The organism is Selenomonadales bacterium 4137-cl (genome assembly GCA_032334055.1).
GTDB lineage: Bacteria > Bacillota > Negativicutes > Sporomusales > UBA7701 > Anaeroselena > Anaeroselena agilis.
In genome coordinates, this window is the sequence record JAUOZS010000001.1 from 3,057,501 (window position 1) to 3,285,858 (window position 228,358).

At 62.3% G+C, this 228,358-nt stretch carries 227 protein-coding genes, 1 riboswitch and 1 other annotated feature (2 of these 229 only partly in view); of the genes, 44 read left to right on the forward strand and 183 right to left on the reverse strand.

Annotated features, from left to right (window positions below; genetic code table 11):
• From lysS to panC, 12 genes are all read right to left on the reverse strand, one after another.
• Positions 1–1,378, reverse strand: the 5' portion of a protein-coding gene (lysS, locus tag Q4T40_16055; protein ID MDT8902754.1) for a lysine--tRNA ligase. The gene continues 119 nt to the left of window position 1, outside the view; the window shows 1,378 of its 1,497 coding nt (coding positions 1–1,378); it begins with the start codon at positions 1,376–1,378; its stop codon lies off the left edge, out of view.
• Between the two features lie 26 nt (positions 1,379–1,404).
• Positions 1,405–1,884 (reverse strand): transcription elongation factor GreA, encoded by a 480-nt coding sequence (gene greA, locus Q4T40_16060; GenBank protein MDT8902755.1) that lies wholly within the window; start codon positions 1,882–1,884, stop codon positions 1,405–1,407.
• A gap of 196 nt (positions 1,885–2,080) precedes the next feature.
• Entirely contained in the window at positions 2,081–3,175 is a 1,095-nt protein-coding gene (locus Q4T40_16065; GenBank protein ID MDT8902756.1) for a shikimate dehydrogenase, read from the reverse strand.
• A 13-nt stretch (positions 3,176–3,188) separates the two neighbouring features.
• Positions 3,189–4,094, reverse strand: coding sequence for a quinate 5-dehydrogenase (locus Q4T40_16070; protein MDT8902757.1), 906 nt, complete (start codon positions 4,092–4,094; stop codon positions 3,189–3,191).
• A 14-nt stretch (positions 4,095–4,108) separates the two neighbouring features.
• Entirely contained in the window at positions 4,109–4,630 is a 522-nt protein-coding gene (locus Q4T40_16075; GenBank protein ID MDT8902758.1) for a transcriptional regulator, read from the reverse strand.
• Between the two features lie 101 nt (positions 4,631–4,731).
• Positions 4,732–5,691 carry a hypothetical protein gene (locus Q4T40_16080; protein ID MDT8902759.1) on the reverse strand — a complete coding sequence of 320 codons (960 nt, stop codon included), beginning with the start codon at positions 5,689–5,691 and terminating at the stop codon, positions 4,732–4,734.
• Positions 5,688–6,671 carry a tRNA dihydrouridine synthase DusB gene (gene dusB / locus Q4T40_16085; protein ID MDT8902760.1) on the reverse strand — a complete coding sequence of 328 codons (984 nt, stop codon included), beginning with the start codon at positions 6,669–6,671 and terminating at the stop codon, positions 5,688–5,690. The genes Q4T40_16080 and dusB overlap by 4 nt, the downstream gene beginning before the upstream one ends.
• Before the next feature lie 180 nt (positions 6,672–6,851).
• Entirely contained in the window at positions 6,852–7,628 is a 777-nt protein-coding gene (locus tag Q4T40_16090; GenBank protein ID MDT8902761.1) for a type III pantothenate kinase, read from the reverse strand.
• A 101-nt stretch (positions 7,629–7,729) separates the two neighbouring features.
• The gene (locus Q4T40_16095; protein ID MDT8902762.1) at positions 7,730–8,287 is read right to left on the reverse strand and encodes a biotin transporter BioY; all 558 of its coding nucleotides are present in this window, start codon (positions 8,285–8,287) and stop codon (positions 7,730–7,732) included.
• A gap of 1 nt (position 8,288) precedes the next feature.
• On the reverse strand, positions 8,289–9,278 hold the full coding sequence (locus Q4T40_16100) for a biotin--[acetyl-CoA-carboxylase] ligase (GenBank protein ID MDT8902763.1): 990 nt from the start codon (positions 9,276–9,278) through the stop codon (positions 8,289–8,291).
• Between the two features lie 140 nt (positions 9,279–9,418).
• On the reverse strand, positions 9,419–9,802 hold the full coding sequence (locus Q4T40_16105; protein MDT8902764.1) for an aspartate 1-decarboxylase: 384 nt from the start codon (positions 9,800–9,802) through the stop codon (positions 9,419–9,421).
• A gap of 2 nt (positions 9,803–9,804) precedes the next feature.
• Positions 9,805–10,659: a pantoate--beta-alanine ligase gene (panC, locus tag Q4T40_16110; GenBank protein MDT8902765.1), complete on the reverse strand. Its 855-nt coding sequence runs from the start codon at positions 10,657–10,659 to the stop codon at positions 9,805–9,807.
• Between the two features lie 260 nt (positions 10,660–10,919).
• On the opposite strand from panC, the gene Q4T40_16115 reads away from it, so the two are divergent.
• On the forward strand, positions 10,920–11,597 hold the full coding sequence (locus Q4T40_16115; protein ID MDT8902766.1) for a response regulator transcription factor: 678 nt from the start codon (positions 10,920–10,922) through the stop codon (positions 11,595–11,597).
• Entirely contained in the window at positions 11,594–12,988 is a 1,395-nt protein-coding gene (locus Q4T40_16120) for a HAMP domain-containing sensor histidine kinase (protein MDT8902767.1), read from the forward strand. The genes Q4T40_16115 and Q4T40_16120 overlap by 4 nt, the downstream gene beginning before the upstream one ends.
• An 88-nt stretch (positions 12,989–13,076) precedes the next feature.
• Here Q4T40_16120 and Q4T40_16125 read toward each other — a convergent pair whose 3' ends face one another.
• The 3 genes from Q4T40_16125 to Q4T40_16135 form a co-directional block, all read right to left on the reverse strand.
• Positions 13,077–13,481: a hypothetical protein gene (locus tag Q4T40_16125; protein MDT8902768.1), complete on the reverse strand. Its 405-nt coding sequence runs from the start codon at positions 13,479–13,481 to the stop codon at positions 13,077–13,079.
• Between the two features lie 54 nt (positions 13,482–13,535).
• Positions 13,536–13,958, reverse strand: a complete 423-nt coding sequence (locus tag Q4T40_16130) for a hypothetical protein (GenBank protein MDT8902769.1) — start codon at positions 13,956–13,958, stop codon at positions 13,536–13,538.
• A gap of 176 nt (positions 13,959–14,134) precedes the next feature.
• Positions 14,135–15,562, reverse strand: coding sequence for a helix-turn-helix transcriptional regulator (locus Q4T40_16135; GenBank protein MDT8902770.1), 1,428 nt, complete (start codon positions 15,560–15,562; stop codon positions 14,135–14,137).
• A gap of 191 nt (positions 15,563–15,753) precedes the next feature.
• On the opposite strand from Q4T40_16135, the gene Q4T40_16140 reads away from it, so the two are divergent.
• On the forward strand, positions 15,754–16,422 hold the full coding sequence (locus Q4T40_16140; GenBank protein MDT8902771.1) for a hypothetical protein: 669 nt from the start codon (positions 15,754–15,756) through the stop codon (positions 16,420–16,422).
• A 65-nt stretch (positions 16,423–16,487) separates the two neighbouring features.
• Here the strand turns inward: Q4T40_16140 and Q4T40_16145 are convergent, their stop codons facing one another.
• From Q4T40_16145 to yabP, 18 genes are all read right to left on the reverse strand, one after another.
• The gene (locus Q4T40_16145; GenBank protein MDT8902772.1) at positions 16,488–16,733 is read right to left on the reverse strand and encodes an acyl carrier protein; all 246 of its coding nucleotides are present in this window, start codon (positions 16,731–16,733) and stop codon (positions 16,488–16,490) included.
• Positions 16,734–16,757: 24 nt separating this feature from the next.
• Positions 16,758–18,389 (reverse strand): AMP-binding protein, encoded by a 1,632-nt coding sequence (locus tag Q4T40_16150; GenBank protein MDT8902773.1) that lies wholly within the window; start codon positions 18,387–18,389, stop codon positions 16,758–16,760.
• 48 nt (positions 18,390–18,437) lie between these two features.
• Positions 18,438–19,475 carry a hypothetical protein gene (locus tag Q4T40_16155; protein MDT8902774.1) on the reverse strand — a complete coding sequence of 346 codons (1,038 nt, stop codon included), beginning with the start codon at positions 19,473–19,475 and terminating at the stop codon, positions 18,438–18,440.
• A gap of 29 nt (positions 19,476–19,504) precedes the next feature.
• A complete protein-coding gene (locus Q4T40_16160) occupies positions 19,505–20,935 on the reverse strand; it encodes an SLC13 family permease (protein ID MDT8902775.1) in 1,431 nt (476 codons plus the stop codon).
• Positions 20,936–21,204: 269 nt separating this feature from the next.
• Positions 21,205–21,708, reverse strand: coding sequence for a CDP-diacylglycerol--serine O-phosphatidyltransferase (gene pssA, locus Q4T40_16165; GenBank protein ID MDT8902776.1), 504 nt, complete (start codon positions 21,706–21,708; stop codon positions 21,205–21,207).
• 64 nt (positions 21,709–21,772) lie between these two features.
• Positions 21,773–22,165: a thioesterase family protein gene (locus Q4T40_16170; GenBank protein ID MDT8902777.1), complete on the reverse strand. Its 393-nt coding sequence runs from the start codon at positions 22,163–22,165 to the stop codon at positions 21,773–21,775.
• Positions 22,150–24,081, reverse strand: coding sequence for an ATP-dependent zinc metalloprotease FtsH (gene ftsH / locus Q4T40_16175; GenBank protein ID MDT8902778.1), 1,932 nt, complete (start codon positions 24,079–24,081; stop codon positions 22,150–22,152). The genes Q4T40_16170 and ftsH overlap by 16 nt, the downstream gene beginning before the upstream one ends.
• A 139-nt stretch (positions 24,082–24,220) precedes the next feature.
• The gene (gene hpt, locus Q4T40_16180; GenBank protein ID MDT8902779.1) at positions 24,221–24,760 is read right to left on the reverse strand and encodes a hypoxanthine phosphoribosyltransferase; all 540 of its coding nucleotides are present in this window, start codon (positions 24,758–24,760) and stop codon (positions 24,221–24,223) included.
• Positions 24,761–24,762: 2 nt separating this feature from the next.
• Entirely contained in the window at positions 24,763–26,145 is a 1,383-nt protein-coding gene (tilS, locus tag Q4T40_16185; GenBank protein ID MDT8902780.1) for a tRNA lysidine(34) synthetase TilS, read from the reverse strand.
• Positions 26,139–26,588 carry a threonine/serine exporter family protein gene (locus Q4T40_16190; protein MDT8902781.1) on the reverse strand — a complete coding sequence of 150 codons (450 nt, stop codon included), beginning with the start codon at positions 26,586–26,588 and terminating at the stop codon, positions 26,139–26,141. Before Q4T40_16190 ends, tilS begins: the two co-directional genes overlap by 7 nt.
• A gap of 10 nt (positions 26,589–26,598) precedes the next feature.
• Complete coding sequence (locus Q4T40_16195) at positions 26,599–27,357, reverse strand: threonine/serine exporter family protein (GenBank protein MDT8902782.1); 759 nt, start codon at positions 27,355–27,357, stop codon at positions 26,599–26,601.
• 208 nt (positions 27,358–27,565) lie between these two features.
• Positions 27,566–29,788 carry a SpoIIE family protein phosphatase gene (locus Q4T40_16200; GenBank protein ID MDT8902783.1) on the reverse strand — a complete coding sequence of 741 codons (2,223 nt, stop codon included), beginning with the start codon at positions 29,786–29,788 and terminating at the stop codon, positions 27,566–27,568.
• A gap of 166 nt (positions 29,789–29,954) precedes the next feature.
• Positions 29,955–31,037 (reverse strand): aromatic acid exporter family protein, encoded by a 1,083-nt coding sequence (locus Q4T40_16205; GenBank protein ID MDT8902784.1) that lies wholly within the window; start codon positions 31,035–31,037, stop codon positions 29,955–29,957.
• A gap of 202 nt (positions 31,038–31,239) precedes the next feature.
• Entirely contained in the window at positions 31,240–31,650 is a 411-nt protein-coding gene (locus Q4T40_16210) for a S1 domain-containing RNA-binding protein (protein MDT8902785.1), read from the reverse strand.
• A gap of 96 nt (positions 31,651–31,746) precedes the next feature.
• Positions 31,747–32,043, reverse strand: a complete 297-nt coding sequence (locus Q4T40_16215) for a septum formation initiator family protein (GenBank protein MDT8902786.1) — start codon at positions 32,041–32,043, stop codon at positions 31,747–31,749.
• A gap of 92 nt (positions 32,044–32,135) precedes the next feature.
• On the reverse strand, positions 32,136–32,633 hold the full coding sequence (gene yabQ / locus Q4T40_16220) for a spore cortex biosynthesis protein YabQ (GenBank protein MDT8902787.1): 498 nt from the start codon (positions 32,631–32,633) through the stop codon (positions 32,136–32,138).
• A complete protein-coding gene (locus tag Q4T40_16225; GenBank protein MDT8902788.1) occupies positions 32,618–33,331 on the reverse strand; it encodes a lytic transglycosylase domain-containing protein in 714 nt (237 codons plus the stop codon). Before Q4T40_16225 ends, yabQ begins: the two co-directional genes overlap by 16 nt.
• 37 nt (positions 33,332–33,368) lie before the next feature.
• Positions 33,369–33,650, reverse strand: coding sequence for a sporulation protein YabP (gene yabP / locus Q4T40_16230; GenBank protein MDT8902789.1), 282 nt, complete (start codon positions 33,648–33,650; stop codon positions 33,369–33,371).
• A 128-nt stretch (positions 33,651–33,778) separates the two neighbouring features.
• Here yabP and Q4T40_16235 point away from each other — a divergent pair, with 128 nt between their 5' ends.
• On the forward strand, positions 33,779–34,006 hold the full coding sequence (locus tag Q4T40_16235; protein ID MDT8902790.1) for a hypothetical protein: 228 nt from the start codon (positions 33,779–33,781) through the stop codon (positions 34,004–34,006).
• 30 nt (positions 34,007–34,036) lie between these two features.
• Here Q4T40_16235 and Q4T40_16240 read toward each other — a convergent pair whose 3' ends face one another.
• From Q4T40_16240 to Q4T40_16255, 4 genes are all read right to left on the reverse strand, one after another.
• A complete protein-coding gene (locus Q4T40_16240) occupies positions 34,037–35,260 on the reverse strand; it encodes a Ger(x)C family spore germination protein (GenBank protein MDT8902791.1) in 1,224 nt (407 codons plus the stop codon).
• On the reverse strand, positions 35,235–36,353 hold the full coding sequence (locus Q4T40_16245) for an endospore germination permease (protein ID MDT8902792.1): 1,119 nt from the start codon (positions 36,351–36,353) through the stop codon (positions 35,235–35,237). Before Q4T40_16245 ends, Q4T40_16240 begins: the two co-directional genes overlap by 26 nt.
• Before the next feature lies 1 nt (position 36,354).
• Positions 36,355–38,001 carry a spore germination protein gene (locus tag Q4T40_16250; GenBank protein MDT8902793.1) on the reverse strand — a complete coding sequence of 549 codons (1,647 nt, stop codon included), beginning with the start codon at positions 37,999–38,001 and terminating at the stop codon, positions 36,355–36,357.
• Between the two features lie 113 nt (positions 38,002–38,114).
• Positions 38,115–39,068, reverse strand: a complete 954-nt coding sequence (locus Q4T40_16255) for a SpoIID/LytB domain-containing protein (GenBank protein ID MDT8902794.1) — start codon at positions 39,066–39,068, stop codon at positions 38,115–38,117.
• 186 nt (positions 39,069–39,254) lie between these two features.
• Here Q4T40_16255 and Q4T40_16260 point away from each other — a divergent pair, with 186 nt between their 5' ends.
• Complete coding sequence (locus tag Q4T40_16260) at positions 39,255–39,710, forward strand: universal stress protein (GenBank protein ID MDT8902795.1); 456 nt, start codon at positions 39,255–39,257, stop codon at positions 39,708–39,710.
• A 63-nt stretch (positions 39,711–39,773) separates the two neighbouring features.
• Here Q4T40_16260 and Q4T40_16265 read toward each other — a convergent pair whose 3' ends face one another.
• From Q4T40_16265 to mfd, 6 genes are all read right to left on the reverse strand, one after another.
• Entirely contained in the window at positions 39,774–40,934 is a 1,161-nt protein-coding gene (locus Q4T40_16265) for a glycosyltransferase (GenBank protein ID MDT8902796.1), read from the reverse strand.
• A gap of 227 nt (positions 40,935–41,161) precedes the next feature.
• Positions 41,162–41,440, reverse strand: a complete 279-nt coding sequence (locus Q4T40_16270; GenBank protein MDT8902797.1) for an HU family DNA-binding protein — start codon at positions 41,438–41,440, stop codon at positions 41,162–41,164.
• A gap of 96 nt (positions 41,441–41,536) precedes the next feature.
• Positions 41,537–43,003, reverse strand: a complete 1,467-nt coding sequence (mazG, locus tag Q4T40_16275) for a nucleoside triphosphate pyrophosphohydrolase (protein ID MDT8902798.1) — start codon at positions 43,001–43,003, stop codon at positions 41,537–41,539.
• 1 nt (position 43,004) lies between these two features.
• The gene (locus Q4T40_16280) at positions 43,005–44,606 is read right to left on the reverse strand and encodes a polysaccharide biosynthesis protein (GenBank protein ID MDT8902799.1); all 1,602 of its coding nucleotides are present in this window, start codon (positions 44,604–44,606) and stop codon (positions 43,005–43,007) included.
• Between the two features lie 171 nt (positions 44,607–44,777).
• A complete protein-coding gene (spoVT, locus tag Q4T40_16285) occupies positions 44,778–45,347 on the reverse strand; it encodes a stage V sporulation protein T (GenBank protein MDT8902800.1) in 570 nt (189 codons plus the stop codon).
• Positions 45,348–45,444: 97 nt separating this feature from the next.
• A complete protein-coding gene (mfd, locus tag Q4T40_16290) occupies positions 45,445–48,732 on the reverse strand; it encodes a transcription-repair coupling factor (GenBank protein MDT8902801.1) in 3,288 nt (1,095 codons plus the stop codon).
• A 155-nt stretch (positions 48,733–48,887) separates the two neighbouring features.
• Between mfd and Q4T40_16295 the strand changes: the two genes are divergently transcribed.
• Complete coding sequence (locus Q4T40_16295) at positions 48,888–49,064, forward strand: hypothetical protein (protein ID MDT8902802.1); 177 nt, start codon at positions 48,888–48,890, stop codon at positions 49,062–49,064.
• Positions 49,065–49,100: 36 nt separating this feature from the next.
• Here Q4T40_16295 and Q4T40_16300 read toward each other — a convergent pair whose 3' ends face one another.
• The 15 genes from Q4T40_16300 to Q4T40_16370 all read right to left on the reverse strand — a co-directional run bounded on the left by Q4T40_16300 (position 49,101) and on the right by Q4T40_16370 (position 63,571).
• Complete coding sequence (locus Q4T40_16300) at positions 49,101–49,343, reverse strand: DUF2757 family protein (protein ID MDT8902803.1); 243 nt, start codon at positions 49,341–49,343, stop codon at positions 49,101–49,103.
• 20 nt (positions 49,344–49,363) lie between these two features.
• A complete protein-coding gene (locus Q4T40_16305) occupies positions 49,364–49,744 on the reverse strand; it encodes a hypothetical protein (GenBank protein MDT8902804.1) in 381 nt (126 codons plus the stop codon).
• 263 nt (positions 49,745–50,007) lie between these two features.
• A complete protein-coding gene (locus tag Q4T40_16310; GenBank protein MDT8902805.1) occupies positions 50,008–50,880 on the reverse strand; it encodes a peptidoglycan DD-metalloendopeptidase family protein in 873 nt (290 codons plus the stop codon).
• A gap of 283 nt (positions 50,881–51,163) precedes the next feature.
• A complete protein-coding gene (locus Q4T40_16315; GenBank protein ID MDT8902806.1) occupies positions 51,164–51,793 on the reverse strand; it encodes a hypothetical protein in 630 nt (209 codons plus the stop codon).
• Between the two features lie 189 nt (positions 51,794–51,982).
• Positions 51,983–52,387, reverse strand: a complete 405-nt coding sequence (locus Q4T40_16320) for a response regulator (protein ID MDT8902807.1) — start codon at positions 52,385–52,387, stop codon at positions 51,983–51,985.
• Between the two features lie 111 nt (positions 52,388–52,498).
• Positions 52,499–54,835: a hypothetical protein gene (locus tag Q4T40_16325; protein ID MDT8902808.1), complete on the reverse strand. Its 2,337-nt coding sequence runs from the start codon at positions 54,833–54,835 to the stop codon at positions 52,499–52,501.
• Between the two features lie 5 nt (positions 54,836–54,840).
• Complete coding sequence (locus Q4T40_16330; protein ID MDT8902809.1) at positions 54,841–55,416, reverse strand: Yip1 family protein; 576 nt, start codon at positions 55,414–55,416, stop codon at positions 54,841–54,843.
• Between the two features lie 9 nt (positions 55,417–55,425).
• A complete protein-coding gene (sppA, locus tag Q4T40_16335) occupies positions 55,426–56,358 on the reverse strand; it encodes a signal peptide peptidase SppA (GenBank protein ID MDT8902810.1) in 933 nt (310 codons plus the stop codon).
• A gap of 254 nt (positions 56,359–56,612) precedes the next feature.
• The gene (locus Q4T40_16340) at positions 56,613–58,229 is read right to left on the reverse strand and encodes a CTP synthase (protein MDT8902811.1); all 1,617 of its coding nucleotides are present in this window, start codon (positions 58,227–58,229) and stop codon (positions 56,613–56,615) included.
• A gap of 64 nt (positions 58,230–58,293) precedes the next feature.
• On the reverse strand, positions 58,294–58,659 hold the full coding sequence (gene rpoE, locus Q4T40_16345; protein ID MDT8902812.1) for a DNA-directed RNA polymerase subunit delta: 366 nt from the start codon (positions 58,657–58,659) through the stop codon (positions 58,294–58,296).
• Positions 58,660–58,879: 220 nt separating this feature from the next.
• Entirely contained in the window at positions 58,880–60,571 is a 1,692-nt protein-coding gene (argS, locus tag Q4T40_16350) for an arginine--tRNA ligase (GenBank protein ID MDT8902813.1), read from the reverse strand.
• Between the two features lies 1 nt (position 60,572).
• The gene (locus Q4T40_16355) at positions 60,573–60,995 is read right to left on the reverse strand and encodes a DUF1934 domain-containing protein (GenBank protein ID MDT8902814.1); all 423 of its coding nucleotides are present in this window, start codon (positions 60,993–60,995) and stop codon (positions 60,573–60,575) included.
• Between the two features lie 194 nt (positions 60,996–61,189).
• The gene (locus Q4T40_16360) at positions 61,190–61,699 is read right to left on the reverse strand and encodes a hypothetical protein (GenBank protein ID MDT8902815.1); all 510 of its coding nucleotides are present in this window, start codon (positions 61,697–61,699) and stop codon (positions 61,190–61,192) included.
• Positions 61,690–62,709: a SpoIID/LytB domain-containing protein gene (locus tag Q4T40_16365; protein ID MDT8902816.1), complete on the reverse strand. Its 1,020-nt coding sequence runs from the start codon at positions 62,707–62,709 to the stop codon at positions 61,690–61,692. The genes Q4T40_16360 and Q4T40_16365 overlap by 10 nt, the downstream gene beginning before the upstream one ends.
• A gap of 40 nt (positions 62,710–62,749) precedes the next feature.
• The gene (locus Q4T40_16370; protein MDT8902817.1) at positions 62,750–63,571 is read right to left on the reverse strand and encodes a VanW family protein; all 822 of its coding nucleotides are present in this window, start codon (positions 63,569–63,571) and stop codon (positions 62,750–62,752) included.
• Between the two features lie 120 nt (positions 63,572–63,691).
• On the opposite strand from Q4T40_16370, the gene Q4T40_16375 reads away from it, so the two are divergent.
• Positions 63,692–65,167 (forward strand): Mur ligase family protein, encoded by a 1,476-nt coding sequence (locus Q4T40_16375; protein MDT8902818.1) that lies wholly within the window; start codon positions 63,692–63,694, stop codon positions 65,165–65,167.
• 21 nt (positions 65,168–65,188) lie between these two features.
• Here the strand turns inward: Q4T40_16375 and Q4T40_16380 are convergent, their stop codons facing one another.
• The 7 genes from Q4T40_16380 to Q4T40_16410 all read right to left on the reverse strand — a co-directional run bounded on the left by Q4T40_16380 (position 65,189) and on the right by Q4T40_16410 (position 75,240).
• Positions 65,189–65,791: a cytochrome b/b6 domain-containing protein gene (locus Q4T40_16380; protein ID MDT8902819.1), complete on the reverse strand. Its 603-nt coding sequence runs from the start codon at positions 65,789–65,791 to the stop codon at positions 65,189–65,191.
• Positions 65,788–66,192 carry a hypothetical protein gene (locus Q4T40_16385; GenBank protein ID MDT8902820.1) on the reverse strand — a complete coding sequence of 135 codons (405 nt, stop codon included), beginning with the start codon at positions 66,190–66,192 and terminating at the stop codon, positions 65,788–65,790. Before Q4T40_16385 ends, Q4T40_16380 begins: the two co-directional genes overlap by 4 nt.
• Positions 66,193–66,303: 111 nt before the next feature.
• Positions 66,304–67,779: an amidase family protein gene (locus Q4T40_16390; GenBank protein MDT8902821.1), complete on the reverse strand. Its 1,476-nt coding sequence runs from the start codon at positions 67,777–67,779 to the stop codon at positions 66,304–66,306.
• 246 nt (positions 67,780–68,025) lie between these two features.
• Positions 68,026–71,805, reverse strand: coding sequence for a phosphoribosylformylglycinamidine synthase (locus Q4T40_16395; protein MDT8902822.1), 3,780 nt, complete (start codon positions 71,803–71,805; stop codon positions 68,026–68,028).
• Between the two features lie 98 nt (positions 71,806–71,903).
• The gene (locus Q4T40_16400) at positions 71,904–72,533 is read right to left on the reverse strand and encodes a hypothetical protein (GenBank protein ID MDT8902823.1); all 630 of its coding nucleotides are present in this window, start codon (positions 72,531–72,533) and stop codon (positions 71,904–71,906) included.
• Between the two features lie 224 nt (positions 72,534–72,757).
• Complete coding sequence (locus Q4T40_16405) at positions 72,758–74,173, reverse strand: FAD-binding oxidoreductase (GenBank protein ID MDT8902824.1); 1,416 nt, start codon at positions 74,171–74,173, stop codon at positions 72,758–72,760.
• Positions 74,174–74,409: 236 nt separating this feature from the next.
• Complete coding sequence (locus Q4T40_16410; protein ID MDT8902825.1) at positions 74,410–75,240, reverse strand: ThiF family adenylyltransferase; 831 nt, start codon at positions 75,238–75,240, stop codon at positions 74,410–74,412.
• Between the two features lie 200 nt (positions 75,241–75,440).
• Here Q4T40_16410 and Q4T40_16415 point away from each other — a divergent pair, with 200 nt between their 5' ends.
• Both Q4T40_16415 and Q4T40_16420 read left to right on the forward strand, forming a co-directional pair.
• A complete protein-coding gene (locus Q4T40_16415; GenBank protein ID MDT8902826.1) occupies positions 75,441–77,093 on the forward strand; it encodes a PAS domain S-box protein in 1,653 nt (550 codons plus the stop codon).
• 209 nt (positions 77,094–77,302) lie between these two features.
• Positions 77,303–78,484, forward strand: coding sequence for a cyclic nucleotide-binding domain-containing protein (locus tag Q4T40_16420; protein MDT8902827.1), 1,182 nt, complete (start codon positions 77,303–77,305; stop codon positions 78,482–78,484).
• 135 nt (positions 78,485–78,619) lie between these two features.
• Here Q4T40_16420 and tnpA read toward each other — a convergent pair whose 3' ends face one another.
• Positions 78,620–79,087, reverse strand: a complete 468-nt coding sequence (gene tnpA, locus Q4T40_16425) for an IS200/IS605 family transposase (GenBank protein MDT8902828.1) — start codon at positions 79,085–79,087, stop codon at positions 78,620–78,622.
• 175 nt (positions 79,088–79,262) lie between these two features.
• Positions 79,263–79,832 (reverse strand): nitroreductase family protein, encoded by a 570-nt coding sequence (locus Q4T40_16430; GenBank protein MDT8902829.1) that lies wholly within the window; start codon positions 79,830–79,832, stop codon positions 79,263–79,265.
• Between the two features lie 200 nt (positions 79,833–80,032).
• Between Q4T40_16430 and Q4T40_16435 the strand changes: the two genes are divergently transcribed.
• Positions 80,033–80,386: a DUF4870 domain-containing protein gene (locus tag Q4T40_16435; protein MDT8902830.1), complete on the forward strand. Its 354-nt coding sequence runs from the start codon at positions 80,033–80,035 to the stop codon at positions 80,384–80,386.
• Positions 80,387–80,582: 196 nt separating this feature from the next.
• Here Q4T40_16435 and Q4T40_16440 read toward each other — a convergent pair whose 3' ends face one another.
• Positions 80,583–81,356: a histidinol phosphate phosphatase gene (locus Q4T40_16440; protein MDT8902831.1), complete on the reverse strand. Its 774-nt coding sequence runs from the start codon at positions 81,354–81,356 to the stop codon at positions 80,583–80,585.
• An 18-nt stretch (positions 81,357–81,374) separates the two neighbouring features.
• A complete protein-coding gene (locus Q4T40_16445; GenBank protein MDT8902832.1) occupies positions 81,375–82,277 on the reverse strand; it encodes a DMT family transporter in 903 nt (300 codons plus the stop codon).
• Positions 82,278–82,521: 244 nt separating this feature from the next.
• Here Q4T40_16445 and Q4T40_16450 point away from each other — a divergent pair, with 244 nt between their 5' ends.
• The 3 genes from Q4T40_16450 to Q4T40_16460 are packed head-to-tail and all read left to right on the forward strand — an operon-like array spanning position 82,522 to position 85,149.
• Entirely contained in the window at positions 82,522–82,761 is a 240-nt protein-coding gene (locus tag Q4T40_16450; protein ID MDT8902833.1) for a FeoA family protein, read from the forward strand.
• A gap of 1 nt (position 82,762) precedes the next feature.
• Positions 82,763–84,661 carry a ferrous iron transport protein B gene (gene feoB / locus Q4T40_16455; GenBank protein MDT8902834.1) on the forward strand — a complete coding sequence of 633 codons (1,899 nt, stop codon included), beginning with the start codon at positions 82,763–82,765 and terminating at the stop codon, positions 84,659–84,661.
• A gap of 14 nt (positions 84,662–84,675) precedes the next feature.
• Positions 84,676–85,149, forward strand: coding sequence for a hypothetical protein (locus Q4T40_16460; protein ID MDT8902835.1), 474 nt, complete (start codon positions 84,676–84,678; stop codon positions 85,147–85,149).
• An 84-nt stretch (positions 85,150–85,233) separates the two neighbouring features.
• On the opposite strand, the gene Q4T40_16465 is transcribed toward Q4T40_16460, so the two are convergent.
• The 8 genes from Q4T40_16465 to Q4T40_16500 all read right to left on the reverse strand — a co-directional run bounded on the left by Q4T40_16465 (position 85,234) and on the right by Q4T40_16500 (position 94,222).
• Positions 85,234–85,782 carry a DUF6144 family protein gene (locus Q4T40_16465; GenBank protein ID MDT8902836.1) on the reverse strand — a complete coding sequence of 183 codons (549 nt, stop codon included), beginning with the start codon at positions 85,780–85,782 and terminating at the stop codon, positions 85,234–85,236.
• Positions 85,783–86,043: 261 nt separating this feature from the next.
• Positions 86,044–89,271 (reverse strand): S8 family serine peptidase, encoded by a 3,228-nt coding sequence (locus Q4T40_16470; protein ID MDT8902837.1) that lies wholly within the window; start codon positions 89,269–89,271, stop codon positions 86,044–86,046.
• 189 nt (positions 89,272–89,460) lie between these two features.
• A complete protein-coding gene (locus tag Q4T40_16475; protein MDT8902838.1) occupies positions 89,461–89,703 on the reverse strand; it encodes a Nif11-like leader peptide family natural product precursor in 243 nt (80 codons plus the stop codon).
• Positions 89,704–89,828: 125 nt separating this feature from the next.
• Positions 89,829–90,374: a 4Fe-4S double cluster binding domain-containing protein gene (locus tag Q4T40_16480; GenBank protein ID MDT8902839.1), complete on the reverse strand. Its 546-nt coding sequence runs from the start codon at positions 90,372–90,374 to the stop codon at positions 89,829–89,831.
• Positions 90,375–90,468: 94 nt separating this feature from the next.
• Positions 90,469–91,665, reverse strand: a complete 1,197-nt coding sequence (locus tag Q4T40_16485) for an IS256 family transposase (GenBank protein ID MDT8902840.1) — start codon at positions 91,663–91,665, stop codon at positions 90,469–90,471.
• Between the two features lie 737 nt (positions 91,666–92,402).
• Positions 92,403–92,645 carry a Nif11-like leader peptide family natural product precursor gene (locus tag Q4T40_16490; protein ID MDT8902841.1) on the reverse strand — a complete coding sequence of 81 codons (243 nt, stop codon included), beginning with the start codon at positions 92,643–92,645 and terminating at the stop codon, positions 92,403–92,405.
• 124 nt (positions 92,646–92,769) lie between these two features.
• Positions 92,770–93,804 carry a 4Fe-4S double cluster binding domain-containing protein gene (locus Q4T40_16495; GenBank protein ID MDT8902842.1) on the reverse strand — a complete coding sequence of 345 codons (1,035 nt, stop codon included), beginning with the start codon at positions 93,802–93,804 and terminating at the stop codon, positions 92,770–92,772.
• Positions 93,805–94,057: 253 nt separating this feature from the next.
• Positions 94,058–94,222, reverse strand: coding sequence for a hypothetical protein (locus Q4T40_16500; GenBank protein MDT8902843.1), 165 nt, complete (start codon positions 94,220–94,222; stop codon positions 94,058–94,060).
• A gap of 162 nt (positions 94,223–94,384) precedes the next feature.
• On the opposite strand from Q4T40_16500, the gene Q4T40_16505 reads away from it, so the two are divergent.
• Positions 94,385–94,603 (forward strand): hypothetical protein, encoded by a 219-nt coding sequence (locus Q4T40_16505; GenBank protein ID MDT8902844.1) that lies wholly within the window; start codon positions 94,385–94,387, stop codon positions 94,601–94,603.
• A 130-nt stretch (positions 94,604–94,733) separates the two neighbouring features.
• Here the strand turns inward: Q4T40_16505 and Q4T40_16510 are convergent, their stop codons facing one another.
• Complete coding sequence (locus Q4T40_16510; GenBank protein ID MDT8902845.1) at positions 94,734–95,369, reverse strand: hypothetical protein; 636 nt, start codon at positions 95,367–95,369, stop codon at positions 94,734–94,736.
• Positions 95,370–95,648: 279 nt separating this feature from the next.
• Between Q4T40_16510 and Q4T40_16515 the strand changes: the two genes are divergently transcribed.
• Positions 95,649–95,873: a hypothetical protein gene (locus tag Q4T40_16515; GenBank protein MDT8902846.1), complete on the forward strand. Its 225-nt coding sequence runs from the start codon at positions 95,649–95,651 to the stop codon at positions 95,871–95,873.
• A gap of 100 nt (positions 95,874–95,973) precedes the next feature.
• Here Q4T40_16515 and Q4T40_16520 read toward each other — a convergent pair whose 3' ends face one another.
• The 11 genes from Q4T40_16520 to Q4T40_16570 all read right to left on the reverse strand — a co-directional run bounded on the left by Q4T40_16520 (position 95,974) and on the right by Q4T40_16570 (position 103,861).
• Positions 95,974–96,300: a hypothetical protein gene (locus Q4T40_16520; protein MDT8902847.1), complete on the reverse strand. Its 327-nt coding sequence runs from the start codon at positions 96,298–96,300 to the stop codon at positions 95,974–95,976.
• Positions 96,301–96,337: 37 nt separating this feature from the next.
• Positions 96,338–96,685, reverse strand: coding sequence for a Smr/MutS family protein (locus Q4T40_16525; GenBank protein MDT8902848.1), 348 nt, complete (start codon positions 96,683–96,685; stop codon positions 96,338–96,340).
• A 49-nt stretch (positions 96,686–96,734) separates the two neighbouring features.
• A complete protein-coding gene (locus Q4T40_16530) occupies positions 96,735–97,151 on the reverse strand; it encodes a hypothetical protein (protein ID MDT8902849.1) in 417 nt (138 codons plus the stop codon).
• 11 nt (positions 97,152–97,162) lie between these two features.
• The gene (locus tag Q4T40_16535; protein ID MDT8902850.1) at positions 97,163–97,921 is read right to left on the reverse strand and encodes an SDR family oxidoreductase; all 759 of its coding nucleotides are present in this window, start codon (positions 97,919–97,921) and stop codon (positions 97,163–97,165) included.
• A gap of 38 nt (positions 97,922–97,959) precedes the next feature.
• Entirely contained in the window at positions 97,960–99,231 is a 1,272-nt protein-coding gene (locus Q4T40_16540) for a four-carbon acid sugar kinase family protein (GenBank protein ID MDT8902851.1), read from the reverse strand.
• Positions 99,232–99,396: 165 nt separating this feature from the next.
• Entirely contained in the window at positions 99,397–99,678 is a 282-nt protein-coding gene (locus Q4T40_16545) for a UxaA family hydrolase (GenBank protein ID MDT8902852.1), read from the reverse strand.
• 16 nt (positions 99,679–99,694) lie between these two features.
• Positions 99,695–100,858: a UxaA family hydrolase gene (locus Q4T40_16550; GenBank protein ID MDT8902853.1), complete on the reverse strand. Its 1,164-nt coding sequence runs from the start codon at positions 100,856–100,858 to the stop codon at positions 99,695–99,697.
• Positions 100,859–100,910: 52 nt separating this feature from the next.
• Positions 100,911–101,315 carry a VOC family protein gene (locus Q4T40_16555; protein MDT8902854.1) on the reverse strand — a complete coding sequence of 135 codons (405 nt, stop codon included), beginning with the start codon at positions 101,313–101,315 and terminating at the stop codon, positions 100,911–100,913.
• A gap of 24 nt (positions 101,316–101,339) precedes the next feature.
• Positions 101,340–101,891, reverse strand: a complete 552-nt coding sequence (locus Q4T40_16560) for an O-acetyl-ADP-ribose deacetylase (GenBank protein ID MDT8902855.1) — start codon at positions 101,889–101,891, stop codon at positions 101,340–101,342.
• A complete protein-coding gene (locus Q4T40_16565) occupies positions 101,888–102,934 on the reverse strand; it encodes an AbrB family transcriptional regulator (protein MDT8902856.1) in 1,047 nt (348 codons plus the stop codon). Before Q4T40_16565 ends, Q4T40_16560 begins: the two co-directional genes overlap by 4 nt.
• Before the next feature lie 303 nt (positions 102,935–103,237).
• Positions 103,238–103,861, reverse strand: a complete 624-nt coding sequence (locus Q4T40_16570; protein ID MDT8902857.1) for an HD-GYP domain-containing protein — start codon at positions 103,859–103,861, stop codon at positions 103,238–103,240.
• A gap of 175 nt (positions 103,862–104,036) precedes the next feature.
• On the opposite strand from Q4T40_16570, the gene Q4T40_16575 reads away from it, so the two are divergent.
• Complete coding sequence (locus tag Q4T40_16575) at positions 104,037–104,309, forward strand: hypothetical protein (GenBank protein MDT8902858.1); 273 nt, start codon at positions 104,037–104,039, stop codon at positions 104,307–104,309.
• 34 nt (positions 104,310–104,343) lie between these two features.
• Here Q4T40_16575 and Q4T40_16580 read toward each other — a convergent pair whose 3' ends face one another.
• The 7 genes from Q4T40_16580 to Q4T40_16610 all read right to left on the reverse strand — a co-directional run bounded on the left by Q4T40_16580 (position 104,344) and on the right by Q4T40_16610 (position 110,063).
• Positions 104,344–105,105, reverse strand: a complete 762-nt coding sequence (locus Q4T40_16580) for a metal-dependent hydrolase (protein MDT8902859.1) — start codon at positions 105,103–105,105, stop codon at positions 104,344–104,346.
• Positions 105,106–105,518: 413 nt separating this feature from the next.
• Entirely contained in the window at positions 105,519–106,094 is a 576-nt protein-coding gene (locus Q4T40_16585) for a flavodoxin family protein (GenBank protein ID MDT8902860.1), read from the reverse strand.
• 35 nt (positions 106,095–106,129) lie between these two features.
• The gene (locus Q4T40_16590; GenBank protein MDT8902861.1) at positions 106,130–107,260 is read right to left on the reverse strand and encodes a VIT1/CCC1 transporter family protein; all 1,131 of its coding nucleotides are present in this window, start codon (positions 107,258–107,260) and stop codon (positions 106,130–106,132) included.
• Between the two features lie 46 nt (positions 107,261–107,306).
• Positions 107,307–107,798: a DUF523 domain-containing protein gene (locus Q4T40_16595; protein MDT8902862.1), complete on the reverse strand. Its 492-nt coding sequence runs from the start codon at positions 107,796–107,798 to the stop codon at positions 107,307–107,309.
• Positions 107,795–108,922 (reverse strand): iron-containing alcohol dehydrogenase, encoded by a 1,128-nt coding sequence (locus Q4T40_16600; GenBank protein ID MDT8902863.1) that lies wholly within the window; start codon positions 108,920–108,922, stop codon positions 107,795–107,797. The genes Q4T40_16595 and Q4T40_16600 overlap by 4 nt, the downstream gene beginning before the upstream one ends.
• A 104-nt stretch (positions 108,923–109,026) precedes the next feature.
• Positions 109,027–109,500 (reverse strand): methylated-DNA--[protein]-cysteine S-methyltransferase, encoded by a 474-nt coding sequence (locus tag Q4T40_16605; protein MDT8902864.1) that lies wholly within the window; start codon positions 109,498–109,500, stop codon positions 109,027–109,029.
• On the reverse strand, positions 109,488–110,063 hold the full coding sequence (locus Q4T40_16610; protein MDT8902865.1) for an Ada metal-binding domain-containing protein: 576 nt from the start codon (positions 110,061–110,063) through the stop codon (positions 109,488–109,490). Before Q4T40_16610 ends, Q4T40_16605 begins: the two co-directional genes overlap by 13 nt.
• Positions 110,064–110,231: 168 nt before the next feature.
• Between Q4T40_16610 and Q4T40_16615 the strand changes: the two genes are divergently transcribed.
• Positions 110,232–111,779 (forward strand): DUF4127 family protein, encoded by a 1,548-nt coding sequence (locus Q4T40_16615; protein MDT8902866.1) that lies wholly within the window; start codon positions 110,232–110,234, stop codon positions 111,777–111,779.
• Between the two features lie 53 nt (positions 111,780–111,832).
• On the opposite strand, the gene Q4T40_16620 is transcribed toward Q4T40_16615, so the two are convergent.
• The 17 genes from Q4T40_16620 to trpD form a co-directional block, all read right to left on the reverse strand.
• Positions 111,833–112,267 carry a DUF350 domain-containing protein gene (locus Q4T40_16620; protein MDT8902867.1) on the reverse strand — a complete coding sequence of 145 codons (435 nt, stop codon included), beginning with the start codon at positions 112,265–112,267 and terminating at the stop codon, positions 111,833–111,835.
• Between the two features lie 28 nt (positions 112,268–112,295).
• Positions 112,296–113,531 carry a glutathionylspermidine synthase family protein gene (locus tag Q4T40_16625; GenBank protein MDT8902868.1) on the reverse strand — a complete coding sequence of 412 codons (1,236 nt, stop codon included), beginning with the start codon at positions 113,529–113,531 and terminating at the stop codon, positions 112,296–112,298.
• Positions 113,531–113,863, reverse strand: a complete 333-nt coding sequence (locus tag Q4T40_16630; GenBank protein ID MDT8902869.1) for a hypothetical protein — start codon at positions 113,861–113,863, stop codon at positions 113,531–113,533. Before Q4T40_16630 ends, Q4T40_16625 begins: the two co-directional genes overlap by 1 nt.
• 13 nt (positions 113,864–113,876) lie before the next feature.
• Positions 113,877–114,314, reverse strand: a complete 438-nt coding sequence (locus tag Q4T40_16635) for a hypothetical protein (GenBank protein MDT8902870.1) — start codon at positions 114,312–114,314, stop codon at positions 113,877–113,879.
• Between the two features lie 82 nt (positions 114,315–114,396).
• The gene (locus tag Q4T40_16640) at positions 114,397–115,512 is read right to left on the reverse strand and encodes an alanine racemase (GenBank protein ID MDT8902871.1); all 1,116 of its coding nucleotides are present in this window, start codon (positions 115,510–115,512) and stop codon (positions 114,397–114,399) included.
• A gap of 261 nt (positions 115,513–115,773) precedes the next feature.
• Positions 115,774–116,247 (reverse strand): hypothetical protein, encoded by a 474-nt coding sequence (locus Q4T40_16645; protein ID MDT8902872.1) that lies wholly within the window; start codon positions 116,245–116,247, stop codon positions 115,774–115,776.
• 339 nt (positions 116,248–116,586) lie between these two features.
• Entirely contained in the window at positions 116,587–117,531 is a 945-nt protein-coding gene (locus Q4T40_16650) for an alcohol dehydrogenase catalytic domain-containing protein (GenBank protein MDT8902873.1), read from the reverse strand.
• Between the two features lie 290 nt (positions 117,532–117,821).
• Positions 117,822–119,294, reverse strand: a complete 1,473-nt coding sequence (locus tag Q4T40_16655; GenBank protein MDT8902874.1) for a rhomboid family intramembrane serine protease — start codon at positions 119,292–119,294, stop codon at positions 117,822–117,824.
• Positions 119,294–120,124: a hypothetical protein gene (locus Q4T40_16660; GenBank protein ID MDT8902875.1), complete on the reverse strand. Its 831-nt coding sequence runs from the start codon at positions 120,122–120,124 to the stop codon at positions 119,294–119,296. The genes Q4T40_16655 and Q4T40_16660 overlap by 1 nt, the downstream gene beginning before the upstream one ends.
• A 275-nt stretch (positions 120,125–120,399) precedes the next feature.
• A complete protein-coding gene (locus tag Q4T40_16665; GenBank protein ID MDT8902876.1) occupies positions 120,400–121,335 on the reverse strand; it encodes a diguanylate cyclase in 936 nt (311 codons plus the stop codon).
• 80 nt (positions 121,336–121,415) lie between these two features.
• A complete protein-coding gene (locus tag Q4T40_16670) occupies positions 121,416–121,988 on the reverse strand; it encodes an aminodeoxychorismate/anthranilate synthase component II (protein ID MDT8902877.1) in 573 nt (190 codons plus the stop codon).
• On the reverse strand, positions 121,985–123,445 hold the full coding sequence (locus Q4T40_16675; protein MDT8902878.1) for an anthranilate synthase component I family protein: 1,461 nt from the start codon (positions 123,443–123,445) through the stop codon (positions 121,985–121,987). Before Q4T40_16675 ends, Q4T40_16670 begins: the two co-directional genes overlap by 4 nt.
• Entirely contained in the window at positions 123,442–124,239 is a 798-nt protein-coding gene (gene trpA / locus Q4T40_16680) for a tryptophan synthase subunit alpha (GenBank protein ID MDT8902879.1), read from the reverse strand. The genes Q4T40_16675 and trpA overlap by 4 nt, the downstream gene beginning before the upstream one ends.
• Before the next feature lie 2 nt (positions 124,240–124,241).
• Entirely contained in the window at positions 124,242–125,420 is a 1,179-nt protein-coding gene (gene trpB / locus Q4T40_16685; protein MDT8902880.1) for a tryptophan synthase subunit beta, read from the reverse strand.
• The gene (gene trpC / locus Q4T40_16690; GenBank protein MDT8902881.1) at positions 125,413–126,231 is read right to left on the reverse strand and encodes an indole-3-glycerol phosphate synthase TrpC; all 819 of its coding nucleotides are present in this window, start codon (positions 126,229–126,231) and stop codon (positions 125,413–125,415) included. Before trpC ends, trpB begins: the two co-directional genes overlap by 8 nt.
• Entirely contained in the window at positions 126,216–126,854 is a 639-nt protein-coding gene (locus Q4T40_16695) for a phosphoribosylanthranilate isomerase (GenBank protein MDT8902882.1), read from the reverse strand. The genes trpC and Q4T40_16695 overlap by 16 nt, the downstream gene beginning before the upstream one ends.
• A complete protein-coding gene (trpD, locus tag Q4T40_16700) occupies positions 126,845–127,876 on the reverse strand; it encodes an anthranilate phosphoribosyltransferase (GenBank protein ID MDT8902883.1) in 1,032 nt (343 codons plus the stop codon). Before trpD ends, Q4T40_16695 begins: the two co-directional genes overlap by 10 nt.
• Before the next feature lie 357 nt (positions 127,877–128,233).
• Positions 128,234–128,491, reverse strand: a binding site (T-box leader).
• A gap of 136 nt (positions 128,492–128,627) precedes the next feature.
• Positions 128,628–128,746: riboswitch (SAM riboswitch) on the forward strand.
• Positions 128,747–128,806: 60 nt separating this feature from the next.
• On the opposite strand from trpD, the gene Q4T40_16705 reads away from it, so the two are divergent.
• Genes Q4T40_16705 through Q4T40_16715 form a run of 3 tightly spaced genes read left to right on the forward strand, consistent with a single transcriptional unit; the run spans position 128,807 to position 131,164 of the window.
• Positions 128,807–129,967 carry a homocysteine biosynthesis protein gene (locus Q4T40_16705; GenBank protein MDT8902884.1) on the forward strand — a complete coding sequence of 387 codons (1,161 nt, stop codon included), beginning with the start codon at positions 128,807–128,809 and terminating at the stop codon, positions 129,965–129,967.
• Position 129,968: 1 nt separating this feature from the next.
• Entirely contained in the window at positions 129,969–130,400 is a 432-nt protein-coding gene (locus Q4T40_16710) for a 4Fe-4S binding protein (protein ID MDT8902885.1), read from the forward strand.
• A gap of 2 nt (positions 130,401–130,402) precedes the next feature.
• Positions 130,403–131,164: a UPF0280 family protein gene (locus tag Q4T40_16715; GenBank protein MDT8902886.1), complete on the forward strand. Its 762-nt coding sequence runs from the start codon at positions 130,403–130,405 to the stop codon at positions 131,162–131,164.
• 99 nt (positions 131,165–131,263) lie between these two features.
• On the opposite strand, the gene Q4T40_16720 is transcribed toward Q4T40_16715, so the two are convergent.
• The 3 genes from Q4T40_16720 to Q4T40_16730 form a co-directional block, all read right to left on the reverse strand.
• Positions 131,264–131,857 carry a hypothetical protein gene (locus tag Q4T40_16720; protein ID MDT8902887.1) on the reverse strand — a complete coding sequence of 198 codons (594 nt, stop codon included), beginning with the start codon at positions 131,855–131,857 and terminating at the stop codon, positions 131,264–131,266.
• Positions 131,858–132,331: 474 nt separating this feature from the next.
• The gene (locus tag Q4T40_16725) at positions 132,332–133,123 is read right to left on the reverse strand and encodes a DUF4163 domain-containing protein (GenBank protein ID MDT8902888.1); all 792 of its coding nucleotides are present in this window, start codon (positions 133,121–133,123) and stop codon (positions 132,332–132,334) included.
• Between the two features lie 441 nt (positions 133,124–133,564).
• Positions 133,565–134,041: a lysozyme inhibitor LprI family protein gene (locus Q4T40_16730; GenBank protein MDT8902889.1), complete on the reverse strand. Its 477-nt coding sequence runs from the start codon at positions 134,039–134,041 to the stop codon at positions 133,565–133,567.
• 258 nt (positions 134,042–134,299) lie between these two features.
• Here Q4T40_16730 and Q4T40_16735 point away from each other — a divergent pair, with 258 nt between their 5' ends.
• Positions 134,300–134,767: a hypothetical protein gene (locus Q4T40_16735; GenBank protein MDT8902890.1), complete on the forward strand. Its 468-nt coding sequence runs from the start codon at positions 134,300–134,302 to the stop codon at positions 134,765–134,767.
• A 1-nt stretch (position 134,768) separates the two neighbouring features.
• On the opposite strand, the gene Q4T40_16740 is transcribed toward Q4T40_16735, so the two are convergent.
• Entirely contained in the window at positions 134,769–136,124 is a 1,356-nt protein-coding gene (locus tag Q4T40_16740) for a TrpB-like pyridoxal phosphate-dependent enzyme (protein ID MDT8902891.1), read from the reverse strand.
• A 381-nt stretch (positions 136,125–136,505) separates the two neighbouring features.
• Positions 136,506–137,534 carry an aldo/keto reductase gene (locus Q4T40_16745; GenBank protein MDT8902892.1) on the reverse strand — a complete coding sequence of 343 codons (1,029 nt, stop codon included), beginning with the start codon at positions 137,532–137,534 and terminating at the stop codon, positions 136,506–136,508.
• A gap of 182 nt (positions 137,535–137,716) precedes the next feature.
• On the opposite strand from Q4T40_16745, the gene Q4T40_16750 reads away from it, so the two are divergent.
• The gene (locus Q4T40_16750) at positions 137,717–138,475 is read left to right on the forward strand and encodes a hypothetical protein (protein MDT8902893.1); all 759 of its coding nucleotides are present in this window, start codon (positions 137,717–137,719) and stop codon (positions 138,473–138,475) included.
• A gap of 115 nt (positions 138,476–138,590) precedes the next feature.
• Here the strand turns inward: Q4T40_16750 and Q4T40_16755 are convergent, their stop codons facing one another.
• Entirely contained in the window at positions 138,591–139,670 is a 1,080-nt protein-coding gene (locus tag Q4T40_16755) for an HD-GYP domain-containing protein (protein MDT8902894.1), read from the reverse strand.
• A 420-nt stretch (positions 139,671–140,090) separates the two neighbouring features.
• On the opposite strand from Q4T40_16755, the gene gap reads away from it, so the two are divergent.
• The gene (gene gap, locus Q4T40_16760; GenBank protein ID MDT8902895.1) at positions 140,091–141,134 is read left to right on the forward strand and encodes a type I glyceraldehyde-3-phosphate dehydrogenase; all 1,044 of its coding nucleotides are present in this window, start codon (positions 140,091–140,093) and stop codon (positions 141,132–141,134) included.
• 282 nt (positions 141,135–141,416) lie between these two features.
• Here gap and Q4T40_16765 read toward each other — a convergent pair whose 3' ends face one another.
• A complete protein-coding gene (locus tag Q4T40_16765) occupies positions 141,417–142,043 on the reverse strand; it encodes a hypothetical protein (protein MDT8902896.1) in 627 nt (208 codons plus the stop codon).
• Positions 142,044–142,084: 41 nt separating this feature from the next.
• Positions 142,085–142,822 carry an SDR family oxidoreductase gene (locus Q4T40_16770; GenBank protein MDT8902897.1) on the reverse strand — a complete coding sequence of 246 codons (738 nt, stop codon included), beginning with the start codon at positions 142,820–142,822 and terminating at the stop codon, positions 142,085–142,087.
• Positions 142,823–143,217: 395 nt separating this feature from the next.
• Here Q4T40_16770 and Q4T40_16775 point away from each other — a divergent pair, with 395 nt between their 5' ends.
• Positions 143,218–143,703 carry a hypothetical protein gene (locus tag Q4T40_16775; protein MDT8902898.1) on the forward strand — a complete coding sequence of 162 codons (486 nt, stop codon included), beginning with the start codon at positions 143,218–143,220 and terminating at the stop codon, positions 143,701–143,703.
• Positions 143,704–143,773: 70 nt separating this feature from the next.
• On the opposite strand, the gene Q4T40_16780 is transcribed toward Q4T40_16775, so the two are convergent.
• Positions 143,774–145,885, reverse strand: coding sequence for an EAL domain-containing protein (locus tag Q4T40_16780; protein ID MDT8902899.1), 2,112 nt, complete (start codon positions 145,883–145,885; stop codon positions 143,774–143,776).
• Between the two features lie 190 nt (positions 145,886–146,075).
• Between Q4T40_16780 and Q4T40_16785 the strand changes: the two genes are divergently transcribed.
• Positions 146,076–147,290 carry a DUF401 family protein gene (locus tag Q4T40_16785; protein MDT8902900.1) on the forward strand — a complete coding sequence of 405 codons (1,215 nt, stop codon included), beginning with the start codon at positions 146,076–146,078 and terminating at the stop codon, positions 147,288–147,290.
• A 48-nt stretch (positions 147,291–147,338) separates the two neighbouring features.
• On the opposite strand, the gene Q4T40_16790 is transcribed toward Q4T40_16785, so the two are convergent.
• The 8 genes from Q4T40_16790 to Q4T40_16825 form a co-directional block, all read right to left on the reverse strand.
• A complete protein-coding gene (locus Q4T40_16790) occupies positions 147,339–148,397 on the reverse strand; it encodes an HD-GYP domain-containing protein (GenBank protein ID MDT8902901.1) in 1,059 nt (352 codons plus the stop codon).
• Between the two features lie 502 nt (positions 148,398–148,899).
• On the reverse strand, positions 148,900–150,180 hold the full coding sequence (locus Q4T40_16795) for a TRAP transporter large permease (GenBank protein MDT8902902.1): 1,281 nt from the start codon (positions 150,178–150,180) through the stop codon (positions 148,900–148,902).
• Positions 150,180–150,677 carry a TRAP transporter small permease gene (locus Q4T40_16800; protein MDT8902903.1) on the reverse strand — a complete coding sequence of 166 codons (498 nt, stop codon included), beginning with the start codon at positions 150,675–150,677 and terminating at the stop codon, positions 150,180–150,182. Before Q4T40_16800 ends, Q4T40_16795 begins: the two co-directional genes overlap by 1 nt.
• Before the next feature lie 75 nt (positions 150,678–150,752).
• A complete protein-coding gene (locus tag Q4T40_16805) occupies positions 150,753–151,754 on the reverse strand; it encodes a C4-dicarboxylate TRAP transporter substrate-binding protein (GenBank protein ID MDT8902904.1) in 1,002 nt (333 codons plus the stop codon).
• Positions 151,755–151,919: 165 nt separating this feature from the next.
• On the reverse strand, positions 151,920–152,765 hold the full coding sequence (locus tag Q4T40_16810; protein ID MDT8902905.1) for an SDR family oxidoreductase: 846 nt from the start codon (positions 152,763–152,765) through the stop codon (positions 151,920–151,922).
• Entirely contained in the window at positions 152,762–153,847 is a 1,086-nt protein-coding gene (gene uxuA / locus Q4T40_16815) for a mannonate dehydratase (GenBank protein MDT8902906.1), read from the reverse strand. The genes Q4T40_16810 and uxuA overlap by 4 nt, the downstream gene beginning before the upstream one ends.
• 24 nt (positions 153,848–153,871) lie before the next feature.
• Complete coding sequence (locus Q4T40_16820) at positions 153,872–154,588, reverse strand: GntR family transcriptional regulator (GenBank protein MDT8902907.1); 717 nt, start codon at positions 154,586–154,588, stop codon at positions 153,872–153,874.
• Between the two features lie 158 nt (positions 154,589–154,746).
• Entirely contained in the window at positions 154,747–155,766 is a 1,020-nt protein-coding gene (locus Q4T40_16825) for a zinc-binding alcohol dehydrogenase family protein (GenBank protein ID MDT8902908.1), read from the reverse strand.
• Between the two features lie 191 nt (positions 155,767–155,957).
• On the opposite strand from Q4T40_16825, the gene Q4T40_16830 reads away from it, so the two are divergent.
• The 3 genes from Q4T40_16830 to Q4T40_16840 all read left to right on the forward strand — a co-directional run bounded on the left by Q4T40_16830 (position 155,958) and on the right by Q4T40_16840 (position 158,817).
• Positions 155,958–156,962 carry a TRAP transporter substrate-binding protein gene (locus Q4T40_16830; protein MDT8902909.1) on the forward strand — a complete coding sequence of 335 codons (1,005 nt, stop codon included), beginning with the start codon at positions 155,958–155,960 and terminating at the stop codon, positions 156,960–156,962.
• Between the two features lie 92 nt (positions 156,963–157,054).
• Positions 157,055–157,546: a TRAP transporter small permease subunit gene (locus Q4T40_16835; protein MDT8902910.1), complete on the forward strand. Its 492-nt coding sequence runs from the start codon at positions 157,055–157,057 to the stop codon at positions 157,544–157,546.
• Positions 157,543–158,817, forward strand: a complete 1,275-nt coding sequence (locus Q4T40_16840) for a TRAP transporter large permease (protein MDT8902911.1) — start codon at positions 157,543–157,545, stop codon at positions 158,815–158,817. Before Q4T40_16835 ends, Q4T40_16840 begins: the two co-directional genes overlap by 4 nt.
• Positions 158,818–158,870: 53 nt before the next feature.
• Here Q4T40_16840 and Q4T40_16845 read toward each other — a convergent pair whose 3' ends face one another.
• The 9 genes from Q4T40_16845 to Q4T40_16885 form a co-directional block, all read right to left on the reverse strand.
• A complete protein-coding gene (locus Q4T40_16845; protein MDT8902912.1) occupies positions 158,871–159,908 on the reverse strand; it encodes a TRAP transporter substrate-binding protein in 1,038 nt (345 codons plus the stop codon).
• Positions 159,909–159,968: 60 nt separating this feature from the next.
• Complete coding sequence (locus Q4T40_16850; GenBank protein ID MDT8902913.1) at positions 159,969–161,246, reverse strand: TRAP transporter large permease; 1,278 nt, start codon at positions 161,244–161,246, stop codon at positions 159,969–159,971.
• An 11-nt stretch (positions 161,247–161,257) separates the two neighbouring features.
• On the reverse strand, positions 161,258–161,752 hold the full coding sequence (locus Q4T40_16855; protein ID MDT8902914.1) for a TRAP transporter small permease: 495 nt from the start codon (positions 161,750–161,752) through the stop codon (positions 161,258–161,260).
• A 120-nt stretch (positions 161,753–161,872) separates the two neighbouring features.
• Positions 161,873–163,168, reverse strand: coding sequence for a nickel-dependent lactate racemase (larA, locus tag Q4T40_16860; protein MDT8902915.1), 1,296 nt, complete (start codon positions 163,166–163,168; stop codon positions 161,873–161,875).
• A 238-nt stretch (positions 163,169–163,406) separates the two neighbouring features.
• Positions 163,407–164,294 (reverse strand): 2-hydroxy-3-oxopropionate reductase, encoded by an 888-nt coding sequence (gene garR, locus Q4T40_16865; protein ID MDT8902916.1) that lies wholly within the window; start codon positions 164,292–164,294, stop codon positions 163,407–163,409.
• A gap of 8 nt (positions 164,295–164,302) precedes the next feature.
• Complete coding sequence (locus Q4T40_16870; GenBank protein ID MDT8902917.1) at positions 164,303–165,241, reverse strand: transketolase C-terminal domain-containing protein; 939 nt, start codon at positions 165,239–165,241, stop codon at positions 164,303–164,305.
• Between the two features lie 5 nt (positions 165,242–165,246).
• Positions 165,247–166,083: a transketolase gene (locus Q4T40_16875; protein ID MDT8902918.1), complete on the reverse strand. Its 837-nt coding sequence runs from the start codon at positions 166,081–166,083 to the stop codon at positions 165,247–165,249.
• A gap of 24 nt (positions 166,084–166,107) precedes the next feature.
• A complete protein-coding gene (locus Q4T40_16880) occupies positions 166,108–167,148 on the reverse strand; it encodes a zinc-binding dehydrogenase (GenBank protein MDT8902919.1) in 1,041 nt (346 codons plus the stop codon).
• Positions 167,149–167,220: 72 nt separating this feature from the next.
• The gene (locus Q4T40_16885; protein MDT8902920.1) at positions 167,221–167,850 is read right to left on the reverse strand and encodes a GntR family transcriptional regulator; all 630 of its coding nucleotides are present in this window, start codon (positions 167,848–167,850) and stop codon (positions 167,221–167,223) included.
• Positions 167,851–168,288: 438 nt separating this feature from the next.
• Here Q4T40_16885 and Q4T40_16890 point away from each other — a divergent pair, with 438 nt between their 5' ends.
• The 5 genes from Q4T40_16890 (at position 168,289) to Q4T40_16910 (ending at position 172,472) form a co-directional block, all read left to right on the forward strand.
• Positions 168,289–168,756, forward strand: a complete 468-nt coding sequence (locus Q4T40_16890) for a TRAP transporter small permease (GenBank protein MDT8902921.1) — start codon at positions 168,289–168,291, stop codon at positions 168,754–168,756.
• A gap of 1 nt (position 168,757) precedes the next feature.
• A complete protein-coding gene (locus tag Q4T40_16895; GenBank protein MDT8902922.1) occupies positions 168,758–170,044 on the forward strand; it encodes a TRAP transporter large permease in 1,287 nt (428 codons plus the stop codon).
• A gap of 91 nt (positions 170,045–170,135) precedes the next feature.
• On the forward strand, positions 170,136–171,149 hold the full coding sequence (locus Q4T40_16900; protein MDT8902923.1) for a TRAP transporter substrate-binding protein: 1,014 nt from the start codon (positions 170,136–170,138) through the stop codon (positions 171,147–171,149).
• Between the two features lie 169 nt (positions 171,150–171,318).
• Positions 171,319–172,083, forward strand: coding sequence for a DUF2087 domain-containing protein (locus Q4T40_16905; GenBank protein MDT8902924.1), 765 nt, complete (start codon positions 171,319–171,321; stop codon positions 172,081–172,083).
• Between the two features lie 17 nt (positions 172,084–172,100).
• Positions 172,101–172,472, forward strand: a complete 372-nt coding sequence (locus tag Q4T40_16910) for a GIY-YIG nuclease family protein (protein ID MDT8902925.1) — start codon at positions 172,101–172,103, stop codon at positions 172,470–172,472.
• Between the two features lie 220 nt (positions 172,473–172,692).
• Here the strand turns inward: Q4T40_16910 and Q4T40_16915 are convergent, their stop codons facing one another.
• From Q4T40_16915 to Q4T40_16930, 4 genes are all read right to left on the reverse strand, one after another.
• Positions 172,693–173,034, reverse strand: coding sequence for a hypothetical protein (locus Q4T40_16915; protein ID MDT8902926.1), 342 nt, complete (start codon positions 173,032–173,034; stop codon positions 172,693–172,695).
• Positions 173,034–175,475 (reverse strand): molybdopterin-dependent oxidoreductase, encoded by a 2,442-nt coding sequence (locus Q4T40_16920; GenBank protein ID MDT8902927.1) that lies wholly within the window; start codon positions 175,473–175,475, stop codon positions 173,034–173,036. The genes Q4T40_16915 and Q4T40_16920 overlap by 1 nt, the downstream gene beginning before the upstream one ends.
• A 204-nt stretch (positions 175,476–175,679) precedes the next feature.
• A complete protein-coding gene (locus Q4T40_16925; protein ID MDT8902928.1) occupies positions 175,680–175,982 on the reverse strand; it encodes an AzlD domain-containing protein in 303 nt (100 codons plus the stop codon).
• Positions 175,979–176,683 (reverse strand): AzlC family ABC transporter permease, encoded by a 705-nt coding sequence (locus Q4T40_16930; GenBank protein MDT8902929.1) that lies wholly within the window; start codon positions 176,681–176,683, stop codon positions 175,979–175,981. The genes Q4T40_16925 and Q4T40_16930 overlap by 4 nt, the downstream gene beginning before the upstream one ends.
• A gap of 159 nt (positions 176,684–176,842) precedes the next feature.
• On the opposite strand from Q4T40_16930, the gene Q4T40_16935 reads away from it, so the two are divergent.
• A complete protein-coding gene (locus Q4T40_16935; protein ID MDT8902930.1) occupies positions 176,843–177,397 on the forward strand; it encodes an XRE family transcriptional regulator in 555 nt (184 codons plus the stop codon).
• A gap of 54 nt (positions 177,398–177,451) precedes the next feature.
• On the opposite strand, the gene Q4T40_16940 is transcribed toward Q4T40_16935, so the two are convergent.
• Positions 177,452–178,399, reverse strand: a complete 948-nt coding sequence (locus Q4T40_16940) for a protein tyrosine phosphatase (GenBank protein ID MDT8902931.1) — start codon at positions 178,397–178,399, stop codon at positions 177,452–177,454.
• 217 nt (positions 178,400–178,616) lie between these two features.
• On the opposite strand from Q4T40_16940, the gene Q4T40_16945 reads away from it, so the two are divergent.
• The 5 genes from Q4T40_16945 to Q4T40_16965 all read left to right on the forward strand — a co-directional run bounded on the left by Q4T40_16945 (position 178,617) and on the right by Q4T40_16965 (position 184,204).
• Positions 178,617–180,224, forward strand: coding sequence for an ATP-binding cassette domain-containing protein (locus Q4T40_16945; GenBank protein ID MDT8902932.1), 1,608 nt, complete (start codon positions 178,617–178,619; stop codon positions 180,222–180,224).
• Between the two features lie 121 nt (positions 180,225–180,345).
• Positions 180,346–181,341, forward strand: coding sequence for a beta-ketoacyl-ACP synthase III (locus tag Q4T40_16950; GenBank protein MDT8902933.1), 996 nt, complete (start codon positions 180,346–180,348; stop codon positions 181,339–181,341).
• A gap of 120 nt (positions 181,342–181,461) precedes the next feature.
• A complete protein-coding gene (locus Q4T40_16955) occupies positions 181,462–183,072 on the forward strand; it encodes a peptide chain release factor 3 (protein MDT8902934.1) in 1,611 nt (536 codons plus the stop codon).
• A gap of 59 nt (positions 183,073–183,131) precedes the next feature.
• On the forward strand, positions 183,132–183,446 hold the full coding sequence (locus Q4T40_16960) for a hypothetical protein (protein MDT8902935.1): 315 nt from the start codon (positions 183,132–183,134) through the stop codon (positions 183,444–183,446).
• A gap of 119 nt (positions 183,447–183,565) precedes the next feature.
• On the forward strand, positions 183,566–184,204 hold the full coding sequence (locus tag Q4T40_16965) for a 4Fe-4S binding protein (protein MDT8902936.1): 639 nt from the start codon (positions 183,566–183,568) through the stop codon (positions 184,202–184,204).
• Positions 184,205–184,306: 102 nt separating this feature from the next.
• Here the strand turns inward: Q4T40_16965 and Q4T40_16970 are convergent, their stop codons facing one another.
• The 13 genes from Q4T40_16970 to Q4T40_17030 all read right to left on the reverse strand — a co-directional run bounded on the left by Q4T40_16970 (position 184,307) and on the right by Q4T40_17030 (position 198,027).
• On the reverse strand, positions 184,307–185,101 hold the full coding sequence (locus Q4T40_16970) for an FMN-dependent NADH-azoreductase (protein ID MDT8902937.1): 795 nt from the start codon (positions 185,099–185,101) through the stop codon (positions 184,307–184,309).
• 83 nt (positions 185,102–185,184) lie between these two features.
• Complete coding sequence (locus Q4T40_16975; GenBank protein ID MDT8902938.1) at positions 185,185–186,039, reverse strand: IS3 family transposase; 855 nt, start codon at positions 186,037–186,039, stop codon at positions 185,185–185,187.
• 400 nt (positions 186,040–186,439) lie between these two features.
• Positions 186,440–186,982, reverse strand: a complete 543-nt coding sequence (locus Q4T40_16980; GenBank protein MDT8902939.1) for a YeeE/YedE thiosulfate transporter family protein — start codon at positions 186,980–186,982, stop codon at positions 186,440–186,442.
• On the reverse strand, positions 186,979–187,497 hold the full coding sequence (locus tag Q4T40_16985; protein ID MDT8902940.1) for a YeeE/YedE thiosulfate transporter family protein: 519 nt from the start codon (positions 187,495–187,497) through the stop codon (positions 186,979–186,981). The genes Q4T40_16980 and Q4T40_16985 overlap by 4 nt, the downstream gene beginning before the upstream one ends.
• 262 nt (positions 187,498–187,759) lie before the next feature.
• Complete coding sequence (locus tag Q4T40_16990; GenBank protein ID MDT8902941.1) at positions 187,760–188,305, reverse strand: DUF3795 domain-containing protein; 546 nt, start codon at positions 188,303–188,305, stop codon at positions 187,760–187,762.
• Between the two features lie 224 nt (positions 188,306–188,529).
• The gene (gene argC, locus Q4T40_16995; GenBank protein MDT8902942.1) at positions 188,530–189,477 is read right to left on the reverse strand and encodes an N-acetyl-gamma-glutamyl-phosphate reductase; all 948 of its coding nucleotides are present in this window, start codon (positions 189,475–189,477) and stop codon (positions 188,530–188,532) included.
• A gap of 341 nt (positions 189,478–189,818) precedes the next feature.
• Positions 189,819–190,943, reverse strand: a complete 1,125-nt coding sequence (locus tag Q4T40_17000) for a radical SAM protein (GenBank protein MDT8902943.1) — start codon at positions 190,941–190,943, stop codon at positions 189,819–189,821.
• 255 nt (positions 190,944–191,198) lie between these two features.
• Positions 191,199–192,338 carry an HD domain-containing protein gene (locus tag Q4T40_17005; protein ID MDT8902944.1) on the reverse strand — a complete coding sequence of 380 codons (1,140 nt, stop codon included), beginning with the start codon at positions 192,336–192,338 and terminating at the stop codon, positions 191,199–191,201.
• A gap of 263 nt (positions 192,339–192,601) precedes the next feature.
• Entirely contained in the window at positions 192,602–193,081 is a 480-nt protein-coding gene (gene rlmH, locus Q4T40_17010; GenBank protein MDT8902945.1) for a 23S rRNA (pseudouridine(1915)-N(3))-methyltransferase RlmH, read from the reverse strand.
• Between the two features lie 4 nt (positions 193,082–193,085).
• The gene (locus tag Q4T40_17015; protein MDT8902946.1) at positions 193,086–194,201 is read right to left on the reverse strand and encodes a trypsin-like peptidase domain-containing protein; all 1,116 of its coding nucleotides are present in this window, start codon (positions 194,199–194,201) and stop codon (positions 193,086–193,088) included.
• 19 nt (positions 194,202–194,220) lie between these two features.
• Positions 194,221–195,003, reverse strand: a complete 783-nt coding sequence (locus Q4T40_17020) for an MBL fold metallo-hydrolase (protein ID MDT8902947.1) — start codon at positions 195,001–195,003, stop codon at positions 194,221–194,223.
• Between the two features lie 89 nt (positions 195,004–195,092).
• A complete protein-coding gene (locus Q4T40_17025) occupies positions 195,093–196,436 on the reverse strand; it encodes a phosphomannomutase/phosphoglucomutase (GenBank protein MDT8902948.1) in 1,344 nt (447 codons plus the stop codon).
• 169 nt (positions 196,437–196,605) lie between these two features.
• Positions 196,606–198,027: an MFS transporter gene (locus Q4T40_17030; protein ID MDT8902949.1), complete on the reverse strand. Its 1,422-nt coding sequence runs from the start codon at positions 198,025–198,027 to the stop codon at positions 196,606–196,608.
• A 239-nt stretch (positions 198,028–198,266) separates the two neighbouring features.
• On the opposite strand from Q4T40_17030, the gene Q4T40_17035 reads away from it, so the two are divergent.
• On the forward strand, positions 198,267–198,863 hold the full coding sequence (locus tag Q4T40_17035; GenBank protein MDT8902950.1) for a peroxiredoxin: 597 nt from the start codon (positions 198,267–198,269) through the stop codon (positions 198,861–198,863).
• 239 nt (positions 198,864–199,102) lie between these two features.
• Here the strand turns inward: Q4T40_17035 and Q4T40_17040 are convergent, their stop codons facing one another.
• From Q4T40_17040 to Q4T40_17050, 3 genes are read right to left on the reverse strand one after another with little or no spacing between them, the layout of a single operon-like run.
• Complete coding sequence (locus Q4T40_17040) at positions 199,103–200,506, reverse strand: nickel-dependent hydrogenase large subunit (protein ID MDT8902951.1); 1,404 nt, start codon at positions 200,504–200,506, stop codon at positions 199,103–199,105.
• Entirely contained in the window at positions 200,506–201,750 is a 1,245-nt protein-coding gene (locus Q4T40_17045; protein MDT8902952.1) for a hydrogenase small subunit, read from the reverse strand. The genes Q4T40_17040 and Q4T40_17045 overlap by 1 nt, the downstream gene beginning before the upstream one ends.
• Before the next feature lie 3 nt (positions 201,751–201,753).
• Entirely contained in the window at positions 201,754–202,269 is a 516-nt protein-coding gene (locus tag Q4T40_17050) for a hypothetical protein (GenBank protein ID MDT8902953.1), read from the reverse strand.
• A 133-nt stretch (positions 202,270–202,402) separates the two neighbouring features.
• Between Q4T40_17050 and Q4T40_17055 the strand changes: the two genes are divergently transcribed.
• Positions 202,403–202,603: a hypothetical protein gene (locus Q4T40_17055; GenBank protein MDT8902954.1), complete on the forward strand. Its 201-nt coding sequence runs from the start codon at positions 202,403–202,405 to the stop codon at positions 202,601–202,603.
• A 43-nt stretch (positions 202,604–202,646) separates the two neighbouring features.
• Here Q4T40_17055 and Q4T40_17060 read toward each other — a convergent pair whose 3' ends face one another.
• From Q4T40_17060 to Q4T40_17080, 5 genes are all read right to left on the reverse strand, one after another.
• Positions 202,647–203,486, reverse strand: coding sequence for a hypothetical protein (locus Q4T40_17060; protein ID MDT8902955.1), 840 nt, complete (start codon positions 203,484–203,486; stop codon positions 202,647–202,649).
• 87 nt (positions 203,487–203,573) lie between these two features.
• Positions 203,574–204,218, reverse strand: a complete 645-nt coding sequence (gene deoC / locus Q4T40_17065; GenBank protein ID MDT8902956.1) for a deoxyribose-phosphate aldolase — start codon at positions 204,216–204,218, stop codon at positions 203,574–203,576.
• 300 nt (positions 204,219–204,518) lie between these two features.
• Entirely contained in the window at positions 204,519–204,944 is a 426-nt protein-coding gene (locus Q4T40_17070; protein MDT8902957.1) for a Fur family transcriptional regulator, read from the reverse strand.
• A 145-nt stretch (positions 204,945–205,089) separates the two neighbouring features.
• Positions 205,090–205,422, reverse strand: coding sequence for a spore coat protein (locus tag Q4T40_17075; GenBank protein MDT8902958.1), 333 nt, complete (start codon positions 205,420–205,422; stop codon positions 205,090–205,092).
• A 13-nt stretch (positions 205,423–205,435) separates the two neighbouring features.
• Positions 205,436–205,633 carry a ferritin-like domain-containing protein gene (locus tag Q4T40_17080; protein MDT8902959.1) on the reverse strand — a complete coding sequence of 66 codons (198 nt, stop codon included), beginning with the start codon at positions 205,631–205,633 and terminating at the stop codon, positions 205,436–205,438.
• A gap of 281 nt (positions 205,634–205,914) precedes the next feature.
• On the opposite strand from Q4T40_17080, the gene Q4T40_17085 reads away from it, so the two are divergent.
• A complete protein-coding gene (locus tag Q4T40_17085; protein ID MDT8902960.1) occupies positions 205,915–206,934 on the forward strand; it encodes an HD domain-containing phosphohydrolase in 1,020 nt (339 codons plus the stop codon).
• An 84-nt stretch (positions 206,935–207,018) separates the two neighbouring features.
• Here the strand turns inward: Q4T40_17085 and Q4T40_17090 are convergent, their stop codons facing one another.
• Complete coding sequence (locus tag Q4T40_17090; GenBank protein MDT8902961.1) at positions 207,019–207,372, reverse strand: hypothetical protein; 354 nt, start codon at positions 207,370–207,372, stop codon at positions 207,019–207,021.
• A gap of 270 nt (positions 207,373–207,642) precedes the next feature.
• Between Q4T40_17090 and Q4T40_17095 the strand changes: the two genes are divergently transcribed.
• The gene (locus Q4T40_17095; protein MDT8902962.1) at positions 207,643–209,817 is read left to right on the forward strand and encodes a Tex family protein; all 2,175 of its coding nucleotides are present in this window, start codon (positions 207,643–207,645) and stop codon (positions 209,815–209,817) included.
• Between the two features lie 163 nt (positions 209,818–209,980).
• On the opposite strand, the gene Q4T40_17100 is transcribed toward Q4T40_17095, so the two are convergent.
• The 4 genes from Q4T40_17100 to Q4T40_17115 all read right to left on the reverse strand — a co-directional run bounded on the left by Q4T40_17100 (position 209,981) and on the right by Q4T40_17115 (position 211,832).
• Positions 209,981–210,577 (reverse strand): lysine exporter LysO family protein, encoded by a 597-nt coding sequence (locus tag Q4T40_17100; protein MDT8902963.1) that lies wholly within the window; start codon positions 210,575–210,577, stop codon positions 209,981–209,983.
• Entirely contained in the window at positions 210,577–210,873 is a 297-nt protein-coding gene (locus Q4T40_17105; protein ID MDT8902964.1) for a LysO family transporter, read from the reverse strand. The genes Q4T40_17100 and Q4T40_17105 overlap by 1 nt, the downstream gene beginning before the upstream one ends.
• Positions 210,874–210,877: 4 nt before the next feature.
• A complete protein-coding gene (locus tag Q4T40_17110) occupies positions 210,878–211,522 on the reverse strand; it encodes a cyclodeaminase/cyclohydrolase family protein (GenBank protein ID MDT8902965.1) in 645 nt (214 codons plus the stop codon).
• A gap of 124 nt (positions 211,523–211,646) precedes the next feature.
• Positions 211,647–211,832 (reverse strand): hypothetical protein, encoded by a 186-nt coding sequence (locus Q4T40_17115; GenBank protein MDT8902966.1) that lies wholly within the window; start codon positions 211,830–211,832, stop codon positions 211,647–211,649.
• 204 nt (positions 211,833–212,036) lie between these two features.
• Between Q4T40_17115 and Q4T40_17120 the strand changes: the two genes are divergently transcribed.
• On the forward strand, positions 212,037–214,172 hold the full coding sequence (locus Q4T40_17120; GenBank protein MDT8902967.1) for a cell division FtsA domain-containing protein: 2,136 nt from the start codon (positions 212,037–212,039) through the stop codon (positions 214,170–214,172).
• A 29-nt stretch (positions 214,173–214,201) separates the two neighbouring features.
• Here the strand turns inward: Q4T40_17120 and Q4T40_17125 are convergent, their stop codons facing one another.
• The 13 genes from Q4T40_17125 to hemC all read right to left on the reverse strand — a co-directional run.
• Positions 214,202–214,885, reverse strand: a complete 684-nt coding sequence (locus Q4T40_17125; GenBank protein ID MDT8902968.1) for a Crp/Fnr family transcriptional regulator — start codon at positions 214,883–214,885, stop codon at positions 214,202–214,204.
• A gap of 15 nt (positions 214,886–214,900) precedes the next feature.
• Positions 214,901–215,947 carry a GGDEF domain-containing protein gene (locus Q4T40_17130; protein MDT8902969.1) on the reverse strand — a complete coding sequence of 349 codons (1,047 nt, stop codon included), beginning with the start codon at positions 215,945–215,947 and terminating at the stop codon, positions 214,901–214,903.
• Positions 215,948–216,172: 225 nt separating this feature from the next.
• Positions 216,173–217,912: an NADH-dependent [FeFe] hydrogenase, group A6 gene (locus Q4T40_17135; protein MDT8902970.1), complete on the reverse strand. Its 1,740-nt coding sequence runs from the start codon at positions 217,910–217,912 to the stop codon at positions 216,173–216,175.
• Positions 217,909–219,198, reverse strand: coding sequence for an NADH-ubiquinone oxidoreductase-F iron-sulfur binding region domain-containing protein (locus Q4T40_17140; protein ID MDT8902971.1), 1,290 nt, complete (start codon positions 219,196–219,198; stop codon positions 217,909–217,911). The genes Q4T40_17135 and Q4T40_17140 overlap by 4 nt, the downstream gene beginning before the upstream one ends.
• Positions 219,182–219,673, reverse strand: a complete 492-nt coding sequence (locus Q4T40_17145) for an NAD(P)H-dependent oxidoreductase subunit E (protein MDT8902972.1) — start codon at positions 219,671–219,673, stop codon at positions 219,182–219,184. The genes Q4T40_17140 and Q4T40_17145 overlap by 17 nt, the downstream gene beginning before the upstream one ends.
• Positions 219,674–220,082: 409 nt before the next feature.
• Positions 220,083–220,967, reverse strand: a complete 885-nt coding sequence (locus Q4T40_17150; GenBank protein ID MDT8902973.1) for a hypothetical protein — start codon at positions 220,965–220,967, stop codon at positions 220,083–220,085.
• A gap of 167 nt (positions 220,968–221,134) precedes the next feature.
• Positions 221,135–222,604 (reverse strand): sodium:solute symporter family protein, encoded by a 1,470-nt coding sequence (locus tag Q4T40_17155; GenBank protein MDT8902974.1) that lies wholly within the window; start codon positions 222,602–222,604, stop codon positions 221,135–221,137.
• Between the two features lie 23 nt (positions 222,605–222,627).
• Positions 222,628–222,825, reverse strand: coding sequence for a DUF3311 domain-containing protein (locus Q4T40_17160; protein MDT8902975.1), 198 nt, complete (start codon positions 222,823–222,825; stop codon positions 222,628–222,630).
• Between the two features lie 84 nt (positions 222,826–222,909).
• Positions 222,910–224,025: an amidohydrolase gene (locus Q4T40_17165; GenBank protein ID MDT8902976.1), complete on the reverse strand. Its 1,116-nt coding sequence runs from the start codon at positions 224,023–224,025 to the stop codon at positions 222,910–222,912.
• A gap of 228 nt (positions 224,026–224,253) precedes the next feature.
• The gene (gene hemL, locus Q4T40_17170; GenBank protein MDT8902977.1) at positions 224,254–225,564 is read right to left on the reverse strand and encodes a glutamate-1-semialdehyde 2,1-aminomutase; all 1,311 of its coding nucleotides are present in this window, start codon (positions 225,562–225,564) and stop codon (positions 224,254–224,256) included.
• A gap of 16 nt (positions 225,565–225,580) precedes the next feature.
• Positions 225,581–226,555, reverse strand: coding sequence for a porphobilinogen synthase (gene hemB / locus Q4T40_17175; GenBank protein ID MDT8902978.1), 975 nt, complete (start codon positions 226,553–226,555; stop codon positions 225,581–225,583).
• Positions 226,556–226,557: 2 nt separating this feature from the next.
• Complete coding sequence (gene cobA / locus Q4T40_17180) at positions 226,558–228,078, reverse strand: uroporphyrinogen-III C-methyltransferase (protein MDT8902979.1); 1,521 nt, start codon at positions 228,076–228,078, stop codon at positions 226,558–226,560.
• A protein-coding gene (hemC, locus tag Q4T40_17185) for a hydroxymethylbilane synthase (protein ID MDT8902980.1) crosses the window boundary here: on the reverse strand, positions 228,071–228,358 show its final stretch. Its footprint extends 660 nt past the window's final position; 288 of the gene's 948 nt are visible here — the last part of the coding sequence; its start codon lies off the right edge, out of view; the stop codon is at positions 228,071–228,073. The genes cobA and hemC overlap by 8 nt, the downstream gene beginning before the upstream one ends.

The window sequence follows — 228,358 nt, forward strand, 5'->3', positions numbered from 1 at the left end:
CGAACTCGAGCGCGGTGACATAGTCCTCGTCCATCATATGGGCCTCGTCGTCGCCCGAGTCGCGCTGGGCCACCTGGCCGACAAAGCGTTCCTTCTGATCGATGGGATCGTTCAGCTCGGAGAAGCCGTTGGCGATCTCGCGGGCAAAAATGAACGCCTCGAAACGGTCGGTGATATCGGGGTTGTCCTTGTTGCGCTTGGCGAGCGGCGAAATCTCGGTGGGATGGCCGGTGATGAAGGTCGGTTGGACCAGATGCTTTTCGGCCACTTCCTCGAACACATTGTTCAAAATGCCGCCGATGCCCTGCTTGGCTTCGTACTTGACCCCCAATTTATCCGCGATCGCCCGCGCCTCGGGCACCGTCTTGACGGCGGCGAAATCGACGCCGGCGTATTTCTTGATCGCCTCGGTCATGCTGACCCGCGGCCACGGCGGGGTAAGATCGATCTCCTGGCCCTGGTATGTAATCTTTGTCGTGCCCAGCACCTCGAGGGCGACATGGGCGATGACCTGCTCGGTGAGCGCCATGATATCGTTATAGTCGGCAAAGGCCTGATAAGACTCGAGCAGGGTGAACTCGGGATTGTGCTTGATGGAAATGCCCTCGTTGCGGAAGACGCGGTTGATCTCGTAGACCTTCTCGAAGCCGCCGACAATCAGCCGCTTGAGATAGAGCTCGGGCGCGATGCGCATGTAGAGGCGCATGTCGAGTGCGTTGTGGTGAGTGATGAACGGGCGCGCCGCCGCGCCGCCGGCGATGGGATGCATCATCGGGGTCTCGACTTCAAGGTACCCCTGGGCGTCGAAATAGTGCCGCAGCGCCTGGATGACCCTGCTACGGGCTACGAAAGTGTCGCGAACCTCGGGGTTGACGATCAGGTCGAGGTACCGCTGGCGGTACCTGGTCTCGACGTCCTTGAGGCCGTGCCACTTCTCCGGCAGCGGCCGGAGCGACTTGGCAAGGATTTCGAAGCTGGTCACCTTGACGCTGATCTCGCCCTTCTGAGTACGGAAGACCTCACCCTCGACGCCGATAATATCGCCGATATCGAGAAGGCCGAAGTTCTCATACGCGGCTTCGCCGATCGTATCCTGGCGGAAATAGAGCTGGATGCGGCCGGACATGTCCATCAAATGGGCGAAACTCGCCTTGCCGTGGCCGCGAATGGCCACAACCCTCCCGGCCAGGCGGGCCGTCTGCCCCTCAAGCTTGTCAAAGTCGGCGATGATCTCGCGGGCATGGTGGCTAAAATTATATTTGCGGCCAAACGGCTCGATACCCCGAGCCGCGATGGCCGCCAATTTTTCGCGCCGTACGCGCAACAGTTCATTCAGTTCTTCGCCGGTCATAGCGACCTGCTCATGGTTGTCTGTCATTACAAGCATCCCTTCAGGCAGGAACCCTAAGCCCCTTTGATGTCGACAATCTCGTACTTCAGCGACCCCGCCGGCACGTTCACCTCAACGATGCTGCCGACCTTGCGGCCAAGGATGGCCTCGCCCACGGGCGATTCGTTGGAAATCCTGCTTTCCGTCGGGTCGGCCTCGGCCGAACCGACGATGGTATATTCCAGCTCGTCGCCAAACTCAAGATCCTTGAGCACGACCGTGGAACCAATCGTGACGACATCGGCGCTGATTTCGTCTTCGTCAATAAGCTTGGCGTTGCGAAGCATTTTCTCTAGGGTAATGATCTCGCCTTCGATGAAGGCCTGCTCGTTTTTGGCGTCCTCATACTCGGAGTTCTCGCTGATGTCGCCGAACTCGATCGCCTGCTTGATCCTTTCGGCGACATCGCGACGGCGCACCGACTTAAGGTGATCCAGCTTCTGCTCTATCTTTTTCAGCCCTTCAGCGGTGAGGATAATCTGCTTTTCCGGCATTCTTTTGCTCCCCTTCTTATCCGTGGATTGCTTCCCAACCTGTTATTATACTATTCGTCTGACCGGAATGATGCCTCCCGATCGAGCCGGGCAATATAAATAGTGTCAAGCAACGACTTGACACTTGTTTCTATAAGGATGTTACCCCCTCATTGGCATTTATTATAGGCGTAAAACCACCATTTGTCAACGCTTTCTAACAGATTCCCTCCTTCAACAGGGCAGCCCTTGCCCTGATCTTTTCCTTGACGCCTTCAATCTCTTGGGAAGTCACGGCCCGCTCAAAGCTTCGAAACCCGGCCAACCTAAAGCCGTGCTTGGTTGCCAGCTGTTCGATGGTCTCGATCTGCTTCACCGTCAGGTCGCGCCCAAGGCTAAAGTTTTCGTAGCGTTTCTCCAGAGCCAGAATCATCGTCTCAGCCATACATGCATATGCCGTCCGGGGCGGGAAACCGAAATTCAGGCCGAAATCCACCTCGCCGGGAACCTCGACCACGCCGCCCTCGATCACCAACACGTCGTCACGCGCTTCGACGACGCGGCGGGACACGTTGCGGGGCCGGGCAACGTCACAGACGATCGCCCCCGTTTTAAGATCTTCCGGCTCAATGAGAGTATCCACGGCGCTCGTGACAGCGATGACAATATCGGCTGTCTTAAGCGCCCCCTTAGTATTCGCCGTTACCTTTGCAGCTAATCCTGTCGCGCGGAAAATTTGCCCGGCAATTTTCTCCAACTTGGCCTCGTTGCGGGCAACCAGCGTAAGATAACGGACCTCCCGCGCCAGTATCTGCGCGCACGCCGCGCCGATCGACCCGGTCGCTCCCAACACGACGACATTGGCCCGCTCCATGTTGATGCCCAGTGTTTTGGCCGCCTGGCGGGTCCCCTCCAGGGCTGTCGCCACCGTGTAGCTGTTGCCGGTAGTGACGGCGATATTCAGGTTCTGGGCGATGGTGATGCCGGCGTCGCCGACCACCGACGTGAACGCCCCCAGGCCGATGATTTTCGCGCCCAGCTTCTCCGCGATCTTCCCGGCCTTGATTATCTTCTTTATCACATACCCCTCAGGCATCTCAACCATCTGCCGCGATGTTAACGGACAGCCTACAAACCAGCCCTCGGTCTGGTTATGGGGCGAAACCACGCCATCGATATGGGATACCTTGAAAGGAGGGATAAACCTCATAACCCCTTCGATAAAACCGTCAGACCAATTCTTGGCGAAAGGGAATTTGCGGCAGAAATCGCGGGCGGTGATGGGATGGACGACAAAAGCGAATTTTTCCATTGCTTAGTACCCCCTACTCATTCAACGCTTTAATCCGCGGCTCGATATTCATTTCCTCAAGCAGCAGGCCGTAATGCTCGGCGGTCATATCCTCCGGGCGCTTGCCGGCGATGGTGATCAGCACCGCCTCAAGCACGTTGGTGCCGAACGAACGGCCGCCCATCTCCGGAGTCGTGGTCACCAAGGTAGCGATCCCGCTCCTCCGCAGCAGTTCCTCGTCAGCCTGAGTTACCGTATTGGTGATGATCGTCTTGGCGGCCAGATCGGGCGGCATATAGCGCCGGATGAAGTGAAAATCGCCGGCCACGACATCGGCTTCCCGGAAGTAACTGCCGTAACGGGGGCGGGACTCGTTCTGCCGTTCGCCGGTGGGGTAGAACGCGCTCGTCGGCAGGAGGGTTATGAGCGGAGCGACAAACCGCGCCAGCCGTTCGAGAGCCGCGAGCGAGTGCAGAGGAAACGGCAATCCCAGCCCGTACATCAGATCGCCGAACACCGTCTGCGCTCCCGCCGCCGCCAGCGCCTCGGCCAGCCCGAAACGGTCGACGGCGCACACCACCAGCGCCTTCTTGCCGGCGAAACGCATCGCGTGCTTTTGCTCCAGGAAGCGGATTACACGCCGCTCCAGGGTGTTTTTGATGCCGCTGCCGTCGACCACGGGGGTAAAGCGGGCGGCGGCCGCGATGCGGGCCGTATCCCGGAAAGTATAACGCCGCGAGCCGGCATAAATATACAGATCGGTCCCGCCAAGGCCAAAGGCGTCGACCTTGCCGTCCAGAGCGCGGATAAGGGCGATGGCCTTATCTTTATCTCCATCGGTACCGATGCGTTCAATCAGAAAATTTTCGCCGCCAAACTCCCTCACCACCTGATGGTCGCGCTTGGCGGAACCCAGGCTGATGCTGACGATTCTCTTCATGGCGGGCCTCCCGGCTAAAAGTGCAGTTGGCGAATGATAGAGCGTATCGATTCGGGTTTCACGTACTTGTCCTCGTTAATGGGCGATTCGCCGAGCTGAATGCCGATAACATCCTTGTCGAGCAGCGCCTCGATAAGCTTGATACGCATGTTTGAACAGATGATAATGACGACATCGTACGAACGAAGGGTACTGATGATCTCCATAATCGTGTTGAAAAGCTGGACGCCGCTTTTGCTCTCGACGAAATCCCAGCGCTCCTTCTCGGATAGCAGCAGGCAGTAGTCCACTCCTTCCTGCCTTGCCAGCGCCGCCAATTCCTCGCAGTTTTTGATCGGAAAGCCGATGAGCGCAATCCGTCCGCCCTTGCGGACTTCCCCCAGTGTCTCCAGGCGGGAGATCACCGTGCGGTCTAGGCCCACCCTGTTGGCGATTTCCTGCTGCGAAAGACCGCGGCCGCGCATTTCGAGCACTTCGTCAATCACCTTGTGGATTTTCTGCGGGTTTATTATCTTGTCGCCGATGCGCCGGAGCATATCATTCGCTCCCCCATATTATATGTGCACAACCTTGTGTACATACTTATTTTAACATTTTATTTTGCCTGCGACAAGCATTTTTTACCAATTGTTCCCAATCAACCCCAGGGGTCGGCGGCAAACCTGCCGATCACCCGTTTGCCAGTTTCGACCCGCAGTCGGGTGTCGTCGTGGCTCATACCTTTCTTGAGACCCTGAAGCACCCGCAGATCGCGCTCCATCGTAATCCCCAGCTCGCCGGTCAGCTGCGACATCGTTCGCCGCCGGGCGTCGAAGAGCGACCTCCCGAAAGACTTGCCGGCGGCGACGTTGTCGATGAACTCCCGCGCCAGGTAAAACTGGGCGAGGTTGGTCATCTGGTTGCCGCAGGCGCCCGCCCCTGTGCGGCCGAGTATTTCCGGCAACGCGAAGCGCAGGCCAAGCTCGACCGACTGCTTGAGTTCGGCCGTCTCCCTGGCAAGCGAATCGAGCAGCGTGCGGGGCGTGCACAGTCCATAGGTGCGCAGAGCCCGGATAATGCCGTGTTCGATCGTATGCGCCTGTTCCTGGCTTACGAGGCCGCCGAGATTGGCGGAAATATTGACCGCCTTCCCTGTCTCTATGTCGGCGCCGTATATCGTCACCGGTATATCGGTCGGATCGCGAAACTCGGTAAAACCGCCGGCCGGCAGCCAGCCAGCGCCAGAAATGGCCGGATATTCCCGGCGCATCGACCTCAGGTTTAGCGCCTCCACATCCGGCGAAGCGACAAAGCCGCCGGCCGCTTTGAGAGTATGCCAGCGCGCATGGCCCTGCCCTTCCAGCGTCACCGTCGTAACAGGCAGTTCCCGGCCGGCCCCGTCCACGGCCGTGTGGGCGCCGATATGCAAAATCCGGGCCGCTACTCCCACCGGGTATAGCCCCCCGTCCTCGGCCACCCAGGGACAGACCAGCACGTCCCGCCCCGGGCCGGCTCCAGCCAGCGGCTCGTCGCCCTTTTCGACGACAAACACGCCGGTAATCCGCCCGCCGCCCGGCCGCGGTAAAATCCCGTTCGCTACAGGCAAAATCGGCGTCACTCGTCATCCCTCCCTTCCCTACGGTCGCGCAGCGCCGCCAGTATAAGCGCAAAATCCTCGCGGCTTTCCGCCTGGTTCAGCCGCAGGCGGATCTCCGCCGCCCGCGGCAGCCCCTTGGTATACCAGGCGGCGTGACGACGCATCTCCCGGATGGCGATATGCTCTCCCTTATGCCCGATCAGCATTTCCAGGTGGCGGGCAAGCACCGCCAAGCGCTCCTCCAGCGACGGTGGCGGCAGCATCCCGCCGTCCCTGAGATAATGGCCGATCTGGCGGAAAATCCATGGGTTGCCCTGGGAGGCCCGTCCCACCATTACGGCGTCGCACCCGGTCAGGGCCAGAAGCCGCTCCGCGTCCCGGGGCGTGCGGACGTCGCCGTTGCCGATCACCGGGACTTTCACCCGCTCCTTGACGCGGCGGATAATATCCCAGTCGGCCGTCCCGGAGTAGAACTGCTCGCGGGTCCGCCCGTGAACGGCGATCGCCGCCACCCCGGCCTGTTCGGCAAGCGCGGCGATCTCCACCGCGTTGACCGATTCCTCGTCCCACCCCTTGCGGATCTTCACCGTCACCGGCACCTGTACCGCGTCCACCACGGCGGCCAGGATATCCCTGGCCAGCTCCGGTCGGCGCATAAGGGCCGACCCCTCGCCGTTCTTGACGATCTTCGGCGTCGGGCAACCCATGTTGACATCGATGATATCGGCGCCGGCGCGAGCGACGATACGGGCCGCGGCGGCCATCGAAGCAGGTTCCGAGCCGAAGATCTGCACCGCCACCGGCCGTTCCCGGTCGTCGATCCGCAGCATGTCGAGCGTGTGACAGTTATTATGCAGCAAGCCCTTGTCGCTCACCATCTCCGAATACAACAGGCTGCAGCCCATCTCTTTCGCCAGCAGCCTGAAAGGCAGGTCGGTTACGCCGGCCATGGGAGCCAGCACCACCGCCGGTTCGGCGACGGCAACCGCGCCGATCAGCATGTAATCACTCCTGTTCTCGTTTCGGGGGACTCCCGGTATTATTGACACAATTCGCAGCAACCAAACCTAATTCCTCCGGCGGACATGAAAAGCCCCCGCCCGGGCGGACGGGGGGACAGGAAATAGTTAAAGCTCCGGGGCGCGCTTGCTGCTTGCGGGCACGCAATAGAGGGGCGCTTATCAACGGTTGGCGGCCGAATTGCGGCTGAAAATAATCCGCAGACCTTCCAGCGTCAGGAAATGATCGACATGCTTAATCTTCGCCGATTCCTGACCGATCAGATTGGCCAGCCCGCCGGTGGCGACAACCTCCACCGGCTCGCCCATCTCGACCTCCATGCGGCGAACGATCTCGTCCACCTGGCCGACGAAGCCGAAAATGATCCCCGACTGCATGCTGGCGACCGTGTTGCGGCAAATGACCGTCCGCGGTTTGGCCAGCTCGATCCGCGGCAGCTTGGCGGCCCGCTGGAAAAGCGCCTCGGTGGAAATGCCGATGCCGGGGGCGATGGCGCCGCCCAGATAGTCGCCTCCCCTGTCCACGGCGCAGAAAGTCGTCGCTGTGCCGAAATCGACGATAATGACCGGCCCGCCATACTTCTCGTACGCGGCGATGGCGTTCACGATGCGGTCCGCGCCAACCTCCCGCGGGTTCTCATACTTGATGACCATACCAGTCTTGATGCCGGGGCCGACCACCAGCGGGTCGACGCCGAAGTAGCGCTGCGTCATGCGCGTAAGCGGCGCCATCAGCGGCGGCACGACCGACGAGATTATCGCCGCGTCGATGGTGGACAGGCTGATGCCGCGATGGTCGAAAAGATTCTTCACCAGCACGCCGTACTCGTCAGCCGTCTTCAGGCGGTCGGTCGAAATACGCCAGTGATAAAGCAGCTCGTCGCCGTCATAGACTCCGAGGACGATATTCGTATTTCCTACGTCGAAAACCAGCAGCATTTTAATCTCCCCTTGCTCTCTATCTAGGCCGCTGAATCCCGGTTGCGGCGCGTTTGCCTCCGGCGCTTTCCGAACGGCCTATATGCGGATTGTCTTCCGGATTATCGTTCCTGTATATATCCGGCCATCATCAGGGACCGGCGCACCTTAACGCCGACATAAGCGGCCAACGCCGCCTTGACGGCGTCGAACGGCAAAAAGGGCAGCACGGCCAGCGACAGCGCCTTATCCAGCCCCATCGGCTTTTTGAGGAAAAAAGCGAAAGAGGCCATAAACCCGGTGAGGCCGACGGCGTAAATCACCGCCAGGCCGAGGAGCAAAATCAGAAACGTTTTGCCGAAGCCGAGGCGAGCCCGCCCGGTCAGCCAGCCTACCAGCAGGGCACAGAGCGCGAAGCCGAACATAAACCCGCCGGTAGGACCCAGAATATGCATCAACCCGGCTTTGCCCTGATAAAAGACCGGCAGCCCGAAGGCGCCGAGGGCGATCCACACCAGCACGCTTACGAAACCCCAGCGACCGCCGAGGATGATCCCGGCAAGCATCACGAAAAACACTTGCAGCGTATGGGGCACCGGCCCGATGGGAACGCTGATCTGCGAACTTATCGCGATGAGGGCGGCGAACAATCCGGCAAGCGTCATATTGCGAATAGGCATCTTAATAACTTGCTCCTCCCTCTGCGGGCCTAATTGATACATCGCCAGCCAGCACCCTTTCCGTCCCGGTGTCCGTCCGGACCAGGAGCGCCCCGTCGGCGTCGATGTCGACCGCCACCCCGGAGAACCGGCGGCCGGAACCGATCACATCCACCGCCCGGCCAAGCGTCAGCGACCCGCGGCGCCACTCATCGAGGACGGGGGCGAAGCCCTGGTCGAGCGTCTGCCCGTACACCTGTTCCAATTCCTCAAGAGCGGCCAGCAGGATATCCAGGCGCGACAGGGGCCGCCCGGCGGCGATGGATAGCGACGTGGCGAGACTGCGAAGCTCCGGGGGAAAATCGTCGGCGCCGATATTGACGTTGATGCCGATGCCGATGACGATATGGTTGATGGCATCCATCTCGGCCGACATCTCGGTGAGAATGCCCACCAGCTTTTTGCCGTCAAAAAGAATGTCGTTCGGCCACTTAATGCCGCAGTCCACGCCCGCCGCCCGGCGGATGGCGCGACAAACCGCCACTGCGGCCAGCAGCGTGCATTTGGGGGCGTCCTGGGGATTGAACGGCGGCCTGAGCACGATCGAAAACCACACGCCCCTGGCGAACGGCGAAAACCAGCCGCGCGCCAGCCTTCCCCGCCCCACCGACTGCTCCTCCGCCACGACGATCTGCCCCTCGGGGCAGCCGGCGGCAGCCAGCGCCTTGGCCTCGTTATTGGTCGACTCGAGCCGCCGGAAATAAGCGACCGCCCTCCCCAGCCGGCGGGTGGTCAGCCGGGCCTCGATCTCGGCCGGCAGCAGCAGGTCGGGGGCCCGGCACAGACGGTACCCCAGGCGCGGGTGAGCCTCGATGTCATAGCCGTCCTGCTTGAGCGCCCTGATATGCTTCCAGATCGCCGTCCGCGACACGGCCAGCCGGCGGGATACTTCCTCGCCCGACACATAGCTGCCCGGCTCCTCGCGCAGCATCTGCAATATTTCGCCACGCACCACACACACCTCCCCGGGGATTGTTATCTCTATGATAAGAAACAGTTAACAAATTGTCAACTAGACCGTTGATAAAGCCCCGTCGAGCGCTTGCACCTGGGTTTTCCGAACAGTCCAGTCAGGAAAAACATGTCATAGCCTCAGCGGATCTCGCCGTGCTTCTCGGCGTCCTTGACCTCGGCGATACGGTTGCCCTCTTCGAGGAACACCACCGTCGGCTTGAGGGCTCTCGCCTCCTTGTCATCGATAACCGCGTAGGTGATTATAATAACCTTGTCCCCCGGCTGGACCAGCCTGGCGGCGGCGCCGTTCAGGCACACGACCCCCGAGCCGCGCGGCCCCGGGATGGCGTACGTCTCCAGCCGCGCGCCGTTGTTGTTGTTCACCACCTGGACCTTCTCGTTTACGCAGATATCGGCCGCATCCAGCAGATCCTCGTCGATCGTGATGCTGCCCACATAGTTGAGATTTGCTTCAGTTACGGTTGCCCGGTGCAGCTTTGATTTGAACACGGTGCGAAACATGATTATCCCTCCCACTGCAGATTATCGATAAGCCGCGTTTTGCCGATCCGTACGGCCAGCGCCACCAGCGCCGGTCCGGCGACCGTATCCAGCTCCCGTAGAGTGGCCGGATCGCACACGGAAATATAATCACAGGCGGCCAGCGGTTCGCCGCCGATCAGCTCGCCCATTTCCCGGCGGATGGCCGCCGCGTCGCGCTGCCCCGCCTTAAGCCGCTCCTCCGCCAGCCGGAGGGCCCGGCTGAGGACGGTAGCCGCCTGCCGTTCGGCAGGATTTAGATACACATTGCGCGAAGAAAGTGCCAGACCGTCCTTCTCCCTTACTATCGGCACGGTCGCGATCCGCACGTCCATGCTCAGGTCGGCCGCCATCCGCCTGACGACAACCACCTGCTGGGCGTCCTTCTGGCCGAAATAAGCCACATCGGGCCGGACGATATTGAACAACTTGGCGACCACGGTCGCCACGCCGCGGAAATGCCCCGGCCGCCGCGCCCCGCAAAGGCGCTCGGTAATATCCTTCACCTCGACAAAGGTCAGCATGTCGGCCGGCCCCTGCGGATACAGCTCCTCGACCGGCGGCGCGAAAACCGCGTCCACGCCGGCGGAGGCCGCGAGGCGCGCGTCCCGCTCCAGGTCGCGCGGATAGGCGGCGTAATCCTCGTTGGGACCGAACTGCAGCGGATTGACGAAAATGCTGGCGATCACCAGCCCGTGCTCGGCCCGCGCCGTCCGCATCAGCGTCAGATGCCCCTCATGCAGAAACCCCATCGTCGGCACCAGCCCGACGGTCTTGCCCGCCGCCCTTGCCTGCCGGACCAGCGCCCTGACGTCGGCCACCCTGGTGACAATCTCCATTCATAACCCTCCCATCGGAAAATAAAAAAGCTTCCCGGCAAAAGACAGGAAGGCTCGAACAACCTCGCTCCGGTCCTCGCCGTCTCAGTCCCTGCGGATCCAAGCGGTCTAAACCCAAGATATGTATTCGGTTGTCAGGCTGCCTCGGAGGTACGGCTCCCGCTGGGATGCCGCCCGTTATCCGGCAAGTTCCAAGGATAACTTAACCACGACTATAATAGCATCTTTTCGCTACATATACAAGCACGGAGGAAAGAAAAATGACCGTAAAAATACTGGTGGCCGACGACGAAGCCAGCATCCGCGAAGTCGTCCAGCTATACCTCGAACGCGAAGGCTTCACCGTCCACGTCGCCGCCGACGGCGACGCCGCCCTCGAACTCGAAGCCGAAACCCGGCCCGACCTCCTGATCCTCGACATCATGCTGCCGCGCCGCACCGGCTGGGAAATATGCCGCGCACTGCCCCGCCGCGTACCCGTCATCTTCCTCACCGCCAAAAGCACCGAAGCCGACAAAATCACCGGCTTCTCCCTCGGCGCCGACGACTACATAACCAAGCCCTTCAGCCCCCGTGAGCTGGTGGCCAGGGTCAAAGCGGTCCTCCGGCGCAGCGGCCTCATCTTCGCCGACGGCGACGAGCTCGGCTTCCCCGGCCTCGCCATCCGCCCCGCCACCCAGGCGGTCGAAAAGGGCGGCCGGTCGATCAGCCTGTCCCCCAAGGAATTCGACCTCCTTCTCTTTCTCGCGCGCCACCCGCGCATCGTCTTCACCCGCGAACAGCTCCTCACCAACGTGTGGGGCTACGGCTTCGAAGGCGACGACCGCACCGTCGACGCCACCGTCAAAAGACTGCGCCAGAAAATCGCCGACCCGGACAACTCCTTCATCCACACCGTCTGGGGCACCGGCTACAAATTCGAGGTGACCGGCAAATGACCCGGTCGATCTTCAGCCGCCTCTTCCTTTCCTATATCGTCGTCATCCTCCTCGTCACCGTCACCCTCGGCGCCCTGATGGCCTACCTCGTCCGCGGCCAGGTAGTGGAAAACAAGCGTCTCGAAATGATGAAACTCGGCCATTCGGCCGCCGCCGCGCTGGCGCCGGTGCTCGACAACAGCCGCCTGCATACCAGGCTGGAGGTAATAAGCAAACTACTCGGCACCAGAACCTGGGTCGTCGACAAGCAAGGCACGCTGCTCGCCGGCAACCCGCCGGCCCGCTGGCTCAGGAACTACCCCGAAGACTCGCAGCAGATCGAAGCCCTCTTCGCCGGCGCCCCCCAATCCTGGGTACGCAGCGGCCGCCGCCAGGCCGACCCCTCGATCATCGTCGGCGTACCCCTGCCCGGCGCCGCCGCGACGCCCGCCGCCGTCTTCCTCTACACCCCCATCGCCGGCGTCAACCAGACCGTCCAGGCCCTCGACCGCCTGCTGCTCCTCTCGCTCATTCTCGGCACGCTGGTCGCCGCCCTGCTGGGCTTCTTCATATCCCGCGGCCTGACCCGGCCCCTCGCCGACATCAGCCACGCCGCCGCCCGCTTCGCCGCCGGCGACTACGCCAGCCGCACCGCCGCCACCGGCGGCGACGAGATCGGCGGCCTCGGCCGGACCTTCAACACCATGGCCGAATCGTTGGCCAAAACCGAATACAACCGGCGCGAATTCCTCGCCAACGTCTCCCACGAACTCAAAACGCCGGTCGCCTCTATCCAGGCCCTCGCCGAAGCCCTCGCAGACGGCGTGGCGTCAACGCCCGAACATCAGCAGCGCTACCTTGCCACCATCGTCGGCGAAAGCCAGCGCATCGACCGTCTCATCCGCGACCTCCTCGACCTGTCGCAGCTCGAAGCGGGCGAACTGTCGATCGTGCCCGAAAAGACCGACCTCGTCGCCTTCCTTAGCCGCGAAGCCGCCAACTACGGCCACCTGCTCGCCGAAAAAAACCTCACCCTCCGCGTCGACGCCCCCGCCGCTGTCCCGCCCGTGCTCGCCGACACCGGCCGCCTCGCCCAGATCGTCGCCAACCTCGTATCGAACGCCGTCCGCCACTCGCCTGCCGGAGAAACCATCGTGATAACCGTTCAGCCCGCGGCCGGCAAAGTCGCCGTTGCCGTCGGCGACCGCGGCCCCGGCATCCCGCCCGAAGATCAGCCCTATATCTGGGACCGTTTCTACCGGGTCGACAAGTCGCGGGCCCGCAGCGGCGGCGGCACCGGCCTCGGTCTGGCGATAACCAAGCGCCTCGTCCAGGCCATGGACGGCGAAATAACCGTCGAAAGCACACCCGGCCAAGGCGCGAAGTTCACCTTCACCCTCCCCGTCGCCTGAGGGCAAGCATGGCAAAGGACCCGGATGAACTCCGGGTCCTTTTATCTCTCCGCGTCCCCGGCCCCCGCCGGGTCATTCGGTGCTGTCGCTACCGGAAGCCCGCCTTCTTTTGCGCGAACGTCGTGAAATACATCACGCCGGCGGTACTGTGGTTCCCCTGCCGGTCGATCGCCTGGATGCCCCAGAAATAATTCTGGTTCGGGGCCAGCACATTGGCCGGGATCGCAACCGCAGTCTTATCGTATACGTTAACACCCCAGATATACATCTTCTTCCCCACCGGGCGAACGGTCACCCAGTAGCGGGATATGCCGGGAACGGCCTCCCACGTGAGAGTCGGCGTCAGCGTCCCGATGACCGGAGCGGCATACTTGTTGTGGGAACCGGGCGAAAGCATCGCCGGCGTAGCCGGTTTCGCCTGCACGGTCGCTGCGCCCGCCAGCACAACGAAGACGACGAGCAGAATCACAACACCCCATTTTCTCGCAACCATAAACAAAGATCGCTCCTTTTCCCGTCACGCTGGTTTATCCCCGCCGGGGCGGCTCTACCGCCCGGCCGTGGAGAAAAACAGGCTCCGGCTCCGTTTGACGGCTTCGCTGCGGGTACCGGGACTGTAGACCGACTCCACGTTCCAGGAGTACCGGTGCCCCGCCTGCAGTACACCCGCCGGCACAACCAGCGATCCCTCCCTGACCATTGCCGTCAGGACGGGCTTGCGGCTGCCGGACGCTTGTTCCGCCAAAGTCATCGGCTTGTCCGCGTCAAAAATGCTGACATAGGTCACCTGGCCGACCCCCTTGAAGGTCAGCTCGGGAGTAAGCTCCGGCAAAACGGGGCCGGGAGCTTCCGCTGTCCCGGGGCCGATGGCGGACGGCGCCGCCAGGTGCTCGCCCCAGGCGCCCGCGGTCGGCGCCGAGACCCCGGCCGTCATCGCCGCCACCAGCAAAAAAACCATAAAGAACCGCACTCTTTTTTCCCTCCTTTCCCTGCTGTCCCTACTCGCGGATTAAATCATCCGCCGGTGGAACGGCGGTCGTCCCGGGCTCTATTTTACCAAATCGGGACAAAAGGCAAATCACCCCTCAGGGGTGATTTGCCTTTTATCGTAACGATAAAGCCCGTTTTTTCGACAACGCCGCCCTGTCACCCGCCGCCGGAAATAGCGTCGATCCTGTCCAACAGTTCCTGGCGGTTGGCAACGTCGAGTTTCCGGTAGATACTTCGCAGATGCGTTTTCAAGGTGTTGTCGGAAATGTTGAGTTCCTTGCGAATATACGGATTGTTCCGGCCCCTGAGAAGCTGCTCGAAAACGTCGTTTTCCCGCGGCGTAAGCTGAGCCTCCTTAAGCAACAGGGCGACCTTTTCCCCGGTGTCGGCGGCCACGGCGAGAAACGGCGGCGGCGGCACGGGGGACAACGCGTCGGCCGGCCCGGCCGGCGAGACGTCGCCGCCGTCGTAACTCCAGCCGGCGAAAGTCTCGGGCTCGTCCTGGAGAATAAACGACGCAGCCAGAATAACCCCGGCGGCGGCAAAGGAAGTCACCGTCACTTTATGCGCGGACAACGCAAGCAGCGGCAGAATGGCAGTCAGGGCCAAATCGCCGGCCGTCAGCGCCAGCGTAAGGAAAAACATTCCCCAGCCGATAGCGTGCAGCGGGGACCGGGAACGTGACCCGAAGTAGACGAACAGGACCCAGGTATAAAGATCCAGCAGCGCGAAGCCGGCCTGCAGCAAAACGAATGGCAGGCTCGAGCCCGGCTTCAGGAAAGGGAAGAGGAGAAAACCGGCAAACACGAGCGGCACGACGGGACGATACAACAGGCGCAGGTCGGCATCGGGAAAAAAGCGGATATACGCTCCGGCGACAAGGGCCACGCCGCAATACACCGCATTTGTCACCCAGAACACTTCCTGGCCGGTCGGCGCGCGCAGATTGACCATCTTATGCATAAAGCCGCCCACTGTATAAAAAAGGCCCAGTAGCAAAACAAGCTTCAGCGGTATCGGGCTGCGGAACTCCTGCTCCCGGGCCGGCGGGCCGCCGACCCCGCCCGGCCGGACGGCGAGCAGCGCAACGGACAACAAAGGGCACGCCGCCGCCAGGATACCCGCCAGCGCGGGCGGCACGGCGCTGCCGACAAGCAGCACGGCCGTGCTGATGACGATAGCCAGCCCAAACGCCGGCGCCGTTTTATCCGGGGTCGAACCGCTGTACACCGTTCCCCAGGCCGCGATCAACAGCGCCGCCGCCGGCGCCGTAAGCAGCGCCGCCAGCGTCAGCCAGCACGCCGCCGCCAGCGGGTGAGGCGGTGGAAAAAGCAGGGCGAACGGCGCGGCCGCCATAAGCGCGGCGCCTGCCAGGCACCAGGATAAGATTCGGCGCGGGGCGATACCGCTCGCCCCCACCCTCGCCACACCAAGGTAAGCCAGCGAATGCGCCAGCAAAAACGCCAGCATCAACTGCTGCGGCCTCGGCGCCTCGGCAGCGAGCCCGTGAACCAGCGGCCCATTCAGGAATGTCAGCCATAGCCAGCCGATCGCCAGCCCTAAGCCTGTTGCAAGAAAAGTCATTGTTCCTGCTCCTTGTTAACCGACGGTAAAACAATTATACCAGGGGAAAGTCCGCACGCACAAGAAAAGCCCCTGGCCGCCGCGCCAACCGCCCGGCTCCTGTCATAAAAATGTCATACCTGTGGCCTATACTTTACCTCAAGCAGCCGGGATCGGCTGATAAGATAAAGATACATGCGGAGGTATGACAAATGAGACTAGTCAGCAAAAAGACCGTAGCCATCTTCGTCCTCGGGGCGTTCGTCCTTGCCGGCGCTGCCCTCTCCCCCCTCGCCCAGGCCGCCGGGCCCGAAAAAACCCGGCCGGCGATCGAAAAACGTCAGTTCGACCCCGATAAAGCCGCCCAGCGCCTGTCCGAAACGTACGGCATCGCCAAGGACACCGTTCTCGCCCGCCTGAACAACGGCGCCAACATCAGGGACGTCAACCGGGCCGCCTTCCTGGCCAAGGCCAGCGGCAAAACCCTCGACGAGGTACTCGACCTCAAGACCGGCGACAACAACTGGAAAGACGTCGCCAAAACCCTGGGCGTGACCAGAGAGCAAGCCAAAGCCACCTTCCGGGGGCTGTCGGCCGATAAGCTCAACGCCAAGCTGGGCTTTGACCGGGCCACCGTCCTCGGCCTCCTCGAACAGGGCTACAAAAGCCGCGACATAGCCGTTGCCGGCCTGCTCGCCGAAAACGCCGACAAGACCCCGGCCAGCGTCCTGGAAATGAAGAAGATCAACAACACCTGGCGGGATGTCGCCCAATCCCTAGGCGTCAGCGACGAAACCTTCAAGCAGGATATGCTCAAGCTCAGACAGGCCTTCGGCCACGGCGGCCACCACCGTTTCGGCCACAAAAGAGCCGCCCAATAACGAAACAAAACAAAGAGAAAGCCGTCGTTCCGTGTACGACGGCTTTCTCTTTTGCATGCACCGCTTCAACGAGGCAAATTTTTGTCCACATAATCGACGGCATTTGCCACCGTTTTGAGAATGCAGTTTTCCGGGCCCGGCATGTTAAACCCGAAAGCCTCTTCCATATCCGCCAGTATCCAACTGGCCGCCAAAGAATCCATCCCAAGCTTATCCAGTTCGGCATCCCCCTGGATGGCAGCGGGGTTAGTTTTCGGCAGGCGTTTTACAATGATTTCCTTCACCGTTTTTTCGATTTGCGTCGTGTCCATTTTATTTCCCTCCTAATTTTTTGTCTATATTTTACGGCTTTCGCATTCTAGCAGCTGAGCCGCCGTTTCCCGCAGTTTGCTCTTTTGTACCTTGCCGCTTGCCGTTTCGGGGTATTTATCGATGAAAAAGACGCGTTTAGGCACCTTGTTGATCGATATCAACCGTCGGCAGAACCGCTTAAGCTCCAAGGCCGAAGCCTTCTGACCCGGCTTTAATCGCACGAAAGCCACTATCTCCTCGCCGTAGAAAGCCGAAGGTACGCCGACGACCTTCGCATCCAGCACCTGGGGAAGCGTAGCGAGAAACTCCTCAATTTCCGCGGGATATATGTTTTCGCCGCCCCGAATTATCACGTCCTTGATCCTGCCGGTAATCCGGCAAAAGCCCTCGGAGTCGATCCACGCCAGATCGCCGCTGCGCAGCCAACCGTCCGCGCCGATGATCTCGGCGGTGAGTTCGGGCGCCTTGTAGTATCCCAGCATCGAAGAGGCGCCCTTTGTGCAAAGCTCGCCATGCTCGCCCGGCCGCGCTCCACGTCCGGTCCGCAAGTCGACGATCTTGACCATGGTGTCCGGCAGCGCCTGGCCGACGGTGGCGGTCCGTTTTCCCAAAGGATCGCCGGGACGGGGCATGATCGTTATCAACGTTTCCGTGGACCCGTAGTGTATGCCCGCCTCTGCCAGCCCCAGCCTCATGATTACGGCCTCGGCCAGTTCTGGCGAGCAGTAATCGCCGGAAATCCCTCCGGCTCGCAAAGACGACAGATCATAGCTCCGAAGGTCGGCTAGTTCGAGCGCCGCCAAAAACATGGTGGGCGTGCCGTAAATAGCCGTCGCCCGCCAGCGCTCCACCGCCGCGATCATCTCTCTGGCCAGGAAGCGTTCCATGACCAGCGTAGCCGCGCCCGCGGCAATGGCGACCAGCACCGCCAGGAATCCGAAACTGCTGAAAAACGGCACCGGCACGCAAATGACATCATTTGCCGTGTGACCCTTCCGGTCGGCAACCACGGCAGCCTTCGCAACATAAGCGGCATGGGTGAGCATAGCGCCCTTGGGAAACCCGGTTGTGCCTGACGAATACTGAATCAGGAAAACATCGTCAGGGCGCACCTTTTTTTCACAGTATGCCAACGCCGCGTCGTCAACCACCGCGGCCCCGGCCAGAAACTCCTTCCATCCCAGCATACCGGGGCAGAGCGGTTCGCCTACCGCCACCACCCGGCATAACTCCGGAAAACGCCGGGCGTCGTCCGCGGCGACCGGGTCGCCGGAACAAATACCGCGCAAGGCCGCCAGGCACTCCTCCGTCCGGCCACCTGCCCAGAAAAGCGCCTTCGCATCTGATTGCCGAAGAATATATTCTAACTCGTACACGCCGCAGTTGGCGTTGAGCGGCACCGCCACCGCCCCGATTTTGGCGCAGCCGAACAAAATGAACAGCCATTCGGGGATATTGGCAGCCCAGACAGCGACATGATCTCCCCGCGAAACGCCGCTTGCCAGCAAACCCTTTGCCACTTCCCGCGACAACGCGTCAAACTCCCGGAAACTCAGCTCCGTGTCCGTCGCGGCGAAGATCAGCGCCCGTCTTTCACCCAACCGGGCGGCCTGGGCGGCCAACAACCGGCCGACAGTCCCGGCGCTTTTGTTCATAGAGCCTCTCCCCACACCAAAAAAATTCCGCCGGGCTCGTTGTCCGCATCACCCAGACCGGGTCACCGCTTGCCAGTCCTTGTACACGACGTCGAGAATACCCTTGGCCTGTTTCGTGTACAAATTGATACCGGCAAAGTTGGGCTCAGCCAAGACTCTCTGCATAAGCAGACCGTCGCCGTCAAACCAGCGCGGCAAAAAACCGCCCAGAAAGCACCCGCAGCCGCGCAGGGCAGCGACCGCGGCGCCCACGTGCGGCCAGGACAACGGCAGGAAGAACTGGATAACGGCTGCGCCCTCCGCTACCACCTGCTGCTGCACCTTTTCGATATAAGCGGCAAAATCCTGCCCGGCGGTCAACAAAGTCACCCGGGCCACGCCGGCGCCGGCGAAGACATCGACCTTGGCGCGCGTCGCGACCCCTTCCGGCAGATCCTGGCGCGACCTTACGAAGTTATGCCCGAAGGGATAAGCCGAATATAATATGCGAAGCGTTTCTTCGTACACTTCAGGCAGAAATATCGTTTGCGGCTTGGCCTTGTATGTGTGGAAAACGGCCAGAATGGCAACCCGGCCAGCGTCTTCCGACGGCCGGGAAAATGCCTTGGCATAAGACTCGCCAGGCATTAAGGCTACCTCGACCGCGGTCGCGTAAAAGCCTCTTTTAGCTGTCATCTGCTGGGTAACCAAGTGATTACACACCGCTTCGCCCCAGATTTGTTCCATGCCGTAGCGCTCCGGAACGTCAACGGTGGCGGAAACGAATAGTTTGGCGGCGATATCGGTTGCCCGATAATCCTGCCTGACCATAAGCTGACCTTGCTCGTACAAGTCACGGTTCGGCGGCGTCGAGCGGTATAGGGCAATATGCCCCACGATTTCGCCGGCCGCTGTCCGTGCCACAACGCGGTAGGCGTCGCCATCGCCGTTCTGGCGTATTAACTCTGCGGGATCGTAAACCGCTTTCACCGGGTACTGGTCGCCGTAAATGCTGTAATATAACTTCACGACTCCTTCGGCATCCGCGGGCCGAAAGGCGTCAATACTCCAGGCCGCCGGTTCTCCGGGAGAATTGTCTCTCATCACGCGTCTCACTCCTTCCCGATACCTTTTCCTTACCGCGCGAACAGGCCAATCAGTCGCCAGTAGGGGATAGTGACTGCGATCATAAATGCGAACGCGACAGCCGTCCTTATAGCCATCTGACCGATAAGATGGCTCATCCTCAGGTATCCGAAACCATAGATCAGAATAAGAGGCGCGCATTGATAGGGAAAAAACAGCTGGTTGAAGCCCCAAATCAGCGAATAAGCGCCCAAATACGGATCAAAGCCCAGGGCGCCAAAAACGTCGGCGATCGGGCCGGCAAAAGCGGCGGAAAGGCCGAACTGATTCAACGCGAAACAACCGAGAAAGCCCAGCGCCCAGATTGCCATCGACAAAGCCGTATCGCCCATGCCTTGCAACAGCGGCACAACCGACGCGGTCAGCATTTTGACGAAACCGACGCCGGCCGCGACATTGCCGATCGCCATCGACCCCGCCAGGAAAAATACGATGTTAAAAGGAACGAGACGCTTCAGTTCCTCGCCAGTCAGCAAGTTTACGCCGGGGATGAAGCACAGCCCCGCCATGACCATCAGCGTCCAGCCGGGATCGATCTTGTGCCAGGCATCGGTGACAAGAGCGACGGCCAGCGCGGCGAGCATTGCTGCGGCTCTGATTTCCTTGGCGGTCATCGGTCCCAAAGCCCGATACCGTTCTTTTAACGTCTGCTTGGGAATGTGGATATTCTTGGGGCGAAGCGTGAACACGAGCGCGGTTGACACGAGCGTCCACAGAAACGACGGCAACGCCATCTGGTAGAACCACTGGAGCCAACTGACAGATTGCTTGGTGTATTGGGTTACAAGCGCAGCCAGCAGCACACTGTCGGCGGAAGCGGTAAGATACGCCATTTTGGCCGACCACAGGGCTGAGAATAACGCCAGCATCATCGCTGACGCCTCCCTGGTCCCGGGCTGGATGCCCATCACCTGGCAAACGCCTATTATCAGCGGCAGAAGCAGCGCCGTCTTCCCGGTAACCGACGGCATGAACGGACTGATTATCGTTGTCACGATAACGATGCCTACTACGACCCCGGCGAAGGATGTGCCGGTGTGCGACAATATTTTGTAAGTAAGGCGTTTCGCCAGCCCGGTGGCGACAATCACCGCACCGAATATCAGTCCGCCCAGAGTCACCCAGGGCACGGGCGACGACCAGCCCCTAAAAGCGTCAGACGGCGAACCGACACCGCCGAGAACAAAAAATATCGGCAGCAGTGTCCCGCTTATCGCCGGATCGACCAGTTCGAATGTCCACATAATCACCGCCCACAACGATAAAGCCAGGTAAAGCTTCATCCGGGGAGTAATTCCGCAGTACTGCGTCAGCGGCAGCAACCACAGCGCAACCGGAAAACCGACAGCCACGCCCCATTTAAGCAGCAAGCCGGGTGGTGCTTTCGAGTCGTTCCCGTCGATAACGTCAGGCTCCGCCATCTATGATTTCCTCCACGCCCCCGTCACTCCGCAACAACCGGTGAAATCGGACATAAAACAACAATCATTTCTATATTTCGCTAATACTACGTAATATTGGAATTTCCTGCACCATCCTTGTCATGTTCCATAAACTAGTTCACATACACTGGCACAATCCCGGCCCCCCGGTAATCCGGAAGCATAAAACGGCCAAAACAAACCAAGGCTCGGGCAAAGTGCCCGAGCCTTCAATTTCGTCTTATCAACATCCGCCGTTGAAAGCGCGTCTACAATTTCGGCACTTTCACCGTCGACACCATCAACCCCGACAATATCAGCAGCACGAACGCCTGCCCCGTCACCGGCAGCACCGGCACGAAATACGCGCACGCTGCGAGGACGGGTCCGGCCGCCGTTATCGGCAAACCGACGAAATGGCCCCGCGTCCCGGAAACATTGAAGCGGGCCAGGCGCAGCGCCCCGCATATCGGGAAAACGGTCGCCAGCGCGTAGCCGCCCCAGCCGCTGTCGGCGAAGACAAGCTGATAGGCGAGCAGCGCCGGCGCCACACCGAACGAGACCAGATCGGCGAGCGAATCGAGCTGCTTGCCGAATTCGCTGGCGACATTCAGCCGTCTCGCCACCCGCCCGTCGAGGCTGTCGAACATCGCCGCGCCGAATACCAGCGCGACGGCGAGCGCCCATTGTTCCGCGATGGTCAGCAAAATGGCCGTCAATCCGGCGGCGAGGTTCGCCACCGTCAGCGCGTTGGGAACCCAAAGACGCGGCATGAAAACCCCTCCAAGTTGCGGAAAGCTCGGCACCGCCCCCGCGGTTCCGAGCTTTCCCGAAAATTCATTTCTTGGCGGCCACCCTGGCCATAAACTTGGCGTTATCGATTATATACCGCTCATGGCGGCCTTCACCGACCTTTTCCCGGTCGTCGTAGGCCTCCACGGCAAAGGTCAGTTTCTTGCCGGCGATCTCCGTCAGTTCGGCCCTCGCCCGGACGGTCATTCCCACCGGCGTCGCCGCCAGATGGGAGACCTCCACCCGTGTGCCGACCGAACCCTGGCCGGCATCGAGATAAGGCCCGATCGCCGCGATCGCGGCCTGCTCCATGAGCGCCACCAGCAACGGAGTGGCGAACACGGCCGCCCCTTTGTTGCCGAAGCGCTCGGCGGTATTGTCGGCCGCCACTGCCACCGACGCTTCACCCACCGCGCCTACAGTCAGCACCGTTCCCACAGCCCGTCGTCCTCCCGGCGGAAAGTATAAACAACCTTAGGTCCCGGCTCGTCGGCGGGCGTCGGAATGGCGCTCGTGGGCGCCGCCGGCGGCGGCTCGTCGGACGGTTTCTCCTTATCCTCGATCCTGCCGTTGTCCAGCAACTGCTGTAGCTCTTCGCCCTCCAGCGTCTCGCGCTCGATCAGCGCATCGGCGACAAGATGGAGCTTATCCATATTGCTTTTCAGCATATCTTCCGTCTTGGCGTAGGCATCCTCGATCAGGCGGCGGACCTCCTTGTCGATGGAGTAAGCCACCTCTTCGCTGTAGTTGCGGTCGCGGGCGATATCGCGACCGAGAAAAACCTGCTGGTCCTGGCGCCGGCCGAAAGTGATCGGTCCCAGCACCTCGCTCATGCCGTACTCGGTTATCATCTTGCGGACAAGCTCGGTAGCCCGCTCCAGGTCGTTCTGGGCCCCGGTGCTGATCTCGTTGAGCACCAGCGCCTCGGCCACCCGGCCGCCCAGCAGCGTCTTGAGCTGGTCGAGCAGTTCGGACCGCGTAGCGTAGTAGCGGTCCTCCTTGGGCAGCATCAGCGTGTAACCGCCCGCCCGCCCGCGGGGGATTATCGACACCTTGTGCACAGGGTCGGTATGGGTCAGCATCATGCCGACCAGGGCGTGCCCGGCCTCATGATACGCGGTCAGTTTCTTCTCCTTGTCGCTGATGACCTTGCTCTTGCGCTCCGGCCCTGCGACCACGCGCTCAACCGACTCCTCCAGCTCGGGCATGTCGATGCGCTTCTTGTTGCGGCGGGCGGCGAGCAGGGCGGCTTCGTTGACCAGATTGCTCAGATCGGCGCCGGTGAAGCCCGGCGTCCGGCGGGCTAGCACTTCCAGGCTGACGTCCTTGGCCAGCGGCTTGCCCTTGGTATGGACCTTGAGGATCTCCTGGCGGCCCCTAACGTCCGGACGGTCGACCACCACCTGGCGGTCGAAACGTCCCGGCCTCAGCAGGGCGGGATCGAGAATATCCGGTCGGTTGGTGGCGGCGATGATGATGATCCCCTCGTTGACGCCGAAGCCGTCCATCTCCACCAGCAACTGGTTAAGCGTCTGTTCGCGCTCGTCGTGGCCGCCCCCGAGGCCAGCGCCCCGCTGCCGGCCGACGGCGTCGATCTCGTCGATGAAAACAATGCACGGCGCGTTCTTCTTCGCCTGCTCGAACAGGTCGCGCACCCTCGATGCGCCGACGCCGACGAACATCTCGACAAAGTCCGAACCGCTAATGCTGAAGAAAGGCACCCCGGCCTCTCCGGCCACCGCACGGGCGAGCAGCGTCTTGCCCGTTCCCGGCGGCCCGACCAGCAGCACCCCTTTGGGGATGCGCGCGCCCAGGTCGTTGAATTTCTTCGGATGCTTCAGGAACTCGACCACTTCCTCGAGCTCCTGCTTGGCCTCGTCGGCGCCGGCGACATCCACGAAGGTAACCTTCACCTTATCCTCGCCGTGCAGCTTAGCGCGGCTCTTGCCGAACGACATCACCCGGTTGCCGCCGCCCTGAGTCTGCTGCATGATGAAGAACCACACCCCGATCAGCAGCAGCATCGGCAGCACGGACGAGAAAATGGTCGTCCACCACGGCGGTTGCGGCGGCTGTTCGGCCTTGATATCGACGTTCTTCTCCCTGAGGGCGCCGATCAGCGTCGGATCGTTGGGAGTGACCGTGGTAAACTCCGTACCGTCTTTGAGTTTGCCGCGAATGGTATTATCCACTATCGTCACGCGCTCCACCTTTTGTTCTTCGACGCTACGCAAGAACTGGGTGTAGCTGATCTCGGTCTTGGTGGTGGTGCGTGAGGAATAATAGTCGATTATCGAAATAGCGATAATGATAATAAGCAGATAGAAGCTGACATTGCGGAAAAACTTGTTCAACAACTTAACCCCCTTTCACTGGAGCTGAAACCAAAAACGCTATTGTATCCATAGGAGCTAATTATATCACAATTATACTCCAGTGACAATCCGACATCCGTGCGGTGCCGCTGGCCGCCAGTAATATCCTATGCGCCGCCTAGCTGCTATACGCCTCCGGCTTTAGCACACCCACAAACGGCAGATTGCGGTATTTTTCCGCGTAATCCAGACCGTAGCCGACCACGAAGTCGTCGGGGATGGTGAAGCCGTTGTAATCCACCGGCACGTCGACCTTGCGCCGGGAAGGCTTGTTCAACAGGGTGCAGATCCTCACGCTCGCCGGCTTGCGCGACTGCAGATTATCGTACAGGTACTTGAGGGTCAGGCCGGAATCGATGATATCCTCGACAATCAGCAGATGCCGGCCGGCCACATCCTCGTCCAGATCCTTGACAATCCTCACGACCCCGCTGGAACTGGTCGAAGCCCCGTAGCTCGACACAGCCATAAAATCGATAGTCACAGGCCGGCTGATCGCCCTGGCCAGATCGGCCATGAAAATGACGGCGCCCCTGAGCACGCCGACCATCAGAATATCCTTGTCCGCATAATCGGCGCTGATCGCCGCGCCCATTTCCCTGGTCCTGGCCGCCAGAGCCTCGGCGCTCACAAGCACCTCTTTGATGTCCTTATCCAGATTCACGTCAGCCCTCCTGTTTTTTCGATGATAAGCTCCAGATAAAACCCCGTCGGATTCCCCGGCCGGCAGCGCTTCGCCTGCCGCACCCCGCCCAGCCAGATTACCCCCCGGCCGTCGGTGAACACCGGGATGGTGTCGCGCAGCTGCCGCGGCACCTTGGCGTCGATAAGATACTCCTTCACCTTCTTGCCGCCCGGACGGAAGCGGTCCCCCGCCTGGCGGCTGCGGACGCGGATCGGTGGCGCCAGCTCCTCCCAGGCGAACACCGCCCTGTCCGGCCCGCCGCCTGCCGGCCGTTCCGCCGACAGCCTGGCCGTCACCGTCACGCCCAGCGCAGGCACAGGCGTCGTGCCCGGCACCGCGACAACTAGCCCCGGCGGGCCGATCACCGTTGCCGGCGGCGGAGACGCGGCCGCAAAAATTAGCCGGCCGTATACCCGGCGCGCGGTAACGCCGCCCGGCAGCTCGACCGCGTTGCCGGTGACTCCCGACGATGCTAATTCTAATAATTTTTCCACATGAAAAAAGCTTATTCCTTTTAAATCGCCGCGTTTTTTTACCACCGCCAGACGGAGAAGCTCACGGCGCACGGCCACGTGCAAAGCGCCCAGCGCCCGGCAGTCGACCGCCGGATCGTCACCCCCGTCGTCCACCACCTCCGGCCACGCCGCCACAGCTGCCGCCACGACGTAATCGTGCTCGTCGCCGACCAATTCGGCCGTACGGCACAGCGTCGCCGCGATATTGGCGTTGAACGCTGCCGCCAGCCGGGGCATAAGCTCCAGACGGAGAAAATTGCGCAAATACTCGGTCGAAAAATTCGAACTGTCCGTCCGCGGCGTCAGCCCGCATTCGCGGCAATACGCCCCGATCTCCTCCCGCGCCACCGCCAGCAGCGGCCTGATCACGCCGCCGGCCACCGGCTTCATACCGCCCAGCCCCGCGCCGCCCGCGCCGCGGAAAAGATTCAGCAGCACCGTCTCGGCCTGATCGTCGCGGTGATGCCCGGTCGCGATCAGCGCCCCGCCCAGCTCCGCCGCCGTCGCCCGCAAAAACCGGTAGCGCACCTCGCGGGCCGCATCCTCAAGCGAACGCCCCTCGGCGGCCGCCAGACCGGCGGCGTCCGCCTCGGTCACATAAAAAGGCAGCCCCAGCTTAGCCGCGAACTCGCGCACGAAAACGGCGTCCGCATCCGACTCCTCCCCCCGCAGCAAATGGTTCACATGTGCCACCGCCAGGGAAAAACCGTACTCCTCCTTAAGCTCATTCAAAACATGGACAAGCGCCAGCGAATCCGCCCCGCCCGAACAGGCGGCCAGCACCCTGTCGCCCGCCGCCGGCAGCCGGTGACGGGCGATCCACTCCCTCACCGCCGTCAGCATTGGTCCGTCCCTTTCCTGACAACATTGTTAAGCGCCAGCCGGTACAAAGTAACGCTCACAAATATCCCGAACGCGATCGCCCCGGCGGTCAGCAGCGTCAGCGTGGCCATCTCCACCGCCGGCCCGTAGCGGCCCTCCACCAGATAACGCATCGTCGTATACGCCTCCCGCCCGGGCACGAGCGGTATAAACCCCGGGATAATGAAAATAGTAGCCGGCTTGCGCAGCCGCCTTGCCAACGCCTCGGCCGCCGCCCCCAGGGCGACGCTGCCGAAGAAAACCGCCGCCACCGCGTTCGTGCCCGCGGCCGTTAGCAGCCCGGCCACCAGCCACCCGAGCGTCGCGTTAAAAGCCCCGTAAACCAGCAGGCTGCGCGGGATGCGATACATAACGCCCACCGCCGCCCCCATCGCAAACACCGCCACGATCTTCATCATCATCATCGCCGCCACCTCACAACACCGCCAGCACGATAACCACGCCCATCGCCACCGCCACCGACGTCAGCGCCGCCTCAAGCCCGCGCGACAGGCCGCTCAGAAGGTCGCCGGCGATTACGTCGCGGATGGCGTTGGTGATCGCCACCCCCGGCACCAGCGGCATAATGCCGCCCACCACGATCACATCGCGGCTCAGCCCCGGCCAGAAATAATGCGTCAGGCTGCCAAGCGCCGCCGCCGCCAGCGCCCCGAGAAACTCGAACGTGAACTGCACCCCGTGCAGACGCGAAACCGCGTGAGCGATATACCGCACCGCCATCGCCGTCGCAAAAGCGGCCGCCGTCTCGCCCGCGCCGCCGTCCTGCAGCACGGCGAAACAGCCGCCCACAGTGCCCGAAGCCAGCATCGACGGCAGGAGGGAAAAACCCGTGCGCTCCCCGGCAGTGCGGTTCAACAGCGCCAGCGCCTCCGCACGGTCGATCCGTCTTTCGGCCAGACCGCGCGACAACTCGTTCACCTTCGCGATGCGGTCGAGATTTATCGTCCGATCCCTGATCCGACGCATCGTCGTCAGCGACCGTCCGGAAGAATCGCTTACCGTCAGAAAAACCCCTGTCGGAATAACGAAGCACTCCGCCTTATCGGCGCCGCAGGCGCGGGCGATATGATACATCGTCTCCTCCACCCGCGAAGTCTCTGCGCCGTTGCGCAGCATCACCTCGCCGGCCAGCACGGCAAGCCCGACAATCTCCTCGATCGGCACGTCCTTCACAGGTTCACGCCCTTCCGATTCCTTGCCTTGGCTACATTCTCCCGCCGCCCGCCGTTTTCCTGCAATTTTCCGCCCTCGGCCGCATCGCCGCCTCTCCCTTAGTATCGGCCGCGCAAAAACCCCCTATGCGCGGTCGAAAAACCGCGCACAGAGGGTCGTTATCATGCATCCCGCCCAGCCGGCCCCGCCGACGCTACAGGTACGCTCCCTAAGCCTTGCTCCCCAGGCCGGGATCGCCCGTCACCCGCGCCACCAGCACCGTCATATCGTCCCGCCGGCACGGCCCCGCAAGCGCCTCGGCCTCGTGCAGAATGCGCTCCGCCATCTCCTGCGGGTCACAGTCGGGCAGACGCCGCAGAAAATTAACCACCCACGCCTCCTTGCCCGCGCCGCGGTTGGGCGCCTCCACCACCCCGTCGCTCACCATCACGATCACGTCCCCCGGGGCCAGCAGCCACCTGACCGGCTCAATCTCCACCTGCTGCATTATCCCCACCGGCAGCGACGACGACTTCACCGTCGCCACCTCCCGCACCCTCTTGACAAAACTGGGCGCCGCCCCCACCTTGAGGAACTCCGCCTCGCCCGCGGCCGTGTCGATCACCGCCATATCCACCGTCGTAAAACTCTCCTCCGGCAGCTTCAAAAGCAACAGCGAATTTACCGTCCTCACCGCCACATCCACCGCGAACCCGGCGGTCAGCAGCCGTTCGAGAAACCTCACCGTCGCCGCGCTGTCCCCGGCCGCCCGGCTGCCCGTGCCCATCCCGTCGCTCAGCACCAGCGCCGCCTTTCCGTCCGGCAGAGGCAATACGGCGGCGGTATCGCCCGAAACCTTCTCCTTGGCGGCAAAGGCCAACCCGGTCGTCACCCGGCAGCGCCCCGTCTCCCGCCGTCCCTCGTCTCCGTCCCCTGCGCGGGCCGGCAGCGTCGCCGCGGTAGCCCCGGCTGCCCCGCCACCGTTCACCTCCCCCGCGAGATCGCGGACGATAGCGCCCACCGCCCGCAGCTGCTCGGCCGTCAGCAGCCGCGCCTCGGCCGCCTTCTTATCCCAGAAGCACAACGCCCGGTTCCGTTCGGCGGCGTAATTGACCGCCTCCGCCAGCTCCCGACCGTGCTCGCACCTCTCCTTTAGCGGCGCCGGCAAATCCGCGCTCGTCAGGCGGGCCTTATCCGCGCCCGCCAGCGCGGCCTCCAACGCCTCGACGGTGCGCTGACGGTCATACTCCCAGCAGGCCGCGCGCCGCCGACAGGGACCGCACACCTTATCCCCCGCCGCCGCCAGCAGCCTGTTCAGCTCCTCCTCCCGGACCATCGCCCCGTTCTGAGCCGCGCGCCGGCCCAACACCCCCGCCAGACCGGTGAAAATATCCGCCACCCTCGCCAGCTTCGCTCCAGCCTCGCGCACCGGCGGCTCGGACCGATCCTCGGCCGCCTTCTCCTTCAGGCCGCGGCGCCATATCCGCAGCCACTCCACCGGCACGGCCGCGAACGCCGCCGCCGCCACCGCCCCCTCGGCCAAAACCTTCGCAATATCCGCCGTCTGGGCAAACTCCAGCACCGCGATCATCCCGCCGAGCAGAAACCCGGCGATCACCGCCAGCTTGCCCAGAGAGCGGAAAGCGGCTGCCAGCAGGCCCGCAACGCCGTACAGGCCGACCATCGCCACCGCCCCCCCGTCGGCCAGCCCGGCCACCAGCCCCACCGCCACACCGGCAGCCGCCCCCAGACCCGCGCCGCCCGCGAACGCCAGCAGCATAATCACCAGACTGCTCGCCATATTGCGGATACTGAACCCCGCCACCGTCGCATCGCCCACGCCGGCGGCAGCCGCCGCCAGCATCACCACCAGGCACATCACCGCCTCGCTCCCCGCCGCCCGGCCGGAGCGTCCGTCCACCAGCGGCATAGCCGCCGCGAAAATATACGTCAGCACCACGCACAGCGCCGCGTCGAACACCACCAGCAGCAGACTGTACAGCGGCGCCTGATGCCATAACACGACCAACCCGCCGCCGAACACAACCGCCGCGAAAACGTAGAGCGGCGCCGCCTGCAGCTTTCGCTCCTGCCTTGAAAGCCTGTCCGCCAGCTTGCCGTACGCCAGCATGACGAACAGATACAGCCCCGCCTCCAAAAAACGCCCCACCGACAGCATCCCCATCAGCGCGGCCACCGCCGCCGCCGGGGCCCTCCCCCTCGCCGTCAGGACCGTTGCCGCGCAGAACGCCAGACCGAAAGGCGCCAATTCACCGACAATCGACACCCTGCCCAGCAAAAAAGCAAGAATATTGAACGGCAGAACGGTCGGCCGGACCAGCGACGCCAGAACCCAGGCAACAAGGCCTGTCCAGCGCGTCCCGCCCGCCCGGCCGACCGGTTCGGCCGCGGCCGTCCCGCCTGATATCGTAACAACCGTTCCCTTAGGCATCACAACACTCTCCCGCCAGTGCGTCATGCTACTATTTTACATAATTTACCACCAGGCCGTTTGTCTAACCGCGTCGCTGCCGCGAAAAAAAATCCGACAATAACCGCGAACAAAAGCGTGCCTCCGCTCCCTTCCGGGAGCGGAGGCACGCTCAGCGCGGCGCCCCTTATTCCTTCCTCGCCTCCAGGCTCTCCGCCAGCAGTAGTTTGGCCTGCCGCGCCGCCCACTTGATCTCGTTCGCGGTCACCGCCACCTCGAGCAGCGCGTGCAGGTAGTAACTGCCCGCAAGCCTCGGCTGCCAGTGCTCGATCGCCCTGGTAAGACTCTCCCAATAATCCTCGCTGATCTCCTCCGGGGCCGCCGCGCCGCCGTCGGCGATCACCGCCCTCAGCTTCCCGTTCAGCCTGACCACCGTCATGCAGCCGCTCGCCAGCAGCTCCAGAATAGCCCTGAACTCCTCGCTGACCGGCGGATCGCCGGAATTTACCCGCCGTTCCAGCCTCCCCGGCAAAAGATCGAGAATCCGGTTGGCCTTGTGAGTGATCGACTCGTTATAAGCGATCAGCTTCTCCGCCAGGAAAAGCCACCCGGTCGGCCCGGCCGCCTCCGCGACCACCTTCCCCTCCCTGCTCAGCAGCTCAAGCAGCCTGCGCGCCTCACCGTTGAGCTTATCGACCCGTTCGCCCTGCGCCGGGTCGGCGTGATACTCTTGGCCGTCCAGGCCGACATACTCCTGCACGGCATGGCAGAAATACAGCACCGCCGCCTCGTTGCTCTGCCGCAGCCTCTCCTTGAGCTGTTCGGTATACCGCGGCGGCCACAAAAACACATTAACCAGCATCGCCGACCCGAGGCCCACGAAAATGACCCCCGTCCTCGCGAAAGCATGCGCCAGAAACTCGTCGGTATGCGAACTCAGCACGAACAGCGCCGCCACAATCCCCATCGTAATCCCGTTTTTGAGGCCCAGCCTGCCGAACAGCGGTATCAGCAGGATAACGATCAGGCCCGCCGACAGCGGACTCACGCCGATAAATAACCCGACAAAAAACCCGGCCGAAACGCCCAGCACGTGGACCAGGATCTGATTCCGCGCCTCCCTCAGCGTCAGGAAAATCGACGGCTGAATATTAATCACCGCGGAAACCGCCCCGAAGAAAGCCGGCTCCAGCTTCAGAAGCCCGCATAAAAACATCGTTATCGCGACGGCTATCCCCGTCTTTATCACCCGCGCCCCTATTCTCACCATATCCCCCCTCGGCCAAAACACCGGGCGACCGGGCATATTATGCCCACATCGCCTGCAGGCGGCTCACGGTATGCCGCAACCGCAGTCTCCGTCAAGACTATCGGTATTCTCGGCGCCTCTTTCATATTCCTGCCATCCCGGCGGGCTCGCGCCCCGACAAAAAAGAGCATCCCTGTCGGGGATGCTCCCTGTTGGCTTGTGGCTACTCCGCCCGGCGGGCGCCGCGGCCGCCGCGCTTCGACTCCGTGTTGCGCTTGAGGTCGGTCAGTCGCTCGTCGCTATCCTTGAGGAACTTGCTGAGCTTGTCTTCGAACGACGCCGGCGGCATGAAACGGCCCGGGCGTCGGCCCTCGTTGGCAGGAGGTCTTCTGGTGCTGGGTTCCTGGAGCTGCTTGATCGATAGGCCGATCTTGCCGCGTTCGTCCACCGACAGGACTTTCACCTTGACCTTGTCTTTTTCCTTGAGAAAATCCTTAACATCGCGGACATAAACGTCGGCGACCTCGGAAATGTGGATGAGGCCTACCTTTCCTCCCGGCAGCTCGACAAAGGCGCCGAAGTTGGTTATCCCGGTCACGACTCCTTCAACCACACTGCCAACCTGAATGGACATGCTGCTCAAAGTTCCTCCTTAAATACTATAAATACTATGTTTTGCAAACATATTATACTCTTGGGGCAGAAATGGTGTCAAGGAAAGTGCCGGTTATTAATTTTTTTCCGCCGGAACATAAGGAACCTCACCCGGCTTCACCAACCCCAACTCCTCGCGGGCCAGCTTCTCTACATAGGCTGGCGTCGTCAGCTTCTTCTTCTCGTCGGCGAGCGTCTCGTTGGCCTGGCGAAGCTGCTCCATCCGGATGCGGGTCGCCTCGGTCTCGCGGTTCAGGGCGTTCATCTCCATCTGCTGCCCGGCCAGCACGTACAGGCAATAGCCGACCACCGCCAGCACCGTCACGCGGAACCAGCGGATGCGATATTTCACGGTGCGTTTTTGTTCCGCCATACCGCCACCACCTGTAATCTGTCCTACCTTACTTTACATCCTGAATATATTCGCCTCACTATGTAAACATTCCTCCATTATGGCAAATTTTCTCACCGCGGCGGCGCGGAATCGTCCGGCGGCGGGCGGCGGGCCGCAAACTTCCTCCTCGCGTAGCGGGCCGGCCGCGCCGCCAGATTGGCCATATAAGCCGCCGGCTTGACGAGCGTATACACGATCACCGTCCTCGCCGCCCGCGCCACGCCGACCGCCAGCCGCAGCAGCACGATGATCAGGCGGACCGCCTGGCGGCTGAGCAGGCGGTAATAGCCGAACGCGCCGAGCGCCAGGCCGATGAACGTATAAAGCCTTAGCTCGCCCCAGTTTCCGAGCAGCAGCGCCAGGAAGACAAGCCCCGTCGCCAGCAGCCAGTAAGCGAGATCGGCGAAGGAGGTAAACAGCCAGCGCGGCCGGAAAAAAGCCCGCAGCACGCGATAAAAATCGAAAGCCACCCCCAGCAGCAGCCCGGTCGCGACCGTAATCACAAACGTATTTATCTGTCCCTCGGCGCTCATCGTCTCCCCCCCTCCGTCGCCTAGCGCCACCGCCACGAGCGGTGCCGCCTCAGCAGCCTCAGCGCCGTCCACACCGCCAGCGCCGCCGTCGCCGCCGCCCCCCAGGCCGCCGCCCGGCGCGCCGCCTCCCAATTTTCCGCCGCCCCGCCGCCGGCGGGAACCTGCAGGCCGGCGAACTCATGCCAGTAGGCCATCACCCGCGCCACATACTCCTGCGTCTCCGGGTATGGCGGCACACCTCCACAGCGGTCCACCGCCCCCGGCCCCGCGTTGTAGGCCGCCAGCGCCAGTACCAGATCGCCGCGGTACTGGCGGACGAGAGCGGCGAAATACGCCGTGCCGATACGGATATTTAGCTCGGGATCGAAATAGCAGCCCGGCCCGCATTCCCCCTCGTGCCGCCCGCTGCAGGCCCTGATGCGGCCGTTGACCTCCCGCCACGTGCCGGGGATGATCTGCATCAGGCCCGCCGCCCCCGCGCGGGACACCGCCCGCGGCTGAAAGGAACTCTCCGCCCGGATGATCGCGGCCACCATCGCCGCGCTCACCCCCTCCTCGCGGGCGTACAAATTAATGAGTCCCGCGAAGGGAACCTTGTCTACCTCGCGCCAGCGGCCGGCCGCGGCGTTGAAATCCCGCCTCGCCGCCTGCCGGCAAACCCCGGCCGCCCAGCCGGCGGCGAAATACAGCGCCGTCTCCGCCGCCAGCAGCGCCAGCAGCAAATACCACACCATCACCCAGTCAGCCCGCAGCTTCAGCCCGCACCCCGCCCTATTTCAGCAGCCTCTCCAGAAGGCCTTTTTTCTGCCGCACCTCGTCCGCATAAGTCAGCGACCCGACCATGCCCTCGACAATGATGCTGCCCTTCTCAAGATTGAGCTGCTTGATATTCAGCCCTTCCCCCCTGACGGTCAGCATACCCTGCTCGGTCTCCAGGACGACCTCCTTCTCGTCGAAACTGCCCAGGCTGACCACGCCCTCCACCGTCAGGTCCTCCCGGTCGGTAAGCGTGAACTGGTGACGCCACCGCGGCGTTTTGTCCTCCAGCGGCATGCCGCTCCCTCCCCGCTTATGAATTCGTTTATGTATATGTCGGAAACGGGGCTGGTAGTACAACGGACGGGCCGTTAAAAAGCCCGTCCGCGGCAATACTATACGAAAAACCGCAAGGAGGTCCGGCCGTGGACTTAGCCGCCGCCTGGGATAAAATCGTCTTTCTCCTTACCCACGTCACCGTCTTCGAGCTGCCGTTCGTCTTCCTCGGCACGTCCGCCGCCGCCTGGTTTCTCGCCCGCGTCCTCGACCGGCACAACGCCAGGGCGCGCGAAGCCAGGGCGTCCCGCCGCGTCGCCGCCGCCTACGCCGGCCTGCTGGCCGCCGCCTTCGCCGCCCGCTTCCTGCTCATGTAATAAAGCCTAAAGGCCGTTCAGAAGCCGACTTCACTTATGCTCGCCGACATTGATGATCGACACCCTCACCTTCACCTCCAGCGGCACCGTCGGGTAGATCTCGTCCCAACGGTCCTTCAGCCGCTTCCAGTCGTGCGGCTTGTAGGCCTTCAGACTGCTCTTGAAATAGAACATCTCCCACCCCAGCCGCTGGGACACCGCCAGCGTGTGCCTGATATTGCGCTCCACCTCTTCCGCCACCAGCCTCTGCGCCTTGTCGAGGTATTCCGGGTCCAGGGTGTCGTGCTTGTGGCCGCACTGCACCTCGTCCAGGTTGCCGCGCATCGCGATGTCGAGCGAAAACCACACCCTGTCCCCCTCCACGTGCGGCTTCAGCACGGTCTGGTGGCGGAAAAGCTCGAAGGTCACCGTGCTTCCGGGATGGGCCGGACACTCGAACGAGATGGCGGTCGATTTCTCCGTCGCCCGGATCATCCTCAGACCGCTGATGAAATACTCGTCCTGGTAGCCCAGGAACTTGCCCCCCTTGAAAAGCGCCCCCCCTTTGGCCTTCATCGACTTGCCCGCCGGCTCCACCACCGGGAAGATCATGTCCCCCCTGTTGTCCAGGGCCTGGGAGGCGAAGCTGATGTCGGTGCGGGCCGTCGGCAGGTGGATATCCTTCGTATGTCTCCTGGCTATGTTGGCCAGGAAAACCCCTCCCGGCTCGCCGGTCGGCGGCGCGATCGCCAGCAGCTTGCCGGCCTCGCCGGGGGTGATGTAGATCTGCGCCCGCCCGCGCATCTCGGCGTCGCGGCGGAAGAAGTCCAGCACCGGCGCCAGGCCGTAGCGTTCGACCGCTTTCTGGCTGATAAGGAGCACCTGCATGTTCTCGAACCACAGCCCCTTGCTGCTTTCGCCCAGCGCGTCGCGCACCGCGTCCAGCATCCCCGGCCCCCGGCCCGTCACCAGGAAAGTTTTGCTCTCGCCGCCCGGCTTCTCCTGCCCCCCCTTCACCTCGCCGAACCTCAGCACCTGGAAGGTCGCCCGGAAACGGTCGGCCGGGGCGGGGTGGGCGTAGCTCTCCTCCTTGGCCTTGCCGGGCTCCTTGTCCGTCCCTTCCTCCGCCACATCCACCGCCACCGCCAGCACGAACGCCCTATCCTGGATCTCCACCCGGTCCCAGCAGCCGGCCGTCAGCAGGCAGACGGCCAGCAGGCAGGCCGCCAGCGCCGCCCGCCGCGCCGGGCTACAGCCCCTTGCCCCGTCCCGCATCGCGGCTCCGCCCCCTCCACCAGACTAGCGCGAACACCAGCGGCACCACGCCGAGCGAAAACGCCGGCCCCGCCCACATCAACGCCGTCCTTAGCCCCTCGAACACCCTGATGTGGTGGGTGGCGTCGCCGAGCAGGAACAGCGGCGGCACCAAGGCCAGCACGAAAGGCCGGTGGTCGGCCAGGCGGTACAGCCGGGTCAGGCTCTGGGCCATGAAATACATCGCCAGCGTCACGCTCGCGAAGATCCCCTGTATCCAGAACACCAGGAAGTAAGTGTCCAGCCGCTCCAGGAAGGTGCCCGGAATCTCCACCGTCCGCACGATCGTCAACATCGGGTAGGGGGCGTTCTCGGCCCCCTCCAGCGTCAGCACGCCGATATCGAGCACGATCCTCAGCAGAAACAGGCCCGTGGCCAGGGCGAAGGCCCCCGCCACCGCCCGCGTCGGCTTGAAGTTGCCCTTGTATACCAACGGCAGCAGCAGCAGCACGCATTCGTACCCCTGGAAAATCGTCCACGAGCGCAGCGCCCCCGCCGCTACGTCGACCGCGCCCTCCGGCCACAACGGCAGGAAATTTATTACCCTGAACCTCAACAGGCTCAAAAATAACAGAAACAGCCACGGCGGCAAGGCGGTGAAAAACAAGAGCTGCACCACCCGCAGGATCGTCCCCCAGTCCTGCAGGCAGCAGTACGCGCACACCAGCAGCAGCCCCGCCTCCACCACCTCGAACGGCGTCCGGTCGAACATGAAAAAGGTGACCTCCCGGCTCACCCCCTGCAGCGCCAGGCCTGTCCACATAAACAGAACAATCACGAACAGCCACACCACCGCCCCGCCCGGCCACCGTCCCAGCAGGCGCGGCAGATACTCGGCAAAGCTTTCGCCCGGAAACCTCTCCCCCAGCTTTATCATCAGCCAGGCCGCGCCATAATAGAGCGCCGCCCCGGCCAGCACCGCCAGCCAGGCCCCGTGGCCGCTCGCCTGCAGGATGGGCTGCATCACCCGGCCGGAAATGCCCATCATCGACGTCGCGATTATGATCGCCAGCTGCAGCGGCGACATCCTCGTCTTGACCTCAAGATCGGCCATGTCAGTCCCCCACCCGCGAGCGGTCCTGCGCCCCGTAAACTTTAGGCCGCGACCCCATCAACGGCATCGGCACGCGCACCAGCTTGTCCTGCATATCCTCCGCCAGCGTCACGTCGAACAGCCCGCCCAGGAAAGACTCGCCGAAGCTGCGCAGACTGCACATATGAATGATGATCGCCAGATAAGCCAGCACCAGCCCGTAAAAGCCCAGCACCGCCGCGGCGACGACCGTCGGGATCCGCAGCCAGCGCAGCGCCAGTCCCAGGTTGTAAGACGGCATGGTATATGACGCGATCGCCGTGCCGGCCGTGGCGACGACCAGCAGCGCGTTCACGATGCCCGCCTGCACGATCGTCGTACCGATGACGAAGCCGCCGACGATGCTCGCCGCCGGCGAGATCTTCTGCGGCAGGCGCAGCACCGCCTCCTGGAAAAGCTCCAGGATGATCTCCATGATAACGACCTCCATGAACGCCGGATAAGGCGTCCGCGCCCTCAGCTCCGCTACGCTGATCGCCAGCGTCGTCGGCAGCATCCCCGGGTTGTACGACACGATCGCCACATACAGCGCCGGCAGAAAGGTGCCCAGCGCCGCCGCGGCGTAGCGGGACACCCTGATCAGGCTGGCGACCGCCGGCTGGACGGTGAAATCCTCGACGCTCTGCAGCAGCGACGGCAGCGTGCAGGGCACGATGATCGCGTGGGGCGTGTTGTCCACGATCAGCCCCACCCGCCCCTCGTAGATCGAGATCAAAAAAGTGTCCGGGCGCTCGGTCACATGCGTCTGCGGGAAAGGCGACCAGGGATGGTCGATGATGAACTCCTCCACCTGGGCGGACAGCATTATCTCGTCGATCCTTATATTGCCTATCCGGCGCTCGACCTCGGCCACCAGCCCCGGCTTGACGATATCGGCGGCGTACACCAGCGCCAAAGCCGTCTGCGTGCGCGCCCCGATCTGCAGGATCCGCACCTTGATGTTGGCGTCCCGCGCCCGCCGCCGGAGGAGGGCGACATTGTCTTTGAGCGTCTCCGTGAACGCGTCGTGCGGGCCGCGGGCCACCGACTCCGCCTTCGGTTCCTCGACGCCGCGCTTGACATGCTCGACCGCCCCGACCACGAGCCCCTCGGCGCTACCGTCCGCCAGCAGCAGCCCGTTGCCGGTCAGCACCTCCTCCACCGCGGCGCCGGCGCCGCCGGCGACACTGACCGCCGCGGCGGTCAGCACCCGGCCGGCCACCGCGCGCGCGTCGCCTAGCCGTCCCGGCCCGTCCGCCGCCAGCAACGGCCCGATCACCTGCTCTTCCAGCCGCTCGGTGTCGGTCATCCCCTCCAGATAGACAAGCAGCCAGCCCTTGCCGCCCGCCGTGAAATTTCTGAACTTCACATCGTCGCAATCCTGGAACGCCTGCCGCAGCAAGCGCTCGTTCTCCGCCAGCTTCGTCGTGAAAATGAACGGCTCGCCCGGCGGCGCAGCCACCTTCCTCAGCCGGTCGGCGACCAGCGCCATGCGGTCGACGACCTCCCGGCTGTCCGCCAGCAGCCTCTTCAACTCCCGCAGCCGCCCGGCCGCCGCAGCCAGCGACGCCGGTGCGAAGCTCGCCGACAGCCGGAGGATGTCGCCGCCCCGCCTTCTTACTCTACCCATCGTCCGACCTCACCGTCCCCGCCCCCTCATACACGTCTTAGTCTCCCAAACCCCCTCCCCCGGTATACGGCCTCCCGCCAAAAGGGCGGCCGGATCGCTCCGGCCGCCCTTCATCACTGCCACCTCTTCTCCACCGTGATCCCCTTGAAATAATGGCTCACGATATCCTCGGGTTTCTTGCCCTCCTTGGCCATCTTATTGGCGCCCCACTGCGACATGCCCACCCCGTGGCCGTAACCCTTGCCGCTGAACGCCACCTTGTCGCCCTCGACACTCACCTTATCGAGCAGCATCGACTTCAGCTCGGTGCTGCCGATCTGCACCCGGAAATCGGGGGCCGAAACCTTGACATTCTTATTGAACACCAGCTCCGTCGCCCGGCCCGACGGCCCCTTCTGACCGATCTCCACGCTGTCGACCGACGACACCTTCTGGCCCATCTTGCTCAGCGCGGCCATGACCTCCTGCTTGCTGAAAGACGCCGTCCAGTTCTTCACATCCGCCGGCGCCAGGTCGTCGGGCGACTGCACCGACTGGATGTAAGGCGGCTCCGCCTCGCGGAAATTCAGCCCCTCCTTGGCGGTCGCGGTGATGCCGCCGGCCGAGGCGTGGAACCAGGTGCGGATCGGCTTGCCCTGGTAAACCGCCACCATCCCCCGCGTCATCTCCACCGCCTTCTTCACATTATCGTTCACATCCTTGGCGTTATAAGCCTGAAACTCCTTGATATCCGTCGACGCCTGAGTGCCGCGGGCCGGCACGCCCCCCTTGCTCTCCATCTCCTCCAGCGTGAACGTCCGGGCCACGATCGCCTGAGCGGCCAACGCCTCCACCGGCCAATCCGACTTCATCTCCCCGGCGACCACCCCGGCGATATAATCCTCCATCTTCATTGTCTTCTTCTCGCCCGTCTCATGCATATACACCGAGATCTGCGGCTCGGCCCCCTGCGCGGCCTGCTGCTGCCCGCCGGGCTTCTTCTGCGGCGCCTTGAACATCGAACAGCCGGCGGCCACCAAAGCTGCCGCAAGCACCATGGTGAGAATGACGAACCATCGTTTACCCATCGCTGTGCCTCCTTCCGTTTCCCTTAGTATTACAGCGCCGGGTGGCATACTATACAGCAGGATATCCCCATAGCCGCCCCGAATACTTACCCAAAGCCCCGGTTACAAATAACAGGCAGACCGCTCGCAAAGCCCTTCGTTTCACCGACGGCGCTTGACCAACGGCTGCTACAAGGAGGCAAAGACATGTTCACCAAAATCCTCGTTCCCACCGACGGATCGGACATGGCCCTGCACGCCGCCAAAGTGGCGCGGGCGGTGGCGGAAAAATTCGGCGGCGACGTCACCATCGTCCATATCGTTCAGAACTACTATGCCCTCCCCGCCTTCAGCATGCCCGACACGGTCGCCATCCCCCTGTCCGTGATGCAGGACCTCGAAACCACCGGCAAATCCATCCTCGCCAAAACCGAGCAAATCTTCGCCGGCTTCGAGGGCAAAGTAACCTCCAGGCTGGAATACGGCCCTCCCGGAAAACAGCTCGTCGACATGGTCGTGGACGAAGGTTACTCGCTCGTCGTCATGGGCCGCCGCGGCCTCAGCGGCGTCACCGGCCTCCTCCTCGGCAGCGTCAGCAACCACCTTGTCCACTACGCCCCCTGTCCCGTCCTGATCATCAAAGGCACCGAACCTGTCGACTAACCGGAGTTAACACCCCTTCCGCACAACGACAAAAGGCTTCGCGTGTAAACGCGAAGCCTTTTTCTATACCCTTCGCACCCCCGCCGCGGCGCCCCGGCGGGCCGCCAGGCGGCTGCCGATGATGCCCGCCGCGACGCTGGCCGCCCATGGATGCCCCAGGCCGCGGGCCCGCCCGCGCATCTCCTCCAGCTCCTGCGGCCTTGCCAGCAGCCCGGCCACCATCGCGCCCGCGTCCCTGGCGTCGGCCAGCAGCACCGCCGCCCCCCTATCCACCAGATAAGCGGCGTTATCCTCCTCCTGGCCGGGCAGCGGGCTGATCAGCACCATCGGCAGCCCCGCCGACAGCCCCTCGCTGACCGTCAAAGCCCCCGGCTTGGTTATCAGCAGATCGGCGGCCGCCATCAGCTCCCTCACCCTGCGGGTATACCCCAGGGCGACGATATAATGGCGGGAAGCTGCGGCGATGGCCCGCAACTCCCGCCGCAGCTCGGCGTTGCGGCCGGCGACGACCACAATCTGCAGCCCCCCGCCGACACCGTCCAGGCTGCGCACCGCGTCGGCCACCGGCCCGATCCCCAGGCCGCCCCCCATTATCAGCACCGTAGGCTGCAGGGCGGCAAGCCCCAGTTCGCGCATTGCCGCAGAGCGGTCCGGCTGCCGGCCGAAGCTTACGTCGATGGGAATTCCCGTCGGGCAGATCCGCTCCGCCGGCACCCCCTGTCGCACCAGCTCGTTTCTCGTCTCGCCGGCCGCCACGAAATACAGGTCCACCTCATCGTACACCCATAGCGGGTGGGCGCTGAAATCGGTGACCACCCCCACCAGCGGCGCGTCGAGCAGCCCCTTGCGGCGGAGATACGCGGCCGCCCCGCAAGGGAAAGGGTGGGTGAAAATAATCAGATCCGGTCGGTACCGGAAATAAAGCCGCCGCATACTGCGCTTCATCGCCTTCGCCAGCAGGGTCTGAACCACCGGCAGCTGATGCGTCTGCGACCAGCGGTACAACAGGTCGTACACCTGCGGCGACACGCTTATCATCTTAAGGTACGTCTCCTTAAGCAGCGCATTCAGGTAGGAATTCTCCTCCCCCATGAAATCGGCGATCGTGACGCGCACACCGGGATATCGCTCCCCGATCTCCGCGCCGACCGCCCTGGCCGCCTGGTCATGCCCGGCGCCCACGGAAGCGGTCACGATCAGAACATTTTCGAACGGCAGCGCCATTTTCGCATCACCTCGGCAGCAAATCGTCAACAACTATATTACCACACCGCCAGCGGCCTTTTGAAGACCTGACGGCCATGTCGCGCTATATCCTATAATATAAACCGCCGGTCCGTTTTTATCATCCGCCGGCAACCAAAAAGCCGCCCTGGCGAGGCGGCCATTATTTTTTGGCGGGCGACGAAAAAACCGGGGTATTACCCCGGTTTTGCTCTATATATTGCTGTTTACTTCTTGTTTACGCTGTCTTTGAGGCCTTTGCCAGCTTTGAAGACCGGAGTTGCGGAAGCAGGAATGGTGATTTCCTTGCCGGTCTGCGGGTTACGGCCCTTCCTAGCGCCACGAGCCTTCACTTCGAAAGTACCAAAACCGATGACCTGAACCTTGTCCTTTTTCGCGAGAGCTTCTTCGACACTGGCGAACAGAGCGTTGATAGCTTTCTCGGCGTCCTTCTTGGTCATCGCGGCCTTTTCGGCGACGCTAGCAACCAATTCAGTTTTATTCACAATCTCTTCCTCCTTGTCAATATTGGTTACTTTTAGCATTATTCGCTACAGGTCTATTTATTCCTCCTCTCACCAAAAATATTTGTCAAAAATTCCTTATTTTTCTGCGTTTTTCGGCCTTTTTGCCTCGTTCCAAAGGTCATCGAGCTGTTCTATTGTCATTTCTTTCCATTTAAGGCCCCGTTCCTTCACATAAGCCTCTATGTAAGCGAACCGGCGAACGAACTTATTGTTGGTCGCGTTAAGGGCCGTTTCCGGGTCGATATCCAAAAACCTGGCCAGATTGACCACGCTGAACAGCACATCGCCCAGTTCCCCCTCCGTCATCGCTTTGTCCCCGGCGGCGACGGCCTCCCTCAGCTCTGCCAGCTCTTCAGATATCTTGTCCCACACCGGGGCGGCGCTATTCCAGTCGAAGCCCACTTTCGCCGCCTTCGCCTGCAGCTTGAACGCCTTCAGCAGGCTGGGCAGCCCGCCCGGCACCCCGTCAAGCGCGCCCGGGCGTTCCCCGGGATGCTCGCGCCGCTTGATCTGCTCCCAGTTGACAATAACCTCGGCGGCGTCGCGCACCGTAATATCGCCGAACACATGGGGGTGGCGGCGAACCATCTTCTCCGTCACTGTATCGACCACATCCTGCATCGAAAACTCGCCGCATTCCTCGGCGATGCGGGCGTGGAAAACGATCTGCAGCAGCAGGTCGCCCAACTCCTCGCACAGCTTGTCCGCGTCGGCGAGCTCGATAGCCTCCAGCACCTCGTAAACCTCTTCAACGATATAACGCCGCAGCGACGGATGGCTCTGCTCCAGATCCCACACACAGCCGCCGGGAGAGCGCAGCCTGGCCATCACATCGACTAGCGGGTCGAGGCTGAACGCCGCGGCCCGCCGCGGCGGCGCCGGCACGTACACGCTCGTCAGGTGGTCGATCGCCGGCAGGCGGTCAAGCTCGTACAGAGGCAGCGTCCTTATCTCCTCATCGGCCAGACCGAGATTGCGGACCACCGTCACCGCAAAATCGTCCGGATATATATCCATCAGGCTCAGCTTGGCCTCCGAAGCCACGCGGCCGTTATACACCTGGGTCACGACCAGCGCCGTACCAAGGTCGGGCGGCAACTTCGCGATATCGGCGGCGTCCGTCACCGTCAGCCCCGTCACCGGATCGAGCCCCAGGCGCGCGTAAAGCAGGTCGAGAAAACTCATCGCCGGCAGCACCGTAACGCCTATCCCCGCAGCCGCCGCGGTCTCGCGGATCAGGACCACCGTCCTCTCCGCCACCGCCGGGCTGCCCGGCACGGCGTACACCACCCGGCCCGCCTCCCGGGCCCTGGCGACCACCTCAGCGGTTATCGCCGCGTACACGGCGTCGAAAGTCGCGTGCCGCTCATACAAACTGTCGAAACTCGTAAAAGCAATGCCCCGTTCTTCAAGGCCGGCGACCGCCGGATGACGGGCGGTGCGCAGACAGAGCGGCGGCCGCGACTCCAGCAGCGCCAGCGTCTGGGCCGTTATCAGGCCGAAGTCCCCCGGTCCGAGACCGATGATGACGATTTCTCCCATATCAGCTCCTCAGCAATCTGAGCGCCCTCAGGATAGCCGCAAGCTGCGCGCCGACCCTCGGCACCCTTTCTATATCCCGCTGGGTAACGCCGCCGGTCACGAGCTGCACCAGGCCGTAAACCGTACCGCCGATCACCACGGCCGCCAGCGTGGCGAGCGTATTGTGCGTCAGCAGGGCCATCACCTCGTGGTAAGTCAGCAGCACCGCGCCGCCCATCACGGCGGCGGCGAACGAAGTACGCAGCGTATCCTTTACATCGATGGCGAACCCGACATAGCGGTAAACGAAATACATATTGAGCAGCGCCGCCACGCCGAAATCGGCGTTCGTCGCCCACGCCGCGCCCTTGATGCCTAAAGCCGGCATCGCGGTCAGCGTCCAGCCCAGCACCACCTTGAACCCGGCCGACACCAACATATTGATAACCGGCACCGCCGTGCGGCCGAGCCCCTGCAGCACCCCCGTAGTCACCTGGTGGATGCCGAGGAGAAAAATCCCCAAAGCGAGGATAGCGATCGACGAATCGGCGTTGGGCGTACCGAACAGCATCAGCGAAATCGGCCTCGCCAGCAGCCACATGCCCACAAAACTGGGAATGGTAATGAGATTGGCGATCCGCATCGCCGTAGCCGTCCGCTGGTAAACGTGATGGAGATTGCGCAGCGCGAACGCCTCCGACACCGCCGGCACCAGGCTGGCCGCCAGCGAAGCCGTCAGAATTGTGGCCATGTTCACCAGCGGCACCGCCATCCCCGTCAGGTAGCCGAACAGCTCGGTCGACTGCTCGACGGTGTAGCCGGCCACCTCCAGTCGGGCCGGAACGATAAGCAGGTCAATATTGGACACCAGCGGCAGCATGATATTGGCCAACGACACCGGCAGAGCCAGGCGGGCGATGCGGCCGATGATGCTCAGGCCCGACTCAGGCCTCGACGGCGGCTGGCCGTCCATCCGCGCCTGGAATTCCGGCCGTTTGCGCCAGAAAAAATAAACCAGAATCAGCAACCCGGCCGCCGCGCCGGGAGCCGCTCCGAAGCTGGCGCCGGCAGCGGCGAATTCGAGGCCGCTCGGCAGCAGCAGATATGCCAGCAGGATCATCGTCACCACACGGAAAAGCTGCTCCACGATCTGCGAAATCGCCGTCGGCGTCATCATCTGCAAGCCCTGGAAATAGCCGCGGTAGCTCGACAGCACCGTCACGAAGAAAATGGCCGGCGCGAGAGCGGCGATAGCATAATAAGCCCGCGCGTCGCGGACAAACTGGTGCTCGATCAACCACCCGGCCCCGAACCACAACAACAGGGTGAAAACCACCCCGGTAGCGGCCAGCACGACCAGCGAAATGCGGAAAACGCGGTTGGCGCCCCGCCAGTCGCCGAGGGCGACCTTCTCGGCGACGATGATCGAAATCGCCACCGGGATGCCGGCCGAGGAAATACTCAGCGCCAGCAGATATATCGGGTAGGCCATCTGATAAAGACCGATGCCTTCGCCGCCCAGAAGGCGCGACAAAAGAATCCGGTTCACCGACCCGATCAGTTTGACCACGATACCGGCCACGGTCAATATAAGTGCGCCCCTCAGGAAGGTATCCTTGCTCAATGGCTTCATTCCTCTCGGATGCAGCCGCCCTTCGCAGACGAAGCGCGGCAAGTGCACATTATATTATAACAAAATATACTAGGACTTAAAACACTTTCCAGCAAGATTGGCGCTGCCGCCCCAAATAGAAAAGTAGCGAACTAGGTCCGCTACTTTAATCGCTTTTTCGATTCATTGCGACATCTGTTTGGCCAGAAAGCCGGCTGCAGTCTCGGCGAGCTTGACCTCCATATCGCCCATCTGCACGCCCTGTTCCTTGGAACAGATAATCACCGCCCCAATCGCGTCACCTTCCACGATAATCGGCGAAATCACCTCGGCGGTGAACTTGCACACCTCATCCTCGTCGCAGTCGGTCACACAGCCCTTGCAATGCTTGTATTCCCCGGGATTGTTTATCAGGGCCGTTTTCCGCTCCTCCATCACCTTCTCCACCGCAGGCCCCAGTGGTTTGCTGAGAAACTCCTTCTTCGACGCCCCAGCGACTGCAACGACATTGTCCCGGTCAGCGATCAAAATTATATGTCCAATAGCGTCAAACAGCGAATCAGCATACTCCTTGGCGAAATCTCCCAGCTCACCGACCGGGGAATACTTCTTGAGAATCACTTCCCCTTCGCGGTCGACATATATTTCGAGCGGGTCGCCTTCGCGAATGCGCAAGGTACGCCGAATCTCCTTCGGAATCACTACTCTGCCCAGATCATCAATCCTTCTGACTATCCCAGTCGCCTTCACCATTATCCCCCCTTTTCTACAGTATTTTACATTTCGTTCAGTGATAGTATATATCCGCCTCACGGCTTTTATTCATTACTCGCCGGGCAGAAAAAGAAAACTAATCCCCGCCCTCGCCGGCCAGCCCCGCGACCACCCCGGTCAGCCAATCCAGCAGCGGCGCGGCCAATCTGCCCGTCCGCAGGCGGATGATTTCCGGCGGCCCGGGCAGGATCTGCAGGCGGGTGGGGAACTTTTCCTTGACTGCGAGAATATTCTCCACCGCCACCTGAGGCTGATCGCCGAAAGCGATCTCCACCCGGTCGGCGTGCTCCACCACCGACCGTGCGCCGATCCGGCGAGCCAGGTTCTTAAGCCGGGCCACCGCCAGCAGATTCATCACCGGCCCGGTAGGTTCGCCGAAGCGATCGACCAGCTCGTCGACGATCTCGCTGATATGGGCCTCGCTCCTGATCGCCGCGATCCGCTGATACACTTCAATCTTATGCATCGCGTCGCTGATATAGTCGCCGTCCAGATAAGCATCGACATTTAATTCCAGCACCGGCTCCGGCGCCGGCTCCGGCGGCCGCCCGCCCTTGAGCTCCGCCACCGCCTCGTCCAGCAGCCGGCAATACATCTCAAAACCGACGCTCACGATATGGCCGTGCTGCTGAGAACCCAGCAAATTGCCCGCCCCACGGATCTCCAGGTCGCGCATCGCGATCTTGAAGCCCGCCCCCAGCTCGGCGAACTCCTTGATCGCCTGCAGGCGTTTTTCCGCCACCTCGGTCAGCACCTTATCCCGCCGGTAAGTGAAATACGCATATGCCATCCGCGGCGAACGGCCGACCCGGCCGCGCATCTGGTAAAGCTGCGACAGCCCGAAGCGGTCGCCGTCGTAAACAATGATCGTGTTGGCGTTCGGCACATCGAGACCGTTCTCGATAATGCTCGTACACACCAGCACATCGTAGCGCCCCTCGTAAAAATCCAGCATCACCTGCTCCAGCATCTCCTCGGCCATCTGGCCGTGGGCCACCTTCACCCGGGCGTCCGGCATCATCTCACTCAGCCGCTGGGCGGCGCGGTCGATCGTCTGCACCCGGTTATAGACGAAATACACCTGCCCGCCGCGCTTCAGCTCGCGCCTGATCGCGTCGCGGACAATCTCCTCGTCGTACTCCACCACATACGTCTGCACCGGCAGCCGGTCCTCGGGAGGCGTCTCGATCACGCTCATATCCCGCACCCCCACCAGCGACATATGAAGCGTACGGGGGATGGGAGTCGCGGTCAGGGTCAACACATCAACATTAGTCCGCCACTTCTTCAGCCGCTCCTTCTGGGCAACGCCAAAGCGCTGCTCCTCGTCGACGATCAGCAGCCCCAGATCCTTGAACGCCACGTCGCCCTGCAGAATGCGGTGGGTGCCGATCAACACGTCCACCCGCCCCTCGGCCGTGCGGGCCGCCACCTCGCGCTGCTCCCGCGCGCTGCGAAAGCGGCTGATCACCTCCACCACCGGCCCGAAGCCGGCTAAGCGGGCGCTGAAAGTCTGGTAATGCTGCTGGGCAAGCACCGTCGTCGGCACCAGCACCGCCACCTGCTTTCCGCTCATCACCGCCTTGAACGCCGCCCGGAGAGCCACCTCCGTCTTGCCGAACCCCACATCGCCGCACAGCAGCCGGTCCATGGGGGTGTCGCCCTCCATATCCTTCTTGATCTCGGCCAGCGCGCCGAGCTGATCGGGAGTCTCCTCGAAAGGGAAAGACTCCTCGAACTCGGCCTGCCAGGGCGTGTCGGCCCCAAAAGCGAACCCCTTGCTAACCTGGCGCTCGGCGTACAAGGCCAGCAGCTCCTTGGCGAGATCGGTCGCGGCCGCCTTGGCTTTCGCCTTCGCCTTGAGCCAGTCGCTGCCGCCCATGCGGTTGAGGCGCGGGGCCTCGCCCTCGGAACCGATATATTTCTGCAGCAGGTGGACCTGATCGGTCGGCACGAACAGCTTATCCTCGCCGGCATAACGCACGAGGAAATAATCCTTGTGCACCCCCGCGACCTCCAGCGTCTCCACCCCTACGTACTTACCGATACCATGGTTGACGTGCACCACATAATCGCCCACGTTGATATCGCGGAAATAAGCGATCTGCTTGTCCTTCGCCACCCTCGGCAAGCGGCGCTTCTTCTGCCGCCCGAAGATATCCATCTCGGTCACGGCCACCAGGCCGGCGTGGGGCAACTCGAACCCCCCGGCCAGCGTTCCCGCCGTCACCGTCACCGTGCCGCCCACCAGCGCCTCGGGGCTGGCCGCGAAAATAGCCCGCACCCCTTCGCCCGCCAGGCTCTTCTGCAAAGCCGCCGCCTTGTCGGCGGACGCCATGAAAACCACCGTCGCGCGCTCGCGGGCCTGCCAGCCCTTCAGCTCATCCACCAGAATATCCGTCTGACGGTGGAACGGCGGCACCCCCTTGGCGGTGATGCTGACAATCTCCGCCGGTTCGGTATGCGGCACCCGCTGCAGCATCAGCGAAAAATACAGGACATTATGCGCCTTGGCGGCCGCCGTCAGGTCAGCCCAGGAAAAAACCTGGCGCCGGATATCCGGATTCTCCCGCGTCAGCTTGCCCATCTGCTCCCTGATCCGCGTCGGTTCGTCGAAAACGACGCTCGTCCCGGCGGACAGATACGACAGAAACGCCGCCGACCTGCTCGCATGCTCAGGTTCGGCCACCGGCAACACATCAGCCATCGGCAGATTGGCAAGCGACCGCTGGGTAGCCGGCTCGAACTCCCGCAGCGCATCGATCTCGTCGCCCCACAGCTCCAATCTGAGCGGCAGTTCGCGATTGACCGGAAACACATCGACGACGCCGCCCCGCACGCTGAACTGGCCGCGGCTGTCGACCTGATCGGTCCGCTCATAGCCGAACCGCACCAGCTTCGCCAGCAGCTCATCGCGCCCCAGCGTCTCGCCCACCGCCAGCGCAAGCCGCCCGGCGATAAAATCCTCCTTCGGCAGCACCTTTTGCATCGCCGCCTCCGCGCCGGCCAGCACGATCACCCGCTCGCCGCGGACCAGGCGGCCGAGCACGTCCATGCGGACGGCCGCCAGCTCGATACTGCGGGCGGCGGCGGTAAAAGTCACGATATCGATCGGCGGCAGCTCCAGCACCGTAGTCCCCGGCAACAGCGCTCCGAGATCGGCCGCCAGCTCGCCCACCGCGTCGCGGCCCGAAGTCACGACCACCGTCGGCCGGGGGTGAGCATGGAAACAAGCGGCGATAACCGCCGCCTTGTGCGTCCCCGTCACCCCGTAAACCAGGCTCTGGCGGACGGAGGCGGCGAAAGCGGCCACCGCCCTTTCCACCATCTGATCCCTGCGCATTGCTTTCAACAAAAACTCCATCAAGCACCTCGCATGCCGAAAAGAGGCTTTGCCGACCGCAAAGCCCCGTTACTACCCATTCTAACACAAAAGTATTAGCCGGGGAAACCAAATATTACATCAGATTGCGCGGACAAACCGCGGGCAAACTAACGCAAAGTCAGGAGGTGAAGCCTATGGACTCAAAAACCCCCACCTATAAATTCTGGAACGGGAAAAACCTCGAAGGCAGCTCCGTCGTCGGCGACCCGAACCTCATCGCCGAAGGACCGCGCACCGGCAAAACCGCCGCCAAATACGAAGTCGCCAACGAAACCGTCTCCGCCGACAACCTGCAGAAAGATGCTAAGTAGCGCCGAAGCCCCCGGGCCCCGAAGCCCGGGGGCTGTTCAATGCAGAGGGAACTTCGCCGCGGCCGCCGACATATCGACTACCGGCAGACCCATCGCCTCGATGCAGGCGTCGCACAGCGACTGCACATAAAGAACGCCGCTAACCTCGTCGTACCTGATGATCTCCTGCCGCTCCTCAGCGGTCAGGCAGTCGAAGCCGAACCGTTCCTCGTCGACCGCCGTCACCTCGATCGTATCGATCGGCTCGCCGCAGTTATCGCAACTGTAATGAATTCTCATCTTGTCCCTCTTTCCCGGTCCTATGCTTTAAGCCGGACCAAAGCGACATTCCAGGCCACATGGGCCACCACTGCGAGCGCAAGAGCCGCCGCCAGGCTGCCTGTCAGGTAGATCACGCCGACCGTCAGAGCGCCGAACAGACTGTGCCCCGCCACGCTCAACAGCGCTGCCGCCGGGCCGTCACCTCCGCCCGACCGCCAATCGTAGCCCGCCTCGATCACCCCGAACAGCACGTGGGTCAACAGCACGTCCGCCCCCAGGTAAAAAGCCGGCGCCGTCTTCGCCGCCTCCTCGATAACCGGTCCCCAGCTTATCACCGCCTGCAAGCCGGCGATCCTCAGCGCCGCGCGGTTGAGCAGGAAACTCAGCGCCGCCATCAAAACGGCGAGAACATAGGCCAAACCTTGTCCCTCCGGCGGAAAAATCTGCTAACCCTAGTATTGCCGCCGCCTCCAAGCCATATACAAACAAAACCGGCGGGAACATTTTCCCGCCGCCCGTAATCGCCTATATAATTTTCCACGGCCATTCCCCGGCACTCGGCATCGCCCCCCGCTGCGACGGCGGTCTTACGTAGACTCGTCGCCGACGCCTGTCCGTACGCCGCTAACTGTCTCCTGACAGATAGCGCTGTTAGACAGATGGGCACTTATCAATGGCCGTGTTAAGGCAAGAACTGCAGCGGATTCACCGCCTGCCCGTCCTGTCTCACCTCAAAATGCAAATGCGGCCCGAACGAATATCCCGTATCGCCCACATGACCGATCCGCTGACCGGTTGCCACATACTCGCCCCGCTCCACCGCATAATCGTCGAGATGCGCGTACAGCGTCGCATACCCCTGCCCGTGCTCGAGCAACACCATATACCCGTACCCGCCGTACCAGCCCGCGAACGCCACCCGTCCGGCCCTCGCCGCCCGCACCGGCGCGCCCGCCTCGGCAGCGATATCGACCCCGTCGTGGTGGCGGCCCCACCGGTACCCGAACGGCGAAGAAATCCCCCCCGCCGCCGGCCAGACGAACTGTCGGCCGTAGGCACGCGACACCGTCCGGCCGCGCGGCCGCCCGCCGGGGATGAACAGCTTCTCGCCTACCGCCAGCGCGTCGCCCTCCCGGCCGTTAGCCTCCCTGACAGCCGCCACGTCTACGCCGTAAGCCTGGGCAATCGCCCATAGGGTATCGCCGGCGGCGACCTCGTGCAGCACCCCTTTCTGAGGCAGCACGACAAGCTCGTCCCCCGGATGGATGAGCTCCTCCGCATCCGGATTAGCGCCCAGCAAAGTATCGACATCGATGGAATACCGGGCGGCGATGACGCTCAGACTTTCCCCGGCGGCCACCGTGTGCACCCTTGCCGCCGGCCTGGCTGCCGGCGCCGGCGCGGCCGCCGGAACGGAGGGCGGAGCGACAGCCGGCGCAGGCGCCGCTACGACCGCAGCCTCGCGGTGCGGCGCGGCGGCTCTGCCCGCCGGCAAAGCCAACTGGCCGAACAGCAGCACCGCCGCCGCCAGCACAAACGCAATAAACACCTGCATCCGCATCACCTCGCATATGGACTACCCATACTATCATAAGCGCGAGGTTGCTGATTTATGCATCTTATGGATTCCCTTCCCTCTTCTGGCAGACGCGTCCTAAAGCACGCAAGCCTAAGCGCAGCGCTTTTTCGACCAGGTCGCGAAATAAAAAAGCCGCCGGGCACATCCGTGCAGGCAGCCTGTTTTCCCTGTTCAACTATTGGCCTCGTCGCCACGGCGGCGACTACCCCCGCCACGTTGCGTTGTCGAGAGAAACTTCACCACACCGTCATCCGGCACGCTAGCGGCGATGGGAGCGGCGTCCGGGGCCGATCTCGATGGTCACGATGCCCTGCACCGCCAGAGCGTCCTCTTCCGTCTTGGCGGCGATGACCCGCCGGCCGTTGCAGTGAACGCACACCAACTCGATGGCGTCGGGCTGCACATCGGCCTCGATGATATTCCCGCCGCACCGGCAGTATACCCCGCCGCGCTCGGCAATATCGTGAACCTTGTTCAGCACCTCGAACATCACCTGCGGATTATCGACATAATCCTCGCTCGTCATATCGCGGACCATGCTGTCGAACTCCTGCTGCTGGGCGGTGATGGCCTGTTCGATGGCCCGCCGCCCGCCGCTGAAACCTAGCTCAAGGTTGGCGGCGGCGCAATAAATCTTGTTCACCCGGCCCTGCCAAAAATCCTTCATATCCACGCACACGATATGGCTCGTCTCGCAAACGACGCACGGTATATCGAGAAGGTACTGGTCGTGGCCCACCCCCGACACGGTCGCCAGCCGCTGGCCGCATCCGCACGTGAGCTCGCGCCCCACCGAGCCCTTCAAAGTAAAGCGGGATAAGTCATGCATCTCGATCTTGCCGCAGCGCGAACAGTACAGCGCCAGCGTGGAAACTGTGTTGATAAGCATATTGATCCCCCTTCCCCTAGGTACTTCGCCGGTGAGGAAAAATATCCTGCCGACGGCGGAGAAATGGCCGCCGAAACACTCCCTCCGGGACCCATTCCTCGCCAAACAAAACCCGGGGCCGTGCAAACCCCGGATTCCGGCCGGATTGCGGCTTGGAGAAGCGGGCCGCAATCGTCCATCACAACTTCCTTAACCGATGGCCATCTGGCCTGACGCAAGCTCATCGCCCGCAAGGTTCCTGCCGATCATCTCGCACAGCGCCAGAATATCGAACGGCTTGGTGATGTAATCGGTCGCGCCGATCGCTTTGGCCTCGGTGACGAGATCCAGCTCGCCGTACGCGGTCATCATGATAACCCGCACATCAATGCCGAGCCGCCTAAGCTCGCGCAGCGTCTCGATGCCGTCCATGCCAGGCATCTTCATATCCATGAGAATCAACGCCGGCCGGCCGTCGCGGGCCTTCTGCAGACCGTCGTAGCCGTTGGACGCTTCCAAAACGGTATAGCCCTCCTCCTGCAGCACCTCCAGCAGCAGCCGCCGGATACCGGGCTGATCATCAATAACAAGCACTACGGGTCGTTTTGCCACCATAAGAGAAACCTCCCGCCGACTGAGTACTACCTTCCCTATTCCCCATCGCCCGACAATTATCCTCCTAGAAACTGGAAAAAATTTAACTTTTCGTAAATTTTTTGCGCACCGTCAGCCGCGCGCCAGGCGCGACCAGGCCAACCGCAGGAACGACAGCAGCCTTCCGGCCGTATCGTTGTGGTAAATCTCCAGAGAATAATGGGCGTTCCTGTCGTCAACGGTAAAAACAATGTCGTTCTCCGGCGTCGGCAGCCCCCATGCCGCATACACCGGCCGGCCGTCCTTCAGCACACTGACCCTCAGCGCCGCCTCGCCCAGGTAGAGCGGGCACTTGACCCTCACCGTATGGGGATGGGCGGCGTCAATCGGGATATCCCGGCCCAAAATCACCAGCGGGAACTCGCTCTTCAGCCAGCCGGCCTTGCTGCGCGGCCCGTACAAGACCACCGGCGCCGGCGCGTAGTAATCGAGATAGGCCCTCACCAGCTCGCCGGCGGTCGCGAACGCCAGCAGCCCCTTGTCGGCGTAGCGCTCCTTCAGATAAGCCAGATGCCCCTCAAGAGCGGCGAACTGGCCCCCGGTCGTGCTCCGCCAGTCGCCCTCGCCCATGACAAACATAACATGAGTGAAGCCTACGATCGCATGCACCCCCGGCTTTATCCCGCCCCCAGCGGCGTAAACTGCCATCCCCGCGTCGGCCTTGGCGTTCATCGCCGCCGCGCTCTGGCTGTCGTACTGGATGAACTCCCGCGGCGTCGGCCGAAACTCGACCAGCCCGGTATTCTTAAGCTCGCTCGCCGGGGCGTTGATATCGTCCGGCTTGGCCAGATAAATCGCCTGCCCCCAGTCGCCGGCCGTCACGCCGCCGCGGTTGCCGTCCGCGTCGCTCCCAGCCAGCAGGCCGACCCGGCGGTACACCCGCGTACTCATCGCCTCGTTCGCCTCGCCGTCGCCGAAATCGAACGACCCGACCCGCGCGGTTATCAACTGGCCGAGCGGCGATCCGGCCTCAAGCTCGTCCAACCGGCGCTGATAGGCGTACAGGAAGCCCGTCCGGCTGGAACGGTCGCGGTAGCCGCCCTCGCTGCCCAGCGAATGGGCCCAGCCGTGGCGCAGATGATTGGCCCACAGCCCGTCCACCGCCGGATTGTACGAAAGCACGTTCCCCGGCAGATAAGGGTCGTAATCGGAATGAAGATGGATTGCATACTCGTGACCCCGGGCCGACTCGCTCCTCACCGACTGCGCAATCGCCGCCGCCGCCCGCCGCCACTCGCCCGCCGCCGACTGGCCGGCCGCCCACTCCGCGGCGTTCACCAGCGGCCAGGCGATATAATGCGTCCAGCGGGCGCCGTACTTCTCGGCGATCGCGTTCACCCGCTCCGCCTTCGTCACCATCTGCACCGTCAGTTCCTCCGGCTGCAGCCAGCCGTCGGCGTTGCCCCACGCCGCCGCGTACCCGGCGCTGTCGATCGCCTCCAGATCCTCGGTCATCACATAGAAAACCCTGCCCGGTCGCGGGTCGGCCACCGCCACCAGCGCCTTCGCGGGCACCGCCGCCCCGTTCACCGTGAACGTCACCGGCCACGGCCGGCCGAAATTCACCGCATCCGGGCGCCGGGCCCTCACCTGCCAGGTAAGACGCCGCTTCTCACCCGGCGCCAGACTGGCCACGACCTGCCGCTTGTCCGCCGCCGTCAGGCCGTAGCCGAACGGCTCCACCAGCGCCACCGCCACATCGGCGAGCGGCCGGGGGGAAACATTCTCCACATCGACGGCCACCGTCACCGCCTGTCCCAGCACCGCAGACAGGGAACCCGCCGCCGGCGTCACGCGCACCGCCCGGGCGGGCGCACTCTCCAGCCCCAGCGCCGTCACCAGCGCATGCTGACCCTGGCCCACCACCACACTCAGACGGTACTTCGCCGCCCGCCTTGCCGCCTCCGGCCGGTGGGCGGCGAACAGCGCCGCCACATCATGGTCGAAAGCCAGCCAGTCGCCGACATAATTGGCGGTATACCGCCCGTTCACCCACGTCGTCGTCCCGTCGGCGGGCGGCGGCGGACCGGTGAAAACCCAGCCCACCGCTCCCAGCTCCCGGCCGTTGTCATCCAGAGCGGTCAACTTCACCCTTCCCGTCCCCTGGGTCGACAAAAACTGCAGCCGGCCCCGGCCGGCAAGCCCGCCGGCCGGCGCCTCCCGGAAATACTCCAGCTCGCCCCGGCCCCCGGCAGCCAGCTCCAGCGCAGCCTCCGCGGACAAATAAGCCCCCTTCACCACCCGGCAGCTGTTGCCGGCGCCCTGCTCCACCAGATTAGCCGGCACCTCCCAGGCCGACAACGCCTCCTTAGGCTGAGGCGTCAGCCCGGCCGACGGCGCGGGAGCGCCCGGAGCGCAGCCAGTCAACAGCAGCGCCGCCAGCGCCGCCAAGCAAAACCACCTGCCCATACCCGTCACCCCGCCAGCGGCCACAACGCCGCGCCGACAAACACCACCGCCGCCAGCGCCGCAGCGCCGGCCGCCAGCAGCGGCGTCAGCAGCACCAGCACCGCCTTGGCGGCGCTCAGGCCGTGAACCCCCTGAATGGCCACCACCGTCAGCCCCAGCACCCAGAAAATCAGCACCAGCACGCCGACGGCGAACACCGTCGCCGCCGCCCCCTGCGGCAGCAGCAGCCCCGCCACCGCCAACGGCACGGCGAAAATGAACGGCAAATGCGCGAAACCGATCGCCGCGAACAGGCCGACCGCCGTGCCCCGGCCGCCGAAAAACTCGGCGATCAGCTGCAGCACCGCCGAACCCACGAACCACATCACCAGCCGCACACAAACAGCCCCGGCGAAAAACGCCCCGGCGAACTTCCCTGCGGCCGTCGCCTGCAACGCGAAATAAATCGCCCCCGCCGGAATGATTATGCTCAGCAGAAAGGCCACGAACGCCTGCCCCACCGGCCGGCGGGCCGCGATCTGCCGCATCGCCGCGGCGGGACTGAAAATAACGTCATACAGCAGCTCAAGAAACGGTCCCATGCGCCTCACCTACCACTTTTCCGGCATCGCCAACGGTGCGGTCAACGGAACTTCCTGCCTGAACCGGCGGAAAAACAGCCGCTCAAGGCTCGCCTCGTCGTGAGCGCCGAACAACAGCGACCACGGGCTCACCTTGCCGTACTCCTTCAGCACCGGCTTGCCCTTGATGCCCGCCATCGCCGCCGCCCCGTCGATCGCGTCGTACATCGTCCCCAGCTCATCCACCAGACCGAGCTCCTTCGCCTGGCTGCCGGTATAAATCCGCCCGTCGGCCAGCTGCCGCACCCGGGCCGGATCCATCTTCCGTCCTTCGGCCACCACCGCCACGAACTGCCCGTACAGATCATCCACCATCACCTGGATGATAGCCCGCTCCTCGGCCGTCATCGGCCGTTCGGGGGACAGGATATCCTTATGCGGACCGCTCTTGATCTTCTCCGACCGGATGCCGATCTTATTATACAGCTCCTGCCAATTGGCGTAAGGAATATATACGCCGATGCTGCCCGTGAGCGTCGCCGGATTGGCGTAAATCCGGTCGGTCACCGCCGCCAGCCAGTAGCCGCCCGACGCGGCCATATCGCCCATCGACGCCACCACCGGCTTGCCGGTGGCGCGGAGCTTCTTGAGCTCCGTTCCTACCTCCTGGGAAGCCGGCGCGCTGCCGCCGGGGCTGTTGATCCTCAGCACCACCGCCTTGACCGCCGCGTCGTCGCGCGCCTGGTGAATCTGCTTGATAATCGCGTCCGTGCCGCCCGTCTCGCCCAGCAGACCCGCCTGGCCGCGGCCGCCCACGATCACCCCGTCCACGTAAATAATCGCCACCGTGTTTTTCTCGCCGCCCGAGCGCTTGCTCTTCAGCCCCGGGACCAGGAAAGCCGCCGCCACCAGCGACACGACGACCACGCCCGCGATCAAAAGCACCACAGACCGTTTGAACACCGACAACCACTACCCTTCGCAAGAATCTCCGGTAAAAAAACTTTAAAGCAAGCCCGACAGCGAGTAATAACCCCGGTTGCACGTCCTGATTGCGAAAAAATGCGCCCCTCCAAGCGCTTCAGCGGTCAGAGGGGCGGCCTCCCCCTTGCGGGGACGCCGCAGATGGGGCTTTATCGACAATCTGAATATTGAGCAAAACCGTCAGTCTCGATGATACTAAGTATATGTTCCGGCCGGGCCGGTCATGTATAACGTCAGCGTGCCCCCGCACGCTCCGTCAGCGCCGCCCGCACGAAATCGCGGAACAGCGGGTGGGGCCTCGTCGGGCGGGACCTGAACTCGGGATGGAACTGGGTACCCACGAACCAGGGATGATCGGCAAGCTCCACGATCTCCACCAGCCGGCCGTTCGGCAGCATACCGGCGATGACCATCCCCGCAGCGGCGAACTGCTGCCGGTAAGCATTGTTGAACTCGAAGCGGTGGCGGTGGCGCTCGTAGATAAGCTCGTCCTGATAAGCGGCGGACGTATGCGTCCCCTCGGTCACCTTGCAGGGATAGACGCCCAGTCGCATCGTGCCGCCCTTCTCCTCCACATCCACCTGCTCGGGCATCAGATCGATCACCGGGTAAAGCGTCTCCGGATTAAACTCCGAGCTGTTGGCGCCCTTCAGATGGCACACATTGCGGGCGAACTCGATCACCGCGCACTGCATGCCCAGACACAGGCCGAAGAACGGGATCCTGTTCTCGCGGGCGTAACGGATCGCCTTGATCTTGCCCTCGATGCCGCGGTCGCCGAAGCCTCCGGGTACCAGGATGCCGTCCACCCCGGCGAAAACGGCGTCCATATCCACCTTGGCCGGCTCGATCTCCTCGGCGTTCACCCACTTGATATTGATGGCGGTATCGTTGGCGATGCCGCCGTGGCGCAACGCCTCGGACACGCTCATATAAGCGTCCTGCAGGGCGACATACTTGCCGACGATCGCGATGCACACACTGCTAGTCGGGCGGAGGATCCTCCCCACCATCGCCGTCCACTCGCTCATATCCGGCCGGCCGTTTTTCAGGCCCAGCTTCTCGAGAACGATCTTATCCAGGCCCTCCTCCTCCAGCATCAGCGGCACCTGGTAAATCGACGAAACGTTCTTGTTCTGGATCACCGCGTTCAGATCGATATCGCAGAACAGCGCCAGCTTCTCGCGCATATCGCTCGAAATCTCGTGCTCCGTCCGGCACACGATGACATCCGGATGGATGCCGATACTCCTGAGCTCCTTCACACTATGCTGGGTAGGCTTGGTCTTCAGCTCGCCGGCCGCCGAAATATAAGGCACCAGCGTAACATGGATGTACGCCACATCGTCGCGGCCCACTTCCTTGCGCACCTGGCGGATAGCCTCCAGAAAAGGCAGACTCTCGATATCGCCCACCGTGCCGCCGATCTCGGCGATGACGATGTCGGCGTTGTCCTCCTTGGCGATCCGGTACAAGCGCTCCTTGATCTCGTTCGTGATATGGGGAATTACCTGGACGGTGCTGCCCAGATAATCGCCCTTGCGCTCCTTGGTGATAACCGACCAGTATATTTTGCCGGTGGTCACGTTCGAGCTCTTGGAAAGATTGATATCGACAAACCGCTCATAGTGGCCGAGATCGAGGTCGGTCTCGCCGCCGTCCTCAGTCACGAAAACCTCGCCATGCTGATACGGGCTCATGGTGCCGGGATCGACGTTGATGTAGGGATCGAACTTCTGAATGGTTACCTTGTAGCCGCGGCTTTTGAGGAGACGCCCCAGCGACGCCGCTGTGATGCCCTTCCCGAGCGACGAAACGACACCCCCGGTTACGAAAATAAACTTAGCCATAAGAACTTCCTCCTGCAAACGGCCTCACGCTGTATTATCCCAAGCATGGCCGTAATCGTATACGTTATTCGCTCTCCTCGGCCTCCTGTCCGGCGGCGGGGAAATCCTGCTGAATCTCCGCCAGCAGCTTTTCCCGGCGCATGTTGACGTCCGGCAAAACAGTGGCCGCCGTCTCCTCCAGGGCACGGCCGCCGCGCTGAGGCATCCACTCGGACAGCCCCCACGTCCCCTTGCCGACATGGACGAAACGGCTATCCATATTGATCTGGGTATGTACCTCGGCCATGGCGTGCGCGACCGAAGCAACCGGTCTTCCCTTGCCTTCCAGAACCTTGCCGATAAGATCACGGAAATACATCGGCGAGCCTTTTTCTGCCAAAATCTGATAAGCTACATCAACATCTGACAACTGTTTCACCATTTCGCCCATGAATTCGGCCCCCTCCGCTGCGTCGTTCAAAATTACTTGGTAATATTCACCGCAGGTGAATAAAATCCTCCTTTTGACGACAAGCGTGAAAGCCTTGTTCCGCCTGGGCCTGCGCCGTTATCACGCAAAAAAAGCTGACAAATTCAGCAAATTTATCCGCTTTTTCGCACAAGCTTCCGCCGCCGTCGGCCAAGACGGGGCGGAAGTCCGGTAATACTTGTCACATTTTGTCGGGAGCGGCGACGCCGAGGATGGCGAGCGCCGACCGGAGCGTGTCCCGCACCGCCGCCGCCAGCGTCAGCCGGGCGGCCTGAGTATCAGGCGGAGCGCCGATCACGCGGCATTGGTTGTAGAAAGAATGAAACAGCGCGGCGACCTCGTGGGCATAGCGGGCGATATGGTGCGGCGCCCGTTCGCGGGCGGCGGTCGCCACCTCGTCGGGGTACTCGCCCAGCTTCCTGATCAGGTCGCACTCCCACTCGCTCGTCAGCGCCGTCAGCGGCGCCTCGCCGGGCGCGGGCACGGCCAGCCCTGCCTCCTCGGCCTGGCGGAAAATGCTGGCGATGCGGGCATGGGCGTACTGGATGTAAAATACGGGGTTCTCATTGGTGCGCGACTTCGCCAGATCGAGATCGAAATCGAGCTGGCTGTCGGTCGAGCGCATGATGAAGAAGAAACGGGCGGCGTCCCGGCCGACCTCCTCGATCAACTCGGACAGAGTCACCCCCTGGCCGGTCCGTTTCGACATCTTGACAAGCTCGCCGTGCTGGAAAAGGTTGACCATCTGGAGGACAAGCACCTCAAGGCGCTCCGGGTCGTACCCCAGCGCCGCCACCGCCGCCTTGACCCGGCTGATATAGCCGTGGTGGTCGGCGCCCCAGATATTGATCACCCGGTCGAAGCCGCGCACGAACTTGTCGCGATGATAGGCGATATCGGCGGCCAGATACGTGGGCACGCCGTTGTCGCGGATGACCACCCTGTCCTTGTCGTCGCCGTAAGCGGTCGACTTCAGCCACAGCGCCCCGTCCCGCTCGTACATATCGCCGCTTTCCTTAAGCTGGTTGCAGGTTTCCTCGATCGCTCCGGCCGCGTGCAGCGTCCGTTCGCTGAACCACACGTCGAAAGTGACGCCGAACGCCTCCAGATCCTCGCGCAGCAGCGCCAGCTTCTCCTCGCGGGCCAGCTCCTTGAACACCGCCAGCCGTTCGGCGGGGTCCATCAGCAGGTAACGCGCCCCGGCCTGGTCGGCGATCCGCCGGGCGGTATCGACGATATCGCGGCCGCGGTAACCGTCCTCCGGGAACTCCACCTGCTGGCCCAGCAGCTCGCGGTAACGGGCGTCCACCGACGCCGCCAGGCAGTCGATCTGATTGCCCGCGTCGTTGATGTAAAACTCGGTCGTCACCTCGTAGCCGGCGATCCGCAGCAGATTGGCGAGCGCGCTGCCCACCGCCGCCCCGCGGCCGTGGCCGACATGCAGCGGCCCCGTGGGATTGGCGCTGACGAACTCCACCTGGACCTTCTCGCCCCGGCCGCTGTCCGAGCGGCCCCAGGCCTCGCCCGCCGCCGCGATGTCGGCCAGCACGGCGTACAGCCAGTCCGGCTTGAGATAAAAATTAATGAACCCGGGCCCGGCCACCTTGGCCTCCTTCAGCCAGGAAAGCGCCGCCGGCTCGTGCTTGCCCAGCGCGGCCCGCGCGTTCAGCCGCCCGGCGATCGCCTCGGCCAACGCCCGCGGATTCTGGCGGGCCGGCCGGGCGAGCTGCATAGCGATATTGGTGGCGAAATCGCCGAACTCCTTCTGCGGCGGCACCTCCAGCATCACCGCCGGCAACTGGGCGCCGGCCAGAGCCTCGAGCCCGGCCGCCTCCTCATGGATAGCCCTGGCGAGCAGCTCTTTTACATTCATACTATACTTCCTCCCGAATCTCAACCACTAAAGTATTATAACTCTGCCACCGGCCGTCTACCTCCAGGTCGTAGCCGACCGTCACCGTATCCCTGTCCCCGGCGGACTCAATATCCAGGCGCCGGGTCGACACCGCGATCTGCATGCTGCCGAAGGGGGTTTTATACGTTCCGTGGCTCTTCAGCCCGGGGAAAAACTCCTGCTTGAGATCCACCGCGCCCACGCGGACAATAATCAGCCGGTCGGGGTACAGCTTGAGAAGGGTTGTCGTGCCCTCCATGCCCGTGATCGCGCTCTCGCGGTATGTAATATAGCTCGTCCCGTCCCTGTCCCGACGGGAACCTTCAGTCATGAACTCGATGCGGTTCTCCTCGCCGCCCGCGTCGGTCTGGGTGCCGACGACCGTCACAAAAACCTTACGCATATATTCTCTCCTAACCACATTCATATATTATAACTCATAACGGCGAAGCTTGCCAAGATAAAACACTCGCCCGGCGAAAAACCGTAGCGCCGTCCCCGGTTTCCCGGGAACGGCGCCTGTCATGGGGAGGCTGTGGCGCATGCCGGCCTCTCCGCTATTAATCTATGCCCGCGGCAGTCAAAACTTGCCGCCGGTCAATACCCTATTATCAGCAAACTGTCGACGAACGCGAAGATACGTTCCATCCTCTCCAGCCGCTTCAAAGTGTTCTGGTAAAACTCCGTGCTGGCCGTCTGGCCCTGGCGAATGACCGGCACCATAATAACCCCGTGGCGGATGACCGGCGACTCGGCGAACTTGCAGATATTCTTCCAGATATTGCTGACCTCGCCCTTCTCCACCTCGACCGCCACCTGGAAATCGGGGTGGTAGAAATCCACCTCGAAATTAAGCCCCTTCCTGAACAGCGGCCCGTACTTGCGGTTGGTCACCGAATGCCAGAAACCCAGCTCCGCCATATCGGCCAGCAGCACCCGCTCCGCCTCCACGCTCTTGCGGAACGGGGTGGCAGCGATATCCGCCAGCTCGCCCCGGCGGGCCGTGACCACCTCGCAGATGCTTCCCAGGTAAATGTTCGCCCGGCGGCGGCAAAGATAACGCCAGGGCGGGTACCCGGGCGAAAAAAGCTCAGCCTCTATTCCCAAATCTTTTTGACCTCGGCCCCCACGTAGTAATGCCGCACAATATCCTCGGCTTTCAGGCCGTCCATCGCATAGGTATAAGCGCCCCACTGGCACAAGCCCACCCCGTTGCCCCAGCCGCGGCCCTTGAAGGCAAAAGAGCCGTTGGCGTAGCTCATCTCGTCCACCAGCGTCGACTTCAGCCGGTCGAAACCCACCGCCTTGCGGAACTCGGCCCCGTAAACCTTCCTGTCGCCGGCGCCGATAAACAGAATGCGACCCGACGGCCCCTTTTCAAGAATTTTGATATCACCGGGATTGCCTTGGTAACCAACTGCCTTCGCCACCTCGGCGCCGGGTATGGACACCGTCCAGTACTGGAGATCGGGCGGCGTGTATTTGTAACTATTATCCGTCACCGGCTGAAAGTACGGCGTTGGGTGGGGAATCTCCTTCGGGAAACTCTCATCGCGGGTGGCGGAGATCTGGCCGTTGCTAGAACTGTAGATGGCGTTCACCAAGCTGCCGGCATACAGCAGCAATTCGCCCCGGGTCGAGCGCACCGCCTCGCGGATGCGGTCGTTCACCCGCTCGGGAGCGTAAGCCTGCAGCTCCTCCTTGGACGTACTCACGTCGGCGTCATGCAATCGCCGGATAGTACCGGCTTCGATGGCGTTCACCGTAAGCGTCCGGGACACGATCGCCTGGGCCCTCAAAGCCTCCTGCGGCCAGTCGGGCTCCATCTCGCGGGCGATCACCCCTTCGAGATATTTCTCCAGCGGCATCCTTTCCCGGGTGCCGCGATCGTCCCGCCAGACGGTTATCTCCGGCTCGGTCTTATACTTGGCCGCATCGAACTGCGGCACGCCTGGGATTGGCTCGGGCGCCGGGTTGAGCGGGGCCGGGGCTGGCGCCGGCGGCGGCTCGCCCGGCTGCTTGGCGGCGGGAGGGCGTAAAAGCGTGTAAGCTCCCGCGATTACTGCTATGGCGACGACTGCGACAAGGGCGATATTGAAGTACGGTAATTTACGCATCCTCCCACCTCGCGGATAGTATGGGCCGAAGCCGCCGCTCCTATGCGTCGCCGGGGAGGGCGAAAATATCGACCGCAAGTTTTTTTTCGGCCACATAACAGCGCAGCACGAGGGTGCGGCGGCTCGTATTCACGAAGCGCAGATCCTTATCGGTATAGGTCGTCGCATCCCGGCCCGGCGGCACGTAACTCACCGGCCGCGAATGCGGATGCCGCTCCGTCACCCTCAGCCCGGCCGCCAGCACGGCGTTGTACAACGTGCTCGACACCTGACACATCCCGCCCCCGACCTCCTCCCCGTGCCCACCATCCACGAAAATTACCGCCGGCCGGAAGCCCCGCTCGCGCGTCGGTTCGCCGGTGCGGCTGTTGAACGAAAACTCCTCCCCGGCGGCGATCGCCGCGTTATTGAGCAACGCGGCCGTCAACCGGATATTCTCCATCCGTCCCGGGCTGGCGTCGAGAATGGTCGTCGCATACGAGCCGGCCGGCCGCGCGGCGGCGAGATCGGCGGCGGTCACGGCCGCCTCGAGCTCGCTGTACGCGGCCGGCAAGGCGCTGCCGGCGGGCGCGGCCAGCGCCGCCTCCGTAGTAGCGGTCACATCCAGCAGCCGGCCCGCCTTGTCGGGCATTACCGTTCCGTCCCCGTCGGCGAAACGGGCATTGACCGGCGGCTGATACCGCGCCGCCGCCAGGCCCTGCAGGGCCGCCGCCACACCGTCCCGCGCCAGGCCGCCGACGTCCACCCCCTCGACGGTAACCGCCGCCGCCACGCGGGGCCCGGGCTTCGGGGCCGGCTGCAAACCGCAGGCGACCGTCAGAAAAGCGCCGAGAATACCCGCAAATACCAGTGCCTTCCTCACCGTATCTCCTCCCGCAAGCGAACTGACTTTAGTATCGGCCGCAGAAAAGCTTTTACTCACCTATCGCCGGCGAGCCCCATAAAATATAGCGCTGATTACGACTGCTGGGGAGGATAAAAAGTGGAACTCTTCGACCGGATACTCGCGTCCGCGGCCGGCATAACCTGCGACTCCCGCCAGGTTGCGCCCGGCTTCATCTTCGTCGCCGTCCGCGGCTCCAGCCGCGACGGCAATACATACGCGGCCGACGCCGCCGCCCGCGGCGCCGTCGCCATAGTCAGCGACCGCCCCGCCAGCCTGCCCGCCCTCGCCGCGCCGGTCGTCGCCGTGCCCGACGCCCGCCGCGCCCTCGGCGAGCTCGCCGCCCGCTTCCACCGCCACCCCTCCCGGTCGCTCTCCCTCATCGGCGTCACCGGCACCAACGGCAAAACGACCGTCACCTTCATGCTTGACCACATCTTCCGCCACGCCGGCCTGCGCTCCGGCCTCATCGGCACCGTCTGCGTCCGGGCGGGCGACCGCGTCCACCCCAGCGCCCTCACCACCCCTGACGCCGCCAGCCTCCAGACCTACCTCGCGGCCATGCGCGACACCGGCGTCAGCCACGCCGCCATGGAAGTCTCCGCCCAGGGCATCGACCAGGGCCGGGTGGACGACGTAACCTTCGCCTGCGGCGTCATCACCAACATCAGCCCCGACCACCTCGACTTCCCCGGCGGCTTCGACGCCTATTGCGCCGCCAAACAGGGCTTTCCCGGCCTCCTCGGCCCGGCGGCCCCGCTCGTCGTCAACGCCGCCGACCCGCTCTGCCGGGTCCTGGCCGCCGCCCACGACCCGGTCGTCGCCTGCGCCGTGGACGCGCCGGCCGACGTCGCCGCCCGCGTCACCGGCCTCGCCGGCGGCGGCAGCCGCTTCGTCCTCGCCTTCACCCGCCCCCTTCCCGGCTGCGGCCCTGCGCCCGGCGAGCTCGCCGTCACCCTGCCGCTCCCCGGCCGGCACAACATCGAAAACGCCCTAATGGCGGCGACCGCCGCCGCCCTGTGCGGCATAGCCCCCGCAACGGCCGCCGCCGCGCTCGCCTCCTTCCGGGGCGTCCCGCGCCGGTTCGCCGTCTCGCGCCTCGCCGGCCTCACCGTCGTCGACGACACCGCCCTCAACCCGGCCAGCATCGACGCCGTCTTCCACACCCTGGCCGCCTTTAGCCGCCGCCGCCTGGTGGTCGCCTTCGCCATCCGCGGCCGCCGCGGCCCGGCCATCAACACCGCCTGCGCCGACGCCCTCGCCCGCTGGTGGCGCGCGGCGCCCTTCACCCTCATCGTCACCGCCGCCGCCGGCAGCGTAAGCGCCGCCGACACCGTCGCCGGCGACGAAAAGAGCGCCTTCTGCGAGGCGCTCGGTAAAGCCAAAGTGGGCTATATTTTCCGCGAAACACTGGCCGCCGCCATGGAAGCCGCCGCCGATGCCGCCGGCCCCGGCGACCTTGTCACCCTGCTCGGCGCCCAAGGCATGGACGACGGCTACCGCCTGCTGCGCCGCCTGCTCACCGGCACGACGACCGCCCAGCCCGGCACGGCGGCCGCCGGCTGCCCGGCGTAGCCGGCCGCGCACCGCCGGCCGTCAGGGCGCTTTGGGCGGCGGCGGTTTGGGCTCCTTCCGGACATAGCCGGTGAAAATCGACTGCAGCTTGGCCGGCGACTCGGTGAAAACAAGGTACAGATGGAAAGGCACGGAGGCGGCAAAAAAGGCGGCCACGAAAAAGTGGGCGCTGCGGATGGCGTTCAGCCCGCCCAGCAGGCGCTGCAGGCGGGTACTATCATCCGGGAACAACAGGGCCGCGCCGGTGACCGCGGCCACGATCACCACCAGCCCCCAGGCGGTGAACAGCGCCTTCTGGCCGGGGTTGTAACGGCCGAAATTGGGATGGTTGGCGGTCACGAACAGGTAATAGCGCAGGAAACTGCGGACATTCGCCCAATCCCCCGGCAGCAGCAGAACCTCGGTGTACTTGCCGGTGCGGACGTAGTAATAAATATGCAAAATCAGATTGACGACAAGGGCGGCCGCGGCCACGCCGTGGAACTCGCGCATCATACTCATCGGCAGGCGCAGCCACGCCGGCGGCTCGTGCATGTACAGGCCGGTCGCCAGCAGCGTCATCACCGCCGCGAACATCACCCAGTGGAAAATCCGTACCGGCAGGGGATGGAGCAGCAGCTTCACCGCAAAAACTTCACCGTCATATCCGGCAGATGCTTCAGCATCGCGGGGAACGGATCGGCCATGATCGCGGCCTCGTCGCCGATGATCCTCTCCAGGCTGGACCGCTCGATGACCATGTACGGCTTGATCGTGCCCACATAGGGCAACTGCACGCCTGATTCCAGCCTACCCGGCTCGGCATGGGTGATCTCCACGCCGCTGACATGCAGGGTATACTCGCCGGCCACCCGCCCGCCCTCGGTCACCTGAACGCCGAACTTGCTCTCCTTGCCGGCCATCGCGGCGCTCGCCATGCCGAAGAGATACGGATGCTTGTCGCGAAACGTCGCGGTCAGCCTGTTGCGGAACGGCACCAGTCCCTCGATCACCAGCCTGTCAATCTCGCTCATCGTCGCCTGCATATAAAAACCCCCTTATTATGCTTTCCCCTCCAGTATCCCTTCCCTCCCGCCGCATTATTCCCCTCAAAGCGCAAAACCCCCTCGCCCTTTCCGGGCAAGGGGGTTTGTCGTTCACGACAACAGCGGTGTGCTAAGCGGCAGCCGCCGCACAGTCTCCATCTGTTCGAAAGCGTGGGCCAGCCTTACCAGCAGCCGCTCGCTCCACGGCCGCCCGAGCAGCTCCACGCCCACCGGCACGCCCAGCGGCGCCGTAGCCGTCGGCCGCGAAAATCCTCCCGGCACGACCACAGCCGGGAAGCCAGTCACCGCCCCCACCACGCCGTTGCGGTCCGCCTGCGGCTCGCCCACCGGCACCACCAGGCGTTTCTGGTGGGGATACACCAGCGCGTCCAGCCGGTGGCGGGCCAACAGCTCCATCACCGTCTGCCGCAGGGCGTCCCGCGCCACAAGCCGGCGGCGGTACTCGTCCACATCGCCGGCCACGGCCAGCGCCTGCCTGATATTATCCGCGATACCCGGATGGAACCTGCCGCCGGCGGCCACCTCGGCCAATGACTTCACCGGCAGCGCCGCGGCCGGATCGGCCAGATAGGCGCTCAGGTCGCGGGCGAACTCGTGGACATGCACGCTCGTCTCGGCGATCAGCCGCGCCGCGTCGAGCGCTGGGTGACTCACCGTCACCAGCGTCGCGCCGCCTTCCCGCAGCCTGGCGAGGGCGGCGTCCATCACCGCGTTCACCTCGCGGTGGGCCTCGTCGCCGCCGAACAGCGTCTCCACCACCCCCAGCCGCGCCCCCCGCAGGCCGTCCCCGGCGGGCTGCCAACCGTCGACCGCTTCCTGGCCGACGCTCCACGCGGTCACGGGGTCCGCTTCGTCATAGCCGGCAATCACGCCCAGCACCCTCGCCGCGTCGGCCACCGTATACGCCAGCGGGCCGGCGGTATCCTGGGTGAGCGCGTACGGCACTATCCCCGTGCGACTGACCATCCCGAGGGTCGGCTTGATGCCGGCCAGCCCGTTCGCCGAAGCCGGCGAACGCACCGAATTGACGGTATCCGTCCCCAGGCCGGCGAGCCCGAATGCCGCCGCCAGGCCGGCGCCCGTGCCGCCGCTCGAACCTCCGGGCGTGCGGGTGAGATCGTACGGATTGAGCGTCTGCCCGCCGAGCGAACTGACCGTCTCCCCCCAGACCGCGAACTCGTGCAGATTCACCTTGGCAAGGATTATCGCCCCCGCCGCCCGCAGCCGGGCAACCACAAAGGCGTCGGCGCGCGGCCGGTAGCCTTCCAGGCTGAGCGACCCGGCCGTCGTCGGCATATCATAAGTGCTGATATTGTCCTTGAGCAGCACCGGCACCCCATGAAGCGGTCCGGTCAGGCCCCGCCGCCGCAGCCTGGCGTCCAGCTCGTCGGCGGCCTCCGGCGCCCGCGGGTTGACTGCGATCACCGCGTTCACCGCCGGCCCCCGCTTGTCGTAGGCCGCTATCCGCGCCAGATACGCCTGCACCAGCTCGCGGGCCGTAATCTCCCCGGCCAGCAGCGCGGCATGATAAGACTCGATCGTCGCGGTCTCGATGGAGAAAGCCATATCCGTCCCTCCTCCGCCTGGCCGCGGAAATGTCAATCGCAAGCTAGCATGGCGGAGGATGTTACGCGCTGTTGACGCAGCTTGCCGTACGAGACCGTACGCCCGGCCAGGGACGGCCGGGCGAGGCGACAACGGGCATGGACGCCCGTTTGGCGCCGGTACGGCTTGAGTCGGCGCAAATCATACAGCGCGTTCATCCGTAGACGCGTATGCGGCGATTGACATTTCCGCCCCGAGCTACTTACTTCACCTAAAATACTTCACGCCCGACGCGAATATCCCCTGCTCCTTCGCGCCCGGCACATTAACCGCCACATACGGCCCCGTCCGCTCCGAATGGGCCATCTTGCCGAAAATGCGGCCGTCGGGGCTGGTAATGCCCTCCACCGCGGCGATCGAGCCGTTGGGGTTGAAGCGGATATCGTTCGACGGCTTGCCATCCAAATCGACGTACTGAGTGGCGATCTGGCCGCCGGCGATCAACTGGTCCACCACAGCCGGCGGGGCGATGAACCGCCCTTCCCCGTGCGACACCGCGATCGTATGAATATCGCCCACCGCCGCGTCCGCCAGCCACGGCGAAAGGACGGATGCCACCCGCGTCCTCACCAGGCAGGCCACATGGCGGCCGATCTGGTTGAAAGTCAGCGTCGGGTCGGCCTCGCCCAGCTCGTCCACGATCCGGCCGTAAGGCAGCAGCCCCAGCTTGATGAGCGCCTGGAAACCGTTGCACACCCCCAGCATCAGCCCGTCACGCCGTTCGAGGAAGGCGGTCGTCGCCTCCCGCACCCGCGGGTTGCGGAACACGGTCGCGATGAACTTCGCCGACCCGTCCGGCTCGTCGCCGGCGCTGAAGCCGCCCGGCAGCATGACGATCTGGCTGCGGCCGATCCCGTCCACCAGCGCGGCCACCGACTCCTCGACATCGGACGCCGTCAGGTTGCGGAACACCAGCGTCTCCGCCAGCGCCCCCGCCTTGACGAACACCCGCGCGCTGTCGTACTCGCAGTTGGTGCCCGGGAAAACGGGTATAAACACCCGCGGCTTGGCCACGCTCACCGCCGGCCTGACTCCGCTGCGCTTCGTATGGCTGCCCGCCGGCGGCGGCGGGGCGCCGCACTCCTGGGCGCGGGTCGGGAAAATGCTCTCCAGCGGCCTCTCCCACGCGGCAAAAGCCTCGTCGAGCGTGATCTCCGCCCCGCTGACGCATATCACCGGCCGCTCCTGGGTCCGCCCCAGCTCGCGCCAGCTCACGCCCGCCAAAGCGCCCGCCAGGTCGGTATCGCCCGGAAGCTCGAGGATCACCGCGCCGTAATCGGCCGCGAAAAGCTCGTCCGCCTTCACATCGGCGGCGAACGCAAACCCGATGTGGTTGCCGAACGCCATCTTGCTCACCGCCGCGGCCACCCCGCCCGCCTTCACCGTATGCGATGCCAGCACCCGACCGGCCGTTATCAGCTCGTGGATCTTCGCGAAATTGGCCTTCAGGGCCGCGAAATCGGGCAGCTCATCCCCGTCCCGCGGCGCGGCGATCAGCACCACGGCGCTGCCGGCCCGCTTGAACTCCTGGGAAACCGCCCGCCTGACGTCCACCGGGCAGAGCGCGAACGCCACCAGCGTCGGCGGCACATTCAAATCCATAAAGGTCCCCGACATGCTGTCCTTGCCGCCGATCGCCGGCACGCCCAGCTCCTTCTGGGCGCGATACGCCCCCAGCAGCGCGCTGAACGGCTTGCCCCAGCGAACGGGGTCCCTGCCGAGCTTCTCGAAATACTCCTGCAGCGTCAGCCTGGCCGTCCGCCAGTCGCCGCCGAGGGCGACCAGCTTGGTCACCGCCTCCACCACCGCATACAGCGCGCCGTGGAACGGGCTCCACTTGCCGATCAGCGGATTATAGCCGTAGGTCATGATCGTGCCCGTCGTCGTCTCGCCCTCCAGCACCGGCAGCTTGGCCACCGCGCCCTCCGCCGGGGTCGACTGGCGCACGCCCCCGTACGGCATCACCACCGTCGCCGCGCCGATGCTGCTGTCGAACCGTTCCACCAGCCCCTTCTGGCTGGCAACGTTGAGATCGGCCAGATTAGCCAGCCACGCCGCCTTGAGATCGGCCTTATCTAGCACCGCCGGCGTCGCGGCGAAAAAATCATCCTCCGGCGAAGGCGCCGCCACCGCCACCCGCGTCGTCTGGCGCACACCGCACGTATCGAGGAAATCGCGGCTGATATCGACGATCGCCTGGCCGCGCCAGCGCATCACCAGCCGCCGGTCGTCGGTCACCGTCGCCACCTGCGTCACCTCGAGATTCTCGGCGCGGGCGTACGCCGCGAATGCCGCGACGTCGGCCGCCGCCACCACCGCCGCCATCCGCTCCTGCGATTCGGAAATGGCCAGCTCGGTGCCGTCCAGACCCTCGTACTTCTTGGGCACGGCGTCGAGATTGATCGTCAGGCCGTCGGTCAGCTCGCCGATGGCCACCGACACCCCGCCGGCCCCGAAATCGTTGCACCGCTTTATCATCCGGCTGACCGCCGGGTGGCGGAACAGCCGCTGGATCTTGCGCTCGGTCGGCGGGTTGCCCTTCTGCACCTCCGCCCCGCAGCTCGCGAGCGACTCCTCGGTATGCTCCTTCGACGAACCGGTCGCACCGCCGCAGCCGTCGCGGCCGGTGCGCCCGCCCACCAACAGCACCGCGTCGCCGGGGACCGGCTCCTGCCGGACCACGTTCGCGCGCGGCGCCGCCCCGATAACCGCGCCAATCTCCATCCGCTTGGCCACGAAACCCTCGTCGTACACCTCGGCCACCTGGCCGGTGGCGAGGCCGATCTGGTTGCCGTACGAGCTATAGCCCGTCGCGGCGGCGATGGTGATCTTGCGCTGAGGCAGCTTGCCGGGAAGGGTATCGGCGACCGGCGTGCGGGGGTCGCCGCTGCCCGTCACCCTAAGGGCCAGGTAAACGTACGACCGGCCAGAAAGCGGATCGCGGATGGCGCCGCCCAGGCAGGTGGCCGCCCCGCCGAACGGCTCGATCTCGGTCGGGTGGTTATGGGTCTCGTTCTTGAACATCACCAGCCACTCTTCCGTGCGGCCGTCGATCTCCACCGGCACGACAATGCTGGCGGCGTTGATCTCCGCCGACTCCTCCAGGTCGTCCAGCAGCCCCTGCCGTTTGGCCTCCTTCATGGCGATCGTGGCGATATCCATCAGGCACAGCGGCTTCTGCGCCGCGCCGTAAAGCTCCTCGCGGGCCGCCAGATAATCGCGGTAGGCCGCCCTGATGGGCGCGGTGTAGCGTCCCTCCTCGATCACAGCCTCCTCGATCGTCGTCAGAAAAGTGGTGTGGCGGCAGTGATCCGACCAGTACGTATCCAGCACCCTCAGCTCGGTCAGCGTCGGGTCGCGCCTCTCGGTATCGCGGAAATACGCCTGGCAATGCGCCAGATCCTCGGCGCTCATCGCCAGCCCCAGCTCATCCCTGAGGCCCGCCAGCGCGTCCGGGTCCTTCGCCGTGAAACCGGCCAGCACCGGCACGTCAGGCGGCGTCTCGGTCCGCATCTTCAGCGACGCCGGCTTTAAAAGCGACGCCTCGCGCGACTCCACCGGATTGATGCAGTACGCCTTGATGCGGGCGAAATCGGTATCGCTCACCGCCCCCTTCAGCACGATCACCTTGGCGGTCGCCACCTCCGGCCGCTCCTTCTGGGTCAGCAACTGCACGCACTGGGCGGCTGAATCGGCCCGCTGGTCGTACTGCCCCGGCAGGTACTCCATCGCGAAAACCCGGTCGGACCGCTCCATCGGAAACTTCTCGTCATACACGTAATCGGCGTTCGGCTCGGCGAAAATCGTTCCCCGCGAGCGGCCGTACTCCTCGTCCGAAATGCCGGCCACATCGTAGCGGTTGATGACCCTGACCGCTTCGAGGCCGTCGATACCCAGGTTATGCCTGAATTCGTTCAGAAGACTCTGGGCCTCGACGTCGAACCCCGGCCGCTTCTCCACATATATGCGTTTGACCTGCTCCGCCATGCTGTCCGCTCCTCGTCAAATATATTACTTTTAAGGATTGCAAGTTAATTATTATATTGTACCAAATGTCTCTCCCCAGGTCAAAAAATGTCAGCTTATCACCGGCCGCCTCCGAACAAGCGGAAAAACTCTGCTTCATTCATCTCCGTCCGCGCCGCCCACTGCTCCGGCGCCGGCTTATCCGGCCAGTGGCAGTCGCTGCCGCATAGGCGCAGGCCCCGGTAGCCGTCGGCGTCCAGCACGGCGGTGAAATCGGCCGCGCCCCGGCGCGCCTGGGCGCCGTTGCGGAACTCCACCCCGTCCACCACCGTCTTCAGGCTGTGATACGCGGCCAGGCTATAGGCCATCGGGTGGGCCAGCACCGCCACCGCCCCCTGGTCCCGGATGCGGGCGGCCAGTTCGGCGGCCGGCGTATAGGGCGTATACTCAAGCGGCGCCTTAAGACCGAGCGCCAGGATATGGACCCACTCCCGGTTGTGGTAAAGCTCGCACTCGCAGCCGGCGACGACGATGATCGGCAGCCCCAGGCGCCGCGCCTCGGCCGCCGCCCACAAGCCGGACAGCGCCAGGTCATGGTCGGTCACGGCGATCGCATCCAGGCCCCGCTCCACCCCCAGGGCCAAAAGCCCGAGGATGTCCTCCCTGTCCCGCGCCGTCAGCGTTTCGGGGCGCAGGCCGTCGTAGTAATAACGATGGTTGAGGGGATGGGTGTGAAAATCGATAAGCATGACATATCCCTCCCCTGTCTGGTTTTGCCCCGTCCCCGGTGAAATCCTGCCGCCAGGAGACTTTTAACCTTTTTAAAAATCTCTTCTGGCGGCGAGCGCAGCCTTTACGCTGTTGCGCAGCGCCGGGGAACTGCCGCAGCAATAATAAAAATGTTACACAAAAATAAACCCCGGCCTTCAAGCAGCCGAGGTCTATCCTTGTAATTAGCCGTCTGCGCACACGGTTACTGCCGCGGCTGCTCCACCTCGAAAATCTTGCCCGGATTCAAAACCAGATTGGGGTCCCAGGCCAGCTTCACCGCCTTCATCAGCCCCAGCTCCACCGGGTCGGTGTACTCCTCCATCAGATGGCGGCGCTTGTAGCCTATCCCGTGTTCACCCGACAGCTTTCCGCCGATCGAATACACATATTCGTAAATATCGCGGTGAATCTCACTCAGCTTCTCGCACCAGAACTCGTCGGGGATGTCGCCCTGCAGGATCGACAGGTGGATGTTGCCGTCGCCGGCGTGGCTCACCGTCCGGGCCACCGCGCTATGCCGCTTGCAGATGGCGTCCAGCTCGCGGATCGCCTGGGGCATCAGATCGACCGGCACCACGATATCCTCGTTGCTGTGGGTCAGCGTCTCGTGCCGCACCGCCTCGGCGAACGACTTGCGGGCCTTCCAGATCTTCTGCGAATCGGGCACCAGCACCGCGAACGCCCCGTTCGCCGTCCCCACCTCGTCGACCGCCGCCGCCATATCCTCCAGTGCCTCCTCGCTGTCGGCCTCCACCTGGAGGATGAGATAATTGCCGTTCTCGTCGTGGGGCAGCTTCTCCCGCGTAAACGCCTCGACGCTCCTGATCGCGTCATTATCCATGAACTCCACGCACGTCGGGGTTACCCCCGCCTTGACCAGCTTGGGAATAACGCCGATGGCCAGCTCGATATCGGGGAAAACCAGCAGCAGGTCCAGCACGTGGCGGGGCAGCGGCAGCAGCTTGAGCGTCACCTTGGTGATGATGCCCAGCGTTCCTTCCGCCCCCATCACCAGCTGCTCCAGCGGATAGCCGGTGCTGCTCTTCTTCAGCCGGCCGCCGAGGGTCGTGATCTCCCCGGTGGGTGTCACCACCTCGATCGCGTACACCTGGTCGCGGGTCGTCCCGTACTTCACAGCCTTGTTGCCGCCGGCGTTCGTGGCCACATTGCCGCCGATGAAGCAACTGTCGCCGCTGCAGGGGTCGCCGGCGTAAAAAAGCCCCGCCGCCCCCGCCGCCTGCTGCACATCCTCGGTGCGGGCGCCGGCCTCCACCTCCATATACATCGCCTCGGCGTTGACCTCGATGATCCGGTTCATCCTCTCCACCGCCACCACGATGCCGCCATGCACCGGCACCGCGCCGCAGGCCAGGCCGGTGCCCGCCCCGCGCGGCACCACCGGGATCAGTTCCCGGTTGGCCAACCTGACCACTGCCGCCACCTGCTCGGCCGTCTCGGGATACACCACCACCTCGGGCAGGCGGTGGTAGCGGGCCTCGGTCACTTCGTCATGGCTATAGGCATGGAGTTTTTCGGGGTCGACGACGACCCCCCTCTCGCCGAGAATAGTCTTCAGTTCCTCAATTATCGCCGGAGTTACGGGGTTATACCGCGCCATAATGCCTTTCCTCCTCAATTCTGCTGCGAAAATCGCATAACTATCCAACAACTATATCATAATCAAAACTTATATGGTTATGCAATATTCTTTATATCAAAACAGAGAGAAAGTCGCGTCAAACCCCATTTTTTATCGTGTTTTTTATTTTGCCTTTTTCCCGGCCTATAGTTGCGGCATCACTACGGAATGCATAATCGGCACCCGGGCGTTATGAGACAGGGTGGCAGACATCGCTACAAGCCGGCCGCGGGATGGCCTCTCCCGTCCGCGACGGCAGCCGTGTACACCTCGAAAACCCGGCTGAGGATATCGACATAGGTCACCCGCGGCGCCACCGCAAGCTCCTCGCTGCGACGCAGGCCAGCAATGACGAGCGCGATCTCGGTAGCCACCAGGCCGCCGTTTAAGGCCGCCGCCCCGGCGCAGGTCGTAAGATAATTGCGCTCCCCGCCCAGGAAACTCCGCACAAGGTGAGCGTAACGTGTTTCTCCCTGGATGCGGTCCATGGGGATGCGGAAAGCGGGCCATAACGCCGGGTCGGCCGGCGCCCCGTAGAACTCCTCCAGCGTCATGCCGCCGGGGTCGAAAACCGCCATCAGCGTGCCGAACCCCGGTATCGGCGCCGTAAAGTTCAGCACACCCATGGCGCGGGCGATGCGGGCGAACCTTGCCTTATAATCGAAGCCAGCGTAGTCGATGGCGTCGATCACCACGGCGCTCCCGGCCATATGCGCCGCCAGCTCGGCGTCGTCCGACGGCGCGCTTTCCAGCGCCTCGACCTTCAAAAAAGGGTTGATGTCCCGCAGCAGCCTGGCGGTCGCCCGGGCCTTGTTCTCGCCGAGGGTGCTCGCCATCGCCGCGAACTGGCGGTTCATATCCGGCTCGTCGAAAACCCCGGGGTCCATAATCACCAGCTCGCCGATACCGAAACGGGCCAGCGTCGCGGCCTCGATGCCGCCCACCCCGCCCGCGCCGGCGACGAAAACCTTGGCATCCCGCAATTTCTGCTGCTGCTCGCGGGTAAACAGTCCGATGTTCCGCTGATACACCTGCCAGTAATCCATCCTCCGTCCTCCTTCGTCAAGCGACCTGCCCGCGGCCTTGTCGCTCCTTCCTCCTTATATTGGCACATTCCGCCCAAAACCCCTGCAACAGAGCGCTTTGCAATTGCAAATTATGCCATTCAAGGCTATATATGGCAGGATTTTGCCGCATTATGTTGAATTCATTATACAGGGACATGTCCTGGCCGGGGAGATAAGCCATGAACACTATGATAATCGCCATCGCCGCATCGGCGGGGATCAAAGCCGTCGTCTTCTTCATCTACCTCTTCCTTTACTGGCGCTACCGGGAGCGCTTCCTCGGCTACTGGACGCTGTCTTGGGGTCTTATTGCCCTCAAATCGGCAATGGACCCATTCATATTCAACTCCAGTAATTTCATCCCGACATTTTTCTTTCTGCAATTAACAGCCATCGGCAGCCTCCTTTTCATTGCCTGGGGCACCTGCCAGTTTGTCGGTAAAAAAATGCCGAAGATGTGGATCTACTCCGTTCTTTCCCTCGCGGTTTTCTCCACCGTCTGCGTTATTTTCAAGCTACCGCCTCTTTGGTTCATAATACCCACCGCTCTCTTGTTCGGCTCCATCTACGTTCACACCGGGGTCATGGTATTGCGCCATCTGGATACTCAAGGAATAGGCAAAATGATAACCGCCTGGGCCTTCATCATAAACGGACTCCATCAACTGGACTTCCCAATCTTCCGCCCTACTGAAATGGCGCCCTGGGGCTACCTGTTAGACGCCTTCCTGCGGCTGATCATCGGCGTCGGCTTCCTGCTCGCCTATTTCGAAAAAACCCGCAACGACCTCGAACGGCAGGAAGCGCGGTTCCGCCTGCTGGCGGAAAACGCCAGGGACATAATCTACCGCTACCGGCTGCAACCCTCGTTCGCGTGCGAGTACATCAGCCCGGCCGCCGAAGACATCACCGGCTACAAACCAGATGAATACTACGCCAACCCCGGACTAATCATCGACACTGTTCATCCCGACGACAGGCCGTCCCTGCCGAAATTCGACCAAACACTTCGGCCCACGGAAATGCCGGTCGCCTTCCGCCTCCTCCGCAAAGACCAAAGCCAGATATGGGTTGAACAGCACATCGTCCCCATCCGCGATAAAAGCGGCGACCTGGCCGCGGCCGAAGGCATCATCCGCGACGTCACCGCCCGCAAGGAGCTCGAACAGGAGCTCTTCCGCCTCGACCGCCTCAACATCGTCGGCCAGATGGCCGCCAACATCGGCCACGAAATCCGCAACCCGCTGACGACGGTGCGCGGCTACCTGCAGGTGATGTCCCGCAAGCAGGAGTTTGAGCATTATGGAGACCATTTCCGCCTCCTCCTCGACGAACTCGACCGGGCCAACTCCCTCATCACCGAATACCTGTCCCTCAGCAAGAACCGCCTCACCGACCAGCAGCCCCGCAACCTCAACACCATTATCGAATCCCTCTTCCCCCTTATCCTCGCCGACGCCGCCATCTCCAACCACGTCGTCCGCCTCGAGCTCAGCCCCGTCCCCGACCTGCCGCTGGACGAAAAAGAGATCCGCCAACTGCTGCTCAACTTCGCCCGCAACGGCCTCGAGGCAATGGCGCCCGGTAAAACGCTGACCATCAGGACAACGGCGGACGAAAACTCCGTAATCCTCGCTGTACGGAACGAAGGCCCGGAAATCCCTCCCGAAATCATGGAAAAAATCGGCATCCCCTTTTTCACCACCAAAGAGAATGGCACCGGCCTCGGCCTGGCCATCTGTTACAGCATCGCCAACCGTCACCGGGCCAAAGTCCTCATCGACACCGGACCGCGCGGCACGACCTTCTCCGTCGTTTTCCGGCGCTCCTAAAAATACCATAGACAACACCGCCAATCACCCCCCCGAGCCGGCAACGGCTCTTTTATTTTTTTGCCAATTTGTCGATTTATATCCATACAATCAATATTTTGACAATTGATGTAATTTAAGGTAAAATATTAGCGTATAATTGGAATTTTTGTAATATTACGGAGGAACGCCGCCTATCTAAAAATAGATGAGAGGGTGTGACCTGTCGCATGAATCAGCTTCTACCGCGATCGGAACTTCAGCACTCCCTGCATGAGCCGAGTCTGTCTGACCAAATCTATGTAGGTCTGGCCGTAACAAGCAAAGAAAAAGAAAAAGTATATCGTCTCCGTTACCAAATTTACGTAGAAGAAATGGGGCGGCGGTTATCCCACGTCAACCACCGGCGCCGACTGCTGTACGACGACATGGATGACTGGGGCCTCCTCTTCTACGCTCGCTCCGGCAAGGAATACGTCGGCACGGTGCGTCTCCACATCGGCCGCAAAGATGAGTTTCCGCCGGAACTGACTATGCCCATGGCTATGGACAAATTCCATGAATTCCGGTCGTGCGACGGGGCATCCCATCCCCTTTCCTTTGCCTCCAAAGGGATGATCGCCCCTCAATTCCGCAAATCGCGAGCTCATCATCTGCTCTGCGCTCACTACTACCAAGCCTGTCGTAACCAGGGCGTTCTCTTTCATTTTAGCGGCGGCGCTCCAGCACTGGTAGCGATGCACGAACATCTCGGCGCCCGCCGCTACAAAAGCAACTTTTTCGTGCCCGACTACGGCTGTATGGTACCATTTGTAACCCTGCTCGACGATATCGATCATTTACGCCGCGTCCGCTCGCCATTCGCGGATGTCGCCGGCCAATGGCCTAATTCCCAGGAATCGATCACCTGGTTCGACCGGGAATTCCCCCACGCCCGCACCCGCTACGTCAACAAACAACTGACCGACGCGGCCGGGCTGTGGAGGATTATAGGCGAACGACTCGGTCACCCGCCGGAAAAAGCAGTCGGTATCTTCCGCGGCCTCTCCGAAACGGAAGCTAAAATTTGCGCCTCCGCCGGCCACCTGGTCTACTTCGACCAAGCCGATACCGTCAGCTACCCCGACGACATGAGCGACGAAATCTTCATCGTCGTAACCGGGTCACTGGCCGCACGCCGCCAACTCGCCAGCCAGCGCCTCACTCAAGCCATCCTCCGCCCCGGTCAGGTCTACGGCGAAAAAGCCTTCGTCGCCCGCGCGCGTCAGAACGCCACCGTTGTCGCCCAAACCAACGCCGAACTCCTCATCCTGCCGCGCCACGCCCTCGAACGCCTCGAGCTCCAGCACCCGGCCGTCGCCGCCAAGCTTTTCCACAACATCGGCGCCAGGGCGGCGAGAAAATACGCATAAAGTCACGGAGCCACCCGTTAAACGGGTGGCTTGGGTTAGCCCTGAAAGGGCATGATACTAGCTGAGTCTCAAGACTCACTGAAAGTTTGCCAACCGCATAGCGTTCTCAGTCAGCCCCTTAAGGGGCTGGCTTTTTTATGACCTTTTTACCGGTTCACCCGTGAACGGGTCAATCAATTCTTTAAGGCTCAGTTGGTCGGCAACTATATCCTCTTGCAATTGCTCCCTGATATACTTCTCAATCGCCTCTTTATTTCGCCCTACTGTATCTACAAAGTATCCCCGACACCAAATTTGTCGATTACCATACTTGTATTTCAAGTTCGCATGCCTATCGAATATCATAAGCGAGCTTTTGCCCTTTAAGTACCCCACGAAATACGCTACACTGATTTTGGGCGGTATGCTTACTAGCATATGGATGTGGTCCGGGCATGCATTGGCTTCGAGTATTTCTACCCCTTTATACTCACAAAGCTTTCTGAGTATCACCCCTATATCCGCCTTAATTTTGCCGTAGATGACCTGCCTTCTGTATTTTGGAGCGAAAACTATGTGGTATTTACAGCGCCATTTGCTGTGTGATAGACTTTGAGTATCCATTTTCGATGCGCCTCCTTTGTTATTTATGCGGTCGGCAAACCTGCATATATTTTAACAAAGGAGGCTTTTCTTTCCTCCGCATAGCTATAAGCTTTTTGATACCACCTGCTTAGCAGGTGGTTGCCGCTTACGCAAAAAATCAGGGCTTGCAGAGTTCTGCAAGCCCTCACCTTTCCTATTCCAGCCAAATAATATCCTGATGCTTTCTGGGCGGCACCGGCGGCTCCTGATCGGGCCAGCCCACCGGCGTCAGCGCCAGCAGCCGCCAGCCGTCCCGGTGGCCGAGGAACTCAAGCAGTTCGCCCTCCACCCACAACGGCCCCGTCATCCAGCACGTCCCCAGCCCCGCCTCGTGGGCCAGCAGCAGAAAATTATAAAACGCCGCCGACGCCGACTGGAAGCTGCCGTCCATATACCCTTCCGTCTCCGGCTCCTTCGCCAGCGTCACCACCACCGCCGGCGCGCCGCCGAAATCCTTGAAATAACCGTGCACCAGAGTGCGCATACTCTCCTTGAACAGCGTCTTCAGCCGCGTATCGAGCTGCGCGAGGCTCTTGGCGGCGATCGCCACCAACTCGTCCTTCTTCGCCCCCGTCAGCACGAAAAAGCGCCACGGCTGCGTATTCATCGCCGACGGCGCCCACAGCGCCTCGCCCACCAGCCGCTCCAACAGCTCGCGCGGCACCGGCTCCGGCTTAAACCTGCGGATGCTGCGGCGCTCCTTGATGGCCTTTAAAAGCTCCAAACCCAACACCTCCACCGGCCGCCCCCGGCCCCGTCGCCTGCCTTCACGCGGGCGGCGCCCGTCAACGGCCTTTATTTCTTCTTCCCAAAATTCTCCGTCGCCGCCCGCGTTTCCTCCGCCGCCGGGCGTTGTCCGGCCGCGAAAAGCATATATTGTAGCATCCGCCCTTATCGGCTACAATATAAACAGGAGTGATGCCCATGAACAACATCTCCGGCGAGCAGAAACTGCTCGCCATCATCGCCCACCTCTCCTACTTCTTCGGCGGCCTGGGCTTCATCATCGCCCCGCTGCTCATCTACCTGCTCAAAAAAGAAGACCCCTTCGTCTGCGAGCACGCCCGTCAGGCCCTCGTCGCCCACCTCGCACTTCTCGTCGCGGGGCTCGTCGTCAGCCTGCTGTGCGCCATCCTCATCGGCTTCCTGCTCATCCCCGTCCTCGCCGTCCTCGCCCTCATCCTCGTCGTCACCTCGCTCATCGCCGGCCTCAAAGCCCTAAACGGCGAATACTACAAGTACCCCCTCATCCAGGGCCTCGTCGCCAAACTGCAATAACGGCCGTCGATACCAAAAGCCCTCTCTTATCGAGAGGGCTTTTCGTTACTCGGAAATACACGAGGCTGTCTAGAAAGCTCCAGATGCAAGGCAGACCGAGGACGCGCCGCGACGCGTACTTGGGGCGTACGCTAGCAAGCGCCCGCAGGTCTTACGCCGCAGATGGACTTTCTAGGCAGTCTCCCCCGTTATAGCCTCACAGCTTCACATACTCCGGCTTGCGGTCCCTGTAATACACCGGCCTCAGCCCGCACGCCTGCGCCATATCGGTCGCCAGCGCGAAATGCTTGCCGATCTCCGCCGGCCGGTGCGCGTCCGAGCCGACCGTCACCAGCCGCCCGCCCAGCTGCCGGAACCGGTGGTAAATCGGCAGCAGCGCCGCCACCGTATCCGCGTCCCCCAAACGGCGGGTATTGATCTCCAAAGCCTTCTCCCGTTCCGCCAACCGCCCCAGCACCGCGTCCAGCGCCGCCGCGAACTCCGCGTAATGCACCTCCGGGTCCTCAAACCGCGCATAGCGGGCGATATAATCGATATGCCCCAGGCTGTCGATAAAATCATAGCCCCCCAGGCACTCGAACATCTGCCCGAAATACTGCCCGTAAACCTCCGCCTTGGTACGGCGGAGATAAAAATCCTCCTGATAAATATCGATCCGGTCGATAACATGGATCGAACCGATCACAAAATCGAACGGGTGCCCCGCCACCACCGCCGCGTTCTCCCGCACCAGATCGCCGCGCATCCCGATCTCCACCCCCAGCAGCAGCCTGTCGCTGCGCCGGTCGCCGTACGCGCGGAAATACTCGTCCACATCGAAAACAAACGCCTCGGGCGCCGGGAAATCGAGATCCAGATGCTCCGTGATCGTAATCCCGAGGCCCAGCTCACGGCCCCTGGCCGCCGCCTCCTCGATCGTCATCCGCGAATCGGTCGAAAACCGCGTATGCATATGCGTATCGTACAACATTCCCCCAACCTCCCGTCGTCAGTCTTCCCGTCCCGCCGCCCGGGCGGGCGCCGCCGGCAACCCGGCCTGCTTCGGGCGGGCGTAATACAAGCCCCAGAAAATCACCGCCGCCCCCGCCATCTGCATCAGCCCAAACGCCTCGCCGAGCAGATAATACCCCGACACCACCGCGAAAACCGGCGCAAAATTATTAAACAGCGACGTCCGCGCGCTGCCGATCCGGCCCACGCCCCACACCCACAAAAAATTGCCCACGCACATCGCGAACACCCCCGAATACGCCACACTCAGCCACGCCGCCACCGGCACGCCGCCCCAGGAAATCGCCGCCAGATCCGGCAATGCCATCACCGCGAACAGCGCCGTAGAAATCGTCACCACCACCGCCGTCACCTGATACGCCGAATACCGTCCCAGCAGCCTGCGGGAAAACACCGTATAATACCCATACCCCGCCTGCGCCCCCAGCAGCAGCAGCGCCCCCTTCCAATGCTCGCTCGCCACGCTTATCTCCTTGCCCGAGCCCAGCACAATCAGCACCACCCCCGCCAGCGAAGCCGCGATCCCCGCCGCCATCCGGCCCGTGATCGGCTCCAGCCCGCACACCCGGTTAATCACCGCCACACTCACCGGCAGCATACACACCACCAGCGAAGCATTCCCCGCCGTCGTCTTCTCCACCCCCGCCGCGAAAAACAACTGAAACACAAAAAAACCGGCCAGACTAATCTGCACCAGCAGCCGCACATCCTCCCGGGCCACCGGCCGGTACGTCCCCGACGCCCACACCGCCCCCCACGCCACCGCCGTCGCCAGCAGCAAGCGCAGCGCGTTATACGGCACCGGCGGCAGCGTCACCAGGCCGATCTTCACGATCGCCGGATGAATGCCCCACATAAAAGCCACAAAAAATAACACCATCTCCACAAAAAAAACACTTCTGTCCCGCATTGCCCCTCCGCTCACAGGCCGGCATCCCGCCGGCCCCATGCACTATAATATTCCGCCCCCGCCCCCCGAATCCTCCCCCTCGCCCCTCTTTTCCCCGCGCCGCGCCCGCCGGACCGCGAAAAAAAATCCCCGCGCCCCATTTATCCTAACCCGTATTTGCGGTATAATATTTATGTAAGCTATTGATAATGTTTATCAATTCAGGAGGCAACCGATGAGCGCCGAAATAACCCTCGACATGGCCGCAGAAAAAGACGCCCTCAAAGTCATCCGCATCATCGGCAAAGGCAGCCATCGCCTGCGCCTGCTGCAAATGGGCATCACCCCCGGCACCCCCATCGAAGTACTCCGTCGCGCCCCCCTCGCCGACCCCGTCGAAATCGCCGTCCGCGGCGCCAAACTCGCCCTCCGCCGCGCCGAAGCCAAAAACATCGCCGTTGTCAAGGAAAGCTAAAATGACCAAAAAAACCCTCTCCGTCGACCTCGTCGGCAACCCCAACGTCGGCAAAAGCTCCCTCTTCAACGCCCTCACCGGCGCCGCCCAGCTCATCGGCAACTGGTGCGGCAAAACCACCGAAGCCTGCACCACCAAAGTCGCCTACGGCGGCCGCGAAATAAGCTTCACCGACCTCCCCGGCGTCTACGGCTTCGGCCACGCCTCGCGCGAAGAAACCCTCGTCGACAAACACCTCCGCGCCGACCCGCCCGACGTCGTCCTCGTCATCGTCGACGCCCTCAACCTCGAGCGCAACCTCTACCTCGCCCTCGAAGCCCTCGAGCGCTACGGCAAAGTCGTCGTCCTCCTCAACAAAATCGACGCCGCCGGCGAACACGGCATGGTCATCGACCACGCCCGCCTCGCCGCGCTGCTCGGCATACCCGTCATACCCGCGGTGGCGACCGGACAACTGGACGCCGCCGCTTTATATCACGCCCTCTTCGCCGTCGCCGACCGCGACCCCGCCGCCCCCTACGCCATCTCCTACCCCCCCGCCGTCGAAGCCGCCATCGCCGCCGTCCACGCCCCCAGCGACAACAACGGCCTCGCCCGCTGGCGGGCCGTCGAAGCCGTCGAAGAAGCCGACGAAGACCTCCAGGTCGAAATCATCAACGCCCGCTACGCCGCCGCCGCCGCCCTCGCCGCCCAATGCCTCGTCCACCACCCCACCGAAACCCTCACCGACAAAATCGACCGCTGGGCCCTCCACCGCATCTGGGGCGTCCCCATCATGATCGTCGTCTTCGCCGTCCTCTTCTACCTCACCTTCACCGTCAGCCGTCCCCTCTCCGACCTCCTCGGCCTCCTCTTCGAAACCCTCGCCGAATACTCCCGCGCCGCCCTCCCCGCCTGGGGCGTCCCCGACCTCGCCGTCAGCCTCCTCGTCGACGGCCTCCTCAGCGGCATCGGCGCCACCCTCGGCTTCCTACCCCAAATCGCCATCTTCTTCCTCGTCTACCACATCATCCAAGACACCGGCTACATCGTCCGCGTCGCCTTCCTCATGGACCGCGTCATGACCGCCATCGGCCTCAACGGCAAAATCTTCATCCCCCTCGTCGCCGGCTACAGCTGCAACGTCAGCGGCATCCTCGCCTCCCGCATCCTCACCAGCCGCTACGACCGCCTCGTCGCCGTCCTTGCCAGCTCCTACGCCCCCTGCTCCGCCCGCCTCGGCGTCATGGTCTTCGTAGTCTCCGCCTTCTTCCCCTCCGGGCACGCCACCCTCGTCATGCTCGCCCTCCTCGCCATCAGCGTCGCCATGATGGCCACCGTCGCCTTCGTCGCCCGCTTCTTTGTCACCGACGACGAATCCTCCCCCTTCCTCTCCGAAGTCCCCGTCTACCACCTCCCCGACCTCAAACACCTCCTCCTCGACACCGGCGCCCGCACCCTCCACTTCCTAAAACGCATCCGCAACGTCATCATCCTCTCCTCCATCCTCGTCTGGTACCTCTCCACCTTCCCCGCCGGCCCCTTCGAAAACACCTACCTCGCCCGCATCGGCCTCACCCTCGAACCCTTCGGCGCCCTCTTCGGCCTCGACTGGCAGCTCCTCGTCGCCCTCATCGCCGGCATCCCCGCCAAAGAATCCGCCCTCACCACCCTCGGCGTCATCTACCAGGCCAGCGGCGACGGCGGCCTCGCCACCGCCCTCACCAGCCACATCTCCCCTTTAGCCGCCTTCACCTTCCTCGTCGTCTACATGACCTACATCCCCTGCCTCGCCACCGTCATCACCATCTACCAGGAAATGCGCAACTGGTCCGTCGCCGTCGCCAGCGTCTACGGCAGCATCCTCCTCTCCGTCCTCCTCGGCCTCTTATCCTACAACATCGGCAAACTGTTCTTCTGATACCGGAGGTACCCGTGAACATCCGCCAATGGCTCATCTCACGCTTCATCCCCTGCGGCCAAAAAGAACGCGACGCCGCCCTCAGGCTCCTCGCCGCCGCCCGGTGGCACGCCGCCGCCCCCCAAACCCCCGTAGCCGGCACCCGCGACGCAGCCTTCACCTACCGCTACACCGTCGCCTTCGCCGTCATCGCCATCCTCGGAGCCAACATGTACTTCCCCCCCGAAAAGCGCCGCGGCGTCACCGTCGCGATCACCGCCGCCCTCGAAAAATGGCGCGCCGGGGCGTACGACAAAGACGGCCAGCACCTCATGGCCGCGCTCAATCTGTCCGGAGAAAGTTCGGAGGCTGCGCTCGGCGGGTGGGTGAGCGGGGAAGGCGCGTTGGAACGCGACAAAGAATCGGCGGAGCAGCTAGGAAGGGCCATCATGACCCAGGCCGGCGAAACCGTCGTCGCCCTTTTCCTCGAAGACAAAAACAAAGAATGACGAAAATAAGCCCCGGCGGGCAGAACCGCAGGGGCTTTAGTGTTGATATGGATTTGTCTAGGACGGTTGGAGGCTATTGCCGTCCTATTTCCAGATAGCGCCGCGAGGAACGATCTCCATCAGGCATATATGGTCCCCCATCTTAACGCTCTTTAGCAAATCGACAGCGACTTCGCAGCCAAAAGCTTTCTCGAAAAGCACTTTGCTATACCCCGTAGTGCATTGACACCATGTATCCGTATCCAACCTATCCACATCGGCAAGCATCGGGCAAGGACAATACGCAAATTGCAGATAGAGTTTCCCGTCAACGCAAGATAGTCCGGCTGCCCTTGCTTTATCTTGGTTCGCAAATTCGTCCAGATTAGACGACGATGCAACCAGTTCATTCACCAACGCCAGCTTTTCGTCGAACCCATAGCCGCATTGGCAACTCATTCTGATCTGCTTGACGGTAGCCCCGTCAAACTGGTCTTCCAGTCTCTTCATGGTGGCTTTCACCCATGTCGCATTATCCTCGGACGAACACTGCCCGTGTTCGCCATAGACGACTTTTGCTGCCGTTTCGTCGCCGCTCGCGGCTTTTATGGCCCCAAAGATTACCTGCTCCTGGATTTTTCTTATATCAAACATCGTAAATCCTCATTTCCTATATGAATAAAAAAAAACACACGGAAACAGTGTGTTGCTGCTAAAAGGCACTTTCACACTACTTTCCCCACTATCGCTCTTATTCAAATGCATAACCAATCAAGGCTATCCTGCATAGCCTTTGTCAATAGTTGCATCTGAAATTAGCGGTAGATTGGATCAAGCATGCTGAAATGTCCTTTCGATATTAAAGTACCATTTAATGGTATCACGTCAAAAGAATTAAGTCAAAGCGCTATTGTCCTACCACACACGCCTGACCATAACCGACGCGTTCCAGTAGCGGCTGTGGCTGCCCATCTCGCCGCCCACCCGGCCGCTTATCGTCCAGACAGGGCCCATGCGTCCCTCCGCCTCCAGGCCCCAGGTCAAAAACTCCCTGTCCTGCCGGCTACCGCCGATCTTCAGCTTCTCCCCGGGATTGCCGCTATAGGCCACCGTCATCTCCGGGTTATAGCCGCCGAAAATCTTCTTGTAGCCCACATTAAAAGTATAATATCCCTTAGCCAGAGAACGCTTCAGCTCCAGGCCGATTTCCCCCGCGCTATAAGTATTCGTCAGAGCGTCCGCCTCCTGGTTATACACGCCCGCGCCGCTTTCCCCGTAGCTATTCTGGCTATAGCGGGTCACCTCCAGGCCGGAGTAAGGACTCAACTGCCAAGCCGTATCCTTCCCGTGCTGCAGATTATACTTCGCCTCAATGCCCAAGCTAAGCGTATTGCTGTTATAACGGCTGTCCGCCGTCAGCCCCAGGTGCTGCAAATAGCGGGTCGCCGCATTATTCTGCTGCCCGTAGGCGAAAAACGTCTGCAAATCGAAAGCATCCTTGCTATAGCCGCCGTACACCCCCACCCGGTAATCGTAAATCTTGCTTCTCGCCGTCGAAGACGTCACATCGCTCTTCTCATAAGCGAACAGCCATCCCGTCCGCCAATGCGGCGCGCTCTTCCAGTCCCGTCCCACCGTCATCCCGAAGCTCTGCGATTTCATCTCCGGAATCTCCGCATAAGCGTTCAAAGTGCCTCCATTGCGGCTCAGCTTCATCCACCAGCTGTTCTGCGCGTCAAGCTGCAGCGGAATAACCGTCTTCACCGTCAAATCGCTCTCGGTAAAACCGGGTATCGGAATCTCCACCGCGACATTATAGCTTTGCTTAGCCTGGCTCAGCCGCGCCGACAGAGCGCCGCCCATCATCGTACTACGCTGAATCATCGCCGCCTGGTTCAGCTGAGCCCCGCCGTAAATCTCCGCCAGCGTCGTCCCCGCGGCAGCGGCGTCCAAACTAAACAACGCATCCATCTGCCGCTGCGCCGCCGTCCCGGCAAGCGCGTCATACATAGCGCTCATCTGCGAATACGTTCCCTGCTGCCGCTGGCTGGGCGAAACGACATTATTCTCGCGCGTCAAACTCATCGATGCCGTAGCGCCGTCATGCGAACCCGAAGCGCTCAGCATCCCCGTAAACGCCGACGAAACAAAACTGCCGCTGATACCTCCGCCGGCCGTAAGCACCGTATAAACGCCGTCCGGGCGATAAACACTGCCGGACACCGCCTTAAAACCCGAACCCTCGACATTGGCCGTGCCGGTCACCGCGATCTTGCCGGCAACATTATTCGCCACCGCCACCGCGAACTTGCCGCTGCTCACCAGATTGCCGCCCACCCGCAGCGTCCCCGGCGCGCCGTAGCTGCCCGCCCGCACCGCCGATAAATTATGCAGATTGCCCGTGATCGTCCCCGCCCCGGCGATCGTTCCGTCCGCCACACTATAAGCGTCCCCCGCCACCAAGCCGTCGATCTGCAAAACCCCGCCGGCTGCCACGCTGCTGCCCTGGTACGTATTAGCGCCCGTCAGCGCCAGCGTACCGGCCCCCTCCTTATAAAGCCCCACCGGCAAATCATTCAGGCCGCTGGCCGTCGCCTTGGCGTTATACTCATTGATATAATCCTGCCCCTGAGTAAAGCCGTTGATCGTATCGCCCTGGATATAATAAGCGTAAATATTGCGCAAATCCTCGTAAGCGCTGCCCGCCGCCAGAAGGCCGACGCGCCGCTCGCCAATATTATTGCTCCACACGCTGTCATACCCCTGCGTATTGATCTTATACAGCGCCTGATTTATTCCGTAAGCCGTCGCCGGGCTGAAGCTGCTTGCCTCCAGCCGCCGGGCATTCAGCAGCGCCGGCCCTCTCACCGCCTTGCCCGCGTCCAGCAGGCCCTGCCCGAAAACCATCTCCCGCGGCGTATTGCCATAAACATTCAGCGTCACCGCCAAAAACTGATCGACCGTCGCAAACCCGTACATACTGACAAGATGTGCGCTGTTAGCGCTGTAATACGCCCGCAAATCATCCTCAATCTCGGCGGCCGTAGCCGGCTTGGCGCCGAAATAGAACAAATTCGTTTTAGTAACAGCCTTGGTAGCCTGGTTGATTACCTTGGGATCGGCGTAATCCTCCTGCAGCGTCAGCGTAAATTTCGGCAGCGTAAAGCTGCTGTTAGCCGTCGAAAGCACCGTATCCACAATCTGGCGGCCGGTCATATAAGGAAACGCCTGCTGCACAAGGCCCGCCGTAGCGGTAACATACGGCGCCGCCATCGAAGTCCCCGACATAAGCACATAGCCACCGTTGGCCGCATTGGCCGAATTAATACTCCACCCCGGCGCGGAAACACTGTTTTCCTCCACATACTTACTCAAATCGCTGAATACTGCCATCGCATTCGTGCCCGCCGAAGCGGCGTTGGCGGTAAACGCTCCGCTGTTCAAAGCAATCACATTAATGAAATTGCCCGCCGTATCACGGTACATATACGGCAGCAGCGACAAAGCGCCCGGCGTCGTATGGCCGGAATTGGCCGCCGAAAAAACCAACACCTTATCGTAATTCAGAATGCTCTGCCGCAAAATGGCATAATCGTTAGACTCGTTATTAAATAACGTCAGGAAGCTGTTTTTGCCTTCGCCGATCGAATCTATATATAATCCCACGCCCCAGCTATTGTTGATTACCCGCACGCTGGCATTCCGGTTAAACCCGTCATACGCTGATCCAGTCTCCTTAAAGTTTCCAGACAAAAGATCCGCGTCGAAAGCCAGCCCGTGCATACCGGCGTTGTTCTTCGCGGCGGCCATAATCCCGGCCACATGCGTGCCATGATTACTCTCGGTCCAATTGTAGCCTTGCGAAGGACCGCCGACATACACCAGATAACTTTTGCCGGCAAACTCGGAATGATAAAACTGCACATAATCATCGCACACGCCGAGCGTAATCCCCCGGCCCGTATAGCCCAAGGCATAGGCATTCGCCGCGTTTATCAGCGTCAAGCCCGTGCTCGCGTTATACTCCGACGTCTTAAAAGACTCCGCATCCGCGCACCACGCGCTCTGTCCGCCCCAGCCCGCCAAAAGGCACACGCAAACAAACACCCTTAACCAATACCGAAAATACTTTTTCAGCCCCATCCGCAAACCTCCCGGCGACCCCTAAGCAATCGCCGGTAGCCGCTTTCCTCATTTTCCTATTTTGGTGCTTTTCGACACCGAATTGCAATTATCCCGCCAATTTATTAACAAATTGTTTATTTTCCGCCATAAAATCAGCCCGGCTGCTCTACATGAACAGCCGGGCTAAACTCAAGGCGGTTGCCTGATTTATTTATACTCGACGCATTCCGACTTGCCCACGACGGAATGGCCCCATACCCCTGCGCCTATGCCTATCCATTCTTCCACGTTGCCGCAGGCGTCGCTCAGTTCTTTCTGCGAAAAGTAAAAGCCCGCTTTGGCAGCCTGTTCTAAAAACTGCGGCACGTTTTTGCACGCTTTCAGTTGCTCGGAATACGCTTTATCCGTCCTCGCCTGTTTAAGAAAGGCTGTTGCCGCTTCCATGCTCATTAGTTTCTACCCCCAATTAATTTTATCAACTTCTGTAAGTATATCACGGTATTGGCAAATATATATTAAAATTCACAAACAAATGACCGTAATATATCCATTTTCCGCTGCCACCTGTAGGGGTTTCAGTTCGCGCTGAGTTTGTCGATCGCCCATTGGGCGGCGTCGCGGACGAGGGGGTTTTCGTTGTCGAGGGCTTTTTTCAGCGCCGGGATGTGCGACGGGTCGCCGGTGTTGCCCAGGGCGATGGCGGCGTTCCTCCGGAATACGTCCAGGTCCCGGATGTAGTTATACATGATGGGATAGACGACCGCGCGGTAATAGTCCTCGTCCAGCAGCAGAATCCGCTCCAGGTCGAAGTCTTTTTTCAGCTCCTCCAGGTACGGCTCTTTTCTTGCCGCCTTCGCCAGCACCTTCCTGTTGCGGGGGCAGGCGAGCTGGCAGGCGTCGCAGCCGTGAATCCTCGTGTCGATGCCTGCGCGTAGTTCGTCGGGGATAACCGTGCTTCTCATGTTGTTCATCAGCACGCACTTCATCGGCAGCAGCCTTCCCGCCTGGGCTATCGCCTGGGTGGGGCAGGCGTCCATGCACTGCCGGCAGTCCGGCGGGCATTTGCGGGTTACCGTCGGTTCGTCGTATTCCAGCTCCGTATCGACCAGGAAGGTATACAAGGTGATGAAGGAGCCGTCCTCCTCGGTGGAAGATACAATGGGACGGTTCTTTTGGGTCTGTCAATAATTTTGTGCTCTAGCCCCTTGCCGCCAGTTAACGCAAATGAGATCGCACCTTTTCTGGGAAGAAGATGGATAGTTGCAGAAGAATTTGGCCCCAGTTCTGAATTCTGCCCGTCCATTTCCGCATAACATCCTGGGTTGCTAGATAGAGCATTTTTAACAGAGCATCGTCCGACGGGAAGATGCTCTTTCCTTTTGTGACCTTCCTGAGCTGCCGGTGATAGCTTTCGATCATGTTGGTTGTGTAGATGATCTTGCGAATTTCGGGCGGGTACTGAAAGAAGGTGGCGATTTCGGCCCAGTTGTTCCGCCAAGACTTTACGATGAGCGGATACTTGGCTCCCCAGATGCTTTCGAATTGGTTCAAGGCTTCCTGCCCGGCCGATTCCGTTGCCGCCGTGTAGATGGGCTTGAGGGCTGAGGTAATACGCTTTACGTCTTTGTAAGACACATAGCGAATAGAGTTACGGACCTGGTGGACGATGCACTTTTGCACCCGTGTTTCCGGGTAAGCGGCGCCGATGGCTTCTGTAAACCCGGTCAGGTTGTCCACCGAAGTGATAAGGATGTCTTGTACGCCCCGGTTCCTGAGTTCGTTTAGTACGCTGAGCCAAAATTTAGCTGACTCGTTTTCGCCGATCCAGATGCCAAGTACGTCCTTGGTGCCGTCCAGGTCGATGCCGATTGCCATGTAGGCGGCCTTGTTGACGATCTGGCCGTCCTGCTTGACCTTGAAGTGAATGGCGTCGAGGAAGACAACGGCATAGACGCATTGCAGCGGCCGGTTTTGCCACTCCTTAATCAAGGGCATGATTTTATTGGTGATATTGGAGATCAAGGCCGGCGAAGCCTCGATACCGTACAAGTTTTGCAGATGGTCCTGAATTTCGCGGGTACTTACGCCTTTGGCGTAAAGGGCGATAACCTGGTCTTCGATACCTGTTACGCTCTTTTGGTGTTTCTTGACGACAAGGGGGTCAAATTCGCCTTCGCGGTCACGGGGGATATCCAGCTCCACGTCGCCGAATTCGCTGCGCACCGTCTTGGGGCTATGGCCGTTCCGGCGGTTTGACTGTTCCGGCGTCCGTGAACCGTTTTTCTCATAGCCAAGGTTTTGGTCCATTTCCGCTTCGAGCATTTCCTGCAATACGCCGCCGAACATGTCTTTTAGCAGGCGCTGGACGTCCTCCGGGGTTTTAAGGTTCTCTTCCTTGATGAGGCTACGCATCTGTTCCCGACTGAGCAGTTGCTTTTTAGGTTCTTTTGGCATGTGCTTCCCCTGCCTCTCTTTCCCATTTTACCGGATTTTCTATGGGAAAGGGCAAAAGCACAATTTATTTTACAGACTCGTTCTTTTGTATCATTACTGCCTCCGCCTTCCTCTCCTACAACGAAAGAAACTATCAGCCTACATAACGTTACATTTACTCGAATAAAGTCCCCGTTTTCCCCCATAATAAATTTTCGAGATTTTCATCTTTTAAAGTAGTAAGTGCTTTGAAAATCGGAGTACCTCTAATACACGCACCAATAAAGAAGAATTGAACACAGGACTTGCATTTGAAATAATGGCACACAGTGTAGTGTGACTCTCTATCTAGATGATATAAAACATCATTTATTGGACAATCTCCAGCAAAAAGTACAATTCTCTTTTGCCTTTCTATCTCTCTCAACATCATCAATAATGGCATATAGTTATAATGCGGTTCGTGTTGGGCTGCTTCGAATACAGATTTTATAAACTCACATGTTTTACACATTGTACTTCTCCCACATCCTGACATACCTTATGCCATTTGGATGATTCTTCTTGTAATATTCTCCGCTTATTGCCCCCTCCCTCTCCCACACACCAAAACCCCGGCCGTGCGGCCGGGGTTCATCATCTTTTCTGCCTTTGTCGGCTTGCGGGGTTGGTTCAGCTATCCCTCTCCCTGCCGGAGTGTATGGCGTTTGTCTGATTTATTTATACTCGACGCATTCGGACTTGCCCACGACGGAGTGGCCCCATACTCCTGCGCCTATGCCTATCCATTCTTCCACGTTGCCGCAGGCGTCGCTCAGTTCTTTCTGCGAAAAGTAAAAGCCCGCTTTGGCAGCCTGTTCTAAAAACTGCGGCACGTTTTTGCACGCTTTCAGTTGCTCGGAATACGCTTTATCCGTCCTCGCCTGTTTGAGAAAGGCTGTTGCCGCTTCCATGCTCATTAGTTTCTACCCCCAATTAATTTTATCAACTTCTGTAAGTATATCACGGTATTGGCAAATATATATTAAAATTCACAACAACTGACCGTAATATATCCATTTTCCGCTGCCACCTGTAGGGGTTTCAGTTCGCGCTGAGTTTGTCGATCGCCCATTGGGCGGCGTCGCGGACGAGGGGGTTTTCGTTGTCGAGGGCTTTTTTCAGCGCCGGGATGTGCGACGGGTCGCCGGTGTTGCCGAGGGCGATGGCGGCGTTCCGCCGGAATACGTCCAGGTCCCGGATGTAGTTATACATGATGGGATAGACGACCGCGCGGTAATAGTCCTCGTCCAGCAGCAGCATCCGCTCCAGGTCGAAGTCTTTTTTCAGCTCCTCCAGGTACGGCTCTTTTCTTGCCGCCTTCGCCAGCACCTTCCTGTTGCGGGGGCAGGCGAGCTGGCAGGCGTCGCAGCCGTGAATCCTCGTGTCGATGCCTGCGCGTAGTTCGTCGGGGATAACCGTGCTTCTCATGTTGTTCATCAGCACGCACTTCATCGGCAGCAGCCTTCCCGCCTGGGCTATCGCCTGGGTGGGGCAGGCGTCCATGCACTGCCGGCAGTCCGGCGGGCATTTGCGGGTTACCGTCGGTTCGTCGTATTCCAGCTCCGTATCGACCAGGAAGGTATACAAGGTGATGAAGGAGCCGTCCTCCTCGGTGTAGGCGAAGTTATTCTTGCCGTAGGTGGTAACCCCGGCCCGCGCGCACGCCATGCGCTGGGGCACGTCGATCCCGCCCTCGTACACGGCGATGCCCAGGGACTTGATGAAATTCTTGAACTCGTTTGCCCGCAGGCCTGAGACGGACTCGTTCAGCGGCCGGTACGAGCGGCTCAGATAGATGCGGCCCACATGCGCCGTCAGCTCCTCGGGGAAAAGGATATCGCCGTAACCGTAGACGGCGCAGATGATGGCTTTCCCCTCCGGGTAAAACGTGCCGGGGCGGCAGCCGTCGATCAAGTACCCCGCGCCGGGGTTGTTGATCCAGGGAGCGTAGTCGGGGCGGGCTTTCAGCTCCTGCTCGTACTCGGGGAAATCCGCCGCGGTGGTGACGCCGACCTTGGAAAACCCCAGCTCCAGGGCTTTCAGCTTAATTTTCCTCGTCAGTGCCTTTTTATCCATAGCGACCATCCTTCTATGCCATTTTATTCCACATTGCTTGCCTTATCTCTCATACGCCGGACAGCCGCGAAACTCCTTTCCGCACCGCCAGCTATCTTTCGTTTCCCAGGCATTTCTCCGTCTTTTCTCCGGCGTTACCCTGCCGCTTCGCCGGCGTTTATCCGTCATTTTCCCGCCCCACGCTAAAACCCCGGCCTACCGGCCGGGGTCGTCGTACGCTTATGGTGCGGCGCGGCGGGTGGCGCGCGCCGGCTCAGCCGATGCCGAGCATGATGGCCAGCCCCACCGCGACCACCGCGGCGAAGATGCACCCCTCCACATACTTGCTGTTGTACTTTTTCACGCAGACCACCGAAAACACGCCCGCTAAAACCGCGACAGTCAGAAGAGCAAGCTGAATCTTTGTTGTCGTTGCCACATCCTTACCCTCCCTTGCCGCCTCATCACACAAGTTATTGTACCACGTACGCCCGCTTTCCGACAGCCCCACCCTCTCTCGCCGCCGGCGGGCCGCAAAAACCGCGCCGCGTCACTACCGCCAGGGCGGCGAGTATGGTAAAATACTACATGAGGTGATTATATGTCGACTAAATTATGCAAACCCGTCCTAAAACAACTGGTTCAGGAGATCGACAAAGCCGTTTTCCGGGCCGAGTCCAGCATGGGCGCCGTGCTCAAGGCCCTTACCGAGGAACTGCCGGAAGTAGCCGTGTCCGAGGAAGAATGGAACAAGCTTGACGAACAGGCGCAGGCGGCAACGATCCAAAAAGCTAAAAAAGCCCTGCTGACGATCGGCTAGCCGCCGGTCCTTCCCGTTGCCCGCATACCCCGGCCCCCAGGCTTGAGGCCGCCGAAAGCTTAAGACACCGCCCGCGCAAACGCCTAATAAGCGCAGGGAAAAAGAAAGGCCCGACACTCGTCGGGCTGTTCTATTGCGCCTTCATTTGCGCCTGCGCCATCGCCCGTCTGACGAAGACCAGGTCCGCGGGGCCAAGATCCACGTAGTGGACTACGCCGTCGAGAAATATGCCGGCGGAAATGGTCCTGGCGGTTGCGACAAGGTCGGCGAATTTTTTGCCGGCCTGCTTTTCGTCGATGAAAACATAGGTAACGTTGGCCTTGCCGCTCGGCGCGCGGACAGTTTTCGAGCGGGTGTAGGCCGCCGTTATCGTCTGGCCGTCGGCGACGAGGATGCGGCCGTTTGTGGCCGTGGCGGGCATGAGCGAGGTTATGATGAAGACGTCGCCGAAAGACCGGTAGTCGCAGACATAGCCGACCTTGAGCCGCTTGCCGCTTTTCACCGGCCTGTCCTGGGCGTCGTAGGTCGTCGCTTCCCTGATGCCGAAGTCGACGACGGTCCGGTAGTCGTCTGAAACGGCGTCTTTTTCCTCGAATATTATCGGCGTCTGGTCGGCCACCGGCCGGGCATGAGCCGTGGCGGGCCTGGCCGCCTCCTTCTGAATCATAGCCTTCGGGGCCTGGGTGGCGGCCGGCTGGCTGCCGCAGCCGGCAAACGCGGCGGACGCCAGCAGCACCGCGAGCGGCATCGATAGCTTCCGGTACATTACGTCAACTCCGTTTTATAAGATACTTCCAGTATAGCACCCTTTTCGCCCCTGTTCATTATGTTAATTTTTATCCCGCGCAGGAAAATATTGGGCAGGCCCGCGCCGCCGCCGTCCGGGGTTGCTTATTCGCCCGTCGTTCATATCATATAAGAAAAAACGGCGGTGAGACGATGGAAGCGGCCATCCTCCTGGCGATCGTCGCGACGCTTTTGGTGCTGGTCATAGTAATCCTGCTGCTGCCGTGCGCCCTCCCCTGCGGCGGCTGAGGCGGCGGCCATGGACATAAACAAGCTCGACCCCAACTGCGTGGGGCTTCTAGGCACATTGGTGAGCGCGGTCGGCGACCTGCTCCAGGGCATTTCGTCCGAGCTTCAGCTGCGCCAGGACAAAGAGGAGCAGCAGCAGACCAAGGCCAGGGACGAAAAGCTGGCCAAGCTCGAAGACGAGGTGAACGACCTCAGGGAGGAACTCGCCGCGCTGAAAAAAAAGCTCGCGAAATGAATTTCCGCCCAGGCAGCGCAAAAGCCCCGCGTGCCGTTCGCCAACGGCCGCGGGGCCGCTATATTCCGGGGCTGCACCAAAGTCACACCCGCCGCGCCCGTCAGCGCTGCTTGGGTTGCTTGGGCTGCTTCGGCAGCGCCTTCAGCACCACCTTATCGCCCTCTAACGCCGCCTTAAGCGCGTAATCGACGATACCCTGCTTATAAAGGTTAACCTTGAGCGTCAGGAGCGCCTTGCCCACCTCCTCCTGCAGCTCGGGGGTGAAAAACTCCGCCCAGGCCGGCTTCGGGGCCTCCTTCTTCGCCGTCTTCGCGGCCGGCGCGGCCGGCTCTTCCGCCGTCCCGTCGCTCAGATGCTCGAAGCTAACCGCCTCGCGCACCCCGGCGAACATCTCCGAATCATGGCGGTTTTTCGGTATCTTGGCCATACTCTTGCTCTCCTTAGAAAAATAATATCGTCGCCATTCACAGCAGCACGACCGTGATCCCCGCGTTGCCGCGCTCAAAATCGCGGTCGCGGCTCAGGTCGGGGTAAGCGTCCAGGATCCTGCGGGCCCCGGCGTCGAAAATGCTCCAGTCCTCGCCCGCCACCGCCTCCTTGATCCCGCCCCGGCGCTTGCGGTCCGCCAGGGCCGCGCGGACGCCGACCCGCAGCTTGCCGCCCACGCCGCTTGAGCCGTAGCCGTGGATTATCTTGACAACCTTCGCCCCCTGAGCGCGGGCGCGGATAAGCTCCCCGCCCAGCCGGTGGGTCGCCTGTTCGACGGACGGCATGCCCAGTTCCAAGTTGATGATTACCATCTTTGTCGCCATAATGTCCTGTTCCGCCCGTTCCCTGCGAATTCCTGCCCCGCCGCGAAGCTTACCGCCCCAGGACGGAGAAGGTATGGCCGCACCACTCGCGCGTCTCGCGGAACACCTCGGCCAGCAGGTGGCCATAAACCGCGCCGGCGACGGCTTTGGCGTCGTCCCGGTAGGCGTCCCAGTCAGGCTCGGCGAGCGGCGCTTCCAGCCGCGTCACCACCGTGAAGCCGCGCCACCTGAGGCAGCGATAATCTCCGGCCAGCTCGGCCGACAGCTCCGCCGCCCCTGCGGCCATCGCCACCTTCGGCCACACTTCCCCGACCGTCGTCCAAGCCCCGGGCGCCACCAGCAGCACATCAGGCCGCCTCGGCCGCCCGTCCTCGTCCGCCCCGGCGACGAACGCCGCGAACCCGCTCTCCAGCCATGCCGCCCCGGCGTCCGGCCCCGCGAGGCACATAACGCTAAACCGCTTCAAACCAGGTTCCCCTATTCTTCATAAATCATCTTCACCGTCATCCCGCCGTCCACCACAAGATTAGAACCCGTGATGAAGCCGGCGTCCGCCGATACGAGGAACAGACAAGCGGCGGCGATGTCCTCCGGCCGCCCCACCCTGCCGGCGGGATGCTGCTCGTGATCCACGGGGCGCAGAGCCGCCGGCCGGCGCACCCGGCCTTTCTTAAGCAGGCTGGTGTCGATCCAGCCCGGGCTTATGGCGTTGACCCTGATGCGCCGCGACCCCAAGGTTACGGCCAGCGAGCGGGTAAGGGCGAGCAGCCCGCCTTTGGCCGCGTCGTAGGCGTGCCAATCCGGCTCGGACATGAGAGCGCGGGTCGAGGCGATGTTGACGACGGCTGACCCCGCCGTCAGCAGCGGCAGGGCGTACTTCACGACAACGAACGGCCCGCGCAGGTTGACGGCGATCACCGCGTCCCAGGCGGCCAGCGGCGCGTCGAGCGGCGTCGGGCCTGAAATTCCGGCGTTGTTTATGAGCGCGCCGAGGCTGACGCCGCGCCCGGCGAGGTCCTCGCAGGCCGCGGCGACCGCCCGTTCGTCGCCGACATCGACGCCGTACAGCAGGCAATCGCCCCCGGCGGCGGCAATCTCGGCCCGCGCCTCTTCCCCGGCTTCGCCGTCGCGCTCGAAAATCGCCACGCCCCAGCCACGGCCGGCGAACGCCCGGGCCACCGCCCGGCCGATCCCCTGCCCACCGCCAGTGACGAGGACAAACTGTTTATCGTTCACACTTTCCCATCCCTTCCGTCGCGGCGCGGGCGGCGAAATTATTGCCGCAGAACTTCGAGCGCCGCGGCCAAAGCATCGTCACTCCCGAACGCGCCGGCCTTGGTGACCACCTTTAGGCCGTCCCGGCGGCCGCCCTGCAGCTCGCCCAGCGGGATGCCGGGGGCCACCTCGCGGATCACTCTGATGCCCGTCGCCCCAAGGGCCAGGCACACCGCCACAGCGATATCGCCGCCGGTAAGCACCAAGCCGCTGGGCGACGCGTCCTCGGCCAGCCGCTGGCCCATCTCGCCTAAAGCGCCGGCGACGAGATCGCCGGCCTGCTGGCCGTTGAGACCCAGAGCCTCCGCCTCGCGGCGGGTGGCGGCGACAATGTCGTCACTGTAGCCTGACGCCAGCACGGCGTTTTTCCCCTCCCGCATGGCAGCGGCCGCCGCCGCGCAGCAGCGCTCGATCTCGGCCTTGCGCCCGGCGTCCGTGAGCAGCGCGGCGGGGGTGACCATTATATACGCCACGTCGGGCCGCTCGCTGAGCTTGGCGACCTGGCTGCGGGTTACGTTGGAGACGCTGCCGGCGATCACCGCGACCGGGCCGGAGCGCTTCGCGCCGCTCAGACCGAGGGCGGCGGGCAGATGCTCGGCCAGCCCGGCCGACCCCACCCACAACGTCCCCTGCCCCCGGGCGGCGATCGCCGCGGCCAGATCCCTAAGCTGCTCATCCCGCCAGGCGTCGCAGACCACGACCTCCACCCCGTCAGCGGCCAGCCGCGCCAGTTCGGCGGCGATCGCCGCCTCGCCGGCGGACATGACCTTCAGTCCCACTTGCCCGACTTTGCGCCTGGTCTGGGCCGCCAGCAACGCCGGGACATACGATTCCTTCACAGGCATCTTCGGGTCGCGGGCGATTTCGCTGGCCTCGATGGGTACGCCGTTCAAAAGGTGCAGCCCGCCGACCGTTATCCGCCCGTTCTTGGGGAAAGCCGGCGCCGCCACGGCCAGCTTGAGCCCGCACGCGTCCATGATGGCGTCGATCTGCGGACCGAGGTTGCCGCGGAGGGTGGAGTCGACCTTCATGTAGACGGCGCCGACGCCGCCGGAGCTTACCAGCCGGGCGGCCTCCGCCGCCCGGGCGTAGGCTTCGCCGGGCGGGACGGCCCGGCTGCCGATGTCGACGACAACGACGTCGGAAGCCGCGTCGCTACTGAATTGACGGGCATCGAGCAGAACGACGGTCGCCAGGCCCTGCTTGGCGAACTGGACGCCGGTGTCGTTGGCGCCGGTGAGGTCGTCGGCGATTACGGCTATCACGGCCATGTTTTCACCCCTCTGACATTTTCGTACATTAGCGAACATCTCAGCGTACATTTTCCCTGGCATTTCTCAGCCCTGCCATTCTTACGTTAGCTGACAAACACCCCGTTCCGGGGGCAGAAGAGCCGGCGGGCAGCAGTCGCCGGCCATTTTATGTAAAATTATGGTTTACTTGTCGCCACGGCCGCGGCAGCTTTCGAGGTTGTGGACGTGGACGTGCTGGCCGGGCAGGATGTCGCGGGTGGCGAGGCCGATGGTTTCGCCGTACTTTGTGACCGCCTCGCCGCGCTTGATCGCGCGGAGGGCGAATTTGTGGCCGAAGGGAATTTTCTCGACGACGGTGGCGGTCAGTTTTTCGGCCCCGCTGTCAACGGTCACGGTGACGCCGGGCTCGACGGCTTCGACGACGGTGCAGACGTTGTCGGCCGGGTTCATTACGATCGCGCGCATTGCTTTTCCCCTCCCGTCACATCGTCGGGCCGACGCGGTTGATGGCGAAGTCGTTGAAGCCGAGGATTTCGGCCTTGGCGAGCTTGCCGGAGGCGACGGCGAGCATTTCGGCGTAGATACGCTTCCCGACCTGGGCGACCGTCTCGTCGCCGGTGACGACGGTGCCGGCGTCGAGGTCGATGTTGTCGTTCATCCGGTGATAAAGAGGGGTGGTGGTGGAGACCTTGACGGTGGGGGCGATGGGCGAGCCGCAGCAGGTGCCACGGCCGGTGGTGAAGACTACGAGGTGGCAGCCGCCGGCGACCATGCCGGTGAGCTGCTCGATGTCCTGGCCGGGGGTGTCCATCCAGACAAGCCCTTTACGGGTTACCGGGGCGGCGTAGTCGATTACGTCCTGCAGGGGCCGCGTGCCGGCTTTGTAGATGCAGCCGAGGGATTTCTCCTCGATGGAGGACAGGCCGCCCTCGATGTTGCCGGGGGTGGGCTGGCCGCCGCGCATGTCGACGCCCATGCCGGTGGCGAGGGCTTCGCAGCGGTTTATGACCTCGTAGCAGCGCCGGGCGACCCGTTCGTTGACCGCGCGGGCGGCGACGAGGTGTTCGGCGCCGATTATCTCGGTGGTTTCGGCAAGGATGACGGTGCCGCCGGCGTCGATGAGCAGGTCGCTGGCCACGCCGAGGGCGGGGTTGGCGGATATGCCGGAGCAGGCGTCGGAGCCGCCGCATTCGGTGCCGAGGATGAGTTCGCCAGCGTCAACCGGCTCGCGGGCGAGCAGCGAGGCGGCGCCGACCATCTCCCGGGCGGCGCTCGCACCGGCGGCGGTGGCTTTGACGGAGCCGCCCTCGTCCTGGATGACGACGAGGTGGACGGGCTTGTAGGGGCACTTTTGCCGGATGGCGGCGGCGATGTCCTGGGCGCGGACGGTTTCGCAGCCAAGGCCGACGACGACTACGCCGTACACGTTGGGATGGGTGCCGTGGGCGACGAGGATGCGGGCGGTGCGGTCGGCGTCGGCGCCGAGCTGGGTGCAGCCGTGCTGGTGCTCGACCCAGACGGTGCCGGCGACCTGCTGGGAGATGCCCCGGGCGACGCGGTTGGCGCATACGACCGACGGGATGACGAGCACGTGGTTGCGGATGCCGACCGTGCCGTCCGGGCGGCGGTAGCCGTGAAACTGCATTGATATCACCTCAAAAATGCATTTCTGGCCGAGGTTAACAGGAAGACGCGGTTTATTTAAACGAGTCGTAGATTTGCTTGTATTCCGGCGTCGGCGGGATGGTCTTGTAGATGTAAAGGTGGACGCCGTTGGGGTCGTCGACGACGAAGCTGCGCTCCCCCCAGGGTTTGTCGACAAGGCCCTGGACGATTTTGAGACCGGCGTCCCTGAGGCGGCGGTATTCGGCGTCGGCGTCGTCGACTTCGAAGGAGATGATGAGTCCCTTGTTGAAGAATTCGCCCGCCTCCCGCTGCGGCAGGGTGAAGCTGATGCCGACGGCGAGGTCGCCGGGGGCGAGGAGTTCGATGTACCAGTCGCTTTCGTAGACGAGCCGGAAGTCGAAGTGCCGCATGTAAAATTCCTTCGATTCGCGGAGTTTGTTGGTGCTGATGGTGGAGTCGACCCGTTTGATTTTCATCCCGTTTCCTCCTTGCTGTCGTGGCTATTGCGGCTGCAGGCGCCCTTCGGCGGCGAGCAGCCGGCTGTATATCCCGTAATCGCCGGCCGAGTGGAGCACGAAGCGGATTTCGGCCAGCGGGTATGGCGCGAGGGCGGCGAGGACGGCGGCGATGGCGACGGGGGCGGCGGCCTCGATGGGGTAGCGGTAGGCGCCGGTGCTGATGGAGGGGAAGGCCAGGGTGCGGAGCCCGCGCCCGTGGGCGAGACGCAGGCTGTTGGTGTAGCAGGCGGCGAGCAGTTCGGGGTCGGACGGGCGGCCGCCGTAGACCGGGCCGACGGTGTGGATGACGTAGCGGGCGGCGAGGTTGCCGCCGCCGGTGATGACGGCCTGGCCGGCCGGACAGCCGCCCTGGCGGGCGCGGATGACGTCGAGCTCGCGCATGATGGCCGGGCCGCCCCGGGCGTGGATGGCGCCGTCTACGCCGCCGCCGCCCGCGAGGCGGCTGTTGGCGGCGTTCACTATGCCGTCGACGTCCTGGACGGTTATGTCGCCGAGGAGGGCGGTGACGAGCGTGTCGCGGAACTTCGCTTTCATGGGTTCCTCCCTTCCCCCAGCCAGCGGCGCAGGAGCGGGGGCAGGATGATCAGGATGAACAGCAGGCGGAACATATGGTAGCCGACGACGACCGAGACGTCGCCGCCGACGAGGATGGCGGTGAGGCCCATCTCGGCCATGCCGCCGGGGGCGGCGCTGAGGAAGGCGGTGGCCCCGCTGGTGGGGATGGCGGCTGCCAGGCCGTAGCCGATGAGCAGGGAGACGACGAGGAGAACGGCGACATTGGCGAAGGTGTAGGCGAGGATTTTCCGCCATTTGCCGCTGCCGGCGAAGTCGATGGCGCTGCCCATGTAAGCGCCGACGGCTATCTGGGCGGCGTTGAGCAGGGGCTGGGGCACGACGGGCGGCGGGAAGCCGGCGACAACGAGCGGTGCGGTGGCGAGCACCGGCCCGAGGAGGTAAGGGGTGGGGAAGCCGAGGCGCGCCGCCAGCAGGGCGCCGACGACGACCGCGGCGATGTAGGGCAGGGCGGCGGCCGGGTCGGCGACGGCCGGGACGGCCGCCGCGGCGGGGCCGGCGGCGCCGCCGGCCGACAGGCCGTGGGTGACGAGGAAGGGAACGGTGAAGACGGCGGACAGCATCCTGATCGTCTGCATGACGGTGACGACCGTGGCGTCTGCGCCGGCGATTTCCTCGCCGAGCACGACCATCTGCGACAGGCCGCCGGGGACGGTGGCGAGGACGCAGGTGGCGAGGCTGAGGCCGGTCTGACGGTGGGTGATGTAGCCGGCCGCCACGCTGGCGAGGATGAGCACGACCGTCATGCCGAGCATGAGGTGTATTTGGGAGAGGATGTAGAGGCCGACGGCGGCGGTAAAGGGCCGCCCCATTATGTGACCGAGGACCATCAGGCCGGCGTTGCGCAGCTTCACGGGCCAGCAGACCCTCGCTGGCGCGACCCGGCCGAGGACGATGACCGCCGTGAGGGGGCCGAGCATCCACGGCAAAGGGCTGTGAACGCTATAGAACAGCAGGCCACCCGCGACCGCGGCCGCCAGGGTGACGAGGAAGTTTTTCACCATGTTTTCACCGTGTGTGTTTTGCTAACATTATTGTGCGCGATCTTTCTCTCTATACTATTTTGGCCCGCATGCCCAAACTCCTGCGCCGAAATAGGAAAAAACCGCCATGATCCAGCGGTTTCCTGAACAAGCCATGGTTATATTGCTCGTTCTTCAAAAAGTGCAGGCCGTTCAGGGCCGCCAGGTGCAAGGCGCACCGGAGAGCACGGCCGGAGGCGTACTTGGTTGCGTACGCCGAGGAAGGGTTCGAGGAGCAACGCCGCAATGGCGGTCATCGACGGCCTGCCCCGGCAGCAGCGACAATTACTCGCCGCCGTCCATACTGTACCCAAATCTCTCTCTTATAAACTCGATGAACACCGCCGCTATCACCGGGTCGAACTGGCTGCCGGCGTTCCGCCAGATTTCGCGGACGCATTCGCCGAGGGGGACCGGCGTCCGGTAGCAGCGGGACGCGGTCATGGCGTCGAAGGCGTCGCAGAGGGCCAGCATTCTGCTGAAGAGCGGGATTTCCTCGCGGGCCAGGCCGTCGGGATAACCGGTGCCGTCCCAGCGTTCGTGGTGGTGGCGCATGATGCCGACGATGGGGTCCACCCCGTCGACCCCGGACAGCATGGCGGCCCCGTCGGCGGCGTGGAGCCTCATTATCTTGAATTCCGCGGGCGTAAGGCGGCCGGGTTTGGTGAGGATGTTTTCCGGAGTCTTTATTTTGCCGACGTCATGCACGACGCCGACCATGTAAGCGAGGTTGATCTCGTCGGAGTCCATCCCCATCTGGCTGGCAAGCCCCGCCATGAGGTCGGCGACGTGCTCGGCGTGCATGGCGGTGCTGGGGTCGCAGTAGTATATCTGTCGGCAGAAGTCTTCGATGGCTTCCATGTTGACCTGCTCGATGAGCGGACGGCCGGCCGGCTTTTTACGCTTCACGTCGTCACCTTTCGTACCGCGGCCCGGAACCTGGTCGGGGCTACGGGAATCGGTCGCACAATCTTAGCGATTCAACATTTAGCCTGTTATTTCCTGCACATTTCGACAAATCGTCCCTGCCATTTTTCGCCGCGACATGCCGGGGCGCATATCATGAAGAGGGAGGTAGATGCACGTGGCTTCGCAGGAAGCGGATGAACTGACGCTGCTGGCCGCCGCCACGGCGTTGGCGCTGGCGCAGGGCAAAAAAGCGGGGGAAGTCGGCGTAATGTCCGGCTTCGTGGGAGCCATCGCCAATAATCTGGCTTTGCTGGCGGTGGTGCTGGCGACCGAGGAGGCGGCGGCGGCGGAAGCCAAGGCGAAAAAGGCGGAAGAGAGCCTGGAGGAGAGGCTGAGGCTGATCGAGGAGCGGCTGGCGGCCTGCTGCGAGGGGAAGGGACAAAAGTAGCACCCGCAGGTTGTTGCGGGTGCTTTGTTTGATGTTACAATACTAAAACGCCGCCGGGTTTCATGATTTCTACTTTGACGCCTTTGAAGCGGGTTTCGACGGCTTTTTTGAAGGCTGCGGGGTCCTGTTTGATGAGGGCGTGGGTGTTGTAGTGCATGGGGACGACGATTTTGGGGGTGAGCATGCCGACGGCTTCGACGGCGTCGTCGGGGCCCATGGTGTAGTTGTCGCCGATGGGCAGGAGGGCGCAGTCAATCTTCTCCAGCCGGCCGAGGAGGGCCATGTCGCCGAAGAGGGCGGTGTCGCCGGCGTGGTAGACGGTGACGCCGCGGAGGTTGACGATGAAGCCGGCGGCGTGGCCGCCGGCGACGCCTGAGCCGTGGATGGCGGTGGTGACGCGGACGTAGCCGAAGTCAAAGGCTTTCTTGGCGCCGATGTGGACGGAGATGACGTCGCAGCCCTGGTCTTTGAGCATGCGGGCAATTTCGGCGGTGGCGACGACTTTGGCGCCGGTGCGCCTGGCGATGGCGACGGTGTCGCCGAGGTGGTCCTGATGGGCGTGGGTGACGAGGATGTAGTCGGCTTTGATGACGTCGGGCGAAGCGGCGGCCTGCGGGTTGCCGGTGAGGTAGGGGTCGATGAGGATGGTGGTGCCGCCGCTGGTGAGCTGGAAGGCGGCGTGGCCGAGGAAGGTGACGGCGGTTTTGCCGCCCGGACCGGCGGGGGCGGCGGCGGCCGGCGCGGCGGCGAGGATGAGGGCGAGGCCGAGGACAAGGGCGAGCAGCTTGCTGCGCATGACTGAGCCTCCTATGTATTTGATTTTGGTTTCGCGGACAATACATCGTCGGGCGAAGGTTGCCGCGCCGCTCGCGTGTCTGCGGATGTACGCGCTGTAAGACTTGCGCCGACTCAGCCGTACCGGCGCCAAACGGGCGTCCATGCCCGTTGTCGCCTCGCCCGACCGTCCATGGTCGGGCGTACGGTTTCGTTCGCAACTTGCTGCGTCAACAGCGCGTACCATCCTCCGCCAATGCTCGCTTGCGCGGCAACCTCCGCCCTCTTTTACAAACCAAAGATGCACAACAATGGATAGCCGCGGCCGTTCAGAAGGCCCCAGATGCTAGGCGGCTCCGAGGACGCGAGCGAAGACAGTACACGGGAGTACGGCGAGCGAGCGCCCGCAGGAACAACAACGCAGATGGGGCCTTATCAACGGCCGATCCTGTTTAGCAACCAAGCCATGTTTTCGCCGATGGACCGCATATTCGCCATCCCTTCCTCGTCGTTGGCGACATCGCCGATTTCGCGGCCGTAGACCATGTTCCAGTAGGTGGCGCCGACGAGGATCATCTGGTTCAGGTGGAAGAAGTGGTTGATGGTGTCGAAGGTGTGGGTAGCCCCGCCCCGCCGGACGGCGGTGACGGCGGCGCCGGCTTTGTGTTTGAAGAGGTAGTCGTTGCCGCGCGCTACGTAGCCGGACCGGTCGATGAGGGCTTTCATTTCGGCGTTGACGTCGGCGAAGTAGGTGGGCGAGCCGAGGATTATGCCGTCGGCGGCGATCATTTTGGCGATACAGTCGTTGACGAAGTCGTCGGCGATGACGCAGCGGCGGTCGCGGTTTTCGCGGCAGGCGCCGCAGGCCATGCAGCCGCGCACCGGGCGGCCGCCTACCTGGAGGAGTTCGGTTTCGATGCCGTGTTTTTCGAGTTCGCCGAAGACGGTTTTGATGAGGAGGGCGGTGTTGCCGTCCTTGCGGGGGCTGGTGTTGATGCCGATTACTTTCATGGTTGGTCGCTCCTTCGCGTTTTTTTGGGGGCCGGTCAGCCGGTAAGGGTGACGCCGACGAGACGGCCGACGGCGTAGGTGGCGCCGGCGGCGGCCAGACCGAAGAGGGTTTGGCGCAGGCCGGCATAGAGGACGGGTTTGCCGGTGAAGAGGGTGATGGCGGCGCCGATGGCGAACAGGCCGGCGGCGCTGGCGGCGGCGCTGAGGATTATGGCGGCCGTGCCGCCGGCGAAGAAGAAGGGCAGGACGGGGAGAACGGCGCCGACGGCGAAGAGGAGGAAGGAGGTGATGGCTGCTTCCCAGGCCGAGCCGCCGAGTTCGTCGGGGTCGATGCCGAGCTCGTCGCGGGCGAGGGCATCAAGGGCGGTGGCGGGGTCGGACATGAGTTTTGCGGCGAGGAGACGGGCGGTTTCTTGGTCGAGGCCGCGCGCCTGGTAAATGAGGACGAGTTCCTCGGTTTCCTCCTCGGGCATGGCGGCGATTTCGTAGCGTTCGGTGGCGAGCTGTTTTTCGTAGAGTTCACGCGAGCTCTGAACTGATATCCATTCGCCGAGGGCCATGGAGATGGCGCCGGCGAGCAGGCCGGCGAGGCCGGTGAGAAGGATGCCGCTGCTGGCGATTTCGGCGCCGGCGACACCCATGACGAGGTTGAAGTTGGAGACGAGGCCGTCGCTGGCGCCGAGGACGGCGGCCCGGAGGGCGTTGCCGCCGGCGGCGCGGTGGCGGCCTTCCATGCGGGCAAGGAGGCTGCCTTCCATGCCGGCGCCGTGGGAGGTGCGGTTTATCTGCTGGAGGAGGACGGCGTGGGAGCGCTCTTCGGCAACCATGCCGACAGCCTCGGGCTGGGCGGCGTAGCCGGCCGAGGCCTGACGCTCGGTGGCGGCGAGGGTGGGCATGATGAGCTCGGGGCCGAAGCGGTTCGCCAGCCAGATGAGGGTCCGGGTGCGCCAGTCGGGCCGGAAGGGCTTGACCGCGCCGCCGGCGGCGGCGATGCGCGCGGCCCATTGGTCGGCGTGTTTGGTTTCGGTGGCGGCGAGACGCCGGTATACTTCGGCCAGCCGGGGGTCGGCCTCGCGGGCGGCGAGAGCGGTGTAGAGGGCGGCGCTGTTTAGTTCGTCTTCGCGGTTGTCCTGGAAACGCTTAATGTCGTCAGCTATAACGGTCATGTTCATTCCTCCAGGGGCTAAAGTATCTCTATTTATTTTATGTAATCTAACAATTGCCTGCCCCTAGAGCAAGTATTTTTTGTAGTTCTTCGGCGGTTAAGTCTTCTTCGGTATATAGCGGAATTCCCTTCTCAGCTAAGGCGGCGGCGGCGACGCCGTCTCCGTCCTTTACGACGCGGGTGAAGCTGCCGTCGTAGATGCGGCCGACGCCGCAGGTGGGGCTGCGGGCTTTGAGGACGGCGGCGGCGATGGGGATGGCGCGGACGAGGGCGAGGGTTTGCCGGACGCCGCCGAGAAAGGCCGGGGTGAGGTCGAGGCCGTCGGCGGCGAGTATCTTGGCCCGGCCTGCGAGGACGTCTTGGCCGCTGCCGCCGACGATTTCGGCCGCCGGGCGGGGGGTGGGCAGGCCGCCGAGCTGTTCGGGGCAGACGGGCAGGCAGAGGCCGGCGGCCGCCGGGCCGAGGAGGGCCGGGCAGAGGTTGTGGCCGCCGTCGTAGCGGCAGGAGAGGCCGAGGAGGCAGGCGCTGACGAGGATCATGCGTAGACGCGCCGCAGGAGGGCTTCCATTTCTGCGGGGGTTACGGGGACGGGGTTGACGCGGGTGGCTCCCTGCATGGAGCCGGCGACGAGCTCGGGGAGGGCCGCGGTGAAGGTTTGCTCGTCGATGCCGGCGGCGCGGAGGGAGGCGGGGATGCCCAGGGTCTGATTAAGTCCGCGGATGGCGGCGATGAGGTCGGGGACGCCGCAGGCGGCGGCGAGGCGGCGGATACGGTCGCCGACCCAGGGGTCGCGGGCGTTGTATTCGAGGACGTGGGGCAGTAAGATGGCGTTGACGAGGCCGTGGCCGAGGTTCCAGAGACCGCCGAGGGAGTGGGCGATGCCGTGGGCGGCGCCGAGGCCGACGTTGCCGAAGGCGAGGCCGGCGAGGGACTGGAAGTTGTGGACTTTTTCACGGCTGTCGATGGTTTTGTCGCGGTAGGATACGGGGAGGTGCTCGAGGAGGCCGGCGGCGGCGCCGGCGGCCATGGGGCCGGTGAAGTCGTCGATGTTGCGGTTGATGTAGCATTCGACGGCGTGGGTGAGGGCGTCCATGCCGGTTTCGGCGACGACGTTGGGGGGCATGGTGAGGGTGAGGTCGGCGTCGAGGATGGCGATGTCGGGGATGAAGGCGGGGGTGCGGAGGCCGATTTTGAGGTTTTGGTCGCGGAAGGTTACGACGGCCACTTTGGTGACTTCGCTGCCGGTGCCGGAGGTGGAGGGGATGGCGACGAGCCGGATGGCTTTGCGCGCGGCGGGCAGGGCGCCGGCGAGGGCGGCGGCGAAGTCGAGGCCGGGGTATTCGGTGAAGAGGGTCATTACTTTGGCGGCGTCGAGGGCCGAGCCGCCGCCTACGGCGATGACGAGGTCGGGGGCGAAGGGGCGCATTTGGGCTACGCCGGCGAGGACGGCTTCGGTGTCGGGGTTGGCGGGGACGCCGGCGTGGACTAGGGTGGCGCAGCCTTGGGCCTGGAGGAGTTTTTCTATTTTGGCGACGACGCCGGTTTTGATCATGGAGGAGCCGCCGGTGACTATGACGGCGCGGCGGGCGGGAACGGCCGCCAGGTGTTCGAGGGAGCCGCTGCCGGTGACGAGGGTCTGGCCGCCGAGGATGATTTCTTTCATGGGTGTTACCTCCTGTGAGTTGCCTTTTCCTGATTATTCCACGGCATGGCGAGCAATTTCCTGCCGCCTGGACGGAAAAAAGAAGCAGGTTGTCTGCTTCTTTTTTAATGTCCGCTATTATTCCGTTCGTGGTCGAGGAGCCACCGTTTTTTCTCAAGCCCGCCGCCGTAGCCGGTGAGGCTGCCGTCGGCGCCGATGACGCGGTGGCAGGGGATGAGGATGGGGAGCGGGTTGCGGCCGTTGGCGGCGCCGACGGCTCTGACGGCGGCTGGGTTGCCGACGGCGGCGGCGAGGTCGCGATAGGAGATGGCGGCGCCGTAGGGGATGGCTGTGAGCTCGGCCCAGACGGCGCGTTGGAAGGGTGTGCCGCTTGGCCGGAGGGGAACGGTGAAGCTGGTGAGGCGGCCGGCGAAGTAGGCGGCGAGTTCGTCGAGGGCTTGGAGGAGGCAGGGGGGCGCGGCGGGGTCGGGAGGGCCGGCCGCGGGTGCGAAACGGACGGCGATGATGCCGGCGGGGTCGGCGGTGACGGCGAGGGGGCCGATGGGGGTGACGAGGCCGGCGGTGGCTATTTGCTGCATGGCGCGGCCTCCTCTGTTTGGCACCGCCGCCAGGCGCGGGGCGAAAGGCCGGTGCGCGCTCTGAAGGCGGCGAAGAAGCGCGAGGGGGAGCCGAAGCCGACGGCGTAGGCTACGCCGGTGCCGGTGAGATGGCTGCCGGCGAGGAGGGCTTCGGCTTTGCCGATGCGGAGGGCGCGGAGGTAGTCCCGCGGGGCCTGGCCGGTGTGGTGTTTGAAGAGACGGGCTAGGTGTGAGCGGCTGAGGCCGATGCGGCCGGGGAGCTCGGTGAGGATGGCGGGGTTGTCGTATTCGGTTTCGAGGAGGAGGCGCGCGATGCGGATGAGGTCCTGGCCGGGGGCGAGGAGGGCGTCGGGCCGGCAGCGCTTGCAGGGCCGGTAGCCCTGGGCGAGGGCGGCGGCGGGGCCGGGGAAGAAGACGGTGTTTTCGCGGCGGGGCTGCCGCGATTTGCAGGAGGGGCGGCAGAAGACGCGGGTGGTGGTGACGCCGTAGCAGAAGTGGCCGTCGTAGGTTGGGTCGCTGGCGGCGACGGCTTGCCACATGGTTTCCGGGGAGTAGGTTTCCATGGCACACCTCGCATGTTTTTCTGTTTATAGGATACCATAGGGCGGCCGTTTTTGCGTCGCGGTTTGTGCTGTGTCATTCGCTGCCGGCCGCGGCGGCGCGGCAGGATTTGCCAACGGGCGGACAGAATAGCAGAATATAGAAGTGATTTTGTTGCGTGGGAGGACAAGATGCGCGGATTGATTATTGCTTTGATGATTGCCGGTTTGTGGCTGACGCCGCTTTCAGCGGCTGCGCAGACGATTGTTTTCGTGCCGTTCGATAATCGCCCGGTAAGCCTGGATTATGTTGTCGATACCGGGAAGGCGGCGGGGCTTGAGATTGTGACGCCGCCGGCGGCGCTGCTGGGGAGCCGGACGGAGCCGGGGAAACCGGAGGCGCTGTGGGCGTGGCTGGCTGATAATGTCCGCACGGCGGACGCGGCGGTGGTTTCGAGCGATGCGCTGCTGTACGGCAGCCTGGTGGCGTCGCGCCGGCATGATTTGCCTGAGGAGGTTATCAAGGAGCGGCTGGACCGCTTTTATGCTCTTAAGCTGGCGAATCCGGGGACGAGGCTGTATGTGTTCGGGACGATTATGCGGACGCCGCATATGAGCGCGGGCGGGGTGGAGCCGGATTATTACGAGGTGCACGGGCCGAATATTTTTCGTTTGACGGCGCTGCAGGATAAGGCGGAGACGGACGGGCTGACGCGCGGCGAGGAGGCGGAGCTTAAGGCTTTGCGGGCTGCGCTGCCTGAGGCGGTGTTGACCGACTGGTTTGCAAGAAGGGATAAGAATTTCGCGGCGAATGTGCGGTTGGTGGAGTATGCGCGCAACGGGATTTTCGCGTATTTCCTGCTGGGGCGCGACGATTGCTCGCCTTTTTCGCAGTCGCATCTGGAGTCGCGCCTGATCGCGGCTGAGACGGAGGGGCTACCGGCGTCGAAGTACGCGACTTTTCCGGGCGCGGATCAACTGGGGATGCTGATGATGGTGCGGGCGGCGAATAATGCGGCGGTGCGCATTCCGCTGGTGCGGGTTTTCTACGCGCCGGGGGCGGGGCCGGAGACGGTGCCGTCGTATGAGGATGTGCCGATCGGCCGGACGGTGAATGACCATGTGGTGGCGGCGGGCGGTCTGCTGCTGACGGGGACGGGTCCGGATCTGACGCTGGCGGTTAATACGCCGGAGAACGGGGTGACGCGCGAGGCGAACAGCGCGGCGAACCGCGGGCGGGTGACGGCGGCGGCGTATGTTTTCGCGGGTGAGGTGGCGGATGCTTTGGCCGGCGGCGAGCCGGTGGCGGTGGGGGACGTGGCGTATGCGAACGGTGCGGATAACGCGCTGATGGCCGAGTTTGTCCGCCGCGGACTGTTTTTCAGGCTTGCCGCGTATTCGGGCTGGAATACGGCGAGCAATACGCTGGGTTACGCGATCGGCCAGGGGCTGCTGGCGCCGCGGATGTCGGCGGCGGCGAAGGACCGCCTGCTGGCGACGAGGCTGCTGGACGACTGGGCGTACCAGTCGAATGTGCGGGGGGCGCTGGGGAAAGAGGTGCTGTATCCCGCGGGCGGCAACTGGTTTTATCTGAATGCGCTGGAGCCCCGCCTGACGGCGGAGGCGGACCGGCGGCTTAAGGCGTTCGCGGCGGCGAATTTCCCGGGGTATCCGGTGGACCGGCTGAAGGTCCGCTTCCCCTGGAACAGGATGTTCGAGGTGGATATCGAGTTGCCGTAGGGTATGAAAACGGCTGGCAGGACGCCAGCCGTTTTTTTGTTTGTCGTGTTTTTTTAGTAGCTGATGAGGGCGGCGAGGAGGAGGCCGGCGGATACGCTGAGGAAGGCGGAGAAGATGCCGACGGCGACGTTGCCCTGGGGGATTTCTTTGACGACGGTGAAGGGGGTGATGAGTTCGAATATGTAGAAGACGACGACCTGGAAGATGATGCCGATGAGGCCCCAGATGACGAGGTCGGCGAAGTTGACGGCATGGAAGACGGCCGAGGCGAGGACGAGGGACAGGCCGAGGATTTTGCCGCCGAGGTCGCAGGCGGCGGCTTGGGCTGCGCCCGCTTTGCGGCGGTCGTCGTCGCCGCCGCCGGCGATGAGTTGCTGCTCTTTGTAGGGGGTGGTGATCATGAAGAGGAAGATGCCGAGCCCGAGGAGGGGCAGGGCGATGCCGAGATAGCTGAGAAAGTTGACGATGTTTGCCCATTGGCTACCCAATGTGAATCAGCCTCCTTGTTGTTCGCCGTCACTCCGCCAGTCGGACGGGGACGAAGTATGCGAGGTCGTCGGTTATGAGGCCGCCCAGGCGGGCGACGACGGCGGCCGGTTGGCCGTTGACGATGAAGGAGCCCCAGACGAGCCGCCCGGCCTTGGGGCCCGCGAGGGTGGGCAGTTCGACTGTTTCGAGGTCCTGGTACTGCTGGTAGACCAGCGGCTGGTCCGTGTACTGCCGCTCGCGGTCGCAGTCGATTACGGCGCCGTCGGCGGCGTGGACGGCGACACCGCCGCCCTCCCGCCCGAGGACGGGTTTGGCGACATGGGGGCAGCGGCCGGCGAAGCGGTTTTCGCAGTAGGTGGGGAGCATGTGGGCGGCGATGGCGTCCTGCTCGGCGGCGGTGAAGAAGCCGCCGGCCTCGTGGAGGGACCAGACGAGGGCCTGGAGGGCTTTGCTCTGGGCGATGAGGGCGCCGGGGGGGTTGATGGCGGCGAGACGGCCGCGGGCGATGAGGCCGAGGACGTGGGCGCCGGTGGGGTAGCCATCGTCGTCGCGGTCGGCGGCGAGCAGACCGAAGGGGTGCAGGCGGTACCAGAGGTCGATGGGGATGAGTTCACCGTCCGCGAGGACGCAGAGGCGGTCCTGGTGGACGCGCAGGTCTTTGAGGGGCGCGAAACGGCCGCCGAGGCCGGAGGCTTTGAGCAGGTACCTGGCGGTGCCGGCGTCTTCGGCGTGCCAGTCGAGGGCGCTGAAGGCGACGCTGCCGGTTGGACAGCCGAGGGCGTGGTAGCGGTTGACTATTTGGCTGAAGGCCGCGGGCAGCATGGCTTCGAGGCCGGCGTTGGGGTCGGCGGCGTTGTGCCCGGCGCAGACCCGGCCGTTGACGTGGAAGGCTTCCACGACCCCGCCGGGGGTGTCGCTGTTGAATTCGAGCATTTTCCAGCCGCCAGGGGTGCGGGCGAAGTCAAACCGACCGATGAGGGTGGCGGCGTCGGGGAGCACGGCCATGCGCACGGCTTCGCGGGCCGCTTCGGGGATGCCGAGCTCGGCGAGCAGCTCGGCCGGGCCGTCCTGGACGATGCGGACGGTGCGGTCGAAGACGCTGCCGAGGACGGCGGTGGCGGCGCGGAGGTCCCGCAGTTCGCCGGGGGCGACGGCGTGGGGGACGGCGAGGGCGTATTCCTGGCCGTACAGCCAATCCCAGGAGAAGGTGCCTTCCTCCCTCAGGGGGCGGTAGATTTCTTCGCGGACGGCGGCGTAGTCCATCAGCCGAGGCCGCCGGTGAAGCCGCCGCCGATGCCGCCGCGGGCCTTGCCGCTCGATATCGTGGCGCCGCGGCCGGAGCCGGGGGTTGCCTGGCCGGGGGCGGCTACGCCGGAGCGGGTGCCGCCGAAGAAGAAGGGAACGCCGTAGAAGTGGCCGCCACCGGCGCGGGCCGGCATCTGTTCGCCGTCCTCGTCGCAGTAGCCGTCGCTGTTGCGGTCGATATGGGTATGTCCGGGGCGGCTTTGGCCGCCCGCAGAGCAGCCGGCGGTGACGGTCAGGAGGGCGGCCATGAACAGGCCCAGCAGCTTGGCGGTTTTGTCGGTGCGTTCCATAGCGATCCCCTCCTCAAGTTTTTTGGGCGTAATAGCTATAAACCTTACGATCCTCGTCGAGGACGGTCATTGTCTTGCGCCACTCGTCGCCCAGCCAGTAGAAGTAGTCGCTGCCGAGGCAGAGGATGACGTCGACGGGGTCGGTGAACTGCCGCGTCTCGATGAGCAGGCCGGGGGCCTCGCTTTCGCCGTCCTGGCGGATTTCGACTCTTACGCCGTTGCCGTCCGTGTCGGGAGCGGCGGCGGGGGCCGCCGGACCTTCCTCGCGGAGGTAGATGACGTAGGTCAGGGGCTCGCTGGCGGTCGAGGTGCGTTCGTAGACTTTGCCGTCTTTGATGAATTTGTCGCACAGGAAACGGGCGGCGATTTCGCCGCCGTCGATGCCGTTGTAGGCGTACAGCACGGGAAAATCGGCAGCCTCGTCGAGCAGCCGGTATTCGAGGTTAGCCATGGGCGGAGCCTCCTTTGCCCGTCGTGGTGCTATTTTACCACGGGCGCGGTCACGGGACCATGGTTTTTTCCGCCAGCGGCGGCTAGAAGGTAGCCGGCAGACGGGAGTTGCCCCGCATGTCGATCGGGATGGCGCATTCCGTATTCCCCTGCCGGTGGCCGATAAGCCAGCCGGTAAGGTTGGCGGCCGCGCAGGCGTGGTTGGGGATGACGGCAAGCTTGTCGCCGACGTCAAGGCCGGTTTCCCCGGTTATCGCGACCCGGCCCACTTCCTCGGACAGGCCGGCGACCGTGAGCTCGGGGTGGCCGGCGACGAGGCCGAAGCCGGCGAGAAGCGAGCTGCCGTGGGCGCCTTTGTCGAGGCCGAGGCATTTGCTGCCGGCGTCGATGATAAGGGTGTCGGGCCGGGGCCGCGACAGGACGGTGGCGAGGACGGCGAGGGCGCAGCGCGCCGGGGGAACGACGCCGAGCGCAACCTGGGTGTTGTCGTAAAAGACGTAGTTCCCGGGGCGGAGGGCGGTGACGACGCCGCTGGCGGCTGCCGCGGCGGCTGTCGGGGTGCTGCCGGCGGCGACGGTGTCGACGGCGAAACCGTGGGACAGGAGAACTTCCCTGGCCTGGGCGAGCGCGGCGACTTCGGCCGCGGCCGCGGCCGCGACGCCTTCCCGGTCGCCGGCGCCGTATACCTGGCCGGGATGGGTGGCGACGCCCCGCAGCCTGAGTTTTTTATATCCCGAGAGAGCGGCGGCGAGCTCGGCCGCCTGGTGAGGCGGCACGCCGAAGCGGTGCAGGCCGCTGTCGATGATGATGAGGTAGTCGATTTCCAGGCCGGCGCCGGCCAGCGCGGCCGCAAGGGCGCGGGCGGCGGCGATGCCGTCGAGGCTGACGGTTATGCGGGCCCGCCGGGCAAGGGCGATGATCCGGTCGATGTTGGCGCGCCCGGCGACCGGGTAGGCAAGCGTCAGGTCGGCGAAGCCGGCGGCGGCCAACTGCTCGGCTTCGTCGAGGGTGCCGGTCAGGAAGCCCGCGGCGCCCGCTTCCTTCTGCCAGCGGGCTATTACGGTGCTTTTATGGGTTTTGACCATCGGCCAAAGTTCGACCCCCGCCCGGCCGCACATGGCGGCCATGTCGCGGAGGTTGGCTTCGAAGACGTCGAGGTCGAGAAGAAAGCTCGGGGTGGCCAGGTCGCGGATGTTCACGGACAGCACCTCCGATTATTTTGGCACATTAACTGGAGATAAATTCCACATCAAATGATTATTTACCTTTATATTTTGTCTTCTGAATATACACGGACCGTTCAGAAGCTGTCAGTTCCTTGAATTTATACGGGCCGCTCAGAAAGCCCCAGATACAAGGCGCACCGGAGGATGGCCCGCGACGGCGTACTTGGTTGCGTACGTCGAATGGGCCATCCGAGGAGCAACGCCGTAGATGGGGCTTTATCAGCGGCCCCATTGTTATTCAGAAGGAGCATAGCGGATTTCCCAGGACAGGGTCCCCGTCTTCGCCACATCCTTGAACACCCGCCGCTCATGGAAGCTGTAGCCGAGAACGCTGATCTTCTTTGCCCGCCGCTGGGGAGACAGGGTAATATTTTTGCTCCCGGGAGGGAAGGTCTCGACGCCGCCGTCCTCCCACTCGATCTTGATCGCCGATTTGTGGGCGTTTTCGCCGCTGGCGCTAAAGGCGACGACGACAACTTCGGTGGCCGCCGGGCCTGCCAGCCGCTGGACGATTTCGGTCTTGCCCCGGAAGGGGACTTCGTCGCCGCGCAGGGTGAGGAGCGGCGGCAGGGCTTTAATGGTGACGGCACCCGGCGGAATGGCGGGCGCGGCTGGGGGCGTTTCGCCGCCGGGGCGTCCGCAGGCTGCGAGGATTATCGTCAGCGCCGCGAGGACGACGCCGGTGAAAAGCAAGCGGTGGTTTATCATGCTCATCCCTCCGCCTCTATTGTAAAAGGGTGACGCTTGGGGCGCAAGGGGCGGAGCGGAAAAGACCGGCATGTCAAATGCCGCTATACTGTAAATATTGTAATTACAGTATATATAATATTAACTAGTTTCAAGGGTGATAGCCGCCCAATTCCAATGGTTCGCCGCGTTTGGCGGCGGAACTTCCCCTATCCCCGGCCGGAAACAAAACGCCATTAAATGGAAAGAGCCTGCTGAAAACGGCGGATTGCCCCGCCGCCCAGCAGGCTTTTAAACCGATAAATCGATTAGCGCCGGGGCGAATCCCCTTGCGACGGTTTTAGGGCTTCCTGAGGGCCGTCAGGGAATGCGGCAGTCGAAGATGGCCTTGAGACCGCCGGGAGGGGCGAATACGGCGGCGCCGTCGGCCAGGCGGAATACGCCGCCGACAAGCGGCTCGACGTCGACGAGGCGCCTGGCCAGTAGGCGGAGAGCGGCGGACGTGGGGCCGCAGCGGGAGCCGACGAGGGTCAGCTCTCTCACCACCCAGAGGGTGGACGAGAGGACGGCGTCGCTGGCGAAGGTGCTTTTGAGGACGATGCGGCCGCGGGGCTTGACGAGGTCCTGGCCCGCGGCGAGGCCGGCGGGGCTGCCGGTGCATTCGACGACGAGGTCGAAGGGGCCCTCCTTGCCGGCGGCGTCCGCCGTGGCGGTGGCGGCCAGGCCGTCGAGGAGGGCGAGCTTGGCGGGATGCTTGCCGACGACGGTGAGGTCGCAGCCGGTGAGGCTGAGCACCCGGGCGACGAGTTGGCCGAGTTTGCCGTCGCCGAGGACGGCGATGCGCTCGGACGGCCTGATGTGGCACTGATCGCAGATTTCGAGGGCGGCGGCCAGCGGTTCGGCGAAGACGGCGGCGAGGTCGCTTACGCCGGGCGGTACTTCGCGGAGGTTGGCGCACGGCAGGGTGAGGTATTCGGCGAAGGCGCCGTCCTTGCCGGTGATGCCGAGGACGCGGCGGCTGCGGCAGTGGTTGGCGAGGCCCTCGCGGCAGCGCGGGCAGCGGCCGCAGCCGAGGTTGATGTCGGCGACGACCCTCCTCCCCTCCCACCCTGCTCCCTCTTCGACGACGCCGACGAATTCGTGGCCGAGGATGCCGGTGAAGCCTTTGTAGCCGGCGAGGATTTCGCGGTCGGTGTTGCAGACGCCGGCGTAGAGGACTTTGACGAGGGCTTCGCCGGGGGCGGGGGCCGGAACGGGGTAGTCGTCGCGGTATTTGAGCTGGCCGTCGAAGTAGAGGCAGCGCATGGGGGGACCTCCTTTATGGCGTTTAACTCCTAATATTTTGGCTTCATTGGCGGCTGTTCTCCGGCTTTAGGTTCTCCCCCCGCTGCGCCGGCGGTCTTACTAAGCTCATCGCCGACGACTGGCCGTACGCCGCTAACTGTCTCCTGACAGATAGCGGCTCGCTCGCCGTCCATGGCTCGCGCCGGCTGCCGTTACCGGCTCTCTCGCTAAGTAGCGGCCGCCGTCTCGCTTGAAGGGGGCATCACCCAAAGCCGGAGAATGCCGCGCCGCGGAGGCGGCGGAGATCGACGCTATTTCCCGCGGCTGCGGAGGGCGGCGGCGCGGGCTTCGGCGAAGTTGATCTCGGCCTGCCAGGTGGAGCGTTCTTGGGCGACTTCGCCGGTGAAGCGGCCGTAGTTTTCGATCGCTTTGGCCCGCTGGCCGAGCACTTCTGCCCTGATGCCGGCGACGAGGTATTTGAGCGGCGCCTGGGTTTTGTCCATGCTGTAGGCCTGTTCGAGCTTGCCGATAGCGACGGTGTAATCGCCTTCGTAGGCGTGGACAAGGCCGAGGTTGCCCCAGGCGGAAGCGAAGCTGGCGTCGATTTCAAGGATGGCGGTGAAGTCGGCGCGGGCGGCGGCGTACTGGCCGGTGAGGATGTAGGTGTAGCCGCGGCCGTTAAGGTAGTGAATGTCGCGGGGGGCGAGGGCGACGGCGCGGCTGTAGTGGGTCAGGGCCTCTTGATACTGACCCCTGTCGTAGTAGGCGTTGGCGACGGCGAACTGGGCCCGGTGGTTGTCGCCGTTGGTTTCGAGGTAGCGATCAAGGTCTTTTATGGCGGCGGCGGGCTGGCCGGCGTCGAGAAGGAGGGTGCCGCGCAGGTAGTACATATAGGCGTTGGCGGGGTTTTTCGCGAGGGCGTCGGTGGCGGCGGCGACGGCGGCGGGCTTGTCGCCGTAGTAGATCCAAGCGTGGGCTTCGGCGGCGGCGAGGTAGCCGCCGAGGTAGAGCCAGCCGCCGGCGAACAGCGCGAAGGCGGCGGCGAGCAGGGCTTTGCCCGCCACGGGGAGGGTGCGGCTTTCCTCGCCGAGGGAGGGGCGCAGGACGAGGGCGGCGAGCGCACCGCCCAAAAAGCCGCCGAGGTGGGCCCAGTTGTCGATAAAGGGTGTGAAGAAACCGGTGCCGATCTGGTAGATGGCTACGGCGCCTACGAAGAGGCCGATGCCGCGGTCGCGGAGGTAGAAGTCGGCCCGCCGGCGGTGGAAGAGGACGGCGAGGGCGCCCATGAGGCCGAAGATGGCCCCCGAGGCGCCGACGCCCGGTCCCGGCTGCATGGCAAGGCTGAGGAGCGAGCCGGTGACGGCGGCGAACAGGTAGATGACGGCCGTTTTGCCGAGACCGAAGGCGTGCTCGGTGCCTAGGCCGAGGATGTAGAGGAAGATTGCGTTGCCGAGGATATGGTCGAAGCCGCCGTGGAGGAAGGCGGCGCTGACGAGCCGCCAGACCTCGCCGGCGAGCACTTTGTCGCGGTAGAGGGCGCCGGCGGCGATAACCGACTCCTGACTGAGGAGAACGCCGGTGGCGACCTCCCAGAGGTAGACGGCGATGTTGGCGAGGAGGAGGAGGACGACGAGGAGGGGGAAGTAGGACATGCCTTTCTCGAAGGGGACGCGCGGGTCTTTGGGGCGGGCGGGGACGAGCATGTCGGCGGTTATGAGGAGGGGCTGCTCCGCTTCGGCGGACGGTGTTTCAGGCATGGCGGCCGGCGTTTTGTCGGTATCCATCAGCGTCCCTCCCCGGTGTCGAGCAGCACGCCCAGGGCCAGGGCGGCGCGCCGGTCGAGTTCGCCGGCGGCGTCTTCGCACAGGTCGAGGGTGTAGCGGTCGAAGATGGTCATTTTACGGTTGAATTCGCCGAGGACGCGTTCGCGGTCGGCGGCGTGGATGACGAAGTTGGTGCGGAAGACGGCGAAGTCGTAGATGAAGCCGGTGATGCGGCGGAAGAGGGAGAGGATGATGGAGTCCTCGTGGGCGACGGCGAGCAGGGCGCCGTCGGGGCCGTAGACCCACCATCTTTTGCGGAGGAAGTCGGTGAAGCGGTTCTTTTTGTAGACGGCGAGGATGTTGCCGGCGAGGTCGCGGAGGGTGTAGCGGGTGGTGGGGAACTGGACGAAATAGTCCTGGGTGACGGTGAGGATGGCGGCGGTTTTGTTTTCGTCGGGGTAGAAGAAGATGGTCCGCCTGGGGCCGACGAAGTAGGCGACGACGAGGGCGAGCAGGAACCAGTTGATGTGATAGGTGCGGTAGAGTGCAAAAAACAAATAAAGAGCGACGGCCATTAAGACGGCGACGGTCAGGAACCTCTCCACTACCAGCGCGGGACGCTCGACGTAGAGGAGGGGGTTGCCGTCCTCGTCGCGGACGTGGTATTTGGTGTCGATGGCGAAGTGTTTCTCGCGCAGCAGGAAGATGTCGCGGTCGAAGACGGCCGGGACCTGGCGCTCGGGGGCGCGGAAGACGCCGTGGCAGGCGGGGCATTCGAGGAGCCGGCCGGCGTACTGGCTTTTGAGGTTGTAGGCGGCGCCGCAGTCGGGGCAGGCGACAGGCAAAGCCATGATTGGTGCTCCCTCTTCCGCGCTACGGCGGAAACTTTAATTCTGGTCAATGGTTGGGGGGTCTCGGAGACCACAGGCCGCAAAAACGCCGTGCGCTGTGCGGCCACGCGGGTTTAGCGTCATGATTACACATGAATTGGCAAGAGGCCGCTCAGAACCCTCCAGATACAAGGCGCACCGGAAGAGCGCGCCGCGACGCGTACTTGGTTGCGTACGCTAGCAAGCGCTCTGAGGAGCAACGCCGTAGATGGGGGGTTATCAGCGGCCTCCAATGTTTACAGCTGACGAACGATATTTCGGCCGGCTTGCTTGGCGTGGTATAACGCCTGATCCGCCTTCGCCACAAGCGCGGCGGGGGTGGTGAGTTCGTCGGGGACGATGGTGGCGGTGCCGGCGCTGACGGTGAGGCAGCGGTGGATTGAGGAGGCTTTGTGCTCGATGCCGAGGGTGGCGACGGCGACGCGGATGGCTTCGGCGACGACGAGGGCGCCGAGGCTGTCGGTGTTGGGCAGGAGGACGGCGAATTCCTCGCCGCCGTGGCGGGCTGCAAGGTCGCCGGCGCGGGCGATGGTGGCGGAGATGGTGAGGGCGATTTTCTTGAGGCACTCGTCGCCGGCCTGGTGGCCGTAGGTTTCGTTGTAGGCTTTGAAGAAGTCGAGGTCGAGGATGATAAGGGACAGGGGCGTTTCGTCGCGCAGCGCGCGGCGCCATTCCTCGCCGAGGCGGGCGTCGAAGCGGGCGCGGCTGTCGATGCCGGTGAGGCCGTCGAGGCTGCCCAGGCGGGTGAGCTCCTGGTTTTTGGCCTGGAGCTCGCGGGTTAGGGTGTCGAGGGTGTGCTGGCATTCGAGGATGCGGCGGGCGACGGCGAGCCGGCTGCGGAGCATGGCGGGGTCGACGGGTTTGGCGACATGGTCGTCGGCGCCGGCCTCAAGGCCGCGGATGCTTTCGTCCGCGCAGTTTTCGGGCGAGAGGAGAATAACGTAAGCTTTGTTGAGGTTTTTTTCTTTTTTAAGCCTGGCGCAGATGTCGTGGCTTTGTGGGCCGGGCGCGACCAGGTCGAGGAGAACGATTACGGGGCGGGAGTCTGTGCGGAGCGCCTCTAGGGCTTGTTCGCCGCCGGCGGCGCCGGCGACCTCGTAGCCCCATTTTTTCAGGGTGGGTTCGAGCATGGCGCGGGTGGTGGCTTCGTCGCCGACGATCATCACTTTCATCCGTCATTCCGCCTTTGCGTTAATTTCCCGGTTTGTTTCCAGTTTCTACAAAGGCGGCGATATTCCTGCCTTGGCCGCCGTCAGACGGCGAGGGTGGCGACGAAATTGGCGAGCAGGCTGACGCCGTCGGGGGTGAGGACGGATTCGGGGTGGAACTGGATGCCTTCGACGGGGTAGCGGTTGTGCCTGACGCCCATGATGAGGCCGTCGTCGCTGGTGGCGGTGACGGTGAGGCAGTCGGGTAGGCCGGCCCGGTCGATGATGAGGGAGTGGTAGCGGCCGGCGGTGAAGGGCTGGGGGAGGCCGCGGTAGAGGCCGCGGCCGTCGTGGCTGACGGCCGAGGTTTTGCCGTGGACGGGCTTGGGGGCCCGCACGACTTTGCCGCCGAAGACTTCGCCGATGACCTGGTGGCCGAGGCAGACGCCGAGGATGGGCAGCCGGCCGGCGAAGCGGGCGACAAGGTCTTTGCTGATGCCGGCGTCGTCGGGGGTGCCGGGACCGGGGGAGATGATGACGGCCCGGTAGCCGCCAGCGGCGATTTCTTCGAGGGTGATGCGGTCGTTGCGGGCTACGCGCACCTGGCGGCCGAGGTGGGTGACGTACTGGTAGATGTTGTAGGTGAAGGAGTCGTAGTTGTCGATGAGCAGGATCATGGCTGAGCGCCTCCCATTACCTGGAATAGGGCCCCGGCTTTGTGAAGTATCTCCTGGTATTCGACGGCGGGGACGGAGTCGGCGACGATGCCGGCGCCGGTTTGGATGACGACCTGGCCGCCGTCGATGATGAGGGTGCGGATGGTGATGCAGGTGTCGATGTTGCCGCGGAAGTCGAAGTAGCCGACGGCGCCGCCGTAGGGGCCGCGGGGGGCGCTTTCGAGGCCGGCGATGATTTCCATGGCGCGGATTTTGGGGGCGCCGCTGAGGGTGCCGGCGGGGAAGCAGGCGGCGAGGACGTCGGTAGGGGTGTAGCGGGGGTCGAGGGTGCCGGTGACTTCGGAGACGATGTGCATGACGTGGGAGTAGTTTTCGACTTCCATGAGGCGGCTGACGGCGACGGTGCCGGGGAGGCTGATGCGGCCGAGGTCGTTGCGGCCGAGGTCGACGAGCATGGCGTGTTCGGCGCGCTCTTTGTCGTCGGCGAGGAGGTCGGCGGCGAGGCGGGCGTCTTCGGCGGCGTCGCGGCCGCGAGGGCGGGTGCCGGCGATGGGGCAGGTGTATACCTGACCGTCACGGAGTTTGACGAGCATTTCCGGGGAGGCGCCGACGAGTTGGCGGGAGCCGAAGTTGAGGTAGAACATGTAGGGCGAAGGGTTGAGGTGGCGAAGCCGGCGGTAGAGGTGGAAGGGTTCGGTGGTGAGCGGCCGGCGGAAGGGCCGGGAGAGGACGGCCTGGAAGATGTCGCCGGCGGCGATGTGTTCTTTGGCCTGGTTTACGGCGGCGATATAGTCGTCGCGGCCGTCCGCCACCTCCTCCCTCCCCCCTTCCGGCGCGCCGGTCTGAGGCAGGACGGCGGGCTGGCGCAGCCTGAGGGCGAGGGCGGCGAGGCTTTCGGCGGCGGTTTCGTAGGCGGCGGGAGCGGCGGCGGGACTGTCGACGGGGGCGAGGTGGATGAGCCTGGCGGTGTGGGTGAGGTGGTCGAGGGCGATGATGGTCTGGCAGATGAGGTATTCGCCGAGGATCATGTCGTCGGGGACGGCGAGGCCGCGGATGCGCTCCCAGGTGGCGGCGGCTTCGTAGGCGAGGTAGCCGACGGCGCCGCCGCAGAAGGGCGGCAAGCCGGGCAGGCCGGGGAAGGTGTGGCCGCCCAGGATGCGCTGGAGGGCGGCGAGGGGCGGGCCGGCGATGGTGGAGCGTTTGCCGCGCCGCCGCACGTCGGTGTGGCGGGCGGTGGCGGTGAGGGTGATGAGGGGGTCGGCGCCGATGAAGGAGTAGCGGCCGAAGTTTTTGCTGGTTTCAGCGCTCTCCAGCATGAAGCCGGGGCGGTCGCCGACGATTTTGCAGTAGACGGATACGGGGGTGTCGAGGTCGGCGGGCAGGTCGGCGGTGACGGGGATGATGTTGTGGGTGGCAGCGAGGCGCAGGAATTCGTCGCGGTCGGGCGAGAGCTTCATGAGCGCTCACCCGCCTCGTCGAGGGCCTGGCGGATGCTGGCTACGAGGCTGCGGACGCCTTCCGGGCCGCCGGCGGTAAGGCGCTCGATGACGGCGCTGCCGACGATGACGGCGTCGGCGTGGGCGGCGGCGGCGACGGCGGCTTCCGGGCTGCCGATGCCGAAGCCGATAGCGATGGGGATGCCGCTGGCACGGCGGGCGTCAGCGATGAGGGGGGCGAGGCGGCTGTAGTCGACGGTTTGGACGCCGGTGACGCCGGTGGTGGAGACGCAGTAGAGGAAGCCGCCGGCCTGGGACGAGATGCGGGCGATGCGGTCGGGCGGGCTGGTGGGGGCGATGAATTGGATGAGGTCGAGGCCGTGGCTGCGGCAGGTGTCCTGGAGGGGGGCGGCTTCTTCGAGGGGCAGGTCGGGGACGATGAGGCCGGCGGCGCCGGCGGCGGCCGCAGCGGCGGCGAAGCGCGCGGGACCGTACTGGAGGATGGTGTTGATGTAAAGCATGAGGGCGACGGGGACGGGGCTCGCGGCGGTGAGGTCGGCGACGAGGCCGAGGGCGTCGGCGGGTTTGAGGCCGCCCTGGAGGGCGACGGTGGCGGCCTGCTGGATGACGGGGCCGTCGGCGATGGGGTCGGAGAAGGGGATGCCGATTTCGATGATGTCGGCGCCGGCTTCGGCGGCGGCGAGGGCGGCCCGGCGGGTGGCGGCGAGGTCGGGGTAGCCGGCGGCGAGGTAGACGATGAGGCCTTTGCCGCCGGCGGCGAGGCGGGCGGTGAGTTTATCCCGGAGTTTGGACATTTTTATATTCCCCCCATGGTTTTCGCTACGGTGTCGACGTCTTTGTCGCCCCGGCCGGAGAGGCAGACGACGACGGCTTCGCCGGGGTTGGTCGCCGGCATGAGTTCATCCAGGTAGGCGAGGGCGTGGGCGCTCTCTAAGGCGGGGATGATGCCTTCGAGGCGGGCGAGACGGGCGAGGGCCTGGAGTGCCTGTTGGTCGGTGACGGCGACGTAGGCGGCGAGGCCGCTGTCTTTGGCGTGGGAGTGTTCGGGGCCGACGCCGGGGTAGTCGAGGCCGGCGGAGACGGAGTGGGCTTCGGTGACCTGGCCGTCGTCGTCCTGGAGGAGGTAGCTGTAGGCGCCGTGGAGGACGCCGGGCCGTCCCCGGGTGAGCGAGGCGGCGTGTTTGTCGGTTTCAAGGCCCCGGCCGGCGGCTTCGACGCCGATTTTGGCGATCGATTTGTCGTGGAGGAAGGGGTGGAAGCTGCCCATGGCGTTGCTGCCGCCGCCGACGCAAGCGACGATGTGGCTGATTTTGAGGCCGGCGGCCTCGGCCTGGCTCCTGACTTCGCGGCCGATGACGGACTGGAAGTCGCGGACGAGCATGGGGTAGGGATGGGGGCCGACGACGGAGCCGATGATGTAGTGGGTGTCGCGGACGTTGGCGACCCAGCTGCGGAGGGCTTCGCTGGTGGCGTCTTTGAGGGTGCCGCTGCCGCTGGTGACGGGGACGACTTCGCTGCCGAGGAGGCGCATGCGGACGACGTTGAGGTGCTGGCGTTCCATGTCTTCTTTGCCCATGAAGACGCGGCATTCGAGGCCGAAGTGGGCGGCGACGGTGGCGCAGGCGACGCCGTGCTGGCCGGCGCCGGTTTCGGCGATGATGCGTTTTTTGCCCATGCGGCGGGCGAGGAGGGCCTGGCCGAGGGCGTTGTTGATTTTGTGGGCGCCGGTGTGCAGGAGGTCTTCGCGTTTGAGGTAGACGGCGGCCCGGCCGTAGTGGGCGGTGAGGCGGGCGGCGTGGTAGAGGAGGGTGGGCCGGCCGGCGTAGTCCCGGAGGTAGGCGGCGAATTCGCGCTGGAAGGAGGGGTCGTTTTTGAGGCCGCGATAGAAGTCGTCGAGTTCGATGAGGGCGGGCATGACGGTTTCGGGTACGTACCGGCCGCCGTAGGCGCCGTAGCGTCCGTTTGTGTCAGGCATTGTTTGGTTCCTCCTTTGTATGTCGGGGTTGCGGGGCGTCGGTCGGTTCGCCGGCGAGCGCGAGTTCGCGGGTGCGGGCGAGGATGTCGGGGGCGGTGACGAGGCCTTCGCCCACGAGGGCGCCGCGGACGCCGGCCTGTTTGAGCCGCCGGGCGTCGTGGCCGCCGGTGATGCCGCTTTCGCTGACGAGGAGGCGGCGGCCGTCGGTATGGGGCAGGAGGGCGAAGGTGGCGGCTATGTCGGTGGTGAAGGTGGTGAGGTCGCGGTTGTTGATGCCGATTATGGGGGCGGGGGTGCGCTGGACGCGGTCAAGCTCTTCGCGACTGTGGACTTCGACGAGGGTGTCGAGGCCGAGTTCGCCGGCGACGGCGAGGAAGCGGGCGAGTTCGGCGTCGGTGAGGATGGCGGCGATGAGGAGGACGGCGTCGGCGCCGGCCCAGCGGGCTTCGTGGAGCTGGTATTCGTCGATGATAAAGTCTTTGCGGAGGATGGGCAGGGGGCTGACGGCGCGGACGGCGGCGATGTCTTCGAGGCGGCCGCGAAAGGGGGCGCTGGTGTGGACGGAGAGGGCGGCGGCGCCGCCGGCGGTGTAGATGCGGGCAAGCTCGGGGACGGTGTGGCGGGCGGTGAGGGTGCCTTTGGCGGGGGAGGCGAGCTTGCATTCGGCGATGAGGGCCCAGTCGGCGGCGCGCAGCGCCTTGGCGAAGGCGGGGGGACGCGGGGTTGTGTCCCGCTGCAGTTCGGCGAGGGGGCGGGTTTGTTTGCGGGCGGCGACTTCCTGGCGGATGCCGGCGACTATGCGGGCGAGCATGTTTCGCCCCCTTCCTGCGCCGCGCGGGCGGCGGCGACGAATTGGCGGATTTTGGCGGCGTCTTTGGCGCCGGCGGTTTCGACGCCGCCGGAGACGTCGATGCCGGCGGGCCTGAGGATGCGGATGGCTTCGCCGACGTTGGCGGGGGTGAGGCCGCCGGCGACGATGAAGGGGCCGGGTAGGCCGGCGGTGAAGCCGCTGGCCCGCCGCCAGTCGAAGGCTACGCCGGTGCCGCCGGCCTGGCCGGGTACGAGGCTGTCGAGGAGGATGTATTCGGCCGGGTAGGCGGCGGCCGCGGCGGCGGGGTCGAAGCCGGGGCCGACGGGCATGGCTTTGATGATCGGCCAGCCGACCGCGCGGCAGTAGGCGGGAGGTTCGCCGCCGTGGAGCTGGACGTAGTCGAGGCAGCAGCGGCGGGCGGTGTCCTGGACGACGGCGAGGGGCTGGTTGACGAATACGCCGACGCGGCCGACGCCAGCGACTTGGCGGGCGATTTCGGCGGCGGCGGCGACGCTGACCCGCCGCCGGCTGGGGGCGAAGACGAAGCCGATGAGGTCGGCGCCGGCGTCGCGGGCGGCGCAGGCGGCGTCGATGGTGGTTATGCCGCAGATTTTTATGATAATGGTAATCCCTCCCTGTAGTCGGCTCCGAAGCGGCGGAGGGCCTCCAGCCGGCCGAGGGCGGCGCCGCTGTCGACGCTGGCGGCGGCGAGGGCGAGGCCTTCGCGGAGGCTGCCGGCCTTGCCGGCGACGACGAGGGCGGCGGCGGCGTTGAGAAGGACGATGTCGCGCCGGCCGTCTTTTTGGCCGCGGAGGATGCCGAGGATGATGGCGGCGTTGTCGTCGGGGGCGCCGCCGCGATAGAGGCTGCTGTCGCCGCGGAAGCCGTAGTCGGCGGGGTCGAGGAGGTAGGATTTGACTTGGCCGTTCACCACTTCGGCGATTTTGGTGGGGGCGGCGGCGGAGATTTCGTCGAGGCCGTCGAGGCTGTGGACGACCATGGCCCGCTTGGTGCCGAGCCTGAGAAGGACTTCGGCGACTTTGTCGGTGAGGGCGGGGTCGTAGACGCCGATGAGCTGGCGGGCGGCGCCGGCGGGGTTGGTGAGCGGCCCGAGGAGGTTGAAGACGGTGCGGAAGCCGAGCTCGCGCCGCGATTTGGCGACATGGCGCATGGCGGGATGGTAGAGAGGGGCGTAGAGGAAGCTGATGCCGAGGGTGTCGAGGGCGGCGGCGGCCGCGGCGGGCGGGAGATCGACGCGGACGCCGAGGGCGGCGAGGACGTCGGCGCTGCCGCAGGCGCTGGAGATGCCGTGGTTGCCGTGCTTGGCGACGGTGACGCCCGCGCCGGCGACGACGAGGGCGACGGCGGTGGAGATGTTGAAGGTGCCGCGGCCGTCGCCGCCGGTGCCGCAGGTGTCGAGGACGTCGCCGCCGCTGGCGCCGACGGCGACGACGAAGTCGCGCATGACGCCGGCGAAGCCGGCGATCTCTTCGCTGGTCTCGCCTTTCATTTTGAGGGCGGTGAGGAAGGCGCCGATCTGGGCGTCGCTGGCTTCGCCGGACATGATGGCGGCCATGGTGCGGCCGGCTTCTTCGTGCGACAGGCTGTGTCCGGCCGCCACCCGGCCGAGGGATTCTCTGAGCATGGTTATTCCTCCCTTTTTTGCGCTGTTTTGGGTCGATAAATAGAAAAAGCCATTTCACCCGTAGGGGCGAAATGGCTCGCGGTACCACCCTTGTTCGGAAAGCGAAGCTTTCCCTTGTTCGGATACGGGGCAATATGGCCCGATACCCTAGCCCGCTAACGGGGGCGGCCGGCCCTTCCTACTTGCCGGCGGCGTTCGGGGGGCAGCTCCCAGGTCCATTCGCTGTGCTCTCCCGGCCGGTCGTCTCACCTCCGGTTTCCCGGTCACCGGCTCGCTGGGCGGAAGGGCACACAGTTACTCGTCCTGTTCGACGCTGTTGGTTATTTAGTTTGGGGAAATAAAAAAAGCCTCTTTCACCCCAGGGGCGAAATGGCTCGCGGTACCACCCTTTTCGGAAAGCGAAGCTTTCCCTTGTTCGGATACGGGGCATATGGCCCGATATCCTAGCCCGCTAACGGGGGCGGCCGGCTCCTCCTACTGGCGAACGCGTTCGGGGAGCAGCTCCCAGGTCCATTCGCTATGCACTCCCGGCCGGTCGTTTCACCTCCGGTTTCCCGGTCACCGGCTCGCTGGGCGGGGGCTCACATAGGTACTCGTCCTGTTCGACGCTGTTGGTTATAGAATTAGCATTATTTTATCGCGGGCGGCGGCTGTTGTCAAGGCTGAGGGGAATTTTTCCCGCGATGAAAATGCTGTTGACAAATTTTCGGCTGCTTGGTATTATTCTACCAATAACGAAATACAAGGTATTTTCTCATCAAGAGAGGCGGAGGGACTGGCCCGATGAAACCTCGGCAACCACGGCGGCCGTATGGCTTGCCGCAGGTGCCAATTCCTGAAGCGATCCAATAGATCGCTTGAAGATGGGAGCGGGCCGATAGCGGTTTTCTGCCTCTTTCATCTGCGAGCGACGGGTGAGGAGGATTTTTTATGGCCAAAAAGACGTTTGCCGAGATCAATGAGAAGATCAAAAAGGGCGAAGCGGTGGTGCTGACGGCCGAGGAGGTTGTCGCCATGGCGGACGAACAGGGCCTGAAGGCGACGGCGGAGAAGGTGGATGTGGTGACGACCGCGACCTTCGGGCCGATGTGCTCGTCAGGGGCGTTCCTGAATTTCGGCCACAGCGACCCGCCGATCAAGATGGCGAAGGTGTGGCTCAATCAGGTGCCGGCGTATACTGGGATCGCGGCGGTGGACGCGTATATCGGCGCGACCGAGCTGGCCGAGGGCCGCGATGACTACGGCGGCGCGCATGTGATCGAGGAGCTGGTGGCCGGGAAAAGCGTGCGCCTGAAGGCGATCGCCCAGGGGACGGACTGCTACCCCCGCAAGGAGCTGGAGGGGTATATCAGCCGGGAGAGCATCAACGAGGCGTTCCTGTTCAATCCCCGCAACGCGTACCAGAACTATGGGGCGGCGACCAATTCAACCGGGCGCATCCTGTATACGTATATGGGGATGCTGCTGCCGAAGTTCGGCAATGTGACGTATTCGACCGCGGGGCAGCTCAGCCCGCTTTTAAATGACCCGTATCTCAGGACGATCGGCGTGGGAACGCGCATTTTCCTCGGCGGCACGCAGGGGTATGTGGCCTGGCACGGGACGCAGCACAACCCGTCTAAGGCGCGGGGCGAGAACGGCGTGCCGGTGGGCGGCGCGGGGACGCTCAGCCTGATCGGCGACCTGAAGGCGATGACGACCGAGTACCTGAAGGCGGCGGTGTTCAAGAATTACGGGGTGAGCATGTTCGTGGGGGTGGGCATCCCCATCCCGATGCTCGACGAGGATATGGCCCGCTTCGTGACGGTGCGCGACCGGGAGATTAAGACGACGCTGTTGGATTACGGGGTGCCGGGGCGCAGCCGGCCGACGCTGAAGGTGGTCGATTACGCGGAGCTGAAGTCGGGCTTCGTGGAGCTGAACGGCCGCAAGGTGCGGACGGCGCCGCTGTCGAGCATTTATAAGGCAAGGCAGATTGCGGCGACGCTGAAAGAGTGGATCGAGCGGGGCGAGTTTATGCTCCAGGAGCCGGCGGCGCCGCTGCCGGCCGACGCGACGGTGAAGCCGCTGGATGTAAAGGAGTTGGACTGAGATGGTGAAGGAGCGTTTCACGTTCGTTTTTTCGCCCGAGACTTACGATAAGCCGATCACGTACCACCTGGTGAAGGATTTCGACCTCAAGCTCAACATCCTGCGGGCGGAGATCACCCCCGGCGAGGAGGGGCACCTGCTGGCCGAGATCGAGGGCGAGGAGGATAATCTGCGCCGAGCGCTCGAATTCCTGGCGGCGGAGGGGATCGAGGTCATCCCCACCCACCGGCAGGTGACGGTGCGGCAGGAGGAGTGCGTCCACTGCGGGGCGTGCACGGCGGTGTGCTTCTCGGGGGCGCTGGCGATGAACCGCGAGGAGTGGAAGATGGAGTTCCGTCCGGAGAAGTGCATCGTGTGCGGGCTGTGCATCGAGGCGTGCCCGCTCAGAATCATCAGCGTGGGCTTCGGCGGCGGCAAGGCCGGAGAGGCGTGAATATGAAATCGGCCGCCTACGAGCCGCGCCGCTACCGGGACGGTATGGCCGGCCCCGGATTCAAGACGTTTACGGTGAGCCACCTGGAGACCGACCTGTGGGTGGCGGTGACGGCTGACGCCCCGCCGGAAGCCGAGGAGGCGGCGCGGGTGGCGATGCTGGAGGCACGGCGCGAGCTTGAGGTGTATATCGCGACCGACCGGGCGTTTCTGACGGCGCTGGCGCCGTACGAGCCGCAGACCGGCTGCCCGGCGCTCATCCGCGCGATGGCGGACGCGGCGGCTTTGGCCGGCACGGGGCCGATGGCGGCGGTAGCCGGGGCGGTGAGCGCCTATGTCGGCCGCCGGCTGGAGGAGCTTTTCGGCCTCGCGGAGGTAATCGTCGAGAACGGCGGCGACATCTACCTGCGGTCGAGCGTGCCGCGGAAGATCGCCATCTACGCCGGGGCGTCGCCGCTGTCGAACAAGCTGGCGATCACCCTCTCCCCCACCCTCTCCCCTCTCGGTATCTGCACCTCGTCGGGGACGGTGGGCCACTCGCTCAGCCTCGGCAAAGCGGACGCCGCCACCGTGCTGGCCAAGGACGCGGCGACGGCGGACGCGTACGCGACAGCACTCGGCAACCGCGTCCAGGGGCCGCAGGATATCGACGCCGCCCTCGCCTGGGCCGCCGCCTCCCCGGAGGTGCTGGGGGCGGTGGTGATCGCGGGGGATAAGGTCGGCGCGGTCGGCGATGTTGAGCTTGCGCCGTATTGCGGTGAATAAAACCCTTAGGTATGGCGGCTACAAGTTTGCAGCTAACCTATTGAAAAGAAAGAATGATCATCTTTTATTTACTTTGAGACCTTAGGCCTTACATGATCTCTACCTATTAGATGATGCAAAAATAGGATTAATCCTAATAGATTGTGTAAAAGTTCTCCTTGTAGTTATTAGCTTTAGCTTACCTTGAGATATATTATATAACTTGTCAGAATCAACCGGGCCAAAGTGAATATAGCCTTCTATAGCTTTATATGGGTCTAACGAAAATATAGGTTGTATAAGTGGCTCAACCCTGCAACCTTCATAAACTGTGTAGGAATCAGAATGCATTTGAATAACCTGCTCAGCATATTTAGGAGCATAAGTATCACTGTCAAAAGTAAGGGGCTCAACATCTGGTAGCAGAAGAGTAAATTCAAGGAAAGTAAGCGGTCTTTCAGATGTGTTCGTAATTCTAATCCATAACCAAAAACAGTATTTGGATATATCCGGTCTATGTACTACCTCTCCTTCACTATCATAGATCATTTCTTCTGGGTCTTCAGGAAAACAGGTAATCGCTTGCCCCTTTTCTCCCGTTGGTTGGTACAAGTTAATTGTCGGTCTCTCTTGAAAAAAGCGCCAAAAATGAAGAAATAACCCTGCTACACCCGTAAGAGCACCAATAATTGCAACAACAAATTTTTCATCCATTCACATCCCCCCATTCGCTGCTTCAAAGCGATTAAAAGGCAACTTATAATGTCAGAGTGGTTAACCCTATTCATATTCTACGACAACGACAATAAAAAGACAAAATTTGTTACCGGCCGTGGAAAGCACAGGCGTATGCGCCGTTGCGGAGGACGAATACGCGCCGTTGGCGCAGCAGGCCGGTAACGCAAACGTAAGCCCGGCCGTGGATGGCCGGGCTAGTCCGCAAGGAGCCGGATGCGACTTTTGCGGACGGTACGGCAGCGTCGGCCCAAGCCTTACGGCGCGTTCGGCCGGAGCTTCGGCGCACTAGCCTGCGCTCTCCGTAGGCACAAGTAACGAGAAAAGCCTGACTCCGTGAAGGAGCCAGGCTCTGAAACTAGGTATGCGGCAGTTCGGCAAGGTATCTGGCGAGGTCTTGTTCGTCGCAGGGCGTCTTTGGTTTCGCCGGTGAGGAAACGGGGCGGCAAGCGGTCAGGGGTTCTTTCCGGCCCTGGGGAAGAAATCCCGCCATACCTCATTATCAGCTTTGATGTTTTCGGCGATATCTTCATATTTTATTTCAAAATTCGCGTGATCGCCGATGGCGTGGGCAACCGACGTGCTGATGCCGAACGCATCCGGTGTGAAATAACAGTACGTACCGGGTCGATATCCTTCGGGACTCAGTTCGTCGGCCGCATTGAACCTTCTAATCGTATCTTCAATTGTATTGAATTGGGTAAACTCGACAAGTACCTGTGCCCCCGAAAAGCGGTCGGGATGAGGGCTGACCGTCTTAATCCCCTCGGCACGGAATTTTTCCACGAAGTTCTCGTTTATTGTAACCAGGTCCCTTAATAATAGTATCCTGCCCTTTACCATGTCGATGTTTAGCGTATAAAACTCGTGAGGAGAGTATGGGGCACCTTTGCCATAACTATATCCGGTGAAGCGGACGCTCAGCAGCCTATCGCTCTGCCAGGTTATTTGGTACCCGATATGCATGGAGAAGTGCCTTGCATCATCGCGGCTTGCCAGTTTCCGAAAGAATTTTTCCGGAGCGGCACCAGATAATATCAGCGCATTTATCCGTTCTTGTCGTTCGTTGTCGCCGAGATTGGCGATTTGCGGATATTCTATTTTAATGTCAAAGTTAGCGTTATCGATAGTATAAGTTTCGGTTTTTATGCCGTATACAGAAGCAGACGGGCCGGCGTTCGCGTTTCCGGCCAGGGACAAGATGGCCAGCAAAAGCGCTACTAGGAGGATAAATTTCTTCCGCACCTGTAATACCCCCACAATTTCCACTTGGCTCGCGGAAAAAATAATCGGCTGGTTTGTATGATTATACCATACAAACCAGCCGATTCCAATTAATTGGCAACTTGGGCTCTAGTCTGGGATAATGCTCCGTAACTTCCTATAATGTCCAAGAGCGCGAACGACGTCCGTGCATTTTCGCCGCCGGCGGAGGACGCAGGCGTATGCGACGTTGCGGAGGCTGTTACGCGCCGTTGGCGTAGGGCTACACGACGCCACACGCCCGGCCATGGACGGCCGGGCGAGGAGCCATCGGACACGGACGTCCGTTGGCGACGGTGTTCGCGGTCGGGTAGCCCAAGCCTTACGGCGCGTTCGGCCGGAGCTCCGGCGCATAGCCTGCGCTCTCCGCTAGTACAAGCACACAAAAAGCCTGATTCCTTGCAGAGCCAGGCTTTTGGCTTATTACTGGCGGCGGCTGCCGGCGGCGGCGTCACCTTCGGGGAATTCGATCAGCCACTCGTTAAGCTGCCTGACCCTGTCCCAGGTGAGCTCGGCTTTGTAGAGGCGGTATACCATCGGGTACACGCTGCCGTAGGAGCTTTTATCCTCTTTGGGGAAGACGGCGTCAAGCTGGGCGTCGCGGAAGGCTATCCACGCCACTTCGGCGGCGACGTATTTGGCGATGAACTCCCGGTCGTCCCGGTATTTGACCAGTACCTTGTTGTAAATGGCGTTCAGCGTGTCGTCGGCCCGCTTTAATTCCCTGGCGGCGGCATCGTTCATCGCGAGCTGGCTGCGATCGTCGTCCGGGTAGGTAAGCTCGACTTTGAAGCGACTGGCGTCGTATTCCTGTTTATTCTCGTCAGCGTTGGCAATCGCGGCAGGGAATACGCCGAGCAGGGCGATATAAACCGCCACTATTACGGCAAACCGTCTCATAATTTCACTCCTGTTATGCTTTTTCGATCATCTACACCATATTAGCATTGCCGTTTGCGGATTACAAATGGTATCCCCTGGGGGATACGGCATGCCGCACCAACGCGCAGGCGACGCGAAAAAGCCTGACTCCATCAAGGAGCCAGGCTTTTGGCAGGCCCTTCTTTCCCCCGGCGCGACAGGCACCCCGCTGCCCAAAGTCGACATAAGATGTTGTAAAGGGGTTCTAGGACCCTGCTGTTTTGGGGAGGGGTTGCCGTGCTCAAGTATCTGATCGTGTACCCGTACGAGACGGTCGGCAAGATAATCGATTTCGCCCAGGGCGCCGGCCTGGACCCTTACCATGTGGCGATTTTCACGCGCACCGGCCTGCTGCAGGCTACGGTCGACGGCGTGGTTGTCAGTCCGTTCGACGCTTTCGCCGGCCGCTATACGCGCACTTTCGGCCTAAAGGTGCCCCGCCCGGGGAAGGTGAACGAGTTCGCCGCGCGGGTGGTGGGCGAGAAGTACGATTACTTCGGCGCGGCGACGGCGTGGATATACCAGCATACGAAGCTGATCGTGCCGATCGACGTGGAGGGGCATTCGTTCTGCTCGGACCTGGCCGTGCGCGCCGGGCGCTACTGCGGCGGCGAGCTGTTCGGCGATACGCCGGCCTATTGCATCGTGCCGAAGATGTTTCTGGCCGAGCTGGTGCGGATCGGAGTGGAGTTTAACGAGGAGTAAGTTATATCTGCGGGAGGTCGGCGAGGAAGCGGGCGAGGTCCTGTTCGTCGCAGGGGGCGTCTTTGGTGTCGCCGGCGAGGTAGCTGTCGTAGGCGGTCATGTCGAAGTGGCCGTGGCCGGAGAGTCCGAAGAGGATGGTCCTCCCCTTCCCTTCCTCGCGGGCGGCGAGGGCTTCGACGATGGCGCCCCGGACGGCGTGGGCCGATTCGGGGGCGGGGATGATGCCTTCGCTGCGGGCGAAGGTGATGGCGGCTTCGAAGATCTGCCGCTGGTCGTAGGCCTGGGCTTCGATGAAGCCGTCGTGGTAGAGCTGGCTGACGAGGGGCGATTCGCCGTGGTAGCGGAGGCCGCCGGCGTGGATGCCGGAGGGCATGAAGCTGTGGCCGAGGGTGTACATTTTCATGATGGGGGTGAGTTTGCCGAGGTCGCCGTAGTCGTAGGCGAAGACGCCGCGGGTGAGGGTGGGGCAGGCGGTGGGCTCGACGGCGAGGGCGCGGATCTGGCGGCCGGCGAAGCGGTCCTGGAGGAAGGGGAAGGCGATGCCGCCGAAGTTGCTGCCGCCGCCGCAGCAGCCGATGACGACGTCGGGGTAGTCGCCGGCTTTGGCGAGCTGGGCTTTGGCCTCGAGGCCGATGACGGTCTGGTGGAGGAGGACATGGTTTAATACGCTGCCGAGGGCGTAGTTGGTGTCGGCGCGGCCGGCGGCGTCTTCGACGGCTTCGGAGATGGCGAGGCCGAGGCTGCCGGGGGAGTCGGGGGTGACGGCGAGAACGCGCCGGCCGGCTTCGGTTTTGTCGGACGGGCTGGGGATGACTTCGGCGCCGTAGACTTGCATGAAGGAACGGCGGTAGGGTTTTTGCCGGCTGCTTATTTTGACCATGTAGACGATGCATTCGAGGCCGTAGAAGCTGCAGGCGAGGCTGAGGGCGCTGCCCCACTGGCCGGCGCCGGTTTCGGTGGCGAGGCGCTTGATGCCGGCGGCTTTGTTGTAGTAGGCCTGGGGGATGGCGGTGTTGACTTTGTGGCTGCCGGCCGGGCTGACGCCTTCGTGTTTGTAGTAGATTTTGGCGGGGGTGTCGAGGGCTTTTTCAAGCTCGTAGGCGCGGATGAGGGGGGTGGGCCGCCAGATGCGGTATTTTTCGACGACCTCTTCGGGGATGTCGATCCAGCGTTCCTGACTGACTTCTTGTTTGATGAGCTCCATGGGGAAGAGGGGCAGGAGGTCGTCGGGGGTGACGGGCTGTTTGGTGCCCGGGTGGAGGGGCGGGGCCAGCTTGGTGGGCATGTCGGCCTGGATGTTGTACCAGCGGCGGGGGACCTCCTGTTCGTCGAGGAAGATTTTTTTGTCGTTGCTCATGGTTGCAGCTCCTTTCTTTGCCGGTAAAATGTGTTGGGTAAAATAAAAAACCCCTCGTCCTGATAGGGACGAGAGGTTGCTCGCGGTACCACCCTGTTTGGCCGCGTGCGCGGCCCGGCTCGCTAAGGCGCGGACGGCGCGGGGCCGTCGATGCCTTTCCCCTGGTAACGGCGGGGAGTGTCCCGGCGGCGCCTACCCCGCATAATGCGGCTCGGGCTGCATTTCCCAGGCCCATTCACCGTGACCAAAATGCCGGCCTTCCACCGCCGCCGGCTCGCTGCGATTCTCCACCACGGTTACTCTTCCTGTTCATCAATGTTGGCTGTTTTTGGGTTTGGTTGGATTATAGCAGTAAAGGGACTGGCCTGTCAAGGGCGGGGGTTACCGGCCGAGTTCTTTTAGGTGACTGAGGTATAATTCGTAGTTCTTTCTGATGATTTCGGGGATGGGAAGGTTGTAGGGACAGCGGGTGAGGCAGACGCCGCATTCGGTGCATTGGGCGACGGATTCGATGGCTTTTTTGGCGAAGCCTACGGCGACTTCTTTGGACATGCGGTGGGCGACGATGGGGTAGCCCATGGCGGGGGTGATCATGACGCCGTTGGGGCAGGGCTGGCAGTATTCGCACCGGCGGCAGAACTGGCGGCCGAGGCGGTCGCGGTATTCGGCCATGAGGGCGCGGTCGGCGTCGGTGACGGTGTTGGGGGCGTCGTAGATGGCGGCGACTTCGTCGACGTATGCCACGGAGTCGAAGCCGGGGATGGGGATGACGCCTTCGTGTTGGCGGAGGTATTTGAAGGTGAGGGCGGCGTTGTCGAGGACGCCGCCGGCGAAGGGCTTCATGGCGAGGATGCCGAGGCCGAGGGAGCGGGCGGTGACGTGGAGTTCGTCGGCGGCCGCGGGTTCTACGAAGCTGAAGGGGAACTGGATGGTGGCGAAGAGGCCGGTTTTGATGAGGCGGTTGGCCATGGCGAGGCTGTGGGAGGTGAGGCCGATGTGGCCGATTTTGCCCTGTTCTTTGGCTTTGACGAGGGCTTCGAGGGCGCCGCCGGGGCCGGAGATGGCCTGCCAGTCCTTTTCCTGGGAGACCTGGTGGAGTTGGTAGAGGTCGATGTGGTCGGTCCGGAGGAGGCGGAGGCTGGCGTCGAGGTGTTCGGCGGCGCCGGCGGCGTCGCGTTTCATGGTTTTGGTGGCGAGGACGATTTTGTCGCGCATGCCGGCGAAGGCGCGGCCGATTTTGTCTTCGCTGCCGATGTAGGCGTTGGCGGTGTCGTAGAGGGTGACGCCTTTGTCGTAGGCGCGCCGGAGGACGGCGATGGCGTCGTCGACGCCGAGGCGGATGATGGGGATGCCGCCGAAGCCGAATTCGGAGACGTTCAGGCCGGTTTTGCCGAGGGGCAGGTAGCGCATGAAGGTTCCCTCCGTTAAGCGTTTTCTTTTCCTGGTATTTTCTTCCCAGCACGGCCTGTTTCCTGCCGGGAGACGGGACGGAACAGGCGGATTTTCGGGCGGGGAAAAAGTTGTGTCCGGGGCGCAAGAATGTTAGTATATATTATATCTAGATTATCTCTGCCAGTTTTACGGAGGGTGGAATGAATTTATTCGGTTCTAAGAATAGTGACGCCAATTTTCAGAAGTGCATCGCCGAGGCGCGCAAGTGGTTCGAGCGCGAGGACCGGGAGAAGGCCTGCTATTGGTATACCAAGGCGGGGCTGGCGGGCCGCGCGGACGCGGAGATGCGCGATCTGGGCGATTATCTGGTGGTGGCGACGGAGTACCGGCCGGAGATGGCGAGCGAGGTGGCCCGGCTGATCCTGGGGCGCAGCGGCCCTATTCCGGCGATGTATATGCAGGATGTTTTCTGCTGCGCGCTGTTCGTGCCCGACCGGGCACTGGAGCAGGAGGCGATCCGCCGGGTGCTGGGCGATAAACTGACGCCGACGCTGTGCGTGCGGATCGCGGATATGTATTTCGAGTATGCCGCCGACCGGCGGGATCAGGTGCAGGCGGTGCTGTGGATCCAGCGGGCCGCGGCGGCCGAGGCGAGCGGGTTCAGCGACTGGGCGGCGAAGGCGTACGCGCTTTTCCTGCTGGTGAACGAGGATGAGAAGGCGAAGCTGGCGGTGCTGGGCTGCGCCCAGAAGGCGCTGGAGCTGGCGGCGACGGACGCGGATATCAATGTGGACGCGCTGGAGGATCTGCTGGAGGCGTTGGGGTTTCTGGAGTACGACGGCAGCCTGATCGCGAAGTATCTGTATGAGAAGCTGCTGGCGAACAATAATATCGCGCTGCCGGAGAAGCACCGCATCTGGCAGGAGCTGAAGGAGCTGCAGGAGCACCTGAAGGGGTAGGGGCGGAGCAAAGCCTGAAACCGGGATCGGTTTCAGGCTTTTTTAATTGTGTTATACTATTTGCTGCCGCGGTGAAGATTCCGGCCGGCAGTTTTACCGGGCGGGAGGCGGCGGCTTAGCCGCGGCCGGGGCACGGTTGCTCAAGGCGGAGGAGTTCGAGGAGGACGCGCGGCAGTTGGCCGGCCAGGTCGCCGAGGCGGCCGGCGCTTTTGCACGGGGCGCCGTCGCCGTGACCGGCGATTTTGGCGGCCGGCCGGGAGACGAGCCTGGGCGGGGCGCTGACGATAAGGCCGGTTTCGCCGCCGCTGTGGGCGGCGGAGCCTGCGGGCAGGACGGCGAGGGTGTCGAGGAAGGTGTCGACGATGTGGGGGTCGAGTTTGCTGCCCCGCGACCAGAGGAGGACTTCGTGGGCTTCGTGAGGATGGCGGGCGCAGCGGTAGGGACGGTCGGCGGTGACGGCGTCGAAGTTGTCGGCGACGGCGACGATGCGGGCGAAGAGGTGTATCCGGTCGCCGGCGAGGCCGCGGGGGTAGCCGGTGCCGTCGTAGTTTTCGTGGTGCTGGCAGGCGATGTGGGCGGCGGAGATGGGGAGCGCCCAGTGGCGTCTGAGGATGTCGAAGGCTTCCCGGCCGTGCCGTTGGACGGTGCGCCATTCGTCGGCGGACAGGGGGCCGGGCTTGTCGAGTATTTCCGGCGGGACGTGCCTTTTGCCCAGGTCGTGCAGGAGGGCGCCGACGGCGAGTTCGCCGAGCTGGCCGATGGGGAGGCGAAGTTTGACGCCAATGAGGACGGAGAGCAGGCAGACGTTGAGGGAGTGGCTGAAGGTGTAGGCGTGGTGGCTGCGCAGGTTGGAAAGGTGGCCGAGAACGTGAGGGTTGTCGATGACGTCTTCGACAATTTTTACGATTACCGCCTTCAGTCCTCCTATTTCGATGCCGCGGTCGCGGAGGAAGCGTCCCGCTACGCGGTGGACAAATTGCAGGGCTTCGGCTTTGGTCCGGTGGTCGAACAGTTGGCCGGGCTCGATATTGGCGTAGGGAACCCGGTGGGAGAGGAGCTCCGCTTCAACCGGGGGCGGCAATGGACTGCGGCCGTCCGCGGAGGAGGCGTCGGGAAGCGAGGCGGCTTTGTCTTCAAATGGGCTGCGGGCAGGCGCTATTGCGGGCGTGGGTTGACCGGTCGTCAGGCTGAGCATTGTTTTCCCCCCCGAATGCTTGTGTGATGCAATATATATTTACATCTTTACCCATGTTTCCCAATTAAATCCTATGTTAATATTAAATCATTCTTAATGGATTGTTGTGTCGAACTATAGTGGCGCAAGGTGGTTTCTTTCCGACATCGTCCGTCATTATGCGTCATCGGGAGACGGCCGTGCGGCCAAACGCGGCCGCAGGCAGGCGGAAGCGGCTCCGGACGCGGGTTTGGCGACGGTTTGCCTAGTCGCTTCGTGTCGATTTTTTTCTCGCTGGAAAGTGAGAGGTCCGGAAATTTTTTCAATTTACTCTATTCGGGAAAAATATGTTACTATACTTGCGACTTTGAAAATAAATGTGTTATACTATTATCGTGAGTAGTGAGTTATTGATGCATATCATCGGGAGCGTGATAGTTGGTGAAAGCCAGAATTGCCATAAATGGCTTCGGACGAATCGGCAGGATGTGCCTGCGGGCTTCTCTGGCAAGGGAGGATATCGAGGTCGTGGCGATCAACGGAACGACGGATCCGGCGTCGCTGGCCCGGTTGCTGAAATATGATTCGGTGCACGGCATTCTCGACCGCGCTGTCACTGCCACCGACCGCGAGATAGTGGTCGACGGCAAGCCGATCAGGATACTGTCGGACCGCAACCCCGCCAACCTGCCCTGGGGTAACCTGGGAGTGGATATAGTTATCGAGTCGACCGGCAAGTTCAATACCGGGCGCGACTGTCAGACCCATCTGGACAACGGGGCCGGCAAGGTGATAATTACCGCGCCGGCGAAGGACGCTGTGCCGACTTTTGTTATGGGTGTCAATGATGGCTGTTATAGTCATCAGAAGCATCATATCGTTTCGACGGCTTCGTGTACGACCAATTGCCTGGCGCCGGTGGCCAAGGTGCTGCATGAGCGGTTCGGGATCGTGAGCGGTTTTATGTCGACGGTGCACGCGTTTACGACCGATCAGCGCAGTCTTGACAACAGCCATAAGGACCCCCGGCGGGCGCGGAGCTGCGTGCAGTCGATCGTGCCGACGACGACCGGCGCGGCAAGGATGATCGGCGAGGTTATCCCCGAGCTGAAGGGCAAGCTGAACGGGATCGCGATCAGGGTGCCGGTGCCGAATGTGTCGCTGACCGATCTGGTGGCCCAGCTCAGCCGGCCGGTGACGGCCGAGGAGGTCAATCAGGCGCTGCAAACGGCAGCCCACGGCGAGCTCAGGGGGATTATGGATTACTGCGATGAGCCGCTGGTGTCGGTGGATTTCCTGAAGAACAGTCATTCGGCGATCGTGGATGCGCTGTCGACGATGGTTGTGGGCCCGAATTCGGTCAAGGTTCTCGCCTGGTACGACAACGAGTGGGGTTACGCTTGCAGGGTTATCGATTTCGCTTGCCTCATGGCCCGGAGGGCCGAAGAAAATTTAGCATGGCCGACCCGCAAAGCGGCCGGTTGAGGAGGTTGTTTGCATGTCTGCTCATTGTCCCGATTGCGGCGGCCGGGGAACGGTTGCTATGGATTGCCCGTATTGTCGCGACAGTGATTCTTTTGAACACCATGATCTTTCCGGTAAGGTTTGTCCGGGCTGCGGCAGCACAGGTTATCTTGAGGATGCCTGTCCGTCCTGCGGCGGGAGGGGATCGGCCAGCTACTTTCGCAAGGTAGGCTGACCGGAAATAAGGAACCGGGCCTGTTTGGCCCGGTTCCTTATTTTTGCGGGGATGATGTTGTCAGGAGCCTATTGGATGGTGAAATTGTAGTCGCCGATGTGGTCGCCGTCGAAGTATACTTTGACGGTGTACCGGCCGGTCTGCCAGGAGCCGACTTCGTCGGCGCCGGCGCCAGAGGCGAAAACGACGCTCGCCCAGTCTTTCTTGGGGTGGGTGGTCTTTTTTATTTCGACGACTTTGCGGCCTGCGGGGTCGATGTACTGCAGGACTACGGGGATGGCGGCGTCGGCGATTTTGTAGCTGTTGTTCTTGTAGGCGATTTCGGTGTAGATGTTCTTGGCCCGGGGGCTGAATTGGGCGGAGTAGGTACGCTGCTTGTAGGGGGTAATCTGCCGGCCGCCTTCGAAGAAGCGGACGGTGGTGACTTGCCCTTTTTTGGCGCCTACGGGCGCGGGTTGCTTTTCTTTGGCCGGCAGGAATTTACCGGCCAGCTCGCGGATGGTTTTTTCGATGTCGAAGCCGCGGAAGGTTTTGTCGATACCGCCGTCGAGTTCGCCGGCGAGGGTTGCGTTGTCGAGAGAGCGGAGACCGACGACGACGTTGCGGACGAGCAGGCCCCCCGTGGCAAGCAGGAGGGCGACGATGACGAGGATGACGGTGAGTTCCTTGATGATTGCCGAGCGGTTACTGTCCAAGCATCCTCTCCCCTTTCGGCTGTTTTTACCAGGGAACGGTGTCAGAGGATCGCGCCGCCGTCGACGACGATTGTCTGGCCGGTTACCATGCCGGCGGTCAGGAGCAGCGGGGCGACGACGTCGGCGACGTCTTCGGGGCTGCAGACCCTGCCCAGGGGGGTGCCGGCGCCGAGCCTGGCGATGTGGTCCTCGCGCCCGGCGACCCAGCGGGTGAGGACGATGCCGGGAGCGACGCTGTTGACGCGGATTTCGGGGGCGAAAACCTGGGCGAGCGATTTGGTGAGGCTGATGGCGGCGGCTTTGGAGGCGGCGTAGGCGATGGAGCTGCCCCGGCCGGTGATGCCGGCGATGGAGGTGATGTTGACGATGGCGCCGCCGGTTTTTTTGAGGTGGGGGCGGCACGCCCGGCAGGCGAAGTAGGCGCCTTTGACGTTGACGGCCATGATGTCGTCCCAGAATTCGCCGGTGAGGCCATCGAGGTCGCCGGCGTCGACGAAGCGGGTGGTGCCGGCGGAGTTGACGAGGTAGTCGAGCCGGCCGAAGCGGCGGACGGTGTTGTCGACCATTACCCGGACCTGGTCGTCGGCGGCGACGTCGGCTTTTTCGATGAGGCAGCCGACCCCCGCCTCCCTGACGGCCGCGGCCGTGTCGAGGGCGTCTTTTTCGGAGCGGGAGTAGTTGACGACGATGTCGATACCCTGGGCGGCGAGGCGCAGGGCCACCGCCCGGCCGATCCCCGTGCCGCCGCCGGTTATGAGGGCTACTTTCCGATTGTCCATTGTTCTGCCTCCTGGGCGGGCAACTGCCGCGCGTGATGTACGTTATTCTAATGGTAGTTTCTACGCCGGGGCTTATATCCCTGTAATACCGCCGGGAAAATCTGCCGGCCCGGGGATTGTCACGCTTTTGTCATATTTCCGGTTTATCATCACATACATAGGTGGTCGGCATAGCACCGGTTAATTTGGTAATAATTTATTAGGTTTTATCGAAGACAATCCGGTGCATAGCCGACCATTCCCATAGATTGGCCCGCCGGTCGAAGCGCCGCCGGCGGCAGGTTGAACGGGTATGGGTAATATTACTCGTTGCCCCCGCGTGCCGGTTTTGTTATATTGACTATGGGCGGAGTATACATAATCCAGGATCATGCCGGTTTTAAGGAGGTTTTTCGATGAAAAGAATCGTACTTACCCTGGCCGCTCTCCTCACCCTGAACGCCGCGACGGCCCTGGCCGCGCCGATCAACGACCTGGGGCGCGGGCAGACTGCCCTGGGAGTGGGCACGGGCGCCGTTTATCTGGAGCATAAGCTTACGGACAGCTTTACCCTCGGCTTCGAGAATGTCGACCACGGCGCAAGCATGGACGATGTTTACGGGCAGTTTCAGCTTGCCGAAAATTTCCGCGGAATCGTCGGCAGCCGCGATCTGGCCGGCGGTTCGAAGCTGTACGTCGGGGCGGCGGTCCACGGTCCCCTGTCCCCCGAGTGGGACGGCTACGCGTCGCTGATCGGCGGCAGCAATTTCAACGAGGTGCAGGTGGGAGCCAATCTCCGCCTGGCTAGCAATCTCGATCTCAACGTCGACTACCATTCGTTTTCGCCCGACTACGGCCGCAGCAAGAGTGGCGTGGGCGTGGGCGCAACGGTTAGGTTCTAGGCCGCGGATAGACGATGGGCCAATAATAAAAAGACGCTCCTGTCGGAGGATTTCCGGCAGGAGCGTCTTTTTATTGTGGCGGGCTCCGATGGTTGCGTATGTACTCGGCAACCTCGTCCGCCGCCAGCGGCGGGCTATAGAGGTAACCCTGGTAGTGGGCGCAGCCGAGTTGGCTGAGTTTGTCGCGCTGGGATTCGTTTTCGACGTATTCGACGATTGTTCTGATGCCGAGCGAGTTGCACAGGGAGCTGATGGAGGCGACGATTTCCTGGCAGCTGCGGTCGGTTAGGACGTCGCGGCTCAGGACGCCGTCGATTTTGAGGGTGTCGACGGGGAAGTTTCTGATGTAGTAGAGCGAGGTGTGGCCCATGCCGAAGTCGTCGATGGCTATGGCTACGCCGCCGGCGCGGATTTCGGCCAGCAGGGCGTCGGTGCGGCGGTCGTTGGTCAGGGCGATGGTTTCGGTGATTTCGAGGCAAAGGTCGGCGGGCTTAAGACCGTAGGTCCCGAGCGTGCGGTGGATTTCGCCGGGCAGGAGGTCGGACTGCAGTTGGAGGACGGATATGTTGACGGCGATCTGGAAACCGTCCAGCCCAACATTCTTCCAGTCCCGCAGTTGCCGGCAGGCGGCGTCGAGCGTCCACCGGCCGAGCCGGTGTATTAGGCCGGCTTCCTCGGCGACGGCTACGGTAAGCTGCGGCGGTATGCGCCCGTATGTTTTGTGTTGCCAGCGCAGCAGTGCTTCGACGCCGGTGACGCGGCCGTCGCGGCCGACCTGGGGCTGGTATTCGAGAAAAAGCTCGTGGCCGGCGAGCGCTTTGCCGAGGTCGTGGGCGAGGACTCTGGCCAGGTTGCCGATGCTGTCGGGACGGGTGAGGAAGCTGCTCCTGGCGGCGGGGGCGGCGGTGAGTTCCCGGAGGAACCCGGCGAGGGCTTGCTTGGTCTCGAGGATTTTCTGTTTTTCGCTTAAGGTTACGAACGGCAGGTAGATGGCGGCGGCCAGGGCGATGTTGAAAAGCTGCAGGATGGCGCCGCTCCAGGAGCCGGTCGCCAGGTAGCCGCCGACGACGGGCGGCGTGGTCCAGTTGACGGCCTGACCGACGGGGGCGACGAGCCCAACGGCGATCGCGACGTAGGATACGAGGGCGAGGGCCACCGGTACGAGCAGGAAGGGAATCAGGTAAAGCGGGTTGAGAACGATGGGGAGGCCGAAGACGACGAGTTCGTTGATGTTGAAAAGGCCGGGCAGGAGCGATAGTTTGACGATTTTTACGGTGTTGCCCCGCCGGGCGGCGATGAGGAGGGCGACCAGGAGGCCGGCGGTCGAGCCGGCGCCGCCGAGGAGGACGAAGCAGTCGAGGAAGGTCTTGGTGAGCATTTCCGGCGGGGGCGCGGCTCCGGCCTGGACTCCGGCGAGCTGGATGAGCGGCAGTACCTGGCCGAGGATGTTGTTGCCGTGGAGGCCGAAGAACCAGAGGAGATGGGCGAGGATGAGGAAGAGGGGCATTTCGGCGAGGGGGTTTTCGAGGTAGCCGAACAGGGCGGCAAGGGCGGCGCCGGCGAATTGCCGGATGTCGCCGATACCGGCTGCGGCCGCGCCCGCCTTGAGGGCGGCGAAGGCTACGATGGTGACTGTGGCCGGCAGAAGACCGGCCATGGCCTGGGAGATTACCGGGTCGGCGGCGTCGGAGAAATAGCGGATGCCGAGCGGTCGGAACGAGCACAGCCACAGGAACAGTTCGGTGGCGGCCAGGGAGGCCGCGATGGCGAGGAATATCCCTCCCGCTCCGTACCAGGCGTACCGTATGCCGACCAAGCCCTGGACGTCGAAGGGCTGGATGAGCGCCATCAGGGCGGAGAAGGCCACGAGCGGGGCGGCGAGTCTGTTTACGCGGCCTTCGGCGACGGGCCGGCCTGTTTCGGCCAGGAAGTAGCTGACGGAAACAGCCAGCAGGATGGCGAGGATGTTGAGGGTGGCGTCGGCAATGGCCTGGCCGAACACCGTCCACCGGTCGCCGAAGATGCGCAGCATCGCCTGCTGGTAGGCCGGAACGGGCAGGTTGTTTGTCATGATGGCGAAGGAGCCGATTACCGCTGCCGGCATGTTGACCAGCAGCCCACGGCGGACGGCGGCGAGGTGCCGCTGGCTCGCGGCCCGCTGTGCTATTTGCGGCCAATTCATCAGATGTGACCTCACATGCTTTTTTGCCGAAAAAGGCTGAAATATGTTTTCGGTGCCAATATGGAAAATCCTTCCGAATGCGGCGGATAGGTTCTAGGGACGCGGGTTGATTTTTTATGTAGGATTATGGCAACGGAGGAAGAATCATTTATATGCAGTATAGTTCGCCGCAATTTGGGGGAGGGTCCTGATGTTTTCAGTCGCTTTGGTGTGCGTAGCGCTCGCCGTCATCGTTTTTCTGCTGAACCGCAAGGTAAAGATGGGTCCCGCGATGCTGGCCGGTTCGGCGATTATTTTTTTTGCGTCCGGCGCGACGCCGGCCAAGCTGTGGTCAGCGACCGCCGCGACGGCGACCGGCCGCGCCACGTGGGAGATTATGCTGGCGCTTTATTTCGTGATGTGCCTGGAGTTCCAGCTCCGCACGGGCGGCATCATCGACGGGATGATGACGGCGGCCAGGAAGCTGTTCCGCAGCGACCGAATTTTGCTCGCGCTGATGCCGTCTTTTCTGGGGTTTCTGCCGTCGCTGGGGGGAGCGATTTTTTCCGCGCCGCTGGTGGAGAATGCCGCCAATTCTTTCGTCATCAGCCCCGAGAGAAAGACGGCCATCAATTACTGGTTCCGACATGTATGGGAGTTTTCCAATCCGATCTTCACCGGTATGCTGCTGGCCAGCCAGTTGTCGGGCATCCCGCTCGGCGACCTTGTTTTCCGGATGATATGGGCGACGGCTGTGGCGCTCGTTATCGGCTGGCTGCTGCTGATCGCGCCTCTGAAGCCGGCTGCGGCGGCGCCCGCGCCGCCGGCTTCAACGGTCGATGATCAGACGGGCTGGCGGTTCGTCTTCCTGGCGGCGGGACCGATCCTCGCCAATTTTGCGCTGGTGGTGTTTTTCAAGCTGAGCGCGGCGGTGGCGATGGCGCTGGTGGTGGCGGGGATGGCGCTGATCATTCGCCAGGACGCCGCGGATATCCGCGCGATGCTCGCCCACGCCCTGGACGGCAAGCTGCTGTGGGGGGTTGCCGGCATTTTGTTTTTCCAGCGCATTTTGAGCGAATCCGGCGTGATCGGCGATGTGGCCGCGCTGCTGGATAATTTGGCGATCCCGGCGACGGTGATCATCGGGGTGGTAGCCTTTCTCGGCGGTCTGCTGACCGGTACTTCGCAGGGCTTTGTGGCGATCGCTTTTCCGTTTATCGCGCTGCTGTCGCCGGGAAACTTGACGCTGGTGACGATTTGTTTCGTGGCGGGCATGGCGGGCCAGATGCTGTCCCCCGCCCACCTTTGCCTGCTGGTGACGCTGGATTATTTCCGGGCCGATTTCCTGCGGTCGCTTCGCCCGATACTGCTGCTGGAGATTGTAATGGTGGCGGCGGCGGTCGCGGTGGTTTCGTGGTGGGGATAGGGGAAACGAAGACGGCCCCTCAATAGAGGCCGTCTTTTTTATTTCCTCTTATCCTTCTTCGATTAGTTCGACGATGCTGATGTCTTCTTTCTGGAGGTCGAGCATCATGCCGCTGGGAATGCAAACGACCGGTTTGGTCCAGTAACGGTCGCGGGTGTTGAGGACGATGATTTTCGCCCGCTGGCCGGTGCTGAGGATAACGTTGTTGCCGGTGAAGTGCTCGCGCATGTTGTCGAGGAAGGTCAGGCAGACGCCGGTTTCGAGCTTTGCGTGCATCTGGTCGGCGATGGCTTCGAGGGCGGCAAGGGGAGTAAGCCGCCGCCGGTAGGTTCGGTCGGACGTCATGGCGTTGTAGATGTCGGCGATGGCGATGATCTGCGCGAAGGGATGGATCTGGTCGCCGGCCAGTTTTCCGGGATAGCCGCTCCCGTCGCACCGCTCGTGGTGCTGCAGGATGCCGAGCTTGGCGCCTTCGGAGAGTCGCTGCTCGTTGTGGATCAGGGTGTAGCCTTCATGGGGGTGACGTTTGATGACTTCGAATTCGCGGGGCGAGAGGGTGCTGGGTTTGTCGAGGACGGTTTGGGGAACGAATAGTTTGCCGATGTCGTGAAGGAGCCCGGCCAGAACGAGGTCTTTGAGCTGCGCTCCCTTGTATTTTCGCCAGCGGCCGAGCACGGCGGCGATGATGGCGACGTTGAGCGAATGCTGGAAGGTGTGGTCGCTGTGGAGCCTGATTTCATATAGGTAGTCGAGGACGCCGACCGTTTCCGCGAGAAGGGTTATCCGTTGGTCGACGAGTTCTTCCATCTCCAGGATGGGCACTTCGCGAAAAACGCGGATATGTTCGAAGGTATGCCTGATGGCGTCGACGGTCCGCACGTATTCTCCCAGAAAGGCGGCTGTGGACAGATACGGCGATGGCATGTCCGCCAGCGGCGGCTGCCGCTCGTCGACAAAGACGCAGGGTACCCGCCAGTTGCGGAGGTTGGCTATCTGCCAATGGGTGAGCCGCGTGCCCCGCTCGAGCAGCACGACGCCTTCCTCCGAAATTACTTCTTTGTCGATGAGCATGCCCGGGGACAGGTCTTGCACGGATATTTTCCTCAATTCTAGAACCTCCCGAGAGTTTGAGGTAATATAACAAAAACACCGGTGAATCAGCCAGTGTTTTTATTGTTCCCCGAGCCTGGGGGGAACCGGGTAACCGGTTCGGCAAGCGGTTTGGGGAGACGTTATGTGTGCCACGCTCCTTGAGCCAGATATGGCATGTTTCTACAAAATTCTACAAAAATTGTACCCCTTTTATGCAATAATTGCCAGGGACTATAGTCCTAAAAAAGTAGGACTATAGTCCCGTTTTTAGGTCGAAAGTCCTAAGGGCCGAACACGCGGGCGGCGGCCGGCGGCACCGTACGACGGCCGCCTCCTGGCCGCGGGGGGCGGAGGCGCTGCGTCCCCCGGTCCCCCGCCCCAAAGACGGTAGTGCTTTGACGTAACAGCCCGGTCCGGGCTGTTTGCGTTATAGGGAAAAAATGAACCGGCTTAATGGAAGGGGGTATTAAGCCGGTTCACGCTATGCCGGCTCGAAGGCCGGTTGGAAGGGTAGCGGTTATTTGCCGAATACCAGGTCAGGCAGCCAGAGGACGGTTTCCGGGAAGAGGGCCATTATGACGACCTGAATGATTATGGCCGCGATGAAGGGTATCGATTCCCTGATGTATTCGTCGGTGGGGCATTCGAGGAGCGAGCAGGCGGTGAACATGGCCACCCCGACCGGCGGGGTCATGCCGCCCATGGTGATGATGGTCATCATTAGCAGGCCGAAGTGGACCGGGTCGATGCCGACCGATTTCATGATCGGCAGGAAGATGGGGGTGAGGAGCAGGGTGTTGACGGTGGCTTCCATGAACATGCCGGCGAAGAAGAGGAAGCCGAGGACGAGGAAGAGCAACAGGGTGGGATTGGTGGTTATGCCGGTTATGAGTTCGGCCAGGGTCTGCGGCAGGCCGTCGTAGACGGTGGCGTAGCCGAAGATGCCGGAGCAGGAGATGATGAGCATGATGATGCCGTTGTCGTTGACGCTGTGTTTTAATACTTCGCGGACTTTCTGCCAGTTAAGCTCCTTGTAGACGTACCAGCCGACGGCGAAGGCGTAGACGACGGCGAAGGCGCCCGCTTCCGAGGGGGTGAAGATGCCGAATCTGATGCCGACGATGAGGATGACGGGAAAGAGCAGGGCCCAGATGCAGTCGATGAAGCTGTCGAATACTTCCCTGGCGGTCGGGGCGGAGCGGGCGACGCCGTAGCCTTTTTTTCTGGCGGTGACGTAGGCGGCGGCCATGAGGATGGCCGTCATGTAGACGCCGGGCATGACGCCGGCCACCAGGAGTTTGCCGATCGATACTTCGCCGACGAAGCCGTAGAGGATGAGGCCGATGCTGGGGGGGATGGTGGCGGTGATGAGGCCGCTGAGACCGATGACGGCCGCCGTGTAGCCTTTGGAGTAGCCTTTGGCGATCATGGAGGGGCCGAGGAGCCGCGATTCCATCGCCACGTCGGCGACGGCGGAGCCGGATATCCCACCCATGAGGGCGCTGAGGACGATGGATACGTGGGCGAGGCCGCCCACAAGGTGGCCGGTGAGGACGGTGGAGAAGCGGATCAGCCTGGTGGTGATGCCGGAGGCGTTCATGAGGTGCCCGGCGCAGACGAAGAAGGGCACCGCGAGGAGCGGGAAGGACTGGGTGGAGGAGATCATTTTCTGGACGCCGACGGTGAGCGGCAGGTCGGGTTCGGACAGGATGAAGGCGACGCCGGCGATGCCGATGGTGAAGGCGAGCGGTACGCCGAAGATGAGCAGCACGAAGAAGATTACGCCTACGAGAGACATCAGGATACCTCCGTTCGTTGCTGCGCGCCGGCATCCGTTTTGCCGCTTTTGAGCAGGGCGGCAACCTTGGTGCAGACGGTGGTGAGCATGAGCACGCAGCCGACGGGCACGCTGACGGTGGCGTAGGAGTAGCTGAGTTCAAAGGTGTTGAAGGTGCGCTCGTAGTTTATGACGCTGAGATAGAAGCCGTATACGGTGATTACGGCCAGGAATGCGCCGATGAGGGCGTATGAGGCCAGGAGGATGGCGTTTTGCACCTTGGGGGGGAATTTGGCTATCAGTATGTCGATGCCGATGTGGTTGTTGTTGCGCAGGGCCATGTCGGCGCCGAGGAATACGACCCAGCCGAACAGCAGCTGGGCTATGTCGACCGACCAGACGATCGGGTAGCCGAACCATCTGAGCATCGCGGCCAGGAAGACGAGGAGGATGATTGTCGCCATCAATATTTCAGAAACGGTTTCCTCGATTTTGTAGACGGTTTTCAGGATCGCCACTTCGTTCACCTCGTTCGTGAAGCTCCAACGGGGAAAAGGATGGGAGGATAGCCATCCTCCCATCCCAGCGAATCGCTATTTCTTGCCGAGAACTTCGTTTACTTGTTTGCGCAGATCGACCAGTTTGTTCTTTTCGTAGACTACTTCGGTGGCTTTTTTGAAGGGGGCGATGTCTACCTGGTTGATGGTCACGCCGGCGGCTTTCATTTTGGCTTCGTAGTCCTTCAGGCCGTCGAGGGTTTTCTTGGAGGCGAAGTCGCCGGCTTTGACGGCTTCTTCGAGGAGGATGGCCTGATATTCTTTGGGCAGGGTGCTGAACCATTTTTCGCCGCATACGAGGCCGGTCATGAGCTGGAAGTGGCCGGTCTTGGTGATGTATTTGATGACTTCGTGGAGGTGGGCGCCGAAGACGGCCGGGTGCTGGGCTTCGGCCCCGTCGATGACTTTCTGCTGCAGGCCGGGGTATACTTCGCTCCAGGAGAGGGCGGTCGGGGTGGCGCCCATGGCGGAGATGGTGCCCTGCCAGATGGGCGAGCCGGGGGTCCTTATCCTGAGGCCTTTGAGGTCGGCGGGTTCTTTGACAGGCACGTTGGTGAGGAAGTGGCGGTCGCCCTGGTACCAGTTGAAGGACAGGACGTGGAAGCCGTGGCTCTGAAGTTTGTCGGCCCAACCCTGGAAGAGTTTGCTGGTGGCAAGTTTACGGGATTCGTCGTAGTTGTCGGTGATGTAGGGCGCGCCGAGGATGCCGATTTCGGGAACTGCCCGGGCCAGCCGCGCCGGGTCGGTGATTACGGCGACGTTGGCGCCGACTTTGGCCTGTTCTTCGAGGTCGTCGGTGGTGCCGAGCTGGGAGCTGGGGAAGACCTGGATCTTGAGTTTGCCTTTGGTGCGGGCCTCGACGTTCTTTTTGAGTTCCATAGCGCCAAGGTACATCGGATCTTGCTCGGTTACGACCATGCCGATTTTCAGAAGATAGGTCTTGTCTTTGTCGGCGGCGGGTTTGGCGCCGGAGCCGCAGCCTGCGAGCAGTCCGAGCCCCAGGGCAAGGATCAGAAGGCATGCCAGAATTTTTTTCACGTTATTCCCTCCTCCGTGTTTTCGCGACGTATTTATTCCAACCGAGGTTTACCAGACAGTTCCTGAAGGGCTATCACCTCGCACTGTAGGTTGTCAGGGGGGGTTCCGCGGCGCGTCTGAGCGGTCCGGGTCCGCTGTTGTCCCTCGGAATGCGCTCTTGTCTCTTTATACCCCGGCGTAGGCCATGAAGCCGCCGTCGACGGGGACGACGATGCCGGTGACGAAGCCGGATACGTTCTCGTCGGCGAGCCAGACGAGCGTGCCGAGGAGTTCTTCGGGGTTGCCGAAACGGCGCATGGGGGTGTGGGCGATGACTTTCTCGGCTCTGGGGGTGAGCGAGCCGTCGGGGTTGGTGAGCAGGGTGCGGTTCTGTTCGGTAAGGAAGAAGCCGGGGGCGATGGCGTTTACTCTGATGCCGACGTCGGCCATGTGGACGGCGAGCCATTGGGTGAAGTTGCTGACAGCGGCTTTGGCGGCGCTGTAGGCGGGGACTTTGGTGATCGGGGCGTAGGCGCTCATGGAGGAGATGTTGATGATGGTGGCGCCGGGGCGGCCGATCATCTGGGCGGCGAAAATCTGGCTGGGAATGAAGGTGCCCATGAAGTTTAGGCGCATGACGTAGTCGAAACCTTCGATAGGCATATTGAAGAAGGTGCGGAGCGCTTCGTCCTTGGTTTCCAGGTCGGCGGGCCGGAGGGTTTCCTGGCTGGTGGTGCCGCGCGGGTCGTTGCCGCCGGCGCCGTTGATGAGGATGTCGCAGGGGCCGAGTTCGTTTTGGACGGCGGCGGCCGCTCTGACGACGCTTTCCCGGTTGAGGACGTCGCAGGAGAGGCCGATGGCGCGTCCGCCGGCGGCGACGATGTCGGCGGCGACTTTTTTGGCTTTGTCTTCGCCGCGGCCGAGGATGGCGACTTTGGCGCCCAGGCGGGCGAGCTCGCGGGCCATGGGGGCGCACAGTATCCCGCTGCCGCCGGTGATTACCGCTACTTTGCCGTGCATTTTGCCGCTCATGCTTGTTTCCCTCCGCTCGTTTTTTCGATCGCATCCCAGAGTCCGTGAAGGTATACGGCGCCGAGGGCTCGGTCGTAGAGGCCGTAGCCGGGCATGCCTTCCTCGCCCCAGATCATCCGGCCGTGGTCGGGTCGGATGGGGCCGGTGAAACCGATGTCGTGATAGGCTTTCATCACTTCGAACATGCTGAGAGCCCCGGCGTCGTCCTTGTGGGCGGTCTCGTGGAAGACGCCCGGGCGGTCGATGATGATGTTGCGCACGTGGCCGAAATGGAGCCGGCCCATTGCGCCGAAATGACGGATCATGGCGGGGATGTCGTTGTCAAGGTCGGCGCCGAGGGCGCCGCTGCAAAGGGCGAGGCCGTTGGCGGGGCTGTCGACGAGGCCGACGATGCGTTGGAGGTTGGCCCGCGAGGTGACGATGCGCGGCAGGCCGAATACCTGCCAGGGCGGATCGTCGGGATGGATGGCCATTTTGACGCCGCATGCTTCGGCGGTGGGGATGATGCCTTCGAGGAAGTATTTTAGGTTGGCGAACAGTTTCTCTTCGTCGACTTCTTTGTAGAGGGCGAAGAGTTTCTTGATGTGGGCGAGGCGTTCTTTTTCCCAGCCGGGCAGTTTGAAGCCGTTGGCGCCGTGCTCCATTTGTTCGACGAGTATTTCCGGCTTGAGGCCGCGGATCTTGTCTTCTTCGTAAAAAAGCGCGGTCGAGCCGTCGGGAAGGACTTTGGCGAGGTCGGTGCGCACCCAGTCGAAGACGGGCATGAAGTTGTAGCAGACTACTTCGACGCCAGCGCGGGCGAGGTTTTTGAGGGTGGCGCGGTAGTTTTCTATGTAGCGGTCCCGCGTCGGCAGGCCGAGTTTGATGTCTTCGTGGACGTTGACGCTTTCGACGGTTTTGAAGGTAAGCCCGGCGGCTTCGATCGTGTTTTTAAGGGCGAGGATGTCTTCATAGGGCCAGGTTTCTCCGACGGGGATGAGGTAGAGGGCGCTGACGATGTTGGTTACGCCGGGGATCTGCCGGATGTGGCGGAGGGGGATGCTGTCGTTTTTTTCTCCGTACCAGCGGAATGACATCTGCATGGTTCTCTCTCCCTGTCGAGTTTCTTATTTAGCCAGTTGCGCGTTTGGGTTGTTCGTCTTGCGGGGCAGGAAGTAGTGGCCGTATTCGCCGCGCAGGTATTCGAGGTCGACGACGACTTTGTTGAGGTGCAGGTCGATCGTTTTCTTGGCGAGAACGCGGTCTTTTTCCCGGATGGCGCGAACGAGTTCCCTGTGCTGGTGGATGAGCTGGTCCCAGTCGAAGCCGACGGAGAGGTTGAGCATCCTGACGCGGTTGTAGTGGGCGTTCATTTGCTGCAGCATCGCCCATGTGCGGGCTTTTTTGCAGCCTTTGAAGATGGTGGCGTGCATGGTTTCGTCGAGTTCGAAGAATTTGTGGTAGTTTTTTTCGCTGATGCACAGTTCCTGAAGGGCGACGCAGGACTGGAGCTGGAAGAGGTCTTCGCCGTTAAAGGCTATGCAGGCTTGCTGGATGACTTCTCTTTCGAGCGTTTCCCGCACGAATTTGGATTCTTCGACCTGGTCGGTGTCGATGAGCGATACGTAGGTGCCTTTCTGGGGGTAGATGTCGAGGAGGTTTTCCTGGGATAGCTTGATGAAGGCTTCGCGGACAGGGGTGCGGCTTACGTGAAGCCGCTCGGCGGTTTCCTGTTCGGAGATGCTTTGCCCCGGCGGAAGGGTCAGGTTGATTATGTTGGTCTTTAGCAGCCTGTAAACGTATTCGCGGGCGGATTCCTGCTGATAGCGTTCAATGGCAATCAATTTTCCTTAATCCCCTTTCGCTGTTTCCATCAAAATTCTACCATACTACCATACTAGTGTAAATAGTATATTTCTAAATTTTCCCGTTTTATGAATCAGGCGCCTCACCCATGATGGGTGAGGCGCCCGGTGGCGCATGCCGGCGGGTAAATCTGTTTTCAGAAGGTGAGAATGATTTTGCAGGCGGCGGCGGGGTCGTCGGCGAACAGGCGCATGCCTTCGGCGACGGCGGTGAAGGGCAGGGTGTGGGAGATGATGGCTGCGGGGTCGATTTCCCTGCCGGCCAGCCAGGCTATGACGGCGGGAAACTGCCGGTTGTTGAGCCGCGAGCCGCGGATGTCGAGCTCGCGCCGCATGATGTCGGCCGGGACGATTTTCGCCGCTTCGGCGGGGAAGCCGAGTACGACGATGCGGCCGGCCTGGGAGGCGAGGCGGGCGGCGGCCTGTTCGAGCACGCTGACTACGCCGGTGGCTTCGATGATGACGTTGGCGCCCTCGCCGCCGGTAAAGTCCATGATGCGGGCGACAACGTCGTCCCTGACGGGGTTGAGGGCAAGGTCGGCGCCCAGTGCTCTGGCCCGGTCGAGGCGGGCGTCGAGGGTGTCGGTGACGGCGATGCGTGCGCCGAGGCGGCGGGCCGCCTGGAGGCTGACGAGGCCGGTGGGACCGGCGCCGCAGATGAGGACGCTTTCGCCTCGCCGGACCTGGCCGCGGCTGACTGCCTGGGCGCCGATGCTGAAGGTTTCGACGGTGGCCGCCTGGTCCCAGGGAATGCCGGCGGGGAGTTTGTGGAGGTTGGCGGCGGGGACGGCGATGTATTCCTGGAATACTCCGTCGCGGTGGACGCCGAGGACGCTGACCTGCCGGCAAACGTTGGGGCGGCCGGCCCGACAGGCGTAGCAGGCGCCGCAGGCGAAAACGTTGTCGACGGCGACGGCGTCGCCGGGCCCGAGGCCGTGGACGCCTTCACCGATCCGGCAGACTTCGCCGGCGGCTTCGTGGCCGATGATCCGGGGATAGGTGGCGAAGGGGTTGCGGCCGTGGAGGATGTGGACGTCGGAGCCGCAGATGCCGGCGGCGCGGATGCGGACCACCGCTTCGCCGGCGGCGGGGGGCCCTGGAAGAGGGCGCTCGGTTATTCTCAGTTCTCCCGGTGCGACGATCTCTATGGCTTTCATTTTTCCTCCGTTTCCGCCGCCGGCATCTGCCGGCCTTTTTTTCATGATACTATGGCGGCGCCGTGCGTACAAGGCTTATAACGGGATTAAAAGTAATATTCGTCATTTTTTTCCATGGAAGAAGAGGAGTATTTTTCCATTGCGTCGAATAGCAGTACAGCAAAAATTCCGAAAATTAGGGAGGTATTACGGTGAAGAAATCGGTCGCGCTCCTCATCATCCTGTGCTTGGCAACACTTCTGGCCGCCGGCTGCGGCGGCGGCGACGCCAAAAAGGAGCAGGCGAAGCCGGCGGAAAAAGTGGTCCTCAAGTTCGGCCATCTGGCTGACGAAAAGAATACCTGGCATCTGGGCGCGCTTAAGTTCAAGGAACTGGTCGAGAAAAATTCCAACGGCCGCCTCGAGGTGAAGGTGTACCCGAACGAGCAGCTCGGCAAGGAGAAGGATTTGGTGACCAGCATCCAGACGGGGACGGCCGATATCGGCATTTTCGGCGAGACGCTGACGACCTTCGGGGCGAACAAGACGATGATGATGGCGACGCCGTACCTGCTGCGGGACGCGGCCCATCTCCATAAGGTGGCCGGCGGGGAGATCGGCAAGGAGATAGAGAAGCAGGTGCTGGATAAGGTCAAGCTGCGTGTGCTGGCTTATTTCGAACGCGGGCCGCGCGATCTGACCTCGAACCGCCCGATCAAGAGCCCGGACGACCTTGACGGCATGAAGCTCCGCGTCCCGAATGTCCCGCTGTTCGTGGCCGCCTGGCAGGCGCTGGGCGCCAAACCGACGCCGATGGCGTTCTCGGAGGTGTTCACGAGTCTGCAGCAGGGCACGATCGACGGCCAGGAGAACCCCTACGCGCTGATAAAGAGCGCCAATTTCTTCGAGGTGCAGAAGTACCTGAACAAGACGAGCCACGTCCGCGGCTGGATTTATGTCTGCATCGGCGAGAAGAAGCTCCGGTCGCTGCCGGCCGACCTGCAGAAGGTTATCGTGGACGCAGGCAAGGAGATGCAGAAGTACGAGAACCAGCTTTTCCTCAAGGAGGAGGCTGAGCTGGAGAAGTTCCTGAAGAGCAAGATGACATTCGTGGAGGTTGATAAGGCCGCCTTCCAGGCCAAGGCGAAGGACGCCGTGCTGGCGAACCTCGACGCCGAGCAGAAGGAGCTTTATAACAAGATCGTCACTATCAAGTAGGACAGACAGCGGACCAGGGGTACCCTTACCCCCGACAGCTAGGTGCAGGCGCTCAGCCTGCACCTAGTGCTGACTTGGAAAGGAGCCAGGCGATGAGACTCCTGTTCGATCTTATGGATAAGTTTTTGAAGTTCGGCGCGGTGGTGTGCGTGGGCGGGATGATCGCGGTGGTCATTCTCCAGGTTTACGCCCGGGCGCTGCTGCCGCAGGTTCCCGCCTGGACGGAGGAGGCGTCCCGGCTGTTTTTCATTTATACGATCGGGTTCGCCGCCGGGCCGGCGATTTTCGAGAAAGCGTATGTGAATGTGGATGTGGTGCTGATGAAGCTGGGGCCGGGAGTGCGTCGCGCGCTGGAGCTTGGCGTCGATGTCGTGCTGTTGGCTTTCTTCGCCGTGCTTACGGTCGAGGCGCATAAGCTTTTGAAGGCGGTCGAGGGCACGACTTCGGCGGCGCTGCTGTGGCCGATGGAGGCTTTTTACGGCGGTATCCTGATTATGGTGCTGTTCGTGGCCGTGTATCTCGCACTGGCCCTTCTGAACAGCCTGAGAAGCATCCGGTCGACCAAGGAGGAGCCCGCACGATGACGCTTTTATTGTTCGCGTCCCTGATTGTCGCGCTGGCCATCGGCGTGCCGATTGCTTTCGCGCTGGGGCTTTCGTCGCTGGTGTATCTGCTGTTTACCGATATCCCGATCAATATCATCCCTCAGCGGATGTTTTCGGGCATCGATTCTTTCGTGCTGCTGTGCGTCCCGGGGTTCGTGCTGGCCGGCAATCTGATGAATGTGGGCGGTATAACGCATCGCATCATCGCCTTTTGCATGGCGGTCGTCGGCCATATCCGCGGCGGCCTGGCACTGGCGAATGTGGGGGCCAGCATGCTTTTCGCCGGTATTTCGGGCACGGCGGTGGCGGAAACGGCCAGCATCGGGGCGGTGATGATCCCGTCGATGGTGCGGCAGGGTTATCGGGCCGACTACGCGGCCGCGCTGACGGCGTCGGCTTCGACGGTGGGGCCGATCATCCCCCCCTCCCTGCCGATGATCATCGCCGGTACGATTTCCGGCCTGTCGGTCAGCCGCCTGCTGATCGCCGGGGCCATCCCCGGCATCCTCCTGGGCGTCAGCCTGGGGTCGGTGGCGTATCTGATCGCCCGCAGGAACGATCATCCCAAGGGGCCGCGGGTTCCCTTCCGCGAGGTGGTGAGGAGTTTCTTCGGTGCTTTCTGGGCGATCCTCATGACGCTGATCATCGTCGTCGGGATCATGTCGGGGGTGTTTACGCCGACCGAGGCCTCGATGGTGGCGGTGGTGTACGCTATTTTCATCGGCTTTTTCGTGTACCGGGAGCTTAAACCGCGGGATTTGCCGAGGGTTTTCTGGGATTCGGCGGTGACGACGGCGTCGCTGATGGCGCTGGTCGGTTTCGCGAATGTTTTCGCCTGGATTCTGACCACCGAGGAGATTCCGGTGAAGGTGGCCCAGGCGATGCTGGGCTTTTCGAGCAGTCCGGTCGTGTTTGTCCTGCTGGTGAATTTGCTGCTGCTGTTCGTGGGCACGTTCATGGAGACGATCGCGGCGCTGATGATCCTCCTCCCTATCCTGCTCAAGGTGGCGGTGGCTTTGGGGATCGACCCGATCCAGTTTTCGGTGATGTGCGTGCTCAATCTGGTTGTCGGCCTGACGACGCCGCCGGTGGGGGTGTGCCTGTTCGTGGCGTCGAGCATCAGCCGCGTGCCGCTCGCCCCCCTTACGCGGGCGGTGCTCCCCTTCCTGGGGGTGAGCATTGCGGTGCTGCTGCTGGTCAGCTATGTGCCGCAGATCACGCTGTGGCTGCCGGGCCTGATGTACAAGTAGCCCGTACTTAAAAAAGGCGTACCCTCTCGGGTACGCCTTTTTTGCTGGCTGATTTATTTCTTGGTGAGTTTCTTGACTTCTTCCTGTACGGCTTTGACGATGTCGGCGCCGATCTTGCCGGAGAATTCGCCGTATACCGGTGCGACAGCATCCTGGAAGGCTTTAAGCTGCGCGGGGGTGAGCTCGGTAACGGTCATGCCGGCCTGGCGGAGTTTTTCGACCTGGGATTTGTTCATGTCGGCGCTGACTTTGCGCTCGTGGTCGCGGGCGACAACGGCGGCGTCCTTGAAGATCTTCTGGTCTTCCTTGGACATGCCGTCCCAGACCTTCTTGCTCATGAGGACGACGAACGGGGTGTAGATGTGGCCGGTGAGGGTGCAGTATTTCTGCACTTCGTAGAATTTCTGCTGATAGATGGTGGGAACGGGGTTTTCCTGGCCGTCGATGGTCTTCTGCTGCATGGCGGTGAAGACTTCGCTGAACGGCATCGGCGTCGGGTTGGCGCCCAGGGCTTTCCAGGCGGCGAGGTGCATCGGGTTCTGCATGGTGCGGACTTTCATGCCTTTGACGTCTTCAGGGGTTTTAACTTCCCTGACGCTGTTGGTCAGGTGCCGGAAGCCGTTGTCCCAGAAGGCGAGGCCGACGAGGCCCTTGGACTGGAGGCTGTCGAGGATTTTCTGGCCGACGGGGCCGTCAAGGACTTTGTAAGCGACTTCGCTGTTCGGGAAGATGAAGGGAAGGTCGAATACGCCGAGTTCCTTGCTCATGCCGGTGAGCGGCGAGGTGGAGGGGGCGGTCATTTCCAGGGTGCCGGCGCGAAGGGCTTCGGTGGCTTTTACGTCGTCGCCGAGCTGGGCGTTGGCGTAGAGCTGGACTTCGTAGCGGCCCTTGGAGTTTTTCTCGACTTCTTCCTTGAATTTCTTGAGGCCTGCATACTCATGGCTTTGCTCGTTGAGACCGATGCTGATCTTGATGACTTTCTTGGCCGGGGCGGCCGGGGCGGCCTTCTTGTCGCCGCCGCCGCAACCTGCTGCCAGGACGGCGAGACCCATGACGACCGCGATGCACAGGGCGATTACCTTTTTGGACATGCTGATCCTCCTCGTTATTTTTTATATTTTTCACGGACAGGGGGTCCGTGTTGAAGCCGGTTACTTGAACAGGTTGGGGATGAAGGTCACCACTCCGGGAATGTAGGTGATGATGAAGAGGGTGCCGATCATGATGGAGATGAAGCCGATGATCGGCGGGGTGATCTTGCCCATCGACAGTTTGGAGAGGCCGCAGGCGACGTACAGCACGGTGCCGACCGGCGGGGTGATGAGGCCGATGCAGAGGTTGCAGACCATGACGACGCCGAAGTAGACGGGGTCGAAGCCGAACTGGGCGGCGATGGGCAGGAGGATGGGGCCGAGGATGAGGAGGGCGGGCGTCAGGTCCATGACGCAGCCGACCAGGAGGAGGAGAATGTTGATCCAGAACATGATGAGCAAGTCGTTGTCGAAGGAAAGGAAGAGCAGTGTGTCGGCCAGTTTGGCGGGGATCTGGCCGATGGTGATGAGGTAGCCGGCGGCGGTGGCCGCGCCGCAAACCATGAGGACGACGGCGGTGGCCTTGGTGGAGGCGATCAGTGTGCCGTGGAGGTGCTTCCATTTGAATTCCTTGTAGACGAACATGCCGACGAGGAAGGCATAGACGACGGCGACGACGGCCGCTTCGGTGGGGGTGTAGATGCCGCTGAGGATGCCGCCGAGGATGATGATCGGGAGCATGAGGGCCCAGGAGGCTTCTTTGGTGGCTTCCCAGAATTCCCTGCCGGTGGCCAGCTGGCCTTTGGGGTATTTGGCTTTTTTGGCGTGGAAGTACCACATGACCATCAAACCGACGCCGATGAGGAGGCCAGGAACGATGCCGCCGAGGAAGAGCTTGACGATCGAGATGCCGCCGATGACGCCGAGGATGATCATGGGGATGCTGGGGGGAATGATGGGTCCGATGCACCCCGAGGCGGCGATGAGGGCGGCGCTTTTGGCCTTGTTGTAGCCTTCCTTTTCCATGATGGGCAGGAGGATGGAGCCGATGGCCGAGGTGTCGGCGATGGCCGAGCCTGAGACGCCGGCGAAGATCATGCTGGCGACGGTGGTGACGTAGCCGAGGCCGCCGACGACGTGGCCGACGAGCACTTTGGCGAACTGGACGATGCGCTTCGACATGCCGCCGACGTTCATGATCTCGCCGGCGAGCAGGAAGAAGGGTATGGCCATGAGGGGGAAGTTGTCGATGCCCCGCAGGGTATGCTGGGAGAGGGTGAGGGCCGAGACGTCGCCCATGAACAGCATGAGGACGAGGGTGGTGAGCAAGAGGGCAAAGACGATGGGTACGTTGAGGAAGATGAAGCCGAACAGGGACAGCAAAAATACCGGCAGCATGGCGACGCCCCCTAACCTTTGATGATGGCCCGCACGGTCACGGCCATCTTCAGTATTGTCTGCAGGAACATGATGACGCCCACCACCGGAATGACTATGTAGATGTAGCCGAACGGCAGGTAGGTGGCCGGGGCTTCCCAGTCCCAGCTGTCGACTGTCATCATGTAGCCGCCCTTAGCCAGCAGGAAGAGGGCCAGGAGGACGAGAAGGTCGGCGACGATGGCCGCCACGTGGGCCAGTCGCCGGGGCAGCTTGGAGACAAGCAGGTCGAGGCCGAGGTGCTCGTTGTGGACGTAGGCGAGCACGGCGCCGAGGAAGACGAGCCATATGAGCATGAAGCGGGCCAGTTCCTCCGACCAGGCCAGCGAAGCGCTTAGGTAGTAGCGGGCGACTACGTTGGCGAAGACGATGACGACCATGCAGCCGAGCAGGACGCTGCAGGCGACTTCGGTCGCCTTGATGGTCCATCGGTAGAGTTTGTCGATGAGGGTTCCTTCCTGATGCATCCAGTCCTCTCCTTTTCCAGGCGTGTTTACCGGGCCCTTCCGGGCACGGCGACAGGCCCGCAGTTTAGGTTCCGAGGCGGCCGGGCCGACGGGTTCCGGCCATGAACGGCCGTCCGCTCATCAGCCCAGCAGCGGCACGGTGTTTGCCGCCTGGGTCATCACGGTGATGTTGTAATCGTCCCGGCCGATGATCCGCCGGGCGAGGTCGTAGGCTTCGGCGAAGCCGGTGACCGGCCTGAGGCCTGCTTCACGCATGACGGCGAAGTTTTCCGGGCGGGTGACGCCGAAGATGGCGACTTGTTTGGACATGTCCTTGAGCCTGAAGGCGGAGTAGCCGGGAACGGTGAATCTTTTGCGCACGGCGAGTTCGAATTCGAGCGGGTCTTTGTAGCGCAGCCATTCCATGTATTCCGGCGGTTCGTTGATGTCTTCGCAGTCGAGGAAGCAGATGACCGCGCCGCCGGGCTTGGTGGCCATGAAGGCGTTGTCGAGGGCTTTGATGGACTGGTAAAGGTTGATGTCTTTGGGGTAGCCGCCCGCCGAGGCGATGACGAGGTCGGCCTGTTCGGCGATGGGCACGCCGTAGGTCTGTTCGACTGTCCGGCAGCCTTCTTCCCAGGCTTTGTACCAGTGGCCGGCGACGAAGCGGCCCAGCCTGCCTTCGGGGGTGAGGACGGCGTGCAGCAGGAAGGCGGGGGCGACCATGGCGGCCATCTCGGTCATGTCTTCGTGCATTTCGTTGCCGGCGGTGCGCCCCGACTGGCAGTTGGGGTTGAGGCCTTGGCCGATTTCGGCGCTGAGGCAGTAGCGGTGGTTGCCCTGGATGGTTTCGTAGCCGCTGACTCCGGGCATGATGCCTTTGCGGCCGCCGCCGAAGCCGGCCATGAGGTGGAAGGCGATGCCGCCGGTGAGGATGACTTTGTCGGCCGCCATGACGGTTTTGTTGATGTAGGTGGCGACTCCGCGGCTGGTGGCGCCGACGTAGACGAGGTTTTCCTTGTCGTGGGCGTCGTGCTGGATTATTTTAACGCGGTGACATACCGTTTCGCCACACAGGAGGGCGATTTCGTCGCCGGTGTTGCGGCGGTGGGCGCCGAGGGCGACGATGAGGGTGATGTCTTCGTCAGGGACGCCACTGGCGTTGAGTTCGTCGAGCAGCACGGGCAGGAAGGAATGAAACTGAACCCAGGCCCGGGTGATGTCGCTGACGGTGATGGCGACTTTGTCGCCGGGGCGGACGATATCCCGGAGGGGCGGCGTGCCGACCGGGGCGGCGAGCGCGGCCCTTACGGCGGCGGGCACGTCGGCTATGGCCGGGAGGTTGCCGCCTTTGATGTCGTAGAGTATTTTTTCGGCTGGCAACGGTATCGTTACGGTGGTGCGACCGTAGAGAAAGTCGTAGTCTTGGTGTGGCAATTTCGGTCCCCCTGATGAATGTTCCATTTCGCAGTTTCCAGGCCCGCCGGCGCTCTGGCGGGACAACGCCGGCGGCGGCCGCAGGGCCGCCCCGCGCGCAGCCGCCCGAATGCACAATGTTTATAATATTCTGGGACTTGGCCGGCTTTCCTGCCAGGGATTGCACGATATGGAACGATTATTTATCAGGTTTTCGAGTTCCCGCGGCGGGCCGGCAAACTCTCCCGCCCTGTCCCGACTAGGGTTTGCGGGCTTCGAACTGGGCGAGTTTTTCGTAGAACTGGACGATGCCGCTGTGGTCGTTCTGGCCTTTGCCGTCAACCTTGAGGGCTTGCATGATTTCCATGACCTGGGTGGTGAGGAAGAGGGGCACGCCGACTTCTTTGGCGGTTTCGAGGGCGTTGTTCAGGTCTTTGATGTGGAGGTCGATTTTGAAGCCGGGCTTGAAGTTGCCGGCGATGATCATCGGCGCTTTGGCGTCGAGGACGGTGCTGCCGGCGAGGCCGCCGCGGATGGCCTGGAAGATGACTTCGGGGTCGACACCGGCTTTGGCGCCGAGGACGAGGGCTTCGCTGACAGCGGCGATGTTGAGGGCGACGATGATCTGGTTGGCGAGTTTGGTGGTGTTGCCGGCGCCGATGTCGCCGCAGCGGACGACCGATTTGCCCACGTGGGCGAGGATGTCTTTCACGCGGTCGAAGATTTCCTGCTTGCCGCCGACCATGATGGAGAGGGTGCCGTCGATGGCTTTTGGTTCGCCGCCGCTGACGGGCGCGTCGAGCATTTCGACGCCTTTTTCGGCGGCTTTGGCGGCGACTTCCTGGGCGGCGATGGGGGCGATGGAGCTCATGTCGACGATGATGTCGCCGGCTTTGGCGCCTTCGAGGAGGCCGCCGTCGCCGAGGACGACGGTTTTGACGTGGGGCGAGTTGGGCAGCATGGTGATGACGATGCGCGTTTTTTCGGCCACTTCTTTGGGGGAGGAGGCGGCTTCGGCGCCGGCGGCGACGATTTCGTCGACGGCCGCGGCGTTGAGGTCGTATACAACGAGCGAGTAGCCCGCTTTGAGCAGGTTTTTGGACATGGGTTTGCCCATTATCCCTAAACCGATGAATCCTAGTTTCATCATGCTATCTACTCCTTACCGATGATTTTTTTGATTTTGGCTTTGACGGCGTCGGCGGTGAGACCGTAGTGGACGAGGAGTTCGTCGTAGTTGGTGGCCGAGGTGCCGAAGCGGTCGTCGATGCCGAGAATGGCGAGGGGGATGTTTTTCACTTCGCTAAGCGCTTCGGCGATGGCGCCGCCGAGGCCGCCGATGACGCTGTGTTCTTCGGCGGTGACGATGGCTTTGAAGCCCTTGGCCATGTCGATGACGGCCTGTTTGTCGAGCGGCTTGACGGTGCTGACGTTGACGACTTTGACGGAGACGCCTTCCCCGGCGAGGGCTTCGGCGGCTTCGACGGCCTTGGAGACCATGACGCCGTTGGCGAAGACGAGGACGTCGCTGCCTTCGCGGACGGGGTAGAGTTTGCCGATGGTGAATTCGCCCTCTTCGGCGGTGAAGAAGGGCAGGTCGTTGCGGTTGATCCTTATGTAGCAGGGGCCGGGGTGGCTGGCCATGGCCCGCACCATTTTACGGGTTTCGATCGCGTCGACGGGGACGAGGACGGTCATGCCCGGGATGGAGCGCATGGTGGCCATGTCTTCCACGGATTGGTGGGTGGAGCCGTCGCCGAAGTCGGACAGACCGGCGCTGGAGCCGCAGATGTTGACGTTGAGGCCGGCGATGGAGATGGTCTGCCGGAGCTGGTCGAAGCAGCGGCCGGTGGCGAAGACGGCGAAGGAGTTGATGAAGGGGGTTTTGCCGGTGAGGGCGAGACCGGCGGCGGTGGAGGCCATGTTGGCCTCGGCGATGCCCATTTCGAAGTAGCGGTCGGGGAATTGCTGCTGGAAGAGGATGGACATGGTGGATTTGCCGAGGTCGGCTTCGAGCACGACGATGTTTTTGTTTTCTCTGCCCAGTTCTACCAGGGCTTCCCCGTACGCCTGACGCTGACTTTTCGTTGCCATCTGGTTCACCTCCTCAGCTTGTTCAGGTCGGATTTGGCGGTTTCCCACTGTTCGGGCGTCATGGCGCCGTTGTGGAAGGCGGGGTTGTTTTCGGCGAAGGAGATGCATTTGCCTTTGACGGTTTCGGCGATGATGACGGTGGGTTTGCCTTTGACCTGGTCGGCTTTGTCGAGGGCGCCCAGGATGGCCGGGATGTCGTGGCCGTCGATTTCGATGGTCTCCCAGCCGAAGGCGGCCCATTTGGGGGTGACGGGGTTGGTGTCGAACCGCTCGCAGATGGGGCCGGTGGCCTGGAGGCGGTTGCGGTCGACGATGGCGACGAGGTTGTCGATTTTGTAGTAGGCGGCGGCCATGGCCGCTTCCCATATCTGGCCTTCGGCGAGTTCGCCGTCGCCAATGAGGACGTAGACTTTGCTGGCTAGGCCGTCGAGCCTGAGGCCGAGGGCCATGCCGCAGGCGATGGAGAGGCCCTGGCCGAGGGAGCCGGTGTTGGCTTCGACGCCGGGCGTTTTGGTCATGTCGGGGTGACCCTGGAGCATGGCGCCGAGGGTTTTGACCTTTTTCATTTCTTCTTTGGGGAAGTAGCCGGCTTCGGCGAGGGCGGCGTACTGGACGAGGGCCGCGTGGCCTTTGCTGAGGAGGAAGCGGTCCCTGTCGGGCAGGGCCGGGTTTTTAGGGTCGTGCTTCATTTTGTGGAAGTACAGGGTCGCTACTATTTCCGCGCTGGAGCACGAGCCGCCGAGGTGGCCGACTTTGCCGACGCCGGTGAGGTCGTTGACGATGTGCTCGCGGAGACGCAGCGCCTTGGCTTCCAGAAGGTCGATCGTCGTTTGCGGTGCCAATTTGATTCCTCCCTTGTGTAGTGGTCAGTCGATGGGAGTGAGGACGATTTTCAGGCCCTGCTTGGATTCCATGAGTTCGAAGCTTTCCGCCCATTTGTCGAGGGGCAGTTCGTGGGTGATGAGGGCGCTGACGTCGATGATTTTCTTGTCCATGAGAACGAGGCTCTTTTCCCAGACGTCCCAGGTGTGGCTGAAGGTGCCCTGGAGGGTGACGACTTTGGCGATGAGGGGGTCGAGGGAGAAGTCCACCGGACCGGGGCCCCAGCCGATTTTGGTGATCTGGCCGTACGGGCGGACGACGTCCATGGAGAGTTTGAGGGTGGGGGAAAAGCCGGCGCAGTCGACGACGGTGTCGGCGCCATAGCCGTCCCGCATGCCCATGATGACGGGGACGGGGTCCTGCTTGGAGCTGTTGATGGTCATGGTGGCGCCGTATTTTTTGGCGATCTCGAGGCGTTCTTCGTCGCCGTCGGTGCCGATGACGACGATGTCGGCCGCGCCGAGGATGGCGGCGACTTTGGTGCAGAGGATGCCGATGGGGCCGGGGCCGATGATGACGACGATGTCGCCAGGCATGATTTTGGAGTTTTTGGCGAGGGCGTTGTAGGCGACGCAGACGGGTTCGGTGCAGGAGGCTTCTTTGAGGCTGACGCCGGCCGGCACTTTGTGGAGGATGCGGCTGGGGACCTTGACGTATTTGGCGAAGGCGCCGTCGGCCTGGAAGCCGAAGCCCTTGCGCTGGCGGCAGACCTGGTAGCGGTTGGTGCGGCACATGACGCACTCGCCGCAGTAGTCGGCGTGGGTTTCGCAGGTGACGGCTTCGCCGACGGCCCAGCCCTTGACGTTGGCGCCGAGTTTTTCGATCGTGCCCGAGAATTCGTGGCCGAGGATGAGGGGAACGTTGACTTTGTAGGAGACGCGGTTGTGGTGCATGTGGGGGTCGCTGCCGCATACGCCTATGTAAGCCACTTTGACCAGTACGTCGTCCGGGCCGATCTCCGGTACCGGCACCTCTCTGACTTCGGTGGCGCCGGCCACGTTGTCGTATTTGACGACCGCTTTCATTTTCAATGCGATTCCTCCTTCGCTATGTTTGGTTATGGGTCGCGCCAGGGAAAGGGAAGCCTTCGCGTGTCCTTACGGCACGCGGATGGCGCCCCGGTCGAAGACGTCCATGATATGCGCTTTTATCGCCGCTTTGGCTTTGTCGACGTCGCGTTCCTGGAGGACCTCCATGAGCTGCCGGTGGTCTTCGTAGACCTGGTCCTGCTTGTGCTCGATCTGGGGGTGGACGATGTTGATGAACCGCCGGACATGGCCGTTGAGCATCGCCCAGATGCGGTTGTAGGCTTCGATGCCGCTCCAGGCGACGATGGTGCGGTGGAATTCGATGTCGAGGGCGGATATGGCCGCGTAGTCGACGCCGCTTTTCTGCTTTTCCCCCATGGCGTCGACGATGTCGTGGAGGGCGCCGAAGTCCCTTTTCGTCAGGTTCGGCAGCGTGAGTTCGAGCGCCGTGGATTCTATGTAGGACCTAAGCAGGTGCATGTGGTACATTTCCCGGTTGTCGATCTCGGTTACGAAGGAGCCGGTGTATTTGACCGATTTGATCAGGCCTTCTTCCTCCAGCCCGCACAGCGCCTCGCGCACAGGTATCTGGCTGACCTTGAGTTCGCGGGCGATTTCCGTTTCCACGACCCTTTGCCCGGGTTTTAGGTTGTTTTCGATTATTTTGCTGCGAATAAATTGTTTGATCGTTTCTTTCAAAGGGTTATTCTCCTCATCGCTGCGAAATGGCCGGTTGATCGTCAACACTCCCGAAAAAAGACGTAAAAAATAATATATAATTCAGTAAATTATATATTATCAAGATAATTATATATATTCCCCTTGGTTGTGTCAATGCGGCCGGTCGGCCGCGGGGGCTGATACTTGACCCCAAAAGGTCCGCTTTGTCGCGCACAGGCGGTTTTATAGTGCGAAATTTCGTTTATTTTCGGTCCGCATTATGAACTATCCGTGTCATCAGGCAAAACTTCGGCAGGAAGATATCGCCCTGTTTTCGTATATGTTTCCAAATGTGTGAACACCGCAGCCCCGGCTTGTAGGGCCAGGACGCGCCGGTTCATATGATTACGCCGCCGGGGGGGATGAAAAAAGGCTTCTTTGTTTTCAGCCGCATAAAGCCAAGAGGAGTGAACCGATTTGCCGTTTATCAACAAGCTCGTGACAAAGGTGGAGAAGTACTGTCTGGTTTTCCTGATTATTATCATGACCTTTCTGGGGTTGGCGCAGATTATCAGCCGGTTCGTGATCCAAAGCCCGATACCCTGGACCGAGGCCCTGCTTACGTATATGTTTGTGTGGACGTGCTTTCTAGGCGCCAGCCTGGCGGTAGAGCAGAACGCCCACTTCGGGGTGGAGATTTTCGTGGTGATGCTGCCCAAGCCGCTCCAGCGTGTCATCGAGATGGCGGTATACCTGCTGATCATTGTGTTCGCCGGGCTGATGATAAACAAAGGCATGCTGTTCGTGGAGGGCAACCGCGACCAGATGATGGCCGCGATGCCGTTTTCGATGATCTGGCCGTATCTGGCCATCCCGGTCAGCGGGGTGTTCATCGCCATCCACGCTCTGAACGCGATGTATCGCCTGGCTGTAGGGAGGAATTAGCATGGCGACGACAATTTTCCTGTCTTTCTTTTTGCTGCTTTTCTGCCGGGTGCCGGTGTCCTTCAGCCTGGCGCTGTCGTCGGTGCTCGCCCTGGTGCTCAATACGAGCATGGACACGGCGGTTATCATCCAGCGCATGTACACGGCTTCCGAGTCTTTTTCGCTGGTGGCGGTGCCCTTTTTCATTCTGGCGGGCGGCCTGATGGAGAACGGCGGCATTTCCCGCCGGCTGGTGAAATTCGCGACCGACCTTGTCGGACATATCCGCGGCGGTCTCGCAATGGTAAGTGTTGTCGCTTCGATGTTTTTCGCCGGCGTTTCCGGGTCGACGGCCGCCGATACGGCCGCCGTGGGCAGCATCCTCATCCCGGCGATGGAGAGAAGAAAGTACGGCAAGGATATGGCGACGAGCGTGGTGGCCTGCGCGGGCGCGATCGGCATCATCATCCCGCCGAGCATCCCGATGGTCATCCTCGGGGTGACCGCCGGCATCTCGATCGGCGGCCTCTTTCTGGGGGGCTTCATCCCCGGCCTTCTCGTCGGCTTCGCCCTGATGTTCACCAGTTATCTGTTCGCCAAGAAGCGTGATCTGCCGGCCGAGGCCTGCTCGACGGGCGGCGAGATGTGGCAGAGCTTCAAGGATTCCATCCTGGCGATCATGACCGCGGTGATTATCCTCGGCGGCATCCTGTCGGGCGTCTTCACCGCCACCGAGGCGTCGGTGGTCGCGGCGGTGTACGCCTTCATCGTCGGTTTCTTCATTTATAAGGAACTCAAGCTCGCAGATCTTCCCCGCATCCTCGCACAGTCGGGGGTGACCACCGGGGTTGTCGTGCTGTGCGTGGCCACCGCCTCGGCGTTCGGCTGGATCCTGGCCGCCGAACGAATTCCGGCCCTGCTGGCCGAGTTCGTTTTCTCGATCTCGACCAATCCGTTCGTGGTGCTGCTGCTGGTGAACGCCCTGATGCTGTTTATGGGCATGATCCTGGATGTCGCCCCGATCATCATAATCCTGATTCCGATCGTTTTCCCGATCGTGCTGAAGCTGGGCATCGACCCCATCCACTTCGGGGTCATGACGATCGTCAACATGGCCATCGGCCAGTGCACGCCGCCGGTCGGCGTGGCGCTGTTCGTAGCTACCGGCATCTCGAAGATTTCGCTGGGGTCGATGCTGAACACCTATTACCGCTTCATCGGCGCGATGATTCTGGTGCTTGTCCTCATAACGCTGGTGCCCGACCTGATCACCTTCATCCCGAGGCTGGTCATGGGCGGCAAACTATAAGCTCCGGCGGGAAACGGCCGGCTGGCGGAGGTGGTGGGAGAGGGATTGTGTCATTATGTTTCATTCTTAAAATAGTTTAGGAGGGAAAAGTGTGAGCAAGAAGTTTACGATTATCCTGGCGGTCGTCATCGCCCTGAGCCTGATCGCGGCAGGCTGCGGCGGCGGTCAGAAGGCGGCGGCGCCCGAGAAGAAGGCCGAGAAGCAGGTGCTGAAGCTTTCGTCCGTGCTGCCGGAGTCCCATCCCACCCACAAGTCGATGCTGTTCTTCGCCGAGAAGGTGAAGGAAAAAACCAAAGGCCAGATCGAAATCCAGGTGTTCCCCAGCAGCCAGTTGGGCGAGCAGCGCGACGCGCTTGAAGGCATGAAGATGGGTACCCTCGATATGGGCCTGACTTCCTGCGGACCGCTCGGCCAGTTCGTGCCGACGATCGATGTGCTCAACCTGCCGTTCATGTTCAAGAGCCCGCAGCATCAGTACAAGGTTCTCGACGGCAAACCCGGCGAGCAGCTCATCGCCGACATCAACAAGGCGGGGTTCGTGTTCCTGTTCTGGGCCGACTCCGGTTCCCGCAGCGTCATCAACAACAAGCGGCCGATCAATAGCCCCGACGACCTCAAGGGACTCAAGATCCGCGTAATGAACAGCCAGCTGATGGTCAATACGCTGAACAACATGGGCGCGATCGCCACGCCGATGGGCCAGGGCGAGGTCTACAGCGCGTTGCAGCAGGGCGTTATCGACGGCTGGGAGAACAGCCCGACCACGCTCTATACCCTTAAACTGTACGAGGTTTCGAAGTATTTCTCCTGGACCCGCCATTTCAGCACTCCGGACGCCATCCTGATCAGCAAGAAGGTGTTCGACAAGCTGACCCCGGAACAGCAGAAGATTTTCCTCGAAGTGGGCAAGGAGACGACTGCCAAGTCCCGCGAGCTCTGGACCGCGGACGAGAAGAGGGTTGTCGAGGAGCTTGTCAAGAAGGGCGTACTCTTCAACGAGGTCAAGGATGTGCAGCCGTTCATCGAAAAGGTGAAGCCGGTATGGAAGGCTTACACCGACAAGTTCGGCACCAAGCTGGTCGACGAGATCCAGAACACGAAATAAGGTTACCGACAGAGAACGGGGCCGCCGCAAGGCGGGCCCGTTTTTATTTGCCCGCGCAGGACATACTATTTTGATGGCAATATCCTCCGTTGGCGGCTCTCTTGATTTTTTATAGATATAATTATATAATGTCTACGTATTAACTAGATGTTTGCGAGAGGTGTTTGATATGAAAGATGTGTCGGAGCTGTTCTGGCAGGCGTCGCCGGCGGAGCTGAAGCAGGGGTACCGCTATGACGGGGCGGCCGGCGTATATATTTGCCTGATATGCGGCGAGACGTTCGCGGACGGGGTGGTTTACCGCCACGGTGACCTGCTGTACGAGGCGCGGAAATACGTGGCGGTCCATATCGCCGCGAGTCATCAGTCGGTTTTCGCTTTTCTCGTCGGTCTCGACAGGAAGCTGACCGGGCTGACCGATCACCAGAAGGCGCTGCTGGAGCTTTTTTACGACGGCAGGAGCGACGCCGAGGTGGCGAAGGAGCTGGGAGCCGGCAGCGTGTCGACGGTCCGCAACCACCGCTTCGCACTCAGGGAGAAGCAGAAGCAGGCCAAGGTGTTTTTGGCGATAATGGAGCTTTTGGCGGAGCGGGCGCCGAAGAAGAGCGGCTTTATCGATTTGCCGCGGGGCACGCGGAACGTCGACGAGCGGTTCGCGATCACGGCGGAGGAGAACGAGAAGATCCTGGCCGCCTGTCTCCCCCAGGGGCCGGACGGCCCGCTGGCGCTCTTCCCCGCCAAGGAGAAAAAGCGGCTGGCGATCCTGCGGCATATCGTGAAGTATTTCGACCCGACGGCGACTTACTCCGAGAAGGAGGTCAACGCGATCCTGAAGCGGTTTTACGACGATTATGTCCTGCTGCGCCGCTATCTGGTCGATTACGGCTTCATGGACCGGACGGCGGACGGCGGCAAGTACTGGATCAAACTATAATAAGGGAGCTGAATAATGTGGACAGACGCAAGGAATTGAAGCTGGCATATAAAGAGACGCCCCGCCCGATGGGGGTGTACGTTATCAGGAACAACGCCACCGGAAAGCTGCTGGTGGGCGCGAGCATGAATCTTCCCGCGGCCTTCAATTCGCAGAGCTTTCAGCTGAAAATGAAGGTTAACCGCTGCAAGGAGCTGCAGGCTGACTGGGACCGCTACGGGAACGACGCGTTCGCCTTCGAGGTGCTGGAGCAGATCGACGCGGCGAAGGTGCCGCAGGAGGAATGGCGCAAGGCGGTGGCGGCGCTGGAGGAAAAGTGGCTGGAGAAGCTGCAGCCGTATGACGATAAGGGTTATAACGCGCGCCGCAAGGAAAAGGCGGCACGGTGAAATTGGGCGGCCCGAATCCCATGCTGAGGATTCGGGCCGCTGTGCTGTGTTGATTCGGGCTGTATATCGTTCTTTGTCGTTCCTATTTGAATTGCCGGGACCGTTCAGAAGTGCCCAGATGCAAGGCGCACCGGAGGCTGACACCGGAAGCGTACACGAACGTACGCTGAGGATGGCAGCCGAGGAGCAACGCCGCAGATGGGCGCTTATGGGCGGTCTGTTATTTAGGGACGAACAAAGCCATGCGGGGTTTGTTTATTTCTTTGGCCAGGTCTTCGACGCGGCCGTGTTTCATGCAGGCGGACATGCAGGTCTGGACGCAGGCAGGCTTCATGCCTTTGGCGGTGCGGCCGGCGCACAGGATGCAGAGCTCGGTGGGGAACGGGAGGTAGGCGAGGTAGGCTTTGTCGTTCGGGAGCTGCTGGATCATTTCGGTGACACGCATTCCTCCCATGCCGGCCGGCCAGTCGTATTCCTGGGCGCAGGCGATTTCGCAGGCGTGGCAGCCGGTGCAGTATTCGTAGTCGATCAGGAGGCCGTAGCCGGTGTTTTTCCTGGCCATCACGCTTCATCTCCTCTGACTTTATAGACTTTGCAGAGCATGTGCTTGATCGGCGAGCCGAGGCCGTCCTGGCCGACGGCGTTCATGGGGATAAGGGTGTTGATGTTGGAGCGGAAGGTGCCGCACAGGTCGGGGGCGGCGGTCTTCTCCTCGGGGAACCACCAGCCGTGAGCGGCCATGACCATCCATTCGGGGACTTCGAGGGTGACTTTCGCTTTGAGCTTGCACTTGCCCAGCCAGTTTTCGACCCACACCCACTCGCCGTTGCCGATACCGAGCTCTTGGGCCTTGCGGGGGTGGATCTCGACGACGGGGTCGGGGTCGAGAGCCCTGAGCCAGGGGATGTTGCGGTGCTCGGAGATGAAGAAGGCGGCCGACCGCCGGCCGGTGCAGAGGATGAGCGGGTATTCCGCAGCCAGGTCGGGGCGGCTCACGGGGGTGAAGGGCGGTTCTTCGTAGTGGGCTACCGGTTCTAAGCCCCATTCTTCGCGAAGGGTGGAGTGGAGCTCGAATTTGCCTGAGGGGGTGCGGAAACCGGGTTTCCCGTCGGCGCGCAGCAGGCCTTTCTCGAAGCGGCGGTAGGGGGCGCTGGGGTGCCCCTCGGGCGGAAAGGCCCAGCCTTTTTCCTGCAGCTCGGCGAAGGTCATGCCGGAGTTGGCGAGGATTTCGTCGAAGAGCTCATGGACGGTGTTCCACTTGAATTCGGGGTCGAGTCGCCGGGCGAGCTCGAAGTTGATCTCGACGTCGGATTTGCACTCGGCGACGTCGATGGCTTTGTTGATGGTCTGGAGCGGTATCCACCACGAGCGGATGCTTTCTTTTTCGAGGAAGGAGGCCGCCGGCAGGATGATGTCGGCAAGCTGGGCGGTGGGGGTCATGAAGAGGTCGACGACGGCGACGAAGTCAAGCTTTTCAAGCGCTTTCTGCCATTTGCGGGGGTCCATGCCGATGCCGGACAGCGGGTTGGTGGTCTGGAGCCACATGCCTTTGACGGGGTAAGGCTCGCCGGTGAAGATCTGGTCGATGACGAGGTCGGTGTGGGCCCGCCAGATGAATTTGCCGAGGGGGCCGTATTTGTCCGCGCCGATGCGCTTTTTGTCCATTTCGGCGGACTTGAGCTTGATGGCGCCTTTGGCGCCCGGCAGGGCATAGGCGACGGCGTCGAAGGCGTAGCGGGAGATGACGTTGCCGCCGGGGACGTCGAGGTTGCCGGTAATGGCCCACAGGTCGGCGATGGCCTGGGTGGTGGGGGTGATGGCGGGGGTCATGTCGATGGGCTCGCCCCAGTGGATGGCGGCAGGCTTGCTGGTGGCGTAGAGGCGGGCGGCGGCGCGGATGTCGTCCGCGGGGACGAGGGTGATTTCGGCCACCTTGTCGAGAGGGTATTCGGCGACCTTGCGGCGGAAGGTGTCCCAGACGGTGGTGCACTGGACAGTCTGCCCGCAGGCGAGTTTTACCTGGTATTCGCCTTCGAGCGCGGGCCGGACGCCGGCGGCTTTATAGGTGACATCGGCGGTGTCCCAGACGGCCGGTTTGCCGGCGACGGCGTCCCAGACGACGAAGTCGGCGGCGTTTCCGTCGCCGGGCAGATCGCCGGCGCGGAGCAGTTTGCCGGTGTCGGTGCGGACGAGGTGAGGGGCGTTGGTCCAGTCGGAGACGAATTTCTCATCGTATAGTTTTTCGTTGAGGATGACGTTGAGGAAGCCCATCGCCAGGGCACCGTCGGTGCCGGGCCTGAGCTGGAGCCATTTTTCGGCCCGGGAGGCGAAGAAGGTGAGGCGCGGGTCGATGCAGATGATTTTGGTGCCTTGCTTCATGAGGTCGGTAATCCAGTGGCCGAAGACGTTGTCGGGGCAGGTGGAAGGGATGTTGTAGCCCCAGATGACGATGCATTCGGGCCGGGTGTAACGCGGATCTTCGTAGCGCGCGGGGAACCACTGGGAGGCGTCGAGGATGCAGTAGTCGCCCTGGACGGTGGTGACGGCGGCGATACGCGGGCTGTAGCAGGCCAGGCCGCTGAGGGCGAACATGACGTTGGGGCTGCCGTAGGCGTAGGCAAGCATGCAGATCCAGGCGCCGATGTCGCGGCCGGTGCCCATGGAGAAGATGACGCTTTCGGGGCCGTATTCATCTCTGATTTTGACGAGTTTTTCCTCGACATAAGCGAAGGCTTCTTCCCAGGATATCTCCTGCCATTTGCCCTCGCCCCTCTCCCCCACCCGCTTGAGCGGCCGGGTGATGCGGTCGGGGTGATAGACGTATTTGGTCATCGCCAGGCAGCGGGCGCAGATCCGCCCCTGGTTCCAGGGATGGTTGGGGTCGCCCTCGACTTTGACCAGCCTGCCGTCCTCGATGTGGGCCAGGACGCCGCAACCGCCGTGGCAGCCGGGACCGGCCGACCAGGCGGTTGTGGCGACGATTTGGCGTTCTTTTTTTGCCATGTTTAGTCATCTCCTCCCCCCGGAGCTCACGCCCCGGAAAACAAATCAGCCATATTTTGCCGTACTTGGAATTTTACTGTAATTCTATCGGCAAACGGCGGATTTGTCCAGGGCTGTTTTCCGGAGAGACGGTGACGCGGGCGTTCGGCGACTACAGGTATAAGCAGAGCATGCCACCGCCAGACTGGCGGTGGCATGCGGCGTTTACAGCGACAGGACCAGATAGGCGGCAGCGATGGAGGCGACGACCGACGGCACCAGCCCGCCGCCGCGGAAGGCGACGGCGGCGGCGACGGCGATCGCGGCCAACGTCGCCGGCATGGCGCCGGGGGCGCTTTCGGCGACGCCCCTGGTGATGAGCGCGCCGAGGGCGGCGTAGGGGATGTACTGCAGGAAACGCCGCAGCAGGGGCGGCAACGGCCGCCGCGCGAGGGCGGCGAGCGGCAGCAGGCGCGGCAGGTAGGTGACGAGCATCATGCCGAGGATGAGGGGCAGGTATTCGGTCATATTTCCTCCTCCCCTCCGTTCTCAAGCGCCACAAGGCCGCCGGCGGCGGCGGCGATTATCGCCGCGATGAGGCTCCAGCCGGAGGATAGCGGCGTGAAGGAGCTGAGGAGCAGGTAGAGCAGGCCTGACAACAGGACGATGATGAGGGCGCTTTTGTTTTGTTTGAGCCCGGGGACGAGGATGGCGGCGAACAGGGCGTAGAGACCGATGCCAAGGCTGCTCTGGACGGCCGCCGGCAGCACCTGGCCGATGAGGTAGCCGGCGACGGTGCCGGCCGCCCAGGCAACGTAGGCGGCGCCGTTGAGGCCGAGGAGGTAGGAGGCGGTAAGTCCACCGGCCCTGAGCGAGGCGACGGAGAAGGTTTCGTCGGTGACGCCGAAGGCGATGACGGGCAGCAGTCCGCGGCGCACGCCCCGGAGGCGGACGGCGAGGGAGGCGCTCATCATCATGTGGCGGAGGTTGAGGAGGAAGGTGGCGAGGACGATGTCGACGGCGGCGATGCCGGCTTTGATGAGGTCGAGGGCCATGAACTGGCTGGCGCCGGCGAAGACGACGAGGGAAAACAGGCAGGCGTCGGCCAAGGTGACGCCGACCGTCTTGGCAAGCAGGCCGAAGGCCATCGCGACGGGGAAATAGCCGACCATGATCGGGACGCCGTCGGCGACTCCTTCCCGCAAGCCCGGCTGCTTTTCGCTCTGCATTGTCATACCTCCCGCCTGTGCGTCCGCGCGCCCGAAATGATATAATATACAAAAAGTGCGCTTCAGCGCCCGTGCGTTATTGTACTATGTTTCGTGCGTTATAACGTTTTAAGTGTATTATAGCGCGGCGGCGGGCAAAAAACAAGCGGGAGGACGAACGTGAACGACTTGAATATGGTTATCGCGGCTAATCTCCGCCAGGTCCGCGAGGACAGGAGGCTGAGCCTCGACAAGGTGGCGGAGGCCACCGGGGTGAGCAAGTCGATGCTGGGCCAGATCGAGCGGGGCGAGTCGAATCCGTCGATCACGACGATCTGGAAGATCGCCAGCGGTCTGAAGATTTCCTTCACGGCGCTGGTGAACGCTCCGCAGGCGGATACGGTGCTGGTGAGCCAGGCGGAGGTGGAGCCACTCGTGAGCGACGGCGGCAAGTACCGCGTCTACCCGCTCTTCCCGTACGAGGAGGGCCGCCGGTTCGAGATTTACACGGTGGAGATCGAGCCGGGCGGCGGCTTTGAGAGCGATTCGCACGGCGAACGGACGCAGGAGTTCGTGACGGTTTTCGACGGCGAGCTGACGCTGGCGACGACCAGCCGGGAGTATACGCTGAAACGCGGCGAATCGATCCGCTTCCGGGCCGACCGGCCGCATTCCTACCGCAACGCGACGGCGGCGCTGACGCGCTTGAGCCTGACGATCCATTACCCGGCGTGAAACGGGAGCCATTACATGAACGAGCCCGCGGGGTATAGTCCGCGGGCTCGCGACTTACAGCCTGGTGCCGTCCGAGAGCGGCCGGGGACGGGTTTTGAGCCAGTCGCTCCACGATAGTGGCAGGTCGTCGGGGCTGGTGGTGACATAGCGGTAGAATTCCCCGATAAACCTGGCGCGTTCTAAGTAGGCTTCCCTGGCCCAGCCCTCTTTCGCCGGCGCCGCGGCGAGCAGGTCGACGCCGCCGAGGAGGTGCTGACGGCTGGCGATGTCGGCCAGCGTTACTTTCTTGCCGTTGCGAAGGATGTCGTACATGACCAGGAAGGTGGTGGTCCGGCCGTGCCCCGCCCGGCAGTGAAAGTGGAGCCAGGCGCCCGGGGGAAGCTGGTTGACGAACCGGACGAATCTGTCCACGGCGGCGTCGGCGGGCCGGACATGGTCGGTGGCGGTGATGCGGAAGTAGCCGGCTTTGTTGGCGGCCGCGACCTCAGCCTCGGATGCCACGGCGCCGACGGTCATTTTGCGGAGCTTGACTTTGCCGTGGCGCGGCTTGGACCGGGCGATGTCCACTTCCCGGACGGCGCGGAGGCCGTCGAGCCGGGCTCGCTCGTCAGCCAGCACCTGGTCGAAGGTTTTGCCTTTGTTGGCCCAGTTCTGGACGCCGTACCAGCTGACCGCCGCGCCGTTCAGGAAGCCGTGCGATTCTTCCCGCAGGTCGACGATTATGACGTTGTTGCCGAGGTGGGGCAACATTTCCATAAGCTCGCCCTCGGAAAACTGGGAGCTGCCTGAGGCGCGGAGGGTGACCAGACCGCGCGCGGACGGCATCGCCGGCCGGACGTCGCGCCATTCGCCAGTCGTGGTGCGAAAGCTGGACGGCAGCGAAGCGCTGTCCGGTCTGTCGATGACGAGCAGCGGCGGCGGGGAGTCGCTTCGCTGCGCCAGGGCTGACGAACATGTCAAGATGAGCAGCAATATAATGAATAAAGCAAACCGTTTTTTCATGGCGGGTATCCTTTCCGATTTTTTCGCAACGGCGTTTAAGGCCGGTTATGTCTATATTATAGTACGGACCGGCCGGCGGCGTCAGGGCTTTATTTGACGCTGGAGACGATTTATGGTATCTTTAACAGGTGTGCCGGAATACTACGCCGCCGCTGACGCGACGGCTTTTGCTTTTTGCTGGCGACCGGTAGTTTTAATACAGAAAGGCGGTTTTTCGTTGATAAGCACTAACGGTCTGAGTCTCGCGTTCGGAAAACGGATTTTGTTCAAGGATGTGAATATAAAGTTCACCCCCGGCAACTGCTACGGGCTGATCGGCGCGAACGGCACCGGCAAGTCGACTTTCCTGAAGATCCTCGCCGGCGATATCGAGCCGACGAGCGGAACGGTGGATATTACCCCCGGGGAACGGCTGGCGGTGCTGCGGCAGAATCACTACGAGTTCGACGGGTTCGAGGCGCTGCAGACGGTCATTATGGGCCACGCACGGTTGTACGCGATCATGGAGGCGAAGGACGCGCTGTACGCCAAGCCCGATTTTTCGGATGAGGACGGTCTGAAGGTGTCCGAGCTGGAGGCCGAGTTCGCGGAGCTGAACGGCTGGGAGGCCGAGACGGAGGCGGCGAAGCTGCTGAACGGACTGGGCATCTCGGAGGAGCTTCACAGCCAGAAAATGAGCGAACTGAGCGGCAATGAGAAGGTGCGGGTGCTGCTGGCGCAGGCGCTGTTCGGCAACCCCGACGTGCTGCTGCTGGACGAGCCGACCAACCACCTGGATATCGAGGCCATCCGCTGGCTGGAGGATTTCCTGTACAACTTCGCCAACACGGTGATCGTGGTGTCGCATGACCGCCATTTCCTCAACCAGGTGTGCACCCATATCGCGGATATCGATTTCGGCAAGATCCAGCTGTATGTGGGCAACTACGATTTCTGGCTGGAGTCGAGCGAGCTGGCGCTGAAGCTGGCTAAGGAGGCCAACCGCAAGACCGAGGAGAAGATGAAGGAGCTGCAGACCTTCATCCAGCGATTCAGCGCCAACGCGTCGAAGTCGCGCCAGGCGACGTCGCGCAAGAAGCTGCTGGAGAAGCTGACGCTCGAGGATATCAGGCCGTCGTCGCGCAAGTACCCGTATATCGCTTTCAAGCCCGACCGCGAGGCGGGCGACCAGTTGCTGACGGTGGAGGGGCTTGCGAAGGCCATCGACGGCGAGAAGGTGCTGGACGGTTTCACCCTGCGGGTGGAGAAGGGCGATAAGATCGCCTTCGTGGGCGAGGACAGCCTCGCGAAGACGACGCTGTTCAAGATCCTGGCGGGCGAGATGGCGGCCGACGAGGGCGAATTCAAGTGGGGTGTGACGACTTCGCAGGCTTACTTTCCGAAGGATAACGGCGCATTTTTCGACGGCTGCGAGCTTAGTCTCGTCGATTGGTTGCGCCAGTTTTCCCGCGACCAGGAGGAGACCTTCATCAGGGGCTTTCTCGGGCGGATGCTGTTTTCGGGCGAGGAGAGCCTAAAGGAGGCGAACGTGCTGTCGGGCGGCGAGAAGGTGCGGTGCATGCTGGCCAAGATGATGCTGAGCGGGGCGAATGTGCTGATTTTCGACGAGCCGACCAACCATCTCGATCTGGAGTCGATCACGGCGCTCAACAACGGGCTGATCACCTTCGGCGGCACCATCCTGTTCGCGTCCCACGACCACCAGTTCGTGCAGACGGTGGCCAACCGGATTGTGGAAATAACGCCGGCGGGGGTCATCGACCGGCGGACGACGTACGACGAGTACCTGGAACAGCGAAACGCGCTGCTGCAAAGTTTGGCATAAAAAAGAGCCTGCGGTTTCCCGGCCGCGGGCCTTTCCGTCGGTACGTATCGCCGCCGGGAGAAGAAGGCATAATAGAAAAGTATGGCAAGAAATATATGCATAGATGGGGAGCTGTTTGGGTATGAAGGAGAGGTTCGCCGGTATTGTGGGGCTCGGCTCCTATGTGCCGGACAGGGTGGTCACCAACCGGGATATGGAACGGCTGGTGGAGACGACGGATGAGTGGATCGCGGCGCGCACGGGCATTCGCGAGCGGCGCTTCGCCGCCGAGGGCGAGACGACGGCCACGATGGCGACGCGGGCGGCCGAACGGGCGCTGGCGGACGCCGGCGTGGGCGCGGAGGAGCTCGATCTGATCATCGTCGCGACGGTGACGCCTGATATGCTTTTCCCGTCGACGGCGTGCCTGGTGCAAACCAACCTGAAGGCGACGCGGGCCGCCGCTTTCGACCTTACGGCGGTCTGCTCGGGGTTCGTGTACGGCCTGGTGGTAGGCAGCGAGTTCATCAGGGCGGGGACGTACCGCAAGGTGCTGGTGATCGGCGCGGAGACGCTGTCGCGGATAACGGACACGACCGACCGTAACACGGTGATCGTGTTCGCCGACGGGGCGGGAGCGGCTGTGTTGGCGGAAACCGCTCCCGGGTTCGGGATTATCGGCGCCGATCTGGGAGCCGACGGCAACGGCGCCGAGCTGCTGAAGCTGCCGGCCGGCGGGTCGCGGCAGCCAGCCACGGCGGCGACGGTCGCCGAGCGTCTGCATTATATCCGGATGAACGGCCGGGAAGTGTTCAAGTTCGCGGTCAAGATCATGGGCGATTCGGCGCTCAAGGCGCTGGCGAAGGCAAACGTCGCGCCGGCCGAGGTCGCCTGCCTGGTGCCCCATCAGGCGAATCTGCGGATTATCGAGGCGGCGGCCAAACGGCTCGGCATGCCGATGGACAAGGTGTACGTGAATGTGGACCGGTATGGCAATACCTCGGCGGCGTCGGTGCCGATAGCGCTTGACGAGGCTGTGCGGGCCGGCCGGGTGAGACACGACGATGTGGTGGTGATGGTCGGCTTCGGCGGCGGGCTGACCTGGGGGTCGTGCGCGGTTAGATGGGGCAAGGGATGAGGGATAGAATGCCCGGTGCTTGCAGGAAGCGGCAAAACCGGGTATAATTTTTTAGTACGTTTTTTAGAGACGGCATTATCGCCGGTGTGTTTACACCGGCGGCAGATAAGCGGAGGAAAAATGTCTGTTAACGAAACTAATCCCCGCCGGACGTTCGCGATCATTTCCCACCCGGACGCCGGCAAGACGACGCTGACGGAGAAGCTGCTGCTGTACGGCGGGGCGATCCATCTGGCCGGGTCGGTGAAGGCGCGCAAGGCCCAGAAGCACGCCGTGTCTGACTGGATGGAGATCGAGAAGCAGCGCGGCATTTCGGTGACTTCGAGCGTGCTGCAGTTCGACTATCAGGGTATCCGCGTCAACATCCTCGACACCCCCGGCCACCAGGATTTCAGCGAGGATACTTACCGGACGCTGATCGCCGCCGACAGTGCGGTGATGATCATTGACGTCGCCAAGGGCGTGGAGGAGCAGACGAAAAAGCTGTTCCGGGTGTGCAAGGACCGGGGCATCCCGATATTCACGTTCGTCAACAAACTGGACCGGTTCGGCCGCAATCCGTTCGAGCTGATGGAGGAGATCGAGAAGGTGCTGGGCATCCGCGCTTATCCGATGAACTGGCCGGTGGGCGTGGACGGCAACTATAAGGGCGTGTATAACCGCCAGCTTAATCAGGTGGAGCTGTTCGCGAAGGACGATTCCCACGGCCAGCGGGCGGTGCCGTCGACGACGGGCAACGTGGAGGACGCGGCCTTCCGTCAGTTGCTGGGCGAGGATGCCCATCAGGCGCTGTGCGACGATATCGCTCTGCTTGATATGGCAGGGGACGAGTTCGATTACGATAAGGTGGCCCGCGGCGATCTGACGCCGATGTTTTTCGGCAGCGCGATGACCAATTTCGGCGTGCGGCCGTTCTTGGAGGAGTTTTTGCGGCTGGCCCCCCCTCCCGCTCCCCGCCGCTCGTCGGAGGAAATCGTCAGCCCGGAGAGCGACGTTTTTTCGGCGTTCGTGTTCAAGATTCAGGCGAATATGAACCCCGCCCACCGCGACCGCATCGCTTTCATCCGCATCTGCTCGGGGAGGTTCGAGCGGGGCATGAACGTGTACCACGTGCAGTCGGGCAAGCAGGTGAAGCTCAGCCAGCCCCAGCAGTTCCTGGCCCAGGAGCGGACGCTGGTGGAGGAGGCCCTGCCGGGCGATATCATCGGGCTGTTCGATCCGGGTATTTTCGCGATCGGCGATACGCTCTGCCAGCCGGGCCACGAGATCCGCTTCGAGGATTTTCCCGTTTTCCCGCCCGAGCAGTTCGCCAGGGTGCAGGCCAAGGATACGATGAAGCGCAAGCAGTTCGTGAAGGGTATGACCCAGTTGACCCAGGAGGGAGCGGTGCAGGTTTTCCGCCAGCCGAGCGTGGTCGAGTCGTTCGTGGTCGGCGTGGTCGGCAGCCTGCAGTTCGAGGTGCTGCAGTATCGCCTGAAGCAGGAGTACGGCGTCGATATCCTGATGAATTCGTTGCCGTACGGCCTGGCCCGCTGGGTGGCCGGCCCGGGGCTTAACCCAAAGGCGCTCAAGGGCATGGATAACGGCATGGTGCTGGAGGATACCAGGGGACGCCCGCTGGTGCTGATTACGACCGAGTGGCAGCTTAACTGGGTGAAGGAACGCAATCCGGGCGTGGAGTTTTACGCCGCGCCGCCCGATAACGCCGCCAATGCGCGGGATGTTGTATAGGACGGCGGCTTGCGGTAAAATAAGTAGGTATGGATGATATATGTGGAGGAGATGATGGTATGGAAGGGGAAAATGCCAAGGATTTTTTCGCGGCCCTCGGTTTTGAGGCAACGGAGATCGAGGACGGCCTGACGGCGCTGTGCTATGAGACAGGCCCGCAAGGAGGCTTCGCGCTGCTGACCGACAACGAGGGTGCGTTGCCGGAGAGCCTGGAGCGGCCGCTGGTTTTCGCCTGCTATACGCCGGACGGGGCGTACGAGTGGAGCGCCGGCTTCAAGGACGCGCTGGAGTTCAAGGACGTCTGGACGGAAGGGGCGACGGCGGAGGAAAAGCTCGCCGCCTTGCATCGGTACCGGGAACGCATGGCATTATAGGGTAATTAACGGCCTGAACCCGTTTAGGGGTTCAGGCCGTTTGCTTACGTAACCGTATCAGGGTATACCGGTTCGGGAAATGTATAAACAGTTTGATTAGTCGTGTATGGAGGCAGCGTATGAGGAAGAAATTACAGGCGTATCTGTTCTGGGTTCTATTGATTTTCCTGGCAGTCGGACTCGTTTATCCGCCGATCGGGGTAGTGGCTTTAACATGCATGCTGGCTCCTGTGGTTATCGCCCCCTTCAAAGGGCGCTACTGGTGCGGCAATTTTTGTCCCCGCGGCAGTTTTTGGGATAATGTGCTGGCCCGGGTTTCACCCCAAAAACCCATCCCGCCGTTTTTCCGCAGCAAGGGGTTTCGGATTTTTATGGTCTTATTGATATTTACCGTCTTCGGGGTGCAGATGTACTACGCCTGGGGCGATCTCGCCGCCATCGGAATGGTGTTCGTCCGAATCATCCTAGTGACTACCTTGGTAGGAATCGGGTTGGCGTTTGTGTATCATCACCGGACATGGTGTTCGTTCTGCCCGATGGGTACGCTCGCTAGCTGGCTCAGCGCCAAGCCACAACCGAAACCGTTAGCCGTCAGCGATGCGTGCGTCGGATGCAAGCTGTGTACAACCGCTTGCCCGCTCCAGCTCTCCCCCTATGAGGCAAAGGGCAGCAAGACAGGCTTTGTTCACAGCGATTGCCTCAAATGCAGTCGATGCGTGGAGAAGTGCCCGAAAAAAGCCTTGAGCTTCGGGCAATAGTTATATTAGCGCGTTACCGCCGGGGCGCCGGCCGCCTGCGGTCGGCGGGGAAGGCGGCTCAGAACGTCAGCAGGGCCGCCGCCAGCCTGGGAGGCGGTCCGACTAAAAAGCTGCGGCTGATTGTTCCGTTGCGAGCAGCGCCTGGGCGAAGATATCCTGAGCCTTGTCAGGGGCGGCTTCAATCCCCTCGCAGATGATCGTTCTGAGGTCGGAGATTCCCAGCATGGCGAGCAGGGATTTCAGATAGGGGACGGCATGGTCGAACGCCTGCGCCGGGCCGGAGGAAAAACAGCCGCCGCGGACATGGATGAGCAGGACCGGCTTGTCCGGCACCAGTCCCTTCCAGCCGGCGTCGCCGTACGAAAAAGTTTTGCCCGCGACCGCGATGGTGGCGATGTAGGCCGGGAGCATAGGCGGGAACTGCAGGTTCCACATCGGCGCGGCGATGATTACCTTGTCGGCCGCAATGAACTGGCCGGTAAACCGGTCTACCTTCGCCAGGAGCCGCTTTTCTGCGGCCGTTTGCTGCTCTGCCGGCTTGTCCCAGGCCTCCAGTACAGCGGCGTCGATAACCGGAATTTCCGTTTTGTAGAGGTCGAGCTCAACGATCGTGTCGGCCGGGTTGCGTTTTCGGTACGCTGTAAGGAATGACTGCAGGAGCCGAGCGGTATGCGAATTTTTGCGCGGATTGGCGATGATCGCCAGGACTTGCGCCATAGATTTCACCAGCCTTTTGTCATTTTGGCGGCGGCTTATTGGGGGCGTCACCCCCGGAGCGGCAGCCATCAACTTTAGTGCGTATTTCATGTTTTCGATTTTCGGCTGGCATCCCCTGCCGTCGTCGGGGCAAGCACCCGTATATTTTCCGCCGCGGGAAGCGGCAATGCGGCCTTGCACAAAAAAGAGCTCCGCCCCGCGCCATGCACTGAACCCCGGCCAATGGACACAGATAAAAAGCCCTATCGTAGGATTAGATGAGATTACGCAAACTGGCGTCGTTTTTCGAGCGGCGTCAGTTTTGTTTTGAGTTGAATACGCTCGTGGTTGTAGAAAAAAATGTAGTTATCAATAAGCTGACGCGCCTGATCGACCGTCTTTGGCTTATGCCGCCGGATACACTCGGTCTTAAGGATGCTGAAGAAGTTTTCTGCCGGCGCGTTGTCATAGCAGTTTCCCCGCCTTGACATGGACGGAGTAATGCCGTAATTTTGAGTTAGGGTGAAATATGCCTGGGAAGTGTATTGAAACCCCTGGTCACTGTGGAGGTGCAACTCTGCAGTGACCGCTTCTTTTGCCTTGGCTTGCCGAACGGTTCGCAGAACCAGGTTGACCGACTGCTCGGTTCCAGTCTGGTAGGCGACAATACTGTTGTCAAACAGGTCGCGAATCATGGATAGATACAAGGTTCCCTGCGGCGTCTGGATATAGGAAACATCCGTTACCCATTTCTGATTAGGTTTGATGGCTGTGAAATCGCGGCCGAGGATATTCGGATACCGGTGCAGTTGACCGCTCATCTGCCGGTACTTTTTTCTGCGCCGGATTTGCGCCAGCAACCCGTACTTGTTCATGATGCGCAGCACCGCCTTATGGTTTTTCTTAATGCCTCGCCTCTCAAGCCATATCCCCACACGCCTATAACCGTAAGTTCCATTAGTCTGCCGCTGGCATTTTTGAATCAAGGCGGCCAACTTCTCCTCGGCGGATGACCGGTCTTTCCGTTTGAGATACGCGTAGTAGCCGCTTCTTGATACCTCAAAGAAATTACACATGACCGCAACCGGATGCTTGCCGGCATTTTGCGCTATGGCTATGTACTTAACCTGTGCTCTCACATCCTTCCAGCAGCGTGAAGAAAAGACCGGTATAGTTCCACTTCTCTTTCAAGTTCCCGTATCCGCAGCTCCATCGCGTGGTGTGCAGTTATCGGGCTTTTTCTGGGGCGGCCTTTCTTCTTGGGGGATGCCGGAAGGGTGGTCTGTCTCCGATTGTACCGGTTAATCCAGTTCTTGATTTGTACTTTTTCAAGACCCAAGGCATCTGCTATCTCCCGCCTGGTTCTTCCATCTTGTCGCATTTGCAGGATAATCCGCTCAGCCGATTGCATATCTGTCCATTTCCGTGACATACAAAACCTCCTATCGTAGTTATCCTACAACAGGAGGCTTTTTTGCTCAATGTCCGTTTTTTCGGGTTCAGTTCACCATGCGGGTCGGGGCTCTTTTACGCCCAATTCTAGGCGGCCGGTTCCTTTTGTTCGTGTTTTTCGATTATGAATAGGAGGTACGCCGCGGCGGCGACCACGAGGCCGATCACTAGCCAGTGGTTGATCCCGAGAGCCTGAGGGATAGTAATTTTGCCGAAATTGCCCCAGGTCAGCACGGTGGCTTTCATAAAAGGATAGGCCTCGGCGTATAGACCCGCCCCGACCAGCATTCCCAAAATGCCCCACAGGGCATCCCATCTGCCTTCCCCCAGGGCGCCGAGCGATGTGCCGGGGCAGTAGCCCAGCAGTGCCCACCCGACGCCGAACAGCAATCCGCCGAGGGCGACGCCGCCGACGATGGCCGGTTTTATCGACAGCTTGACAAGGCCGAGGTCATACAGCAGGTAGACGCCGATCATGGCGACGATTATGTGGGAAAGCATGAATTTGACGATGATAAAGTCCTTTAAGCGCAAGGCACCCAGTTGTTTGTCGTAGCGGAGGACTCTGCCCTTCTGCAGGAAGAATCCGAACAGGATGCCTGTTATTAAGCCGGCAAGCAATATGTTCATTTTTCATCACCTTTCCCGTATATAATCCGGGCTACGATTACGCCGCCCACGAAAAAGGCGATGAGCGCGATATAGCCGCTGACCGCGAGCTGCAGGGCGCCGCTCAGCCCGTGACCACTGGGGCAGCCGTCGGCGAGGCGGACGCCGAACAGGGCGATGATGCCGCCGACGAAGGCGACGGCCGCCCGCTTGGCGACGCTGGGGCCGAAGCGCTCCCGCCACATATCGGGCACGGCCTGCAGGCGGAAGCTTCCCGAGGTAACCGCCGCGGCGAACGCGCCGATCATGATGCCGATGACGACCATAAACTGCCAGTCGATTTTGGGGGCGTGGCGAACGAAGTATTCCAACTGTGTTAGTTTTTCAGGAGCAAATATCTTTTCTACCATGCCCGAGGCCCGCACGAAGGTCGTCGACGCGCCGAGATAATGGCCCGTTACCCAGACTGACAAGATTGATACTATGCCGCTGAGCCCACCTGCCAAATAGGGGTTCCAGCCTTTTCCTTCCTGCATGATTCCACTCTCCCGCTCCCACCCCCCATGGGGAGGGGTGGTTTTTGTTTTAATTCTACCAGACATTGCCGCATATTTCAATAATTATTATTAATTAATTTTAAATTTATTTTATAGGCGGGAAGGCTTTTTGCAAATTCGCCGGGAAGGGCACTTACCAGGAAAAGCCTGAACCGCCGCCACCCCGGAAATGCGCGGCGGGCGAAAGCACGTAGAACCCGCTCCCGAGCCGTTAGGCAAATCGGGCATAATGTGGCAGCCTTTATTTACTCCTTCTTTGCCACCCGTAGTATTGATTTCCCCGCGGTTCGACCGCCGCAGCGCCTCTTTCCCTGATCGTCGTCAAGTTTTCCTCGATAACAAATCCGTAGCTGCTTTTGAGAAAGGTCAGCTTTTCGCATTGCTCTGATTCACTGCATTGCCAGCATCCGTCATAGCCCTTGGCTCTGATGCATTTCAGCGCCCCGCATTCATGCTTGTTGCCGCCGAAGGAACAACCGCCCGCTTCCTGGCAAGTGCTTTTGCATTGCAATTTTATAATGCCGTCAAGAACGCTCATAAACGCTGGCATCTGTTCAAACGCATCAAAATGCCTGCCTATTTCATCCCCTACCTGGCTTTCATCGACATCCAGATGCGCCCCCATAACCTTCCAAACGTTTTTATTGCTGCATATGCTCAGAAATGTATCCAGTCCGTGCTTTTTAATCAACTCCCGCAAGTTGAATGCGGCTTCGTAAATTTCGGGTTTGTAGAACAAACAATCACAACAGGTCAAACCGCAGGGGCATACCAGTTTCCTGTCCAAATATTTACGCCTCCTAATCGCATCGATAATTTAGTACTTGATAATATTACTTGGTAATATAATTTTACCACTAATTGTAATTTTACGCAATGAAGATGTGCCGGAATATGACAAAAGGCATCAGCCCTTCGTTATCGGCTGATGCCTTTTAAGGTTAACAGTTAATGATTGGCCGTGACGGGTATAGCGACGGAGTGCGTCGGAACCGTGCCAGGGAACGGACTTTAGCTTTTCAGCCCGGCAGCCTCGTCGGCGCCCAGCATTATGTTCATGCACTGCACGGCGGCTCCCGACGCTCCTTTTCCCAGATTGTCAAAGCGCGAGACAACCAATATCTGCTCGTTATTGCCAAACACGAAAAGCTCGATCCTGTTGGTATCGTTGCAGCATTCCACCGGGAAGAAGCCTTCCTCCAGTGTGGCATCGGCGTCATACGGCATGACCTTGATGAATTTTTCGGCGGCAAAGTATTCGGCGAAAAAGTCTCTGACCTGGGCGGCAGACAGCGGCTTATTGAGCAGGCGGGAAATCAGCGGCAGCATGACGCCCATTCCTTTATAATAGTTGGCCACCACCGGCACAAAGGCGGGCGGATACCGGAGCCCGGTCACTGCCTGCATTTCCGGCAGATGTTTATGCTGCAGGCGCAGCGCGTAAGGCCGCGGACTATTTAGGCCACCGTCGGCAACACTCTCGTATTTTTTGATCAGGCTTTTGCCGCCGCCGCTATAACCGGTCAGGGAGGTGCAGGTAACCGGATAATCCGCGGGAACGATACCGGCTTTGACTAGCGGATAGAGCCCTACGATAAAGCCTGTCGCATGACAGCCCGGCACCGACACGCGGCGGGAATGCTTTATTTTTTCACGATGCTCGGGGCTCAGCTCGGGCAGGCCATAGGCCCAGTCTGGATGGGTCCGGTGCGCCGTGCTGGCGTCAATCACCCGGGTGTGTTCGTTAGTTATCAAAGAAACCGCTTCGCGCGCAGCGACATCAGGCAAACAGAGAAACACCAGGTCGGCGCTGTTGAGCAGCCGGCTCCGTTCCGCTATGTCTTTGCGTTTTTCCGGATCGATGCTCAACCATTCGATATCCGAGCGCTGCGCTAAATATTCATGGATTTTTAAACCGGTCGTTCCTTCTTGGCCGTCGACGAACACTTTATGTTTCATTATAGCCCCTCCCCTTTTTCGTATAATTATACGTCCGTTTCAATTTTTATGCAACAAATATTTCCTCCGGCTTCGCCGTTACCAGTGGCAAGGTTTTCCCCGCTTTCCTAATACCCCTCCCATTTTCTATCATCGTCATATTGGCAATCGTCCACATAATATACAGAGGTGCTCCCGCACTTCGGGCAACATTCCAAGTATCCGCCATCGCCAATGGGTTTAAGTATTGCTCCTTCTGTATTAAACACTTTCCCGCATTTTGTGCATTTTACGACAGCCATAATTCTCTCCTTCTCTCTAAGTACTTGCGTCTGCCGCCAGCTATGGTACGGACCAGCTACTTATATTTGGATAACTTCCGGTTTATAGCCGGCAGGCAGTTCTTCTTCGGTTAAAAATTTGAAGTTGTCATCATTCAGTATCGGTATAAATATTTCGTACGGAATCAGGGAAAATTCACAGGCATAATTACTGGCTCCGAACCACATACCCGCTTTGCTGCTCAAATTTAGACCTCTGGCGAACTTTGTGTAGTTTGAGCAATCATGGACCGCTAAATCCCAGTTCTCTTCATCAGCTATTTTCATGAATTTCAAGGTCAGTTCCCTACTCCAAATTGGCGATATATAGCCGTGTCGGGAAATATACATGTTTTCGCCATAATAATTGCCGATGTTATTCTCATTTAAATGTAACTCCGCACAATTGATAAAATCGAGGTTTGTCGCGAAAATTGCCTGCTTTTTGTTGAAAAATGCTTCGAAAAACTCCGGAGTCATCGGGGTTTCAATGCCTACGGTTTTAATAAATTTTTTCGCTAAGCCGATATTTTCAATTACTTTGTCCGCACAGTTTGAAGCGCCGAGATTGAAACGCAACTCGTCAAGACCGGCTTCGCCTAAGGATTTCAAGGTCTCTTCCGTAGCCAAGGTGCCATTTGTGTATAAATGCTGATGAATTTGCGCAGCACTAAATTTCTTTATCACCGGATAGTATTCTTCGATCTCCATGAAAGGCTCTAAATAGACGTAGGAAATGCCTGTGGGTTTTTGGTGAATGGAAAGCAGCAGATCAATATCCTTCTCGTAAAATTTCGTGCCGCCGATTTCCCACATGCCTTCGCCAACGGGATGAATATTTTGCAGTTCGCCATAATTATAACAAAACTTACACGCTAAATTACATTTGTTCGTTTTCCTGATTGCGCTCAAACCGGTGCCCGACAGGCAAGAACGACAGCCTTGGGGGAATTTGCTTTCATTGCCCACAAAAAAAGTTCTGTTTTCCAGGGTTTTTAAGTTTTTGATTTCCGACATCAATATATCGTTTCTATGATCAATTGCCGCCTCAATTTGCGCAAAGGTAGCGTAGATGATTTCTTCATGTTTTACGCTAATTTCCTCGTCCTCAGGCAATTGGGAAAAGAAATCGAACCATATCAACGCATCTTTCTTGGAAATTTTCATACCGCAACCGCCTATCTGCTTAATCTAACTCTTCAAATGATTCGCCAAGCAACTGTAAATATCATTTATAAAATGGTACTTTCGCGAAGGCGTAATATTTGTTATTTAACTATTGATAAAGTGCGAGACCGCATGGTCCCGCACTTTGTTGGATCGGCATTTCCGGGTTGCTGCCAGCCAGGCACTGTTCGCCGTCACAATAATTGTATGCTTCTTTGGTTTAAGAGGCAGCGCGCTTCAGCTTTTTGCGGATATCTATTGGGCAGGTCGCCCGAGTGGGTGGTAAATTTGCGCATGGGTGGCATAAGCCTGTACATAAATGTTTATATCTTCGAAATCGACGATGAACAGGTCGGGGTTTTTGCGCAGGTCAAGCTCGACAATCTGATTGGTGTAGCTGCCATCCCGGCTGGAGACGATGCGTACGATGGGGGTAGCCGTGTTGTTCATGCTGACGCCGAGAATCACGCCGCTTTGCTCATTGTTGAGCCGTACCGTTTTCCCCATCGGATAGATGGCGACGTTGCGGATAAATTTCTCCACAACTGACGGGGCGAAATATTCGCCCGCGGCTTTGTTCAGGATGGCGGCGGCATAGTAAACCGGCGTGGGGTGGCGGTGAGGCATGCCGACGATCAGGCGGTCATAGGCATCGGCGATGCTGATAATCTGCGCATATTCCGAGATGGCGTCCCCTGCGAGGCCCTGGGGATAGCCGCTGCCGTTCCAGCGTTCGTGGTGCTGGAAGCATGCGTCGACGATGGCGGCGGACAGGTTTTTGTTTTCGCTCAGTATTTCCGCAGCGTAGGACGGATGGCGCCGGTATTCTTCCCGTTCGCCCCTGATCAGGCGGTCGGGAAACTGTCGCGCCAGCCGCCGGGAAAATTTGATTTTGCCGATATCGTGCAGTATGGCCGCCAGCCCCAATTCGTTCAGCCGCACGGCGTCATACCCCATAGCCAGGCCGGTCATGACGGACAAAATGCAGGTGTTGATGGCATGGGAGAATATATACTCCTCTTTGCGGCGGATGTCCAGCAGGTGGATCATTTCTTCCGGACTATGGGCAAGGCGCTCAATAAGGTCGTCGACAATGTTTTTCACTCTGTCCAGGTTTATGTCTCTGCCGACGCGAAAGCTTCGCACTTTTTCCCTGGCGCTGCCTATCGCCTGTTTTTGATGCTCGGCGTCGTAAAAATCATCCAGGGCTTTTCCGGAGGTTCCGGCGACCGGTTCGCCGATCACCAGGGAAGTCAATCCCTGATTGCGGAGGTACCTTATGTATCTTTCCTTTATCTCTATGCCTTCGTAAAGCAAGACCTTGCCGTCTGTTGTCAGGAGCGGTTTCGATAAGTACATTCCCGGCTGGATTTCATCCAAAGATATGCTGCGCATGGAAGGCCCCCCAGAATAAACACGGTTTACCGATAATGCTATATTAATATATCGAGAAGAAAGCCAAAGGTTTAAAGCGGGAAAAAGCGGCGTTTATTCGCCGGAAGCGCCTGTTTCTTCGTCGCAGCACCGGCTAAGGCCTGTCACGCCCTTGCAGATTAGCTGACGAAAACAATAACCTGCCAGCACATCATGGCTGGCAGGTTATCTGGCAAGAATCCATCTCAAGCGTTCGGCGGGTCTTTTGCGGCGGTTTCCAGGGTTTAATGATGGTAGTTCTCGTTGCGGCTGATTTTGAAGGCGCGGTAGAGTTGTTCGACGAGGAGGAGCCTGATCATCTGGTGGGTGAAGGTGAGGGCGGAGAAGGAGAGCTTTTCGGCGGCGGCGGCGAGTACTGCGGGGGCGAGGCCGAAGGCGCCGCCGATGACGAAGGTGAGGTCGCTTTTGCCGGCGAGGGCGAGGGCGTCGAGTCTGGCGGCGAGGTCTTCGGAGGAGAGGCGGGCGCCGCCACGGTCGAGGACGATGAGGTGGCTGGCGGGACGGACGGCTTTGAGGATCCTCTCCCCTTCCCGGCCAAGAACTCTGGCCTTGTCGGCGACGGAGGGGCTGTCAGGCATTTTTTCCTCGGCGATTTCGACGATGTCTAGGCGGCAGTAAGGGGCGAGGCGTTTGACGAATTCGCCGATGCCTTGCGTGAGGTAGCGTTCTTTTATTTTTCCGACGGCGACGATGGTGATGCGCATGGCGTTATTTGCTCGGCATTTCTTCGAAGAGGACGCTGCGGGCGGCGACCTGGCCGTTGCGGCTGACGGTGACGTCAGCCCGGCTGCCGACGGGCTGGGCGTCGACGACGCTTCTCAGGTCGACGACGGTGTTGGTTTCTTTGCCGGCGATGGCTACGATGATGTCGCCTTCGCGGATGCCGGCCTTGGCGGCAGGGCCGCCGGGCTGGACGCCGGCCACGTAGACGCCTTTGTCGACGTTGAGCCGGTAGCCGTAGCGGGCGGCGGTGGTTTTATCGAGGATGCCGACGCCTAGATAGGCACGGATGACTTTGCCTTTGTCGATGAGCGACTGGACGATGGGCCGGACGGTGTTGACGGGAATGGAGAAGCCCATGCCTTCGACGCCGGCGGCGGCAAGTTTGGCGCTGTTGATGCCGATGACGAGGCCGTCGGCGTTGACGAGGGCGCCGCCGGAGTTGCCGGGGTTGATGGCGGCGTCGGTCTGGATGAGTTTGAAGCGGCGTTCGCCGATTTCGATGGAGCGGTTGAGGGCGCTGATGACGCCGACAGTGACGCTGCCGCGGAATTCGTTGCCGAGGGGGTTGCCGATGGCGATGGCGGGTTCGCCGACGAGGAGGGTGTCGGAGTCGCCGAAGACGGCGGCGGGCAGGCCGGTGGCGTCGATTTTGACGACGGCGAGGTCGGTGACGGGGTCGGCGCCGACGGTGCGGCCGGTGAAGGTGCGGCCGTCGGCGAGGGAGACGGTGAGTTCCTGGGCGTTTTCGACGACGTGGTTGTTGGTGACGATGTAGCCGTCGGCGGAGATGATGACGCCGGAGCCGGTGCCTTGTTCGATGAGCATCTGGCGGTTGAAGAAGTCGCGGACGAAGCCTTTGTTGGTTATGCCGACGACGGCCGGGCCTACGGCCTGGGCGGCGCGGACGACGGGGGTGTTGCGGGCTTCGGAGACCTGGGCGTGGGCGACGGGCGGCATGATGGTGTTTTGGGGCGGCTGGGCCTGGGGACCGGGTTTGGCGAAGTAGGGGGCGCCGTAGCCGAGGACGAGGCTGCCGCCGATGAGGGCTCCGAAGACGGCGACGATGAAGTAGGGGGCCATGCGCTTGTATAGCTGTTTCATCCCGTATCCTCCTTGCTGTTTATTCGAGGCTGGCGGTTTGGTCGGGGTAGGTGAGGGAGAGGGTTATGTCTTTGCCGAGCCGGCAGCCCTGTTCGCCGAGGATGCCGGCGACGGTGGCTTCGGCGAGCTCGGGTTTGTTGTTTTCCTGGCTGATGTGGGCGAGGAATACGTGGCATTGGCTTTTGCGCGGCAGGCGGGCGAGCGTCCAGCCGGCGTCGGTGTTGGCGAGGTGGCCGCGGCTGCCGAGAATGCGCTGCTTGAGGAACCAGGGGTATTTGCCCTGTTTGAGCATGTCGATATCGTGGTTGGCTTCGAGAACAAGGGCGTCGGAAAGGGCGAGGCCTTTTTTGGCGGTGTCGGTGACGAAGCCAAGGTCGGTGGCGAGGCTGCATTTTTGGTGACGGTGGTAGAAGCTGAAGCCGACCGGGTCGGCGGCGTCGTGGGAGACGGCGAAGGGTTCGATTTTGAGGGTGCCGATGTCGAGGCCGGCGGGCAGGTCGCGGCGGCATTCGCCGGCGATGCAGGCGCCGATGCCGTCGTCGTCCATGGCCTGCCAGGCGGCGGGGCGGGCGTATATGGGCAGGCGGTATTTGCGGCTTAGGGTGGGCAGGCCGGCGACGTGGTCGCGGTGCTCATGGGTGACGAGGACGGCGTCGAGGTCTTCGACGGCAGTGCCGACGGCGGCGAGGGCGTTTTTGATCCGTCGGCAGCTTATGCCGGCGTCGACGAGGATGTTGGCGTCGGCCATCCGGATGAGGGTGGCGTTGCCGGTGCTGCCGCTGGCCAGGACGTGTATCTGCATGTCTAGCTCCTTTATACAAGATGCTGTGGCATTATATGTTATTCGCGACAAAAAACCACAATTCCTCTTGTCAGAAGCTGGATCGGCGCTCAGCCGGCGGCTATTCTGGGCCGGACGGCTTCCCGCAGGGAGGCGGGCAGGGCGCCGAGGAGGATGTCGCCGATTTCCGCAAGACGCGCGGGGGTTTTGGCTTCGAAGCGGAAGGTGAAGAGCGGCTCGGTGACGGAGGCGCGGATCATGCCCCAGCCGTCGGGAAATTCGACGCGGACGCCGTCGATGAGGTTGGGGCGGTAGGGGGCGAGGGCGGCGGCGGCGGCGGCGATGACGGCCTGTTTGTCGGGCTGGGGGTAGGGGATGCGGATGTCGGGGGTGAGAAGGTAGTCGGGGACGGAGTCGGCAAGGACGGAGAGCGGTCCGCTGGCGGCGACGATTTCGGCGATTTTGAGGGCGGCGAAGGCGCCGTCGTCGTAGCCGAGTTCGCGGAAGAAGAAGTGGCCGCTTATTTCGCCGGCGAAGAGGGCGTTCTCCCGCCGGAAGGCTTGTTTGCTGAAGGTGTGGCCGGCGCGGGCCATGACGGCACGGCCGCCGGCTTTGGCTATTTCCTCGGCGACGACCATGGAGCATTTGGCGTCGTAGACGACGGCGCCGGACTCCCGGGCGAGGTAGTGGCGGGCGAGGAGGACGATGATGTCGTCGTTGTCGAGGGGACGGCCGGTTTCGTCGACAAAGCCGACACGGTCGCCGTCGCCGTCGAAGGCGGCGCCGAGGGCGGCGCCGGTGCGGCAGACTTCGGCGCCGAGGGCGGCGAGGTTTTCGGCGAGGGCGGGGTTGGGGGGGCGGTGGGGGAAGTTGCCGTCAGGCTGACAGTAGAGTTCGACGACGTCGTAGCCAAGACTGCGGAAGAGCTGGGGGGCGAGGCGCGATACTGCGCCGTTGCCGGCGTCGAGGACGACTTTTAGGGACCCCCGCCGGGCGCAAGCAGCGGTGAAGGCGAGGTAGTCGGCGGCGACGGGGAGCCTGGCGATGCTGCCGCTGCCCTCGGTACGGGCGCCGGCGGCGACGAGGCGGGCGAGGTCGGCGATGTCTGCTTCGCTGACCGGTTCGGGGCCGAGGACGAGTTTGAAGCCGTTATAGGGGGCGGGGTTGTGGGAGGCGGTGACCATGACGCCGCCCACGGCCGCCGTCTTTTTGAGGGCGTAGGAGAAGGCGGGGGTGGAGACGGTGCCGATGTCGAGGACGTGGCAGCCGGATTCGGCGAGGGTTTCGATGACGATGGCCTGGAGGGCCGGGGTGGAGAGGCGGACGTCGCCGCCGACGACGACTTGTCGGCCGGCGAGCTTGAGGCCGACGGCGAGGGCGATTTTGCGGGCGGCGACGTCGGTGAGGTCGCCGCCGGCGATGCCGCGGATGTCGCAGGCGTGGAAGATATTCATGGCGGTGCTCCTTTCGGGACGGATCAGGGTTGTCGCGCGTGCTTATAGCTTAATTATAAACCCCGGTGGCAGGCGGGGTAAGTCCTTGGCGTTCGCCATCCGGTAAATTATGCCTGGTTAGTATGCTCTTTGTATGCAAAATCAAGCAGGGCTCCCGCCGCAATACGGGCTATTTTTCGGCGGGCTTAAGGTGGCTGCGTCTGCGAAACGACACCACGGCGCCAAGGACGGCGAAGACCGCCCCGACACCCAGTGCGGTATGGTAACCGGTCAGGAAGGCGCCGATCTGCTGCCCGGTGGTCGGCGACGCTATTCCCGCGAGCGACGCCGCCTGCCGCGTCTCCAGAATCGACACGGCGATGGCGATGCCGCACACCTGGCCGACGTTGCGCACGAGGGAGTTGATGCCGCCGGCGAGGCCGAGCTTTTCAGGCGGGGCGGCGCTCATTACGCTGTTGTTGTTGGGGGACTGGAACAGGCCGTTGCCCAGGCCCAGAACCGCTTGCCCCAGTGCTACCTTCCAGACCGCAGCCGCTGCGGTGAGCGTCGCCAGCCAGACTAGGCCCGCCGCCGTTACCGACAGGCCGGCGGCGCACAGCAGGGCGGGGTTTACCCGTTCGGATAAGTAGCCGCTGACCGGGGCCACGAAGGCCAGGACGATGGGAAAGGGGGTCATCAGCAGGCCGATGTGGGAGGATTCGAGATTAAGTATTCGGCTTAGATAAAAAGGGAGGAGCATGGTATTGGAAAATACCGCCATGAAGGACAGCAGTCCTGTTATGTTGCCTGAGAGAAAAGCCCATTTTCGAAAGAGGCTGAAATCGATCATGGGAAAAAGGGTGCGTTTTTCGTGGCGGACAAACGCGCCCAGCGCGAGAACGGAGGTCGCTGCAAGGGCTATTACGGCCGCCGAGCGCCAGCCCCATTCCTCGCCGTGGCTTACGGCCAGCAAAAAGGCGGTCATGCCGACGGCGAACAGGCCGGCTCCCGCGTAGTCGAACTTTTCGTCCAGGCGGCGTTCGTTGGCGGGGAGGATGTAGTAGCCCGCCAATAGGGCGACGGCGCCGATGGGCAGGTTGACAAAGAATATGGATTCCCACCCGAAAGCGCCTACTAAGAGGCCCCCGACGCTGGGCCCGGTCATCGAGCCCAGCGCCACGACCATGCCGACCATGCCGAGGGCTCTGCCCCGGCCGGGCCCCGGAAAGGCGGCCGCGACGATGGCGGGGGCGTTGGCCATGAGCATCGCGGCGCCGACGGCCTGCACGACTCTGGCGGCGATCAGGAGGGCGATATGCCCCGATAGCCCGCAAAGCATCGAGCCCAGTGTAAATACGAAAAACCCGGCGTTGCAGACCAGCCGGCGGCTGAAGATGTCGCCCAGCCGCCCGAACAGGGGCAGCAGGCAGGATATTGTCAGCAGATACGCCGACACCACCCATTGAACGAGCGGCAGGTTGACGTTAAGCTGGGAAGCGACCCGGGGAAGAGCGACATTGATGATGCTGGCATCGAGGGTGGCCATAAACGTACCGATCGAGGTTACTCCGAAAATCAACCAGGGATTGAGTTGTTTTCGCGGTTGCGTCATATCGATCGAGTTCCTCCGATTTATGCCGGGTGGCGTCGAGTGTTTCCCTTTAGTCAAATATGTATCGAAAGAATATCACTATACTGTGGGAAAATCAAGATTTGGCGGCGAAATATGGCGCATGCAAGGCCAAGGGCGCGTACTTCGCCTGAGCGAATACGGATATGACGGCTGGCGAAAAGGTTACATAATCATCCGGACCGGCATAGGATATACAAAATATCTTAGGAGGAGTAGTTATGGAGGAATGCAAAGTTTCGCCGCCGGACCGCCATTGCTTCCGCCTGGAGGAGCGGGCGCCCGATTTTAGCGCGCCGGCCTATTTCTGCGGCAAGGAGATCGAGGTCGGTCTGCGCGATTTCCGCGGCAGATGGCTGCTGCTCTTTTTCTATTCCAGCGATTTCACGTTCGTCTGACCGACCGAGCTGGCGGCAGTTGCCGACATTTATCCCTGTCTGAAGGAGCTGTGCGCATCGGCTATCGCGATCAGCACCGATAGTGTGTATGCCCACAAGGTATTTCACGAGACCTCGCCCCACGCGAGCCGAGTACAGTATCCCCTGCTGTCTGACCGCTCGGGGGCGATCGCCCGCGCTTACGGGGTATGGGGCCGCGAAACGGGAGCGGCTTACCGGGCCACTTTTATCATCGATCCCGAGGGGCGCATTCGTTATTATTCGGTCTACCCCCGCGAGGTGGGACGCAATGTGCGAGAGATCGCGCGCACGCTGGCCGGCATCCAGTACGGCGAGGCGACCGGCGAGGGCGTGCCGGCGGGATGGAAGCCGGGGATGCCGGGGATCAGCCGGGATTTCGAGCTGGCAGGCACAGTATAGGTATGGAAAACGCCGCTAAATAAGCGGCGTTTTCATTTTCCCCGTTCCTGCCTTTCGTCAAGGACGCGTAGAAAACTCCAGATGCAAGGCGCACCGGAGGCTGCCACCACCGTTTGCTCTGCGACAACGTTTGTAGAAGTTGTTTGCACGGGATGTATTCAACGGCAGCGTGCGTACACGATCGTACGCTGAGGATGGCAGTCGAGGAGCAACGCCGCAGACGGACTTTCTACGCGGCCTCAGATAATCAGCGGCTTTGCATTAGGAAGATTGACGGCGTGGACGGCGCAGGTGAAACACGGGTCGAACGAGCGGACCACTCTCCCCACCTCGACGAGGCTGGCAAGGTCGGCCACCGGTGTGCCGATGAGGGCTTCTTCGACCACTCCCCGCCGGCCGGAAGCGTCGCGGGGGGAGAATTTCCAGGTGGTGGGGGTGACTACCTGGTGATGCTGGATTTTACCGTCTTTGAATTTTAACCAATGGCCGAGGGCGCCGCGCATTACGTCGGTCAGGCCGGCGCCCTCTCCCTGGGGCGGCAAGGTATAAGGCCGCAGGCTGGGCTGGCCGGGTACGAGCTGAGCCAGCCAGCCTTCGGCGAGGCGGCAGAGTTTGAGGGTTTCGTGGGCCCGGGCGATGAGGCGGTCCATGACGCCGCCGCCTTTCTCGCGGTATTCGCCGTTTAAAACGGCCCGCGGCAGGGGTCCGCTTTCGAAGGCCAGGCCTTTGTAGCGGGGCGCCTTGGTCCAGGAGTAGGCGTCGGGCTTGTCGCGGTCGGGGACGGTGTTTTCGGTGTCGGGCCGCCCGCCGCTCCCTTCCCGGTACCAGCTGTAGCGAATTTCTTCGCTAATCAGGGCGGCGTCCACATCCCCGACCGCCCCTCCGCCCGTCTGCACGCCTGCCCTGATGGCCCGCCGGCCGGTAAGCGGATCGGGAAACATGCCGAAGGACAGGAAATTACCGTTGCCTTTGCCGATAGTATAATAATCGGGGTAGTGGGCGGCGACGGTCAATACGTCGGGGATATGTACGCCTTCGATGAAGTATTTTATTTGCCGCACGATGGCGGTGGCGGCCTTGATCTGGTCGGCGTTGGTCTGTTGGGTGACGCCGGTGACCATGATGGTCTGCTGGTGGGGGGCTTTGGCGCCGAACATGGCCATTAGTTCGTGGGCGCTGGCGGCGATGCGCACGGCCGCGGGGAGGCGGCCGACGAGTTCGGCGCTGGTTTTCGCGGGCAGCCTGAAGTCCGGCTTGGGGGGGCGGGGCGTCCAGGGAGGAGTGTCAGGGCCGGCGGCGTAGTCGGGGAGGGCGAGGAGGTAGAAATGGCGGAGGTGGTTCTGGATGATGTCGGCGGCAAGGATGAGGTTGATGAGGTGCTGGCCGTTGACAGTGGGGGCGAGGCCGGTGGCCTGCTGGAGGGCAAGGCAGTCGGCGACGGCGTGGGCGCTGGAGCAGATGCCGCAGATACGCTGGGTGAAGAGGATGGAGTCGCGGACGTCGCGGCCGGGCATCATCTGCTCCCAGCCGCGGTAGAGATGGCTGCTAACCCAGGCGTCGGTGACCCGGCCGCCTTCGACCTCGACGTCGACCCTGATCGGTTCGTGGATGCGGGTCATGGGAAAGATGGTCTTTCTGGCCATTATTTGTCCTTTCCGGTTTTGTCCTCGGTACGCCAGAACCCGACGAGGCGCCGCAGCCAGGATTTGGGGCGGCGGCGGTGCGGTTTCGCGGCTTCGAGCTGTTTCGCTTCGCTCATGAGGGCGTTCTGCTGGCGGATGAGGTCGTCGAGTTCCTGTTTGACCTGGGTAAGGTTTTCCGGCGGGGCGGGGTCGCTGGGTTTGGTGCCGTCGAGATAATGGTCGTGGATGCGGCGGGCGAAGATGCCGGCGGCGAGATGGGTGGCGACCGCCCCTACGCCGAGGGCGGCGAAGGCGGCGCCGATTTTGCGGACGCTGACGGATACGGACCTGGTCCTGATGTCGGGAAGGTGGTTGTAAAAAGGCGTCATGCCGTCGGGGAAGTGGGGGCTGGCGCAGCCGATGCAGGGTGTCCCGGCCTTGACCGGCCAGTTGACGTAGTCATTCCATTGACGGGAGGGGCAGTCGGCATGGGTGACCGGCCCCTTGCAGCCGACTTTGTAGAGGCAGCCGCCCTCGCCGGGAAAGGCGGCGAAGATGCCGTCCTCGAACTGCTGGCGACGCTGGCATTGGTCGTGGATGGTGCGGCTGTAGAACAGTTTGGGCCGGTTGTAGGCGTCGAGCTCCGGCAGGCCGTAAAGCAGCAGGTGGCTGAAGGTGCCGGTCATCCAGTCGGGGTGGCTGGGGCAGCCTGAGACGTTGATGACGACGCGGTCGGTGATGACGTCCCAGACGCCTTTGCCGCCGCCAGGGTTGGGATGGGCCGCCCCCGGCCCGCCGAAGGCGGCGCAGTCGCCGACGGCGATGACGTAACGCGCCTTGGGGGCGAATTCCCGCAGGGCGGCAAGGCCGGTCACCATTTCGCCGTTGCGCATGAAGATATGATTATAGCGGCCGTCGGCGGCGGTCATGACCGAGCCTTCGACGACCAGCCAGAACTTGCCGGCTTCTTTTTCGACGGTGTCGAGCATCACCCGCACGGCGCCGTCACCCTGGACGGTGTTGTAAAGCCAGTGGTAGCGGAGGTCGAGGAACTCGGTTAACAGTTGATAGAAGTTAGGGTTTCTGGTGTTGTCGAGGGATACGCTCTCGCCGGTACAGGAGCCGAGTTCGAGCCAGATGACGGGCGGCCGGGGCAACGCGCTCTGGGCGCTGGCCTGCCTCAGCACCGGGATGAGTATTTCGGCGAGGCCGGTGGTGGCGGTCGCCGCGAGGCAAAGTTTGAGGAATTCCCGCCGGGAAAGCATAGGCTACCCTCGTTTCGAATGACGCTCTTCCTCGTGGAGCCAGACGAACAGGCCGGCGTATAGCAGATAGCCGGTCAGGCCAAGCGCCATCCAGGCGTACCCGGCCAACACGAGGTAGCGGCCCAGCATGGGTTCCGCGGCCACGCCGGCGAAGTCGCCGGCCGCCAGTACCAGACCGCCGGCGACGATGAACAGCGCCATGATCCTTTTCATGCGTTCGCTGATATCGAGCCTGGGGGTGAGCCACAGGGGGATGGCGGTCATGGCTCCCGCCAGCGCAAGGTGGAAGGGGATACGGGCCTGGATTTCCCTCAGGCCGCTTTCCTGGGCGAATTGGCCGGCGAAGGCGCTGGCCATGGTGATGTCGCCTTTGACCGCCATGTTCAGCGCCATATCGAGGTTGTAGTGGATGGCCTGATGGCGGGCGGGCAGGAGGAAGACGTCGTTGAACAGGCCGTAGCCGACGCTGAGCAGGAAGAGCAGCAGCCCGCCGGAAGATAGGATGCGTTGACTAGTCATAGCAGCCTCCGGTAATCCGTTTTCCCTACTAAAATTCCCAGGCATGGCAATTTTATGCCTGGGCTTTACGCAGGCGGAACCATGCGCCGCCCGGCGTCATATTATGTAGTAGATAACGCGAGGAGGTATGGGAATGGCTTTTTCCCGCAGGAAGAAAGCGCGCGGTCCTTACGATAAAATTGTGAAACATGCTCAGGAATTCCTGCGCCAGGAGCTGGCGCCAATCCGGGCTGACCAGCAGGCGGTCATGGCCCAGAACGAAAAGATTACCGAGTATGTCCGGCAGATCTGGAGCAGCGTGGCACAGCGTCCGGCCGAAAAAGGCCAGGGGTAGGAGATAAGCAAGAAAGAGGCGCGCCCGAAGGCGCGCCTCTTTCTTATTGCATGTTTTCACGGGCCCACCGGGGCCACTCTTTCGCGAACGATGCGTAGTCCATGCCCAGGGATGCGGCGATGGCGTCTTCCATGGTCCGACCGGCGGCAAGGGCGGCGATGACGTTCTTGAGGCCGGTTTCGCCGTGAACGGCGGCGATGTAGCGCACCGCGGCCAGCGATTCGCGGTAGGCCAGCGCCTGGTTGGCGAGGCTGTCGAAGTCGCGGTCGAGCTCATCCTGGGTGTACCCGCGGTCGTGCAGGGAATTGGCGGCTGTCCGCCATTCGTAGCCGTTGACCTTGTATTCGAGGTATTGGGCGAGTCCTTCGGTAAACCAGCGGGGGTAGTTGCCGCGGCTCAGGTGATCGAATACAAGGTGGGTGTATTCGTGAACCATCGGCCCTGAATGGATAAATTCGGCGTCGGCGCCGTCCTTGAGCCAGGCACGGGGGGACAGCACCTGAATGACGCCCCCCCAGTACACGCCCATGGCGCTCTGGTCGCCCGACCAGCCGAAGTTACGGTTGAGTTCGCTCCGGTCGCGGTAGAGGATAACGAGGGTTTTGGCCGGCGGGGCGTAGCCGAGCGCCTTCGTGACGGGCGTGTAGGCCGCTTCCGCCGCCTCGGCGACCATGGCTACCGCAGTCTGGTCGGCGGGCGAGTATTTTATGATGAAGTGGGGCGTTTCGTAAGCCGCCATTTGGCGCGTTTCGTAGTTCATCTTGGCCTGGGCCGCCTGGCGGGCCACAGGATAAAGCAACATCCGCGGCGTGAGAGGCGCAGGGAAAAGCGCGGCCGCGGCCAAGCCGAGAACGGCAATGACGGAAATTGTCAGTATGATCATTTTGCGCACGGACCTCCCCTCCTCCCTATCTGCTAACAGGCAACCATTATAGCATGGGGGGAGGTCCGCGCCTACCGGTATTTTATGTTAACTAGACTGCAGGAGGGCGACGCCGGCGCTGGTGCCAAGCCGGGTGGCACCGGCGGCGATCATGAGTTCGGCCTGCTGGCGGGTGCGGATCCCGCCCGAAGCCTTTACACCGGCGCGTTCGCCGACAGCCGCCCGCATCAGGCGGACGTCGTCCTCCGTCGCCCCGCCGGGGCCGAAGCCGGTGGAGGTTTTAACGAAGCCGGCTCCGGCGGCAAGGGCGGCTTCGCAGGCGCGGCGCTTTTCGTCGTCGGTAAGGAAGGCTGTTTCGAGGATAACTTTGACTGTTTTCCCTTCGGCGGCGGCGACGACCTGGCCGATGTCGTCTTTGACCGCGTCCCAGTGACCGGACCTGGCGGCGGCGATGTTCATGACCATGTCGATTTCGTCGGCTCTGCGCTGAAGGGCTTCGCGCATTTCCAGCACTTTGACGGCGGTGTAGGTGGCGCCGAGGGGGAAGCCGACGACGGTGGCGACGTTTACGCCGCTGCCGGCGAGGATGTGGGCGGCGAGGTCGACGTAGACGGGGTTGACGCAGACAGCGGCGAAGCGGTGCTCGGCGGCCTCTTCGCAGAGTCTGGCAATGTCTTCGACGGTGGCGTCGGCTTTTAGCAGGGTGTGGTCGATGTATTTGGCAAGGTCCATTTTGCGTACCTCCTTTTCGGGGTTTTATTCGGCGGATAGCGGTGTTGTTCCTCCGGAAAAAAAATAACCCGTCCAGAGGACGGGTTACGGGTTATGCGTAGCGAGTAAAAAGCTCCAGATGTAAGGCGGTCTGAGGAGCAACGCCGCAGAGGGGCTTTTTACGACATTGCCCTATTACTGCTTCTCGATCTTGTCTTTGGGAGCGCCGCACTCGGCGCATTTCCCCGGCTTACAGCGCCCTTCCTTGGTGGCGCCGCAGACGCTGCATTTGAAAACTGCCATGTTGGTCACCTCCGTGTGTCAGTTGGCCGGCTTGCCCTGGCAGGTAGAGCAGTAGCCGTAGAAGTAGAATTGCTGGCCGGCGAGGCGGTAAGAGGTTTTGTCGGCGACCTGGCTGATGAAGGCTGCGATGTCGATCTCGTGGATGTCGTCGACTCTGCCGCACTGGAGGCAGCGGATATGGGGGTGCATGCTGATGTCCGCGTCGTAGCGGAAGCTGTCCTCCCCGGCGTTGAGCACCTGAATGAGACCTATTTCCTTGAGGATCTCCACTGTTTTATAGACGGTCGCCAAGCTCATTGTCGGATAATATGGCTGAAGCTGCTGAAAGATCATCTCGGCGCTGGGGTGGGCTTTGCTGTTGGCCAGAACTTTGTAGATGGCCAAGCGCTGGGGGGTGACTTTAAAGCCTTTCTCCCGCAGCTTTGCGGTTACCCTGTTTTCCACCGAAAACACCTACTTCCAAAGAATCAGGCTAACGAATAATCGTTATCCATTTATATTCATTTTTTATTTTACAGCAGGCAAAGAATCAAAGTCAAGTCCTAAACGAAAAATAGTCCCACGGTCCTAGGACCGCGGGACTATTGTACTACTGCATGCCCTGCTGCTGAGATTGGCCGCTGAACTTGCTCTGGGCTTTGGTGATGTCCTGCGGGGAGGCGTTTTTGACGCTGTAGTAGCCCTTTTGCTGCATGTAGTCGAAAAGCTGTTTTTCCTGGCTGTAGACTTCGCCGAGGACGGTCATGTAGTCCCGCCGCAGTTGTTCGCTGGTCGCTTCCTGAATATAGATGTTAAGCGAGGACGCCATGTGCTTGGCTTCGTTAAGGCAGACCTGCATGATGTCGCGGTCGGAAATCTGCGTGCTCTGGCCGCTCATCTGTCCCTGCTGGCTCTGCTGGTTCTGTCCCGACATTTGGACCATTGTGTTCACCCCTTTACTGAAGGTTTTGTCCCGAAGCGAGATGTTTACTGATGGTCTGGAAGTTCTGCTGGTCCCGCTGCGCCATTTGCTGGAGAAGCTGCTTGCCCTGACTGTCTTGAAGCTGGTTGGCGAAATAGTTGAGGGTTTTCGCGCAGGTCTGTTCCATTGTCAGGAAGTCTTCCAGTTGCATCAATTCTTTGGCCGTCAACACTTTCTTATTCCCCCCTTTCGCTTGTACCGGCATTAGCATGCGCCGGAGCGGGCGGGAATATGCGCCCGTTCCGGCGTAAATGCGCCCTGCCCGCAAACGTCCGGACTCCCGCTGGTTTCATGCTCGGCGCGGCTCGTTTCTCGCCCGCTTGCGCTCGGAGCTATTTTGCTTTAATATGAGACTAAAGTCCTACAAATACGGGACAATTCGACAATTCCCGACGGCTGCGCTTTCGATATATAATAATTGGTATAGTGGCATTTTCGCGTCAAGGAGGTGGGATGGAAATGCGGGTGGATGATGCCGGCGCCGGCATGGTGCTGACCCAGGATGTTGTCGACGAGCGCGGCAATTTGCTGCTGGAAAAGGGGATAACTCTTACAAGGACTTATATTGCCCGCCTTAAACGCCTTGGCGTCGAAAACATTTGCATTTTCGACCCATACGCCGAGTCGCTCAAGCAGGCTACGGTCGTCAGTCCGGCGCTTAGGACCGAGCTTAGGGAATGTTTCAGCACGCTGTTTCGGATGAAGTCCTGGGATATCCTCAATTTCAAGCCCCCGGCGGCTCATATGCACCGGATCGGTTCGGCAGTGGACAGTGTCATTGATGACGCCGCGGGACAGCTCGACCAAATCGTGAATGTCCAGGTGCGCGAGCCGAGCGCGGACGAGACGCAGCATGCCGTGAATGTTTGCCTGCTGGCCGTGGTGACTGGCCTGTATCTGAAATTCGAGCGCAGTATTTTGCGTGATCTCGCCTTCGGCGCCCTTTTCCACGATCTCGGCAAGTCGATGCTGCCAGCGGGTGATCAGGATAAGGCTTTTCTCCATACGATCTACGGCCGCGAGCTTCTTCTGCGCAGCAATGTCAGCGCCGCGGTAACCAGGATCGCCGCCGAGCACCACGAGGCTTTCGACGGCACGGGCCACCCCAAGGGTTTGGCGGCCAAGGATGTCCATCCATTGTCGCGGCTGGTCTGCATCGTCAATCACTTTGACAACGCGATCAGTGAGAACGAGCGGAGCGGCGAGTCGCGCCAGGAGATCATCGATGGGATGATGGCCGGCGGCAACCGTTTGTTCGATATGAATCTGCTGCGCGCTTTTCTCAATACGGCGGCCCTTTTCCCGGTCGGCAGCCTTGTACGTCTGAATACCGGCCGAACGGGTTACGTCGTGACCAACAGGGCTCATTTCCCCCTGCGGCCAGTGGTGCGGGTGATCGAGGACTACGGGCATACCGATATCGATCTTGTGCTCAAGCCCAATGTCGTCATCACCGAACTGATCGCCGGCTGACCGGCGTGGATCGTGCAAAGAAAGGCCCCGCTTCACGGGAAGCGGGGCTTGTCGTTTGCGGGTCCTGTTTTTTTGTCGCCTTTTTTAAGGAAGCTGAGCCTGCCGTTTGGCGCTTTCGTAAATTAGTTTCTTGGCGGCGATCAGGACGCCGACCAGCATCCAGAACGCCCAGTACATCATGACCAGCGGATAGCTGAGGGCAAAGGACGCCCCGGCAAAGATGAACAGGGGCTTCAGCACGAGGAACCAGGAAGCCATGCCTGTTCCGAGGGCGAATGTGAAGATGCACAGCGCCGCCAGACAAGGGCTGTTGCGCCGGATAGCCGCCTTGCCGCCGCGGTCGCCGACCAGCACCAGCAGGGCGATGACGATCATGGCCGCCAGGAAGGGTTTTACCACCTCGAAACCGCTGATAACGCTATTCCACACTGCTTGCACACCGCCACCCCCACGATATCGTACTACTTCTATATATTGAGCGGTCAGGCAAAATATGCTAAATATTTTTCCTCTTCGGCCAGGGTCCGCCGGCAGTGCGCCGCTAAGACGACACGGCGCAGCGGGAGGCCGGCCGCGGCGACGGCCGGACGGCCCGGAAAAAACGCGGCACCTGCATGGGTGCATTACAGGCGGCATTGCTGGGGCCTCGGGGGTGTATGCTATAATATATAGCGTAAAAGAATGTGATTTTGATAGGTTGGTGACAGAGTGCTTATTAACGAGATCCCTTTGGTTGTGGCCCGCGAGCTGGGCATACGGCCGGGCCAGGTGGAGGCGACCTCAAGGCTGCTGGACGAGGGCAATACCGTGCCCTTTATCGCCCGCTACCGCAAGGAGGCGACCGGCGAGCTGGACGAGGAGAAGATCCGCGCCGTGGAGGAGCGGGTGCAGTATCTGCGCAATTTCATCAAACGGCAGGAGGAAATTCTCGCGAGTATCGCCGAGCAGGGCAAGCTGACCCCCGAGCTGGAGGCGGCGATCAAGGCGGCCGGCAAGCTGCAGGAGCTGGAGGATCTCTATCTCCCTTTCCGGCCGAAGAAGCGCACAAGGGCCCAGATCGCCCGCGAACGGGGACTGGAGCCGCTGGCCGAGCTGATGCTCGCCCAGGAGCTTGCCGAGGGCGAGCCGCTGGCGGTCGCCGCGGAGTATGCGGACGCGGAGAAGGGGGTCGAGTCGGCCGAAGCGGCCCTGGCCGGGGCGCAGGATATCGTTGCCGAGGGTACGAGCGAGCGGGCCGATATCCGGGCGATGATCCGCAAGCAGTTGTGGACGGGGGGCGAGATTGCGACGGTCCTGGCCGTGCCCGAGGCCGAAGGACAGGAGTTTCTCAATTACCGCGAGTACCGCGAGCCGGTGCGGCGCATCCCGTCCCACAGGGTTCTGGCGGTCAACCGGGGCGAGCGCCGGGGGGTGCTGAAGGTTGAGCTGGCGACCGCCCATGACGCCAACATTGATATGATAGCGCGCGCGGTCGTAACCCGGCCGTCGATTTTCGCCGACCTGCTCCGCGCCGCGGTGGCGGACGGCTATAAGCGCCTGCTGTTCCCGGCGCTGGAGCGGGAGGTTCGCAATCAATTGACGGAGAACGCCGAGAAGCAGGCTATCCGCGTCTTCGGCCTCAATCTTCGCCAGTTGCTGCTGGCGGCGCCGCTGGCCGGCCATACGGTGATGGGCCTCGATCCCGGCTACCGCACGGGGTGCAAGATGGCGGTCATCAGCCCGACCGGGGCGGTGCTGGCGACGACGACGCTGTATATTACGGCGAGCGAGGGACAGCGCCGTCAGGCGGCGGAGACGGTCCTCGAGGCGATCAGGCGCCATGGGGTAAGCCTGGCGGCGATCGGCAACGGGACGGCTTCGTATGAAACGGAGGAGTTCGTGGCCGGGCTGATCGAAAACCACGGTCTGGCGATGCGTTATTTGATCGTGAACGAGGCGGGTGCGTCGGTTTATTCGGCGTCGAAGTTGGCGAAGGATGAGCTTCCCGGCCTGGATGTGTCGCTGCGGGGGGCGGTGTCGATCGCCCGCCGGGTGGAGGACCCGCTGGCCGAGCTGGTGAAGATCGATCCGAAGTCGATCGGCGTCGGCCAGTATCAGCACGATGTCGACCAGAAGAAGCTCGGTGAGACGCTGACTAGCGTGGTGGAGTCGTGCGTGAACCATGTCGGCGTCGAGCTGAACACCGCGTCGGCGGAGTTGCTGACGTACGTGGCGGGGGTGAACGCGGCGGTGGCGAAGAATATCGTCGCCAGGCGCGACGAGAGCGGCCCGTTCACCGACCGGAAGCAGCTCCTGAAGGTGCCGCGGCTGGGGCAGGCGACCTTCACCCAGTGCGCCGGTTTTCTGCGGCTGACCGGCGGGGCCAACCCGCTGGACAATACGCCGGTGCACCCCGAGTCTTATCATCTGGCGGAGGCTATCCTCGCCAGACTGGGGTTTACGGTCGGCGATTTGGCCGACAAGGAGAAGCTGGCCAGGCTGCAGGAGACGTTGCCGAAGGCCCGGCCCGCCGAACTGGCCGCCGAGCTGGGGGCGGGCGAGCCTACCGTGCGGGACATCCTTGCGGCGCTTGCCAAACCGGGCCGCGACCCGCGCGAGGATCTGCCGCCGCCGCTGACCCGCAAGAATATCGTTAAGCTGTCCGATCTGGCGGTGGGTTCGGTGGTGAGGGGCACCGTCCACAATGTGACCGATTTCGGCGTGTTCGTCGATATCGGCGTGAAGACCAACGGGCTGGTCCACCGCTCGGAGCTTAGCGACAGGCCTTTCCGCCATCCGCTCGACGTGGTGGCGGTGGGCGATATCATCGATTGCCTCATCCTCGGCGTGGACGAAGGACGGGGGCGGATTTCGCTGAGTCTGAAAAAGGCGAAAGAAAAATAAATCAGGACTGCCGGAGGCTGTTCAGAAAGCTCCGGATACGCGTCCTGATAACGCCAGCTTTGTCGGCGCCGCCGACTGGCTGGCGTTCGTTTTTTGGAACAATGTACGGGGCGGCCTGCCCCTTGCGGGTACACCTCAGACGGATTTTATAAACAGCCTCTTTTTATAGTGCAAGAATTAACGGGATTATCACCGGCACCGCCGCGGTAAGCGCCAGACCGCTGACGAAGGCGATCAGGGCGGTGGGGGCGTCGGTGACTTTGGTGATGAGGGGCAGGGTGGAGTCCATGGTGGTGGCGCCGCCGGGGGCGATGGCCGGCAGTTTGCCGATGCGCAGGGCGAGAACGGGGATGAGCAGAAAGGCCATTAGTTCGCGGGCGATGTTGGCCAGGAAGGCGATGGCGCCGAGTTCGACGCTGTAGGTGGCGGCGATGAGGACGCCCGACAGGCTGTACCAGCCGAAGCCGGCCCCTACGGCCACCGCTTCTTTGACCGGCATGCCCAAAAGCGCGCCTGCCAGTCCGGCCCCGGCGAGGCTGCCGGCGGCGACGGCGAGCGGTACGAGGAGGAGCCGCGGCCCGGCGGCGACGGCCTGCCGCCAGGCGTCGCGATTGCCGCCGATGTCGATGCCGACAAGGAATACGAGGATGGCGAGGATGGCGTTGACGGCGGTGTCGAGGTGGGCGGCCGCGGCCGGCGGCAGCGCCGCCCAGCCGAGAAGAACGCCGCCGAGGACGGCGGCGGCGACATATAGGGCCATCAGCCATCCCTCCTTTCGGGAGCACCGGCTGTGAGGCGGATATGTCTGGCGACTATGTAGAGGGCGGCGACGCTGCCGGCGACGCTGAGGACGCTGATGACGAACGCCCGCCAGCCGAGCGGCCCGATGTTGGCCAGCAGTTCCCGGTTGGCGCCGATCTGGGCTCCGAGGGCGACGAGCATGATAAACAGGGTGGCGGTGATCAGGCGGCCGAGGGAGCCGAGGCGGGCGGCGGGCAGCAAGCGGCTGGCACCAAGGGCGATGCCGGCGGCGAGGGCGACGATTATCACCCCCATGGCGCTATTCCCGCATGGCGGCGAAGGTCGGGTCGCCATAAACCTTTGCCTGGATGGCAGCGGTGAGGTCATCGGCGCCGGCGCGGAGAAGCCGCAGTTGCCGGCGGAGTCCGTCGGCCACGGTTGTGTCCGTTAGGCCGGGCAGGTTGACGGCGACGTTGAGGAGCGCGCCCATGAGGCCGGCGTGGCATGAGAGGACGCCTACTGTTAGGTCGCTGACGGCGTGGGGGTTGACGGCGCCGAGCACCGCTTCGGCGGTTTGGAGGACGGCCAGGCAGGCGCGGGCGGTAAGGAGCGGCACTTCGGCGGCTTCCCGCATCGCCTCCTGGATGGCGGCCGCGCGGGCCTCCTGCTCGGCACGGGTTTTTTCCGGCAGGCCGTAGGCGGACATGACGGCGGTGAAGGCGGCCGCGTCACGGTCGACGAGCAGTTGGAGGTCGACGCGCAGACGGCTCAGTTCGGCCTCTCTTTCGGCGAGCAGGGCTTCGCGGGCGGCAAACTCTCTGCGGCCGCGGGTCAGGCTGATGGCCATTTCCACCAGGCTCGCGCCGAGGAGGCCGGACAGGGCGGCCGCGCTGCCGCCGCCGGGGGCAGGGTCTTGGGAAGCCAGTCTGGCGGTAAATTCGTTGACGGTGAGTGTGGTTAGCAAGGGTATCCCTCCCGGGGTTTTCGATCTGACGGGACATTGAGCCCCAGACAATATTTTACCAGAATCGTTTCATCAAATATACCGCGAAAAGGAAAGGGCCGGGCTTTCGCCCGGTCCGCCATATTCAAACCGCTTCGCCGTGTTTTTTCGGGAGCCGGGGTTCGACGATCTCGGTGTCGGCTCCGTGAACGCCGCACTCCGGGCACACCCAGGTCTGAACCCGGAGGAGTACTTCGCCGCCGGCAAAGTTGTATTTCAGGGTAGTGTACCGGCACGTTTTTTCCAGGTGTTCGCACCAGTTGGATTGCATTGCCACGCCTCCTTGTTAACAAATCATATTATCTGGTACTATTACTAATTATCATATTCGCTGTCGGCGTTTTTATACCTGCCGGAAGACGCAAAATTTTTCTGACAAATACCGCCATGGGTTTTCCGCCGGATTGCGGGGAAAAGGAAATCCCGCTCGAAAAGGCGAAGAATAATATACTGTTTTGTTTTAAGGAGAACGGCGATGGAGAAAAAGCTGCTTTTTGCCCTCGACATCGGCACCCGCAGCGTCGTCGGGCTGGTGGGCGAACAGACGGCCGCCGGCATCAAGGTGTTGTGCGCCGAGCGCCAGGAGCATACGACGCGAGCAATGCTGGACGGCCAGATCCACGACGTGCCCGAGGTGGCCAAGGTGCTGGCCAGGGTTACCGCCCGCCTCACCGATAAGGTCGGCGAGCTGAAGAAGGTGTCGGTGGCCGCGGCCGGACGGGCCCTCTGCACGCTCAGGGCCGGCGCGGAGATCGACTGTGGCGGGCGCGGCGCCCTGACGGGCGACGACGAACGGGCGCTGGAGCTGGCGGCTATTCAGACGGCGCAGCACCAACTGGCGACAACCAAGGCGGTGGCCGACCCGACGGGTTATTACTGCGTCGGCTACAGTGTCGTCCGTTTCACCCTCGACGGCACGGCGATGAAGTCGCTCGTGGGCCAGCGCGGCAAGAGCGCGGCCATCGAGGTGATCGCGACTTTCCTGCCGCGCCAGGTTATCGACTCGCTGCAGGCAGCCATCGAGACGGTGGGCCTGGAGATGGCCACGCTGACTCTCGAGCCGATCGCCGCCATCAATGTGCTTATTCCGCCGACGATGCGCCATCTCAATCTGACGCTCGTGGATGTGGGCGCCGGGACGTCCGACGTTGCCATCACCCGCGATGGCTCGGTTATCGGCTACGGCATGGTGCCGTTCGCCGGCGACGAGGTTACCGAGGCCGTTTCCCAGGCGTATCTGCTGGACTTCAAGGTGGCGGAGATGCTGAAGCGCAGGCTGGGCGACGCCCGCAAGAAGGTGCAGTTTACTGATGTGCTGGGTGTATCCCATAAGCTTGTGGCCCGGGAGATCGTCGAGCGCATTTCGCCGGTGGTTACTGATCTGGCTCAGGCTATAGCCGCCCAGATCCTTGCCCTGAACTCCGTTCCGCCCCAGGCGGTGCTGCTGGTCGGCGGCGGTTCGCTCACTCCGGGACTGCCGGAGTCGCTGGCGGCGGCCCTGGATATCGCGCCTTCCCGGGTGGCGATCCGCCGCCCGGACACGGTCGACAGCCTCCTCGACATTCCCGCCGAACTCGTCGCCCCCGACGGGGTTACACCTCTCGGCATCCTCAGGCTGGCCGGCGGCCGTTCGCTGACCTTTGTACAGGTGACTCTCAACGGTCAGCCTCTCCGCCTTTTCAATCTCGGCAAACTGACGGTCGCCGACGCGCTGCTGGTGGCCGGCATCGATGTGCGAAGCCTGCACGGGCGTCCGGGACTGGGGTTCACCGTCACCATCAACGGCCAGAAGCGTTTCCTGCCCGGCAGCATGGGCCAGCCGGGCTATATCCTGGTCAACGGCGCTGAGGCCTCCTTCGGCGACAGCCTCGCCGAGGGGGATATCGTGAAGGTGGAGAAGGGCAAGAACGGCAGCAGCCCCCGCCCCGCCGTCGGTGATTTATGCCCCGTTCCCGCCCCGTTCACCGTCATTATCGATAACGAGCTTATGACGGCGGGACCGCTGATCACCGTCAACGGCAAGGCGGCGACCGCCGAAACCAGTCTGGCGGACCGCGACCAGGTGGTCTGCCGCCAACCGGCGACGCTGGCCGAATTGCTGACCCTGGCGGGCCGCCCGACCGATTCGCGGGAGTACCGGTATATCGTGAACGGTGGCGAGCGAACGTTCGTACGTTCGCCGGAGTATATGGTGAACGGCGTGCGCTGCGGGCCGGCGGCACCGGTGAACGACAACGACATTATCGTTACGCTGACGGCCGCCTCCCCTACCCTGGCTGACCTTCTCGGGCTGGACGCGGAGGCGGAGGAGGCTTATATCGTGCTGTTCAACGGCGGCAATTGCCGGGTGCCGCTCCGCCGCTGGTCGATTACCGTGGCCGGCAAGCCGGCGACGCCGGCCGATGCTGTGCGGCCGGGGAGTTATATCGATTATTCGTGCTACGAGATCCAGCCGATGGTGAGCGACGTGCTGCTGGCCGCGGAGTTCGATCCCCGGTCGCTGCCTGCCGGCAGCCGGGTGGGGATTCTCGTCAACGGGGAGGCGGCCGAGTTCACGACGCCGGTGAAAAACGGCGACAAGGTTGACGTGGCGATCGGGAAGATAATATAAGAGGCGGGGGCTAATGGCCCCCGCCTTTGTTATTCCATATAGCTTTTGAGCCTTTCAGGCTTGAGGATGACCATTTTGTCGCCGACGAAGTCGACGATCTTATCCTTCCTGAGGGCGCTGAGGGTCCGGGTGACCGTTTCGCGGGTGGTGCCGACGAGGTTGGCGAGTTCCTGGCGGGACAGGTCGATGGTGATGACGATTACGCCTTTCTCGTCGCGGCGGCCGTGTTCGCTGCCGAGGCGAAGGAGCGTTTCGGCGGTGCGGGCCAGTACGTCGCCGAGGGCGAGGTTTTTGATTTTTTGCTGGGCGTAGAGGAGACGCTGGCTGAGAGCTTTGATGAGCTGGAGGGCGAGCTTGTTGTTTGCGAGGACGAGGCGTTCGAGGTCGCTGTTTTTAATGATGCCGACGCAGGCGTCTTCGGCGGCGACGGCGGTGGCCGGGTAAGGCTGGTTGTTGAAGAGCAGCACTTCGGCGAACAGGTCGCCGGGGGTGAGGATTTTGATGATATGTTCGCGCCCGTCGCCGGTGGCCTTGACGATTTTAACTTTGCCGCTTTTGACGTAGTAGAAGCCTTCTCCCCTGTCGCCCTCGAAAAAAATGACCGTTCCGCGACGGTACACTCTTTCGATGGTGTACTGGTGGATGGTCAGCAGCGCTTCGTCGGGGAGGTCGGCGAACACGGGGATCTTTCTGAGGTATTGCACGTCCTTCACGTTGTCACTCCCTGGCTACATACCGTATTTTACCGCCACTTCGGGCTTTAGGTAGGATTGGACGTTGTTGCGGCCGAGCTGCTTGGCGCGATACAAGGCGCGGTCGGCCTGTTCGAAGACGACCTGGCTGTTCATGCCCGGTTTTTTCACCGCCAGGCCGATGCTGACCGTAACCGGAATGCGGCCTTTGTCACCCTCGAATTGCCATTCGACGACTTTATTGCGGAGGCGCTCGGCGATTTTCAGCCCTACCTGGGCGGTTGTGCCGGGGAGGACGACGACGAATTCCTCGCCGCCGTATCGGAAGGCGAGATCGCCGCTACGCACGCTTGCTTTAATGATGTTGCCAAGGCTCACCAGCACGTTGTCGCCGATGAGGTGGCCGTGGGCGTCGTTGAGTTTTTTGAAATGATCGATGTCGATGACGAGGAGGACGTATTGGGAGAGGGTATCGATCCGCTCCTTGTAGGCGCGGTGGTTGTAGAGGCCGGTGAGGGCGTCGGTGAGGGCCATGCGGTAGTTGCGGTCGTTCTGCCTGATGAGTTCGAGCATCTGCTTGTCGTCGCTGGCTTGCCTGGTTATGAGGGCGTCGATGTAGATTGCGGCGTAGGTGACTACGGCGGCGCCGAGGAGATTGAAAATCATGCCGGTGACGGCGGCGGGCGTGAAGCCGGCGGTAACGGCGGCGGCGGCGCCAAGCTGGACGGCGGCGATGATGAGCGCGACCCGGACGGCTCGCCGGCGGCCGACTCTGAGGGCCATCCTGAGGAGCAGCAGGTGGTAAAGGATATCGCTGTAGCCGGCCTGGGCGAGGGTGAGGCCGGCGCATAGGGCGACGCTGAGGAAGAGCTCGCCGACGCCGGGAGGCGCTTTGCGCCGGCAGAGGCTGAAGCTGTATAAAGTGTACGCTAACGCCAGACCGACCGCGAATTGCCATGCGGCGGTCTGAAGATACCAGGCGGTCAAGCCGCTGAAAGCAGCGAAGACGATGCTCGCCCGACGCGCCAGTATTTGGATGGATTCTGCGCTGCCGGCGATGCCGGCGGCCCTGTCGTCGTACATCGGCACACCATCCTGTGACAGGTTCTCTAAATTTATATCGTGAGACAACAGCCGGCGGTTAAGTCTCATTTGTGTATAATTCCCGGCAAAAAGGGAAAATCCTACTAAATATTGTGCTATTTTGGAAATAATCCATAAATATGATGCTCCGGTCCTACATTCTCGGGATAACGGTGAAGGCAAAGGCCCCGGCGTGTGCGCCAGGGCCTTTCTGGTGTTCTACGGCTAGCCTTTGAGTTTATATAGGCTGCGATTCTTGTAGCGTGTGTGCAGCAGATGGTGGGATGTTTCGCTGAGCGGATGGCGGAGGAATTCTTCGTAGAGTTTGGCGATGGCGGGATTGTGATGGGATTTGCGGATAGCCAGGCCGGCGTCGACTCGGTAGGCGGCTTCGATCCGCTGCCGGCGGACGGCGTTGGTGGTGCCGTAGGGCTGGCCGCCGCCGCCGATGCAACCGCCGGGACAGCACATGATTTCGATGAAGGTGTAGTCGGCCTGACCGGCGCGGAGGAGGTCCATGATGCGGCGGGCGTTGCCGAGACCGTGGGCGACGGCGACTTTCACGGAGGTGCCGGCAAGGTCGACGGTCGCCTCCTTGATGCCTTCAAGGCCGCGGACGGCGGTGAATTCGACGTCGGCAAGCTCCTGCCCGGTGACGACTTCGTAGACGGTGCGCAAGGCGGCTTCCATGACACCGCCGGTAACGCCGAAGATGGCGGCCGCGCCGGTGGAGATGCCGAGGGGGTCGTCGAAGGCGTCGTCCTCGAGAGTGGCGAAGTCGACCCCGGCTTGTTTGAGGATCCGCCCCAATTCCCGGGTGGTGAGGACGGCGTCGACGTCCTGGTGGCCGCTGGCATTCATCTCCGGCCGCTGGCTTTCGAATTTTTTGGCGGTGCAGGGCATTATCGACACGACAAAGATGTCGGCCGGGTCGATGCCGGATTTCTGGGAGTAGTAGCTTTTGGCGAGAGCGCCGAACATCTGCTGCGGCGATTTGCAAGTAGAGACATGGGGCAACAGCTCGGGGTAGTTGTGTTCGATGTATTTGACCCACCCCGGGCTGCAGGAGGTCATGAGCGGCAGGGCGCCGCCCGTTTTGAGGCGGTGCAGGAGTTCGTGGCCCTCCTCCATGATGGTGAGGTCGGCGGTGAAGTCGGTGTCAAAGACGCGGTCAAAGCCAAGCTTGCGCAGCGCGGACACGAGGCGGCCGGTGGCGATCGTCCCCGGCGGCTGGCCGAATTCTTCGGCAATCGATACCCGCACCGCCGGCGCGACCTGAACGACGACATGCTTGCCGGGGTCGTCGAGGGCGGCCCATACGCTGGCGATGTCGTCTTTTTCATGGATGGCGCCGACCGGACAGACGGCGGCGCACTGGCCGCACAGGACGCAGGCTACGTCGCTGAGGTATTTGCCGTATTCGGGAGCCACCTGGACGTCTACGCTGCGGAAGTGGCTGTAGAGGACGCCGGTTTCCTGGACATGGTGGCATACTTCGGCGCAGCGGCCGCATTTGATGCATTTGTTGGGGTTGCGGACGAGCGAAGGGGTGGAGGTGTCGAGCGGCAGCGCATCGGTGACCATTTCGCCTTTGACCTCAAGCATGCCGTAGTCGGCCGCGAGGCGGCGGAGTTCGCAGTTGCCGTTGCGGATGCAGGTAAGGCACTCCTGGGGATGGTTGGCGAAAATGAGTTCGAGGATGGTCTGGACGGTTTCGCGGATGCGGGGCGAATTGGTCTTCACTTTCATGCCGGCGGCGACGGTGGTGGCGCAGGAAGCGGCAAGGTTTTTCTGGCCCTCGACTTCAACTACGCAAACTCGGCAATTGGCTTTTACCCGCTGGTCGGGATGGTGGCAGAGGGTGGGGATTTTTACGCCGTGCAGACGGGCCGCCTCAAGGATGGTGATCCCGGCGGGGACGGTGACTTCACGGCCGTTGAGGTTGAAGTTAACTGTGGTCGTCACGCTGTCGCCTCCTTCGGCGCGGCCTGGTTTTGGTCGCGGCACATCGCTTCGTAGTCGTCGCGGAAGTATTTGAGCGAGGAGATGAGGCTGTTGCCCGCTGCCTGCCCTAGGCCGCAGAAGGCGGCGTTCTGCATCGTGCGGGTGTAACGTTCGAGGTTGTCGATGTCGGCGAGGACGGCTTCCCCCGCCAGCGTTTTGTGGATGATCCGCCCCGCCTGGCGCAGGCCTTCGCGGCAGGGAGTGCATTTGCCGCAGCTTTCGTGGAGGAAGAAGTCGATCCTGTTGCGGACGTTTTCGAGGACGGAGCGACTGTCGTCCATCACGAACACCGCCCCGGAGCCGATGGTGATGCCGCGCTGGCCGCAGGCATCGTATTCCAGGGGGCAGTCGAGCTCCCACGGGGGCACGACGACGCCGGAGGCGCCGCCGATGTTGACGGCTTTGAGCCGCCCCTGCTTAAGTCCGCCGCCGTAGTCGTAGATGATTTCCCGAAAGGTGGTGCCGAAGGGCACTTCGTAGAGGCCTCGGCGAACGACGTCGCCCGACAGGGAGATGAGTTTGGTGCCGTGGCTGTCGGCGGTGCCGAGGGCGCGGTACCAGGCGGAGCCGCGGTCGACGATGGGCGGGATGTTGGCAAGGGTTTCGACGTTGTTGATGAGGGTGGGTTTGCCCCACAGCCCGCATTGTGTCGGGTAGGGCGGCTTAAGACGGGGGCGGCCTTTCTTGCCCTCGATGGAGGACAGCAGCGCGGTTTCCTCGCCGCATAGGTAGCTGCCGGCGCCGGAGAAGATTTCGATGTCGAACGAAAAGCCGCTGCCGAGGATGTCGGCGCCCAGCAGGCCGGCCGCCCGCGCGGCGGCGATGGCGCGGCGCATGGTTTCCTGAGCCTCGGGGTATTCGTGGCGGATATAGATGAAGCCCTGGGCGGCGCCGACGGCGTAGGCGGCGATGGCCATGCCTTCGAGAAGCTGGAAGGGGATGTGGGTCATGATGAAACGGTCCTTGAAGGTGCCGGGCTCGCCTTCGTCGGCGTTGCAGATGACGTAACGGACTCCGGGCGGGTTGTCCCGGACCATCTGTAATTTGGCGGCGGTGGGGAACGCGGCGCCGCCGCGGCCGCGGAGCCCGGCGGCGCCGATCTCGCCGATGACCGCCTCCGGGCTGCCGGAAAGAGCGTTGGCGAGCGCCTGGTAGCCGCCGAAGTCGCGGTAGTGCATAAGGGTGGGAAAGTCGCGGAACAGGCCGAGGCGGAAGACGGAGTTCGCGCTGTCATGCGGTGTGCTCAATGGTATCCTCCTCCCCGTAACTGCGGATGATCGCGACGGCCGCTTCGGGCGTCAGGTCGCCGTACAGCCGGTTGTCGATTTTGATGGCCGGCGACATGTAGCAGGCCCCCAGGCAGCTTACGCCTTCAAGGGTAAAGCGGCCGTCGGCGGTGGTACCGCCCAGGGAGACACCCAGTTCCTGTTCGAGGGCGATGAGGACGGCCTGTTTGCCGGCGTTTTCGCATGGGGCGTTGATGCAGACGCGTACTATGTGGCGACCCCGCGGCTTGAGCGATATGACGCTGTAAAAGGAGGCCGTCGAGTATACGCGGCTGCGGGATACGCCGAGGAGATGGGCAATTTCGTTGACCGCCTCTTCGCTGACATAGTTTTCCGGGCTGGAATCCTGGACAGCGAGCAGCACCTGCAGCAGGGCGGCCTGGCCGGACGATGACGCGGTCACGATTTCTCTGACGGCTTGTAACGAGGTGGACATAATCTCTCCCCCATTCGATTTTTAGTGTTGCGCACGAATGATAGTTTGTAATTTAATTTTAATTAAATAAAGTCATAATGTCAATAAAGTTATTTATAGAACGTTATATCTTTCACTTAATCAACATTAGTATGTTATTGTTGTCACTTTCCTAACTTGTTTATGTGATAGACTTATCTTTCACATACTTTTGATTTATGTAAATTAAAGGCACGCGAGAGAGGCAACGGAAAAGCAAGTGCGTGACGAGACGAACGCGGTCGAAATGTTCTGCCCGTGCCGGGCTTAAAGCCGCTCCCGATTGCCTGCCGGCAGCCTCGCATGCGAAAAGGCCTCCTGATCGCGCTCGGCGACAGGAGGCCTTGTTATGCTTCACTTCCGGGTTGGGGCGCAAGCCGGCGGTTTCCCGTTATTTCGTCAGCAGGTAGACATTGGATACCGAGCCGACGCCGGGCCCGTAGTGCAGGGCGTATATTTTCACATAGACGGTGGTGTTCTGGGGAAGATAGGGGGCAAAATCGATGCTGCCGGGCGAATGATAGACCCCCCGCGGCCCGACCTTCTCGACAAAGCGCCCCTCGTATTTTATCCGGTCATTGCCGCCGCCGACAACCAGTCGCCGGACGGAATACCCGGACTGGAATTCGATAAACAGGAAGCCTGACACGCGCCAGTCCGCGGTACCTTCCGCATTGCCGGCAAGAAGCAGTTTTTGGCCCGGCTGCACGACTACTTCGCCTCTGAAGCCCGGGGTGATGTAACAGGGAACTTTATCGAAGATGGTATCGACCTCGAAGCGGCGCGCTTTTTCGTTGCCGGACATCGGCAGGCTCGCGGCGGAAAACACGTTTATGCTTGTAGTCGGATAGGCGGGCTGCGGGGGGTAATAGGGCGCGGGCGTGACGGCAGGCTGGGCGCCTTGGACAGGGCGCTCGGCGAACCATCCTAATTGCTGGTTCCCCGGCAGCGAGAGCAGCCCGGCCATGGCGGTGTTTTTTGTGCCTCCCTGAAATATGTAGCCCGTGTAACTCTGCGATACTCCGGCCAGGTCGACGGAAAACTCTATCCTGCCGTCGGGGCTGATCTTACCTGTCATCTGCGTATCGGACGATTGTTGGTTGAGCGGATGCAAGACTCCTTCAAGCTGATCGCCTTTTTCGAGCAGGACCATTTTGTACGTCCAGCCGTTAGCGTTCAGTTTCCACTCGCCGGACAGCCCGAAGGGAGAGGCGTTGGCCTGACCTGACAAGGATAACACGACCGCCGCGACGCACAGTATTCTCAAGAACCGCAAAATTATCCCCCTTTTCTTACCGTTGTTTACTTAATTATACCATTATTCGACATGCGGCGGAACGCTTTCCGGCCGTCCGGGCGGCAAATCGTTCTCGTTCCTGCAAAAAAACCACCCCTTAAGGCTGTTTCGCCTTAAGGGGTGATTGGAGCAAGCCAGTATCCGGATTACCCTAACGCTTTGGCTTTGCGGTCAATGGTGGCCGGCGTGCTGGTCACCAGGCTGACGACGGTGAAGACGATGAAGTTGCAGACCAGGGCGACAAAGCCGGCGTTGAGATGCAGCCCGGCGATGGCGAACGGATCCAGCTTGTTGAGAACAAGATAGAAGACGAGGAACTCGCCGACGATGAGGCCGCTGTAGGCGCCGATTTTGGTAGCCCGCTTCCAGAAGAGACCGAGGACGATCATCGGGAAGAACTGGGTGACGCCGGAGTAGCCGGTGAGGAGCAGGTTGACGAGCATGCTGGGGGCGTAGATGGCCAGGGCAAGCGCGACGGCGGTGAGGATGAGAACCAGCGCCTTCGCCAGTTTGGCCTGGGTTTCGTGGCTGGAGCCCTGACCGATCGTACGGCCGTAGACGTTACGGGTGAACAGCATGGAGGTGGAGAGGATGAGGTCGGCGGCCGGGATCATGCAGGCCAGCGCGCCGGCGCCGCCCACCAGGCCGAGGGCCCAGCCGGGGAAGACCTTCTGGACGATGGTCATGAAGGCCATGTCGGGCACCTTGAGGGCCGGGGTGAGGACCAGGAGGGCGGTGAAGCCGATGAGCATCGGGAAGATGAGGCAGATCTGGTAGAGCGGCAGATAGATGGCGTTGTGGCGCAGCACGTCCGGGTTTTTGGCGCTGAAGCTGTTGGCCGAGAAGTGGGGCCACATGTAGAAGCCGAGACTGGTGAGGACGAGGGTGGACATCGCCCAGCTTACGTCGAGGGTCTTGGTACCGCCCGGCAGGGCCAGGAAGCCCGGTTTGGCGGCGTCCAGGGCCTCGAACATGCCGCCGACGCTGCCGAAGAAATGGATGGGCAGCCAGAGGCCGAAGAAGACGACGGCGACGATCATGACGACGTCTTTGATTACGGCGGTGGAGGCAACGCCTTTCAGGCCGCTGAGGTACACGAAGGCGGCGACCATGGTGAAGGCGATGAGCATGGCCGGCACGCGCGGGATAAGGCCGTAGGAGCAGGTTTCGATGATGAGGCCGAGGCCGGTGAGCTGGAGCTGCAGGTACGGCAGCAGGAAGGCCACGCCGACGACGGCGGTGAGGACGCCGAGCCATTTGCTGTCATACATGTGCTCGACGAGGTCGGGCTGGGTCATGAGGCCGTGTTTGCGGCCGATGGGGGAGATGGCGGGCAGGACGTAGTAGCCTACGATGTACGCCAGGGCGCCGTAGCCGAGAATGTAGAAGGTGGGGCCGCCGCGGGCGTATGCCCAGCCGCTGCCGCCGAGGAAGGCGAAGGCGGTGTAGATTTCGCCGGCGAGGATGAACCAGTTGAGCCAGCGTCCGAAGCTGCGGCCGCCGACCGCCCACTCCTCGAGGCTCATTTTTTTGTTCATGCCCGGGATCATACCGACGATGGTGGTACCGATTACGAACGCAAATATTATGGCAAGGGCCATTGTTTCATTGGACATAGTTTTCGTTACCTCCTTTCAGCCTAGGAATCCTGGCCGTTTTTCGAATCCATTCTGTAAAGGATGCTCAGACAAATGAACGCGATCGGGATGGTGCAGCACAGCCAGAAGGCCAAGAAGGGCAGGCCGAAAACTATCGGCTTGACTGTGTTGACGAAAGGAAGCATGCCAATCGTCCAGACAAAGGGGATGAGGGTCAGGATGACTTTTACCGGATTCATTTTTTCACCTCCGCTTAAAATTTTTATTTAAGGTAGGGGCACCTTATGCTCAAGCACGCCGTTGTGCGTTGATTTCCGCCGTTTTTACCGGGCGAGCAGCTTGAGGACCGCCCGAACCATCGTTTCGGCGCCGTAACCGAGGGCGTCTTCGTCGATATCGAATTTGGGGTGATGGTGGGGGTGGATGCAGCCTTTGGCCGGGTTGCCGGCGCCGACGAGGAAGAAGGAGCCGGGGGCTTTGTGCTGGTAGTAGGAGAAGTCTTCGCCGACCATGAGCGGCTTGACGTCCTGGACTTCTACGCCGGCCACCTCGCACCCGGCCTCGGCGATCACCGTGGTGACCTTGGGGCTGTTGACCACCGGCGGGTAACCGAAGATGGGGTCGATGACGTAGCTGGCGCCCGACGCGGCGCAGATGCCGCGGCAGTAGGCCTCCATCTGGCCGAAGACGGCGTCGCGCACGCTCTGGTCGAAGGAGCGGACGGTGCCTTTGAGGACGGCGGTGTCGGGGATGATGTTGAATACTTCGCCGGCTTTAAACATGCCGATGGTGAGGACGGCCTGCTCGCGGGGGTCGACGTTGGCGCCGGTGATGGTGCGGAGGGCTAATACCAGTTGGGAGGCCACGAGGATGGAGTCGACCGTCTGGTGGGGCATTGAGCCGTGGCCGCCTTTGCCCTGGATGGTGATGGTGAATTCGTCGGGGGAGGCCATGAGCGCCCCGTTGGTGACGCCGATGGCGCCGACCGGCAGGGGCTGCCAGAGGTGGGCGCCGACGACAGCGTCGACGCCGTCCATGGCGCCGGCCGCGATCATGATTTCGGCGCCGCCGGGAAAACGCTCCTCGCTGGGCTGGAAGATGAGGCGTACGTTGCCGGGCAGTTCACCCGCCATGGCGGCGAAGGTTTTGGCCGCGCCGAGCAGCATCGCGGCGTGGCCGTCATGGCCGCAGGCGTGGCAGATTCCTTTGTTGAGGGAGCGGTATGGCTGCTCGATTTCGTCGGTGATGGGGAGGGCGTCGATGTCCGCTCTCATGGCGACGGTCTTGCCGCCGGGCGCGCCGGGGATGTCGGCTATGACTCCCGTGCCGCCGGCTGCCCGGGCTTTGACGCCCATCGCCGCGAGCTCGGCGAGAATTTTTTTCTGGGTTTCGTGTTCCTCTCCGCCTACTTCCGGGTGCATCCGGAAGTGCCGCCGCATGGCGACGACGTAGTCGCGGTTGGCCGCGACTTTCTCTGCGATGTTCAAGGGAAAAGCACCTGCCTCTTCGAAGACTGTTTTCCGTTGCTGACTTTCCGTGCGCAGACAATAGTGCGCTAAAGATGTAACTATTTTAACACAAAAAGGGAGTCGCCGGCACTACTAGAATACCTGATAACTCCCCAATTTTCCATGTATACACAAAAATACCGATAATTTTGACGGTAATTATTTGTTTTTCAGGTAGTCGGCCACTTTCGCGAACGCGGCGGCGCTGGCGGCGATGGTGACGGCGATGTCGTCGTCGCTGTGGGCCGAGGACATGAAGGCGGCCTCGAACTGGGAGGGGGCGAGGTAGACGCCCTGGGCGAGCATGGCGTGGAAATAGGTGTTGAAGGCGCCGACGTCGGAGCGTTTGGCGCTGTCGTAGTCGTATACCGGTTCGGCGGTGAAGAATAGGCCGAACATCGACCCGATCTGGTGATGCTGCAGCTCGAAGCCGAATTTCTCGGCCTGAGCCTTGACGCCGGCGCACAGGACGGCCGTCTTTTCGCTCAGCCGGTCGTAGTAGCCGGGGACGCCGATGGCCTTAAGGGTGGTGATGCCGGCCGTCATGGCGAGCGGGTTGCCGCTGAGGGTGCCGGCCTGGTAGACGGGGCCGGCCGGGGCGATGTACTCCATGATGTCGCGCCGGCCGCCGTAGGCGCCGACTGGCAGGCCGCCGCCGATGACTTTGCCGAGGCAGGTGAGGTCGGGGGTGATGCCGAAGGCCGCCTGGGCGCCGCCGTAGGCGACGCGGAAGCCGGACATGACTTCGTCGAAGATGAGCAGGCTTTCGTATTTGGCGGTAAGGTCGCGCACCGCCTGCAGGTAGCCGTCGCGGGGCAGGACGAGGCCCATGTTGCCGGGCACGGGCTCGATGATGACGGCGGCGATGTCCTCGCCGTGGCGGTGGAAGATGTCGGCGAGGCCGGCGATGTCGTTGTAGGCGGCGGTGAGGGTGGTGGCGGCGATGCCTTCGGGCACGCCGGGGCTGTCGGGGATGCCGAGGGTGGTGGCGCCCGAGCCGGCCTTGACTAGCAGGCTGTCGTGGTGGCCGTGGTAGCAGCCGGCGAATTTAACGATTTTGCTGCGTCCGGTGAAGGCGCGGGCAAGGCGGAGGACGCTCATGGTGGCCTCGGTGCCGGAGTTGACGAACCTGACGAGGTCGATGGAGGGGACGGCCGCCTTGACGAGTTCGGCGAGTTCGGTTTCGAGGAGGGTGGGCGCGCCATAGCTGGTGCCGCGGCCTACGGCCTCGCGGAGGGCCTCGGTGACCGCCGGGTGGGCGTGGCCGAGGATCATCGGCCCCCAGGAGCCGACATAGTCGATGTATTGGTTGCCGTCGATGTCGTGGAGGCGACTGCCCTGTGCGGCGGCGATGAAGGGCGGGGTGCCGCCGACGCCGCGGAAGGAGCGGACGGGGCTGTTGACGCCGCCGGGGATGTGCTGTTTGGCTGCTGAGAAGGCGGCGGCGGATTTATCCAGGGTGAAGGCCATCGGTTTTCCCTCCTTGTTAGCCGTTGAGCCACCGGACGGCGTCCGGGGCGTGGTAGGTGATGATGATGTCGGCGCCGGCCCGCTTGAAGCTTGTGAGTGTTTCGAGGACGATGCGCTTTTCCTCGATCCAGCCTTGGGCTGCAGCTGCCTTGACCATCGCGTATTCGCCGCTGACGTTGTAGGTGGCGACCGGCAGGAGGAAGCTGTCTTTGACCTGGCGGACGAGGTCCAGGTAAGCCAGGGCCGGCTTGACCATGACGATGTCGGCGCCTTCCTCGATGTCGAGTTCGACCTCTTTGAGGGCTTCGCGGGCGTTGGCGGGGTCCATCTGGTAGCTGCGGCGGTCGCCGAACTGGGGCGCGGACTGGGCGGCGTCGCGGAAGGGGCCGTAGTAGGCGGAGGCGTATTTGGCGGCGTAGGACATGATGCTGACGTTGTCGTAGCCGTTGTCGTCAAGGGCGAAGCGGATGGCGGCCACCCGCCCGTCCATCATGTCGGAGGGGGCGACCATGTCGGCGCCGGCGACAGCGTGGCTGAGGGCGGTTTTGGCGAGCAGCCCGAGGGTGGCGTCGTTGTCGACGTCGTCGCCTTTGATGAGGCCGCAGTGGCCGTGGCTGGTGTATTCGCACATGCAGACGTCGCTGATGACTGCCAGGCCGGGGACGGCGTCCTTGATGCGGGCGATGGCCCGCTGCACCGGGGCATTGGCGTCCCAGGCGCTCGAACCCTGCTCGTCTTTGTATTCCGGCAGGCCGAAGACGAGCACGGCTGGGATGCCGAGGCCGCGGGCCATTTTCGCCTCTTCGACCGCCATGTCGGCCGAGAGGTGATGGATGCCGGGCATGGAGGGTATCTCGCTCCGGACCCTTTCACCGGGGACGACGAACAGGGGATAGACGAAGTCGGCGGGGGTGAGAACTGTTTCCCGCACCAGGGCGCGGATGGGTTCGCTGGCCCGCAGGCGGCGCGGGCGGATGTAGGGTTTTGTCATTCTTAACCCTCCTTGTATAGGTTGCCGATGGCTTCGACGAGGCCGGCGACGGTGAATTCGTCGGCGACGATGTCAGGCTTTATCCCTTTTTCAATACAGGTGGAAGCTGTGATCGGGCCGATGCAGGCCACTTTGGCTTTGGCGATCAGGGCCAGGCCGCCCGCCCCCAGCAGGTCGAGCAGGTTGGTGACGGTGGAGGAACTGGTGAAGGTGATCAGGTCGATGGCGCCGGCTGTCAGCCTTGCGGCGAGGTCAGCCCCGTCGCCGCCGCCGTTGACGGTGCGGTAGGCGGTGACGACGTCGACGGCTGCGCCCATTGCGCGCAGCTTTTCGGGGAGGAGGTCGCGGGCGACTTCAGCCCGCGGGATGAGGACTTTCATCCCCGGTTTGACGAGGTCTTCGAGAGCGGCGACGATGCCTTCGGCGCGGAATTCGGCCGGGACGACGTCGGCGAGGATGCCCTGGCGGCGGAGTCTGTCGGCGGTGGCGACGCCGATGGCGGCAATTTTGCGGCCGCCGAGGGCGCGGGCGTCGCGGCCGGCGGCGTGCAGCCGGGCGAAGAAGTGGTCGACGCCGTTGGCGCTGGTGAAGATGAGCCAGTCGTAGGCGGCGAGGCTGCCGACGGCGGCGTCGAGGGCGTCGTAGCTTTCGGGGGGGACAATTTTTATCGCCGGCGCTTCGATGCATTCCGCGCCCAGTTCTTCGAGGGCGGCGGTGAGGACGCTGGCCTGCTCGCGGGCCCGGGTGACGAGCACCTTTTTGCCGAACAGCGGTCTTTTATCGAACCAGGCAAGCTTGTCGCGCAAGGTCGCGACTTCGCCGACGAGGAAGATGGCCGGGGGTTTGAGGCCGGTGGCGGCAACATCGGCGGCCGCCTTGCCGACGGTGGTGACGAGCACTTCCTGCTCGGGCTTGGTGCCCCAGCGGATGACGGCCGCGGGGGTGGCCGGGGAACGGCCGTGCTCGATGAGTTTGGCGGTGATATGGGGGAGGTTCTCGATTCCCATGAGGAAGACGAGGGTGTCGGCGCCGTGGGCGAGTTTGTCCCAGCGGAGGGAGGACTCGGTCTTGGCGGGGTCTTCGTGGCCGGTGATGACGGCGAAGGAGGTGGCAATGCCGCGATGGGTGACGGGGATGCCGGCGTAGGCGGGAACGGCGATCGCCGAGGTGACGCCGGGCACGATTTCGAATGGGATGCCGGCGGCGACGAGTTCGAGGGCCTCTTCCCCGCCCCGGCCGAAGACGAACGGGTCGCCGCCCTTGAGGCGGACGACGGTTTTGCCCTCGGCGGCCTTGGCGACGAGCAGGGCGTTGATGCCTTCCTGGCTGAGGGTATGGTCGCTGGATGCCTTGCCGACATAGATTAGTTCCGCGTCGGGGCGGGCATGGGCGAGCAGCCGGTCGTCGGCCAGGCGGTCGTAGACGAGGCAGTCGGCCTTGGCGATGCATTCCTGGCCTTTGACACTGATGAGTTTATAATCCCCGGGGCCGGCGCCCACGAGGTATACCATGCCTTTATTCATTCTTTTCCTCCTTGCCGTAGCCCACCAGGCCGGCGAGTATGTCGCGGCCGCCGGCCGCGTACATGCGGCGGGCCAAAGAGCGGCCGAGGGCTTCGGCATCCGCCGGCGGGCCGCTGATGGCGTCCGCCAGTCTGGTTTTGCCGTCGCCGGACAGGATAACGGCGTCGAGCACCAGCCCGGCACGTTCGATGCGGCCGAATACGCCGATGGGCACCTGGCAGCCGCCCTCCACCTCGTTCAGAAAGGCCCGTTCGGCGGCGGCGGCGGCGGCCGTTTCCCG

Excerpts from the sequence above, each read along its gene's own strand:
- greA (MDT8902755.1), bottom strand. The coding sequence starts at position 1,884 with ATGCCGGAAAAGCAGATTATCCTCACCGCTGAAGGGCTGAAAAAGATA.
- Q4T40_16065 (MDT8902756.1), bottom strand. The coding sequence starts at position 3,175 with ATGGAAAAATTCGCTTTTGTCGTCCATCCCATCACCGCCCGCGATTTC.
- Q4T40_16070 (MDT8902757.1), bottom strand. The coding sequence starts at position 4,094 with ATGAAGAGAATCGTCAGCATCAGCCTGGGTTCCGCCAAGCGCGACCAT.
- Q4T40_16075 (MDT8902758.1), bottom strand. The coding sequence starts at position 4,630 with ATGCTCCGGCGCATCGGCGACAAGATAATAAACCCGCAGAAAATCCAC.
- dusB (MDT8902760.1), bottom strand. The coding sequence starts at position 6,671 with ATGCTGATCGGCGCGGTTGCCGTCGCCGAACCGGCGGTGGTGCTGGCT.
- Q4T40_16090 (MDT8902761.1), bottom strand. The coding sequence starts at position 7,628 with ATGCTGCTGGTTTTCGACGTAGGAAATACGAATATCGTCCTCGGAGTC.
- Q4T40_16095 (MDT8902762.1), bottom strand. The coding sequence starts at position 8,287 with ATGCCTATTCGCAATATGACGCTTGCCGGATTGTTCGCCGCCCTCATC.
- Q4T40_16105 (MDT8902764.1), bottom strand. The coding sequence starts at position 9,802 with ATGTTTCGCACCGTGTTCAAATCAAAGCTGCACCGGGCAACCGTAACT.
- panC (MDT8902765.1), bottom strand. The coding sequence starts at position 10,659 with ATGGAGATTGTCACCAGGGTGGCCGACGTCAGGGCGCTGGTCCGGCAG.
- Q4T40_16115 (MDT8902766.1), top strand. The coding sequence starts at position 10,920 with ATGACCGTAAAAATACTGGTGGCCGACGACGAAGCCAGCATCCGCGAA.
- Q4T40_16120 (MDT8902767.1), top strand. The coding sequence starts at position 11,594 with ATGACCCGGTCGATCTTCAGCCGCCTCTTCCTTTCCTATATCGTCGTC.
- Q4T40_16125 (MDT8902768.1), bottom strand. The coding sequence starts at position 13,481 with ATGGTTGCGAGAAAATGGGGTGTTGTGATTCTGCTCGTCGTCTTCGTT.
- Q4T40_16135 (MDT8902770.1), bottom strand. The coding sequence starts at position 15,562 with ATGACTTTTCTTGCAACAGGCTTAGGGCTGGCGATCGGCTGGCTATGG.
- Q4T40_16140 (MDT8902771.1), top strand. The coding sequence starts at position 15,754 with ATGAGACTAGTCAGCAAAAAGACCGTAGCCATCTTCGTCCTCGGGGCG.
- Q4T40_16145 (MDT8902772.1), bottom strand. The coding sequence starts at position 16,733 with ATGGACACGACGCAAATCGAAAAAACGGTGAAGGAAATCATTGTAAAA.
- Q4T40_16150 (MDT8902773.1), bottom strand. The coding sequence starts at position 18,389 with ATGAACAAAAGCGCCGGGACTGTCGGCCGGTTGTTGGCCGCCCAGGCC.
- Q4T40_16160 (MDT8902775.1), bottom strand. The coding sequence starts at position 20,935 with ATGGCGGAGCCTGACGTTATCGACGGGAACGACTCGAAAGCACCACCC.
- pssA (MDT8902776.1), bottom strand. The coding sequence starts at position 21,708 with ATGCCGCGTCTTTGGGTTCCCAACGCGCTGACGGTGGCGAACCTCGCC.
- tilS (MDT8902780.1), bottom strand. The coding sequence starts at position 26,145 with ATGCTGACGGCGGTGAGGGAGTGGATCGCCCGTCACCGGCTGCCGGCG.
- Q4T40_16190 (MDT8902781.1), bottom strand. The coding sequence starts at position 26,588 with ATGATGATGATGAAGATCGTGGCGGTGTTTGCGATGGGGGCGGCGGTG.
- Q4T40_16200 (MDT8902783.1), bottom strand. The coding sequence starts at position 29,788 with ATGCCTAAGGGAACGGTTGTTACGATATCAGGCGGGACGGCCGCGGCC.
- Q4T40_16205 (MDT8902784.1), bottom strand. The coding sequence starts at position 31,037 with ATGGTGAGAATAGGGGCGCGGGTGATAAAGACGGGGATAGCCGTCGCG.
- Q4T40_16210 (MDT8902785.1), bottom strand. The coding sequence starts at position 31,650 with ATGTCCATTCAGGTTGGCAGTGTGGTTGAAGGAGTCGTGACCGGGATA.
- Q4T40_16215 (MDT8902786.1), bottom strand. The coding sequence starts at position 32,043 with ATGGCGGAACAAAAACGCACCGTGAAATATCGCATCCGCTGGTTCCGC.
- Q4T40_16225 (MDT8902788.1), bottom strand. The coding sequence starts at position 33,331 with ATGGTGTGGTATTTGCTGCTGGCGCTGCTGGCGGCGGAGACGGCGCTG.
- yabP (MDT8902789.1), bottom strand. The coding sequence starts at position 33,650 with ATGCCGCTGGAGGACAAAACGCCGCGGTGGCGTCACCAGTTCACGCTT.
- Q4T40_16240 (MDT8902791.1), bottom strand. The coding sequence starts at position 35,260 with ATGCGGGACGGGGCAAGGGGCTGTAGCCCGGCGCGGCGGGCGGCGCTG.
- Q4T40_16245 (MDT8902792.1), bottom strand. The coding sequence starts at position 36,353 with ATGGCCGATCTTGAGGTCAAGACGAGGATGTCGCCGCTGCAGCTGGCG.
- Q4T40_16250 (MDT8902793.1), bottom strand. The coding sequence starts at position 38,001 with ATGGGTAGAGTAAGAAGGCGGGGCGGCGACATCCTCCGGCTGTCGGCG.
- Q4T40_16255 (MDT8902794.1), bottom strand. The coding sequence starts at position 39,068 with ATGGGTAAACGATGGTTCGTCATTCTCACCATGGTGCTTGCGGCAGCT.
- Q4T40_16260 (MDT8902795.1), top strand. The coding sequence starts at position 39,255 with ATGTTCACCAAAATCCTCGTTCCCACCGACGGATCGGACATGGCCCTG.
- Q4T40_16265 (MDT8902796.1), bottom strand. The coding sequence starts at position 40,934 with ATGGCGCTGCCGTTCGAAAATGTTCTGATCGTGACCGCTTCCGTGGGC.
- mazG (MDT8902798.1), bottom strand. The coding sequence starts at position 43,003 with ATGGGAGAAATCGTCATCATCGGTCTCGGACCGGGGGACTTCGGCCTG.
- spoVT (MDT8902800.1), bottom strand. The coding sequence starts at position 45,347 with ATGGTGAAGGCGACTGGGATAGTCAGAAGGATTGATGATCTGGGCAGA.
- mfd (MDT8902801.1), bottom strand. The coding sequence starts at position 48,732 with ATGGAGTTTTTGTTGAAAGCAATGCGCAGGGATCAGATGGTGGAAAGG.
- Q4T40_16295 (MDT8902802.1), top strand. The coding sequence starts at position 48,888 with ATGGACTCAAAAACCCCCACCTATAAATTCTGGAACGGGAAAAACCTC.
- Q4T40_16300 (MDT8902803.1), bottom strand. The coding sequence starts at position 49,343 with ATGAGAATTCATTACAGTTGCGATAACTGCGGCGAGCCGATCGATACG.
- Q4T40_16310 (MDT8902805.1), bottom strand. The coding sequence starts at position 50,880 with ATGCAGGTGTTTATTGCGTTTGTGCTGGCGGCGGCGGTGCTGCTGTTC.
- Q4T40_16315 (MDT8902806.1), bottom strand. The coding sequence starts at position 51,793 with ATGCTTATCAACACAGTTTCCACGCTGGCGCTGTACTGTTCGCGCTGC.
- Q4T40_16320 (MDT8902807.1), bottom strand. The coding sequence starts at position 52,387 with ATGGTGGCAAAACGACCCGTAGTGCTTGTTATTGATGATCAGCCCGGT.
- Q4T40_16325 (MDT8902808.1), bottom strand. The coding sequence starts at position 54,835 with ATGGGCAGGTGGTTTTGCTTGGCGGCGCTGGCGGCGCTGCTGTTGACT.
- Q4T40_16330 (MDT8902809.1), bottom strand. The coding sequence starts at position 55,416 with ATGGGACCGTTTCTTGAGCTGCTGTATGACGTTATTTTCAGTCCCGCC.
- Q4T40_16340 (MDT8902811.1), bottom strand. The coding sequence starts at position 58,229 with ATGGCTAAGTTTATTTTCGTAACCGGGGGTGTCGTTTCGTCGCTCGGG.
- rpoE (MDT8902812.1), bottom strand. The coding sequence starts at position 58,659 with ATGGGCGAAATGGTGAAACAGTTGTCAGATGTTGATGTAGCTTATCAG.
- argS (MDT8902813.1), bottom strand. The coding sequence starts at position 60,571 with ATGAATGTAAAAGAGCTGCTCGCCAGGGCTATCCATGAGGAGGCGGCC.
- Q4T40_16355 (MDT8902814.1), bottom strand. The coding sequence starts at position 60,995 with ATGCGTAAGGTTTTTGTGACGGTCGTCGGCACCCAGACCGACGCGGGC.
- Q4T40_16365 (MDT8902816.1), bottom strand. The coding sequence starts at position 62,709 with ATGCGTAAATTACCGTACTTCAATATCGCCCTTGTCGCAGTCGTCGCC.
- Q4T40_16385 (MDT8902820.1), bottom strand. The coding sequence starts at position 66,192 with ATGCAGGCGACGATGAGCGAGATTGACAGGCTGGTGATCGAGGGACTG.
- Q4T40_16390 (MDT8902821.1), bottom strand. The coding sequence starts at position 67,779 with ATGGCTTTCTCCATCGAGACCGCGACGATCGAGTCTTATCATGCCGCG.
- Q4T40_16395 (MDT8902822.1), bottom strand. The coding sequence starts at position 71,805 with ATGGCGGAGCAGGTCAAACGCATATATGTGGAGAAGCGGCCGGGGTTC.
- Q4T40_16400 (MDT8902823.1), bottom strand. The coding sequence starts at position 72,533 with ATGCTTATCGATTTTCACACCCATCCCCTCAACCATCGTTATTACTAC.
- Q4T40_16405 (MDT8902824.1), bottom strand. The coding sequence starts at position 74,173 with ATGGCGCGGTATAACCCCGTAACTCCGGCGATAATTGAGGAACTGAAG.
- Q4T40_16410 (MDT8902825.1), bottom strand. The coding sequence starts at position 75,240 with ATGGATTACTGGCAGGTGTATCAGCGGAACATCGGACTGTTTACCCGC.
- Q4T40_16415 (MDT8902826.1), top strand. The coding sequence starts at position 75,441 with ATGAACACTATGATAATCGCCATCGCCGCATCGGCGGGGATCAAAGCC.
- Q4T40_16420 (MDT8902827.1), top strand. The coding sequence starts at position 77,303 with ATGAATCAGCTTCTACCGCGATCGGAACTTCAGCACTCCCTGCATGAG.
- tnpA (MDT8902828.1), bottom strand. The coding sequence starts at position 79,087 with ATGGATACTCAAAGTCTATCACACAGCAAATGGCGCTGTAAATACCAC.
- Q4T40_16435 (MDT8902830.1), top strand. The coding sequence starts at position 80,033 with ATGAACAACATCTCCGGCGAGCAGAAACTGCTCGCCATCATCGCCCAC.
- Q4T40_16440 (MDT8902831.1), bottom strand. The coding sequence starts at position 81,356 with ATGTTGTACGATACGCATATGCATACGCGGTTTTCGACCGATTCGCGG.
- Q4T40_16445 (MDT8902832.1), bottom strand. The coding sequence starts at position 82,277 with ATGGTGTTATTTTTTGTGGCTTTTATGTGGGGCATTCATCCGGCGATC.
- Q4T40_16450 (MDT8902833.1), top strand. The coding sequence starts at position 82,522 with ATGAGCGCCGAAATAACCCTCGACATGGCCGCAGAAAAAGACGCCCTC.
- feoB (MDT8902834.1), top strand. The coding sequence starts at position 82,763 with ATGACCAAAAAAACCCTCTCCGTCGACCTCGTCGGCAACCCCAACGTC.
- Q4T40_16465 (MDT8902836.1), bottom strand. The coding sequence starts at position 85,782 with ATGTTTGATATAAGAAAAATCCAGGAGCAGGTAATCTTTGGGGCCATA.
- Q4T40_16470 (MDT8902837.1), bottom strand. The coding sequence starts at position 89,271 with ATGGGGCTGAAAAAGTATTTTCGGTATTGGTTAAGGGTGTTTGTTTGC.
- Q4T40_16475 (MDT8902838.1), bottom strand. The coding sequence starts at position 89,703 with ATGAGCATGGAAGCGGCAACAGCCTTTCTTAAACAGGCGAGGACGGAT.
- Q4T40_16485 (MDT8902840.1), bottom strand. The coding sequence starts at position 91,665 with ATGCGTAGCCTCATCAAGGAAGAGAACCTTAAAACCCCGGAGGACGTC.
- Q4T40_16490 (MDT8902841.1), bottom strand. The coding sequence starts at position 92,645 with ATGAGCATGGAAGCGGCAACAGCCTTTCTCAAACAGGCGAGGACGGAT.
- Q4T40_16495 (MDT8902842.1), bottom strand. The coding sequence starts at position 93,804 with ATGGATAAAAAGGCACTGACGAGGAAAATTAAGCTGAAAGCCCTGGAG.
- Q4T40_16505 (MDT8902844.1), top strand. The coding sequence starts at position 94,385 with ATGTCGACTAAATTATGCAAACCCGTCCTAAAACAACTGGTTCAGGAG.
- Q4T40_16510 (MDT8902845.1), bottom strand. The coding sequence starts at position 95,369 with ATGTACCGGAAGCTATCGATGCCGCTCGCGGTGCTGCTGGCGTCCGCC.
- Q4T40_16515 (MDT8902846.1), top strand. The coding sequence starts at position 95,649 with ATGGACATAAACAAGCTCGACCCCAACTGCGTGGGGCTTCTAGGCACA.
- Q4T40_16520 (MDT8902847.1), bottom strand. The coding sequence starts at position 96,300 with ATGGCCAAGATACCGAAAAACCGCCATGATTCGGAGATGTTCGCCGGG.
- Q4T40_16525 (MDT8902848.1), bottom strand. The coding sequence starts at position 96,685 with ATGGCGACAAAGATGGTAATCATCAACTTGGAACTGGGCATGCCGTCC.
- Q4T40_16540 (MDT8902851.1), bottom strand. The coding sequence starts at position 99,231 with ATGGCCGTGATAGCCGTAATCGCCGACGACCTCACCGGCGCCAACGAC.
- Q4T40_16545 (MDT8902852.1), bottom strand. The coding sequence starts at position 99,678 with ATGCGCGCGATCGTAATGAACCCGGCCGACAACGTCTGCACCGTCGTC.
- Q4T40_16550 (MDT8902853.1), bottom strand. The coding sequence starts at position 100,858 with ATGCAGTTTCACGGCTACCGCCGCCCGGACGGCACGGTCGGCATCCGC.
- Q4T40_16555 (MDT8902854.1), bottom strand. The coding sequence starts at position 101,315 with ATGAAAATCAAACGGGTCGACTCCACCATCAGCACCAACAAACTCCGC.
- Q4T40_16560 (MDT8902855.1), bottom strand. The coding sequence starts at position 101,891 with ATGAAAGCGAAGTTCCGCGACACGCTCGTCACCGCCCTCCTCGGCGAC.
- Q4T40_16565 (MDT8902856.1), bottom strand. The coding sequence starts at position 102,934 with ATGGTGAAAAACTTCCTCGTCACCCTGGCGGCCGCGGTCGCGGGTGGC.
- Q4T40_16580 (MDT8902859.1), bottom strand. The coding sequence starts at position 105,105 with ATGCGCAGCAAGCTGCTCGCCCTTGTCCTCGGCCTCGCCCTCATCCTC.
- Q4T40_16585 (MDT8902860.1), bottom strand. The coding sequence starts at position 106,094 with ATGAAAGTAATCGGCATCAACACCAGCCCCCGCAAGGACGGCAACACC.
- Q4T40_16590 (MDT8902861.1), bottom strand. The coding sequence starts at position 107,260 with ATGACCGTTATAGCTGACGACATTAAGCGTTTCCAGGACAACCGCGAA.
- Q4T40_16595 (MDT8902862.1), bottom strand. The coding sequence starts at position 107,798 with ATGATCCTCGTCAGCGCCTGCCTCCTCGGCCTCTCCTGCCGCTACGAC.
- Q4T40_16600 (MDT8902863.1), bottom strand. The coding sequence starts at position 108,922 with ATGAAAGAAATCATCCTCGGCGGCCAGACCCTCGTCACCGGCAGCGGC.
- Q4T40_16605 (MDT8902864.1), bottom strand. The coding sequence starts at position 109,500 with ATGCAGCAAATAGCCACCGCCGGCCTCGTCACCCCCATCGGCCCCCTC.
- Q4T40_16610 (MDT8902865.1), bottom strand. The coding sequence starts at position 110,063 with ATGGAAACCTACTCCCCGGAAACCATGTGGCAAGCCGTCGCCGCCAGC.
- Q4T40_16615 (MDT8902866.1), top strand. The coding sequence starts at position 110,232 with ATGCGCGGATTGATTATTGCTTTGATGATTGCCGGTTTGTGGCTGACG.
- Q4T40_16625 (MDT8902868.1), bottom strand. The coding sequence starts at position 113,531 with ATGGACTACGCCGCCGTCCGCGAAGAAATCTACCGCCCCCTGAGGGAG.
- Q4T40_16630 (MDT8902869.1), bottom strand. The coding sequence starts at position 113,863 with ATGGAACGCACCGACAAAACCGCCAAGCTGCTGGGCCTGTTCATGGCC.
- Q4T40_16635 (MDT8902870.1), bottom strand. The coding sequence starts at position 114,314 with ATGGCTAACCTCGAATACCGGCTGCTCGACGAGGCTGCCGATTTTCCC.
- Q4T40_16645 (MDT8902872.1), bottom strand. The coding sequence starts at position 116,247 with ATGATAAACCACCGCTTGCTTTTCACCGGCGTCGTCCTCGCGGCGCTG.
- Q4T40_16650 (MDT8902873.1), bottom strand. The coding sequence starts at position 117,531 with ATGCGCTGCCTCTACTTCGACGGCCAGCTCAAATACCGCGACGACTAC.
- Q4T40_16655 (MDT8902874.1), bottom strand. The coding sequence starts at position 119,294 with ATGGATACCGACAAAACGCCGGCCGCCATGCCTGAAACACCGTCCGCC.
- Q4T40_16660 (MDT8902875.1), bottom strand. The coding sequence starts at position 120,124 with ATGGCTTTGCCTGTCGCCTGCCCCGACTGCGGCGCCGCCTACAACCTC.
- Q4T40_16665 (MDT8902876.1), bottom strand. The coding sequence starts at position 121,335 with ATGAAAGTGATGATCGTCGGCGACGAAGCCACCACCCGCGCCATGCTC.
- Q4T40_16670 (MDT8902877.1), bottom strand. The coding sequence starts at position 121,988 with ATGATCCTGCTCATCGACAACTACGACTCCTTCACCTACAACATCTAC.
- Q4T40_16675 (MDT8902878.1), bottom strand. The coding sequence starts at position 123,445 with ATGAAGCTCTCGCCCGACCGCGACGAATTCCTGCGCCTCGCTGCCACC.
- trpA (MDT8902879.1), bottom strand. The coding sequence starts at position 124,239 with ATGTCCAAACTCCGGGATAAACTCACCGCCCGCCTCGCCGCCGGCGGC.
- trpB (MDT8902880.1), bottom strand. The coding sequence starts at position 125,420 with ATGCCTGACACAAACGGACGCTACGGCGCCTACGGCGGCCGGTACGTA.
- trpC (MDT8902881.1), bottom strand. The coding sequence starts at position 126,231 with ATGCTCGCCCGCATAGTCGCCGGCATCCGCCAGGAAGTCGCCGCCCGC.
- trpD (MDT8902883.1), bottom strand. The coding sequence starts at position 127,876 with ATGCTCAGAGAATCCCTCGGCCGGGTGGCGGCCGGACACAGCCTGTCG.
- Q4T40_16705 (MDT8902884.1), top strand. The coding sequence starts at position 128,807 with ATGGCCAAAAAGACGTTTGCCGAGATCAATGAGAAGATCAAAAAGGGC.
- Q4T40_16710 (MDT8902885.1), top strand. The coding sequence starts at position 129,969 with ATGGTGAAGGAGCGTTTCACGTTCGTTTTTTCGCCCGAGACTTACGAT.
- Q4T40_16715 (MDT8902886.1), top strand. The coding sequence starts at position 130,403 with ATGAAATCGGCCGCCTACGAGCCGCGCCGCTACCGGGACGGTATGGCC.
- Q4T40_16720 (MDT8902887.1), bottom strand. The coding sequence starts at position 131,857 with ATGGATGAAAAATTTGTTGTTGCAATTATTGGTGCTCTTACGGGTGTA.
- Q4T40_16730 (MDT8902889.1), bottom strand. The coding sequence starts at position 134,041 with ATGAGACGGTTTGCCGTAATAGTGGCGGTTTATATCGCCCTGCTCGGC.
- Q4T40_16740 (MDT8902891.1), bottom strand. The coding sequence starts at position 136,124 with ATGAGCAACGACAAAAAAATCTTCCTCGACGAACAGGAGGTCCCCCGC.
- Q4T40_16745 (MDT8902892.1), bottom strand. The coding sequence starts at position 137,534 with ATGCGCTACCTGCCCCTCGGCAAAACCGGCCTGAACGTCTCCGAATTC.
- Q4T40_16750 (MDT8902893.1), top strand. The coding sequence starts at position 137,717 with ATGAATTTATTCGGTTCTAAGAATAGTGACGCCAATTTTCAGAAGTGC.
- Q4T40_16755 (MDT8902894.1), bottom strand. The coding sequence starts at position 139,670 with ATGCTCAGCCTGACGACCGGTCAACCCACGCCCGCAATAGCGCCTGCC.
- Q4T40_16770 (MDT8902897.1), bottom strand. The coding sequence starts at position 142,822 with ATGGACAATCGGAAAGTAGCCCTCATAACCGGCGGCGGCACGGGGATC.
- Q4T40_16775 (MDT8902898.1), top strand. The coding sequence starts at position 143,218 with ATGAAAAGAATCGTACTTACCCTGGCCGCTCTCCTCACCCTGAACGCC.
- Q4T40_16780 (MDT8902899.1), bottom strand. The coding sequence starts at position 145,885 with ATGAATTGGCCGCAAATAGCACAGCGGGCCGCGAGCCAGCGGCACCTC.
- Q4T40_16785 (MDT8902900.1), top strand. The coding sequence starts at position 146,076 with ATGTTTTCAGTCGCTTTGGTGTGCGTAGCGCTCGCCGTCATCGTTTTT.
- Q4T40_16795 (MDT8902902.1), bottom strand. The coding sequence starts at position 150,180 with ATGTCTCTCGTAGGCGTAATCTTCTTCGTGCTGCTCATCTTCGGCGTA.
- Q4T40_16810 (MDT8902905.1), bottom strand. The coding sequence starts at position 152,765 with ATGAGCGGCAAAATGCACGGCAAAGTAGCGGTAATCACCGGCGGCAGC.
- uxuA (MDT8902906.1), bottom strand. The coding sequence starts at position 153,847 with ATGCAGATGTCATTCCGCTGGTACGGAGAAAAAAACGACAGCATCCCC.
- Q4T40_16825 (MDT8902908.1), bottom strand. The coding sequence starts at position 155,766 with ATGAAAGCCATAGAGATCGTCGCACCGGGAGAACTGAGAATAACCGAG.
- Q4T40_16835 (MDT8902910.1), top strand. The coding sequence starts at position 157,055 with ATGAGACTCCTGTTCGATCTTATGGATAAGTTTTTGAAGTTCGGCGCG.
- Q4T40_16840 (MDT8902911.1), top strand. The coding sequence starts at position 157,543 with ATGACGCTTTTATTGTTCGCGTCCCTGATTGTCGCGCTGGCCATCGGC.
- Q4T40_16845 (MDT8902912.1), bottom strand. The coding sequence starts at position 159,908 with ATGTCCAAAAAGGTAATCGCCCTGTGCATCGCGGTCGTCATGGGTCTC.
- Q4T40_16850 (MDT8902913.1), bottom strand. The coding sequence starts at position 161,246 with ATGCTGCCGGTATTTTTGCTGTCCCTGTTCGGCTTCATCTTCCTCAAC.
- Q4T40_16855 (MDT8902914.1), bottom strand. The coding sequence starts at position 161,752 with ATGCATCAGGAAGGAACCCTCATCGACAAACTCTACCGATGGACCATC.
- garR (MDT8902916.1), bottom strand. The coding sequence starts at position 164,294 with ATGAAACTAGGATTCATCGGTTTAGGGATAATGGGCAAACCCATGTCC.
- Q4T40_16870 (MDT8902917.1), bottom strand. The coding sequence starts at position 165,241 with ATGGCAACGAAAAGTCAGCGTCAGGCGTACGGGGAAGCCCTGGTAGAA.
- Q4T40_16880 (MDT8902919.1), bottom strand. The coding sequence starts at position 167,148 with ATGAAAGCGGTCGTCAAATACGACAACGTGGCCGGCGCCACCGAAGTC.
- Q4T40_16895 (MDT8902922.1), top strand. The coding sequence starts at position 168,758 with ATGGCGACGACAATTTTCCTGTCTTTCTTTTTGCTGCTTTTCTGCCGG.
- Q4T40_16905 (MDT8902924.1), top strand. The coding sequence starts at position 171,319 with ATGAAAGATGTGTCGGAGCTGTTCTGGCAGGCGTCGCCGGCGGAGCTG.
- Q4T40_16915 (MDT8902926.1), bottom strand. The coding sequence starts at position 173,034 with ATGGCCAGGAAAAACACCGGCTACGGCCTCCTGATCGACTACGAATAC.
- Q4T40_16920 (MDT8902927.1), bottom strand. The coding sequence starts at position 175,475 with ATGGCAAAAAAAGAACGCCAAATCGTCGCCACAACCGCCTGGTCGGCC.
- Q4T40_16925 (MDT8902928.1), bottom strand. The coding sequence starts at position 175,982 with ATGACCGAATACCTGCCCCTCATCCTCGGCATGATGCTCGTCACCTAC.
- Q4T40_16930 (MDT8902929.1), bottom strand. The coding sequence starts at position 176,683 with ATGCAGAGCGAAAAGCAGCCGGGCTTGCGGGAAGGAGTCGCCGACGGC.
- Q4T40_16940 (MDT8902931.1), bottom strand. The coding sequence starts at position 178,399 with ATGAAAAAACGGTTTGCTTTATTCATTATATTGCTGCTCATCTTGACA.
- Q4T40_16950 (MDT8902933.1), top strand. The coding sequence starts at position 180,346 with ATGAAGGAGAGGTTCGCCGGTATTGTGGGGCTCGGCTCCTATGTGCCG.
- Q4T40_16955 (MDT8902934.1), top strand. The coding sequence starts at position 181,462 with ATGTCTGTTAACGAAACTAATCCCCGCCGGACGTTCGCGATCATTTCC.
- Q4T40_16960 (MDT8902935.1), top strand. The coding sequence starts at position 183,132 with ATGGAAGGGGAAAATGCCAAGGATTTTTTCGCGGCCCTCGGTTTTGAG.
- Q4T40_16965 (MDT8902936.1), top strand. The coding sequence starts at position 183,566 with ATGAGGAAGAAATTACAGGCGTATCTGTTCTGGGTTCTATTGATTTTC.
- Q4T40_16980 (MDT8902939.1), bottom strand. The coding sequence starts at position 186,982 with ATGAACATATTGCTTGCCGGCTTAATAACAGGCATCCTGTTCGGATTC.
- Q4T40_16985 (MDT8902940.1), bottom strand. The coding sequence starts at position 187,497 with ATGCAGGAAGGAAAAGGCTGGAACCCCTATTTGGCAGGTGGGCTCAGC.
- argC (MDT8902942.1), bottom strand. The coding sequence starts at position 189,477 with ATGAAACATAAAGTGTTCGTCGACGGCCAAGAAGGAACGACCGGTTTA.
- Q4T40_17000 (MDT8902943.1), bottom strand. The coding sequence starts at position 190,943 with ATGAAAATTTCCAAGAAAGATGCGTTGATATGGTTCGATTTCTTTTCC.
- Q4T40_17005 (MDT8902944.1), bottom strand. The coding sequence starts at position 192,338 with ATGCGCAGCATATCTTTGGATGAAATCCAGCCGGGAATGTACTTATCG.
- rlmH (MDT8902945.1), bottom strand. The coding sequence starts at position 193,081 with ATGCGCATCACCATCGTCGCCGTCGGAAAAATAAAAGAACGCTACCTC.
- Q4T40_17015 (MDT8902946.1), bottom strand. The coding sequence starts at position 194,201 with ATGAAACAGCTATACAAGCGCATGGCCCCCTACTTCATCGTCGCCGTC.
- Q4T40_17020 (MDT8902947.1), bottom strand. The coding sequence starts at position 195,003 with ATGCAGATACACGTCCTGGCCAGCGGCAGCACCGGCAACGCCACCCTC.
- Q4T40_17025 (MDT8902948.1), bottom strand. The coding sequence starts at position 196,436 with ATGAATATCTTCCACGCCTGCGACATCCGCGGCATCGCCGGCGGCGAC.
- Q4T40_17030 (MDT8902949.1), bottom strand. The coding sequence starts at position 198,027 with ATGACGCAACCGCGAAAACAACTCAATCCCTGGTTGATTTTCGGAGTA.
- Q4T40_17040 (MDT8902951.1), bottom strand. The coding sequence starts at position 200,506 with ATGGCCAGAAAGACCATCTTTCCCATGACCCGCATCCACGAACCGATC.
- Q4T40_17045 (MDT8902952.1), bottom strand. The coding sequence starts at position 201,750 with ATGCTTTCCCGGCGGGAATTCCTCAAACTTTGCCTCGCGGCGACCGCC.
- Q4T40_17050 (MDT8902953.1), bottom strand. The coding sequence starts at position 202,269 with ATGACTAGTCAACGCATCCTATCTTCCGGCGGGCTGCTGCTCTTCCTG.
- Q4T40_17055 (MDT8902954.1), top strand. The coding sequence starts at position 202,403 with ATGGCTTTTTCCCGCAGGAAGAAAGCGCGCGGTCCTTACGATAAAATT.
- Q4T40_17060 (MDT8902955.1), bottom strand. The coding sequence starts at position 203,486 with ATGATCATACTGACAATTTCCGTCATTGCCGTTCTCGGCTTGGCCGCG.
- deoC (MDT8902956.1), bottom strand. The coding sequence starts at position 204,218 with ATGGACCTTGCCAAATACATCGACCACACCCTGCTAAAAGCCGACGCC.
- Q4T40_17075 (MDT8902958.1), bottom strand. The coding sequence starts at position 205,422 with ATGGTCCAAATGTCGGGACAGAACCAGCAGAGCCAGCAGGGACAGATG.
- Q4T40_17085 (MDT8902960.1), top strand. The coding sequence starts at position 205,915 with ATGGAAATGCGGGTGGATGATGCCGGCGCCGGCATGGTGCTGACCCAG.
- Q4T40_17100 (MDT8902963.1), bottom strand. The coding sequence starts at position 210,577 with ATGGCCCTATATGTCGCCGCCGCCGTCCTCGGCGGCGTTCTTCTCGGC.
- Q4T40_17105 (MDT8902964.1), bottom strand. The coding sequence starts at position 210,873 with ATGGGGGTGATAATCGTCGCCCTCGCCGCCGGCATCGCCCTTGGTGCC.
- Q4T40_17115 (MDT8902966.1), bottom strand. The coding sequence starts at position 211,832 with ATGCAATCCAACTGGTGCGAACACCTGGAAAAAACGTGCCGGTACACT.
- Q4T40_17120 (MDT8902967.1), top strand. The coding sequence starts at position 212,037 with ATGGAGAAAAAGCTGCTTTTTGCCCTCGACATCGGCACCCGCAGCGTC.
- Q4T40_17130 (MDT8902969.1), bottom strand. The coding sequence starts at position 215,947 with ATGTACGACGACAGGGCCGCCGGCATCGCCGGCAGCGCAGAATCCATC.
- Q4T40_17145 (MDT8902972.1), bottom strand. The coding sequence starts at position 219,673 with ATGTCCACCTCGTTACAAGCCGTCAGAGAAATCGTGACCGCGTCATCG.
- Q4T40_17155 (MDT8902974.1), bottom strand. The coding sequence starts at position 222,604 with ATGTCCAATGAAACAATGGCCCTTGCCATAATATTTGCGTTCGTAATC.
- Q4T40_17160 (MDT8902975.1), bottom strand. The coding sequence starts at position 222,825 with ATGAATCCGGTAAAAGTCATCCTGACCCTCATCCCCTTTGTCTGGACG.
- Q4T40_17165 (MDT8902976.1), bottom strand. The coding sequence starts at position 224,025 with ATGCGGCGGCACTTCCGGATGCACCCGGAAGTAGGCGGAGAGGAACAC.
- hemL (MDT8902977.1), bottom strand. The coding sequence starts at position 225,564 with ATGGCCTTCACCCTGGATAAATCCGCCGCCGCCTTCTCAGCAGCCAAA.
- hemB (MDT8902978.1), bottom strand. The coding sequence starts at position 226,555 with ATGACAAAACCCTACATCCGCCCGCGCCGCCTGCGGGCCAGCGAACCC.
- cobA (MDT8902979.1), bottom strand. The coding sequence starts at position 228,078 with ATGAATAAAGGCATGGTATACCTCGTGGGCGCCGGCCCCGGGGATTAT.